Source organism: Cohnella herbarum (assembly GCF_012849095.1).
Taxonomy (GTDB): Bacteria; Bacillota; Bacilli; order Paenibacillales; family Paenibacillaceae; genus Cohnella; species Cohnella herbarum.
Genome location: NZ_CP051680.1, coordinates 2,825,902 through 3,056,587, shown reverse-complemented (window position 1 = coordinate 3,056,587; position 230,686 = coordinate 2,825,902). Strand labels below are relative to the sequence as shown.

Sequence of the window (230,686 nt, the reverse complement as noted above, 5' to 3'; positions counted from 1 at the left end):
GATCCCTGCAGCCGTGGTTGCGATACCGTCCTCCAGTGCCAACTCCCAGAGCTCTATCGCGCTTTCGCGATGGAGTATCGTGCGGTCGGTCGGGTCGATCCAGGGCAGACGTTTTTCATTCAGCACATCCCAGTCGGGAATACGGAGCGGAGGGGAGAAGGGGGCGAGTTGCCCGAAGACGAGTCGTCCTTTCCATCCGGTCGGATCGAAAAACAATTTCTGCGCTTGAATCATCTGAGCGACGGCTTGGTCGAGTTGATCGGCCGTAATCAGTTTCGAGACTATCGGGTAATGTATCGCCGAAATCCGAAGGAAATCGGAAGCGAACCCGCCGGGCAACCTTCCTTCCGTATCGATCTCGGGAGCGACCGGGGTTTTTCCGGTATGGAGATTTGCGCGTTGCATGAGGATAGCGGAATCCATAGCGGTCTCGAACCGTTGATGATGCCATTTCTTGAAACCGGAGCGGCTGAATACGAAAGGATGAAGGTGCCTATCGAGCACATGATGGAGCAGAAAACCTATCGTATAAGCGACTGCGGGGTCCGTTAACGGTCGGACTCTCGCTTCTTCGAATAAAGAGAGCAGGAAGGGGCCGCAATGCAGATTGTGCAGCAACGAGCCCAGCTTGTTTAGTGGCGTTGAGGCTTGCCATGGCAGATAATGATCGTAAAAGAGGAAATCGGGACCTTGGCAACCGAGCTGAAATGCCGTTCTCCATTTTTGATTTTCCATATATTGAACTGCATGAATAGCCCTTAAGACTTCTTTACCAAACTGAATATGGGCCCAGATATTCGGCATAGTTCCGCCTCCGTTGACAAAAATCAGTGTACTTGTACCTATGATTTCAGTATAATAGGATAAAATGGTTACGGCTAGCGGTTTCAATCCAAGTAGACAAGGGGCGTCGTTCAGGCATGAAGGCTGAGTACATCAACCCATTTTTGGAATCCGCGCGGATGGTTATCGAACAAATGGTTCAAATCCGTCCCAGTACCGGGCAATTATCGATCAGGGACATTAAATTCGCGGAAAATCATGTGTGGATTCAAATCGGATTAACGGGACATATGACCGGAGATATCGTGTTTGGACTGAGCGAGTCGGTTGCGTTACGGATCATTTCGGCGATGATGGGCGGGTATACGATTACCGAGATCGACGATATGGGCAAGAGCGCCATTTCCGAATTAGGCAATATGATCAGCGGAAACGCTAGCACGATGCTATACAATCAAGGCGTTCACGTTGACATCACTCCTCCTAAGATCATGGGAACTCACTTCGCTTCCGCTACGGGCGCAAGCCGAGCGTTAGCCGTTCCGCTCATTATGGATGGAATCGGAGAAATGGAAATCCAAGTGTTGATCGCGTAGTACGTAACATCCTTTTAAATGATATAATGTTGCGAGGTCGCCCCGTCAGGGGCTTTTTTATGAGGTCGAGGGTTTTTGATTTATCCCGTAACTCCCCATGCGACGAGATAACGGCTTTTTCTGCCGCTACCTCGTCGCATCTGTATCTTCAAGGCACAATAACGGCAGTTTTTTTGCCGCTATTACGGAAAGATTCGATGGGCTGTACTTAGTCGCAAAGCTCCACGGCAAATCCATTAGAGCAGAAAGAGAACCTTATAGCTGCCCAATTATCGGCTAACGATCCGGGAAGCGCACTGAGAGTGCCTTACAGCTGACGAAGGTTGGCTGACGATCCGGGAAGCGCACTGAGAGTACCTTACAGCTGCCGAAAGTTGGTTAACTATCTGGGAAGCGCACTGAGAGTACCTTACAGCTGCCGAAGGTTGGCTGACGATCCGGGAAGCGCACTGAGAGTACCTTACAGCTGCCGAAGGTTGGCTGACGATCTGGGAAGCGCACTGAGAGTACCTTACAGCTGCCGAAAGTTGGTTAACTATCTGGGAAGCGCACTGAGAGTACCTTACAGCTGCCGAAGGTTGGCTGACGATCCGAGAAGTGCACTGAGAGTACCTTACAGCTGCCGAAGGTTGGCTGACGACCTCGAAACAAACTGAGAGTACCTTACACCCTCCGAAGGTTGGCTAACGATTCATGGAGAATGTTACTTAGTGTGAGGCTGAATGACGACTACGGCGAAGTAGACTAAAAAAGTGCCTAGTAATACTCCCTAAAAGAAGTCGACCTAAGCAGTAATTGCGAGGCGGTACTAAACCGCGCGCAAGGCCGACTTTTGAGGAAATAGGTATGTGTGGCGGTACTAAACCGCACGCTGAGGCGACTCTTGAGGAATTAGGTGCGCGTGGGCGGTACAATAGGATAAAGCTTATTTCCTCCAAGGAGGGGTAATGATGAGAGTAAAGTTGCGAAATAAAGTCGTGCTCATTACCGGCGCTTCGAGCGGTATCGGGGCGTTGGTGGCGACCATGCTCGCCGAGAAAGGCGCAATTCCCGTGCTGACCGCGCGTTCCCGAGACAAGATGCTGCAATTAGCGGCTTCGATCTCCGGCGAACACGCGGTTTACGAGATGGATGTGACCTCCGAAGAGCAGGTTGGCAGCGTCGTTTCGCAAGTGGTTGACCGATACGGTAAAATAGATGTATTGCTGAATAATGCGGGATACGGGGAGTTCGTTTCGTTCGCGGATGCTTCTCTATCTCATTTTGAAGAAATGATGGACGTAAACTACATGGGGACGGTACGCTGCACCCATGCGGTTCTGCCTTACATGCTTCGGGAGGGACAAGGGCATATCGTTAACGTCGCTTCCATGGCGGGGAAGATGGCGACCGCAAAGTCGACCGGCTATTCCGCGACCAAACACGCCGTTCTCGGACTTACGAATGCGCTAAGGCAGGAATTGCGAGGCACGGGAGTTCAGGTTTCCGCGGTTAATCCGGGGCCGATAGACACCCCGTTCTTCGAACGTGCGGATCCGGAAGGAAATTACGTACGGAATATCGGTTGGTTCATGATGTCGCCCGACAAAGTCGCCAGAACGATTTTATCGGTTATCGAACGCAGGAAGCCGGAGGTAGATTTGCCTTGGACGGCATCGATAGGAGTAAAATTCATGCAAGTGTTTCCGCGGATCGGCGAAGCGCTGTTCGGCCGGTTTATGAATAAGAAGTAAAGAGGGGTTGAAACAATGGGTTTTATTGAATTGGGGTTAAACGAGACGCTTGCGGAGAAACTGGCCGCGGTCGGTATTTCGGAGCCTTCGGAAGTACAGAGCCAAGCGCTTCCCGAGCTGTTGAGCGGCAAGGACGGCGTATTGGTGTCGCCGACGGGAACGGGAAAGACATTGGCCTATTTGCTTCCGCTGTTGCAGAAGATCGACGGCTCGCGACGGGAGACGCAAGCGCTCGTGCTTGCTCCGACGCAAGAGCTCGCGATGCAAATTATGCGGGAGGCGGAGTTATACGGACAACCGCTCGGCATTAAAGCGACCGCGTTGATCGGAGGAGCTTCGATTGCTCGTCAGCTTGAACGGATGAAAGGCAAGCCTGCCCTCATCGTAGGCACTCCCGGACGCGTTCGCGAAGTGGCGAACACCCGCAAGCTGTCTCTGCATGCGGTGTCTTTCGTCGTCATAGACGAAACGGACCGGGTGTTCTCGCTGGGCGGCAAGAGCGACGTGGAGAACTTGATGCGTCAATGCTCCCGCGACCGGCAAACGGTATTCGTATCGGCGACCCGTTCGGAAGCGATGCGCGATGCGGAGCGGAAATGGCAGAAGGAACCGTGGGTATCCGACGTGACGGAAAAGGAAAACGAGAACGGTCTTTCGTCTACGTTAAAACATTGGTATTTCTTAAGCGACCGGCGCGAGAAGATAGACTTGATTCGCAAAATCGTGCGTCATATGAAACCATCCTCGGCGTTGTTGTTCGTTAACGATACGGAGAAAATCGGAGAACTGCTCGCGAAGCTGCGTTACGAAGGGGTTTCCGTCGATGCGCTTTACGGCGATACGCGCGGGCAAGAGCGCGGAGAAGTGATGCAACGGTTCCGGCAAGGGCGCACGAAGCTGCTGATCGCGACCGACGTTGCGGCCAGGGGGCTGGATCTTCCGGGGCTTCCGCTCGTTGTCCAGTTCGAGCCGGCGCTCGATGCGGACCACTACGTCCACCGTTCCGGAAGAACGGCCCGGATGGGACGCGACGGAACGTCGATTACGTTGATCTCGCATGAAGAGAGATTCATCATCGACAAGCTGGAGAAGCAATTAAAAATTAAAGTAGAACCGAAGATGTTGTACGAGGGACGGGTTGTTTCCTTAGAAGAGGGCATAGAGGGCAAGGGATCGTCTCCGGAACGGAAGCCGCACTCGGGCGGAGACGCGAAGCAAGACCGGCCGGTATGGAAGTCGAAGGCGGAATATTTGGCGACGCTTCAGGCTCAATCCGAGTCTAAGCCTCAGGCTGCGGATAACCGCAAGACCCAGCAGGACAGGAAGCCTCAAGCAACGGATAGCCGCAAGCCGCAACAGGATAGGAAGCCGAATATCGACAAGAAACCTGTGTCGGCCGGCAAACCGTCTTCGGTGGACAAGCCTTACGTCAAGGCAACGCGGGCGGAGAAGCCGGTCGCTTCTAAGAAAGACAAGGCGCCGACTCTGGGCGTGTCCACCTCGGCGACGGTCGCGAAACCGGCGGCGAAGACCCCGGTCAAACCCGTTAAGGCTAAAGCGGATCGCGAACGGGATAAGAAAAACAAAGGCGCGCCGAAGTGGCTCAAGGAAAAACGCGAGACGGCTTCGGGCGACAACGATAAATCGCAAAAATAACGTTCCTCTCTCCTAGAAATCCCCTAGACGCACGCTCCGTGCGATCAAGCGGGATTTCTTTTGTTTTTAACCAAAAGAGGATAAAAAGCCGCCGAATCTTGAAATCTTTAGGGAGCGGGATGTACTACAATGACAGTGTTGACTCTTCTAGCGAACCGCTAGCCATTCACAAATCAGATGAACCGGAGGCTTACCGTCATGATCGCGTTTCCTAAACTGCAGCCAAGCAAGTTGCTTGAACGTCTTGAGAGTCCGAAGGGACCTATCCGAATGGTGCTGGACACGGATACTTACAATGAAATCGATGACCAATTCGCGGTCGTCTATGCGATGAAGTCGCAGGCGAAGTTGAAGGTCGAGGCCTTCTACGCGGCTCCGTTTTATAACGAACGTTCCAGCGGTCCGAAGGACGGCATGGAGAAAAGTTATGAGGAGCTTAGGCGGATAGCGGGGCTAATGCCCGAGATGAAGGATATTCCGATCTTGCGCGGCTCCGAAGCTTACCTGTCCGATTTCATTCAACCGGTCGAGAGCGCGGCTGCCCGAGATCTGGTAGAGAGAGCGATGGCCAGCGGCGAGAACGACCCGTTATACGTCGTTTCGATCGGAGCGATTACGAACGTCGCATCCGCTTTGATGATGGAACCCCGGATCGTCGACAAGATCGTCATCGTCTGGCTCGGCGGGCATTCCTTGGAGTGGGACGATACGACCGAATTCAATCTGAAGCAAGATTATTTCGCCTCCAAGCTTGTGTTGGATTGCGGCGTTCCTCTCGTTCTCGTTCCTTGTATGGGCGTGACTTCCCACCTGGTGACGACTCTATCGGAGATGGAGGATTACGTGAAAGACAACGGGCCGATCGGCCGATACTTGTACGATACGTTCAAGGAATGCCATAACGATCACTTCGCTTACTCGCGCGTCATCTGGGATATTTCCACGATCGCTTTTCTCAACGACGATAGATGGACGCCAAGCTCGCTAGTGCACAGTCCGGTTCTGTCTACCGACTTCCGCTGGAGCAGGGATACGAGCCGCCATTGGATCCGTTACGTTAAGTATATTCATAGGGATAGCGTGTTCCGTGATTTGTTCTCTAAGTTAAAAGAAAGCGATCCCGAAAAATAGGGAATTACCGCAACCATTAACGAATAAAGTGATTCCGCTTGAACTGGCTAGGGGAAACCCCGGCTACTTTGCGGAACGTTTCGGAAAATTGGGAGCTATTCGAGAACCCGCAATCTTGGGCGATCGCGCTCATCGTCATCTCCGTAGCGAGAATGAGCTTTTTCGCATAGTCTACTCTTTTTCTAATGATGTAGTTCATGGGAGACTCGCCAAGCTTCGATTTAAATAGGTGCCGGAAATGATCGTAGCTATAACCCGAAAGCTTGGAGAGGGCAATCATATCGATTTCCTGATTAAAATGCTCCCGGATGAAATTCTCGATATATTCGAAAGAATCGGACGAGGAAGGGACGGAACGCATCCGCTCGAATTCGATTAGAAATTCGTTCATGAACAAGGTAAGTTTGAGTTCGGAATGAATGCGAGGGGTCGTCAATTCCTGCTTCATCTTCTTGACGATAGGAAGGAGAAGGCAGGAACGATCCATGAAGATGCCGTTTTCTAAGCGGAGGGTCATCTCTCGGCTTTCGTTAAGCGGAAAACCTACGCAAATGACTTCGGTAGCTTGATGACGAATTTCATTATGAACGCTGCGCGGCCGAATGATGCTGAACGTATTTTCCGAATAGTTATGCATCGTTTGTCCGATCATCGTCGTTCCGGAGCCTTGGAGGTAGTAGACAAGCTCGAAGCATTCGTGATGATGAAAGTGTACTTCCGTGTCGGGCTTGTGGGAAAAGCCGAAAGAAAACGTTATGCGAGGAGTAAACATGACCGGCCTTCTCTCGGGTTGAAATAGCCAAAAACAATAAATCTATTTTATCAACCCAAGACAAAGTCTGTCAAAATAAACATTTCCCGATCGCCAAATTTAGATAGAAATGCAATAACACTCGCGAAGATTGCCGCGAGTGTTATTGCGCGTTAACGGTATGTTTTCTGAACAAGCCGATCCAAGCTTTTGAACTCGTATCCCCGTTGCCGCGCGCCGTCAATGATTCTGCCCAACGCCTCGGTATTGTCGCGCGAAACGGAATGAAGCAGGATTACCGCTCCAGGGTGAAGCTGACCCATGACGCTGTTGTACGCATGATTGGCCCCTTGCTGCAAGTTAACGTCCCAGTCTTTGTAGGCGACCGACCAGAAAACGCCGGTATAACCGAGATTGCTGCAGGCTTCAAGCATGCGACCGCTGAATACTCCCCGAGGAGGACGCATGAATCGCATTTCATGCTGCCCGGTAAGTTGCTCGACCTCGACCTGGACTTTGTCCATCTCGGTACGGATGCGATCCGTACCGACCTGGCTTAGATCGGGATGGCTCCAGGAATGGTTACCGATGATGTGGCCTTCCTTGGCCATCCTCTGCACTAACTCCGGCTGGTCCTTAACGAAGTGTCCCGTGACGAAGAAAGCCGCCGATACGTTTTTGTCCCGGAGAATGTCTAGAATGCGCGGCGTAAATCCGTTCTCGTAGCCGTTATCGAAGGTCAGATACAATTCTTTGTTCTGAGTATCGCCGAGAAAGATGGCTTGATGCTCTTTCAGAACGTTCATGAATCCCTCATCCGCGATGGAAGGAAGGGCTCCATCCCGGCTTTTCTTGAAGCCGAAGTGGTAAGGACCGTTAGCGTAAGCGGAAACCGTCCCGGATAGGGACAGAAAGATCGCTGCGCATATCGGTAAGACGATTTTCAAGATTTTTAATCTAGGCATCAATTTCGTTCACTCCACATGGCGATGTATGTTATACCTTGAAACAAAAAGAGATAAATTATGCATCATCGGGACGTTTTATGACAAATCGCCCGGAAATGGCCCGAATTTGGTTCTTTCGGCTTATTTTACCTCTAGGACCCTCCGATATTCGAACTCTCCCCCGAAAGGTATAGGCATACGGTATTTATCCGTGAATAGGTTACCTACAAAGGAGAGACTTTCTTATGAAACAAGCTCAACCGATCTTGAAGAAGACTGCCGCCGCTACGCTGGCGCTTACGATGCTAGTAGGAGGCGCGACGGGAGTGATGGCTTCCGCGAATTCGAAACACGGATCCAAGGATTGGAAAAACAGCTCTTGGGACGATAAGAAAGGCTGGAACGATAAGAAAAATCGGGACGACGACAGAGATGACGATAAAGACGATAAAAAGAACAACTCGAAACACGGGATCAACCTCGACTTCGGGGATTTGAATCAGAAGGAATGGAAATGGGCTTACGATCACATTATCCGGCTTGCGGCTCAAGGCGTGTTTAACGGATACGAGGATGGCAGCTTCAAACCTAAAAACAACATTACAAGAATAGAAGCGTTGGTTGCCGCCGTTCGCCTGCTCGGTCTGAAGGAAGAAGCCGAAAAGCCGGAGAACATGAACGCTACTCTTAATTTCAAGGATTTCGACCAATTAAAGAAAAAGTACGGCTGGGCGGTCGGTTACGTGACGGTAGCTCTCGAGAACGATTTGTTCTCCGAGAACGATACTACCATTCAAGCGGAGAAACCGGCTAATCGGCTCTGGGCTTCCGTTCTGCTCGTGAAGGCAATGAAGCTCGATGCCGAAGCGAAGAAGAAGATGGATGTGGTATTGCCGTTCAAGGATACTCGAGACATTCCCGCGGGTTCGGTGGGATACATCGCCGTCGCCTTGGAGAAAAACTTGATCACGGGTTACAGCGACAATACGTTCCAGCCTAACCGGCCCGTCACGCGCGCCGAACTTGCGGCTTTGCTGGATCGCGTCGATCAACAGCTTCCCAACGACCAAAGCGCTCAAGCGATTACCGGCACGATTCAAGCGATCGGCAACGGCAGCTTAACGGTGAAAAAACCGGATCAAACGACGGTTACGATTCCGGTAGACGCTAACGTGTTTATTTTCCGCAAAGACGTCAAAGCTCCATTGTCCGCGCTGCAAGTCGGCGACGAGGCGCTCGTGCGCACGTATCAAAACAAAGCGGTATTCATCGAAGTAACGAAGACGGCCGTTGCGAACGTCCAGTTGGTCGATACGGGGAAAGTCAGCTCGTTCACTTACGCGCAAGGAAAAATCGCGACGATTTCGCTGAGTAAAGAAGTGAACGGTACGTTGCAAATCATTAGTTACAATGTAGATGCCAATGTGACGATTACCGGAAATTCCGGCGTGCTTTCGCCTAATCTGAACGTACTCGTCAAAGGCACGAACAATGTCGTTCAAGCGATTGAAATCTTAGCCTAACTCGCATATGTATTTCGAATGAAGGAGAACCGCTTCCGGGCGGTTCTTTTTGCGTTTCCAAGGGAAAACATTAACGCGAATTGTCGGATTTGGCGGGCTGGAATCGATCCGCGATCCATAAGACAAGAACAATGGGCGCTAAAGTAATCAAATCTACTAGGATAAAGCCCCAAGTTTCTAAGGAAAACCGTCTGAACCGGTGGTAATCGGACAAATACATGGTCACTATGATTAGCCATGCGCCGGATAATAGATAAGCGATCGCGCCCGCTTTGACGTTCATATGAACACCTCTTTCGTAATAGCATTCCACGTTTGCTTCGCCGATTATGCAGGGCATTATTTCGCGATGGGGAGCGCATACTGAATGCATTGGAAAGGAAGGAACGATATGGAACGTCGGATTTCGATCAGCAATATTCAATTGATGGCTTTAATCGTTATTTCCTCGATAGGAACATCGAGTCTTTATGCCCCAGCGACTCTAGCTCGCTATGCGGATCGAAACGCTTGGTTTCTTGTTCTGGCCGGAGGAGCGGTCGGATTGTTGAATCTGTATGTCTTCTTATGGCTGAACCGGATGTACCCGGACAAAAGTTTGGTTAAGATTTGCATGCACGTGCTGGGTCCCGTGGTCGGAGGCGTTATTGCGCTGGGTTTCGTGTTTTTTTTCTTGGATGTAAGCTCTTGGGTACTAAGGGAGTTTACTCAATTTTTTATTATCGCCCTCAATCCCGTCATTCCTCAAAGCTGGTATTTGATCGCGGGAGTCATTATGTGCTTGTACGCGGTCTATCATGGACTGGAAGTATTCGCGCGCGTTACGGAGATCGTTTTCTTCGTCACGGTAGTCACTTTCCTGTTGATCTACTTGTTGTTGATTAACCAGTACCACGTCGAATATTTGTTTCCCGTATTGGAGGAGGGAATGTTTAAACCTCTCAGAGGATTAATGCTTTCCGCTTCGTGGTTCGGCGATTTCATGTGCGTTTCCATGGTTCTCCAGCACGTGCGCAAAACCGAAAGAACCAGCGCATACGCTGTCGGGGCAATCGGGATTACGACGATTCTCATGCTCATGTCCGTCCTATCTTGCACCATGCTGTTCGGAGCGCAAGCGACCGAATCGTTTACATATCCTACCGTGAGCCTGATTCAGAACATTAAGCTATTCCGAAATATTGAACGGTTTGACGCAGCGCTCGTGGCCGTATGGGTAATGAGCTCGTTCGTTAAAATAACCGTTTTTTTCTGGGCGGCCGTTCAAGGCCTCAAGGATGTATTGCGGATCCGTAAGCCTCGTTTGTTCCTCATTCCGCTGGCGTGCGGATTCGTTATCTGTTCGAAGTATAAAGTGTGGGGACTTATCGAACTAGCCGCCTTTTACGACAAACAGGCATGGTATTTCGTACTATTTCAACTGTTCGTTCCTAGCCTATTGCTTTTGATTGCACTTACGAGAAGAGACGGCCACAAGAGGCGGGTGAGCTCATGAACGGGAAACAAACGGCATTATCCGACGACGCGATGGAGAATAAGCGGTTGTTATTCCGACGGATGCATGGCACGGAAGATTTGGTCATGGCAGACTCCGCTAACGGCAGCGGGAAATCCTTGACGGTCTGTTATTTGGATGGATTAATCGACGCCCGGAGGCTTGAACAAACGCTGGTTATGTACTTGGAAAATAAGCAGCTGTTTCCGGCATTTCAATCGAATTCGAGAATACGCACGATCGAGGAAGTAGCCGATTGCCTAGCATCCGGGAAGACGGTTCTGCTGTTCACGGACCCTGCCTACGGCGTAGCGATCGATACGTTGGGCGTGCAGCTGCGCAGCGTTGACGAGCCTCCGAGCGAAGCAACCGTAAAGGGTGCGAGAAGCGGGTTTACCGAATCCTTAACGAACAATATCGCGCTCGTTCGTTATCATTTTCCTGCGGCTAGCCTCAAGGTCGAATATCGCAAAGTCGGTTATTTAAGCAAGATCGAGATTGCGGTACTCTCCATCGGAGGAATTACGAACGCCGAGATTCTCGGAGAAGTGCACCGCAGAATCGGAGAGATATCGGAGGACGCGATATTGGGAAGCAACGATATCGAAGAATGGATCACCGATAATCGGGGTACGATGTTTCCTCTTATCGAATCGACGGAACGGCCAGACCGGGTTGCCGGTGCGTTGCTGGACGGGAGGATTGCCGTTCTCGTCCAAGGAACCCCGTTCACGCTCTTGTTGCCGTTCGTATTCATGCAAGCTTTCCAAGTGAGCGAGGATTACTCGTGGAATTATTATATCGGATCCGCCATGCGCATCCTTCGGCTGCTCAGCGGTTTAATCGGGATGTTCCTGCCGGCCTTCTACGTGGCAACCGTTAACTTCCATCATGAATTGGTTCCGACGCCCTTGCTGCAAAGCATTGCGGCCTCTAGAGAGCCGGTTCCTTTCCCGGCGGTCGTTGAAAGCTCGGCCATGATGCTCGCCTTCGAGATCATGCGCGAAGCGGGCATTCGCATGCCGAAGCAAGTCGGACAAGCGGTCAGCATCGTGGGGGCGCTTATACTGGGGCAAGCGGCCGTGCAAGCGGGCATAGTATCGCCGATTATGGTCATCGTGGCGGCTTTGACGGGGATTTGCACTTTCACGTTGCCGCCGACCGTGATGAACTATGTGATTCGAATCCTCCAATTCGGGATGACGATACTGGCTTCCCTGCTAGGTTACGTTGGAATTACCGTCGGAATTATTATGCTGTTGACTTACTTGGCGTCGTTGCGTTCATTCGGGGTACCTTATCTTGGTCCTGTCGCCCCTTTCGATATGAGCGAAATGACGGACGTAATCGTCCGTCGTCCGAGCCCGAGCCGGAATAAAAGGCCTAGCCTATTCCGGGCGATGAATCCGAACCGAAATCGAGGCAAGGCAAGATGAAAGCTAGATTTGGGCTTGTTATATTGGCGGTCGGCATCTGTTTATCGAATTCGGGTTGCAAAGGCAGTATGGAACTGAACGAACTGCATATCGTTCATACCGTCGGTATCGATGTCGGTCAGAATAACGGGATTAAGATCACGGCGGAAATTGCCAAGCTGTCGACAAGCGGTCAACAACCTAAAGGTATGCAAGACAAAACCTTTTACCTATCGGGGGAAGGATCCAGCTTATTCGAAGCGGCCCGGCTCATGAGGACGAAGTCCGATCGGACGTTGCTCTGGGGGCATGCGACGGTTGTCGTGCTTAGCAAGGCGATAGCCGAACAAGGGATCGGCAAGCATATTATGGCGTTACGGAGATTGAGGCAGTTCCGCAACTCCACGTTGATCTACGTGACGGAAGGCAAAGCATCCGAAGTTCTAGAAGCGACCATGCCGAACGCGTCGATTACTTCGCAGGCGCTAAGGGGGCTGTCGGAGGGTGGGGAAAGTACGGCTCTGACCGAACAGGAGACTTTGATCGACGTCTACGAGGATTTGACCAATCAATATAGGGACGTTCATCTTCCCGCGGTTCAATTGATCGAAGACCCAAGCGGGAAAAAAAGATCGTTACTAAAAACGATAGGGCTATACGCTTTCGATAACGATCGGATTGCCGGGTATATGAAATTCAAGGAAACGAAAGGTTACTACCGGACGATGGGCAAGATGAGCGGTTCCGTCGAGACGATACCGTGCGGCCAAAATCAAACGATCACTTTCGAGAATACGGGCAACAAAAGCCGGGTGAAAACGGAAGTGGACGTAAACGGGAATCCGAAAGTGCGAATCGAAATCAACGCGGATTTGAATTTGGTTAGCATCCAGTGCGACGTAAAGGATGTGACGATATCAACAATCGCGCAGTGGGAGAACGAACTGAATAAGGCGATCTCGGATAACGTCGAGCAATTTATCGCTTTCTCGCAGAGAAATAATTCCGATCTGCTCGGCATTAAGGAAAGAATACATCGCAAATATCCGAAACGGTGGAGAAAGATGAAGGATTCTTGGGACGAGATTTACCCGACCGTCGGATTTAGCGTCGAGGTTCATTCCAGAATCGACCACTCCAACTTTATGTTGTAATCGCTTGTTTCCTCCCGACTTTGTGCACGATGTCCCAGCCCGGTATAATAGAGGGAAATGCCGGGGCGTTATGGAGGGGATTCAAAGTGGTTTCAGGGAAAGGTAGCAGTGTTGTGCCTGCACTTGCAATGAAGGAACTGACGGGCGGTTATAGTCAGCGAAGACCGGTGCTGCACGAAGTGTCGATTACCGTTAATCCAGGCGAAATGGTCGGGCTGATCGGATTGAACGGCGCGGGAAAAAGCACCGCGATTAAACATATTTTAGGATTGATGGTGCCGCAAAGCGGAGAGGTTCGCGTAGCGGGAGCGACGCTCGAGGAAAACCGCGACCTCTATCGCTCCTCGACGGCTTACGTGCCGGAACAGCCGTCTTTGTTTCCAAACTTGACGGTGAGAGAGCATCTCCAGTGGACGGCTATGGCCTACGACTTGGAGCAGACGGCGGCGACTTCGAGGATGGAGGAGCTGGCGAACACGTTCCGGATGACGGAAGCGTTTAACTCTTTGCCGGATACGTTATCCAAAGGCATGAAGCAAAAGGTTATGCTGATGAACGCGTTGTTGGTGAAGCCTCCGCTCCTCATTATTGACGAGCCCTTCCTCGGATTGGATCCGCTTGCGATACGAGGGCTTTTGGCTGCTCTCGACGATGTCCGGGCAGAGGGGAGCGCGATTTTATTGAGCTCTCATATCTTACCGGCGTTGGAACGGAAGGCGAATCGGCTTGTGGTGCTACACAGAGGGCGGATCATAGCGGAAGGTACGCCTCGGGAAGTGAAAGCGCAAGCGGGCTGTACCGATCCCGAATCGACGATGGACGACGCGTTCGAATTGTTGGTCCTGGCGGCGGAAGGTGGACATCCGCGTGCGTGAGAAGGGGCAAGAGGAGCAGCTCGGCTTTATGCGGTCTCTTCGTCGAAGTCGCGCGGCAGCCTTCCGTCAGGAGATCGTTCCGCATTTCCGTTACGTGTTCCAAAGCGGGTTCGGCTTATTCGTTTCGGCCATCTTTTTTACCGTATTGGTCTGGTACGTAGGCTTTATTAAAGCGGTTCCCGAAGGATGGCCGGTGGAGATCGTCGGTGTAGCATTAATTAGTCTCGGCGCGGTTAGAGCCCCGCTTCGAGCGTATTTCCGGCCGGCCGATTCCGTATTTCTGCTTCCAATGGAGAACCGGTTGCTAAGATTCTATATTCAACCGGCCTTGAGGAAAGCGATCGTCATGGCCGTTCTGCGCACGTTGGCGTTATTCTTATTATTCGCGCCGATTTATGTTCGGTCTCCCGACACCGCACATTTGGCGGATTCCCACCCTTTGTTCTTGTTGGGAGCTTTATTCGCTATCGTCGCCGGCTGCAACGTTTACGGAGGATGGAGAGAACGAAGACCGGCTGCCCGTTCTTGGCGGCTGGGTCTCAAACTCGTCAGATGGTTGCTTACCTTACTTATCGTCGCCAATTTATTGCTGAAACCGTTAACGATAGCGATTCCGTTAATGCTGCTATGCATGGCGATCGTCGCATTGTTATGGCGAATTCCCGCGCAACATGCCCTTCCTTGGGAGAAGCTTATCGACGAGGAGGCCGCGGTGCGCCGTCGCTGGATGGCGTTCCTTGGCTGGTTCGTGGACGTGCCTTCGGAAACGTCCAAGCCGGCCCGCCGGAGGTGGATCGCTTGGGCAGGGGAACTGTTGGCATGGCAGCGTCGCCGGGCGTGGCATTACTTGTATGCCAAAGCGTTCCTGCGCGGCGAGACGTTCGGAGCATTATGGCGGTGGGTTATCTTATCCGGTATCGTGCTGGTTGTTTCGGGAAACGCGGTAGCCGATGCAATCATTTACGCGGTTTCGTTCCTGATCGTCGGGTTGCAGTTGAGCGAACTGGGGAGGGTTAGGTTCGTCGAAACGGCCGCGACGGTTCCGCTCGAACCGGAAGGACGTTTAGTCGCTGCTTCTGCGATCGCCCGGGTTGCGGGTCTTGGAGCCGTATTGCTGCTTGGAGTAGTCGGCATCCTGACGGTCAAGTTAGGGGCCGCAGGCGAGAGGGCCGGTGTGGCTGGAGGAGAAGGGATGGAGGCGTTCCATCTGAATCTTTGGCTGCCGCTCATTGTCGCCGGACTGTTGTGGTGCGGTTGGTGGATTCCGAGAAAAATCGCGAAGCTCAAAGACGAGGACGATTTATAGGGGAGCGCGCCAAGGTTCGCCGACCAGCTTAAACAAATAAAGCACTGCCGTTGCGTTAATCGCGGCGCCGGAATACCGGCGAGCGAGTATACGCTGGCAGTGCTTTTTCTGCGAGAAGCTTGTATTACGCGTTGCCGGCTTTAACGTCCAGCACCGCTTTATAGATTCGATCGAATAAGTCTTCCAGATCGGGTTCTTCGATGCAAGAAAACGCGACGCGAAGATCGGACGATCCGAGCGCAATCGTTCCGACGCCGTATTCGTTCAGCAAACGTTGACGGACGGTTTCGGCGTCTACGGTGAGGTTAAGGCACATGAAGTAACCGGAGTTGAACGGATAATAAGTCCATACATCGCCGAATTTGCCGCTGTCGAGCAATTGCTTCACTTTGTTGGCGCGGCCTTTCATGATATTGAACTTTTCTTCCTTCTGCGCTTGGAATTTATCGGATTTCAGCGCGCGGAGGATGAAGGTTTGCGAAGGATGCGGTCCGCTCGAAATCGTCGCGCGGATAATTCCGATCGTTTTTTGCTCCAGCGCGGACAGGCTCGCTTCCGTAAGTCCGCTGAAGGTGATGAAACCGACGCGGAATCCCCATACGTACTCTTCTTTCGTCGCTCCGTCGACTTTAACGGCAAGCACTCGGTCGTGCAATCCGCTAAGTTGGCCGAACAACGACTCCTGCAGGGAGTCTTCGAAGAATAAACCGAAGTAGGCGTCGTCGGTGACGGCAACGACGTTGATGCCTGCTTCCGCGGCGTCGCGAATGGCGGCGACGATCTCGCGGCCTTCTTCGATTCCCGGCGTGTACCCCGTCGGATTAATCGGGAAGTTCAGCAGGACGATCGCTTTGCCGCGATCTTTCTGAGCGAGCAGCGCATCGCGAAGACCCGCGGAGTTAAAGCGGTTGTCCGCATTGTAGAGCGGATAGTTGACCATCTCGGCGCCGCGGCGAATGTTGAAGGTCAGCTCGTAGTTTTCCCAGTTTTTGTCCGGGACGATAACCGCGTCGCCAACGTCGGCGAACAGATCGGCCACGATGCTGAGGCCGTGCGTCAGGGCGTTCGTGACAACGGGCAGGCTAAGGCTTTTGCCGGCGACGGACGGGTTCTCGACGAGCATCTTGTCGCGCCATACCGTGCGAAGCTCCGGTTTACCCCCGGGAGGGGCATATTCGTAAATGTCCTTAGGCTCGTAAGCGGACAACGTTTCTTGAATGACATCCAAGTGCATAGGTTTGCCGTTCTCGGTTGCGATACCGATCGTGGCGTTATAAAGATTGGCTTTTTGCTTGGCTTCGGCGGATTGACTCAAGATGCCGAGCTTGGGCAAGTAGATCGCTTTGCCTAAGCCGGAGAGCATCTCGGCTACGTGCGGATGATCGCGGGTAAGCGTTTCGTTTAGCTGTTTCGCAAGGGGGTTCATAACTTCCATCCTTCCAATATTCATTAGGTGATATTATACACCATTGAAGGGGGAGCGTCATGGAAATCGACCGGATTCGTGGAAAAAAGACGCGAAATATTCTAGGATTCACCATACGGACACTTTAACGCGCTGTCGCGCATGCGCTTTATCGTGTCGGCATCTCCCGAAAGACCTCGCTGCTCCAGGCTTTGGGCCACCTGTTCCCTTCGTTGATTCGATAAGTTCTGCCCGAATTTGAACTTGCCGGTCATCTCATCCGGATCAAGACGCAGCACGGCCACTCCCCGCAAGGAGGCTGAATACCGTTGATCTTCCGCATCGATCGGGGCATGACCGCCCTCGGGCTGCATATTTTTCAATAGAGCGGCAAGTGCGGTTGCTTTCTCCGCGGAATCTTCGACTTGGGTAACCAAGCCTCGAATGCGGACGGAACGGAAGTACACGGTTGCCGGACAAGCCAGATAGGGATCCGAGAAGTAGGAAGGGATGAACGCATGCGCTTGATACACGACGAATTCCGCCCTCGGGTCGCGGTGCAACCCTTTCATTTTCTCCCCCTGCTTGCTTCCGTGAAAATAAATGACCCGATCCTTGAATACGTAATTGAGCGGAACCGCTTTGGGCCACCCGTCGGGTCCGTTGAACGTCAATACGCCGTCATTTCGTTCAGCTAGAAATTGATCGGTTAGCTCCGGCTCCGATACTTCGAATTCTTTTCTTCTCATCAAGTTTCGCCTCCGTGACGGGTTGGTTGAGGATTAGTTTAGATGGATTATTGACAAGAGAAAAGATCCAATTTACATTAAAAAGACTAGTCCATTTCAAAAGGGGTGGAACATCTGGGTACGCCTTTTGCCTATTCCGCGAAACTCGCCGAATGCGGAAGCAAACATCTAGCGTTATATTTGGCCATTCGCGAAGCGATTACCGAAGGCAAACTCGCCCCGGGAGAAAGGTTGCCTTCCACGCGCAAGCTAGCCGAGCTATATGAATTGTCCCGTGGCAGCGTCAGCTTGGCCTATGAGATGCTAACGGCGGAAAGCTTCGTTCAAGCTGGCGTCGGGCAAGGGACTTTCGTCTCGGGCTGGCTTCAAGACGATCTCGGCAACGCTGCGGATAAGGCCAGTAAGTCATCGGTCGAGCCTGATCTTACCCAGTGGGGACGACGCTTAATGGACAAGCAGTTGCCTCTCGCAGTGTCGAACGAGGAAGCCGAGCCGAACGGTCAAACTTCCCCGCCGGCGAGAAGCAGGCCATCCGAAGTCGCTCGGCCGTCGTCCCTGTCCTTCGTCCCCGAAGGCGTCGGGGCGGGATGGTTCCCTTGGATGGAATGGAAGGCCGAAGTTGCGTTGCAATGGAAGAAGTTCGGAACTTCCTGGAGGAATAGCGGTTATACGACGGAAGGCAGTCTCGAACTCCGTCAGGCAATTGCGGGACGGCTGAGGCGTGAGAGGGGAATCGCTTGCGACCCGGACGACGTGATCATCACCGCCGGATCGATGCAGGCCATCGCGCTGCTCACCCAATTATTGTTGGAGGAAGGAAAAACGGCCGTCCTGGAGAACCCGAGCTACACGGGGATTCTGAATGCGGTTGAAGCGACCGGCGCGAACGTGATTGCCGAACAAGTGGACGGGAACGGCATCGTTCCGCAAGACTGGGCTGCCCAACTGCTATTCGTCACTCCGACCCGACAATTTCCTACCGGTGCGGTATTGAGTTACGAACGGCGGAGAGCGTTGCTCGCCTGGGCTTCCAGAAGGAACGCGTGGATCGTCGAAGACGATTACGACAGCGATTTCCGCTGGGGAGGCCGTCCGATCGAACCGTTGAAATCGTTGGACAGGGAAGGTCGGGTCATCTACGTCGGAACGTTCTCCCGCTCGATGAGCGTCGGGGTCCGGATCGGCTACGCGGTCGTACCGAAGGAACTCGTCCAGCCGTTCATTGCGGCCAAGAAGCTGTACGATCCTTATCCGACGGGGATCGCCGAGCAGTTGGCCTTGGCTAAGTGGATGACGGAGGGCGGCTATGACCGGCATTTGCGCAGAATGCGCAGAATTTACGGCAAGCTCGAAAATCAGCTTAGGGTAGGCTTGGAAAGCCATCTGGAGGGCTTGTTCGAAGTGATTCCGTCCGACGCGGGATTACATGTGTACGCCAGATGGAAAAGATCCGCCGAAGGTTATGAACGGTTGGTTCGCGAATGCGCGGGGAGAGGCTTAACTTGGAGGGAAGGCTCCTTGTACGATATGCCGAATCGCGATTCATCGCAGCAACCTAACCCGTCGGCCCTCTTCGGATTCGCTCATATGGATGAAGAACAAATCGAACAAGGAATCAAGCTGATTCGACGCATAGCGCAAACATTAGGATTGATCGACTCCAACCGAGGGCAAGGGGGAACCGTTCATGCTTGAAGTATCACCTTCATCGTTCGTGCTGCTGTCTTCGTTCGCCAAAATTTCCTGCGAGCCGGGATGGAAATGGCAGAAACGCGAGAAACCGCTAGCTAATTTCGATATTTTCTACGTATGGAGCGGGGAAGGGGAGCTGTTCCTCAACGGCAAGCCGTATACGTTGGGCAAAGGCAGCTGTTTCCTTTTCCGTCCGGGAGACCATACGAGCGCGACCCATAATCCGCAGAAGCCGCTCGTGCTCACATACATTCACTTCGACGTATCGGAGCCGGTCAACGAGATTCCCGAGCCGTACCGTCAACTGGACGAAACTTTCGATTTCGAGCATATGCTGGCCAAATACGTTCGCTTGTTCCTCGTTCGTACATTCGCCGCAGAGATCGAAGCCCAACTGATTCTAAAGCAACTCATTATTCACTTGCTGCGACATGACCGAGAGGAGCCCGTCGAACGCAAAGCGAGCAACCAGTTGACCGAGAGCATTCGGGAAGTGGCGAACTACATCCAGCAGCATCCGGGCATCGTTCATCGCGTAGACGACCTAGGGAAACGGGCCGGATTGTCTTCCAGATATTTTTCGATCAAATTCAAGGAGCTTATCGGCATGTCCGTCCAGACGTACATGATCCGAACGAGAATCGAACGGGCGCAGCACTTGCTCATGCATGCGGGCATGAACGTTACGGAAGTCGCGGATGCGCTGGGTTACCGGGATATCTTTTTCTTCAGCAGGCAATTTAAGCAATATACGGGGAAAAGCCCTTCGGAAATTCGTTGACGGTCGATCAATCTTTGCCTTATATCAATGCAGGTGAGGGTTTACGAGTTCCCGAATCGTCGGTTCAAGCGCCCGAGCCATTCGAAGAAAGCCGAGATCGGTCGGATGCACGCCGTCGACGGTGCATTCGCTGAAGTCGTCCCCCAGCAATTCGGAGCCGTCATAGAAATGGATATTGGCGTCTCCATCCTGCTTTAACCGTTCGACGGTTTCCTTCTGTATTCGTTTAAGGTTCTCGTGCATGTTCAACATCCCTTCATCGAACCGTTCCTTCGCAAAGCGAATTTTGGAGATGACCAATAGGGGCACGGTAGGGTGGCGTTCTCGCAATATCCGAATAAAAACGGGCAAAGTCGACGCCATCTGTTCTACCGATGCAATGTTTGCTTCGTAGTCCAGGACGAACAAGGCCGGATCGGCGATTTCCGCGATCGTCCGAGCGAGCTCCGGTTCGCCTTTACCGTTGCCCGAGAAGCCGAGATTGACGAATTCGAGCGGAATGGAGCGGCTCAAGATTGCCGGATAAGCCATGCCTGGACGAGAGGCGCAACCTCCTTGCAGGATCGAAGTGCCATACAGAACGACAGGCTTGGCTCTGGCCAAAGAGGGTGCAGCGTCGAGCTCGGCGTCCGGGTCTATGCCGATCCATACTTCCTGGACGCCTTGATAGAGAGGGAAGTACAGCTTGACGTTGATCTCTCGTTTCATTTTCCAGTCATAGAATTGCGCTTCATATTCCTCTTTCGTGTGATCGAAGGCGGCTGTTCCCCAAAAATGCTCGCTGCCGGGAGCTCCCAAGTAGCAGTCGAAGCCGCACTGCCCGGTGGCGGGCATATGGTACATGTCTCCCGATCCCGTTAGCTTGACCTTAATCGAAAGTTTGGAAGAATTCGTGTGAAAGCGAATTTGGCCACCTGCAGTACAATTGGCCAGCATATGGACCGCCTCGGGCAGGTCGTCGGCCGGAGCAACGGGGAGGCGACGGTACTTGCCTTCCTTGGCGATCCAAGGGAAACCGTCGATTCGAAAGGGCGGTTCCAAAGGCGACAGCCACCTAAGCGACGTATCTTGGACATTCTCAACGGTCATATTCGAATCGAGATTACCGACATTGATCTTGTTTGTCTGCTCGGACATTCGATTTCATCCTCCGTAATGTGTATAGATTTATAGATTGACCCAGACCCAAAAGTAGTGGCGCAGGATAAACTCTCTGCGCCACTACTTTTTCTCGAATGTTCATATGATCTTTACGACAAGCGGGTTAAAGATCCAAGCTTCTCGCCCATGCGGACTTGGTCTCCGGTTTTGAGATTCGGGCGGGGCAGCAAGGTGCCGTCTTCCGTCAGGAGAACGATGGTGGAACCGAATTCGAAATAAGCGAGCTCGTCCCCGCGTCCAAGCGTTCGAGGCATAGGCTCGACGTACTTAATGCTGCTTACGTTCAATGCGCCGACCTTGACGACGGCGGTTTCGCCGACTTCGTTGCGAATATACGTGACTAATCTCTCGTTACGGGAGAGTACGCGCTTCATGGACGTCAGGCCGAATTCGTTTACGGGATATACGCGACCGGGAATATGTTCGGTTTCGACGATCTCGCCTTCGCAAGGCGAATGAATCCGATGATAGTCCGTCGGACTTAAATAGAGAACCCAGAAGTAACCGTTGCGGTACTGGGACAGTCTCGGAGAACCGTTCAGCAGTTCTTCGATCGTGTAATCTTGACCTTTAACCTGAAGCAGCATGCCGTTCTTAATGACGCCGCAGCCGGTTATTTTAGCATCGACGGGACTGACTAAAGCGCTTGCGGTTTGATCGATCGGGCGTTTGCCGGGTTTAAGCCTGCGAGTGAAGAATTCGTTCAGGGAACGGTATTCTCCCAACGCTTTCTCCGCCTCTTCTACCGGAATTTTGTACATCGCGGCAAAGCGGGAAATCCAACGGCGACTTAAAGAAGATTTAGCGAAACGTCCGGTTATTTGAGATACGAATTTGCGTGAGGACAGCTCCGTCATCATGCGCAGCAGCCAACGAGTCATGCGGCCGAGCACTCCTTTGTCATTAAAGTCATTCCCGTGAATTGTGACACATCGTTAGACAAAGTGCAATAGTCCTTCTCATATAGGATAGAAGCCGTGCCTAATCCGTTAGCATACGTATATGCTGTCACGACGAATAGAGATTTAGCCGGTAAGGAGACTACGACGATGCTAAGAGCGGCCTTCATTACTCCCGGAGCTTACCCGATCCCGTCCTCGATGGGAGGATCGGTCGAACGCGTGGTGGAGAAAGTAGTCCCCGGGCTTCTTCCGCATGTCCATGCCACGATCTACGGACGAATCGGCAAACGGCTTCCTTCCCGAGGCAACTTGAACGGCGTTACGGTCGAACGTTTTACCGGCGCGAATAAAGCCCTTTATTTCCAAAGCGTAAGAAAAAGGCTGACCCAATCCAAGCCGGACGTCATTCAGGTAGAGAATCGTCCGTTATGGGTCCCCCGATTGAAACAATCTTTTCCGCATAGTCGAATCTGGCTGAACTTACACTCCATTACCTTTATCAATGCTCCCTATCTGAGCAAGCAGCAAAGGAACAGATGCCTTCAAGCTGCGGATATCATTCAGGTGAACAGCGAATTTCTTCGAAATTATATTCAGAAGAAAGTGCCTCAGGCGGCCGGTAAAATCAAAGTGAACCATCTTGGCGTGGACACGGAGCGGTTTCCGGGAAGATCGACGGTCGAAGGCATGGGTATGCGGGAGCATTGGCGTGCTAAGCACGGTTGGGGCAACCGGCGGATCGTCGTGTACGTCGGGCGATTAGTGCCGCAAAAAGGCATACACCACCTGTTGAATACGTTGCCGATATTGATCGCGAACGCGCCGGACGTGCTGATCGTTATTGTAGGAAGCGCGCAATACGGCTCCCATAGGCAAACGGCTTATACGAGACGGCTGCACAAGCAAGCTTCCCGGTGGAAACATCACGTTCATTTTCAACCTTACGTCCCTCACCATGAGATTCCATATTGGTTCGTCATGGCGGATATCGCCGTCGTTCCGTCCGTCGGCCGCGAAGCGTTCGGATTGGTTAATTTGGAGGCGATGGCAGCCGAACTCCCCGTCGTCGCAACGAGAGCGGGAGGGATGAAGGAGGTCGTGGTCGACGGATCGACCGGGTTTCTCGTGCCATCCGAAGCGCCCGGCATCGTCGGAGAGCTTGCTTCCCGCATTAGCAACTTGCTCGTTAACGAAACGATGCGCAAGGAGATGGGGCGAAGGGGAAGAGAGAGGGTGCTGAACCATTTTACGTGGCGGCATACGGCGGAACGATGGCTCGGATTTCAGCGCAATTCCGATTAGGAGGATAGGGCGTTCAGGCTAAACCCCATATTTCTATCGTCGCTCTCGTTTCTCTCGAGGGCTTTTTTCGCTATGTAAACGGACAAGCAGACAACCATTCCCGGGAAGAGGACGATAGTCTGCCTTACGTGGAGGGCTGTTTAAAGTTTGAACAAAAGGGTTGCCTCTACGAGGAATGTCGCCGATCCCGTGACGTGCCCATGGGTGAATGCATATGATACTGAAGATTTCGATGATCAGGAAGGAGAGGCACATGAAAAAGAAACAGACGAGCAAGACATCCAAAACGCGGAAGCCGCTTTATTACGTCGATAATCCGAACAATCTCGAGCTGAAATGGCTGGATGACATACAAAAAACGCAAGCCAAGTCCATTTCCATCCACGGGTCGGCCGTAGCGACGCAGCAATCGGCAGAAAGCCAAACGCAAAGCAAGCCAACGCAGATCACGCAAGCGCAGAGCAAGCAAGCTCCAATAACCAAAACCGGATCGGACGGAGAGAAGCCCGAGCTAGAGGTGCTCTCGATGACTCCGGTAGCTTCGATGCCCGCGCTACCGCAGTATTCGGAGTTCGTCTCGACGGTGCAGGAAGCGGAAGAGATCGTGTCGATCGCAACGGCGCTGCCTCCGGCAATCGAGTTGCCTATGCCCGTCGAACTGCCGGATGTCGTTGCGGTTGTCGAATCGCTGCAAGCCGAAAGCATGCAATCGACGAATGATCTGGTCGCGATGTTGAACGAGGATCATAACGCGTATTCGATTGCGGAGATGAATGCGGCATCTCCGGACACGGTAACGTTGGAGGAAATCGTTGAGGAGCCTCCGACGCATAGGGAAGTACGCCACTCCAAGCTGGAGGAAAAACGGATCCCCTCGCGTCCGGCTCCGATCGTCTATACGGACGATATCGCGGACGAGGCGATCACGGGCGAGAAGTTGGCGCCTTTCGCCGTTAAAGGGATGCACTTGGCAGCCGATTCCGTAAGCACGGATTCAATGGCGGATTTCGCGGTGACTTCGATTAAATTAGCGGACGGATCCGTAACTTCATCGAAGATAGCGCCGGAATCCGTCGTTGGCGATCATCTCACCAAAAACTCTATATCCGGGCAGAAGATTCGGGATCGTTCGATTACCGGCGAGAAGCTGCGAGACGGGAGCGTCTCCTCGGAGAAGCTGGCGGATCGGACGATCAGTTCGGATAAAATCGCCGAGGGATCGATTCAGTCCAAGCATTTGAACTTATCGATCATTACATCGGAATTGCTGCAGGACCAGATTATTACGACGGAAAAGATTCGCAGCGGCGCGATTCGCAGCGAAAATTTAGCCAATGAAAGCATCGATACTTCGAAATTAGCCGACGGGTCCGTAACGACTTCGAAGCTGCGCGACGGTGCGATTTCGAAGGATAAAGTGGCACGGGGCGCAATTGATACCCAGCATCTCGCGGAAGGACTTGTTCTATCCGAACATGTCGCTCTCGGAGTGTTGCAGGGAAAGCATTTGGCTCCGCGCGCCGTGGCGGCGGAGCATCTCGCGGACGGAGCCGTCGGTACGCGCGAACTGTCCGATCGATCCGTATCGGCAAACAAGCTGATGCTCAGCGCGGTGCAATCCGAGCATCTTCAAGTCGGATCGGTAAAGAGCGAACATCTCGAAGACGAGGTCGTTAAGACAAGGCATCTGGCGGATGGGACGATCACGGCTTCCAAACTGGCGGAGCAGTCCGTTACTACGCTTAAGCTGGTCGATCATGCCATCACGTCGTCGAAAATCGCGGACCAAAGCATCGTTTCGCCGAAAATAGCCGACGAGGCCGTTCAAACCCGGAATATTGCCAGGGGGAGCATCGTTTCGGAGAAATTAGCGGAAGCCATCGTAGATTCGCGGCATTTGATGGATAAGTCCGTGGATAGCCGGCATATGGTCGATCATGCGATCGGACGGGAGCATCTGAAGGAAGGCTTGATCGGAGCCGCCCAATTAGCGAAAAATACGGTTCAATCGCAGCACCTCACGGAAGGAGCGATCGGTCAATTCCAACTGGCGGACGCGGCGGTTAATTCCGATAAGCTCGGCGAGCAATCCGTGGGAAGCCAACATGTTTCGTCTGCCGCAATCAAGACGGAGCATCTTGCGAAAGAGAGCGTGACGTCGGATCAGGTCGCTGCCGGAGCGATTAAAGCGCATCATTTCGGAACGGAATCGGTGACGGGCGGGGCGCTGGCTCTGGATTCCGTAGATAACAAACATATCAAGCAAGGCGCCGTAGGAGCCGCTCATCTCGCGAACGGATCCGTCGGCACGGGAGCGTTGCAGATCGAATCGATAACCGAAAAAAATATCGCTCCCGGTGCCGTTGGAGAAAGGCAACTCGGAATACGCGCGGTTTTCTCGCACCATCTGACCGATCATTTAATTACTTCCTTGAAGTTATCCCCCGAGTGCGTGTCTACGGATAAATTAGCGGATATGGCCGTGACGACGGCCAAGATCGCGGACGATAGCATCACGTCCGATAAGCTGTCCGACAATACGGTCTACGAGAAGGCATTGCAGGACGGTGCCGTATCCGGTAGAACATTGGCCGAAGGATCGGTAGCCTCCAAACATTTGAAACCGAAGGTCGTCAAGCAATTACATCTTAGCGAAGGCGCCGTGGATTCGTCGATCTTGGCAGCCGGCTCGGTTACGGCGGAGAAGCTCGCGGACGGATCGGTGAAGGCGCAGCAATTAGCCTCCCGTACCGTGGAAAGCAGACATTTGGTCGAGCAATCCGTATTAGGCATACACATAACCGAGAAAAGCATCCGCGAGTTGCATCTGAACGACGGTATTATCGACGCAAGCAAGCTCGCATCCCGAAGCGTCGATAGCAGCAAGCTCCAACCGGGGGCCGTGAGGGAGTTCCACATTGGGGAGCATGCGATTTCTTCCAGTCATCTTCAGGCCGGATTAATCGATGCGGTCCATTTGCAGAAAGGCGCCGTCGGCGCCGCGCACCTCGCCAAAGGAAGCGTCCAGGAAGCCTCCATCGCGGAACGTTCGATTACGACGGATAAATTAGCCGAGGAGAGCATCACCTCGAAGAAATTAGCCGCGAATAGCGTAGGTATCGATCATATACAGGCGGAAAGCATCAACGGCAAACATCTGATGTCGGAAGCCGTTCACGGTTATCACCTGCGCAAAGGCACGGTGTCGGTTTCCCATCTTGCTCCCGATTTGCTCGATTTAGCCAAGAACGGGGAACGCCGCATCGATTCCGAGAGACTAGAACCTAATGCGGTAAGCGCCGTTCATCTTAAAGACAAGACGATTACGGAGGATAAGCTCGCCGACGGATTGATCACGAAAGCCAAGCTTGCCGAAGAAAGCGTCACGATGGATAAGCTCGCGGACGATAGCGTGTCGTCGGAGAAGATCGTTGCAAAATCCGTAACGACGGAGAAGATTCAAGATCGGTCGGTTACGACGGAGAAATTGGCTTCCGGCAGCGTCAGAACGCAGCAATTGGCGGCGGGCGCGGTCGTCGCGGATATCCTTGGAGACGGAAGCGTAACGACGGAGAAGCTGTTGGATCGCTCCGTTACGATGGAGAAGCTGGCTTCCGGCAGCGTCGGAACGCAACAGATGGCCGTCAACTCGGTAAACGCGGACATTCTTGGAGACGGAAGCGTCACGACGGACAAATTGCTGAATCGCGTGGTAACGACGGATAAGCTTGCGGACGGAAGCGTAGGAACGGAGAAATTAGCTCCCGGTTCGGTCGAGGCCGACATTCTCGCGGATGGCAGCGTGTCGACGGTTAAACTGATGGACTCTGCCGTTACGACCGACAAGCTTGCGTTCGATAGCGTAGGAACGGAACAATTGGCGATCGGCTCGGTTAGAGCCAGTATTCTGGCAGACGGCAGCGTAGTGACGGCTAAGCTTCTCGATGGCGCCGTAACCGCCGATAAGCTTGCGGAAGGCAGCGTCGGAACGAGCCAATTGGCGGAAGCTTCGGTCGTTGCGAGCATTCTTGCGAACGGGAGCGTCACGACGGAGAAATTGCAGGATGGGGCGATTACACAGGATAAGCTCGCGGATGGAAGCATAACCGCCGACAAACTGCAAAATCGAACGATTACGGCTGAAAAGCTTGCGGACGGCAGCATAGGAACGGAGAAATTGGCGGAAGGTTCCGTCGGTGAGGTTAGCCTTGCGGACGAAAGCGTATCGACCGTTAAATTAATGGACGGTTCGGTTACGAGCATGAAGCTTGCTGCAGGTCAAGTTGGAACGATTCACTTGGCGGACGGTTCGGTAATCTCGCGAATAATGGCCGACGACAGCGTTACGACGGCTAAGCTGACAGACGGCGCGGTAACGATCGAGAAACTCGCCGCGGGTAGCGTCGGAACCGATCAAATGCAAGTCGGATCGGTAAGCTCGGTTATTATTGCCGACTTGAGCATTACTAGCGAGAAGCTGCTTGATGGCGCAATTACGCCGGAGAAGCTGGCGGACGGCAGCGTCGGAACGAGGCAACTGGCCGTTGGCTCGGTGTTATCGGATATCTTAGCCGATAACAGCGTAACCGGGGATAAACTCGCAAACGGATCGGTGACAACCGAAAAGATTGCGTACAGCAGCGTTGGGTATAATCAATTGGCTTTAGGCTCGGTAAACGAGGATATTCTCGCGAACGAGAGCGTTACGGACGCGAAGCTGACGAACGGAGCCGTGACGACCGAGAAATTGGCCATCGGCAGCGTTGGAGCGGATCAGCTTGCCGATGGCGCGGTTACCGCGGACAAATTCTCCGATGGAAGCGTAACGTCCGAGAAGCTTGCGGATGGCGCGGTAACTCCCGAGAAGCTGATGAACCGAAGCGTGGGAACGAACCAATTGGCGGTTGGCGCGGTTCATGCGGACATCTTGGCCGATGCAAGCGTCACGACGGATAAACTCATCGACGGGGTAGTCACCGCCGATAAACTTGCGGGCGACAGCGTGGGAACGAGTCAATTGGTTGACCATTCCGTAACCGCCAATAAATTGGCGGATGACAGCGTGACGTCCGTTAAGCTGAAAGACGGTTCCGTAACGGCGAATAAGCTAGCGATTAAGAGCGTCGGAACGAGTCAACTCGCAACCGGAGCGATCCAATCGGAAATATTAGCGGACGGAAGCGTAACATCGGATAAGTTGGCAGACGGTTCCGTAACAGCGGAGAAGCTTGTTCTCGGCAGCGTGGGAACGAGTCAACTGGCGTTTGGCGCGGTTCAAACGGATATTTTGGCCGATGGAAGCATCACGACCGAGAAGCTGCTTGACGGCACGATTACGCCGGAGAAGCTTGTTGCCGGGAGCATCGGTACGGGTCTATTAGCCGAAGGTTCGGTCACGGAGGATATTCTTGCTCCCGCCAGCGTGTCGGGTTCCAAGCTGGCCGAAGGTTCGGTCAGCTCAAGGAAGCTCGCAAACCGAGGCGTAGGCACGGAGCAACTAGCGGATAAATCCGTGACGGAAGAGAAGCTTGCGGACGACAGCGTCACGACTTCTAAATTGATAGACGGCGTCATTACGACGGATAAGCTTGCGGGTGACAGCGTCGGAACGAGCCAATTAACGAACAGTTCGGTGACGTCGGATAAATTGGCCGACGGGTCCGTAACAACGGACAAATTGCTCGACGGCTCCGTAACGACGGAGAAGCTGGCATACGGAAGCGTAGGAACGAGTCAACTGGCCGTTGGAGCGGTTAGCGCGGACATTCTGGCCGATGGAAGCGTCTCGGACGCCAAGCTGTCCAACGGGTCGATCACAACCGAGAAACTGGCGGATGCTAGCGTCGGATCCGATCAATTGATCGATGATTCGGTGACGACGACCAAGCTTGCCAAAGGGGCAGTTACGCTAGAGAACCTGTCGCCGGCGCTATTCCAATTCATGACTTACGTCGGAAACCAAGTTACCGAGGACCGGTTAGCGGAGGGGGCGGTTAGCTCCGAGAAGCTAGCCATCGGTGCGGTAGGAACCGACCAATTGGCCGACGGTTCGATCTCTAGCGCGAAATTGAGCGACGGAAGCATTGGAACCAACCAATTAGCGGCCGGTTCGGTTAACGCCGAGAAAATAGCGGTGAGAAGCGTCAGTTCCTCCCATATCATTCCGCGTTCGATACTCGGTTACCATCTCGGGGAACAGACGATAACTTCCAGCCACTTTAAACCTCAAGTCGTAACGGAAGCGCAGCTCGCGGACGGTAGCGTGACCAGTTTGAAGCTGTCATCGGAAGTCAGGGAACTGCTCGATCAACTGCAACAAGCGCAATCGGCCGCTGCGGATCCGGTAGAGATCGTTAGGGAGCTAGTGTCTGGCAGCGTCACGAGCGAATATATCGCCGATGGCAGCGTAAGCGGAGCTAAGCTTGAAGCGGGAAGCATAACGAGCGAGCATCTGGCTGATGGAAGCGTCAGTGGAGCGAAGCTCGAGGCTGGCAGCGTAACGAGCGAACATCTGGCTGATGGGAGCGTAGGTGGAGCGAAGCTCGAGGCTGGCAGCGTAACGAGCGAGCATCTGGCTGATGGGAGCGTCGGTGGAGCGAAGCTCTTGGCTGGTAGCGTAACGAGCGAGCATCTGGCTGATGGGAGCGTCGGTGGAGCGAAGCTTGGGGTTGGCAGCGTAACGAGCGAGCATCTGGCTGATGGGAGCGTAGGTGGAGCGAAGCTCGAGGCTGGTAGCGTAACGAGCGAGCATCTGGCTGATGGGAGCGTCGGTGGAGCGAAGCTTGAGGCTGGCAGCGTAACGAGCGAGCATCTGGCTGATGGGAGCGTCGGTGGAGCTAAGCTCGAGGTTGGCAGCGTAACGAGCGAGCATCTGGCTGATGGGAGCGTCGGTGGAGCGAAGCTCGAGGCTGGCAGCGTAACGAGCGAGCATCTGGCTGATGGGAGCGTCGGTGGAGCTAAGCTTGGGGTTGGCAGCGTAACGAGCGAGCATCTGGCTGATGGGAGCGTCGGTGGAGCTAAGCTCGGGGTTGGCAGCGTAACGAGCGAGCATCTGGCTGATGGGAGCGTAGGTGGAGCGAAGCTCGAGGCTGGCAGCGTAACGAGCGAACATCTGGCTGATGGGAGCGTAGGTGGAGCTAAGCTTGAGGCTGGCAGCGTAACGAGCGAACATCTGGCTGATGGGAGCGTAGGTGGAGCGAAGCTCTTGGCTGGCAGCGTAACGAGCGAACATCTGGCTGATGGGAGCGTAGGTGGAGCGCAGCTTGGGGTTGGCAGCGTAACGAGCGAACATCTGGCTGATGGGAGCGTAGGTGGAGCGCAGCTTGGGGTTGGCAGCGTAACGAGCGAGCATCTGGCTGATGGGAGCGTCGGTGGAGCGCAGCTCGAGGCTGGCAGCGTAACGAGCGAACATCTGGCTGATGGAAGCGTCGGTGGAGCGCAGCTTGAGGCTGGCAGCGTAACGAGCGAGCATCTGGCTGATGGGAGCGTAAGTGGAGCGAAGCTTGAGGCTGGCAGCGTAACGAGCGAGCATCTAGCTCAGGGTAGCGTTGGAGAAGCTCAGCTCCAGTTCGGCTCCATTACGGGAGACCACCTGGCGGTAGCAAGCGTTGGCGGGTCGCATATTTGGTTAGGGAGCATCTTCGGGGATCATCTGGCGGATGGCAGTATTTCCGGAGCGAAGCTTATTCCGGGTAGCGTAACGAGCGATCATCTGGCGGACGGCAGCATTGCAGGCGCTAAGCTTGGGGCGGGCAGCGTAACAAGCGAGCAGTTGGCGGATGGGAGCGTAGGCGGAGCAAAGCTTGAAGCAAGCAGCGTAACGAGCGAACATCTAGCTGACGGAAGCCTAACAGGTGCGAAGCTTGAAGCCGGCAGCATAACGAGCGATCAGTTGGCGGACGGGAGCGTTAGCGGATCTAAGCTTGAATTAGGCAGCATCTCCGGCGAGCATGTGGTTGAAGGTAGTCTTTCCGGCGAACATCTGGCAGATGGCAGTATTGGCGGAACGAAACTCGGGTCAGGCATCGTAACGGGCGAACATCTGGCAGATGGAAGCATCAACGGAGCGAAGCTTGAAGCAGGCAGCTTACAAGGAGAGCATCTCGCCAACGGAAGCATAGGAAGCTCGAAGTTGGAACTTGGCTGCATCGCAAGCGAGCACATGGCAGATGGCAGCGTCACCGGATCCAAGCTTGAATTAGGCAGCGTCTCCGGCGAGCATGTGGTTAAAGGTAGTCTTACCGGCGAACATCTGGCAGATGGCAGTATTGGCGGAACGAAACTCGGGTCAGGCATCGTAACGGGCGAACATCTGGCAGATGGTAGCATCAACGGAGCGAAGCTTGAAGCAGGCAGCTTAAACGGAAATCATATTGCCGACGGAAGCATAGGAAGCTCGAAGTTGGAACTTGGCTGCATCGCAAGCGAGCACATGGCAGATGGCGGCGTCACTGGATCCAAGCTTGAACTCGGCAGTATCACCGGCGAGCATCTGGCGGACTGGAGCGTCTCCGGAGAAAAGCTTGATTACGGAAGCATTACCGGCGAGCATCTTGCGGACGGCAGTATTACTAGCAGCAAGCTTGAGTTCGGCAGCGTCAAAACCGAGCATCTGGCAGACAATAGCGTTAACGGATCTAAGCTAGAATTAGGCAGCATTACCGGCAATCACCTTGAGGATGGCAGCATAGGCGGAGCGAAGCTTGAAGCAGGCAGCATTAGAGGCGCTCAACTGGCAGACGATAGCGTAGACAGTTCGAAGCTGGCCCTGTACAGCGTTACGAATGAGCACCTGGTGGATGGAAGCGTAAGCGAGGAGAAGCTCAGCTTCCAGCCCGTGACGGCCCAACTGCCAGGCGTGAGCTTGCTATTCGGTAACCAGCAGTATGCTTTCCAGGGAGGAATGGAATCGATGCGGTTGGTCGTTCCATTTGCGGTTCCATTCGCGAATAACGCTTATACGATGGTTGCGATGTCGGATCATCCGTCTTGCAGTTGCATACTTGGAGCCAAACGTCCGAACGAGGTTGAACTTATCGTATTTCGTACCCGGTTGGGACCCGAGCCCAAAGGGTTTATTCAATGGATCGCTTTAGGCAGTAAAGCTTAAGTCTAGCAATAAGCATACTCGGAGCGGTGCCGCAAGACGGGCACCGCTTTTTGACGATTGGAAGCACTGTACATATGCCGTTGCGCATGGACACGTCACACATACAATGTCATGTATACCGTTGCCCGAGCCTGAGGGGGTGAATGGATTGGCGAACAAGATCGGGAAGAAGGGTTCCCGTGCTCCTAAAATTCGAAATGCGAGAAACGTGCGCAAACGACCTGTAAGAGGGGGAAGGAAAACCTTCGGCAAGGAAGTCGAAAATCCTCGTCCGCCCCTTGATCCGTGGTCCGCTCCTTACGTATCGGTCATCATTCCCGTTATGAATGAGCGTAAAACGCTTAGAAAAGTAATTCAAGAAGCTTTTCGCGTGCATCCCCATACGGAAGTTATCGTCGTCGTGAACGGGTCGACCGACGGATCGTTGGAGATTGCAAGGAGAAGCGGCGCCAAGGTGCTCGTCTATGATCGTCCGCTTGGCCATGACATAGGAAGATCGATCGGAGCTAGGGAAGCCATAGGCAACATTTTGCTGTTTATCGATGCCGATATGGTTATTCCCGCCGGTAAACTCAGGGCTTTCGTGGATGCGGTGGCGCAAGGCACCGACGTTGCTTTGAACGATTATTCCGGCCCGGTCAACAAGCCTGTCGTTCATGGCGTCGTTCTCGCCAAGCATGCACTGAATTCGTTGCTCGGGAGATCGGATCTTCAAGGCGCGTCGATGACGGCTATCCCGCACGCGATTAGCCGCAATGCGCTGTCCGTCATCGGAGCATCGTCGTTATCCGTACCGCCTCTGGCGCATACGGTGGCGATCCATGAAGGCTTGAAGGTCAAACGGATTATTCCCGTTAACGTCGGGATGCTGAATCCGATCCGGGCGAAACGAGAGCGCACGAATTCTTTGGAGCCGCTGATCGTTGGCGATCACCTGGAGGCGATCCAATGGTGGATAAGGAAATCGGATTCCAGGGGCGGATATGAAGATGGAGCCCGTCAAAGATGGATGGTGAGATAACGAGAATGAAAAGTCAACTCCGAAGGGGAAATCGTCCGCGCCGTTCCGCTAAATCCGTTAAGGCTCGTTCTCCCGTTCGAGTCGACCGAGTGAAGAGGAAAATGAAATCGAGGCAGAGGGTTCCCAATCGCAATGGGGCGCGAAGGACTCGCATTCGAGCTCAAGCCGGGCGTCCGATGGATCATTCAGCGGGCTTGAAGGACGGAATCGAATGGCGCGGAAGTTCGGCCGATGACAATCGTCCGGATTCGCTAAGAGAAATCATTCATAGGAAATGGAATCAGAGGTTCTTGGAAACGAATCGAGCTTCGAATACGGATTGGAAACTCGTGCAGGCCAGAGGAAAAAGTTATTCCGAAGGGTTCATGCAGGGTGCTGGAAGACATATAAATATTTCTCCGGTCCCTTTGCGCAATCACGCAGCCGCCGTAGTCTGTGCCGGAACGAATGAAGCCTCGTTGCAGGAAGTGCTGCTGCAATTGGCCGCGTTGCCGCTGCAAGAGGTCGTTATCGTTCTTGGCAAACCGTCCGAATGGTTGTTCGCGCTAGCGAGAAACGATCCGAAAACGGTAATCGCCTACCTGCCCGAGAAAGTCGAACCGGACATTGGACGGGCTCTGGGCGCCAAATTGACAGGAGCGGACATGATCCTGTTCGTTGACGGGGAGAAGACGGTTCCTGCTGATCAGTTGGCTCGATTTATATGGGAATGCGAGGGCAAATCCGATATTGCCCTTAACGACGTTTCCGGTCAGATGGGATTGTTCCATCAACGGGGAGAGATCGATCGGTTTCACGAGTTTCTGAATACGAGTTTGAACCGGGGAGATTTGAAGATCAATTCGTTGTCCAATCTCCCGTTCGCGGTTTCCCGGAATGCCTTCGATACTCTCGGGGCCGCGGCTTTCGCCATCCCCGTTAAGGCTCATGCTTTAGCCATTCTGAAAGGCTTGCGTATCGGGTTCGGAGGATCGGCGGGAGTCCGAAGATTTGCAAGAAACGAAGATACGGAGCAGAAGTGGAGAAAAGCGGCCGGAGATCATGCGGAGGCGTGGAGAGAAGCGATGAGCGCCAGGGGCAGTCGATTGCAATTCGCGGATACCCAACGGAACCGAAGCGTGTTAGGGGAGTGGGAGGGATGACCAGAGCTTCCATCATCATTCCGACGTACAATCGGCTCGATTTACTGCAAAGATGCATTTACTCCATCCGCCAGTATACGGAAATGCCTTATGAAATCATTGTCGTAGATAACGGTTCAACGGACGGAACGGCATCTTGGTGTATGCAACAGAATCTTGCGCTGCTTTCCTTGCCACGGAATGAAGGTTTCCCGATTGCTTGCAACAAAGGTTTGCGGCTCTCTTCCGGAGACACGCTTGTTCTGTTGAACAACGATACGGTTGTTACGAAAAATTGGCTAAGCAACATGTCTGCGGCGCTTCTTAGTTCTTCCGAAGTCGGCATTGTCGGGCCTGTGACGAATTACGCTAGCGGATCGCAGCAAGTACAATACCCTTTCGAGGATCTAGCGGAATTTCAAAGAATCGCGGTAGAGGTTAACGTCTCGGATTATGCGAAATGGGTTAGGGTCGAAAGAATCGTTGGTTTTTGTTTTGTTTTTCGCCGCAGCCTGATGGAGAAGATCGGCCTCTTGGACGAACGGTTCTCGCCGGGACATTACGAAGACGACGATTTCTGTCTACGAACCCGGCTTCACGGATTCAGCCTTCTCGTCTGCCACGATGCCTTAATATTTCACGAGGGCAGCGCCAGCTTTAAGAATGAAGGCGAACTCAAGCAACAACAGCTTGTCGAGCGTAACTACCGGATGTTCATGGACAAATGGAATTTGGATCCGAGAGTATTCATCTGAGAAACATACTCCGCTCCTAACTACGAGGAGGAATTGCTTTGAAGGCTGTCATACTGGCGGGTGGAACGGGAACGCGTCTTAAACCGCTCACCTACTGGACGAACAAACACTTACTTCCCGTCGGATCGTATCCGATGATCTGTTACGGCATTACGAAATTACGCGACTCGGGAATTAGGGATATCGTTATCGTAACCAATCGGGCAGCTCTGGGTAGCTTTGCGGACGTACTCGGCAGCGGCAGGGATTGGGGAGTGTCCATAATCTATCGCGTGCAAGAGGAAGCCGGCGGCATCGCGCAGGCATTGGAACTCGCGAGGCCTCTGATTCTGCCGAAGGATAAATTCATCGTGTTGTTGGGGGATAATTTATTCGAGGAAAGCTTGAAACCTTATTGCGAGCAATACGAGAAGCAGACGAACGGCGCGATGGTTCTTCTGAAGAAAGTCGACGATCCTCGCCGTTACGGTGTTCCTAAGCTGGATGAGACGAGCGGCCGAATCGTTCTAATCGAAGAGAAGCCGGAGCTGCCTCAATCCGACTTTTGCGTGACGGGTCTTTATTTTTACGATTCCGAAGTATTCGATATGATCGACGGCGTTAAGCCTTCCCGCAGAGGGGAGCTCGAAATCACCGACGTGAACAACGCGTATGCCCAGAACGGCAAGCTTACGTATAAGGAACTTACGGGTTGGTGGACGGACGCCGGAACGTTCGAATCGCTAGAAGAGGCTGGAAGGAGATTAAAGGGGGCTATTACATGAGCATCACCGGCTTGCGTAAACCGGTCCATTCGGCCGTATCCCCCATTCCTTCTAAGTCGGTTAAGATGGCTTCAAAGCCCGAGAAAGGCGAACCTAGGTCAACTAAGGGGAAGGCAAAGCTAGCAAAATTTACCCCAAAGCTAGCAAAACTTGCTCCAAAGCTAGCGAAAAGCAAAAGAAATCGCGTCCGCAGGAGAGGAGGGACGAGGAAACGCCGATACGATCAGAGGCGAAAAACGACGACGATCCTGCCGTTGGAAGAGAAACAGGCAGAGAAACAGTTAGAGACGCCAATTGCCCGATTGAGCTATGACCAAGGTTATCAAGAAGGGTTAATCGCGGGTGGTGAGAGAATATTGGAGGAGCATCTCCCGTCCGATCTCATTATTCCCGATCTTACCGTTCGCGAGGCCGTCGCTGCCGGCGTTCAAGTATTAAAAAACCGAGGGATACCTCTTCTAGATAGCAATGCGGTTTACCGGGAGCTCGAAGAAGCATTGCGGGGGAAGAAGTCCTATGCTTTCATCAGACTGGGAGACGGCGAACTGCTTACTTTGGCGCAGGAAAAGGTGCTTTCTCTTGAAGAAATCAGCCGCGCAGGGTATTTCCTGCCCTATGCCGGCGTGAATATCCCGAATCTCGAGGCGCGAGACGAGCTGGCGACTTGCGTGAAGGTGGCATCATTGATCGGTGTCCCGATGTCGCGCGCGTCTTATTTTCAACCTCTTCTATTTGCGGTCCTTAGGGCGCATGGAATCGAGTACGAGAAGCTGCGGTATACCACATCGACAATGAACTACTTGCTGGAGGAGCAGGGGTTGCTGTTGAAATTGCTTAGAGGACGTAAAGTTCTCGTTATCGGCGATGTCGCCGCTCAGCTAAGCGAAGCTTTGATTATGCAAGGGGTTGAGGTGACGGGGGTCATTACTCCGGTTAACGGATATGCCGATTATCCTCGAGTCGTGGCTGAAGCCAATGCTTACGATTACGATATCGCGCTTGTAGCTGCCGGGATTGCGGCGATTCCGATCGCGGTTCATCTCGCCGGCGTCGGCGGGAAGGTGACCTTTGATTTCGGACACTTGGCGAATCGGATGGCCGGGTTGGCGCACCCCGAAAGAAATGAATCAACGCCATAGGAGGTGAAATGAAATGACTGCCGAGAGAACGAAAGCCGGTCGCATCAAGCATCCTAAGCCAAGTTCCGCTTCGGATGCCTCCAAGATCAAGCGCAAGAGTAGACGTAAAGGCTCGCGACCTAAAGGAGACGTGCGCTTAGCGAAGTTCCAAACAGGGTATGACGAAGGCTACCGGGAAGGCGTGCATTCCGGCATTCAAAGCTACCCGACGTTATTCGAAGGAACAAGCATCGTGATTCCGACGTTTAACCAGCTGAACATGTTGATGCAATGTATCGACAGCATTATGGAAAACACGGATTTGCCTTACGAAATCATCGTCGTGGACAATGCTTCATCGGATGGAACGGCTGCTTATCTCCAGGGACTTGGCGGGCAAGTTCGTTATCGCTTGCTGGATCAGAACAGAGGGTTTGCGGGCGCGATTAACTCCGGTATGATGATGGCCAAAGGAAGAACGATTCTGTTGCTGAACAATGACATTCTCGTTACGGACAATTGGTTGGATAATTTGCTGACTTGCTTGTTAAGCGATGAAAGCATCGGCATGGTAGGGCCCGTAACCAATTATATTAGCGGGGATCAGAAAATTAACGTTCCCTACGACGATATTGCGGATATGCCGAGGTTTGCGCGCGAAAATAACGTATCGGATCCTTCGCGTTGGTGCCAGATCGATCGACTGACAGGGTTTTGCTTATTGTTCCGCAGGGAGTTATTCGAAGGAATCGGTTATTTCGACGAAGGCTTCGAGATCGGGAACTTCGAGGATGACGATTATAACATCCGGGTGAGGCTGCTCGGCAAGAACCTTGTCATGGCTCAAGATACGTTCATCCATCATTTCGGCAGCGTCAGCATGAAGGCTCTGGGAGATCGGTTTCAAGAAGTGAACGACCGGAACCAGGTTTATTTTATGGACAAATGGCATAATCCTTACGAATGGATCGATCACGCTCGTCAACATGACGAGCTTAATCTGGGCTCATTAGAGCATGTGGCAAGCTTCTATCCGGAGCAGATCGTCGTAAAGGCGGTCGGAGCGAATTACTATTGGATCGAGCATGGCAAACGGAGGGTAGTCGAAGGGGAGATCTCGTTCCCCGTCGTACGAATCTCGCAGGTCGATCTTCGTCGTTGGCCGCTGGGAGAACCGATTTCCTCCGGCGAGGTGGAAAAGCGTTGGCGTAGTTCGGGCGATGCGACGGGAATGGAGACGGGAGTCGTTACTCTTCCGGACGAAAAGATCTTTCACCTGGAGAACGGAATAGCGCGGCGAGTGATCAGTAAAGCGGTCTTGCAGGCTTGGAACCTGCACCTTAAGCCTACGAAGACGATAACGCCGGAGATGTTGTCGGAGCGAGTACAAGGACTTCCGATTATTTCTCCGCCATTGCTTCGCCAAGTGCTGTAAAACGATGTTGCATGTCGAAGAACAACGGATAGATGAGCCTATTAGTGGTCCTTAGCCGGGATCGGTAGTAGGCTTTTTGTTAACCGTTCGTTTCCAAGAAGGTGCGGGCATCCGACAATGTGGGCGCTTGGTCCTGTGGCAAGCGCTGAATGGCGGCATATGCTGTAGGTGAATAGACGTTAGCGAGCAGCTACATGAATAGGGAATCGTTAAGGATAGGGGATGCGGCAGCATGCAGGAATTGTTGACGGAGATCGTCGTTCATTTGTCCAAATCACATCAGCAGATGGCCAGGATATTGGATGCGAAACGGCATGTGGCCGTGCGTATGGCGCATTTGGTTCAGGCGTTGCCGGATGAACATCCCCAGTTAAACGGCCTGGATGGACTTCTTGATAGTTCCTCAAACGTAACAAAAGGCGTTATCTCTTATTTGAACAGTCTGGCGGATTTGCAGGAAGCGGTCGCCGATAGCATGACGAACGTCGTGAAGGCGATGGGAGATTCCCCGGATGAAGAATAAAGGTTTGATCGGGAGAGGGGGGCAGGAGGGATGAGTCGGGAGGAAGCCTATCACCTTACGCTAGACGCCATTGCGAAAATGCAGTGGAACGTAGCGATGATCTTAGAGGCAAAAGCAGCCGAAGCGGAAAAGGTTCGAAATTGGTTATGTACCCACATCACGAACGATACGTACGAAGGCCATAGCGATCAATTGAGCACTTGTCTGCAAGTCAACGAGCAGAATCTCGAGATTATCGACGGACTTACCAAGCTGTGCAACGGTTTAAGCCGTAATATGAAAGTCATCATAAATCCGGACACCGATGATGGCGATAACATGGCTTCCATGTTCGGAGGTATGGATGGAGATCGGGACAAATGAACCCGCTGCAACGAGAATGGGAAATTAAGCTTCAGCTCATGGGAGCGATAACGAGAAGCCAAGCCGCCTTGGCTAAAATATTGGAAAGCGTAGGAGACGTTACCGGAGCCGCCGGCGTTTCTCCCGCGACTCTCCATGAGCATGTGCGCGTCTTGACCGGCATGCAGGGGGCTTTATTAAGAACGGTATCCGGAACGAGCTGGCGTCCGCCTGTCCGGGGGAGGCCGACATCACCTTGGCTAGCCGCTGGCATTAGACCAAGTAATCGAAATGCTGGAGGTGTCTCCGATTGAAGCGCAAAACGCGTTCCTCACGTTCCGTTAGAGGCGGAACCAAGAAATCCGTTGCCGGACGACGGGGCTCCAAGAAAACGGGAAAACTCAATCGTCGTGGTAAAATCCGAACAGGAAAAGGTAAACTGCGCTCGCGAAAAGCCTTGATGCGTCGAAGCAGAGGGAGAAGGCAGCAAATCGTAGGCGGCAGTTCCGCTTACAATGCCGGCTTTAATCAAGCGTACAACGACGGCTATAATGCAGGCTTTAGCAAAGGCTTCGAGGATGGGCATCAAATCGCTTATGAGCAACAGGTATAAGAGGAGTAAAGTATGGGATGCCACCGGGCGAGGAAAGGATGCCGGGTGGCTATTTATGTTTTTTTCGTAAGAATCCCTTAAACTCGCGGGATGCAGTTCTGCAGTAACCCCGAAGGAGGAGACGAAAAGCACGCTCAAAGTGATGTATTACGACAAGGATGGGTTTTATTATCAATACGGCATGTTATTTTCCTCGTTATATCCCAATATCGACGTTGAAGACAGTCGTTATTAAACGGCATCGGCAAAAAATCCGATAATGCGACAGAATAATAGTTGACTTAACAGAAATGTTGTTAATATAATAAATTAACTAAAAACAGGATATTCAGCGCGAGGAAGCACCACGCCAACTAGGGAGTATTTACCCTTGTTTGCTGGTGTTTTTTTTCGTAGTTCGACATTGGAAGGAGACGGATGATGAGTAAAACCTTGCTTATTCTGGCGATGCTTGTTTGCGGATCGTTGGCTGCCGGGCAAGCGGAGGCCGCGGATTCGAAAGATTTCAAAGACGTGAACGAAAGCCATTGGGCAAGCGGGTTAATCGGACAAGCCGTAAAGAAAGGTTATGTGAGCGGATACTCGGACGGGACTTTCGATTCCTCGAAAGCGGTAACGAGAGCCGAGTTTATCAAAATGGTCGTCGAAGCGCTCAAACTGCCGAATTCGCAAGGTGGATCTCCTTGGTATCAGGGGTACGTGGCGGCCGCGTTCGAGTTCGGATTGTTGGAGGAGACGGATTCTACCGATTACATAAAACCGATTAGAAGACTAGAGATCATTCGGATCATAGCTCGAACGTTGGCCGTTGAACAAGCATATGCGGCTTATTTCGACGCGTTTGCCGATTTGAATAAAGAAAATTTGCCCTTCTCGGATCATGCCCATTTCCAGAACAAAGATTTGCCATCTATCGCGCTGGCATATGGAACAGGGATAGTAGCTGGTTATCCGGATGGGACGATGGGCTTGAATAAGGCTTCATCCCGCGCGGAGACGGTGGTTATGTTGGAGGAGTGGCTTGCGGTCCGCGTCGTGGATCCGGTAAGCAAACCGCGGTTGCTTGAGCTAAACGATAGAGCCGAACGAAATGTAAGTATATCGATGCTAGACGGTCAGTAAACGACTTGAAACTCAAGGGAGAGATTCGTAATGAGAAACTTATCGCGCTTAAGTTCTATCCTTCTTATTGCCGTTTTGTTGGTTGTGCCTGTAGCAACGGTTGCCGCTAAAGAGAATACAAACGATATTCCGAAAGTCGGCGTGCAATCGATCGAAGTACTCGTCAACGCGCGCAAAGTTAATTTTCCCGATCAGAAACCGAAGCTGGAAAACAATCAAGTCCTTGTTCCATTAAGGTTTGTTTCGGACAAGCTTGGAGGGAGCCTTAAACTGAAGGGCAATGAAATCACGATCTTCAAAGGCGACCGCACTATCGTCCTCGTCATCGGCGAAAAAACAGCAACCGTGAACGGAGAGCCGGTCACTCTCGGACTTGCGGCGACGGCGGTTAATGGCCGTACTTACGTGCCTTTACGCTTTATATCCGAAGCGATGGGGGAGAAAGTCGAGTGGGATAAAGTGACGAAGTTCGTTTGGATCGGGAGCAAGGATATACCGGAGTTGAAGGATATTGTGGAGTTAACGGATATTAAACCTTATGTGAAGTATTTTGTGGGGAAAGAACATTTGATGGAGTCATGCTTTGAGGGTTGCAAAACTGCCACTAAGGTATATCTTGTGAGTGCTGATGATTTACCTTTTACCATCCGCGGAGAAGCTTATTATCGATTTGATCTAGCTTATCGTGAAAGTAAAGGCACTGTTTCAATTCGAGCGACTACGACGGATAAAGGTGTAATGGGAAGACCTCTCAGCTACTTAAATCCAGACTCAATTGCAATTTATAAAGCGGCCAGTTATTTCACTGAAGAAAATGTCGGTGATTTTAGATTCCATTATTATCGCGTTTCTACGCCTAATACTGAGTCGAAGAATTACAAGATTGAAAATGCAGATTATTTAGTTATTACAGCTGAATATCCGGGCTTAATTTTTGTTGAAAATCCTTTCAAATAGGAGAGTAGTTAGATGAAAAGAAGATTACTTGCCTATTCACTTATACTTTCCTTCATCTTTTCGATCCTTCCAGTTTATTCCGAAAAGCTTGATGCCGCTGTACTCGGGAGTAATGGATGGATTCAACCTACTGCAGATCCTGAAAACCCCAATTCGACTATGCGGTATGCGGTAGGATTCATGTACACTGAATTGTGGAGTAAGAACAATGGTTCTTGGGATACTTCAAAAGATCACTATTGGGGTCAACCGAACATGCCGATGGAACATGGTTACACATTTTCATTCCCAAACCGTAAGGTAAAAAGCATAAAAGTTCGTAAGTTTAATGGAAGTCTTGCAGACATTCGTTATTTTAATATATCACGCACGACGACTGAAGATTTTGATGCTTATAGCAGATATATAAGTTCAAACTCTAGCAATCCGGTTAAATCGAATGAATCCGGAGTGGGAACTGATACGATTCGCTTTCATGTGAATCTACGTGCTGATCTTGAGTCGCCTGAGGAGTACAATGTAATCGATCAAGATGCTAATCCTTACCCAGATGTTAAAGATCCTATGAAGGTTCTCCGAGTTTTCGTTCCGGTAGTGTTTGAAATCGAGCTTCAGGGTCAGCTAGAAGTTCATCATTACACGACAAGCGGCCAAAACATTGATTCGCAGTTTCCGGATCAATCTACGAACATGATCAGCGGTCAAACCTATTCAATCGTGCCAGCAACAAATCCAGCATACAGTTATGTCGGATATAAGAAGAGTACGGTAGGCGTACCGACTGGAGGGACCCGAATCGATGAGGTTCCGCCATCCTTTTTATATAACGGCACCTACGATACATATTATCTAAATCTATACTATCAACAGGATGGAGGGACAATTAACGTCAGGCACATGGTCAAGGCGGGACCGACCGGGACTTATACCCAGAAGGGAACCGAAACGATCACGGCAGATAAACTGCCGGCGACCCAAACCGTAAACCCAAAGTCGTCCTATGGGAAGGTTATTGGAGGTAATGTTAGTTACACCGGATTTTCTGATCAAGTGTTATCGGTTAAAGTTGCAACGGTGAATTTGTCGTCCTCTCAGAAGACGGGAAATGTTACTTTTTTCTATGAAAACAGTTTGAACATTACCGGAAATTTCGATATCCTTCCCTCGCAAAATATCAAATGGAGGGATAGCTTCACGCTGAAGCCGAAAGATTTTGTGATCCCTGCGACGTGTACGTATTTATACCATGAGTATTTAATTGAGAAGGATGGCTTCACCTGGACGAGCTCTAAAGTTAGAGGGCAGACGACCGACTCTCCATTCGCCTACTCCAACTATCCGAGCAATTTGGGCGTTGGAACGAATTTTATTTCAATTAAAGTTACCGCGGATTGCGCGAATTCAGGCTGGGTAAATATTAAGCCGCTTACTATCGAAAGTCCGGCAAGCAATCGTCCACCGGATTTTTCGGTCGGGTTTTTCCGGGAAAATAATCGGAGCGGGATTTTTCCGGATCAAGAGGTGGTCATCAATCAGCGCGTGAACGTACGGGTCATTCAAGACAATACGAAAAATCCGCCATTGCCTAACGATCCTGACGGCGACGCGATTACTTACACTTGGCTATTCGGCAATAGCTCTAGCGCTTGGGTGCGGAGTTTTCCGGACGAGTACGGGGCTTGGGAGCATGACGAAGGTCATTATAACCTTAAAGCGACGGAGCTAGGTTCTCACAGCGTTACGGTTATCGCCCGCGATACGTTCGGAGCGGAATCTAGACGGACGGCTTATATCAACGTCATCCCCGAAAATCCGATCGCGAAGATCGACGGGCCGACGAAGGTCAAAGAGAATCGGCCGCTTCCGCAGCCTTTTACGGGCGAACGGAGCTATAGTCCCATCGGAAGGGCGATCTCGCAATATCTATGGGACAATAAACGGGACGTCTACGCGACACCCGGTACGGAAACGATTAAGCTCGATGTCGTGGACAGCGCAGGATTAAAATCACTGTACCCCGCACAAGCGACGCTATTGGTTATCCCCGACGATCCGCCGATCGGAAAGCTGGATGTTCCACCGCTAGGGATTCGCGTGAATGACTATAACATTTTCAATAAATCGTATAGTCCCGACGGCGATAAAATCGTAAGCATTAGTTATCGATATAAGTATGATGCGAACAATGATGGGATATACGACGAGGCATGGACGACGTTAACGGGAGGCAACCTTACGAAGGTCATTTTACGCCCGGCAAAGGTAGGCAAATACCTGATCGATGCAAGGGTGTGCGAGGATTGGGGGAAATGCGCGTGGGTATCGGATACGCAGCCGGAAAGCACAAGGATTATCGATGCGGTTAATTTAGCGCCAAGCGTTTCGTTCCTCATTGAAGGAGAAAATGAAATCCCGAAACCGCCAACGGACGATTCGATCCCCGCCAGTGAAATTCTGAAATGGGACTTGTATGATGTGAACACGACATCGAAGACCACGAATAGTCCCTATAAGTGGTCCAAGGATGGAAAAACTCTACTTGCCGGGCTAGGAAAGGGCATGGAGAGGCAGTTCAGAACAATGGCATCGGTCGGGTTTGGCGGCGGGGGGTGGGACTCGCAAAGCGGATTCCCTTCGTTAACCGATAATGGATTCGGGCCGAATAATCTATCTCCGTATAAATCTATGGCTTGGAGAGATTCAAGTCGTTCGCAGCCGTTACTTGTCCCTACGAAATGGTCTGGCTATACAGCCGGGGATGATTATACGAACTTAAGTGTTGCGAGATTTTACAATAAAGTACGAACCAACAAGACTTATATGTATTTTGACCAAGGCGACACCCAAGGTGATAACATTTATATTTTTGCGCTAAACAAAAAGAAGATTCCCGCATATTCAACGGAATATAGGTTGACCTGCGGTGGATCGACCGACATGAGTTTGTGCAACGGGTATAACTGGGAACAAAATCTCGTGCATAAATGGAATGGCCCGAATCCATACGACTTTATTTTGAATTTATCCAATTCGACTGCCCCCAAATACAGTGTTCCGTATTATTCCGAAGACGATAAAAAAAATGCGAGTAATTGGTATTCGCAAGCCGATTCGGGTGATTTCTCAAAGGCTTCTTCAAGCGCACAGGTTCAATTGAAACCCCTGACATACGAAATTACGGGTAGCCGAATTTATGTTGTTTATCAGCGGATGATGTTTGCCGCTTACTATTATAGCGAGGGGAAAGGATCAAGCACCAGCTACTATCCCGGTTCGAAAAATTACTTGGATATTCATACGTTCGATGCGTACACCGGAGAATTTCTAGCCAGTTCGTACGATAAAGGCGAACGCGTAAAACTGGCGGGTGGCAGCGTCGTATCTTCGGTACACGGTGACAACTTGGTTCTCACCCCAAACTGGGGTAGTCATACGATCCAAGAATTTGATCGACAAGGGAAACTGGCGGTTCAAAAGGATCTTTCCCTACCTGCGACGCAAGATACATACGCTAGGAAGGGAAGAAACGGATTAGGCATTCCTTTTACCGAAGATCCAATGCTCTATACGTGTTCGTGGAGTGCAATGTCTAAGATGGACTGGAAAGACACGGACGGCAATCGATATCTGTATATGATTAACACTTGCTCAAGACCCGCCCAAAACGACACGATTAATCTCGATCCGGATTTTAATCCGGAATCGCCAGCCGGACTCTACCTAGTCCAAGTCAAACCGAATTATTCGATCGGCATTAAAGCTCGCATTAAAGGTACAACGTTAACCGAAACCAGACCGGGTCCGTATGATCTGAACTTGGAGACTATACCCGTATTAGCCATTAACCCGATTACCAAACAAGCGATCACAAGATCAACAAAACCAATATGGAACAGCATGTGGGGCAGCGATTATTTTAGCAACTTGGTCGATTTAACGACCGGAGCCGTAAGCGATTGGGGAATGGCACGTCCGTCTTCTTCCGTACAAAGAAACGGCGGAGGCTTTACGATTGGTCACAATGGAAGTTTCGGCTACGGATGGGCGACGAACACCATCGATAATGCTTTTGTTAAGCATGATAACTTCAGTTCTTTCGAGTATATGAAGAGAGCTTATCCGATGGTCGTCAGCGGAGAAACTACAAAATATATTCGGTTCGGTGAGTATGTTGGCGATGGCGTGTATTTGTCGATGTACGATACGGATTATTGGATGAACGCGCCGGGAGGCGGAGGGGGCGGACCATCTTCTTCAGCGCACATGTTTTTGGATGTGGGAACTCCGGTTAATGCCGAAGTGTACAAAGGATTCCAGCTCGGTCAATTCGTATCGCCGGACGCTTATGAGGATGCGGAGTATACGTTTACCGTAAATATGGATGCGCCGCAAGAGGATGCAACATTAGCCGGTCTATCGTTTCGCATGACGAATCCGAAATATCGCTACGCGGTTGAAATGGACGGTAGCAAAATCTTTCTATCCAAATATGTTAACGGCAATAGGACCGTACTAGACAGCAACGACTTCCCGTTCCAATCCCATACGGACTACGGCTTCAAGATCTTGACGCAAGGCGATGAGATCGCGGTGTTCATGGACGGCGTTCCGTATTTTGAAGTAACGGATGCGACTTACCAATCGGGCAAATTCGGACCTTTCTCGGACAAGTCCTATGTAAGCTTCTCGGGTATTAGCCAGAAGGATCTATCCAATCCGGATGTGGAATGGCTGTCCAGCTATGCGATCTGGGATGAAGGTTCCGCTACGGCGAATGTACGCTATAGCAATATCGTGTATACGGATCCCGAGAACGATCCCGCCGCGCAAAATAACCTATGGACGATCTCGCATACGCCGAAATTCCTAAACAACCAAGGCCTGTCAGCGTTACACGGGCAAACTTTAGCGAGCCCCGCGCTGATCTTCGATAAAGTCGGTAATTATCGGGTGACCTTAAAAGCGCAGGACGACCCGCACCCGAATTACTTATTCCCGGCAACGGAGTTCGGCAATTATCGCAAGTGGTCGAACGAATTCTGGCAAATCATCACCGTTCATCGTCGCCCGGTATCCCAATTCACGGTTTCGGTCCATCCGGTTAATAAATCGGTCGTGTGGAGCGACGAAAGCTACGACCCGGATCGATGGCTTAGCGCGACGAAATACAGCACCGAAGCGACGGGAATCGACTACAGAGCGACGCGCGGCGTTCTCGAATGGAGACACTACTATGTTACGCCGAACGGAACGATGGTGAATCAAAAGCTCGTCACGCCTCAGGAAGTCGGGGAGTATCGCGTAGGGATGCAGGTGAAAGACGAGTATAGCGCATGGAGCTACTGGACGGAACAAACGATCGAGATCGATACGCCGGTCGTTCCGGACGATCCTCCGATCGCCGGCTTCACCATAACGCCGGGATCAAGTTACATGAATTTACCGTTCTCCGTTACTTCCACGGCTCACGATAAGGAGGATGGTCCAGCAGCGAATCTGAAGCACGCGTATTATGTACGCAACGTAACGGAAAACAGTCTGGAGACGATTCGCTCAACCGACCGCGGGACATGGACGACTAGCTTCTCTTCGCTCGGCGTTATCGAGGTCAGGCAAGTCGTTACGGATTCCAAAGGCCAGTCCGCGCAGATTACGCAACGAATATCGATTATCAACAGAGGACCGATCGCCGATTTCGATTGGTTGCCGAAACCGGTGTTTGAAGGAGATAACGTAAACATCGCAAATCGTTCGACGGACCCGGACGGCGATCCGTTAAGCTACTTATGGACAATAGTCGCACCGGATGCCGAAAGGAAAACGGGATCGACCAAAGATACGAATATCGTAGGCGGAGAGACGATAAATCGGGCGGGAGTTTATTTGGTTACATTGCTGGTTACGGATATTCATGGAGCAACGGATAGCGTAACCAAGCCGATTCCGATCGGAGAACTCACGATCTCCGGTAAAGTCAGTCATACGCCGGAATGGGAAGCGAACCGATGGAACTGGAATACCAAGTATCCTGGCAAATATCGCGGAGAGGACGTATTCTGGGCGGGAGAGGCTTTCGTGCTTGAAGCCATCGTAACGGATACGGGGGCTTCAGGAACGCGGGCGATCGCCGTAAAAGCGGCTGCCACGGCCGAACTGAAAAAAAGCTTAAAGCCCGCTTCTCCGATCTCTACATTATGGAATGAAATTTTGCGCGAGCGAGATACCGTTCTGATTTTCGAAGAGCTTCCGAACGGGCCTTACGAATTCGAATTTACGGTGAACTACAGTAACGGCGTGATGAAATCGACGGTCGTCCCGATCGAAATACGTAATCGGGTGGATGAGTACGTTCAGGTTCATCGCGTTCAATAAACGCATATTGGATTGGTCAAGCGCCCGTTCTCCCGCATTGTCGAGAGAACGGGCGCTTTTTGCCCGCCTAAATTCGTCCCTTGGACGGGTAAGTATCCAAGTCCAACCCTGCGCTAACGCATATATTGATTGCGGGTGATGAGGATGCGGAGCCATTCGATTGTGAAAAACAGGGAACGAGGCCGCAATGACGGCTTTCGGAGCGGTTGGTTGGAAGGTTGGAGATTAGGAGCCAGCAAAGGGATCGACGAAGGGATCCAGCAGGTCGTTCATACGCCAAGCAAAGCGCGTATTCTCTATGTCCCGCAAGGCTTCGAAGCGATTGATCAAGGCGTGATCGCCGCATTGCAAGCCGAGGTAGCCGAAGTCCGCATCGCGTCGGCCGCGGAGATGCGGCTGCAAGCGGCGCAATATCGGCCGGATGCCGTACTCGTAATGAATGGATTGCATGTGTTCCCTCCCGATCATCTGGAGCAGATCGATGCAATTCGAGGCTTGGGAATTCCGACGGTGATCTGGTTTGTCGACGACCCTTACGTAACCGACAATACGATGACGATCGCCCCGCGCTACGAATATGTTTTTACCCATGAAAAATCATGCATCAGATTGTACCAATCTCTGGGTTGTTCGAAGGTTTATCATTTGCCGCTCGCGGCTCATTTCGATCTATTCAAACCTATGGCGGTTCCCCAGCAATATCGAACGGATATTTGTTTCATCGGAATCGCGTTCTGGAACCGGGTGGAGCTATTCGATCAGATCGCTCCTTATTTGCAAGACAAGAGGGTACTTATCGGAGGCAAGTTGTGGGATAGGATGGAGCAGTATCCGATTTTATCGAAGTTCGTTCACGATGGGTGGATCGAGGTTCCGGAAACCGCTAAGTATTACAACGGAGCCAAAATCGTCATTAATCTTCATCGTACGACCGAAGCGGGCAAAGATAATCTGAACGGAATCAATTGGCCGGCGGAATCGATTAACCCTAGAACGTTCGAAATGGCGGCATGCGGAACGTTGCAATTGACGGATATGCGGAGCGAGCTTCCCGAGCATTTCGCGATCGGATCGGAAATCGCCGTCTTCGATAATGCTCAGCATCTGATTCAACAGATGGACTTCTATTTAAAGAACGAGGAGGAACGTCTTCGCGTCGCCATGAGAGGCTATCGGCGGACGAAGCGGGATCATACGTTTAACGAGCGGATTCGGAGGATGCTGAACGTAATCGGACTTCAATCCTAATGCATTACGGCAAGAATCAGCGCGGGAGGGATGAAGGTTGAGTAAAACGAAAAGACGTTTGACCGAAAGCAAAGTAGACCCGGAGTATCGTAAAGGTCGCTCAGCCGGGTATTCTCTGGGATGGACGGACGGACATTGGTTCGGCCGTTGCGAAGCCGTTGCTCGTAAGGCTTCTCCCGTACCCGTCAAAAGGCCGATCCATGTTCTCTACGTGACATCGGGCAAAGGTTACCCTTATACCCCGTTAGATAACGGAATCGTCGAAACGCTTAAGCTGATCGCGCAGCAGGTAACCTTGGTCGTTCCGGATGACGACATCGTATCTGTCGCGGCTGCTGTTAGACCGGATATGATGCTTGCTTTGGACGGCATGCATCTCTCGCACGAGAAGGTTCAAGCGATTAACGCGCTGGGAATCCGAACGGCGATATGGTTTACGGACGATCCGTATTACACGGACATAACCGCAGGCATTGCCGTTCACTATCAACACGTCTTTACGTTGGAACGCAATTGTCTCCCCTACTACGCGAATTCCGGTTGCGCCCGCGTCTCCTACTTGCCGCTTGGCGTATTTCCGGGTTCTTACCGGCCGCGCAATACGCCGCACTCCATGCGCGGAGAGATCAGCTTCATAGGCACCGCCTATTGGAATCGGGTGGAGCTATTTAATCGAGCTATCCCCTTGCTGGCTCATAGGCGCTTGCGGATTTCCGGAATGTGGTGGGATCGACTCGCCGAATACGAGCGTTGGAAAGGGTTAATCGACTTAGACAAGTGGATGGAGCCGGATGAAACCTCGGAGAAATACAACGCGAACCGAATCGTCATCAATTCCCATCGGGCTCATGACGACGAAACTTTTAATCAGAACAGCGCCCGGATTACCGCCGTCTCTCCGAACCCGCGAACATTCGAGATTTCGGCTTCCGGAACGTTGCAATTAACCGATTGGCGCGAAGATATCGCCCAATTCTATGTTCCCGGAGTTGAAATCGTGACTTACGACTCCCCGGAGGACATGGCAGCCAAAGTCGATTACTACTTGGAGCATGAGGAAGAAAGGCAAGAAATCGCGTTAAGAGGCCTCTATCGGACATTGCGGGACCACACGTATGTTTCCCGACTAAATCAGCTCATGGATTTGACAATGAATGGTTAATAGCCGCTCCGTGAAAGTCGGCAGTTCCATACATTGTACAACTCGGCAAAAGGAGGTGACGAACATACCGATGAGCAGATATGGGTATGCGGCGGCATGAACGGGGCGAAACCGAAACTCCTACTATTTTCCCACATATGCAGTCCGGTGTTCGTCACAGGAGCGGAAAAACTGTTATTCCTATTCACTCGGGAGATGGTCCGACGGTTTGAATGCGTAATGGTCGTTCCCCAACAGGGGGCGATCGCCGAGAAAGTCAGAGCGCTTGGAGTAAGAACGATCGTACTGGATATTCCGCTATGTATTTCCATTTACACGGCCGCCCCGACGATCTTAGAGGAATTAGAAGCGATGAAGAGACATTCGTCATGGGGACGGATACATGCATTGCTAGCCGAAGAACGGCCCGATTACGTGTTAGTGAACACAAGCGTTCATCCTTTACCCGCGTTAGCGGCGAAATCGATGGGCATTCCGACGATCTGGGCGATGATGGAGACGATTATGGATAGGCCCGGTCGCAACGTCTCCGTCCCTCTCATAGCCGCGAATAGCGACATGGTCGTCGGAATTTCCCATTCGACGCTTCAACCTATCCAGAAACTTGCTCCGACCGCGCAAACGTTCATGTTGCCGCCGTATTTGGTCCGCGATGAGCTGCTTCCGAATAGCTGGGCATATCACCGCCTTCGGTTACGGCAACAGTACGGCTGGGGCGAGTATCACCGCGTTGCGGGTTATCTGGCTGCGACGATCTATACGAGCAAAGGCTTGGAGCAGTTCGTGAATGCGATGCTGCCGATTGCGTTCAGCGATGTCAGAGCACGTTTTCTTATCATCGGAAACTCGGCCGACGATACGTATTACCGCAATTGCCAGAAGATTGCGCAGCAATCCGGTTACGGGGACAGATTCCTCTTCTTGCCCTTCGCGGAACAGATCCAACATGCTTTTCCGGTTATGGACGTGTTGGTTGTCCCTAGTCTCGTAGCGGAAGGTTTCGGCATGACGGCGCTGGAGGGACTTATGTTCGGCAAGGGCGTCGTTGCCTTCGCGTCGGGAGGCCTTTCGGAAATCTTGACCGCGACGGGCAATGAGGAGTTTCTGGTCAACACGGGCGACGTTAACGGGATAACCGAACGAGTGAATATGTTGCTCAGCAACGAAGGATTGTTGAAGGCCGTCGGAGATCGGAACACGCAGTCGTCCCAGCAGGTGTTCGGCGTAGAAGCTTTCCGTTCCCGACTGGATGCATTAATCGAGCAATTGCCTCATTCGCCCGGATATCAACGAAGCTCCTTATGGCGAGGGAGCGCGCCAACCGTTTATTTAGTCGAACACGGCACGAAACGCCCGTTTGCCTCGGAAAGTGCCTTTCTGCACAGAGGTTATCGATTCGAAGAGGTAACGGAAGTTCCCGACCACGATTTGAACGTGTTGCCTTCGGGACACCCGATCAAGGATGCGGTGCAGCAAAATTCCGTTCGAGCCGGAAGGAAGAAAAGGAGTCATTCGAGATCTCGGACGAAACGAGGATCGAGGAAGCGTCGCACGCGTCCGGTACGAGGGAGAAAAGCGGGCAAAAAAGCACATCGCAGAAGAAGGTGAATTCATGCGCGTCGTTACGATATTGGGAACCCGGCCGGAGATTATTCGCCTAAGTTTAATTATCGGCAAGCTTGATCGCTTAGCAGACCGGCATGTACTCGTTCACACGGGCCAGAATTTCTCCCCTAGCTTAAGCGCGGTCTTCTTCGAGCAGCTTGGATTGCGCGCGCCCGATCTGTTGCTGGATGACCGCAAAGAGACGATCGGCGGACAGCTCTCCGTCATGTTCGCTTCCGTGGAACGCTTGTTGCTGAAGGAGCAGCCGGACAAAGTTCTTGTTCTAGGCGATACGAACAGCGCCCTGTGCGCCATGGTCGCGGAAAGGATGGGAATTCCGGTCGTTCATATGGAAGCTGGCAATCGGTGCTTCGACTTGAGAGTGCCGGAGGAGAAGAACAGGCGGATCATCGATTCGGTCTCGACTTATAATCTCCCCTACACCGAGAATAGCAAGAACAACCTATTGCGCGAAGGATTTCCCGTTCAAAGGATATTCAAGTCCGGCAATCCGATCTACGAGGTGCTAAGGCACTATGAGAAACAAGTTGATCATAGCAACGTGCTTGAACGCCTTGGCGTGACATCCGGCCAATATTTGCTGGCGACCATTCACCGCGCGGAGAACGTCGATGATCCGGGGACGCTCAGTGATATCATGGAAGGCTTAAGCCAAACAGCCGAGGAGCACCGGCTGCCGCTCGTTTGCAGCTTGCATCCGCGAACGAAATCGAGACTAACGGAAGAAAACAGAGCGTCTATTCATCCGTTAGTCACGTTTCATGAGCCTTTCTCCTTCTTCGATTTCGTTCGGTTGGAGAAGCATGCCCGCCTTGCCTTAACGGATAGCGGCACCGTTCAGGAGGAGTGCTGCATCTTCGGAGTGCCGACGGTAACGATCCGGCGGACGACGGAGAGGCCGGAAACGGTGGATTGCGGAAGTAACGTCGTAGCGGGACTCCGTCCCGAGGACATTAAGAACGCGGTTAGAATCATGATGTCTTTAAACGATGCTTGGGAATGCCCGGAAGGATATCTGGTGGATAACGTATCCGATAAAGTGGCTAAATTTGTGCTTGGAGGGAAAAGGGATGTTTAAAGATCGGCGTATCCTGGTCACCGGAGGGACCGGTTCATGGGGCTATGAATTGATAAAACAGCTGTTGCCGTTCGGTCCTGCCGAAGTGATCGTGTACTCCCGGAACGAGTCTAGCCAGGTAGCGATGAACCGCGCGTTCGAAGACCCGCGGCTTAGCTTCTGCATCGGCGATGTCCGGGATCGGGAGGCGCTGTCCAAAGCATGCAAAGACGTGGATATCCTCTTCCATCTGGCGGCGCTTAAACATGTTCCGGTGTGCGAGGATCAGCCCTACGAAGCTTTGAAAACGAATGTAATCGGCACGCAGAACGTCATCGAAGCGGCCATTGAGAATAAAGTAAAGCACGTAATTAATATTTCGACCGATAAAGCGGCTAACCCGTCGAACTTCTATGGGATGACCAAGGCGATAGGAGAAAAATTAATCGTCTACGCCAACCTTCTGCGAAGCGACACGAAATTTGTTTGCGTACGCGGCGGTAACGTGCTTGGAACGAACGGCAGCGTCGTGCATCTATTCATGAACCAGATTAAGCATAAGAATCAAATCAGCTTAACGGATCGCGGAATGACTCGGTTTTTCATGACGCTGGAGGAAGCCATTCGACTTCTGTTCAAAGCGACGGCGCAGAGCATCGGCGGAGAAATCTTCGTCATGACGATGCCTACTTGCCGGATCATCGATCTGGCCGATGTATTGATGGACGCGATGGGGAAACGAGTAGACATGGTAGAGACAGGCATTAGACCCGGAGAGAAAATCCACGAGATTCTGCTAACCGAATATGAAAGCTTGAATACGATCGTCTATGACGATCAATATCTCGTTATTCTTCCTACGGTGGACATTCCGGGCTTGCGGAATCATTATGGCTCTTATATTCCCGTGGATTTCGAAAGTTTCTCCTCTAGTCAATCGCTTATGAATAAAGACGAGATTCGAGAAATGCTTGAACGCGGAGGGTTTCTTCAATGAAAATCGCCCTGCTTGGCGGCAATGGAATGGCCGGTCATCTATTGGCGACATATTTGAAGCGAAGCACGGATTACGACATCATCGTTACGGTAAGGCCGCATTCTGGTTCGAACCGAACTTCGGAGGCGCTTCGCGGCCTTCAAGTTCGGGAGCTGGATGTTCGTTCTCTCGAGGAAGTGAGGCGATTCATCGAACATTCGGCTCCCGACCTCATTATCAATGCGGTCGGCATATTGAACCATCAAGCGGAGGATTTTCCTCAGGACGCTTATAAGGTGAACGGTCTGCTTCCGCATTGGCTTCGCTATTGGGGAGAACAGATTGGCGCAAGGCTCGTTCATATCAGCTCCGATTGCGTGTTCTCCGGTTCAAGGGGGCAGTACCGCGAAAGTGACGCTCCGGACGGAACATCGGTTTATGCTCGGTCCAAGGCGCTAGGCGAATTTCGCGACTCCAAACACGTGACGATTCGCACTTCCATCATCGGCCCCGATCATAAGCCTGAAGGAATCGGATTGATGAAGTGGTTTCTTGCTCAGCAAGGGGAAGTGAGCGGGTATCGAAAGGTGTTGTGGAACGGAGTCACGACTCTCGAGCTTGCAAAAGCGACCAAATGGTTGATCGATCACCCGGAAACGGGAGGGTTAGTCCATCTGACCGCCGCAGAAACGGTATCCAAGCACGATCTGCTGCTGTTGATGCAGGAAACCTTCGACAAGAGAAACGTCTCCATTGTGCCTACCGATGAACCGATCATCGATCGAACGCTCATCGCGACTAGGGAGGACTTCGGCTACAAGGCACCCAAATATGCGGAAATGCTGGTTGAGCTTCAGCAGTGGATGGCTGAACCATGACTGCCCGCACCATACTTATCACGGGAGCAGGAGGTTTTACGGGAAGGCACGCTTGCCGTCAGTTCATGAACGCCGGATGGAACGTGATAGGTATCGTTTCTCCGCGTTCTCCGGCAGGAGACGGCATCGAGGCGTCGCATGTGGAAAAATGCGACCTTACCGACGGGGCTGCCGTCATGAGATTGCTAAAGCGAATGGAGCCGACCGCGGTGCTGCATGCGGCCGGGAGAAATGCGGTGGATTACTCATGGAAAGATCCAACCTCGACGATTGCGGTCAACTTCATGTCCACTGTCTACATTTTGGAAGCCGTTCGAGCCATGGGGCCGTGTAAAGTGCTTATTATCGGTTCCATGCTCCGTTCGGAACAAGAGGGAATCTCTGTTCCCGCCCATCCCTATGGCTTCAGCAAAACATTGCAAGCTGAGGTCGCAAAGGCATGGCATCATCTGTACGGATTACCTGTTATGGTCGCAGAGCCCTCGAATTTAATCGGTCCCGGCGGCAGCGCGGGATTATGCGGCAAGATCGCAAGGTGGACGATCGCCGCGGAAGAGGCGGGAGGACAATTGCCGCCATTCCAGCTCTCCTCCTTGCACGAAGCGAGGGATTTCTTGGACGTAAGGGACGCCGTCTCCGCGTATGAGATCGTCTTGGAGGATGGGGTTCCCGGAAGTAATTATGCTTTGGAATCGGGTGCTTTCCGCACGTTAGGGGAAGTACGGCAAACCTTCGACGAGGCATCGAGCATCGTGCTCCCGTGGGTGATCGGCAACGACTCTTCAAGAGCGTCCCCGGCGGCAAGGGATACCTCGTACATTCGCGAACTTGGTTGGAAGCCGGTCTATTCGTTCCGGCAATCGATTCGCGATGCATTAGAGGACGAGCGCAAACGCAGACAGCGGGAAAGGGGAGGATCGCCATCCGATCGTATGGCGTAAAACAGCAGCCGACCGTGACCGTTGTCGTACCCTTCTATAACGATCCTTATCTTCCTGTGGCGTTGGAGAGCGCGCTAGCGCAAACCTACGAACCTCTGGAAATCATTGTGGTGAATGACGGATCTATGCGCGAAACGAACCTCCTGGAGCGTTATGAGGGACGAATTCGCGTTCTCAACAAGATTAACGGGGGTACGGCCAGCGCTTTGAACGCGGGTTTCCGCAGCGCTAAAGGACAATACGTAGCCTGGTTAAGCTCGGACGACCGCTTCCTGCCCGACAAAATCGAACGGCAGGTTCGATATATGACGGAGAGCGGACACTCGATTAGCCATACGGCCTTCTGGCAAATGAACGGAGACGGCGAGACCGATCGTCAACCGGTCGTCCTTCACGACGATTCCATGGTTCATTTTTACCGGTCGATGCTCGAAAGCAATACGGTGAACGGGTGTACGGTTATGATGAATAAAGCTTTGTTTACCCGCATGGGCGGATTCAGCGAGCAACTGAAGTATACCCACGATTACGAGTTATGGCTAAGAACGATCGTTGCGGGTTATCCGATCGGATATTTGAATATCCCGTTAACGGAGTACCGGATTCATTCCGGAATGGGCTCCTTGATGTATCGAGAATCGGTTCTACAGGAAGTGGAAGACTTACAGAAAATGTACATCCCTCGGCTTCGGAACCTGATAACCGCTTTGCAAGGGGGATCTCATTAACAATAAGACCGTCGGGGAAAATCCCCGACGGTCTTATTGTTAATGGATAGGGAATCCGATGGGAACGCGGTTGAAGAGCTCTACCGGAATAATGACGGCTCTGTCCATGCTCCAACCGAACCTGCCGAGCGTTTGCTCCCAGACGATCGGGCGCAATCGCTGGCCTTCGCCGTAGTAAAGACCTCCGTTAGGGCCGCGGTAGAGCAAATAATCGTACAGCTCGTATTCTTCCCATGCGTTGCCCTGCATCGGCCATCCCTCCGGTAAGCTCCAGATTTGCTCGAAGCTGACGGGAATGGCTTCGTCCAATCTCAATCCGAGCTGAGAGAGTACCGAATCGTTGCGGATGGGATAACGGATGCCATTGCCGACGTTATGCAATCCGCCGCCGGGATCTCTGGCTAGGAATACGTCGGGATAACCGTGCGGGAAATTCATCGCGTCAAGGGGCTGACCGGAAGGCAAACCTTGAAGGAAGGAGTTTCCGCAGCGAGCGATTCTGTCGTAACTAAGCTTCAATCGGAGGAAGGTATCGTAAGAATTTACCGGCCGTTTGAGCCCGCGTTCCATCCGGAAGACGCAACCGTCGTCCGCAAGAGCGTACCAACCGCTTGGCAAATCCGGGCTTAACGGCGGATGATGGGGGTGAGGACTGGCGTACCGATCGGGCAAGAAGGCGGGGTCATGCCGTAAGATGAGCCGCTCCGGGTTAAATCCCCATTTTCGAATAAATAACCGTCTGTTCACGGCGGCCACCCCATACATATCGATGGCGTTAGAGTCGAAGCTGCGGTTTCCTTCGTGATAAACGAACGCGTCCCCCGCCAGACGAAGGAACAATCCCGCCTTCAGAACGCGATAGCCGAGATCGATATCTTCGTAGCCTCCGATCCCGAAGGCTTCATCGAATCCCCCGAGCGCGAGCCAGGTGCTTCGCCGTAATAACATGCAGAAGCCGCTTAACGCGGCTAGATCTTGCCAGAGCGCCGGGTTATGGCGGTTAAACTGTTGGGCGAACAGATGATATTGTCCTTCGTTGCTTACGTCCGCTGGGATCTTCTGCAGGGGGAGCACGAAATTAGATTTCGGTCCGACGATGCCGATCCGTTCGCTGGAATGCAAGCATTGCAGCATGACGGACAGCCAGCGATGAGATACGATCGTATCGTTGTTGAGCAGCAAGATATGATCGCCGTTCGCGATCGCGGCTGCCTGATTGCAGGCCGGAGCAAACCCGACGTTAACGGGGTTGGCAATCAATCGGATATCGGATTGTTGGGCGAGCCAAGCCACGGTTCCGTCCGTCGAACCGTTATCGACGAAGATGAGTTCGTAAGGGCTATCCGTAAAGGTCCGGATGCTATGAAGGCAACGTAGCGTCTGGTCCATATTGTTCAACGTTAGGACGATGATGCTCGTCAACATGGTTTCGCGCCTACAGCCTCTAGCATATCGGAGAAGTTTATTGCGTATTTTTCCATCGAAAAATCACTCCGCACATGTTTTTTTCCCCTTAACACAAGGGATTTCCTCAGAGATTTATCGGTCATCAAACGCACGATCCGATCGGTTGCCCCATCGATATCCCCATGTGAGTAATAGAGCCCCGTAACCTCTTCGATGATCGCGGAACGAACGCCATCGGAATTCGAAGTGACGACGGGACAGCCGCTGCTTAGAGCTTCCAATGCGACGTATGGCGCGCCTTCCGCTTTGGATGTCATGCACAATACACCTCCGGATGACGCGATAAGCCGGAAATATAAGGGGATCTCTGCGCTTATGATATTGTGATAGTGATCGAGATAAGGCGTTAGCCCTAGCTGATTCATCCGGAGCAGCAATCGTTCGTTTTCCCCAGGTTCCGCTAGCGCGGGGTCGCTAAACATCCATAACCGAACATACGGTATCCGCTTGATGACCTCGGCTCCGATGAGGAGGAAATCGCTCCAGTTTTTATTGTCTTCCAACCTGCCGATCCAGACGAGAGGCGGATACGGGAGAGGCGGCGGGAGAGGGAGGTCGAAGCTGTCCGGATCGAAAGGATTGGCAAACGAGAACTTCGGTTTAAGAGGATAAATCTCTTGGAGCAAAGCACCGATATGAGGCGTGGACGGGTATAAGAACGCATTCGCATAGGGGCTAAGGTACGGTTGGGCTTCGGTCAGATTTTGCCTGGCGTTATCCGGAGTGCCGAAGCCTTGAATTTCGAAAATAATCGGCTTGTCGAAGCCAAGCTGACGAAGCAGCAGCACTTGCAGGAAGAACGAGGTGACGACGATGCAATCGAAAGAATAATGCTTCAGAATATGCTGAATCTCCGGCGGTTCCGAAGCGTAGAAAACCGGGATCTCGGGAGAGTAGCCGGTGGATCCGCTTCCTTCCCGGAAGTAAAGGAAATGGCATTGGATCCCTACGGGAAGCAAAGCCCTGTACCGCAATCGATTCAAGGTATCGACGCCGCCGCTTGGCAGAATGAACATGAACAGAACTTTCTTCATCCTACTTCCCTCCCTCATCGACGATCGGATGTTTACAATACCCGTAACAGAGCATGCATTTGGGGGGCGTACTGATCCCTCACCTGGTTGAATTCTTGATCTACGAGAGCCTTCTTCCGAACCGTGCCCATACTTTCGTGCCAACGATAGAGCGTCAATACTTCATTGATGAAGTAAAAATCAATTCGGGCAAGATGAACTCTAAGCCAATATTCGTAATCCTGCGTACAAGCGAGTGCTTCGTTGAAATATCCGATGCGGCTTGCCAGCGAACGATGCATCATAACCGTCGATCCATTGATCGGGCAGAAGGTGAACAACGCTTCTATTAATTTACGAAGACTAGGAAATTTAACGGCGAGCGCGCTCATCGTGATCTCGTTATTCTCGTTAATGAGATGGAAATCGGTGCAACTGATAGGAGCTTGGTGCTGTTCCATGAAAGCGACTTGTCGCGCGATTTTGTGAGGGTACATCAAGTCGTCGGAACTAAGCCATGCGATGTATTTACCGCTCGCGCAGCGTAGGCCGAAGTTCAGCGCGCTACCCGTCCCTCCGTTGGCTTTGCCGAAATAGTGAATACGGGAGCGGAACGGATCGAGTTTATTCTGGTGTATGGTGGATCCATCGTCGACGACGAGAACTTCGATATTGGGATAAGTTTGATTTAATACGCTTGCTACCGCTTGGTCGACGAAGGGACAATTGTAGAAAGGGATAATGACGCTGACGAGCGGAAACTCCTGATCGTTTGCCATAGCTACCTCCATATCTGAATCGCATCATAATATGTACCAGTTTATGTGGACAGGGCGGTTGCCGTCACGACGGTTGAACCTGTCTGAATTGCCTATTTTCCACCTTTGTCCAAGCATGGATCCTTAATCGGAATAAATTGTAGTAAACCGGAAATGGCAAAGGAATGAAAACCAATGCGTGTCATCGTGACTGGAGGAGCAGGATTTATCGGCAGTCGTCTCGTCCATGCGCTCGTTGGAGAAGGCCATGAAACGATAGCGATCGACAATTTGAGCATGGGAGATGCGGGGCGGCTGCCAGCTGGCGTTAAGCTGTATAAGCTTCAAGTCGAGGCTCCCGAAACGACGGAATGGATCTCGCGGCTTAGACCGGGAGCCGTCTTCCATTTGGCGGCCCAAGTCGGGATGGGCAGTTCGCTGCAAGCTCCATCCGAAGACGGACTCAGCAACGTAATCGGCACTTTGCGCGTTCTGGAAGGCTGTCGGCAGGCGGGAAGCAAGCTTGTATTCTCTTCTACGTCAGGCGTATACGGCGAAAGTAAAGGTAAACGCTTGCTGAAGGAAACGAGTCCGAAGCTCCCCTTTGCGCCGTATGGACTGTCCAAGTGGACGGCCGAGGAATACATTCGCAAGAGCGGCGATTGGTGGGGAGGGTCCTACACGATTCTTAGATACGCGAACGTGTATGGTCCGGGTCAAACGGCAAGAGGCGAAGGCGGTGTCGTCGCTTGTTTCATGGCGCGGATAAGGGATGGACTTCCGCTAGTTATACATGGGGACGGCGAGCAGAGTAGGGATTTCGTGCACGTAGACGATATCGTCAAAGCCAACTTGGCGGCTTTGGAGCGAGGGGATGGCGAAGTATGCAATATCGGGACCGGGGTGGCAACCTCCGTAAACCGTTTGGCCGATTGCTGCGAGCGCTTATCGGGGAGCGGCAGTCTGGGCAGAATCTACGAACCGTCCAGAAACGGCGACGTTCGGTGCAGCAGACTATCGTCGGCGCGCGCGGAGTCGATATTGGGGTGGAAACCATCGATTCCTTTGGAGTTAGGGCTTAGCCGCTTGCTGGGCGGAATGAATTTGTAGGAAAAAAGATAGCGTCACTCGATTAGCGAAGGATGTATGCTCCATCGCAATCGGGTGACGCTATTGCTACGTTTTTGTACATGATAGATGGCCGAATTCGACGATTGGTACGCCTATTGGTACGCCTAAATCGTCCAACGAAGCAACAATCCGGATTGGGTAAGCCCCGACCCGAAGCCGTATAGTGCCAATAATTGGCCGGATTGCAGCTTGCCTTGCCTATATGCCGCATCCAAAGCCAGGGGAATCGAAGCGGCGGACGTATTGCCATTGCTGACGACGCTCTGCAATATTTTCTCCGCAGGCATATCTAATCGCTCGCAGATGGCTTCGATCATGCGAAGATTGGCGCTGTGCGGGATGAACCAATCCAGGCTTTCAAGCGTCGATCCGGCTTTCTGCAAGAGATCCCGGACACCGCCCGGTACGGTGGATAACGCCCACTTGTATACTTCCCTGCCGTTCTGAACAATCTTATTATCGGCACTGCAATAGACTTGCATGCCTCCGGAACCGTCCGTATTCGCGTTGGAGGAGAGGAAAGCGCCTTGATCCGCGGCCTCTACAAGAACGGCCCCGGCACCGTCTCCGAATAGGATACACGTTGAACGATCCGTATAATCGGTTATTTTCGTTAACGTCTCTGCGCCGATAACGAGTACCTTGCGAAAGCTTCGCGATAGGATCAATCCATTCGCCAGCTGAAGGGCCGTAACGAACCCGGCGCAAGCCGCGCTCACGTCTACGGCGAGGCTACCCGATGCAGCGCCAATGGCTTGCTGAACCTGAGAAGCGACCGACGGGAAGGGCATATCCGGCGTCGTCGTGGCAACGAGGATCGCATCGATGTCCGAAGCGGATACGGCCGGAAATTTATACAATAAATCGTGAACCGCGGCGATGGCCAGATGGCTGGTCGATTGATCGTCGGCCGCTTTGTGGCGTTGCTCGATACCTGTACGCCTTACGATCCACTCGTGATCGGTGTCCACCAATGTTTCCAAATCCGCGTTCGTAATCACTTGTTCGGGTACATAACTACCGATAGCGGAAATTCGCGCTTCGGATAGAAAAGCCGGTTTTCCGATTTCTTTAGCCATATTCCATCCCTCCTCCGACTTTTGAATCGATTTTAGCATTAGGTATTAGTACCAGGTGTTAGTATCTTTATGTTAAATCGAATAAGCAGTCCTGTCAAGTGAGCGGTGTCAGTGAGCGGTGTCAGAATTGGTGAGAATGTGTGCATATAAAGTGATTGTAAACTGAACAAGCTTTAGGATATGGATATCAGTTTGACCGTGCTGACCCGTCGTTGTAAGAGAACTTCATATATGTCAACCGCTTGACCTAAAAAGGCGTTAAACTTATACTTGGGCTATGATATGTTTGAGTTGGATCAAGTATGGAGGATAATTTAATGGCTACGATAAAGGACATTGCAGATAAAGTCGGTGTGACCGTCACTTCCGTATCGAGGGTTTTGAACAACAGAGGGTATATCAGCGAGACGCTTAAGAAGAGAGTACAAGAAGCGATGGAAGAGTTAAATTATCAACCCAATGAGGTTGCCCGCTCCTTAATTCGGAAAAAATCAAATATCATTGGTCTAATCATACCGGACGTTTCCCACCCGTTCTTCGGCGAAGTTACAAAATATATTGAATATTATGCGGACAAGAACGGATATAAATTGTTGCTTTGTAATTCGAAATTAAACAAACTTAAAGAAAAAGAATACATCAATATGCTAAAGGGAAGCCAGGTAGATGGCATTATTATGGGTAGCCATACGATGGACACCAAAGATTATACTTCGATTAAGTTGCCGATGGTGACCCTTGATCGCCAGATAACAGATACGATTCCGTATATTTCATCGGACAATTATAAAGGGGGAGAGCTGGCTACTAACTTACTAATAAAAAAGGGTTGTAAGAAAATTGCGCATATAAGCGGTAATCTCCATCTCAATCTATTGGCAAAATTAAGGCACGATGCTTTTAAGAATGTAATAACGAACAAAGGAATAGAGCATATCGTATTGCAGACAGAATTAAACGGATTCAATTATGATGAATATGAACAACTCGTCTCCTCAATGTTTCAGGAGCATCCGGATATTGATGGAGTATTCGCTAGCAGCGACATCATCGCGGCTCAGGTCCTTAAAGAATGTTACCGAATCGGAAAGTCAGTTCCGCAAGATATGAAGATCGTTGGGTATGACGGGATACAGTTAGGACAACTCATCACGCCGGGCATTACTACAATTAAGCAACCAACCAAGGAAATCGGTAAAATGGCTGTAAGGCTCATTATTGAGCAGATAGAAGGACAAGATGTATTGAAAGAAAATATTTTGCCAGTTAAATTGATAGAGAGGCAATCGACTTAATTGAATTTGTCCGTTACCAGAGACTCGCGCAAAGCGGTTGCCTATGCTGCCGCTTATTTTTTGTATGAACATGGAAGGAGAAATGTACTACATAAACTTTTTGTTCCTGTTATAATTTAACATGCGTTGATCCTACGCTTAAGAACTTAAATAATGGTGCCGTTTTCATTTTTATACAGTAATTAAATACAACGAAGGAGGAACTCTGATGCCATCAATCGAAGACGTGGCTAAGAAAGCGGGAGTATCAGTCACGACAGTGTCCCGCGTCCTTAATAATCGGGGATACATAAGCAGCGCTACAAGAGAAAAAGTATATCAGGTTATGAAAGAGATAAATTATCAGCCCAATGAGCTAGCTCGATCTTTGTTTAGGAAAAAGTCGAATTTGATCGGCCTCATTATTCCCGAGATTGCACATCCGTTTTTTAGTGAATTAACGCAGTATATAGAATATTATGCTTTCAAAAATGGCTACAAGCTTCTTTTGTGTAATTCAGAACATAATCGGGAAAAAGAAAAAGAATACATAGATATGCTGAAAAAGAATCAAGTGGATGGAATAATAATGGGAAGTATGTTGCAGGAAACCGCTGATTATCTGGAACTAAACTTACCGTTGGTTTCCTTTGATAGAAGTATTGCTGATCACATTCCATTAGTATCCTCCGATAATAAAAATGGCGGTGCACTTGCAGCCCAAATATTGATAGGCAAGGGCAGCCGAAAACTTGCGTTTATTTATGGGGGAATAAAGGGTTACTCAGGAGATTTATTGAAAAATAAAAGTTTATTGGCGGGACTTAGGTATGATGGATTTACTTTGGAATGCAAAAGAAACAATATTCCCTATTTGAATTATTACGTGGAAATCGATAATTATTCGAATCTAGAGAGCACGGTTGACCAAATCATTGGTTTTTTTAATGAAAATCAAAATGTGGATGGAATATTCGCAACAAGTGACGTCATTGCTGCCTGTGCAATTAAAGCTCTCTCGAAAATGAAAATAAAAATTCCTGAGTCCGTAAAGATTGTTGGGTATGACGACATTATTTTGGCTTCTCTAATTGCGCCAGCCGGACTTACTAGTATTAAGCAACCGATCGAGGAAATGGCCAAACAATCGGTCGAATTAATAATTAAACAGATCAATGGAGAACATATAGAAAGGAAGTACATTTTAGAAGTCGCATTAATGGAAAGAGGGACTACTTAGAAAAGTACGAACAGATGGCAAATATTCATCGACCTCGACACCTAATATTGTCGCTCGGCACTTCGTCCGGTTTCCGGTCGAATAGCCAGAGCGATTTTGTTTTAATGAAGAAAAGTATGTCAACCGCTTGACACACTGTATGTCAAGCGGTTAATATATATTTGAAAGTGAGTTGATTACGCTTTCAATACAATCATGGGGGAGTAAATATGAAAAGATCCAAGGTTCTAATATTAGGGGTATGTATGGCATTAGTTCTTTCGTTGTTAGCGGCTTGCTCTAAAGACAATACAAAAAACAATGCTTCCGGATCTTCAAGTGAACCTAGCGAATCACAACAAGCTACCGGTTCTGCATCCCAGTCCAGCAAGGAAGTAAAGATTACATTTTTCAATACGTCGGCAGAAATAAACACGGTATTCGAGAACCTATTCAAAGTGTATAAGCAAGAACATCCGAACGTCACAGTGGAACTGATTCCGACTCCGATCGGAGGGGCGCAGATTGAGAAATTCCAATCGCTTATCGCCTCTGGAAATCCGGCCACGGTCGCCAATCTAGATGCGGGAACGATTTTCCAATATAAAGACAAGTTCCTCGATCTGGAATCCGATAAAGCCAAATACGAAGAACTCGCATTACCCGGCGCGATAGATGGCGCATTGCTTGACGGCAAGTTTATCGGCGTACCTTATTCTGCACAAGGATACGGACTGTTATATAACAAACGCGTAGTGGAGGAAGTAATCGGAGGGGCATTCGATCCATCCACAATCCAAACACGCAGTGATTTAGAGACCTTATTTAAGAAAATCGAAGCTACCGATAAGGCTCCGGTCATTATTCACGGTGCGGATTGGTCCTTGGGCGCCCACTATCTAGGCTTGGCATACTCTTTGCAAACAAATGATATAGAGAAAAATCGTCAATTCGTAGAAGACGTGAAAAACGGAACTGTAGATTTGTCTACGAACGAAGCTTTCAATGGCTTGATGGATACGTTCGATATGCTGAAAAAATATAATGCACGTAAAAGCGATCCGCTAGTTGCTGATTATAATAAAGATAGCGCAGATTTTGCAAAAGGCGAAGCTGCTTTCTATTTCATGGGAGATTGGTCATGGGCAGTTATTGGAACGCTTGAAGGTCGCGATAAAGACTTCGGGATCCTCCCCGTTCCGATCAGCGATAATGCTACAGATTTTGGGAATTCACAAGTTGCCTATACGGAGCCGAAATTGTTTGCAATTGACAATTCGGGATCGACACCTGAGCAGCAGGAAGCAGCTAAAGCGTTGATTGAATGGATGATTACAAGCGAAGCCAGTCAAAAAGCGATTATTGGTGAAAGCGGACTAGCAATGCCTTATAAAAATTTGAAGGTAGAAAGCACGAATCCAATGTCTAGTGCCATTTCCAAATACGTAGCTGACGGTAAAACAATTAATATCGGGGTCATCAACTACTTACCTTCGGATTACTGGGCAAAGACCGGTGCTTCGATGCAGAAGTATTTGGTAAGCAAACTCGATCGTGCCGGATTTACGAAAGAAGTTCAAGATTATTGGAAATCAACTGCCGGAAAATAAAAGTCAACTAGTATGTTAATAAAAGAAGGGTATTCGGTAATTGCCGATACCCTTCGATTATTTACTAAATATTGACAAGAGGATGTAATGGCCATGACAAACAAGAAATTTTTACAGAATACGGGGACTTTTTTGCTCTTCGGCGGACCCTCCATATTTGCTTTTTTTGCGGTGGTGTTGATTCCATTCCTATTTGGACTTTACTTGACGCTTACGAATTGGGACGTAAGAATAGGGGATCATACGTTTCTAGGGTTTGCCAATTATGCGGAAGTATTCCGCGACAAGGTTTTTTTAACCCAGTTATGGTTCACTTTGAAGTATGTCTTTTTTACGGTTGTGCTTGCTAATGTCGCAGCATTCTTTCTTGCGTTTGCGTTAACAAGCGGGTTTAAGGGTCAGCAATTTCTCCGGACGGGCTTCTTCACGCCCAACCTCATCGGCGGACTTGTGCTAGGGTATCTTTGGCAACTCCTGTTTTCTCAAGTCCTGCCTTATCTGGGTAAAGAATATGGCTGGACCCTATTTGAAACTTCTTGGTTGACAGATACGGACAAAGGATTTTGGGCATTGGTTATCGTGTCGGCTTGGCAATTTATCGGATACCTGATGATTATTTACATTGCCGGATTCATGAGCGTTCGCGTTGACGTATTAGAGGCGGCCAGCATTGACGGAGCCAATGGACTCACCAAGATTCTAAAAATCATCCTTCCGCTGTCCGCGCCAGCGATTGTGATTTGTATTTTCATTTCGATTTCACGTTCCTTTTTGACTTACGATCTGAATTTGGCATTGACCAAAGGAGGACCATTCAATTCTACCGAGTTGTCTTCCTATCATGTTGTTCAAAAAGCTTTTCTTTCAAATGAATATGGAGTAGGGCAGTCTGAAGCTGTTGTATTATTTGCGGTTGTTGCCATTATCGCATTGACTCAAGCCTACTTTTTGAAAAAATTGGAGGTCGAGGAGTAATGCGCGGTTTTAAAACTTCGATATTTTTGAAAACAATATCCCTTTATATATTATTACTGGCTTTTTTATTTCCTTTCTTAGTGGTTATACTCAATACGTTTAAGTCAACCCAACAATTCGTAGAAAATCCGCTTTCCTGGCCAACTCGATTTAATTTCAGCAATTACGCGAAAGCGTTTAAGGATATGGATTTTATTACGGGGTTTTTGAACTCCAGTATGATTACGGTTATAAGCGTAATTATTATCGTTTTTTTCTCCTCAATGACGGGTTATTTGTTTGTTCGTTTCAAGTGGAAAGCGAACAGCATTTTATTCTTTTCTATGTTGGCGTCCATGACGCTACCGTTTCAGGCGCTGATGATTCCTTTAGTTGTCATATATGGCAATCTTGGACTTCTAAATTCGATAGCAACGTTGCTTTTTATGTATTTGGGATTCGGTATTCCTTTTGCCGTATTTACTTTCCATGGATTTATTAAAGGGGTGCCGCTTGAGCTAGAAGAGTCTGCATCTATAGACGGAAGCTCAAGAGCTCGAACTTTCTTTCAAATCGTTGTGCCCTTGTTGAAACCGGTAATGGTAACTCTCATCGTTTTGGATACGCTTTGGATCTGGAACGACTATCTCTTGCCTAGTTTGCTGTTACAATCTCCTTCCATGAGGACGTTACCGCTTTCTAACTATGGATTTTTCTCGACCTATTCCGTTGACTATTCCCCTTTGATGGCTGGGTTAATCATGACGATTATTCCGGTACTCATCCTTTACCTATTCCTTCAAAAACATATTATCAAGGGCATTACTGAGGGAGCTTTAAAGTAGGGATCCGGTTTGTCATATTGCCTGCCAATGAACGGGATGCGCTGTTTGCGCATCCCGTCCCCATTTGGAAACGATATCGGGAAATTTCATTTTCCCTATCATGATTTTTGCTAACGAGGAGGACATGACGTGTTTGGGTTCGACGATAAAATAATGTTTCAAAATAAAAACAATGATATCTTGACCGTAGGAGAAATTCTTATAGACATGATATCTACGGAATATGGCGACAATTTCGAATCTAGTAATTATTCTAAGTTTTTCGGGGGATCACCTTCCAATATCGCAATGAACGTAAAGAAACTAGGTATTCGCTCCCATGTAGCTTCAGCAGTGGGAGATGATGGTTTAGGATCGTTTTTGATCGATCAATTAAGAAATGCGGATATCGATACGAAGGGTATTCAGCATACTGAATACTCTACGAGCATGGTCGTTATTACAAAGAGTAAATCATCGCCCGTTCCTATATTTTATAGAGGGGCGGACTATCATTTAGCTTTTACTCCGGTCCTTGAAGAATACTTGATAAATTCAAAGATAATACATTTTTCTTGTTGGCCTTTATCGATGGTGCCAGTGCGCCATACGTTGGAAAAAGTGATTGAAAAGGCAAAGGAGAACCATATTCTGATAGGTTTTGATCCCAATTATCATCCGATGATATGGCAAAAAGGCGAAGATGGTATCGAATATGTTAAATCCATCATAGGCAAGGTCGATATCATTAAGCCTTCCGAGGATGATGCAGAAAGGTTGTTTGGCAAAGATACGCATGAAAATCAGATAAAGAAATTTTTGAGATTGGGTGCCAAACTTGTAATCATGACCCTGGGTAAGGAAGGAGCAATGGTTTCTAATGGGGTAGAGACGGTTAAATATAGCACCTTAGCCACAGATGTCGTAGATACGACAGGAGCAGGAGATGCATTTTGGTCGGGATTTTATACGGCAGCGATTAAAGGATACAGCATAAGAGAAGCGCTGGCGTTAGGCTTTGCTGTCAGTGCCTATCAACTGAAATATACCGGTGCAATCGTAGATTTGCCTAAGCTTGAAGTCATAAAAGAACGATATGGATTATAGGAGGCTCCCATATGACCGTTAAAAATCAGGTTCAGCTGATCACTTATCCCGATTCTCTGGGAGGAAATTTGAAGGCTCTTAACCAAGTCCTTATGGAGCATTTTTTAGATGTATTTAAGGGCGGGGTTCATATTTTACCTCCTTTTCCATCTTCCGGAGACAGAGGGTTTGCCCCCTTGACTTACCTGGAAATCGAACCGAGTTTCGGTACTTGGGAGGATATAAGAGCAATTGGAGAAAATTTCGATGTGTTGGTCGATTTAATGGTTAACCACATTTCAAGGCAATCCCCATATTTTCAGGACTTCCTTAAAAGAGGACGAACGTCCGAATTTGCCGATTTGTTCTTGACTTTGGACAAGCTATGGGACGATGGCGAACCCATTCAAGAAGATATTGAAAAAATGTTTCTGCGTAGACCATCTCCTTATTCTGCTTTTACTATTGAGGAAACAAGCGAGGAAGAAAAGGTATGGACGACGTTCGGTAAGACGGAGCCTTCCGAACAAATTGATTTGGATATAAGATCACCGAAGTTCAAACAACTGATTATTGAATTCTTCATGAACTTTAAGAAGCAAAACGTAAAGATCGTAAGATTAGATGCGGTCGGATATGTGATTAAGAAGCTTGGGACGAGCTGTTTTTTCGTTGAACCGGAAATATATGATTTCCTTGATTGGATCATGGACCTTGCAGATTCATTAGAGATTGATTTGCTTCCCGAAGTTCACGCTCACTACACCATCCAGTATAAGCTGGCGGAACATGGCTGCTGGATATACGACTTCATACTTCCATATAGAATACTTGATTCCTTGATCAATAAGTCTAGTGAGGATCTCTGTCAGTATCTCAGAACGCGTCCTGAAAAGCAGTTTACTATGCTGGACTGTCATGATGGCATTCCTGTTAAACCGGATCTGGATGATCTGGTTGAAACGATAGAAGCTAGAAAGTTAGTCGATATTTGCTTAGAAAGAGGCTCGAACCTTAGTCTCATTTTATCCGATAAGCATAAGTCTGATGATGGATTCGATGTTCATCAAATCAGATGCTCGTATTACTCCGTTCTGAATTGCGATGACGACGCATACTTAGCGGCCAGAGCCATTCAATTTTTCGTACCAGGAATACCCCAGGTATATTACGTTGGACTGCTCGCAGGAGAAAATGATCTTGAAGGCGTTAAGGAGAGTGGAGAAGGTCGTGAAATCAATCGCCACAACTTTAGCATAGAGGAAATTAACCAAGCTCTCGATAAAGAAGTAGTTCAGAGACTTTTAAAGCTGATAAGGTTTAGAAATGAGTATGGTGCTTTTAATGGGAAGTTTACCGTTCATTCTTCTCTAAAGCATGAAGTTCGTCTTTCATGGGAAAAAGATGATCAGTCCTGCAACCTGTTTATTAACCTTCAAACCAACAAGTCCGTCATCGAGTACAGGAATGAAGTTGGAAATATAGTCCAATATTTTATTTAGCTATTATTTCAATCGCTTTCAAGATGATCGAATAGTAACAATATATTACACCCGCGTAATCTAGCGGGTTATTTTTTTTCTATAGACGCAATTCGAGTTAGCCGAGAGATCTTCAAAAATGACAACGCTTTCTTAAGAATATTGGCTTTCGACTGCTATATCCCGCAAGTTACACTTAAAGCGAAGGAGGAGCAGATATGGAGTTGAATACACGGGTGACTGGTATTACAGGAAAGAACGTACAACAAGCGCAGTTTTGGAAGCGGTTAAAAAAACAAAAAACGCTGCACCTGTTTGTAGGGCTCGGCATGATTTTCTTGTTGATCTTCGCTTATACGCCGATGTTCGGTATTATTATGGCTTTCAAAAATTATTCCATTTCCACGGGGATCAAAGGGATTTTTACGAGTGAGTGGGTCGGATTAAAGCATTTCGACGAGTTTGTGAACGACTACCAGTTTGGAACGATCGTTCGCAACACTTTAGCACTGAGCTTTCTTAAAGTCATTTTTGCTTTTCCGGCCCCGATCCTGCTGGCGATTTTATTGAACGAAGTCAAAAATATGCGATTCAAGCGTTTCGTCCAGACGATCAGCTATTTACCGCACTTCATCTCGTGGGTCGTCGTCGTCGGTATCGCCTTCACCTTCCTGTCGGCCGATATCGGGATGGTCAACAAAGCGCTTCTCGGGCTCGGCATGATCGATAAGCCGTTGGATATCCTGACCAATCCCCAATATTTTTGGGGACTCGCGGTCGGAAGTGCCGTATGGAAGGAGATGGGTTGGTGGACGATCATCTTCTTGGCCGCGATTGCGGGGATCAACCCGGCGCTGTACGAAGCCGCGCAGATCGACGGGGCAGGACGTCTGGCACGCATTCGTCATATCACGTTTCCCGGTATGAAAGGAACTATCGTCGTGGTTCTTATTCTTACGATCGGTAGCATTCTCGGTGGAGGACTGGTCGGCTCGAACTTCGAACAGGCTTTCTTGTTCGGAAACAGCATCAACAATCCGACCTCGGAGATCGTGCAAACCTACGCGTTCAAGGTCGGATTGAGGGACGGAAGGTTTTCCTACGCAGCGGCGATCGATCTGGTCCAGTCCGTCATTTCCGTCATCCTGATTTTCTCCAGCAACTACATCGCCAAGCGAACGTCGGGATCAAGTCTATTCTAGGAGGGGGGCGAGGATGTTGCTCAGCCAAAATCAAAAAGACCGAATGATGAACGCCTGGATCTACGCGCTTCTTTTCATCATGATGCTTTCGATGCTTTACCCGTTCTATTACGTTCTGATTCTTTCCTTCAACAAAGGAACCGATTCGCTTCTCGGAGGCGTCTATTTTTGGCCAAGAACCTTTACTTTTGAAAATTACGCGCAATTTCTTGATGATCCGCACTGGTACCGGGCTTTTCTGGTGACGATCGTGAGAACGCTCGCGGGGGCCGCCTTGGGAGTCCTGTTCACCTGCCTTGTGGCGTACGGACTGTCGCATCGCGATCTGATGTTTCGAAGAAGCTACTTTACTATCATTATTTTTGCGATGTACTTTTCCGGCGGTCTTATTCCGTATTACGTGGTGCTGCGTTCGGTCGGGCTGTTGAACACGTTTGGCGTCTATGTGATTCCTTCCATGCTGAGCACGTTCTTTCTGCTGATCGCCATCTCGTTCTTCCGGGAAATTCCGGGCGAGTTGAAAGAATCGGCGCATATGGACGGGGCTAGCGAGCTGGTTATTTTCTATCGGATCATCCTTCCCGTCTCGATGCCTCTGATTGCAACCATGTCGTTGTTCATGGGGGTCGGTCAATGGAATTCCTGGTTGGATTCCGCTTACTTCGTGCAATCCGAGGGATTGCGAACGCTTGCTTTCCGGATGATGGAGGTCATCAACAAGAGCAATGCGCCGATGGATGCCATCGCCGTAGCGAACAGCGCATCCGCGGGCGTTACCAGCTATTCGCTCCAAGTTGCAGCTATGGTTGTGTCCATCGCGCCCATTGTATGCGTCTATCCGTTCCTTCAAAGATTTTTTATTCAAGGAATCATGCTGGGCTCCGTAAAGGGGTGATCGATTCTTACGGTATTAAAGCGCTTGCTTTAATATAAAAATCACAAGTTGGAGGGGTTATATTGAACAGAAACAAAAGGAAAAAGACTCTGCTCCTGTCGCTAATCGTTATTCTGACGGTGGCGCTTCTGTCCGCCTGCGGCAAAAACGATAACGACGGTCAACAGGAAAGCGCAGGAACGGCAACCCAGACCGGTACGGACACCGAGACGCCGTCGAAAAGTGGAAAAATCAAGGAGCTTTCCTTATTCATTGATGCGTCCTGGTACCCAGTGAAGGAATGGAAGGGATCGGTTGCGGAGAAAATTACGGAAAAAACGGGTATCAAGCTGAACGTGACGGTCGCGACGGACGACAAGCAGCTTCCGCTGATGATCGCCTCCGGAGACCTCCCCGATCTTGTCTTTACCTACGCCAACATCGACCGGATGTCTGATTCGAAGCTGTCTTATCCGTGGAACGAGCTGATCGAGCAGTACGCGCCGGACTTTAAAATCGACAAGACGAGAATCGCGATTCACACAATGGATGACGGTAATTTCTACACCGTGCGAAATGCCTTCGCGACTCAGGAGGAAATGGCACAGAACAAATACTCGGTCGGAGGAGACGGCAATCCCGGCATTGCGGTGCGAGAGGATATTCTGAAGGAGCTTGGAAATCCGCCGATCGATTCCGTGGACAATTTCGTGAAGGTTCTGGGCATGGTCAAGGAGAAGTATCCGGACATGATCCCGCTGATTATGGACAAGGACTGGATCGAGCAATACTTCCTGCAGCAATTCGGCGTCGACGGTCTTCTGGATGGCTGGTACGAGCGGGACGGAAAGGTGGACTATGCGATCAGACAGCCGGAAATGCTGGAATTCTTCAAATTTATGAATCGTCTCTATCGCGACGGATATATTCTAGCGGAAAACTTCGCTTACACTAACGATCAGATCGACGATCAGTATGCCACAAGCGGGAAAGCTTTCGCTCATAGCCATACGGTCAGCATAGCGGACACTGACAATATCAAAGTGAAAAACGCTGGCGGTTCGTTCACTTTCAATATGTTGCCCAGCGCCTTATCGAAGAACACGAAGGCTGTCAGCTCGGGCCTGGGCTTTGCCGGTACCTTCATCACCAAGAATAATAAGTATCCTGAAGCGTCGATCGAATTCATTCAATTTCTGGCGAGCGACGAAGGGAAGAAATTGACGATGTTCGGCGTCGAAGGCGAGCATTGGACATGGAACGAGGAAGGTTATCCGAATTTGAAATACGATCCGTCCGACGCCGATTTCGTCAATAGTAACGGCATCAAATGGTGGTACCTGTACAACGACGGCGTCATGGAAGGGATGCTGGGGTATGTGCCGGGGGCGCAGAAGACGCAGGCCTTGATGGAGAGAAAAGCGTTTACGATCTATAAGCCCGAGCTTGGCCTGATTCAATTGCAGCCGGATTCCGACGAGAAGACCGTCAAGACCAAGATCGACGAAATGATCAAAAACGAGAAGGTCAAAATCTACTTGGCGAAGTCGGAAGCTGAAGCTGTGGCAAGCTACGAAAGCATGGTGAAGAACGCCGAGAAGATCGGTCTGGATCGGCTGGTAGATTGGGCCAATCAGACGTATCAGAAGAAGAAGGATCTGTTCAAGGAATAAATTTAAGTCCGGCAGACGCGTTGCGCGTCCTTGCCGGACTTTGCACGCTAAGCCGCGCGGTCGGTAGCCGCCTGGAACAGAAATCTGCTTCGGAAAGGAAGGTGCATGTCATGTTTACCTCATTCCGCCTTGACGAAGTCAGGCTGACCGACAGCTCCTTTGCCTCCCGTAGGGAGCTGGTTAAAGAGTATATTCGCGATTTTGACCTTCAACGTCTCATGTATACGTTTAAGATCAACGCGGGAATTCCTTCCGACGCAGAGCCTCTGGGAGGCTGGGAGGCACCCGATTGCGGCCTGAGAGGGCATTTCGTAGGGCATTTCTTATCCGCGTGCTCCAAATTCGCCTTTGGCGATCGCGACGAAATCTTGAAGTCCAAGGCTGACGGGATCGTCGACGTCATGGATAGATGCGCGCAGCCAAACGGTTATTTGAGCGCTTTCGAAGAGGAGAAGCTCGATGTTCTGGAGTTCGAGGAAAACCGGAACGTGTGGGCACCGTACTATACCCTTCACAAAATCATGCAAGGCTTGATCGATTGCCATATGTACTTGGGGAATGCTAAAGCGCTAACCCTTGCCGTCAACCTGGCTGATTATATTTTGGGAAGGTTCGAGAAGCTTTCCTACTGGAAAATCGACGGGATTCTCCGCTGCACGAAGGTTAATCCCGTTAACGAGTTTGGCGGTCTGGGGGATGCCTTGTATAACTTATACGACCTGACCGGCGAATCTAAAATGCTCGAGTTGGCCCGTATTTTCGACAGGGACTACTGGATCCTCCCGCTTGCGGCCGGCCGGGACTTGCTTGAAGATCTGCACGCCAACGCTCATCTTCCTATGATTCTAGCCGCTATGCATCGCTACAGGATTAGTGGAGAAAGCAACTACAAGAGGGCGGCTCTCCATTTCTACGACTTCATGAAGGGGAGAACCTTTGCCAACGGAAACAACAGCTCCAAGGCCACGACCTGCATTCGTGGCGGGGTATCGGAGAAAGCGGAGCACTGGGGCGTATACGGCAGGCTGGCGGATGCGCTGACCGGGGGAGAAAGCGAAAGCTGCTGCGCGCACAATACGGAAAGGATCTTGGAGCGTTTGTTGGAGTGGTCGGCCGAGGTCGGGTATCTCGAGCATCTGGAATGCCTCAAGTATAACGCCGTCCTGAACAGCGCAAGCGCCAAGACGGGACTTTCCCAGTACCACCAGCCAATGGGGAGACATGCGATCAAGAAATTCAGCGAACCGTACGATTCGTTCTGGTGTTGTACCGCGTCGGGGATCGAGGCCATGAGCGAACTACAAAAAAACATCTGGTTCAGGAATGGGGATACCGTACTACTCAACGCTTTTATTTCCTCAACGGCCGTATGGACGGATAGGGGGATACGCATCGTTCAGCAGACGGATTTTCCGGAGAGTCTTACATCCACGCTGCTGATCGATACCGACGAGCCGGCGGAGTTCCAGATTCTGTTCCGGGAAAGTGGCGTCAAGGCGGTTAAAGTCAATTTCGAACGAATCGAACTCCGGAGAGAAAACGGGTTCGTCGCTGTCGAACGCGTTTTCCGCAGCGGGGATCGGATCGATATTGAAATCGGGGCGTCCTTGCGGCGGGTTCCGCTTCCGGGCTCAAATGACGCATTGGCGGCTCTCATGTACGGTAACCTGCTGCTCGCTAAGATCGGGGACGATAAGCCTTTAAAAGGAATAACGGACCGGAATGTTCAGGAGAAATTCGTAAGGAGGATTCAAGACGGACGACTGGAATTCGTCGCAGAGGATGGAGAGGGCCAGGCACGATTCATTCCGCTCTTTAGAGTAGAGGAGGAGTCCTATTCCGTGTATACGGATTGGTCCGGCCATGCGACGCCTTATCGCCCTTTTTCCTTCGCCGCGGACGGCAGCACGGCTTATGAGGAGGACAAACGGTAATTCGCGAATCAATCGCTCCGGCAGCTAAACTCCTCTATCTGAATTCTTATATACGTGGTACGTTAACGATATGCGGATATCGCGCCGGAGGGGATGTGCTGCCATGAGCATCATGCGTAAAATCGTACTTGGTTACGTTATTCTGATATTTATCCCCGTTCTCGCTTTCGGATACCAATATTACACGCAAATCTACGGCAACCTGACCCGTCAATTCGTGGAAAGCAGGCAGAAGATCCTGGAGCAGGCATACGCCAACATGAAAACGGATTTTGCCCGAATCCAGTCGGTTCATCGGGTACTACAGTATAATCCTTACCTGACCGATTATCTGGACGGCGTCTATCAGTCCGACGCGGACAGCGTCTATGCGCTGATTCGATATATTTTGCCATTGTACACGCAATCTCAGTTTGCCAACCCGGAGATCGAATCCCTCGTCATTTATAAGATGAAGGACCGTGTTTTACCCATTACGAATCAGTTCCGCGACCGCTCCATGTTGGATCCGCGAATCGAGAAAACCGTCTCGTCCCTGAAGGCCGGACAAGGGATGTGGCTGCGCGCCGACCCGGAAGTGTCGGACCCGGATCTGATTTATTACCAGTATATTTATAATACGCAAATTACGGAGCGGATCGGTCTGCTTGAAATTCGGGTTCGCAACGGGTTGATTCGAAATTTTTATGAAGCCGCGGGCGTGGAAGCGAACTGGAGAGCTTTTCTGTTGTCCGGGGAAGGCAAGCTGCTAACGAAAGAATCGACGGGACTGGACGACAAGACGTTAGGTCTTCTACAAGCCGAAGAGCGAGCCTTTTTTATCAATCGAAGAACGATCGTCAATCAGCTGAAGCTCGAGCCGTTAGGCGTACGGGTAATCGTGACCGGACAGGTGGGTGACGTATTCCGTACCGTCAAGCAGAAGGAAGTTGTTCTGGTCACCATGATCGTGCTGCTGTTGCTTGCGTTATCCGTCGCCTATTATGTGCTGGCTTCCACGATTACGAAGAGAATCCTCAGACTGGCCCGGCACATGCGCACGCTGAACGACGATAACCTGAGACAGCACAGTATCAAGCACGGCAGATTCGAAAAGGATGAAATCGGATTCCTGACCGTTACCTACAATTCCATGGTCCGACGGATGGACGAACTGATCAATAATGTCCATCGAGCCGAGCTGCGTAACAAGGAAGCGGCCTACCAGGTGCTGCAGGCGCAGATCAAGCCACATTTTCTCTACAATACGCTCGAAACGATCCGGATGGTCGCCGAAGCCAACAACGATAAGGAAGTCGCCGATATTTCTTTTTGGTTCGGGAAGCTGATGCGCTATAGCTTGTCTTCCGAGCGGGAGGAGACTGTACTTGCGAAGGAAATCGATATGGTTTCCTTTTATATGAAAATTCATAAGATGCGGCTGCAAAGCAGATTGACCTACGAGATTAACGTTGATCTCGATGCCGAGCGTTTGACCTGCCCGCGGTTTCTCCTGCAACCTCTTCTGGAGAACGGAATCGTGCATGGCGCTTCCGCCGTCCTGCGCCCCGTTCATATTCGGCTTAAGGCCACTGAATCGGAAAGGGAGGTTTTGATCGACATATCCGACAACGGTAACGGAATTCCGACGGATAAGCTTATCGAACTGCGCGAACGACTGTCTAAGCAAGATGAGGACAAGAAATCTGAAAAGCCGGTAGGCGTAGGGTTGAGAAACGTCAACGAAAGAGTCAAAGCTTTCTTCGGGGGAGAATCTCGACTGGAGGTCTTCAGCGAGCTGGGCAAGGGAACCTGCTTGCGGATCATCATCACGAAAAGGACGGTGGCGGACGTTGAAGATATTGATCGTGGACGACGAACCTTTGATTCTGAACGGATTGGTTAAAGTCGTCGAAGAAGTTTCTCCCGACGGTACGGACATACGAGCAGCCTTTAATGCCCCCGAGGCTTTGGTGGCGATGAAGCGCTTTATGCCCGATATAACGATAACGGATATTAATATGCCGGAGAAGAACGGATTTGAATTAATTGAAGAGGCTAGAGTGGAGAATTTATGCGAGCGCTTCATCATCCTTACCGGTTACGACGAGTTCGAATATGTGCGACGAGCGCTCCGAACGGGTGTAGTGGATTATTTGCTGAAGCCTTTGGATAAAAAGGAAATCGCGGCCTTGCTAGCTCGTGTCCAGGAGGAGCTGCCGGCTGTATCGGATTCTGAATATAGCCAGCACGCCGAACGGATTCTGGCGTACCTCCAGAAGAATTACATGAACGATCTGTCCCTTGATCATCTTGCGAACCGAATGAATCTCCATCCGAATTATATCAGCAGCTTGTTCAAGAAGGAGACAGGAGACAACTTCGTCAATTACTTGAACTCGTTTCGGATACGGGAGGCGCAAAAGCTGCTGATAACGCAGTCTCATCTAACCGTATGCGCGATAAGCCGGCAGGTCGGTTTTGACACCAAGCACTATTTTGCAAAGGTGTTCAAAAAATTCGCGGGGACTACTCCGGGCGCATACAGGGAAAGCGGGGCAGAAGGAGCCAATAAGACGGATGAACGGTACGATCGTTTACATGGAAAGGATTGAAAAATGATGCAGGAGCAAACCCCCGAATACGAAGACAGCCTGATTTACCGCTCTCCCGCCCGTCAATGGGAAGAAGCGTTGCCGATCGGCAACGGACGACTGGGTGCGATGATATTCGGCGATCCTTGCGCGGAACGCATGCAATTGAACGAGGATTCCTTATGGCACGGGGGCCCTAGGGATCGGCATAACCCGGACGCCCTGTCGAATTTGCCGGAAATTCGCAGGCTTATTTTCGAAGGGAAGCTGCAGGAAGCCGAGCGTCTTACTTCGTTAGCCCTAACTGCCATTCCCGAAACCCAGCGTCATTATGTTCCGCTGTGTGACCTGCTGTTAAACTTCGATCACGTGACGGAGATTACGGATTATGAGCGGCGGCTCGACTTGTCGGAGGCCGTCGTTCGTATTTCGTACACGGCGGGAGAAGTAAAGTTTAGCCGTGAAATCTTCGCAAGTTATCCGGACAAGGCGATAGTGATCAGGCTGATGGCGGATGTCCCTGGCCAAATTTCGTTTACCGCCAGAATGGGACGTGGGGGATACCGCTACGTTGACCATATTCAAACGGAAGATGGAAACTCGATCGTGATGAGTGGCGATAGCGGCGGGGGTGTTCGGTATTGCGGAGTTCTCGCGTGCAAGCCGGAGGGGGGGCTCATGCGCACGATCGGGGAACACCTCGTCGTCTCGAATGCCAACAACGTTATGTTAGTCGTTTCCGCGGCGACGGATTTTCGCGAACCGGATCCCAATGCGGAGGCTCTCGGTAACGCCAAGCGCGTCGCCGACGCGTCCTTCCCGGAATTGCTGGCTTCACATACGGAGGATTATCGTAGCCTGTTCGATCGAACGAGGCTACGAATCGGCGCGGAGTCAAGCCTAAGGAACGAGGAGACCTCGAAACGACTCGATAACGTGAAAGCAGGGCGCGAAGATCCCGGACTTGCGGCGTTGTATTTTCATTACGGTCGGTATTTGCTGATTGCCTCAAGCCGGCCCGGATCTCTGCCCGCGAATTTACAAGGCATATGGAACAAGGATATGCTTCCGGCTTGGGACAGCAAATTCACCATCAATATCAATACTCAAATGAATTACTGGCCGGCAGAGAGCTGCCACTTGTCCGAATGCCACTTTCCTCTCTTCGAGCTAGTCAAGCGCATGATCCCGAACGGACGCCGAACTGCACTTGCGATGTACGGATGCCGGGGGAGCGCCGCACACCACAATACGGATATTTGGGCGGACACCGCGCCGCAGGATCTTTGGTTGTCGTCGACCTATTGGCCGCTCGGTCTCGCTTGGCTGTCCCTTCACCTATGGGAGCACTATCGATTCGGAGAGGACAGGGTTTTCCTACAGCACGCTTACCCGATGATGAAGGAAGCAGCCGTCTTTCTGCTGGATTATCTAGTGGAGCTTCCAGGAGGAGAATTAGTCACTTGCCCTTCCGTATCGCCCGAAAATACATACCGGCTTCCGAACGGAGAATCGGGCGTGCTGTGCTACGGGCCGTCCATGGACAGTCAGATCGCACGCGAGCTGTTTCAGGCTTGTCTTGCCGCGGGAGAAAAGCTGCAAACCGAAGATGATTTTTTTCTGGACGAGCTGCGGCAAGCGATCGACAAGCTTCCGCGTCCCCGTATCGGACGTTATGGCCAACTGCAGGAGTGGTTCGAGGATTATGAGGAGATCGAGTTGGGGCATCGCCATATCTCGCATTTGTTCGCCTTGCATCCGGGAACCCAGATTACCCCAGACAGGACGCCGGAGTTGAGCGCTGCCGCACGTCGAACTCTAGAGCGCCGCCTCGAGCACGGGGGAGGCTATACCGGCTGGAGCCGGGCATGGATCATCAATTTCTGGGCTAGATTGCAAGACGCGGAAGAAGCCCATGCCAACGTGATGGCGCTCTTGGCCCACTCTACGTTGTCGAACCTGCTAGATAACCATCCGCCGTTTCAAATTGACGGCAATTTCGGCGGTACGGCCGGGATAGCCGAAATGCTTCTTCAGAGTCATCAAGAGACAATTCATTTGCTGCCCGCCCTTCCGAAAGCTTGGCCGAGTGGCGAAGTCCGAGGACTTCGGGCGCGCGGCGGTGTCACGGTAGATATCGCATGGGAGAATGGGCGAATCCGACAGGCCATACTGAGGCCGGATCGCAAGGGGACTTACCATATTCGTTGTGACCATTCTGTTCGTTGGGTTATAGAAGGCATCATTGGCGAGCCAAGAATGAAGGCAAGTAACCTGCTATCGATTGACGGGGAGGCAGGAATAGACTTGGTAATCCGGGCGATAGACTACCGGAAGTGAGCTCCGGCAAGCAGGCCGGGGCTTGAAGCTTCGCATTGAAGTCCATATGTTTTCGGGCTGCAAAATAGTCACTATTTACAAAAGTAGAATGACCCTCACAAAACGCACTAATCAAAGTGCATTTGTAAGGGTCATAGGAGGACATGACAGGCTACTGGATTGATCTATGGTCAGTCGAATACGTTTTGCTTATGCCCGGATTGAACGGTATAGAACTGATCGGCGCCATTAAGAGTCGTTGGCCTAGGACGGTTTGCATGATGCTTACCGGACATGCCGAGTTCGAATACGCCCAAAGGCCTTTTCTTCCTCTGGAGAAAAGGCCTTAACTAGTATTTGCAGAGTCAGATCCCTGAAGCGTAATAAGCCTTATATTCAGATGGTGTCATATTCATATAGATTTTAAACCATTTGGAAAAATAGCTTACATGCTGATAACCCGTTTCAAATGCTGCATCGATAACGCTGTAGTTTCCCGTTCTAAGCAAAGTGGCGGCTTTGTTTACCCGGATGTAGTTCAAATATTCCATTGGCCGCATTCCGGTCTGATCTTTAAAAAATCTGCAAAAATGCGAATTGCTTAGGTCTATAGCAGACGCAAGTTGGTTTAATTCCAATTTATTATTCAGATTACTATCCATAAACGACAGCAAGCTTTTCATTTTTTGATGTAGCTCCCGACCCTGTCTTCCCTTTGTTTCGATTCTAGACTCCATCAAATCGTGCTGATACATATGGGCAATCAACCTTAGCAAAGCGGCCTTCAAATTCATTTCGTATGCGTGCGCTTTTCGTTCGTTCTCCATAAGAAGAATTCTTATATACTCCAGGGGTTTATCGTGCTCCTGTTTGTCAGCGGACAAATAGGCGGGAAGTCTGCTCGTTCCGTCCAGGATCGGAATAATAAACCGTTCTTGGATACGATCCTTATGGAAGGACGATAGCCAAGAAAATTTAAACACGATGGAATGGTAAGCGACTTCTCCATACGCGGTACGAATTCCGGAATGTAGCTCGCCCGGATGAACGATTACGGCTTCGCCCGTTCGTAAAGAATATTCCCGATCCTCGATTTTGAAGATTGCTGAACCTTTGGCAAGATATATCATTTCCATTTCATTATGCCAATGAATGGGTAGGATTGCATGATTGTTTTCATGATGTTCGTTCGTATACACATGAAAAGGAAAGTCAGGAAAGCCATGTGCCGAAATCTCCCGATAACGGTGTTCGTACATGAATATACCACCTATCAATGATAATATTGTGCTTGAATTACGCAATTTTTTGTTAGAATTGTCATCATCATAATAATATGATTATATCATGATCGTACTCAAGAAGAGTTTTATACGGATGAATTTAAGAAAAGGGGCACTTATGAATAAAACGACCGTGCAATTACACGTTTCTCTCCATGGAGATGATTCTGCGACAGGATCCAAGCAGAAACCGTTCGCAACCTTGCAGCGGGCGCAGACAGAGGCCAGAAAAGCGGCGAAGTTAGGATTCCCGGTTCAAGTATGGGTACATGAGGGCACTTATTATCTTTCTGAGACGTTGCGTTTTTCGCCGGAGGATTCAGGAAGAGCGGATGCTTTAGTGATTTATGAGGCGGCACCTGGGGAGAAAGTCATCATCAGCGGGGCTAAGAAACTTGATCTTCAATGGAGCGTTCATAAAGGAGAAATTCAGCAATTCAAGTCGATTCCTCCCGGCTTGAAATTGGATCAATTATTCGTCAATGGCCGGCAGATGCACATGGCCCGATATCCGAATTTTAATGAGCACACGAGGATTATGAACGGATATGCAAAGGATTGTATCGATCCGGAACGCGTCGCCAATTGGAAAAACCCGCGCGGCGGATATGTACACGCCATGCATAAGCATTTGTGGGGGGACTACCGTTATCGCATAACGGGCAAGGACAATAATAATGTCCTTGCATTAGAGGGAGGTTGGCAAAACAATCGGCTAATGGGTATGCACGACGAATATCGCTACGTCGAAAATATCTTCGAAGAGTTGGACGCGCCGGGAGAGTGGTTTTACGACGAAGTTAACGAGAAGCTTTATGTTTATCCGTACCCGGATATGAAGTTGGAAGATGCGGATATCGAAGGCGTACGTTTAACGCACCTCTTCGAATTTTCCGGAAGCGAAGATTTACCCGTCCGCCATATTCGGATCAAAGGCTTTACTTTTAGACATTCGGCAAGAACGTTTATGGATAATCGGGAACCCCTCTTGCGAAGCGATTGGACGACTTATCGAGGAGGTGCGGTCGTATTTAAAGGGACGGAGAATTGCTCGACTCACGATTGCACTTTCGAGCAATTGGGCGGGAACGCGATATTCGTAGACTGCTATAACCGAAATGTGGAGATCAAAGGCTGTCATATCGTGGATGTCGGCGCAAACGGCATTGCCTTTGTAGGCGATCCAGGGTCGGTCCGGAGTCCTTTATTCGAATATAATGAACGCCAAAAGCTGCAAGACATGGATCAAACTCGCGGACCCAAGACGAATGATTACCCCGCTCAGTGTCTGGTAGAGGACTGCCTGATCTCCAGAGTCGGTCGAGTTGAGAAACAATCGGCTCCCGTTCAAATATCCATGTCGCTGGATATTACCATTCGACATTGTAGCATCTATGAGGTGCCGAGAGCCGGAATCAATATATCCGAAGGAACATTCGGCGGACATGTGATCGAGCACTGCGATGTATTCGATACCGTGCTTGAAACCGGAGACCATGGTTCGTTTAACTCCTGGGGGAGAGATCGGTACTGGTTGCTTGAAGACGTCGAAATGGATCGTATTAATTCGAATCAAGATGAGGAAGACAGCCTATTGCCGATTTTGGATATGGTCAGACCGGTAACCCTCCGAAATAACAGATGGCGTTGCGATTACGGGTGGGATATCGACTTGGACGACGGTTCTACCTGGTACCATATTTACAATAATTTGTGTCTCGGCGGAGGAATCAAGCTGAGGGAAGGCTTCTACCGGGTTTGCGATAACAATGTCATCGTAAACAACTCGTTTCATCCGCATGTCTGGTTTGAAGGAAGCAGGGATCGTTTTCAACATAATATCGTATTCGGCGAATATGAACCGATTCGCGTCCCCAAGCCATGGGGAAAGGCGTGCGACCGGAACCTGCTTCATCAAGCCGGCTTATTGGAGCCCCGTCCTGCTGTGCGGCTTCAAGAACTCAGCGGCGCGGATACGAATTCGGTGATGGCGGATGCTCTTTTCGTGGATACGGCTAATGGTAATTATCAAGTTCGCGATGATTCTCCCGCTATCGGTTTGGGATTCCGAAATTTCTCGATGGACCGGTTCGGCGTACGAAAGCCGGAGCTTAAGATGATCGCGAGGACGCCTAAACTCCCCACACTTGGCGATATACTGAGCAAGTCGGGACGTCTGCCCCAGCAAACCTCGTGGGATCGATGCAAAATAAAGAACATCGTCGGAATGGGAGAGGTGTCCGCGGCAGGGTTGCCGGGAGAAACGGGAGTTATCATCGAATCTATCCCTTGGGGTAGCTGGCAGATGGAGAAGGGGATTCAAGTTGCGGACGTAGTCTTGAAAATCAATGGACATAAAGTGGATACGGTAGACGATCTATTACGAATTTGCCAATCCGTTCCCCAAGGCACGAGGTATAGCGTAGTCCTATTCAGAGGCCAGAGAGAAGTAGAGTTGACGCTGTAACAATCGTTTCAATGGAACGTTAATTTATGGGAGGTTTCGTCATGCAAGAACTGCGTATCGGTACAATGGTGTGGGGAGAGGAAGCGTTAAACGTCATTCCTCAAATTTTGCCTCACGGTTTTGAATGCTTTGAAATCGCCTTTTGGCTGAGTACCGGAAATACCGATCTAGTCGAAACGGCAAAGGGGTTGAAAGAGCAATTATCGGAGAAGGATGCATCGATCTCATGCCTCTCGATATTCGGTAACGCGCTTACGGGCGAAGGAAGCAGCGAGGACACGCTGGCCAGTTGGGAACGTCTGATCGATAATGCCCATCATTTCGGCGTCGATCTCATTACCGGCTTTACCGGACGTCTGGCGGATCGGCCGATCGAGGAATCCATTCCCCGCTTTAAGCAAGTATTCGGGGAGCTATCGAAGAGGGCGATGGACAAGGGCATTCGCCTCGCCTTCGAAAATTGCGCGATGGACGGAGATTGGAATCGCGGGGAATGGAATATCGCGCATAATCCTGCCGCCTGGGAATTGATGTTTAACGCCGTCCCGATGGATAATATCGGATTGGAATGGGAGCCTGCCCATCAACTGGTCAGTCTGATCGATCCGATTCCTCAGTTGCGCAAATGGGTCGGTAAAGTATTTCACGTGCATGGAAAAGATGCGACTCTTGCCTGGGATATCGTGAAAGAACATGGCATTCACGGACCGAAAACGTTTGCATGGCATCGTACCCCGGTTTCGGGGATAGCAATTGGACGGATATTATTACGATTTTAAGGCAGGCCGGCTATAAGGGCACGATTGATATTGAAGGCTGGCACGATCCCGTGTACCGGGGAGAGTTGGAAATGACAGGTCAAGTTCATGCGCTGAATTATTTGAAGCAATGCCGAGGTGGTTCCGTAATCTCCAATCCTACAAAATAAAGTCGAGGGGTTATATCAAATGGAAAAATTCAAAGTGGTAGCAGTCGGTTGCGGGCATATTGCAAATGAATGGATGAAAATGGCTCTTCCGCGGACGGACATGGAAATCGTTGCGCTGGTAGACATTCGGAAAGAATCCGCGAATGCAATGGCTGAGCGATATGCCTTGACATGCCCGACCTTCACTGACGTTGCTGAGGCAATTGAGCAAACGAATGCGAACGTCTTGTTCGACTTGACGATTCCGGCAAGCCATTTCGGCGTGTGCACGACTGCTTTGCAGCTTGGGTGCAACGTCTTTAGTGAGAAACCGATGGCCGCAACGATGGAAGAAGCCCGTGAAATGATAAGACAAATGGAACAAAGCGGGAGATTTTATTCGGTCATGCAAAATCGTAGATACGATCCCAACATCCGCGCATTTCGCAACCTTGTGCAATCGGGAACGATAGGCGCTCCGGGATATATCGGTGCGGAATTTTTTATCGGCGCGCATTTCGACGGTTTCCGCGCAGTGATGGACAGTCCCTTGGTGCTGGATATGGCGATCCATACGTTTGACCAAGCGCGCTTCATTTCCGGAGCGGATCCCGTTTCCGTTTATTGCCATGAATTCAATCCTCCGGGATCGTGGTACAAAGGCAACGCATCCGCTGTATGCATTTTTGAGATGTCGGATGGTTCCGTTTTCTGTTACCAGGGTTCATGGTGCGCGGAAGGCGCTCCTACATCTTGGGAAGCTTCTTGGAGAGTTACCGGCGAACAAGGGACGGCAATATGGGATGGTCATAAATCGCCTTATGCGGAGATTGTTTCACCCGGGGAACAAGAGGATAAGTTTATCCGTGATTATACACGCGTGGAAAGCGATTATATATGGGAAGGAAACCTGGGTCACGCCGGCTGTCTCGATGAGATGTTCGCAGCGCTTAAGGAAGGTAGGCCCGCCGAAACGGATTGCCGCGATAATATCAAAAGCATCGCGATGGTCCTTGGCGCCGTCGAGAGTTCTAGAACGGGTTTAAAGATCGACTTGAAGAATTATACGAATTAAGGTCTTTATTCTAATCGGTTTCTATAATCGGTTGGCGTCATGCGTGTATGCTGCTTAAAGATTCGGCTGAAGTAAAAAGGATCGGGATAACCGACGGCTTCTCCGACTTCTTTGACGGAAAGCTCCTTTTTCAATGAGAGCAATTGTTTCGCTTCGTTCATTCTGAGCGACATAATATATTTTGATGGCGATTCGCCGGCATATTTCAAGAAGATTTTGCTTAAATGGGGAGCGTTCACGTTGAATTGCTTAGCCATTTCTTCAAGGCTTAATTCCTTAGAATAGTTGGTTTTAATAAACTGCGCGACTGTTTTTACGATTTCTTCCGAACTGTATTGTCGATTTTTCAAGAGCATGGGGGATTTTAAGTCCGTTCTTTCGCTTTCGATCAGGATCTGTATTTTCGAGAGCAAATCCTCCAAGTCTTGTTTTTTGACAGGTTTAAGCAGAAAGTCCAGTACGTTATTCTTTAAAGCTTGTCGAGCATATTCAAACTCGCTATAGCCGCTAATAACAACCTTTTTGACGGAGGGATAGTATTTCTCAATAATGCCGATTAAATGGATTCCGTCCATGACCGGCATATGGATATCGGTTATAAGGACGTCCGGTACTTGCGAGTTCTCAATGAATCGAAGCACGCTTTCCCCATCGGGAGCAGCGTGGACGATATGAAATAAGGGGTCTACCCTTTGTATTTGATTTACTAGCGTTCTTAGAAGGAGCGGCTCATCTTCCGCTACGATGAAATGAATAGGATTCATGGGTTCACACCCTTTGTTTTATAGTTTTATAGGACCGCCGATCGTCACTTTGGCGCCAAGGTCAGGAATATTCCGAATGTCGAAATACATGAGGTTGCCGTAATGCAATTTCAGTCGAGTGTAAATATTGAGCAGTCCCATCCCATGAAGTTTCAGCGCGGGAAGTACATTAAGCTGTTCCATCTCGTTAACCTTCTCATAGAAACGCGACAATTCATGGTCGTCAAAGCCAGGCCCGTTATCCATAACCTCGATTATCCAACGATTTTGGTCAGTTGAACCCCGAATCGTAATGTTCCAAGGAGGGCTTATTTTCGTACTGTATTTAATGGCGTTTTCGACGAGAGGCTGAATCATGAGTTTAGGAATTTTATAATTTCGTATCGATGCATCCACATCAATCGTGCTAGATATCATCGTTCCATAACGGAGCTTCATGCACGTTAAGTACATTTCGGTATAATCGATCTCCGTTTGGATTTCCACCATCGAAGATTCGTCCGCGGCGATATATCTCATCATATCGGACAAGTTTTCGCACATGACAATGATTTCTTCATAAGTCCGCTCATAGGCCATAGCGCTTATCGTCGCTAACGAATTATACAGGAAATGCGGATTCATTTGGGATTGAAGAGCCGTCATTTTGGATTGAAGCTCTTGAGTGCGGGAAAGCAGCAATTGATCGAATGACTCCTTCAACCTGGCATTCATTTTCAAGAACGAAAAGTTGAGTTTGTCCCATTCGTTCATGCCGCTATTCAGTTCGACGGCGTTACCGGAAATGAGCGTTTCCAAACTGATGGATTTTATCGTTTTGTTCAGCTTGTTTAGGGGATGCGTGATTTTCTTAGATGCCAAGAAAGAAAGCATTATTAGAAAAGCTAAAATAATAAGCGTCGCCGCGATGGCCAATCTTGTAAATTTGTTCAAAGGGGAAAGCAGGGTTTTATTGGAAATCATTACAGCTATGTTCCAGTTAGTGAAATCGGAATGTTTAATCGTGAGCAGAACTTTGTCTTTCTTAGCTGAATCGGCAATATAAGTCCGATGATCAGCCGAAAAATGGTTGCTCGGGTTTTTTAAAATGTCATCTACGAATTGTCGATCTTCTTCCGCGGATTCTAGCGGAAATATGATTTCGCCTTCTTGAGAATAGATAATGATTTTCTCGAGAGAAGGATTATTTTTGGCTTGCTGAATCACTCCGCTGAACACTTTGTTAAAGTTCTGTTTCACTTCGACAATGCCTTTGGGCGCGTTATATTTATCGGAAAAAAAGCGGAACAAAGAGACGGAGACGCCTGGATTCAAAGAGCGATCTTTGGTGAGGATAAGGGAAAAAGGTTTTGATTTTTTATTGTTGTTCACCGTTTCGAACCAAGGTTCTTTCGCGATTTCGATTTTTTTCTGGCTGTTATCGAAACCGACCCCGATCGATGCGCCGGAGTTTAGATGAAGATACACTTGTTGGACCGGATAAGATGGGCCGACAAGCGCGACAAGGATGTCATATAAATCGGTATTCGGTTTACTGATGCGATCGGAAGAAGCGGGGGAAGACGGGTCTACATTCGGTTCATCATATACTGAAATGCGGTCCGTGATTAGATTGGAATAAAGGATGCTGACGGATACGGAGTCTAATTTTTGTATCTCGGAGTCCATTTGCTTCTGAAGGGTTCCCGATAATTCGGAAATGGAACTAAGCGCTTTGGTTCGTAATAAGTTATATGCCCATGAATAAAACAGGACAAACAGAATTGCGATTCCGATAATGATAATTGCCGAGTAGGTCAAAAATAATATCGAGCGGATGGAACGCGGTTTCCTTAGTATATACATATGTCTCCCGTTCCTATCGTCTTATAGTTGCTTTTCATTTTGCATGGTTCTCGAATCAATTGTCAACCCTCGGAAAAAAAGTACAAAAAATCACACAAACATCTGCATGGAGCGATTGAGAGCGCTTTACTATAATGAAACAGTATCATTTGAATGCGTTTACAAAATGAAAAGAGGGATAAAGAGCATGAAGAAACTGTTGAGTATCTTGTTAGGTTTGGTTCTTGTAGGCACAATGCTATCCGCCTGCGGCAATTCCGGCAATAATAATTCCCCGCAAGCTTCCGAGGGCACTGCTCCAAGTCAGGAGAGCGCTCAGGCAAGCGAAACGGAAAGTGCAACTCCGGAAAAGAAAGATGTAACTTTATCTTATTTAGCAAGCCAGGACTGGATTAAAGATCCGGAAATGAAGCTGGCCGAGAAATTCGAAGAGCAAACTGGCATTCACATCGACTACCAAATCGTACCGGCCGATCAATATCTTAACGTACTAAAAGCTAAGATGGCCGCAGGCGAAGCGCCCGACATTTTCGGCGGACAAAGCGGTAAGTTCGACTTAGGCCCACTTTACGACGTGGAGAATAACGCGGCCGATTTGACCAACGAGGAATGGGTGAAACGGGAAGATCCCCTTTTCGTGGAACAATCGACTTGGAAATCCAAAGTCTACGGCCTTACGATATGGGATCCGAGCTCAAGTTGGGTCATTGTCTATAACAAGAAAATCTTCGAGCAACTTGGATTAAGCGTTCCTACATCCTATGAAGAATTCTTGAAGGTTTCCGAAGCGATTAAAGCTTCCGGAGTAACGCCGATTTACGAACCGGTTTCAGACGGTTGGCATCATGTGCTCTGGTTTCCTGAATTAGGGGTAAGGTACGAAGAATTAGCCCCAGGACTTGCCGACAAACTAAATAACAATCAAGAAACTTTCGCCAACGCTTCCGTTTTGGAGCAATCTCTTACTCAATTTAATGAACTGGCGCAAAAAGGATATTTCGGCGAAAATGCCTTTTCCAATACGTACGCCGATACGGAAAAGAATATGGCTAGCGGCAAATACGCTATGACGGTTTACGGTATTGGTCTGCCTGCGCAAATCGAAAATGCAGTACCGGGTAGCAGCGCTTCCGATTATGGTTTCTTTCCAATCCCTTTGCTTGACAACCAGGGCCTTAATATAAGCCCTGGCGCACCTAGTAAATTTATTTCGAGCAACTCTAAACATATGGATGAAGCAAAACAATATTTCGATTTTCTCACGCAACCTGATAACCTTCAATACTTGCTTGATAACGAGGCCAAATTCACGACGCTTAATTTTCCAGGCGTTAAGGCAAAATTTACGGCTGAACAAAACGCGTTCTTTGAAACCTATGGAAAAAAATCAGGAACGGTCTATCAGACGGCCGTCAATTATCTAAATCCGCAGTGGATGGATATCGGCAAGGATATGGCTGCCATGATGAGCAAGCAGATATCTCCGAAAGATATCTTGAAGAACATCGACAAAAGACGGGGGCAGCAAGCGAAAACCGCCAAAGATCCAAACTGGAAATAAGGCATAACGAAATGAAACGGGGCTCGATAAGAGTTTGATTATTATCGAGCCTCCGTTTTACTAAGTGCCGGAAGAAATCGGGGAATGAACAATGACTAGGAAAATTTATCCGTTTTATTTTATCGCTATTGCTTTAGGTATATATATTATTTTTACTGTCGTGCCCAGTTTGATGGGAATTTACTTGTCTTTTACGGATTGGAACAGTTATTCAAGAGAAGTTCATTTTATCGGACTCGACAACTTTAAAACGATTTTTTCTTCCAATGAAAATTACATGCACGGCATTAATAATACGGTAATCTTCACGATATCCACGATTGTTTTAAAAACCATGATCGGACTGTTGCTTGCGATTCTAGTAAACAAAGGAATCAGGCTTAAAAATTTTCATCGCGTTATTCTATTTTTGCCTGCCATCATCCCGATGCTTGTCGTCGGCATTATTTTTAAGTCCATTTTCAATCCGGAATACGGCTTGATTAACGAAGTATTAAGGGCATTAGGCTTGAACCAATGGACTCAGCATTGGCTAACCGACGTGAATTGGGCATTCAAATCGATTATCGCGGTCGATGTCTGGAAAGGCGCAGGGTATATTATGGTTATTTTATTGGCTGGTATTCAAGCAATCTCCCATAGTTATTACGAAGCTGCGGATATCGATGGAGCAGGCGCGTGGAAGAAGTTCAGGTTCATTACCGTTCCGCTACTTATGCCGGCTCTTATGGTGACTACTGTATTAAACCTTCTGTATGGACTCAAAATATTCGATACCGTATATGTCCTTACCAACGGGGGACCCGGATACGCGACGGATGTTGTATATACGCAGGTGTTCAGTCAGTTTACGCTCGGGAGCTATGGCGTAGGAACAGCTTTAATTACCGTGTTGTTCCTCATTATGACGATTTTAGGCTACTTCGCCATCAAGCTGATGTCAAGAGAGGAACAAAACGGATGAATAGAAACAAAGCGACGAAAAGACTAGTTCAGAATATAGCGATATGGATCATTAGTTTAATGGCCATTACCCCGATTTTGCTTATCGTCATTAATGCGTTTAAAACGGCTCCCGAAGCGAGTTCGATGAACTTTTCGCTGCCTCAAATGTTTCAATTCGAGAACTTTGTTACCGTAATCGAAAAAGGAAAGCTAGTTCGCTCTTTCGTGAATAGCGTTTCTTATTCCGGGATATCGTCAATGCTCTGCATTCTTGTTTCTGCAACGGCGGCCTTTGCGCTAGCACGAAACAAGATGAAATTTAACCGCTTCCTCTACTTTTTTATAATCATGGGCATCGCCTTGCCGCTTAACTATTTTACTTTAATCGATGTGATGAAGTGGACGCATTTGATGAATACGAAAGCCGGAATCATCGTGTTATATTCAGTCACGCAAATTCCATTTAGCATTTTTATATTGTACGGATTTATCGGCGGCGTTCCTCGAGAACTCGATGAGGCTGGCATTATCGATGGATGCGGACCTAAGCGACTGTTCTTTTCGGTTATTTTCCCTGTGCTTCGACCTGCGGCGGTAACCGTGTTCATTCTATCCTTTTTAAATACTTGGAACGAGTTTCTACTGCCGCTCTATTATTTGAACAGTGCGGATAAGTGGCCGATGACATTGGCCGTTTATAATTTCTTCGGGCAGTTTCAGCAATCTTGGAATTTGGTTAGCGCGGATATCATTCTCACGATATTGCCTGTCATTATCGTTTACTTGCTCGGCCAACGTTTCATCATTAGCGGTATGACGAGCGGGTCGGTAAAAGGTTAAAATTCGTTTTTAATCGACATTATTTCTTAAGGAGAGGGGGTGGTTTTCCCGAAAGTCTTCGGTTTGAGAAGCAATTCAATCTATTTTGAGGAGACTAATGAAGCAGATGAAAACGAAAAGATGGCAAGTTGCGATGACGGCGGTTCTAATTCTCGCAATATTGCAAGCGCTTACAATTTTTCCGGCAAAAACGCATGCGGAAATCACGCCTGCATTAGCTCCTGTTTTACCGGAGTTCAGCAACCCGGTAAACCCCGTTTTTAATCCGAATTATAGCGAGCTGATTGGACGGTCCGATCTGAATTACACTGGAATGATTACAAGCGGCACCCAGGGAATGCCCGTGGCGAACGGCAGGTTCGGCGGGCCCATTTGGCAGAGTAACAGCAATACGCTTGTCATGCAATTGAATCATACGGATTCCTTCATGTTCAACGATGCCTCTTCCGTTTCCAAAGATCATACCAATTCGGGTGGCGGCGCCTTGGGACGTATTCATGTCGGTTTAGGGGCGGATACGGTTTTTAATAGTGCAACGACACAACGTTTGTCCTTGTATGACGGCAAATTGAGCATTAACGGTGCCGGAGTTGCTATCAATGTAATCGCGAATATGAATTCGGATGCCATCGCGATCCAAATAACGGATAATCGCGCTACGCCTAAAGCGATCACCGTCGATCTCGCCATGCTGCGCAATGCGAACCAAGTATGGGGGCCACATTCCGCGGTTTCCACGCTCACCACGCATTCAGATAATAAGACGGTCGTACTGGAACAATTAATTCAGGAACCAAGCAGTACAGGCATAGCGGTTAATAATCATTACAATCGCACGGCCGTTGCGGCAACCGTGCAAGGCAGAAATGCTTCATCGGTTACCAATAGCACGGTTGGCTCCCGTCAAGCCCTTCGGCTGAATTTGCCCGCGCAAAGCGGCACATTCACCGTCATCATCGGGGGAGACTCCACCATGAGTCAATCGGTGAACGTGAAAGCCAACGCGATCGCGAACGCCGTGAATTCCCCGACCTATAGCAGCATCTATGCCTCAGGTCAGGGGTGGTGGAGCGACTTCTGGGATAAATCATACATCTATTTGCCTTCGAAGAAGGATTTTGAACAACGACGCAACTATTACATGTACTTGGCTGCCATTTCTAACAGAGGAAACTTTCCTTCCAAATATAACGGAGGGATCTGGATCGGCGAGGAGGATCGTCGGGATTGGGGCAGCTTTTATTGGAACTGGAATCAGGATTCCTTGTATCAGCCTTTGATTGCAGCCAACCACATGGAATTGATGGATCCGATGTTTAAAATGCGGGAGAGAAGTTACCAGCAATATGTTACCGCCGCGGATCAAATGTGGGGCAGCGAGGGAATCTTTATCGGGGAGACAGCCGGCGTCCTTGGCTGGGAAACGCTGCCGAGTAATATTGCCGCTTCCGTACAGCAGTATTACAATTTTAATACCAGCACTCGTTCACAAGACTTCACTAATATGACGATGGAGAGAAATAGATTTCTCCCGGTATGGAATTGGAACATATTCGGCGCTAATAATCAAGCGAGTTATGTATCGCATACCATGATGGCTACGCAGGAAACCGCGGAGTATTACTGGCAAATCTATCATTACACTAAAGATCTTGACTGGTTGCGGGATAAAGCCTATCCCTTTATCAAAGGCGCGGCGGAGCTTTACCGCACTTATGAAGGCTTAAGGAAAGAGGTCGACGGAAAATATCATTTCTACAATACAAACCTTCACGAGCATATTTGGGCCGGTAAAGACGTCATCGATGATTTGGCCATGGCTAGGGGCGTCTTTGCGGCTGTAATCGAGGCTTCAACCCTGCTCGGAGTCGACGCCAATTTGCGCCCGCAATGGGTGGATCGCCGCGATAATCTCGCGAGATATCCGTTGCGCACGGACGCAGGCGCCCTGTGGGCGGGGAGTACGAATTCGTCGCTTGCTTCTCAACTCGCGACTACTCAGCCCGCCTGGGCACAGGGGCTGCAGCCTTCATACTTTATTAGGGATCTGCACGGAACGGAAAGTCCGATCTTTAAGATGCTTGAAAAGTATGACGTGCTGAATTTGGAAACGAGGGATCAGGGCCTGGATAACGGGGATTGGGCAATCGCGCTGAATACTTATCTCCATTCTCCGGGATACTTCAATCAAGTTCAAAATCAATTCATCGATAGGAACGGATCTAGCCGCTTTCACGTGGACGCCGCTAAACTTGGGCGGGCGCAAGATATGGATAAGATTTTAAATACGCAGTTTGGTGTGTTCAGTACTAATGGCGTTTACCCGAACCTGCTTTTTGACCAAGGAGATTATTACTCCGCGGAAGGCTACGGAACGTTTGCCGCCGCGCTTCAGGAAGCACTTAGTCAAAGCCTTAGCCCAACGCCTGTAGGAGATCCGGTGATTCGCGTTTTCCCTGCTTGGCCGACGGCGTGGGACGCCAAATACAAGTTGCTTGCCAAAGACGGGTTCGAGGTTTCCTCCTCCATGAAATCTGGGGATATCCAGTATGTCGAAATCGAATCGAAGCTTGGAAATACAGCCCGCGTCAGAAACCCATGGTCAACGAATGTCGTGCTGTATCGAAATGGCGTGCAGAGCCAGACGCTTTCCGGTTCCTTGCTTAGCTTTAACACCACGGCAGGGGAAACTATCGTGCTGGTGAGACCGGGAACGACTCCGGATCAGTATCGTAGTTCCACCTTGGATGGTTCGGGCACAGGAACAGGCACGTATGAAGCGGAAAGCGCTCAATTGTCGGGCGGCGCGAAAGTCAACAATGATCATCCGGGATATACGGGATCGGGATTCGTCGACGGTTACTGGCTATCCGGAGCGACCACAACTTTCAGCGTGAACGTCGCGACCGCGGGCAGTTATCGAGTGACCGCTCGATATGCGAACGCGCAGAACAATCCGTCGACCGCAAGCCTTTACGTGAACGGAACGAAAATCAAACAATCAAGCTTCCCAAGACTCGCGAACTGGGATACGTGGGGCACTCAATGGGAAGTGTTGACGCTCAATGCCGGGACGAATACGATTGCCTACAAATACGATTCCGGTGATACGGGTTGGGTTAATCTCGACAATATTTCTCTGGACCCCGTTAAGTTTGAAGCGGAATCGGCGCAGCTTTCGGGCGGCGCCAAAATCAATACGGATCACCCGGGATATACCGGAAGCGGATTCGTGGACGGATACGTGACCTTGGGCGCCACCACGACATTCAGCGTAACCAATGCAACCGCAGGGAATTATAACGTAACGGCTCGTTATGCAAACGCCCAGAACAATCCATCCACTGTGAGCGTTTACGTGAACGGAACAAAAATCAAGCAATCTAGCTTCCCAAGGCTAACGAACTGGGATACGTGGGGCAATCAGACCGAAGTGTTGGCTTTGAACGCAGGAGTCAATACCATTACTTACAAATATGAAACAGGCGATACAGGTTGGATTAACCTCGATTACATTCAAGTTCAGTAATATGTGTTAAGATTGGAAGCGTTTTTTTATAGAAAATAATGTATGATACAAGGATGTCCCCTGTGAGCCTGCTCAGGCAGATTCACATGGTAGGGGACATCCTTTTGACATATCGAAATAGGGCAGAAAGGAAATGAATGAGAGTGATTTCAAGATATTTAAACGGAATTTCCATCAAAAACAAAATATTTATATCCAATATCTTAATTATCGTTATTTCTATTTCTATTCTGGCTATCTTCTCCAATATAGTCTCGCAAAAAGCAATTATCGAGAAAGCGGTTAACAATTCATCGCGGGAGCTCGTTCTCATCAACAACAATCTTCAAACCTTGCTATTTACCGTCGAGGATTATTCGAAAATATTGGCTAGCGAATTCAGATTGCAGAGCGTGCTATACAACGACTTTTTATCGAAAAGAGACGTTGATTATAAGCCGGTCGAAGGATTAAATAATCTTTCGATGAACAAAACGCTGTCTGAGACGATTAGCAATATCGTTGAACCGAACACGAAAATCAAAGCCGCAAGCATTCTCACCGCCAACGATCAATGGGTAGACGTGGGCTTTGCCGATAATAAGTTTGCGGCACGCGTATTCGGCTCCTTTAACGAAACCGTAGAGCGCACCTATTTACCGGTCTGGACAGGGTTAATTAAATTCAAATTCCGGTACGAAGGGGAAGACAACGTGTTTGCGGTATCTAAGACGGTCATACACAAGGATACAGGAAAAACGATCGGAAGAGTGTTCCTATACATTAAAGAAACGGTTATCGCATCGATTTATGAAAGCGAAATCAATTACAAAGGAGGAGACTTTTACATTATCGACCGCGCTGGGAAAATCATTTCTTCCCTGAATAAATCCAATTTGTATCAGGACTTTAATGAAACAACATCTATTTCGGTTCCCAATTCTATTCAAAAGAATAACAGTTTTATACAGGAGATTGGAGCACGGAAGGTGCTTGTATCCTCCCACCTTTTCGAACCGATGCAGTGGTCGATTGTAAGCGTTGTCCCTATTGATGAAATAACGGTCGAACGTAAAGAAATTAACCAACTAATCATTCGTATCGGCATTGTATGCCTGCTAATCGCGTTGGTCGTTTCTTTTCAATTGTCCCGTTCTATTACAAGGCCTATATTCCAACTTTCCAAGACGATTAGAAAAATCCGGACGGGGGAGCTCAATGTCAGAAGCTCTTATCAATCACCGGATGAAATCGGATATTTAAGCGAAGGCTTCAATAATTTAATGGACCGAATAGAAGTTCTTATGGCGGAGAATGTTGAGAAACAGAAGACGAAAGCCGAAATCGAGTTTAAACTATTGCAATCCCAAGTGAAACCTCATTTTTTATATAATACGGTTGAAACGATCATATCGCTTATTAAGCTAAATATGAGAACGGAAGCTATTTCCGCGGCGAAATATATGGCCAATTTCTATAAGATCTCGCTAAGTAAAGGACACGACATGATTTCGATTAGGGAAGAGATGCTGTTAACGGAAAGTTATTTGGAAATCCAGCAATTACGGTACGTGGAGTATATGCAATTTACGATGGATATCGATGAGGAAATAATGACGTACTCCATCCCGAAGCTAACGTTGCAGCCAATCGTTGAAAATGCTATCTATCATGGTCTGAAGATGAATAAGGAAAAAGGTTTATTGCGGATTACCGGGAAGCGTTGCGGCGAGGACGTGCAAATCGAAATTTATGATAATGGCGTGGGAATGGACGAGGTTCAAACAAAGGCTATTTTAACGGAGGTCGCCGGAGTCAAAGCCGGCAACGGATTTGGGGCAAGAAGCGTTCATAATCGCATCGTAATGCTGTACGGATACAGATATGGCTTAGAAATAGAAAGCGTATTAGGCTCTTATACTAAGGTTATCATTCGTCTGCCAATGCTATTTCCACAGGAGGTTTGACATGTTCAAGGTGTTGATTGTCGATGACGAATATTATTTTCGGCAAGCATTAAAAGTTTCATTGCCTTGGGAGGAGTCCGGCTTTCAAATCGCAGGAGAAGCCAAAAATGGAGAAGAAGCGTTGGCGATATTGTCCGAAATAGAACCGGATGTCGTTCTGGTCGATATAAATATGCCCATAATGGATGGAATAGAGTTCATTCAGAACGCCAAACGGCGGGAGAAGGAAACGAAATTCATCATATTGACCGGTCATAGCGAATTCGTGTATGCCAAACAAGCCATGCAACTAGGCGTAAATAATTATGTGCTCAAGCCGATTAACGAGGAGGATCTTCAAAGCGCCTTACAGGACATCAAAAAGTTGATCCAGAAGGAGCAGTCCGAAAGACTGCAATTGGAAAGTTTGAAAAACCAGGTCAAAGAAAATATACCTGTATTAAAGGATCGACTGTTAAACGGATGGCTTCAGGGCAACGGAACCATAGGAGCGACATCCGTCAAAGAGCGATTGGAGTATTTGGGCATAGACTTGAATTCTCCGTACTTTGCGGTAGTCGTTATCGACATTGATTCGATCGAAAGCGTTGGTTCGGGAGAGAGCAAGCAAATCCTAGCTCTTTCCGTACAAGATATCGCTCAAGAGTATATTCAAAATGCTTATCCGTATGCCTATTATTATGATCACAACGATAGGTTTGTCTTGATTGTTGGCTCTCCTAACGGTTCGTTCGACGATATAGAGGCCCTTTGCGAAGAGATTCGCAAATCGGTCCAACAAAAATTGGCGTTTACGGTGACGGTGGGAGTTGGTAACGGTTACCCGGGCATCGAGTCGATATCGGTTTCTCATAAAGAAGCTTTATTCGCCTTGAAACACCGATTCGTTATGGGAGGCAATCAGGTCATCGTTCATTCGACGATTGCCGAATCGAGAATGAACGTTAGCTTGTTCTCCGTAGAGAAGAGAAGCAGCCTGCTGATGTGCATGCGTATTGGGAACCTTTCCGAAACGGAGGGGTGGCTAACCTCTTTCTTTCAAGATGTTCGCACCAAAAACGCATCCATGGAGATGCTGCTCGTAGCCGGAATTGAAATCCTATCGACTTGCATTGAGTTTTTAGCCGAGGCGTCGCTAAGCCTTGAAGATGTTTTTCAGAATGCAAACCAGCCGGATATGCTGCTGTACATACAACAAATGAACACGCTGAGCCAACTGGAGAGCGGGGTAAGCAACTTGATTCTCAAAGTAATGGCTCATACGCATGGTAGGAAACAGAATAGAGCGGTGAAAGTCATAGACGAGGTTAAGTCGTATATTCGAAGCCATTACAGCAATGAAGAGTTGGGGATTGATGATATCGCCAAGAGCGTGCACATGAACTACAACCATCTATGCTTTGTGTTCAAGAAGGAAACCTCTCTTACAATCAATGACTATCTGACTGAATTTCGAATCGCTAAGGCGAAGGAGCTATTCGATCAAGGAGAGAAGATCATCCAGGTCGTGGCCATTCAAGTGGGGTACGCGGATGCTAATTATTTCAGTAAATGCTTTAAAAAGTACATGGGAATCACCCCTAGCAAGTACGTGGACAATACCCGATAAGCGATCGTAACTATCAGAGGGTAGGATACAAAACAAAATGAGCCGCTATATTTTTGTTGCGTAATCCCCGTTAATTTTCCTTCTAGTCCGAGAATAGTCTCTGTACTAAAATAGTGGGAATTCGTACAATTTACCTAGGTTGATACCGCTTTCAAATTAATCGTGTCAACCGGATACTACTTAAATATTAGGGGGTAAAAGAATGGCAAAGGCGTCAAAGGTAACGGGCATGGTTCTCTTGGCGGGGGTTCTCCTAGTTGCAGCGGCATGCGGCAACGGGAATGAATCAGCGTCGAAACAACCGTCCGAAACAACAACACCTGCCGCGAGCTTGGAGAGCTCGGCAGGGAACACGGAAAGCGTTTCGAACGAAAAGAAAATCAAAATGAGAGTCATTACGATCACGACGGACGAGAATCGCAATAACATTATGGAGAAGTTCATTAAACCGAACATCGCCAGCGCGTTTCCTAACCTTGAAGTCGAATTCGAACCGGGCGGCGGCGGCGAAGATATGGCGAACAAATTGAAAACATTAAACTCTTCGGGCGATATGCCTGACGTATTCTGGAACGACGCTGGCTACTTTACGCCATTGAAAAGCACAGGCAGCATATTGGATTTAACTTCGCACATCACGACAGACGGTTTCTTGGGCAAATATTCGGTGCCTGACGCATTAAAGCATGTTGATGGGAAGATTTACAGTTTATCATCCGGAGCGGACACGTATTTCACGCCGGTCATTTTCTATCACAAAGACATGTTCGAGCAAGCAGGCGTGCAAGTGCCGACAACGTTCGACGAACTAATTCAAATATCGAAAACGCTTAAAAGCAAAGATATGGTCCCTGCAGTTACTCCCGGTAAAGACGGTTGGGGACCGAAGCTCTATATGCTGCAGCAAATGATCCAAATCGGAGACCCGCAAGCGATGTCCGACCTCGTGAGCAACAAGACCGATTTCAACAATCCATCGGTCAAAGCAGGGGTTGCGCGTATCGAGCAACTAGCCAAGGAAGGCGTATTCCCCGATGGAATTGCCAATCTGGACTATGGTCCGGCCATGGAGATGTTTACTTCGAAAAGGGCGGCCATGCTCTGGATGTTCACATGGGAGCTGCCGAATTTGGCGAAAGACGATTCGGTTGATTTCTTCCCGTTCCCGAGCGCGAGCGATAAATACGACCCTACCAAAAACGTACAGTTCTGGGGTTCTCCGTTGAACGGATATGCGGTTAGCGCAAAAACCAAGTATCCCGAAGAAGCGGTCAAGTTGGCCGAGTACCTGGCCATGGCGGATGCGCTGTATTTCGAATCTACCGGAGCGCCGATTTCTTTGAACACGGGTAACCCGGCAATGGATAGAAGTCCTCTTATGCAGAAGTTTGTCGACTGGTATAATCCTATCCCTAACAAGATTGCTTCGTTGGCCCTTAACTCATTAGACGCGCGGACATCGGCAGAGCTGTCGAGCCAAGGAGCTAATTTGTTGACGGGCGAATACGCAACCGATGATTTCATCGCGGCCATGGGCAAGATCTGGAGCGAGAATACGTGGTTCGATAATTAGGCATCCGATTAAACGACAATCCGTATCCCCTCGGAAACTAAACCTGAGGGGACACGAATAAAAACAGACGGTGGAGAGCGCCATGAACAAGTATTTCAGCACAAAGACATCCATATTTGTGTTTGCTTCGCCTGCGTTACTATTGTTTACCGTGTTTTGCGTTTACCCGCTATTGCCGGAAATTTGGATGAGTTTGCAGAAGCATGACGGTTTTAGGAGTATGGGTTTTGTCGGTTTGGAAAATTACAAAGATGTAATCGCTTCTCCCTCTTTCTGGAAGGCTCATAAGAATACTTATCTGATCGTAGGCATTTCATTGTTGCTAGGGATACCCCTTTCCATGATGCTCGCGCTTTTTATGGAAGTTCAAACGCCGAAGCTTCGTCGTTTTTTTAAATCGGCAGCTATGTTTCCCGCTATATTGTCGGTTACGGTCGTATCGCAAATATGGCTGGCGTTCTACGAGCCGAATTGGGGTTTATTTAACTCGATATTGAAATCAATCGGTTTGGAGTCCTGGACCCACTCTTGGTTAACGGAGAAGAAAACCGTGATGCCCAGCATTGGGCTCGTTTTTTTGTGGCAGTATATCGGACTAAACGCCATGTTATTTTATACGGGAATTAAAACGATCCCTAAAAGTTACTATGAAGCAGCTCTGATCGACGGTGCCAATTTTGTTCAGGTCTGCCTAAGAATCACGATACCCTTGCTTCAAAACGTAATCAAATACGTATTAATATTGTCTACCTTGGGCTCCATGGCATTCTATTCGCACGTACGCGTCATGACGGCGGGCGGACCCGGCGATACGTCTAGGACGGTCGTATATCAGATGTACTATACAGCATTCGATACATCCGAATTCGGTAAAGGAACGGCCATTGCTGTTTTCTTTATTGTGGAATGTCTCGTCATCTCCTTTCTCATTCAACGATTCATTGCTAGGGAAAAACTGGAATTCTAAGCGAGGAACTAATCATGAAATATATGAGCCGCATATTTTGGGTAGCTGTGGGTTGCACATTCCTTTTCCCCCTCTACTGGATGATCACGATGTCGCTAAAGTCAAAAAGCGAAGCTTACAGTAATCCATTCGGCATCCCGCAATCCTGGAGATGGGGTAGCTTTGGAGAAGCATTATCCAAGTATAATTATTTTACCTATTTAGAGAATAGCTTGATTTATACATTAGGCACGATCGTTATTACGTTGACGACGGGCAGCATGCTTGCTTATTGCTTAAGCCGAATGCAATGGAAATTTAATACGTCGGTGTTGTTCTATGTATCTATGGGATTAATCGTTCCTATCGAAGTTGTTGTCATTCCTTTATTTCAGTTAATAAAACTATTGCACCTGAAAAATAGTTATTTAGGTCTCATATTGCCGTACTCCGGGTTCGCAATTGCTTCCTGCGTGCTCATGTTATACGCATTCCTTCGTTCTCTGCCCAAGGAATTGGAAGAAGCGGCGTGTATAGACGGAACGAACGTCTATCAGGCATTCTTTAAAATCATATTTCCGATAATCATGCCTGCGCTCGTGACGCAATGCGTTCTCATATTCATTCGCATTTGGAACGAATTTCCGCTTGCCTTCATCGTTGCTTCCAGAGACCAATTCAGGCCGCTGACCGTCGGATTGCTTAGTTTTTTCGTAAACGTCGGCGTTTCCGATTGGGGTCTGATCGGGGCGACAATGTTTCTATCGAGTTTACCGATGATCATCGTATACATGGTCGGCAACGAGAAGATTGAGAACGCGTTAACGGCAGGCGCAATTTTAAAATAATGATCAGAGCATGCTTTGAAAGAGACGCCGCTTGGGCGTCTTTTTTCGTTTTAGAATCGTGATTTCTCTTGCAACGCCAATTTGTAATCTTCCTATAAAATTCCTTCCGACCAGAGAATAATCTCTGTATTAAATTTGAGGAAAATCCTACAATGGCTATGTTACCGCTTACATTGTTAAAAACAACTAGATGGCGGCGCTGAGAAGTTAGGGCGAGAGAATTAAGAACGCTTAACGGGGAAGTGAGCATGAATGGACGGCCCGGACGAAAGGGTCCGTTGATGCAAAGCTACGGAGGGGGGATTAGAGCAAGCTTAATAGGTTTGTATATGCGGTCTGTTTCGAATTTCAATATCCAAGGAGGTAATAATATGTTGTCAAGTATTTGGCGCGAAAGATGGCTGACCTTTGCGGTGGGATTATTAATCACGACATTATTGTTAGCAAGCGTAGCGTTACCTGCTCCGGCATCGGCCGCGACTCAAGCCGAGTATTATGTTTCGCCCGACGGCAATGATGCGAATCCGGGCACGATTGGAGCGCCGTTCAAAACCGTGCAGCGCGCGAGGGACATTGTACGAACGATCAACGGCAGCATGACGGGCGATATCATTGTGTACCTTCGCGGAGGTAACTATCCGGTGACGGGTTCAATCGACTTCGCGCCTAACGACTCCGGTACGAATGGGTATCGCATCCTCTATCAAGCGTATCCGAACGAGACTCCGATCTTGAACGGAGGTGTCCAAGTTACCGGCTGGACTTTGCACGGCGGAAACATCTGGAAAGCGCCGCTAACACGCGGCAACAAGCTGCGCGCGTTGTACGTGAATGACAAAAGGGCGGTGATGGCCGCCAAATCCGTCAGCTCCGCGGGATGTTACGGGACTTACAACGTGACGGCCGGGCAAGCCTCTTGGGCTTGGGAATCGGGTTCCCAGTGCGACGGAGCCAAATACAGTCTGAGCGATTTCCCGGCGATCGCCGCCAATCAAAGCGATATCGAGATCGAAACGCGTACGACTTGGACTACATCCATCGTCGGCGTTCGTCAAGTGACGGTTAACGGATCCAATCGAGTGGCCCTGTTCCAGCAGCCGGGAGCGGCTATAGCCCAGGGAGCATTCAACGGCAACTTCCAAATCAACGGAAGCCACAAGCTTATGAACGCCTACGAATTCCTGGACGCGCCGGGAGAGTTTTTTTTCGATCGTGCCAATCAAACGGTGTATTACTATAAAAGCTCTTCCGAGAACTTGACGACGGCCACGGTGTTCGCGCCAAACAACGTTGAAACGATCCTAAACATTAAGGGCATTTCCACGAGCAACCGCGTTCGTAATCTGACGTTCACGGGCATCACGCTGCTGCATTCCGATTGGAACCTGACCAATGTCGACGGCTCCGCGTACAAGCAGGCTCAACAAGGAAATCTTACGAACAGCGCTTATGCCAAACAAAATTTCCATGTTTATCAATATCGGAATTTGGATGTCATGCCCGGCATTGTCCAAATCTCGAATGCGGACGGCATTCAAATGGAGAGAAATACGGCAAAGCATACCGGCGCCGACGGTATCTCTCTAATCAACGATGTCAAAAACTCTCGGTTGGTCGGCAATTCGATAAGCGATATCGGCGGATCCGCCGTCAATGTGGGTCATCCACAGCACGTCTATATCGGGGATTACACCTCTTCGAACCGTGAGAAATATTCGGCTGGAGAAGAAGGCGTTAGCCAAAATATCGATATCAAAAACAACTATATTTACGACTCCGCGGTATTGTTCAACGGCAGCGCGGCGGTCTCGGGCTATTTTGTGAATATGTTGAATTTCCAGCGAAACGTCATCGAGAAAGCGCCTTGGGCAGGCATTTCCCTCGGCTGGGGCTGGTGGAATTTCAACGGCGCATCCGGTTCGGTGAGCCCGGGCAACCCGACGATGACCGCTCAGAACAACAATATCAGCTACAACCAATTTATCGACACGGTGCAAATCTTGGACGATACCGCCCCGATCTACACGCTCGGCAGCCAGCCGAACACCGTCATTTCCAATAACTATATTCGGGGCGTGCCGGCTGGGCACAAATACGGGATGCATCCGGACGAGGGCTCCGCGTATATCGCCATACAGAATAACGTCTTGAATATTAATTCGGGCGTTACCTGGACGCTGAATTCCGACGATTGGGGCAGCAAGCACGATTTGAACTTCACGCAAAATTACGCGACGGTCAACAAGATTTCCAATTTCAATCTTCCGAACAGCATCATTAACGCCGTCGGCGCTTATTCCGATAACGTATGGCCTATCCAAGCCTATAACATCGCGCTTAACGCCGGCGTGGAAGACGCTTACCGGGATGTTGCGACGGAGTCACGCATGGCCTTGCAGGATTTCGTTCTTCCCGCCAGCGTGTTCGTCGGAGCTTCGGCTACGATCGGCATCCGATCCGCGGGAGACGCGGGCAAATCCGTCTGGCTTGCGCCTTCGGGAATGACGAGCTTCGCGGAGGGCGCCTCCATGACAAGAGCGAACGGGAACGCAACCTCGATCGCCGCTCCTCAGACGGCGGGCAATTACAAATTATACATCGTGGACGCACAGGGGAACCGTTCTTCAGAATCCGCTTCGCTTGTAAGGGTGAGCGGCGGCGGGTCTTCCGCTTACGTCAAGCTTCGCAACGTAGCTACCGGTCTTTATATCGACGGTGCGGGATCCACCAATAATGGCGCCGATACGACCCAATGGGGCTCCAGCAGTTCCAATAATCAACAATGGACGATCGAAACGGCGGGTAGCTACGTGCTGATCAAAAACCGGCAAACCGGTTTGTATCTAGACGGCATGGCGCGAACCGGCAACGGAGACAATTGCGGGCAATGGGCCTACAGCGGCAGCAACAACCAGCAGTGGACCATGGAAACCAGCGGAAGCAACGTTCGGTTCAAAAACCGGCAAACCGGCTTATACTTGGACGGCATTGGCCGTACCGGCAACAACTCGATATTGGGACAGTGGACGGACAGCAACAGCAGCAACCAACAGTGGCAGATTCAGTAATACGGTATTAAAGTCAAGCCAGTGCAGATGTGAAACCTCATCTGCACTGGCTTTTTCATTTGATAGAATGCTCAATTACCGAGAAGCGGAACGTGTCGCTCGATCTCTTGAAATTACCCTATGAGGTGGAAGGTAAAGACCGGGTAACGAAATCAAGATATGCTTCTTGATCTTGCCATATAGACTCGTGCATCATGGGAAAAGACGTACGAAAATACGAAAACCAGGGAGTGAGAGCGGTGAGCGCAATAACGATCATGAACCCCATCCTGTGGGCAGATGTGCCTGACCCCAGCGTTATCCGGACGGGCGAAGTTTTCTACATGGTGAGTACGAGCATGCATTCGATGCCGGGGTGCCCCATTATGAAATCGGTGAATCTGGTCGACTGGGAAGTCGTCCGTTACGTCTTCGATACGATTGAAGATAACGATTCGCACAACTTAATTGACGGGAGAGGTATCTACGGCCAAGGCTCATGGGCGACAAGCTTGCGCTACCATGAGGGACTTTTCTATGTTTGTTTTTCTTGTAACGACACGAAACGATTTTACGTGTATCGAACGACGGATATCGAGAAAGGCCCTTGGGAACGGTCCGTCATCGAAGGTCTCTATCATGATCCGAGCCTGCTATTCGACGATGGCCGAGTCTATGTATTTTACGGTAACGGTGAGATTCGCGTTCGGGAGCTAACTTCGGACGTGATTACATTCAAGGATGGCGGCATAGATCGGCTCCTGTTGGAGACGGCGAAAGACGGGATCGGTTTGAGATGCGAAGGCTGCCATGCCTACAAACGAAACGGGTACTACTATTTGTTCTTCATCGAGTGGCCGAAGACGGGCAATGGACGTCGCAGGCAACTTGTCTACCGTTCGCGGGAGCTTCTGGGACCGTATGAGCATAAAGTCGTTCTCGATGACGATATGGGTTTCGGCAACAATGGAGTCGCGCAAGGAGGTATCATCGAGACACCCTTCGGCGAGTGGTTTGCTGTACTGTTTCAAGATCACGGAGCGGTCGGCCGAATTCCGATCGTCGTGCCCGTCTACTGGGATAACGATTGGCCGGTTTTCGGAATCGGGGGGAGCGTACCGCAGTCGTTCGAGGCTAAGCTACCCGCCTCGCCGGCGCGATCGCTAGTCGCCTGCGATGAGTTCGATTATGCCCAGAATAAGCTGATCTTGAACTGGCAGTGGAATCATAATCCGGACAACCGGCTGTGGTCGGCGACGGCCAGGCCGGGTTGGCTGAGGCTTCACACGGGACGTCTAGCCGAAAGTGTCCTGCAGGCCCGCAACACGCTGACGCAGCGAACGGAAGGACCGGCTTGCGAGGGAACGACATTGCTCGATTCTTCCGGCATGCGTCCCGGAGACCGGGCAGGATTAGTCGCCTTGCAGAACGGCTTCGGCTCCGTGGGTATCCGCGTCGACAAGCGCGGGCAGCGAAGTGTATGCATGTGCGTCAATAACGGAGATGACGGCGAGGAGGTTCTTGAAAGCATCGCGTTCGACAATCGTACGATCTTCCTGAAGATCGTATTCGACTTCGAGCAAGGAGATATCGCCCGATTTTATTATTCGAACGACGGCGTGCAATGGACGGAGATCGGCCAGCCTCTGCATATGAAGTACACGCTTGACCATTTCATGGGCTATCGCATCGGCTTGTACCATTACGCGACTCGGAACGAGGGCGGATTCACGGACTTTGATTTTTTTCGTTACCGGAGAAACGCCGACCTTCATGCGGGGGAGACATCGGTTAAATGGGAAGTCGTCAACGATAGGTAACGATGTAAAAAGATGCACATTGTTGGGAGAAAGTCATTTTTCCTATAATGAAAGCGTAACCAATCGGACGTTCTTCGTCCGAAACGACTTGAAGGGGGAATAGGGTTGAATAACAAGAACGGCAGTAAACGCTCCGCCAAAAGGCTGGCGGTACTGGTCGGAGTGGCATTGGCCGTTACGGCATGCAGCAGCGGCAATAATGAGGAGAGCAAGGGGAGCGAGACGCCAAAATCTAGCGTTGTGAGCTCGTCGCCGGCAGCCCAACCTGCCGCGGCCGATTCTTTCGGCAAGTACGATCCACCGATCGAATTGACGACCGTTCGTAATTTAAACGACGTCGTCGAGAACAACGTACTGTCGGTTCTGAAAGGCGAGACGTTCGAGGACAACCGCTGGACCCGCGTCTACGAGGAACTATTGGGCATCAAGCTGAAATACGACTGGGTCATCAAGGGCGGAGACACCTCGGATCAGTATGTGCAGAAGCTAAACGTCACGCTTGCTTCCGGGGAACTGCCGGACTTCATTACCGTCAATGCGGTACAGCTTAAGCAACTGGCCGAGTCGGACCAACTCGAGGATATGACCGCGTTGTACGAGCAGTATGCTTCGCCGTTTATGAAAGAGGTATTCACTCAAGAAGGTTCGGGTCCGCTCGATGCCGCTACGTTCGACGGCAAGCTAATGGCGATTCCTCAGGTTGAGGCGTCCATCGAGCGATCAATGTACATTTGGATCCGCTCGGATTGGTTGAGCAAGCTGGGCCTTCAGCCTCCGAAGACGATGGCGGATGTCAGGGCGATTTCGAAAGCGTTTGCCGAGAATGATCCGGACGGCAATGGGCAGAAGGATACGTATGGCTTGGGTCTGACCAAAGATGTTTTCGGAGGGGCGATGGGACTGGAAGGCTTTATGGCCGGTTTTAATGCTTATCCGAACATTTGGCTCGAAGATGAGACCGGCAAGCTCGTGTTCGGAAGCATCCAGCCAGAGACGCGCAAAGCGCTGCAGGCGCTTCAGGAAATGCAAAAGAACGGCGAGATAGACAAGGAATTCGGCATCAAGGACGGAGGCAAGGTGTCGGAGCAGATCGCCGCAGGCAAGATCGGCATGGAGTACGGCGAGCAATGGAACTCGATCTGGCCGTTGCAACTCAACAAGAATAACGAAAAGGACGCGCAATGGCAAGCGTTCCCGATCGTATCGGAATCTGGCGAAACACCTAAAGTTCCATTGAAATTCAGCACTACGAAATTTGTTGCCGTGAAGAAGGGAATCCAGCATCCCGAGGCCATTATTAAGCTATTCAACATGCATCTGGAGAAAAATTGGGGGGAAACGGGCGAATTCGACAAGTATTACGCGCCGCCGAACGCAGAGAGCGTATGGCAGCTGTCGCCGGTGACGCCATATCCGCTGAAGAAAAACCTCGACGCATTTCGCGATATCGACGCCGCTCGGAAGGCCGGCGATATGTCGTCATTGAAGGGGGAGGCTAAGACGATTCAGGAGAAGCTGGAGATGTTCTCCTCAGGCTCGGCGGAAGGTTTCGCGCTCTGGGGCTGGGAGCGTATCTACGGTCCGGAGGGCTCCATGGGAATCGCTAACCAGTACGATCAGAACAACCAGTTCCTGATGGACAAGTTCGTGGGCACTCCGACGCCGACGATGGTAGAGCGCAAGACGACGCTGGAGAAAATGCAGAACGAGACGTTCATTAAGATCATTTTAGGTCAACCGATCGAGGAGTTTGACAAGTTCGTTGCGGATTGGAAGAAGCTGGGCGGCGACAAGATCGCTCAGGAAGTCAATGATTGGTATGAATCATTGAAATAAGGGATGGCAGGGGAGCGACCGCCTTCAGGCGTTCGCCCCTGCTTGTTCTAGCTCCAGCGAGAGGAGAGACTAGATGAGAAAACGACGGATGTGGAGGGAACTGCCCCTTCATTTGATGATTTTGCCGGGAATGTTATTTGTTTTGACCTTTTCGTACATCCCGATGGCGGGAATCACGATTGCCTTTCAGAAATTTATTCCGGCCAAGGGGCTATTCGGAGATCAGAAATGGATCGGACTGGACAACTTCAGGTACGTGCTTGATCTACCGAACTTTATCCAGGTGATGTGGAATACGCTTTATATTTCCAGCTTCAAGCTTGTGCTGGGGCTGGCCGTACCGATTATATTCGCAATTTTGCTTAATGAGTTAAAGAATGAGGCAATTAAGCGAAGCGTGCAGACGAGCATTTATTTGCCCTATTTTTTGTCCTGGGTCGTGCTCGGAGGCATCTTGATCGACTTGCTATCCCCCTCGGGAGGACTTGTCAATTCGATAATCAAATCCTTCGGATTGGATCCAATCTTTTTCCTGGGAGACAATAAATGGTTTCCGACAACGCTGATCGCATCGGATATTTGGAAGAACTTCGGCTACGGAACCATTGTCTATATGGCTGCTATCACCGGCATCGACCCCGGTTTGTATGAAGCGGCGACGATCGACGGAGCGAACCGCTGGCGAAAGGCTTGGCATATTACACTGCCGGGAATGAGAATGGTTATTGTGCTGTTGGCGGTGCTCAGTCTGGGACAATTGCTCAACGCCGGCTTCGATCAAGTATTCAATCTGTACAGCCCGCAGGTTTATCAGAGCGGAGACATTCTCGACACGTTCGTATACCGAATCGGCTTGCTGGAAGCTCAGTACGGTGTGGCCACGGCGGTAGGCTTCTTTAAATCTATTGTTTCTCTTGTTTTGATTTCGAGCGCATATTACATTGCTTACCGTGTTGCCAAATACAGAATTTTCTAGGAGGGTTCCCGATGACGGGACGTTCTCTGCAATCGGCGGATCATGCTCCGCCTTCATTCCGACGTACCGGCAAGCGGTTCGATTGGTTTGCGGTTGCCAATTCGGCTTTCTTGCTCGCGGTAGCCTTGATCTGCTTGCTGCCGCTCATTCATATTATCGCCCTGTCGTTTAGTTCAAGCTCGGCCGCATCGGCTGGATATGTCAAGTTCTGGCCGGTCGATTTCACGCTGGCCTCCTATGAATTCACCGCTTCGCGAAGTGCATTCTGGGTGTCCATGCTGACTTCGATCGAAAGAATTGCCATCGGCACTCCGCTTAATCTGCTGCTGACGATTCTCGTCGCTTACCCCTTATCTAAGACAACGGAGCAATTCCGATTTCGACTGGTATATGCTTGGGTGTTTTTCTTGACAATGCTGTTTAACGGCGGTTTGATTCCGTGGTATATTACCATTAAGCAGCTTGGTCTGCTGGACTCGATCTGGGCCTTGGTGCTGCCCGGCGCCGTTCCTGCATTCAGCATCGTGCTGCTTCTCAACTTTTTCCGGGCCGTGCCCAAGGAACTGGAGGAGTCGGCCGTTATCGACGGCGCCGGATCATGGACAACGCTGTGGCGCATCTATGTGCCAATCTCCAAACCCGCCATTGCCACGCTTGCCCTGTTTTCCATGGTTGATCACTGGAACAGTTGGTTTGACGGCCTAATTCTGATGGGAGATCCGTCCCACTATCCGCTGCAAAGCTACATTCAGACAATTGTAGTGCAAATGAATCTTGGATCGATGTCGATGGAGGAATTAAAAAATCTGGCGCGTATTTCCGACAGGACGCTCAAGGCTTCCCAAATCTTCCTTGGCTCTCTGCCGATCATCGCCGTTTATCCATTTCTCCAAAGATTTTTTGTTAAGGGCATTGTGCTTGGAAGCGTAAAAGGCTAAAACGCGGATCGCGCGGAGAGGGAAGACGCGTGGCATCGGCCATGCGTCAATGGAGCGGGGGAGAATGCTATGCGTCGCGAATTTTCCGTTCGCCATACGATCTTTATGCGCCTTGTCGTAACCTTCATGTTGATCATGATTCCTGTCTTTCTGCTTGGAATCTATATATACCAATGGGCGATTCGAACGACGAGCGAAGATATTTCCCGAACGGCCGAGTCGCAAATTGCATTTTATCTTAACGATCTCGAGAACGAAATCGAACGTATGAAGCTGCTGCAGTACGGTCTGCTGGAGGATGGCGATCTGAACAAGCTTGCTATCACGTGGGAGACGATGGGGACCATAGACCGAATGGATAAAATCAATTCGGTCATCAACCGGATCATCGCGATTCAGAACAGCAGTCGCTATATTCGGGATGTCAACGTCCATATCCGTCCGATCGGCAAGACGCTCTCCGCGCTGCTAGGCCCAAGCGAGATCGATGAGGACAAATTCGGGATTTTCGGTTCGGAAGCGATTCGGCAGGGAGCGGGAACACGTCTGATCGACTGGAACGGAGAGCTCTATCTAAGCGCGGCGAGTTCCAGATGGAGCAAGGGAAAACCGCCGCTTTTTATAGTGGAGATCGAGCTGGATCGGCAGCGGTTGAATGAAGCTCTGGAGCAGTTCAACACCTACCCGGATAACGGTTCCCTGTTGGTCTTCGGACAGGGCGGCTACGGGATTAGCAGTGGCGCGAAGGCGATTCAGGACGGCGCTAAGGAAATTATCCGTCAACTGGAACATTTTGCGGAAAGCGGCCCGGATACGTTCTCGCTGAGCGGGCAGAGATACTTCGTCTCTCGAGCCCACTCGGAGCGTCTGGATATGTCTATCTATCGATTAATTAACGATCGGATCGTACGGAAGCCGCTGGAAAGATTCTATCTATTGGCCTGGTTGATTGCCATTGGAGCGTTCGGCATCATTCTCATTTACGCAGTCTCCACCTACAAGTTTATTCATAAGCCGCTTCTTAAGCTGGTCAGAGGATTTCGCCGACTGGAAAACGGCGATCTGGAGCTGACTATCGCGCATCGGACCAACGATGAATTTCAATATATATATACCCGCTTTAATCAGATGGTCGTGAATCTGCGAATGCTGATCGACCAAGCGTACAAGCAAAAAATTCTCACCCAGCGGGCCGAACTGAAGCAGCTGCAATCGCAGATTAATCCGCATTTTTTGTACAATAGCTTCTTTATTTTGAATACGATGGCGAAGACAGGAGATACCGAAAGAATCGAACAGTTCACAACCCAGTTGGGAGAATATTTCCGCTTTGTCACCCGGAACGCATCGGACGAGATCCGGCTCAAGCAGGAAATCCGTCATGCCCGCATGTATACCGAAATTCAGGATATGCGTTTCTACAAGCGCATTCATTCCAGCTTCGATGAATTGCCATCGGAATTCGAAGAGATTCGGGTACCGCGTCTTATCGTCCAGCCCATTATCGAGAACGCTTTCGAACACAGCCTCGAGAAGAAAGCCCGAAACGGCCGAATAGATGTACGCTTTGAACGAGTAGATCGATGGGTTTGCATTATTATCGAAGATAACGGCGAAGGCTTAAGCGACGAGGAAATCTACCGGATTTCCCACAGGCTAGGACACGAGGATTCGGAGACGGAAACGACCGGCATCGTTAACGTCCATCGGCGCATTGTGTTCACCTGCGGAGAGGGCAGCGGGCTGGAAATATCCCGGAGCGGTCTAGGAGGACTTAGGGTAACGATCCGCATTCCGCTGGAGGAGGAGAAATTCAATGTACAGGCTGCTAGCGGTTGACGACGAGGCCATTATCACGGACGGAGTGACCGAGATCATCGGAGGACTGAATATCCCGGGTTTGGACATCTGCAAGGCATACTCGGGTATGGAAGCGCTTGAATGGCTGGACAGCACTCGCGTCGACATCGTGTTGTCGGACATTCGCATGCCGGAGCTGGACGGACTGGAACTGATGGATATTATTCGCGGGAAGTGGCCGCGTTGCCGAATTATATTCCTGACCGGCTATGACGATTTCGAATCCGTCTATAAGGCGATCCAGATTCAAGGGGTGCGGTTCCTGCTTAAGACCGAAGGATACGCCAAGGTGATTGCCGAAGTTCGAGATTCCATTCGCGAATTGGAGGAGGAACTGCGAACCGATCATCTGCTGCGCCAGGCGACGGAACAGCGAAGTACTCTGGAAACGATGGCCCAGGGCGATTATTTCCGCCAATTGCTGATTGGAACGGAGTTCATCGAAGCGGAAGAAAGGGCTGCGGATTTTCGGAATTTATCGATCTGTTTGGATTCCTTCTTGCCCGTTCTTCCCGTTCTGGGCAGCTTTCTGAAGACATCTCCCGGTACCGGTTATACGGTGCGGCAGGAGATGGCGCTTGCCGCCAAATTTCTGGTCGGCCGCTATTTGCAGGATCGAACCAGATGCGTGGGAATCGTTGACAGATACGGAGATCTGCTATGGCTCATCCAACCGCAGAACTCCGACGCGGAACGAATGGAGTCGTACGCAGACGTTGTCCGGTTTCTTGAAGGTACGCTGGAGCTGGCTCAAGAGGCCTGCTCGGAAGCGTTGGGAACGGAGATGGCTTTCACCCTGTCCGGTCATGCTTGCGAATGGAACTTGCTGCCATCGGCATACGATCGCATCAGGCAACTTCAGCATGTCCGCATAGGCGACGGCACGAGCATGGTAATGACCGCCGCCGTAGCGATTCCCCAAGATCCGGCAATGCCCGGCCAACCCAGGGGGACGATTCGCAGCGAGAGGTTCGAGCTGCTCGCCGGGCATCTGGAGAGCGGCCGCAGCGAGGCCTTCCAAGCGCTGATGAAGGAAGTATTCCAGCCTCTCCATCCTAATCACGGAACGGATAAGATCCAGGCTATGGAGCTGTACTATTCGGCGGCGCTCGTCCTGCTCTCCTATATCAATCGGAGGCAATTGGAGGATCTTGTTCCTATCTCAGGACTGATGCAATTCGATGCGCATCCGTCATGGGAGGAAGGGGTCGCGTACTTGGAACGTACGGTAGAGACCTTGTTCGCCCATCGGCGCTGCGGGGAAGGAAGCCGGGCGGCGGGGGCCGTCCAAGAGATCGGCGCATATATCGAGAAGCATCTTGACGAGGATCTTTCGCTCGTTCGCTTATCGAAGCGCTTTCACTTTAATCCGTCCTACCTCTCTCGCGTTTTCAAACAGGAAAGCGGCATGAATCTGTCCGATTTTATCGAAAGAGCCAGATTGAGAAGAGCTAAGGAACTGCTGGGCCGGGAAGGCTTGAGAATCAATGAGATCGGCGCGAAAGTCGGATATGAATCGCCGCACTCCTTTTCGCGCTTTTTTAAGAAGTCGACGGGCACGACCCCTCAGGAATACCGGGACGCGGCAAGGGGACTGGCTTGAATTCGGATGAATCCAGCCCCCTCACACATGCGAATTCGTCGGATCTCGATGAAGTGGGAGACAACAATCGACGATAACAATATGGTATACCCGGAAAATGTTCCAACAAGTCTTAGGAGGGATATTGAACGATGGTGAACGAGAATAAGACGGAAGTTCCGGCTTCGTACATGAAGGCGGCTGCGAGTGGCAAGCAAGGCACAGTCAAGGAAGTTGCTTATCCGGTAAATAACTATATTAACTCGTCGCGCCAGTTCGTGACGGATCGCCGTATCGATCCCGAGGAAGCGGGAAGAGCCATAGTTAGCGGAGAAGCGATTATGAAATCTTGCAGCGTCTATCTCCCAGCGGGTTACGACGAATTCGATCCAAATCTCCGTTACAATGTGTTGTATTTGCTTCACGGTGTAGGCGGAGACCATTATGAGTGGTTATGTGGCAAAGGGATTGAGGGCGGGAATTATATCTTATGCAATATGTTGGACAATCTTATCGCGAGCGGCGATATCGATCCGGTCATCGTTGTTATGCCGAATGGAAGAAGCTCGCATGATTGGACGGATTGTTCGTTTAATTCCGAAGGGACCAACATGCTCGGATTCTACTATTTCGATTATGAGCTGCGGTACGATCTGATCCCGTTCATTGAATCTACATTCAAGACGTATGCGAATATACGAGAGACGTCTCCGGAAGCAGTCGAATACAACCGAATGCATCGGGCAATTGCGGGTCTGTCCATGGGCGGCATGCAGGCATTAAATCTGATCCTTGGCGGTTATCGGTGCGATTCCGCATCTATAACCGGAATGAGGAGTGGCTGGAGCAACGGGCTTGTCGCGACTGTTCCCGCGCGGGGGATGACCGATCTGTTCGCTTACGTAGGTGCCTTCTCTAACGCGCCTACTTCGAGCAGCGGCAAGGTTCTGGGATCGAGCATCGCATTGAGAGGTTACATACTTAAATTGTTATATATGACATGCGGAGATGCCGACGGCATATCGATCGATTGCTATGCGCAATCAATCGACGGACTCGAGGAGGTTGCTGGGGATTACCTCGATGAGTATTACCAAGTCCCGATCAAGGACGGTGTTCATGACTTCAACGTGTGGAACAGCGGAATGTATCATTTTACCCGTCTGTCATTCGGGAACGAGGGAGCGCGCTGTCACGGGTAAAGAACGCTGTTCCCTATAACGATGAGAGATAAAAAAGGAGATTTGTGATGAATACAACGATTACCGTAAATACCGATCAGACTTTCGGTACGATCAGTCGGCACATATACGGGCATTTCGCCGAGCATCTCGGACGCTGCATTTACGAAGGTATCTGGGTCGGAGAGGATTCGCCGATTCCGAATACTCGGGGGATCCGAAACGACGTGCTGAAAGCGCTGCGCTACCTCTCCATTCCGGTGCTCCGGTGGCCGGGCGGTTGTTTCGCCGACGAATATCATTGGAAGGACGGTATCGGTCCGAGGGATCAGCGCAAGCACATGGTCAACACGAATTGGGGTGGCGTCGTGGAGAACAACCACTTCGGCACGCATGAGTTCTTCGACCTGTGCGAGCTACTCGGCACTGAGCCATACATCTGCGGCAACGTTGGCAGCGGCTCGGTCCAGGAAATGCAGGAGTGGGTCGAATATATGACGTTCGACGGTGAGTCGCCGATGGCGAATTGGCGCAAGGCGAATGGCCGCGAGAAACCGTGGAAATTGAAATATTTCGGAGTTGGCAATGAGAACTGGGGCTGCGGCGGCAACATGCGTCCGGAATATTACGCTGACGAGTATCGCAGGTACCAGACCTACGTGCGGAATTATGGCGATAACCGGATCTATAAAATCGCAGGCGGCGCGAATACCGACGATTACAGCTGGACGGAAACGCTGATGCGGGAAGCGGGCCAACACATGGACGGTCTCAGCTTGCACTATTATACTGTTCCCGGGGGCTTTGAGCTGAAACGTCCGGCAATCGGCTTCGACGAAGCGGAGTGGTTCGAGACGATGCAGCAGGCGCTTCGCATGGACGAGCTGATAACGCGCCACTCCTCGATCATGGACCAGTACGACCCGAAGAAGCGGGTCGGCCTGATCGTGGACGAGTGGGGGAACTGGTTCCAGGTGGAACCGGGCACGAACCCTGGTTTCCTATACCAGCAAAACTCGTTGCGGGATGCACTGGTGACGGGGCTGCATTTTCACGTGTTCCACCGGAACTGCGAACGCGTTCACATGGCAAACATTGCTCAGACGGTCAACGTACTGCAGGCGATGATCCTGACCGAAGGAGCGAAGATGCTGCTTACGCCGACGTACCATGTTTTCGAAATGTTTAAGGTGCATCAGGACGCGGAGGCGCTCGCGCTTGTTCTCAATACCAGTGATTACGCCGTTGGCGGAGACTCGATCCCGCAAGTCAGCGCGTCGGCATCGAAACGGCAGGACGGCACGATCGACATTAGTTTATGCAACGTTGACCCGAATAGCGAGGCGCCGGTCATGTTGCGGCTTCGCGGCTTGATGGGCATGCCCAAAGTAAGCGGTCGACTACTGACTCATGCGGACATGAACGCGCACAATACGTTCGAGCAGCCGGAGACGGTGGCACCGCAGCCGTTCGATGGCGTTACGGACATCACCGAGGAAGGTCTGTCAGCGAAGTTGCCGCCGATGTCCGTCGCGGTAGTCACGCTGCGTTTCTAGCCATGCCCGCGATCAACGGTTGCAAGGGATGCAAGGCGGACGTTCGGGTGACACGCGGTCAGATCAACCGGCTGCTGTCCGCGATGGAGGGCAAAGGTTTCGTCTTCGTCGGCGACGATACGTACGGCGCCCGGCTTGAGACTTGCAGGGCATGCCCGTCGCTGGAGTACGGGACGACGTGCATGCATTGCGGTTGCTTGGTCGATGTGCGCGGAAAGCTCGCCGAGAAGGATTGCCCGCATCCCGAAGGTTCAAAATGGAGCGTGCCGAACGGTTATTGAATCAGGCCGCAAAAGGTTGTCGGTTGTCAAGAACTTGTACTTGTTCCAGCCCGCGTAAATCGCGGGTTTTTCGTTTTATCGGTATATATTTCTTGTCAAACATCATTGTAAAGAATATATGCCGATTGCCGATTAAGGCCAAGATTATGTACCGATGCGCGAGATAAGTATTCCTGGACTATTCGGAAGCCTTTAAGTAATTGAAATTATCGTTTCCTTTATACGGAAATTAATGATTGTCTAACGCGAATTATGGATAAGCTACTGACGTTATTATCAACGGAAGAGGTGGTACTATGAAAGCTTTAACCTATCAAGGGATGAAAAAAGTAAAGGTTAAGGAAGTGGAGGATGCCAAACTCAGCAAAGCAGACGATGTTCTCGTGCGCATAACGACGACAACCATCTGCGGATCGGATCTGCATCTTTATAACGGAGAAATTCCCAATCTCCCGGAAAACTTCATCATCGGTCACGAGCCTATGGGTATAGTGGAGGAGGTAGGGAAAGAGGTAACCCGCGTCAAGAAAGGCGACCGTGTAATCATCCCATTCAATGTCGCCTGCGGCCAATGCTGGTATTGCAACCATCAACTCGAAAGCCAATGCGATAATTCAAACGAGTTCCTTCATGGCGACACGGGGGGTTATTTCGGATATTCCGATACGTTCGGCGGATACGCAGGAGGACAAGCAGAACTCTTACGGGTGCCATATGGTAACTTCGTGCCGTTCAAGGTTCCCGAAGATGCGGAGATGGAAGACGAGAAGATCCTTTTTCTATCCGATATTATTCCGACCGCATACTGGAGCGTTGACAATGCCGGAGTAAAACAGGGCGACACGGTTATTATTCTCGGTTGCGGGCCAGTCGGTCTGCTAGCCCAGAAATTCGCATGGCTCAAGGGCGCAAAAAGGGTAATCGCTGTCGATCATGTCGATTATCGTTTAGAGCATGCTCGGAAGACTAATAACGTTGAAGCGTTCGACTTCAAGGCGACGGATGACCTTCTCGGCCATTTGCAAGAACTAACGGGAGGCGGAGCGGACGTCGTGATCGACGCAGTTGGTCTGGATTCCGAAAAGACGCTGCTGGAAAAGGTGGAAACGCTGCTCAAGCTTCAGGGAGGCGGGCTCGGCGCGTTTCGGATGGCGGCTAAGCTAGTCCGCAAGGGCGGCACAATCCAAGTGACCGGAGTTTATGGAACGAACTACAATGCCTTTCCGTTCGGCGATTTGTTCGCACGCAACATTACCGTGAAAATGGGACAAGCGCCGGTTATCCATTACATGCCGGAACTGTATCGCCAAGTAAAAGAGGAAGTGTTCGATCCTACCGATATTATAAGCCACCGGATCGGCTTGGACGAGGCGGAGCACGGATATAAGATATTCAACAATAAAGAGGACAACGCGATGAAGATTATTTTGAAACCGTAAGGTTAATTCGCGATGGGGTAAGGGCCGTTCTAAGGACACGGTTCACCAGCTGATGCATTCGCAGGATGGACAAGAAGCAAGGATTATCGGAAGGCAAGAAAAGGGCTCGGACCCGTTCCGTTGGAAAAACCGACCTCCACCCCTTAGTTGGATTTGACGAAGGAATGAACCGGGAATCGGTACACATTCTTGACATCCGACAGGGGTGCGGGGCTTCTTTGCGATTCGGTAGAATGTTGTGCAGATACTAATAGGATGAGGGAGTTGACCTAATACATCTAAATTTTGAAATATTATGAAAACGCATTCATTACCATGGTATAATTAGGATTATTTTTCTGAGGGGAGGGGATCTCGATCTTCACTGTTCTGCTTGTCGACGACGAACCGCTCGTCTTAGAAGGTTTGTCATTCATGATCGATTGGGAAACTCACGGTTTCCGCGTCTGCGGCGAAGCGTGCGATGGGGAAGAAGCGCTGGAGCGGATCAAGGAGCTAAGCCCCGATCTAGTCGTAACGGACATAAGCATGCCGGTCTTGGACGGACTGCAACTGATCGAGCACTGCACCAAAGAGTTGAACGCGCCATGCCGTTTCGTCGTTCTTAGCGGACATGACGATTTCGCCTTTGCCCAGAAGGCGTTAACGTGCGGAGTGCTCGATTACTGGTTGAAGCCGATCGACGTCGAGGAAATCCACGCTGTACTCGGAAAACTTCGCAGTCAATGGTTGAATCCGGACGGATACGATACCGCGAGTTCGCCGCATGCGACCTCGTCGTTAGAAGCGAGTTGGTCGATCCCGGATGCCGATGATCCGTTGATTGATGCGGAGGATCGTCTATTGCTCGCAATCCAAGCGATCGACGGGACGGCGATTGACGAAGCGGCTGAACGGCTGTGCCGGCAACTGGAACTATCGTTCGAAGGGGATGGGAAAACGGGTAAGGCTTTCTTGTCGAACGTGTTAATGGAATTGATATGGAAAGTGATGGAGGGAGAAATGAAAAACTCGTCTCCGGAAGGCGAACATGACCTCTCGCTTCCGATCTTGCCGAACGGGACAGACCGTTGGCCCGGCATCTTAGCGTCATTCGCACGAAATTCAGCGGAGCAGTTGGCACGGCAACGATCCGTAACCGGTCCAGTAGGGGAGACTGCCAGATTCATCCGGGAGCGGTATCGCGAGCCGCTTCAGTTGCGGACCATCGCTAGAAGGCTCCATTTCCAACCAGCTTATCTTGGTCAGTTGTTTAAGAAGCAGATGGGTCTATCTTTCCTCGACTACGTTCACCGCACGCGGGTCGAGGCAGGCCGCAAGCTTCTGCGGCGTACGGATATGAAGATAGCCGACGTAGCCCGGACGGTCGGTTACGCGGATCCCGAGCAATTCGCCGCGAAATTCAAGCAATGGATGGACATGACCCCATCTCAATATAAGAACGGCTGATTCGAAGGAGGCAACCGCATGCGTAAGCCGATCGGCTGGCTCAGCTTCGTCAACAACATTCCTCTCAAATGGAAGTTCACGCTTATCTACCTTCTTTGCGTTCTATTGCCGATCCTGACGATCAACATTCTCTTTTTCCGACAAACGTCGAAGGACATTCAATCCCGGGAGCAGAACAACCTTCAGCTAACGATCGAGCGGGCGGCCAAGAAGGCGATGGACATGATCGAGGGCGGCGTCACGCTTAGCCATTCCGTCGCGACGGACCGTACCTTATATGAGATGCTGGACAAGGAATATGTCGACATTGTCGATTTCTATGAAAGCTTCAATGAGGTGCTGACCGGTAAGATGAGGCCGTTCATGTCCGCCTATACGTACGTTGAGAATATCTCGGTATTCACGGAAAATCCGACGGTCGTGACCGGAAGCAATTTCTTCATCTTGGACGAAGCTGAGAAGCGCAGCCCATGGTATGAGGCGGCTTCCGCGTCCCAATCGGCCGTCCAGGTCCTCATGTATACAGATGTCGACCCTATGAACGCGAAAGCCAGTAAAGAATATTTCAGTATCGTGCGCAAGCTGAACGAATACCCGTTGTATGGGCGCTATGCCAAATATTTGCGAATCGATCTTAAGCTCAGCAGCTTCGACGAGATTCTAGGAGAGGAGAAACCTTATATGACGCTCAGCATGCTGGATTCGCAAAATCAAGTGCTTTTCCCCTCCTCCCAGTTTATGAATCCAAGCGCTTCGAAGGACAGCGGCGAGGACGACATACTGACGTTCCGAAGCCCGCTAGGCAATCCTTCGTATATTCGCGGATGGACGCTCGTCGGTCTTGCGGAAACGGACCGATTTCAGACGGCCGTCCAGAGCTCGAACCATTTCATCTGGATGCTGGCCGCTATTAGCACTTTGCTTCCGACTTCGCTCATTTTCATTATGTTGCGTTCGTACAATTATCGGATTCGTCGACTGTCTCGGCATATGGAGAAAGCGAAAGACGAGAAGTTCGACTTGATCGTGCTGCGGGAAGGCAAAGACGAGATCGGCGGGCTGATTCGCAGCTACAATCGGATGGTGGCTCAGATCGAGTCTCTCGTTAACGATGTCTACAAGCTCGAAATCCAACAGAAGGACATGGAGCTGGAGCGGATCCGTGCCGAAATGAAGCTGCTACAAAGCCAGGTAAATCCGCATTTCCTGTTCAATACGTTAAACGCCCTGCTCGTCGTCAGCGCTAAGAACGGCTATGCGGAAGTGACTGACATTATCCGCAACTTGTCCCAATTGCTTCGTCGGATGATCAGTTGGTCCGACGACGTCGTCACGCTGCAGGATGAGCTTCATTTTACGGAAATGTACTTGAAAATCGAAAAGTTCCGTTTTGCGGATAGGTTTGACTACCTCTTCCATATCGAAGATGAAGCCGCGAGTTGCCTAGTGCCGAAAATGTGCATCCAACCGCTTGTCGAGAATGCGTGCAAGCACGGGCTGCAGGCGGTCAAAGGGCAGCGAATGATTCGTATTGAAGCCCGGCGAACGGACACTTATTTGCACGTGCAGGTCGAAGATAACGGCAAAGGCATGGACGAGGATAGGTTGAACGAAATCCGAAGCATGATGAACGGCAGTCTCGATTCGGACGAGAACGTGGGCATGCGAAACGTTTATAAGCGGCTAAGGCTCCATTATGGGGAGCGCGTCGATTTTTACATCGACAGCCGTGCGGGCGAGGGCACTCGAGTCAGCTTTCGGATTCCTGCCTTGTCCTCGGATGAAGGGGGGAGATGAAATGTACTCGGTGCTGTTGGTGGATGATGAACCGTATGCGATCGAAGGTTTGCAAATGTTTGTTGATTGGGAACATCTTGGATTCCGCGTCTGCGGCGTGTGTGAGAACGGCGTCGAGGCTCTGTCTGCGGCGCGGGAGTTGAAGCCGGATGTTATCGTGACGGATATTCGGATGCCGGAGATGGACGGCTTGGAATTGATCGGGCAATTGCGCGGCGAGCGGGGAATCTCTATCGAATTCGTCGTGCTTAGCGCTTACGGTGAATTTGCGTTCGCCAAACGCGCCATGCAACTCGGCGTCCATCAATACTTGTTAAAGCCGGTCATCGGAGAAGAGGCGGCGGAGGTGCTGAATCAGATTCGAATGCGGCTGGATGTCCGCCGTAAGTTCCGACAGAAGGCGAGTGAGGGCGGTGAAGGGAAGTCGCTGCCAGCTCTGGCCGCGTATCGGATGAAGGACGTGCTGGAAGCGATCGAAGATGCGGATCGGGTTCGGGCGGCGGACGTGATCGATAGCTTGTTCCGGGAAATGGAAGGCCGTTCGTTAGAATGGGCCGAGCTGTTCGCGGATTCATTGATCGTTCAATGCGGCAAGTTGATTCGTGAAACCGGCGGCGATTTGGCTTTGTTGCTGCATTCCAGTCAAGATCCGGCTACATACGGGGCGGATGATGGGCCGACGTCCTCGCGGATGCGCATACTTTCTTTTGCGAAGCAGGTGATCGACTCCGTGCAATTGATTCGAGAGCGCAAGCCCGGCAGCATCATGACCGAGGTCGATCGGTACGTCCGCGAGAATTATCGCAATCCGCTATCAATCCGGGGCATGGCGGCTCGGTTTTATTTGAACCCGGTTTATCTAGGAAAGGCTTATCAAGATAAGTTCGGCTGCGGATTGCTCGATCGGATGCATGATTTGCGTATCGCCGAGGCTTGCGAAAAGCTTCGAAGCACAACCGAGACGACAAGCGCTGTCGCAGAGCAGGTCGGATACGCGCACTACCGCTATTTTCTGCAACATTTCGAACGACGGACGGGCAGGAAGCCAGCGGAATACCGGGATTTGAAAGGGTAAAGCAGCAAGAACGCAAACGGCGGGTGAAGCCGATTTTTAAGGGGGATATTCATTTAATCTGTGAATTGTAACCGCATCCAAGGAAGCGCTACCATGTAAACAGTAAGACGAATGCGCGCCGTCTTGCGTCACATCCGCTAAGGAGGATTTAACATGGGGGTTCGCACTAGAAAAGCAGCTTTAGGGTTGCTCATGCTGATTCTGACTTTCAGTATCTTCGCGTCAGCTTGCTCCAAGAACGGTAACAATGAAGGCAGCTCTTCTTCATCGGCATCGCCGAGAGCGAGCGGTTCCTCGCCCGAAGCCAGCGCGTCCGAATCCGACTCGCCCGAAGCGACTGTGGAGCCATTCACCATCTCCTTGTTTACGGCTGCTACGGGACCGATCCCGACGGACGACAACAAAATCTACAAGGAAATCAAAGAGCAGCTCGGCGTGACGCTGAAGGAAGAATATCTGGTCGGCGATATCGAGCAGAAGCTCGGCGTTATGATCGCCGGCGGCGATTACCCGGACATGATTACGGCGAATACGAAGCTGACGGCGGCCAAAGCGGTCATCCCGTTGGAAGACCTGATCGAGCAGAACGCACCGAACTTGAAGAAGATATTCGGAAAAGTGTGGGAACAATTGAAAGACCCGGCGGACGGTCACATTTACTGGCTGCCGAACTACGGGGTCTATCAAGGCGAATTCAAGCCGACGGATTACATGGGACCGGCATTCTATATCCAGAAGGCGATTCTCAAAGAATACGGTTTTCCGAAGATCAAAACGCTGGACGAATACTTCAAGCTGATTGAAGATTATGCGGCCAAGTACCCTGAGATTGACGGTCAACCGACGATCGGCTTCTCGTCGCTCGCTTTCGACTGGCGCGATTGGGGTCTGCGCAACGCGCCGCAGCATTTGGCCGGCCATCCGAACGACGGCGGCGTACTCGTCGATCCGAATACGAACGTTGCAACGCTATTCGCTGCTACGGATACCGCGAAGCCCTACTATAATAAGCTGAACGAAATCAATGCCAAAGGCTTGATGGACAAAGAAGCGTTCGCGCAAAACTATGACCAGTATCTGGCGAAGGTATCCAGCGGACGCGTGCTCGGTATGTTCGATCAACGTTGGAACTTCGGGCAAGCCCATGATTCACTCATCTCTCAAGGCAAGTTCGATCGCACTTACGTCGGCTTCCCGCTCGTATATGACGTAAACACGAAGGATTACTATCTTGATCGTCCGCCGATCAACTTGGGCAACGGGTTCGGCATCACGGTCAACGCCGAGGATCCGGTAAAAGTCATCAAGTTCATCGACACGATGGTCTCGGAGAAGTGGCAGAAGCGTCTCAGTTGGGGCGAAGAAGGCGTCGACTATCTCGTCGGCGACAACGGACTCTACTACCGGACGCCGGAAATGCGCAAACAACAAGAAGACGTCACTTGGAAGCAGCAGTACAAAGCGGAATCGCTCTGGGGGTATCTCCCTAAATTGGAAGGAAACTATCCAGATGGTAATGCGGACGGCCCGGGCAACCAACCGGACGAATTTTTCGCAAACTTGAAGGACATCGATAAAGAGCTGTTGACCGCATACGGCTTCAAAACGTGGACCGACTTCTTCTCGTCTCCGCCGGAGAACCGCGTGTCGTACCCGGCATGGAACATCGACCTCATCGAAGGTTCCCCGGCGAAAGTCGCCAACCAGAAGATGAAGGATTTGGACTTCAAGTACTTGCCGAAGGCGATCTTGAGTAAACCGGATAAATTCGAAGAAGTATGGTCCGATTATGTCGGACAAATGGGCAAAGTGGATACTCAAGCTTATCTGGATCGAGTAAACGAACAACTCAAATGGCGCACGGACACTTGGACGAGTAAATAAGAAGAAGGATGGCGGAAGGTTGGAGCGATTGTTCCGGCCTTCCGCTCGTTCGAGACAGGAGGCGGAACCGATGTCGCAGCATACGGTCCAAAAGGTTGAAATCGCACCTCAGTCCGCTCCGCGGACCGAAACGTTCTGGAGGAAGATGGTCCGCCAGCGACAGTTGATCATCATGTCTTTCCCAATGGTGTTATACGTCCTACTCTTTGCCTATGGTCCCCTCTGGGGCTGGCTGATGGCGTTCCAGGACTTTAAGCCGATGGCGGGATCCTCGATCTTCGAGCAGACCTGGGTCGGACTGGATCAATTCAAGTTTCTGTTTATGGATGAAGGCTTTACCCGCGTTCTTCGCAATACGATCGCGATGAGCTTCATCTCGCTCATCCTTGGGTTTGGTACGGCGATCGGCTTGGCACTACTGTTGAATGAAATCAAGAAAACAGGCTTCAAACGGTTAATCCAGACCATCTCGTATCTTCCGCACTTTCTTTCTTGGGTTATTGTGACCGGTCTCGTCTCGATGTCGTTGTCCACTGAAGGCGGCATCGTAAACATCGTACTGATGAAGCTCCATATCATCAATGAACCTATTCTGTGGCTAGGCGAAGGCAAGTACTTCTGGGGAATCGTTGGGATGACCAACGTCTGGAAGGAGGTCGGCTGGAATACGATCATCTACTTGGCGGCCATTGCATCCGTCGATCCGTCCTTGTACGAAGCTGCCGAGGTAGACGGCGCGGGGCGCTACCGCAAAATATGGAACATCACGCTGCCCGGCATCAGGCCGATTATTGTCATCCTGATGATCATGAACGTCGGCTGGATTCTAAACGGCGGCGGTTTCGATATTCAATATTTCCTCGGAAATGGACAAGTGCTCGACTGGTCGGAGACGATCGACATATTTGTACTGAAGTACGGTCTCAAACTCGGGAACTACTCGCTCGGCGTCGCAGCCGGCATATTCAAAACTATCGTGAGCATCATACTACTCTACTGCGCGAATTTAATCGCCAAGCGTCTCGGCGAAGAGCGACTTATATAAGGAGGGCTCCGCATGCAAACAGCCATCAGAAAATACAAGACGGAGCCGTTTCTGTTTCATACGTTTAACACTTTATTCATGCTGTTCGTTGCGGTTGTCACATTGTATCCGTTCCTCAACACGTTGGCGGTCTCGTTCAACGCGGGCCTCGATACGACGCGCGGCGGCATCTACGTATGGCCGCGGGAATGGACGTTCAAGAACTATGAAGCAGTGTTCGCGACCGGCAAAGTGTACCACGCTTTCTGGGTGTCCGTCGCCCGGACCGTGATCGGTACGGTGGTCAGCGTCTTCCTGACCACTATGCTGGCGTATACGATTAGCCGTAAAGAATATATGTTCCGTAAACCCGTCACGCTAATTTTTATACTTACGATGTATTTCAGTGCCGGTCTCATTCCTTCCTATTTTTTGATCAAGGATCTGAATTTGCTGAATACGTTTCTTGTTTATATTCTGTTCCCGGGAGCAGGGGCGGGGCTGATCAGCGCGTTTAACATGCTCGTCGTCCGTACCTACATTCACACGCTGCCGGAAAGCTTGATCGAATCGTCTAAGATAGACGGCGCAAGCGATTTCCGGGTATTCTTTAGCATCATTTTGCCGCTTTGTACGCCGGTGCTCGCGACGATCGCGCTGTTCACGGCCGTCGGCCAATGGAACACGTGGTTCGACACGTTTATCTTCGCCTCGTCGAAGCAGAACCTGAGTACGCTTCAATACGAACTGATGAGGCTGATGTCTTCAACAGTAAATTCCAATGCCAATCCGAGCTTGTCGTCTACAGCTGCCAGGGATACCGCAACGATGATTACGCCGCTGTCGATCCGAGCCGCCATTACGATGGTTGCATCGGTGCCGATTCTGGTTGTATATCCGTTCCTGCAGCGGCATTTCGTCTCGGGATTGCAGTTAGGGAGCGTAAAAGAGTAAGGTTTACTGACTAGTCCAGGCTAGGGAGGGCGGCGTATCTCGGAATAACGCAAATAAAGCCAGAACTCCTTATCTGAGGATTCTGGCTTTTGCTATGAACGCCCAGCAGGGGCGTCATCTCTAGGGTGAAAGTCCCGAACGAGAGCTGGCGAACTGAGAATTACGGATGAATCCCGGATTGCACATGCCATTCATCCGAGTCAGCTACTTGGAGCAACAATATGTAACTAGCCATACCGATATATAAAATTAGTTTGTTGAATAGACAAACTAAGTTACAAGTGCTATCATCACACCATAATAACCAGAACTTATACTCGTACATTTTTAAGGAGGGGCAAAGCCATCATGAATCAAAATATTAAACAAGCGATAGTCAGAGGAGAAACCTCGCTTGGCATCGAATTTGGATCCACTCGAATCAAGGCTGTACTGATTGATTACAATTTTGAAACTATCGGTACCAGCAGCTATGAGTGGGAAAATCAATTGATCGACGGTTATTGGACCTACCCTCTCAATGAAATGATTAACGGATTACAAGAAACCTATCGCCAATTAAAGCAAGAGGTTGAAAATAATTATGGCGTAACGCTGCAAAAAATCGGTTCAATCGGATGTTCTGCCATGATGCAGGGCTATATTGTACTTGATCAAGCAGGGGAGCTATTGGTTCCGTTCCGTACATGGCGCAATGCCACAACGGGCACAGCTGCATCGGAGCTAACCGAGAAATTCCAGTTTAAAATTCCTCAACGCTGGAGCATTGCACATTTGTATCAAGCGATTTTAAACGATGAAGAGCATGTCACTAACATAGATTATTTTACAACTTTGTCGGGTTACATTCATTGGCTGTTGACCGGCAGCAAGGCTCTTGGTTTGGGGGATGCCTCCGGTATGTTCCCAATCGATGAATCTGAGCTGCAATATAATGAAGAGATGGTGAAGCAGTTTGCCGAATTAATTGCCGATAAAGGCTACCCGTGGAGTCTTGAAGATATTCTGCCTAAAGTATATCCTGCAGGTGAACATGCTGGCTATCTCAGTGAAGATGGTGCCCGGCTATTAGATCCCTCAGGCCGCCTGCAAGCGGGTATTCCGCTATGTCCTCCTGAAGGCGATGCCGGAACAGGCATGGTTGCTACGAATAGTGTCAACAAGCGTACTGGTAACATTTCCGTGGGTACGTCGATTTTTGCCATGATTGTACTGGAGAAAGATTTATCCGCGGTTTACCCTGAGATTGACATCGTGACTACGCCAGATGGCAGCCCTGTCGGCATGGTTCTTGCCAACAACTGCTCAAGCGATATTAATGCATGGCTCGGTTTATTCCGTGAATTTTATGAAGCCATGGGGCAGAAAACCGATATGAATCGGTTATTCAACGTCCTGTTCAACAAAGCGATGGAAGCAGACGCTGATGGCGGCGGCTTGCTGAGCTACGGCTACTATTCAGGCGAGAACATCACCGGGCTTGCAAAAGGTCGTCCGCTGTTCGTTCGTTCTCCAGAAAGCCGATTCAATCTCGCTAACTTTATGAGAGTACATTTGTTTACCGCATTTGCTGCACTAAGGCTTGGGATGGATATTTTGACACAGAAGGAGCAGGTGACGATTGACCGTATTTTGGCGCATGGCGGATTGTTCAAAACGCCGCTAGTCGGTCAAAAAATGTGTGCCGCTGCACTGAATGTTCCTGTTTCCGTCATGTCTACAGCTGGTGAGGGCGGTGCATGGGGAATGGCAATTTTGACATCCTATATGGTTAATAAGGAGCAGAATGAGAGCTTGGCTGATTACCTTACCACTAAAGTGTTTAATGATTCAGAAGGACAAGAGGTATATCCCGACAGCGCAGATGTGAATGGCTTTAACTTGTTTATGGAGCGTTACACGGAAGGGCTGGCAATTGAGCAGGCAGCGGTAGATTATTTTGTAGAAAATTGGAAGAAGCTTTAAGTTGTATTCGGTCGGGCCAGGACTGTGCACAATAGCAATCTATGAGAAACCGGTCATGCTCTTGGATGATATAATGTAGGTAGTCATAAAGGGAGTCATAAAGGGCTGAATATGGGACGTGTAATCCTGATAATGAATGTGCGAGAAAAACAGGGAGGAGAGTCAGTTGTATGGCAAAAATCATTTTCGCATTGAACCAGTCTTTGGACGGGTTCGTTGACCACGACCACCCGGCATTCCAGCCCGACCCCGTGCTATTCCGTCATTTCATCGACGACGTGCGCGGCCTGTCGGGCAGCCTGTACGGGCGCCGCATGTACGAGACCATGCGGTATTGGGACGGAGACCATTCTGAATGGGATACGCCGGAACGAGAATACGCAGCGGCGTGGCAAAGCAAACCGAAGTGGGTGGTGTCGAGGACGTTAAAGTCCGTCGGTCCGAACGCTTCTCTGATCGAGGGCGACCTCGCAGCGGCCATTCGTGGACTGAAGGCTCAGCATGAAGGGGAGATTGAAGTTGCGGGACCGGAGTTGGCGCACAGTCTAACGGAGCTCGGTCTCATTGATGAGTATCGACTCTATCTCCATCCAGTCGTGTTGGGTCATGGCAAGCCGTTCTTCGCCGGTCCGCGGCCGCCGCTGCGCCTCGTCGCAAGCGATCGAATTGGCGAGCAGGTGATCAGGTTGACCTACGTTCCAGCTTAGCTTTGCGCGGCCTAAAGAGCACGTTACTTTAATAGGGATTCTCCGGCTGCAGCGGCAGTCAGAGGATCCCTTATTTTTTTGAGATTTGTATTTATCTAACGGTATTATCAGAAATAATGACCAAGTCATGAAGTAAGTTATATTTTGATTTTAATCATTCTAAGTATTTGTGAAAGCGCCCCTAATAAACCAAAATTTTTTCGATTTGTTTTCTAAGGATTTATGACGTCACTCAGTCAAGCCTTCTTATCGGCTTTCTTAACACCCTCCACCGAATAAACGGAAGTCTATAAGCGCATCCTATGCATTGGCGGATAACGCCGATTATGCAGACGAAACGGGGGGTATTTTACACGTGCGTAAAGGAATCATAGTCGCAACCGTCTTGTTATCATCCTCAATTGCGTTAACGGGATGCATGGGAAAGACGGGAGATCTAGGGAATAAAAATATACGTCCGAACGCCGTAGGTCGTGGCCAAGAGATCGGCAACGGCATGAATTACAAAATGCGGTTCGCCAATGACCAGGATAATGAACAGAATCGCACGATACACGGGGAACGAAGAGAGAATAACAACGTCGTCGGCATGCATGGCAATTCCCGGATCGAGACAAGCGATAAGGTGGCCGATAAAATCGCAGCGATGCCGGGAATCAAATCCGCATATGTCATGATGACGGATCATAATGCCTATGTTGCCGTTAACGAGGATGAAAAAGCAAAAAACGACCATCATTCGCTGGCCGCAGCGGTTAAGGATAAGATTGCGGATCAAGTTCGGGTTTTGGCGCCATCGGTCGAGAATGTGTACGTATCCGCGAACCCGGACTTCGCCGGACGGATGGAAGGATATTCGAAAGACGTGAAAGCGGGACATCCGGTTCAAGGCTTTTTGGCCGAGTTTAACGCGTTAGTCGAACGGGTTTTCCCGGCACCGGCGGGCACGAGACATCGTTAGCATCGGCTTAACAAACTATTAGTTGGGGGCTATCCCAGAAGCCGTAAATACGGCCGAGGGATAGCCCTTTTTTGACGGTTGGGATAAAATCGTTGATTGTTGTGTCAAAAACTTCTATTAATATTCTTTGAGAGGAATGTTAATTAGAGTATATTCAAGGCAATGCCTTATTGGAATGATGAACTGTCCGATTTCCAAGGTGAATTACTTAACGCGAGCGACGCGCTTCTTCTGGGTCGAGTTACTTACGAAGGGATGGCTGCGGCATGGCCCAATATGCAGGAGGAGGGGGGCGGCCAGATGAATTCTATTCTCAAATATGTGCCTACAGCGGTCATATGAATCGTACATTGATGGCACACAACCTTATCGACGAGTATCACTTCATCGTCAATCCGGTTGTAGTGGGTAAAGAGAAGCCCCGAATGATTTTCCCGGGCTTCTCTTTTTTGTTTCGAGGAGAACAAGCAAAAACGATTTTCGCGCCCATTTTCCAACACCTCCGCACCACAAGAAAAACCCTTTCATATGATAAAGTTGACTGTATCCCTATACCTTGTAATCACACATTCCCGGGCAAGGAGGGGTGACAAACGTTGAAAGGCAGCGACCATAAAAGCAAATTCCTACTCACCAATCGGGAACGCGAAGTCTTTGAACTGTTAGTGCAGGATAAGACGACCCGCGACATTGCGCAGCAGTTGTTTATCAGCGAGAAAACGGTCCGCAACCACATCTCGAACGTGATGCAAAAGCTGAATGTCAAAGGTCGTTCGCAAGCGGTTGTCGAGCTTATTAAGCTCGGGGAGCTAAAGATCTAAAGCAGAAACATGGCAATTCTCTGTCGCCGAGCATCGGCGAAGCCTTCTTTTTCGTTCCTAAATCAGGTACGGGGGAGAAGGCTTTTTGATGTTTGGAAAGCTACTCTTTCCTTGTTGGAATGGCATGGACGGCGGATTCCAGTAACATTGACGGAGATATTCATTGCTGTTAGGTCTATTTTTAGCCATACAAAAATCCCCTCCAGTTCACTCGTTACTTAGAGTGTCTACTTAAGGGGATTATTTATTTTGTGGAGAAGAGGTCGCATCCTGATAAGGCGCAATCGTACTAGTTACTGCCGGCCATCGCTACTCCATTAAACACGGCAGCATATAGAAGAACTCCATCATTACCTACTTCTAAAGTGGAGTAGACGAACAGAGAATAGCGTATTTGTCCATTTGTAACGATTGCTGCGTTCGGAAAATCACTAGCCGTTATGGAAATCGTGAATGCCGTCCCTTGAACGGGGCCGGGTCGTACAGTCGATTCATAAATAGCTGTCCCTGAATTAATTGTTCCGTTGCCGTTTCGCTCGATAACAACCGTTATATCAGTATCGTCAGGAGTATCAAGGAATTTATAAACAGTTAACGATCCAGTAAGCGAAACGCGTACATCGTTTTCGTTTGGCGTACCGACGGCACCAAGGGTTTGAATGCCCAAATCGCCAATCAATTGCGGAACCACATTCAAAGGCTGGCTTACGTTACCAATCCCTGAATTATGCTCGGATAAACGCAAGTCCAAAAATTGAGTAGGCACACCCATACCTCCTTTTTATATGGATATGCTGGACAAGCGGAAAGAGTGAGCCTGTCTTATATTGGAGATTGGAGGGAGTTATGACATTCCGCATTTTACATGTACTCGGAAGCCACATTATTTTGGTTTCCTGTGAGCAGGAATAGGCGGAATAGGCGGAGATGTCGGCGGGATTGGCGGAATTGGAGGTATGGGCGGTATAAAAGGAGTCGGCGGAACCGTCCAAGGGGGGAACGGAGGGAAGAAAGCCATATTTTAGTCCCTCCTTCCTGAGGTATTTGAATCATATTATTCAAATCGAGGGTAAATGCGAAGGCTATTGATCGGTGTTTAAATCGAACAAACCAAGCTTCTGCTGCGAATGATAATGCGCACTCAGATCAGGTTTTGTTATAATGTGGATAAGCTGTATCCTAGAGGAGGGACTTTTATGCTATGGCCGGAGGTTAGAAGCTACTATCCTTTACAGTGGGTGCTTATTGAAGCGATTGAAGCGACCACGCAGGGTAACAAGCGAGTTGTCGATCAATTATCTGTCGTGAATTCGTTTGGTGTCGAAAGTAAGGAAGCACTCAAAACCTATATGAAGCTTCATCGAGAGAACAAGGCACGGGAGTTGTACGTCGTGCACACGTCCCGTGAAGAGTTGGACATCGAAGTGACTGTTTGGACCGGAATCCGGGCGATCCAATGAAGTTCGAATTAAAGCATGGTCTGCCGTTTGTGGAAATGCTTTTTACTCATCGTGGAATAAAGAGAATCGTTCCGAACATTCTTATCGATACAGGTTCTGCAACGACGCTACTATCCGCTGAAATTGCATTGGAAATAGGTCTCGAGCCCGAGCTCACGGATCTGATTCGAACGATGCGGGGAGTCGGTGGTGCGGAGTATGTTTACGAGAAGAAGATTGACAGGCTCAAGCTGGAGAACGTATCGATTCGGAATTATACAATACAGATTGGCGATATGGACTACGGTTTGGATATCAACGGCATCCTTGGAACTGACTTTTTGTTGGAGACTAGGGCAGTCCTTGATATGGTGAAAATGGAGTTAACGTTATCACCTAATTAAATTTAAGTCATTTATGAACAAAGCAAACCCCCAAATTAGTATTGGGGGTTTGCTTTGTTTCATTGAAATTTCTTTGCGACTTCAACAATTTTTTCTTTATGGTTAAGTAAATCCGATACCGAATTGATTTTTACTGATGTTGTGGATTCATCATTGAAGACAACCGACCAATTCGATGAATTCAAGTACAATCTACAAACCCACTTACGAATACTATTGTCGATAAGAATATTAAAATAGCTCAGATTGTCTCTATAATGAACCCTATCCGGTGCAATGGTTTCTTGTAAGAGTACTTTTACAGTTATGTAGCCCTCAATCTCTTCTTGAGTCGTAACAATTCCAGTCTCTTCGATCACTGGTTCGGAAGCGGTTGCCGCTACTTCACTTAAGGTAGTAGGTACTACGTTCGTCGTAGCAAGCGCTGACTGAATTTTCTCATTTAACAAGTCATTAATAAACTCATTCATGGATTTTTTAACAATTCCATTGAATTTTTCAATAACTTGTTTCGTTTTCTTTCCAGGATATACATCAGAGAGAATGAAAGAAATAAAATCGTCGGTTGGGACTTCCCATTGATTTTTAATAAAGCGCTTAATTTCATTTGTATATTTTAACTCTTCTGCGGTCGTATTTATATTTTCAATACTGAATTTGTCTTTTTGGAATTTATGAAGTTCAACAAGCTGATGGTCTTTGATTTCAAAAAGATTGAATTCGAAAAACGGTGAAGTATCCATTTTGTTTTGTTCTTCAAGATCGGTGTAAAAACGGTAAGTTATACCGTTCGTTAAAATTGCGAATTTTGCAGATGTTGTTCCAAAGTATCTAAATAACTGTGAATCATGTTTGGTGAGTATTTCTTGAATAGATTTTGCTTCAATTAAGATAACAGGCTTCCCATTCTGAAGAATAGCATAGTCTACTTTTTCTCCTTTCTTTATTCCTACATCGGCAACGAATTCAGGAAGGAATTCCTCTGGATTAAAGACATCATATCCAAGTGCTTGAAAGAAAGGCATTAATACGGACATTTTTGTTGCCTCTTCAGTTAATATACTATCCTTCATTTTTTGAACTCTTCTCGCTAACGATTTAATTTGATCGATAAAATTCTCCATGTCATTTCTCCTAATTTATCCCCATCGGATGGGGGAATGGCTCCTACTTGTTCATCATTATTCTACATCAATAGTCCTGATTTGGCGATATGTGGAAAATCCTGAAAGAAGACTGTTTAACGTACAAATTCACAATCTCGACTCGGAGTTGTGTTTAATTGGCATGTCATACGGAAGCCATTTAATAAGAAAGGGGGGATTTCCATGAGTAAATTGAACGCTAATCTCACTTATATTTATAAGCTTCGTTCGTCTCGCCTTCGCAAAGCCAAATGGCATCTCGACAATTACACGCTGAAGGAAGCGCGGAACAACGAGGAGCTTATCGCAATTGCGGACAGTCAAGCGCTAAGGTTTATTCGCGAAATCAGGGGAATTGATCAAGATGAGAATCGTAATGCGGTAACCCGAATCAGAACCGAGATTAGTACTCTGAAGAAGGAACGGAGGACGAGGGTTAGAGGAGCAACAATTTCAAAGCTGTACGATGATCTTTATTCCGCAGTATTCATGAAGGACTACATATCCGTGATCATGGACAGCATGGCGGACTTCGACCGGTTAAATGCGAGCAAGGGATTTTATATTAACGGGTTGAAATATAAGCGACTACTTGCCACACCGGGTGGGGTCAAGAAAAATACCGTTGTGTATGTGAGCGAGGAGGTATATTCCACTCTTGCGGATAAGATAGATAACGGTCGTAACAAAGATATCCAACTTGTCCCTGCCAAATTCGAAGCTTATAAAGCGTTGACATGCTCGGCTTCTAAACCTGTTCCAAGCCCTGCCGGAGTCCTAGTCGTTAAAGATTGCAAAGTACCTATCGTAGCCAATATCGTGCACATTACGGAGGATGGTCCTGAGCCTACAATAAGGGATATCAAGGATTATGAACTCCTCAACAACAATAGCGACGGATATGGATTGATTACTCCGGAATTAAGCCGAAGATGGGCAGAGTCGCTGGGCTTGGATTATATTCCAAGCGGGTTTTGCATTCGTAACGCGTTTACGAAAGGGATGCTGTTCACCTTCGATTATTATGCTTGGAGCAAAGAGATCGCGGAATCGGATGAAGTGTTGGATGTATGGGGGAAAAAGAGATCGGTGTCTGCAAGCGAGATCATACTCACGGAATCGATGTTAAAGCTGTGGAATTCCTACGATAGCATAGAGCATTATCTATCCTGTTGCGAGAACGGCGGGTATTCTTATAGCGTCACGAAAGCGACGCCCAAGAAGCTCGAGAACGAGAGAAACCTGAATTATCAATTCATACAATCTCTTCATCTATCCGATGAGGGCATAGATGAGTTAATTGAACCGACGGTATCGGAAATTAAAGAAGTATTAGGCGGAGACTATCGTAAAACATTGCTGTTTCTTAAAGGCATTCATATGAATGAAATGTCTTTCGAGAAGAGCGATTTCGATTTCGTCAAGGCGCTAATGATCGAGAAGGAAATGATCAACGATCCATTCGTACGTAAACATGTGCACAAAATGATCAGCAGAAGGATTCAAGAAGCTAAGATGGGGGAGCTCAGGATTAAGGGGAATTACTCGATCTTATCCGGAGATCCGTACAGCCTGTGTCAAAGCATGTTCGGCATGAAAATCACGGGGTTATTAAAAGCGGGAGAGTTCTATCATTCGTATTGGAGCGCTCGCGGAGTCGAGAAGGTAGCCGGGTTTCGAGCTCCAATGACATGCCACAATAATATTCGTATATTCTCGCTTGCGAATACTTCCGAAATGAACCATTGGTATCGCTATATGGATACGGTAACGATATTTAATTCCCACGATACCACGGCTCAGGCGCTTAACGGAGCGGACATGGATAGCGATACCGTGTTTACGACGAATAACCCGACGATTATGCAGAGCATTCGGGAACAGGATGCGATTATTTGCGCTCAGAAAACGGCATTAAAGAGAATCATTGTAGAGGAAGATTTGATTAGAGCCAATAAGATGAGCTTTGGAGATCAGATCGGAAGCATTACGAATCGCATTACCGCGATGTACGAAATATTGGCTAAATATCCCCCTGGTAGTAACGAGTATAAGACGATGGAATATCGCATTAAGTGCGGTCAGAATTACCAACAGAATGCTATAGATCAGGCGAAAGGGATCCAAAGCAATCCCATGCCCAAGTCATGGTATGACTATCATGCGAACGTCATAGAGGAATCGGATAGCGAAGAAGTCGCGGAATTGAAACGGTTTAATCAAAGCATCGTCGCGGAGAAAAAGCCTTATTTTATGATCTATCGATATCCCGAACTTAAGAAGAAGATTGACAGATTCATGAGCGCTACTGAGGTTAATTGCAGGAATAGATTCGGTTGCACCCTGGAGCAGTTGCTCGCCAAAGCGGATAAGACGGAAGAGCAGACGACTTTTCTTCGCTACTACTATATCAAAATGCCGGTGTCCCAAGAGAATTCAGTCATGAACAAGATTTGCCGGAAGGTTGAAGGTGCGTTGGCGGGCGTGAAAGAGTTGCCTATCAACGTTAAAGATTACGACTATTCAAGGCTGAAGTCAGATTCGGGTTACCCTCCGATTAAATATAAAGAGATCGCCGAGCTATACTGCGTTCACCGATCCGAAGTAAAAGATTACATGGCATTAAGAGCAGCCGGACTTGTTCTAAGCGATGAAGAAGTTCAAGTGATCGATGGCCGAACATTCGTGGAGGATGCCTACCGGATTTGCAACGATGCGGAACAATTGTGCAATATCGTAATCGATTTATGTTACAGAACGAACCAATCTAAGCAATTCGCATGGGATATCGCCGGAGAGACGATTATTTCCCATTTGCTCAAAGCAAACGAATATATGATTTCTTATCCAATAGCGGACCCCGAAGGGGACATTGAATTCAAAGGAGAGCGTTACGCCATGCTTACATCCCGATATGAAGGAGCGGATTAAGAATGAATATCGTGACCAATGAAAAGATGATTTTGGACAATGCTTTGGAGAAAAGAATTTTCGACAAGAAGCCTACGACGACGATCAGGGTTCTGATGAAGCATTACTTCTCGCTAGGAAAGAATAGAAAAGAAGTGGGAGAACTTCTAGAAAACCATATGAGGAATCTCGCCGGATATCATCCATCCAAGTGGGACAAGACGATAAATGCGATGATAAAGACAATTGCCGTGCAATGTCATGATCTGAATGATGTCGACCGGATAGAGGTTGTACAAGGCGAATTGGATAAAATCGTTTCTCTGAACGATATGAAGTTAGAGAGGCTTGCTTTCGTCATGTTGGTGTATGCCAAGGTGAAGAATCGGATCAATCCGAATAATAGAGGCTGGGTTAATCAAGGTTCCAAATTGCTTTTGCGAGAAGCGGGGGTTAGCAAGGCGAGGAATAAGGATCAACTGATATACGAGTTGGTACAGAGGGGATTTATAACGCCAACGCACGTCGTCGATCGGGAGGATATCCAAGTGAACTTCGTTATGAAGCTCGATGAACCCCGAATCGTGATTAGCGATTTTAGAGAAATCGTGAACTATTATTTGCAATGGAAAGCGGGAGGGACATCGTTCGTCCATTGCAGCGAATGTCGACTGTTGTTTCCCAAAAAATCGAATAACAGCAAATACTGCCCGACATGCAAACGATCACGGGAATTAGCTTGGAAACGAGAAAATATGAAACGGGTAAGATTATCGCGCGTGGAGTAGTCGGAAATGCCCAAACCCATCGTCCCTATTAGGCTGTCGGGTTTGCTGATCCATTCCTTAATATGAAACTGATATTCTCAAGAGCGATAGCGAGTGACTCCTTCTCGCTATCGCTCTCGGGAAGTTCGGAGATGTGAAGGAGGTGAATGGAATAGCCCAGTTAGGTGAGATTATCGATTACAAGAACAAGATAACCGAACTCATCCTGTCGGATGCCGACTTATGCAAGGCGCTCTATTATAGCGAAAACAACTTTCTGGATCAGCCTGAAATATCAGATTCAGCCTTACTGTTGTATAGCAAAGTATTTCCGTATCTATTCGTTCCCAAGGTGGAGACGGTTCCGAGTACGTTCTTAACCGTGTCCGCAGGGGGATACAGCAAAGTTCACGACGTCTATCATTCCGGGCTTATCATTATTCGTATTTTTACCCATAGAGATTTGCACCGCACTTCTTATGAGTATACGAGAACGGATTATGTGATGAGAAAGATGGACGGATTTCTGAGCAATGCTAAGGGGTTCGGAATCGGCAGGCTGCAATTTAACGAGATGAATCCATTGACGGTTAACGAAGATTATCAGGGGGTCTATCTACAGTATAAATGCGTAGATTTCAACTAATCGTATGAATGATGCCATTGAATTAAAATTACTAGCCAATCTACCGATTCCGATCGGGATGGAATTGTATTTCACCGCGCCAACCCTAAAGCAAATCATTAGCATGGGGGATCATCATTATGACAGGATTATTTCAACGCTGTTGATTAACAAAGACTCTTCCGAAGACATGTCCGCGAGCGGATTGTCCAGCTTTGAAATTTTCTACGTGAATTGTGACGCAAACCCGGAATATTGGGAGTTAGCCCGCTTGGGATTAAAAGCTCATCTTCAAATGGAACCTCGGTTAGGCGAAAGCCGCAACGAGGTTTTTATTTATTTCGACGATAATCCGGAGTTGAAGCTGAACAACCACAATTTCGAATATTTTCAAAGCTTGATTATTTACTCCCATCATGTGAGTTTCGACAAAGAAGAGTACAAGCCTGCCAATGACAAAGCCAAAGCGCTAATCGAGAAGCTTCAGGAAGGTAAAAATGAAATTCTCCGTAAGAAAGAGCAAATTTACAGCCTCGCTAGCAAAATATCGGGAATTGCGTGGAAATCGAATGCGGTGAATATATTCAACGTGTTCGATATGACGATATTTCAATTCCATGATGCCTTAAACAGGCTAGAGCAAGTAGACAATTACTTATTCACGATTCAAGGCATATACGCCGGGAACGTGGATAGCAAGAAAATTAACCTATCCCATCTGCATTGGAGCAGAAAACTTAAAGGAGATTGATCACATTATGGCAACACCTAACCGTTGGGCGATCCGCGACGCGGGCATCGCGACTTTCTACAGCTTATCTACCGGCAAGCCGGTTACAACACTAAGAACGTTGAAAACAAGCGGGCTCGAGACAACCGGCGAAACGGTCTATTCCCGCGGGGGCAGCGGCAACGCCAAGCTCGTTGGATTTTCCAGTAACCGCGAATCGAAGCTGACGCTTCAGGATGCGGTGTTCGATAACAAAGCGCTGGCGATGCTTACCGGCAATAATCTGGTGGAAGGTGCCACCGGCGTCGTGTTCATCGACACGTTGACCGTCGCGTCCAATGCGGCCGCTCTATCGAAAGCTCCGGTCGGAAATCTGGCCGGCGTATACGAGTTGAACGTCGATGGTACCTTGGGCGACGAGATTGCACTGGCGACGGGTACGGCAACTACCGGCCAGTATTCGATCTCTGGCAAGAACCTGACTTTCTTCAGCGGCGATTTCGCCGACGGCAAGAAACTGGCTGCTTACTACAGAGTGACGACGGATGCGTCCGCCAAAACGTTGAAGGTTACTTCCGATGCCTTCGGCAAAACGTTCAAAGTCGTGCTCGACTGTATCGTCCGCGACGAATTTACGAAAGAGGACTACGCGGCTCAGATTACCGTTCCGAATGCGAAGTTCGAGGATGCATTTAACGTAGCCATGGCCGCTACCGGCGATCCGGCCGTTCTCGACCTGAAGCTGGAAGTGTTGAAGGATCCGCTTAGCTCGGATATGTGGTCCCTTACGATCTACGACGAGAACGATATTATTTAACGGGAAATAAATAAGGGAGAAGGGAGCTACTTCCTTCTCCTTTATTATTTTCTGCAAGCTGACAAGCCTAGCGGTTTGTTCGTTTGCAGAAAATAAACAATAAAAAAGGAGTTGCTTGAGTTTGAATATGAGAAAAAATAATCTATCGTCCTTACAAATGACAAAGAAAGTAAATGACAAATACAAGCGAACGAAAAGAGTTCAATTCGCAAACGGAAGTACGCTTGATATTGACCTATTGTTTCGTCCGTCTAAGAGGGATGACTTGATCGCCGATTTATTGAATCTAGTCAAGTTTGCGTTCGAGAACAACAAGAAGTTTGATGCATCAATCGGAATTGCACTGTCTACAGCGCTTATTATTAAGTATTTTACCAGTTTGGAAACGGATGCTGAATCGTATGACGACATGCTTAATCTCATCGTTGCTTTAAAGGATGGCGAATATTTGCAGGACATCATTACGTCGTTCGTTCAGGATGAGTTGGAGAAAATCTTCGGGGATCTAAAGAGAGCTATTAATCTTGTTCATGAGGAAGTTACGAAATCCAACATTGCGACAGAAACAGGAGGGGCGGAAAAATGAGGATTAAGTATGGAGAAATTGCTTTCTATTCCAAGTGGTTGATGAATCATTTATCGTTAGCAGGCAAACAAAGCAGAATGAGAATGAAATTTATTGAATTGCTTGTCGTCAAGTCTGAAGAACTCGGGAAATATCATGTGCAGCTGCTGAAGGAACATTGCCATCTAGATGAAGAGGGCAATCCTCGCATCGTTGAAGTCGAAGGAGAACAGGCGAGATATGATGTCGTGGATTCTGTTGTATTCGAACGAGATTTTAAAGAGCTTCTAGAAGAGGAATTCCATATCGAAGAGAATGAGGAAAATTTAGAAATGTTGTTGTCCGTCCGACAATCCATTGAAAATTGTCCAACTGCCTGGTCTGGGGATCAGGCTTTGGAGTACGAGATGGTAGCGAAATTGTTTGACCAAATACGAAATTGAGGATAGGAGGGAGAATATGGCTAACGGTAACTTAGGAATTGATGTAGGAGGGAGTGCAGCTCAAGCTGGAGAAGCGGCAGCTGCGAATTCCGGGAGACTAAGAAGCGCTTTAACAGAGATTATGGATAATGCATCGTTTATATCGAATGTAGGTTCATTATTCGTTCCTATTATTGGTTTATTTGCTACGGGTGTTCATCATGCCAATCAATTGAACAAGGAACTTACCAGATTATCGATGATTTATAATAAGAGTCATCAAGAGATGGCTAAATATGGAGAAGAGTTTCGTGATCTCAGCATGGAACTCGGGATCGCCACGGATATTATCGCGCAAAATGCTATTCAACTTGCCGAGCTAGGTTTAAGCGAAAGCGAGATGATGATGAAGCTAAGTACGGCTACCCAATTCGCCAAAGTGGCTAATTTGGATTTCGCGTCTTCCGCAAATATTTTGATTTCTACTGTACAGTCACTAGGAGTTTCATCTGAACAGGCTTCTGATGTGTTCACGTATCTAGGAGATGCTACAGCGATTAGTGCGGCTGATATTGGTCAGTCTATGCAGCTTGTTACTGGAGCGACAAATGAGGCTGGTTTGCAATTTGAGAAAGTCGCAAGTTGGATTACGACAATATCATCAAGCACGAAAGGCTCCAGTGCCGAAGTCGGAGACTCTGTCAATTCGATGATCGAACGTTTCCAATCGTTGACGGAAACAGGATTCGACGAAAATCAAAGCACGAATCTAGTACAAGTTACGGATGCATTAAATAGAGCGAATATCGATCTGGTTGACACGGAAGGAAACTTTAAAAACTTCGGTAGTGTCATGGACGAGTTAGGTTCAAAGTGGGGAGATTTGAGCAATTCTACCCAACAATACATCAGTAAGCTACTTGCGGGCGAAAGTCAAAGCGGCTCGTTCTTGAGTTTGATGCAGGGTTATGGACAGTCCGTTAACCTGTATCAAGGATCTTTAAATGCAGCTGGAGTTAGTCAAGAGAAGTTTAATATTTACATGGAAAGCACTGAGGCGAAGCTCAGCCAATTAGGTACCGCTTGGTCGGGGATGTGGCAGTCAACGCTTGATTCCGCAACGATTAATGGGGTTATTGACGCATTCACTATGCTGATCAATGTATTGGGCAAAGTTGTGGAAACAGTTGGCGTGCTCCCGGTTGTCCTAGGGGCGGTTGGCTTCGCAGGCGCGGCATTAAGTAAAGGCTTTAGGACACTTGCACTTTCCGTGTTGTCGCTGGGAACTGGTTTTAGTACATTAGGCATTTCGGCTACAGCCGCTAAGGTAGCATTGCGGGGACTTGCTGCAGCATCGGTAGTTGGTTTAGTATTTGTCGCGATCGGTTTTGCTTTGGAAAAGCTGATCGGTTTATTCTTTAAGGCGAAAGATTCTCAATCCGAATATGTAGCCAATCTAAAGGAAACGATTAGCACCTCCCAAGATAACATTGCCAAAATAACCGAGCTTAATGAACAGCTTAAAGCACAAGTCGGAACGCAAGAAGAATTAAATGGCCTGAGATCTGAAATGGCGGGTTTAATGCCGCAAATTATCGATCATTATGATGCCGAAGGTAAAGCCGTGTATAAAACGGCGCAAGAAATCGATGCGTTGATTGAGAAAGAGAAAGAGTTAAATCTATACAGGCGAAGGACTGTTTACGAGGAAAATTCAAAAAAATTGGTAGATTCGGCAAAAGTAATTGTATCTAACCGAGATAAAATCGGTGCAAAGAATGAGGATTTTGAAGTAGCTTCAGTTAAATATGAAGCACTAGCGTTTGCGGAAGGAGAACTAAGCAAGAGTGGTTTTAAGAAAAATTCGAAGGAATATTTAGAACTGCTTGATGATCTGCGGATTAAGGTCAAGAAGAAGTTCGACGATAAAGAATTATTTGCCTTTGATGACATTTTAGATTTCGAAATGCTAAATCATGGCGGTATTACTGGAGCAACTGCAAATGCTAAAAATGAATTAGATGCGATTGGAAATGATATTTTCAAGACGAATAGTAGTGTTGAAGCAGGAATGAAAGATTTTATTACTCTTTTTCAAGATTATAACGGGATTTTAGTTGAAGAAACGAATCAATCCGATCAAAACGTAAAATCCTTCTTAGATAACCTTGCATCTTCATTTATTGAGTCAGCCGAAATTAGCGGTAAAAACGTTGATGAAATTCAATATCAATATGAACAAATGGCTGGAAAATTCAATTCTCACATTCAAGCGAATGATATAGATCTTACAAAAATGATCAATGGTGGAGATAAAAACGGAATTATTAAAATATTTAAAGATATTGGCGAAGATTCGAAGGTAGCAGAAGGAGCAATTAATCGCTTTTCGAATTCGCTTTCTAACATTCCCAACTCACCAGCGAGTGCCTCTTTTACGACTTATCGTGCCGAACTAAGTGAGTTCGATAAGGGCACAAATAAATCTCTCTCTTCATTTAATAAGCTATCCTCTGCTTATCAAACGCTTCAAAGTGGGGAGAGCCTGTCCTTAGATACGACCTTAGCGTTAATTGATGAGTATCCCCAGTTCGCAAAACAGTTAAGTGATAGTAATGGTTTACTTGAAGGTAAGGGTACTTTGTTGGAGAAAATTGCGAACTTTGAGCGTAAAGAGAGATTAAATGAAACTGAGAGACTCCTTAAGAGCAATAAGGATTTATTTGATTCTCTTGAAGGTAAACGCTCAATGTATGAACAATTTTATACGGTAATGTCAGGAAGACTTCCACCGGAAATAATGAAAGAGATTGCAAGCAAAATTTATCCAGATGAAGAAAAAGAGCAATTGGAGTCCCTCGAATTAGAAAGATTGCGATTAGAAGCACAAAGGGATGCTTATAGTAAACCTATTAAATTTGTAGGACTACAATCAAACTCACCACCACCATCATCATCAGTTTACGAACCTAAATTGAATATTAGCAAAAGTCAGCTAGAAATCGATAAATATAATCGCGGTCTCGAAGAAAACAATAAAGCAATCGAGGAAGCAAAGGCGAAAGCGGAAGGTTACGAGAGTCTTCTTAAGGAAAGGTTAAAGCTTTATTCAAAGTTGATTGCCGCTACTGGAGAATTAAATAAGGAGCAGCAAAAAGAACATTCTGACTTACAATCTAAGCTGACAAAATCGGGCTTAGTGGATAATAGGGGAGAGGTCGTTGAAGATGTCAACAAACGTCTTGTGGCAATCTCTAAATCCAATAAATCAAAATTTGGGTACACAGCAGAACAACTCGAAGGCTTTGTTCAACGCTACTTGGAACTGACGAACGAGATCGACGCAGTCAATTCGCAATTAAAACAAGTCACTATGGATATCGCGGCTACTCTTCAATATGCACTTGATCAAATCAATGGTATAGCGGATCGGAATAAAACGCATTACAATAATGCAATCTCTTTACTTGGTGAGATCAATACGGAAGATGAAAAAAAATTGTTGGCTGGGTATTCCGAAGGGATTGTTCAAACCTTAGTTAAACAAAGACAAGATATACTGAAAGAAATTGCGGTGACTAGGAATAAAATCAGAAATAGCAAAAGTGAGCAGGAAAAAGATGCGTCTAATATTTATCTGAACAATCTACTTACTGGCCTATCCGCCACAAATGTTGAAATTGTTCAATCCTCGGAAGCCGAAGGAAAAGCCCGAGCCGAGGCTTTCATTGCCGGTTTCGACAAGAGTCTAGAAGAGCTAAAGTATTCTAAGTCCGTGCTGGGAGATATAGATACGGAAGAAGAAAAAAGGAAAGCAGCGGAAATAGATAGAGAGATTAACAATACATTAATCGGAGGAGTCGAAGCCTTAAATAAAGAGATTTTTGGGCTTGAACAGGAGCTTACTAAAAAATTAACAAATGAAGAAAAAATTAAAGCGCAGACGAGACTTGAAATTCTACAAACATATGCAAAACAGTATAATATCGAACAAATTGAAGCAACCGATAAGTGGGCATCTTCCGTAAAAGACACAACGAAGGATGCCATGAGCGCAATCGAAGAGTTTTATGAAAAACAAGGCAAGGCCGCACAAGATGCGCTAGATAAAGATTTGGATGATTATAGGGATTACATTGACGACCGGAGAAAGTTATTTAGCCGAGGAAATGAGACCGAGGATTTCAACTCGGAGAAAGATAAATTAGTAAGAGAACAATTGGATATTCAAGGTAAAATTGCTGAAATCTCGCTCGATTCTTCAATCGAAGGCCAATATAAACGAGAGCAGTTGGAGAAAGAGCTGGCCGACAAGGTTGAAGAAATTCAGAAACATGAATTGGATCGATCAAGAGATATAAGGGAACAAAACTTCGACGATCTGCTTAAAAACAAGGAAGATGAAATTAAAGCGGCCAAAGAAGCCGCGGATAGAAAGTGGCAAGATGATCTAGCGGCTGATCAGCAGTATTCGGCCTTAAAGCAAGCATTATTAGAAAATAATGCTGTGAAAATGCAAGAAGCTCTGCAGCTCTTTGCTAGCAATGTCCAGAGCTACATGGACTCTATTGGATCAAGTATCGATCGCAACCTGATTGAAAAGCTGCAAGATGCGCAACGCTTTAAGAACATTGCAAATGAAATTGGTGGAATTTATACCCCGACTCCACCGGGTCCAAGTGGTTCTAGTGCTAACAATGGTAACAGTGGAAACGGCTCGAATGACCCGTCTGGCAATCCAACCAAGTCTTACTATGTGCCTGTTAATCAGAAAGAAATAAATGCTATAACTAACATGAAGAGGCGTAGCCAAGAATGGAAGAATGCGGTAGATGCTGCGACTAAAGCGACTTTAGAGGAGCAAAATGCTGAATCTGGAAAAAGTATCGGGGCTACGCTAAATCGGTATACTGGCCAATGGATGAAAAACGGCATGCCGCTTTATCATGATGGTGGCGAGGCTGGTGTAAGTGGCACAAGCTCGGAGAAGTGGTGGCAAAAGCTTCTCAGTTCCAACGAGGTTCCTGCCATTCTTAAGAAGGGCGAAGTGGTGCTAGATCGACCATTTAACTTTATTAACGGTTTAACAAACAGAATGTTCGGGGGAATTTCAAGCGTATTGCCCAAAATAGGTTCTTCTCAAGCTACTTCTTCCTCTTTACACTTTGAAAAGATGATTCATATAGATAAAGTTGAAAACAAATCCGATGTAGACTACTTAATGACCCAGCTCGATCAGAAATTTAAGAGATACGGATTCAGTTTATAAAGTGCGGAGGGGAGAAATCCCCTCTATTTTTCGTGTGGAGAGGTGAAATAGAATTATGGCATTTATTTATAGGAACGAGTTTTTCATATGACGGCGTTCGATCGGTAGATATGGGTATCATGCTCATTAAAATGTCATCAGGGTTATTAGAATCTCCATTTTTTGGGGATAGACAGATTCATTCTGAAATGATTGCTGGACGTCACACGCCTTATTATTACGGAGAAACAATCGCTCCTTTTAGTACGAAGTTGCAGATCTGTCCAATTCATGGGGAATGGACTTCAGAATTACGCGATAATGTGACCCGATGGTTAAATAACGGGAAATTTAATGAGTTCTACTCGACTGACAATATAGACAAGCGATACTTCTTGACATACGAAGGTTCTCCAACATTGAATGTAACTGGGAATAATGAGGGCTACATTGAGATTGATTTTAGAAATGTTGATTGTTATGTAAGGTCGCCAGCATTCATTGAAGTGTTCGATTTGAGTACCAATGCAGATCGAGTGAATGTCGTACTGTCGAATTTGGGGAGTGCAGCTATTCAGCCTATTGTTCATATTCAGAAAATAGGGGCAGGAAACGTTGCGATAAAGAATTTATCCAATGGTGGTCAAATTACAGGATTGACTGGACTCTCGCATAATGAACAAGTGACTATCGATCCCCACTATAGAACAATTAATACGAGCGTTACCAATGCATTACGATATGACAACTTTTCTAAAACCTATCTTACTCTCCCTTATGGCAATAACCATTTAGAGGTTACAGGTGCATGTAAATTAAAATTTACTTATCGATACTTGTATTCCTCGGTATAGGAGCAATACTTATATGAACAATAAGTTCCAATTTGAGAATGGTATTATTAATGAGGTAAAGCTGTATCTATGCCGACCAAGCGATAGAGCGACTATTACCGAGCTTTATCATATTAAAGATAGAAATTTGACTATCAATTATGGTGGAGTAAACGAGCTGTCGTTTTCCGTACCCTATGCAATTCTTGACGAGAATAACGATACGGTTAGAAATCCGTTAGTTGATCAAATCTATGGTGATTTCATCGTAAGGTATGAATATAAGCAGCAACAAGAATACTATATCATTACAAATCCTGAGTATGTTATGGATAGCTCGGGCAACGAGCAGTTAAATATCCTTTGTTATCAGCAACATTATGAATGGAAAAATAAACTGGTAAGAGCTCTCAAGGGGACATATAAACTCTACGATCCAGCAGGAGCAAATGGAGTTCTCAATAAAACACTGCTGACGCAAACAGATTGGACCGTAGATTATATTGATAGCTCTCTACTTTCAAAGCATCGCACATTCGATACGAGCGAAACGAACTTGTTAGAGTTTATATTCTCGGCAATTGAAACCTATGGTTCTTACATTCCTTTTATTGATACTGTGAATAAGCGACTGTCCGTATATCTGGACGAGAATTACGGTCGAGATGAAGGACTGAGAATCGAATATGGCCATTATCTTAAATCGCTTAAAGAAACAGATAAATTTGATGAGGTCGTTACTAGACTATACATTTATGGCAATGATGAGCTTTCTATTTACGGGCTTAATCCAACAGGTACCAGTTATCTGGAAAACTATTCATTTTATATGTACGGCTACGCTGAAGACACCCAGGGGAATGTAATTGGACATTCCAAGTTTATGTCTGACTCTTTATGTAAAGCATTAAGATCGTACGAAAAGTTACTTCAGAGCAAGGCTGCCGTATTTTCAGGATATCTATCTACACTGTCAGGACATCAGTCAACACTGGCTGTAAAGAAAAATGAGTTGTATGGACTCCAAAATGAAAGGAGGACGCTTCTTGATCTGAAGGATGTCCTAATCGGTACCGGCGGCGATGTTACTTCAGTTAATGGGCAGATTGAATTCAAACAAACTCAGATTGATGATAAAACCACTGAGATTACAGACGTTAACCTTAGTATTACGGCTGTAAATAATCAAATTGCTACATTAAAATCACAATTATCAGAGTCGGCGAATTTTACTACTTCGCAAATAAAGGAAAAGCAGTTTTTCACTAAGGAGAAAACGTGGCAAGAGTCAAACATTACGAAAGCGGAAGATTTACTAGAGCAAGGTGGCAAAAATCTGCAACTCTGGAGTCAGCCTAATATTGCGTATGAGTGCGATATTATCGATATTATTGCTGCGCTTAATGTTCCATATGACAAGGAAAAATTGAAAATTGGAACAGTAATCACCATTTATTATCCAAGGTTTAATATTGATATCAAGGCAAAAGTAATAACGATCGATCACGATATAGATGGGAATGGTCTGAAAGTTACGATTGCCAATACGAAGGATATTAAATCTGGATTTTTGAAGATTAAAGACCTTTTGCAAAGAAGCAATACGACAAGTACAACTGTGGATATGAGCAAGCATAAGTGGGATCTCTCAACGGAAAATAATACGCAGATTAATGATATTTTAAACGAAGCATGGGATGCGAATAAGAGGGCGATTGAAGCTGGAGATAATCAAAACTATTCGTTGAATGAACGTGGGTTAACATTGAAATCTCCAACAGATCCATTTAACTATCTCAGGGGATTGCATAATATTATTGGGTTTACAAATGATGGGGGAAACACTTGGAAGAATGCGCTAACACCTAATGGACTCGTAGCAGAAGTAATTAAAGGGAAATTAGGTGCTTTCGCTACTATTGCTACCGATCAAATCCTAATTGGATCAACACTTATTGGTGATGGACTGATTAATTCCTCTGGAGCTTGGAATACTGCTGCAACCCAAGCAGGAAATAGTGTTCAGAAAAACACCTTTTACAATGGAGTTAAGATTGATTCGGCGAGTGGTCTTGTGATAACTCGTAGTGATAACAGATCACGTTCAGTCTTCAATGCAACAGATGGAATCAAAATTCAATCTTCTACTGATGGTGTAAATTGGGTAGACAGGCTGTCTGCAAACTCGACGGGGGATATTACCTTAACGGGTGCTTTAACCACAGGAACAGGCGCTAGTGCGGTTAGGGTCGATACGAACGGTCTATACATCGGAAGCAGCACATTTTCATCTGCTCCTGTTAGGATCACACCAGCAGGAGACGCGATTTTTGCAGGTACAATACAAGCCTCCAAAGTCAATCTCACTGGTGGAAAGATGAATATCAACAACACATTTATAGTTGATGAGCTTGGGAATGCCACAGTTTCCGGTAATGTGACAGCTAACGCAATCGCTGCGAATACATATATAAGTGCTCCGAACATTGTTGGTGGTACCATCAACATTGGAAATAGTAATTTTACTGTGGGCACGGATGGTACAGTAAACGCCAATAATGGGACGTTCAGAGGAAGCATTAATGCAACTTCAGGAACTTTCTCAGGGAATATATCATCTACAGCGACAATTTCTGGTGGAATACTTAAAGGCGCGACTATAGAAGGTGGTAATATAAGTGTTGCAACAGATGTTGAGATTGGTAACAACCTCTATATAGGGACAAAGGATAATGCTAGTGGTAAGAGAATTTGGTTTACTACGGGTTCAGGTAGCGCAGTTATTTCTTATGATCGAACCAATAATCAAATTAATCTCAGTGCGCAGAATGGAGTCAAGATTGATAGTGGTAATTTAATGATAAATGGTTATCGCGCAGTTACTACGTATGATTTAGATTCTCATGTTGCTAAATGGGGCTGACAAGATTACTTTTAACTTTTACAGTATAAGTCGGAAGTTCTTCAATATCTGATAATGAGAGAAATTGAAGAAAGTAATCCTTCGTATAATAACTCAAGCCTTTCTCTGAATCATAGAAGTAATCAGTATATCTTATTGCTATGTATTCTGAATCATTATAAGTTGTAGTAATTTGTCCATTTTTTATTGTACCCATCATAGTGGGCTTATTTTCACGACTTAACTTACTGTAAACTTGTTCCCAGTTGTACAAAACCTTACCCTCAATAGGATAAGTTTCAGTGCTCTCTATTGGTTTCTCAGAAGGTTGAGACCCCACTGTACCATCAGCACTCTTGCCGTCAGTAACAATGTTAATATTCGTCCCATCCAACTCTATCTTTCCTCCGACAGCATCAGCAGCCTTCCTTAAAGGGAGGTAAGTGGTGTTGTTGTAAGAGATAGCAGATGCATCTAGTTGCTTACCATTTACAGACACTTTGATATCAGGACGTAGTTTTGCTTGGATTGTTTTGATAGCATCAGCGGCATATGTAGAGCCAGCAGTAGCAGTAATGGCACCTGCGAGGAATACGGTTGTGTATTTGGAAAAGGATTTTATCTTCATATGTATCTCCCTTTTGTGACAGATTGTTGCATATGAATATTTTACCATTTAGGTAATTCGGATTTCAATCTCAGAAGTAGATATTATTTTCGAATTTTTTAGTCAACTCAAGTTGAGGTGGCTTTTTTGTTGTCTGAAAATCAACATGAACCTGCAATTTTATTTCACGCGAAGAGGTGAGGACAGTAGAATGGCACAATTAAATGTATCGCCACAAAGCTCAACAACGATTAAATGGTCAATTACAGGGTTGAGCGCGAACTGGAATACTACAAATTATCAAACAGCAATTCTTTCAACAGGCGCAAATGCTACTGGAACAATTATTCATACACAAACTCCTACAGTCTCAACAGGAGGAGATACATTTACACTTTCACCAGTAATTGGTGGTGGTTCGTTTTCCGCAGGGAATCGATACATACTCTACGGAACTATGAGAAATGCAAGTGGTAGTTTGTCAGGTGTAGGCTCTGTTGATTTTACAATGCCTCTACCACCAGTGCCTGACGCTCTTTCAAACCTAACTGTTTCAGCTTCAGGTTATTCACCAAGCACAACAGTAGATGCAACATGGAATTCATCAACTGGTGCAACCGGATACAGATGGGTAACTAATGCTTCAATAGACGACGGTATTACAAGTGGACAAGTAACAACTACAGAAAAATCAATAACAGTTACTTCACCAGTTGGTGGTTATCAATTTACAGTTACTCCTTATAACAGTTCGGGAGATGGTACAGGACTTACAAAATCATTTTCAGTAACTAATCCACCCTTACCAAATGCATTGACGGGTTTAGAGATATCCGTATCTGGAAACGCTCCTAGCGCTTCTGTAACTGCAACATGGAATTCATCATCTGGTGCAACACAGTATAATTGGTCTACCACTGCCACTACAATCGATGGAATAACGAATGGAGCTGTAACTAGTACAAGTAAGTCAATTACAGTTACCACTGCCGGAACTTTTAACATTACTGTATATCCAAACAATATAGCTGGTAATGGAACTCCTAGCTCTAAAGCGTTTGATGTTACTAGACCAAGACCACCAAGCTTTAAATGGACATATTCAGGATGCAGTTTAACGCCTCCTTTTGCACCGATACCGGTAAATCCTAATGATCCTACTAAAGATCATACTAAAGGTTTTTACGCATCAGCAAAAGAATGGAATGACCTAATCGCAAGGGTTTTAGAATTCTTAGATTACAAAGGCAAACCAAACTTCAATTACAATTCTGCGGTTTCTGGAGTTAGACCTTCAGCAACTCAATTTAATCAGGTCAGAGATGCTATTGCTACAATGAACAGCTCAGGTTTACCTAGTAGAAAAGATGCAGGAAATCCAATCACCTCTGCTGATTTCAATGCACTGAGATCTTGCCTAAACGCAATAAATTAATAAAGAGGAGGAACACAATGTCAGCATTTGATTATAATTTAAGCACAATAACGAAATATAGGGCAGGAACTATGGAAGATCCATTTGTTCCTATTAATGAATCTAAAAAAGTATTTAATCGTCAAATACTTCTAAGCGAGATTCCGGTAAGAGTCAATGGTGTTGTCATTTCAGGGTTAACAGAAGTTAAAAAAGTACCAGATAGTGGGCTAACAGTAAATCAGTTTGTTGTTGATTATAGTGAAGCAGTTGTTACATTTCATGAATCTAAGGAAGGTGTTACTTTATCACCTACTTATCTTGGACGTGGTAATCATTTTATTAGCAGCAGAAGAGTTTGGACAAAGCGTGAAGGTGATAATGTTCTTGAGACACTTGAAGATTTGTTAGAAAAAGGCGAAACGGCAATAGTTAATCTAGAAGCAATTGAAGAAGCTTTAGAAGGTGCCCAAGCAGCCCTAAATATCGCAAATCAAGCTGTTCAAATCGTAAATGAGACAAATACCACGATTCAGGCACAAGAGGATATTAGAGAGACGAATGAACAAGCGAGAGAAGAATTTAGGGACTCGTGGGCATTTTTACAAGACTATAACCCTGCAACAAATTATAAAACGAACAATCAAGTTTACTATAATGGCGTAACATTTATTGCTATCCAGAATTCATTAAATAAAACACCTGAAACTCAACCTTTGTATTGGCGTATTTTCACTCAAAGTGGAGCAAAAGGGGTTAAAGGAGATCAAGGTTTAACTGGAGCACAAGGGACTCAAGGAGTTCAAGGGGTCAGGGGTGATAAAGGAATAACATGGCGTGGTGTATACCAATCAGGCACATCTTATCAGGTTGACGATGCTGTTTATTATAATGGGAGTTCGTTCAGATGCATTCTTACATCTACAGGTAATAATCCTGCAAACGAAACGTATTGGTTCCTGATTGCACAAAAAGGGGAGGCTGGCGGTGGATCAGGTACAGTTACAAGTGTTTCTTCATCTAGTGCTGATCTAACCATCACAAATGCGAGTTCAACACCAGACATCTCTATTTCCCCTACTCTTAAATCGGAGTGGAGTGGGAAGCAGAATGCTTTAGGTTTTACTCCTGAAAATACAACTAAGAAAAATCAGCCTAACGGATATGCAGGACTAGGTAGTGATGGAAAGATACTTCCAACTCAGCTACCCGTTATCGAAGCAGTATCATGGGCGAATTTGCAGGGTAAGCCTGTTTCAACAGTCAGCGATATTGATGATGCGGTTGCAAATAAACACGCACATGCTAATAAATCAGTACTCGATGGGATTACATCTACTAAAGTAACTCAATGGGATGGAAAACAGAATGCACTAGGTTTTACTCCAGAAGATGTGACTAAGAAGAATCAGCCTAACGGATATGCAGGATTGGGGAGCAATGGAAAGATTCTACCTTCTCAATTTCCTGAAATAGATGAGGTATCATGGGCGAATTTGCAGGGTAAGCCTGTTTCAACAGTCAGCGATATTGATGATGCGGTTGCAAATAAACACGCACATGCTAATAAATCAGTACTCGATGGGATTACATCTACTAAAGTAACTCAATGGGATGGGAAACAGAATGCACTAGGTTTTACTCCAGAGAATGTTACTCAAAAAGGTACGGCGAATGGCTATGCAGGTTTAGATAGTGGTGCTAAGATTCCATCTAATCTTCTACCTGATTCGATTCTTGGACAGGTTAAATATCAAGGTACATGGAACGCATCAACGAATGTGCCAACACTTCCAACTGCTTCAACTGTCAAGGGTAACTACTATGTAGTTGACACAGCGGGTATATATTCAAGTATTGATTATAAAGTTGGGGATTGGATTATTAGCAACGGATCTGTTTGGCAAAAAGTTGACAATACAGATGCTGTTCCAACTGTGTTTGGACGAACGGGAAATGTTGTTGCTGCAATTGGTGATTATAGTGCAGATAAAATATCTCTCAGTAATGCCAATTTCTTTTCTACTAATGTGCATAGTGCTCTATCAGAACTTTATGCAGCTTTCAGTCCTATTTTAAGTCAATTTGATACCAGAACAACATCTGTTGATATTACAGTAGGAGTGGGAAAGCAATTCTCTACTATACAATCAGCCATAAACTCGTTAAAAAAAGTAAATTTGGGATATCGAAATATACTTATTGATCCGGGAACCTACAATGAAAATATAATAATTGATGGGTTCTCTGGACAGCCAATAAGACTCTACGCCCCTTTTAGTAGTTCGGCAACTATTCTGTTAAATGGTTATTTATCAATTAATAATTGTTCTAGTGAAATTGCAGTTAGTGGCATAAAGATAACAAATGCTTTAAGCAGCTTTGGTATCAGTAGATCACTCGAAGTAGTTATTTCGTATTGCGAAAAGACAGTTTCCGGTAACGAAGGGGTTGCGGTAGCTTCAAATGGTTATGCTTATATACATACTTGTATTTTCAGTAATCAAAGCGCGGCGGTAAACATTAACCAAGGAGGAAGAGCAATGGTAACTAGTTGCACTGGAACGGGAAATTACTATGGAGTATTTTCTAAAGCAGGGGGATTAGCTCATTCAGATCCTAATAACAATTTTGGAGCAACAGTTTCTAACCATGCGCTTAGGGGAGGATTAGTCCTTAGTTAAGTTATATCCAATTTGAGCATCTACAACGAAAGGAGAAATTAAATGAGTAATTCATTTGAATATGGCAGTCCAATTATATACGAACTACGAAGCGGTAATTCCTCAGATCCTTATAAACCATTTACGAATACTCCATACAAGGTTATTCAGAATTCAGTATTACTATCCGAGCTTCCAGTGAAATCTAACAAAGTTCAAGTTAGAGATGGTGCTTTGAATGTCCCTTATTATGAAGTGATAGACAAGGCTCCATTAGAGTTTGAATATGTAGTAGATTATGTCACCGGAATAGTGAAATTCAATCCAGCAGCGGAAGGTAGAACATTACACTTTTCAGGGTTTTCAAAAGGGAATGTCTATTTTCCTGCTGATAGAGTTTGGACTAAGCGAGATAATGGGAATGTAACAGAGACACTGAAAGAAGTCATAGCGGCCGGAGAAAGCACGATTGAAAATATAGAAATGTTATCTGAATCAATTACAGGTATAGCTAAAGTATTTATTACAGGAAACACCTATGGAATGTCAAAGGATGACAGCAAAGACTTAAATATTTCATATAGAAGCCATAAGCTAAACTTTGACGGTATTGTAAATATAAAATGGCAAGGATCGAGTTCTATCGGATACCCGAAGAAGAATTTTACTATTAAATTGTACACAGATCCCAATAAAAATAAAAAGTTGGAAAAGAGTTTTAAGGGATGGGGAAAACAAAGTAAATTCTGCTTAAAAGCTAACTATATTGATCACTCACATAGTAGGAACATTGTCTCTGCGAACCTATGGGGAGAGATTGCAAATTCTAGAGTAAGTATCCCGGAACCCATGAAGAGTGCTCCAAACTTAGGTGCAATAGATGGTTTCCCGATAAAACTCTACATCAATAACAAATATGAGGGTCTGTATACTTGGAATATACCTAAGGATGGATGGTTATTAGGCATGGAGTCTAATAATCTTCATCATGCTTTTGTGGCAGCAGAAACTCAGGATGGAGCTTGTGCATTTCGAGAAAATACACAGCTTAATGGTAGTGACTGGTCATTGGAATTCCCCGATGTTTTATCAGCCGAAATTTTACAGAGTCTTAATGCCGCTATAAACCATGTGAAAGACACTGACGATGTAACTTTCAAAGCGAACTTCACAAAACACTTTGATCTTGAATCAGCACTCGACTATTATATTTTTGCCTACTTTACATGCGGCATAGACACACTTGCGATGAATCATATTATGGTTACATATGACGGACAACGCTGGCATTCATCAATGTATGATCTGGATAGCACTTGGGGGCTATGGTGGGACGGTACTTCTTTTGTTTCACCGCTTCGAAAATGCCCTGAAGAATATCAGAGCTCGATATCTTTGTTGTGGGAGAGATTGGTTAAACATTTCTACATAGAACTTTACGAACGGTATTCTCATTTAAGGAAGAATGTATTGAGCGTGAGCAATATTATTAACAAATTTGAGATGTTTACTGATAAAATACCTGAATATTTACGAAAAGAAGATGTAACTATTTACAATGGTATACCTAGCGTTGATACAAACAACATTGCACAGATACGCAATTTTGTGAATGAAAGGTCCGCCTATGTAGATAGCAAGTTCAAATCTATGGTAAAGACAAAAACGTTTAATCACTCCTTTACAAATTTATTAAGCTCTGGTGAGCAATTTAACACTGAAGAAGTTTGGCTTAAATCTGATGTAAATGTAGAGACTAATGTAGATATTGGATTATTTGGAGAAAAGACTGCGGACAGACTTACTTCATCAGTAGCCTACCAGGCTATTTTCCAAAGGGCAGCGGTGAAACCAGACACTGATTATTGCTTCTCCTTTTACGTGAGAAATAATGGTACGGCAGAAGTAAAGTATAGCGTATATGACTTTACGAATGAAGGAAACATCGTTGATTCAACCTCATACAAAAGTTACATTAACGCAGAAAGTTATACGCGGATTATCGTTCCGTTTCACACTCCAGTTGGTTGTAATAAAGTTAATCTATACCCTTTACGCGATTTAGGAGTAATAGGTGCTGATATCTTTATCTGGGGAGCAATGCTGAATTATGGATTAGAACCATTAGAGTACGAACGCGGTTGATGGATACCACTTATCAATATTTTCCGGCAGAGAGCATCTAACAGGTGCTCTCTTTGTTCTACCCAAAATAAGAAAGCAGGTGCAATGAAGTGAGCGAAATTTCATTCAAATTACTAGCAAACAAGGATTGGTCATTTTTATACGCTCTGTCAGGTGTCGGAGGATCAATTACAACCTATGCTTTTGGTGGATGGAGTGGTGTATTGGAACTTCTATTTATTTTCTTCGCGATCGATTACATCACCGGATGTGCGGCAAGTCTTAAGGAGAAAAGAGGTTTACAGAGCATCGTCGGCTTCTGGGGATTACTTAAAAAAGGACTTGTTCTATTGATGGTGTTCCTGGGGCATCGAATTGACCTGGCGATGGGTACGAATTTTACGATGAGCGGAGTGATTTGGTTTTGGTTGGCTAATGAGCTGGTTTCCATCGTAGAGAATTATGGGAGGATCGGAATTCGCGTACCTCACGTACTGCGGAAAGTGATAACCACTTTGCAGGATGGAGAAGGTAGGAATGAGAAATAAGTTTCAAGATGAAATTCGGGATATAAGCTCGGCTAGCTACCTGTTCAACAAAGTGTACAAGGAACGAATTTATGCCACAGCCGGTAAGCTTGTTAGATGTGACGGAAACTACAAGATTCCGGCTTCTGACGTTCGGTTCATCAAGTTCCAAACCGGTAAAGTAACCTACCGGTTCATTTACGAGAAAGGCGCTAAAGTCTCGGAAATCGCCAAAAAGCATAAAGCGGATTTTGCCTTTAATGCGCCTTTTTTCTATAATCATCTTCCTCTTGGAAATGCCAAGGATCATGATAAAATCGTCAATTCAGCTTACGGAAAAACAACCAAATGGAATGAGTTCGCGGTAGTGAAAGGCAGACCGATGATCGGCAGGTTTAACATTGAAGATCGGCATGACCTGCTCGTCCAAGGAACCCCATTGCTTATCGAGAAAGGAAAGCCGGTTTTCGATAAATATAGAGTCATAGAAGAACTTAACGATGATATAGGGAAATCCAGATGTCAAAGAACATTTGTTGGTATAGATGCCAAAGGCGATTTATGGTTGTTCGTAGGCGACGGTAGGACGAGTTCGGATCGGGGCCTTTCGCTTGAAGAAATGGCTTTTTTTGCATTGGTTAAAGGCTGCGTAAGCGCGATAAATTTCGATGGGGGAGGCAGTACGATTCTTTGCGACAGAACCGGAGGGATCAATCAGAAACTCAACACGGGAGTCAACGAACGTATTGTCCATCATGCTTTATTAGTTTTCCTCGATAAATAACACTCGGGAGGCGTTGCGGTTGAAACCGTCCATTCATGATGTGATCATCGATCTTTTAATAAGCTATAGCACCAAAGAAAATGTCCCGTCCGTCTCGGAGATTTTGTCCGTAGAAAATGCGCTTCCTCTTGTCGAAGAACATCTGGAGCCGGGAACGTATCATTCCTATGTCGAATGGGTCGAACGAAACAAGGAACGTTATTTATGATGAATATACAGCTAGTCGAGTGCCCGTTTAATGAAGCTACCCACGTATACGTAATTACGGAGAGATTCAATCGTTTAACGCCTTCGCGACTCTATGAAATCAGAATGAAACCTCGAAGCTCCGATTGGCAAGGCTCAACTGATGTTTATAAACCTGTCGACGTTACATATCTCATCGATGACTACGGCAAAGAATTTGAAGGGTTTCTTACGATAAAAGGAGTTTATTTGAGAGTTTCGGTCCAATAGTAAAAAGTAATTAGAGCCCCCATCAACGCTTTTGTTGATGGGGGCTCAACATTTCCTAATATATTCTCTTTGATAGGTTATTTAGCCAAGAGCCCAGTGCCCGTGCCGGCGGCAGGGTCTTTCGGCTTGCGGTGGACGAAGCGATCTACGACTTTGTGCAAGAGAGGCAAGACATAACGGTCAAGTCCGAAGCGTCCTGCGTTCGTACCGGCGACGACGACCAGCAATCCGAGTAGCGTTAACCAAGGGTTAGTGCTTACCGTTCCTGCGAACATGAACATGAAGTTCATTAAGAGTCCGAAGAATGCGGCCGTGATGGTCAACGTACCGAGGATGAGACCGAGACCGACTAGGAACTCTCCCCAAGGAATCATGATATTGATAATCTTAACGTTCGGCAGTGCGAAGTGTTCAAGGAAGGCAAGGTAAGTCGGGTATACCGCCTCGCCGGTTGCCTTATCGATAACCGGATTGTTAATGGCCCCGTTCAGGAATCCTCCGGCATTAAAAGGAGTCGCTCCGGTGATTTTATGCCATCCTGCGGTGATCCAAGCATACCCGACGACAAAACGGATAATGGTGACCAGGATTGCGGCTACGCGATGTTCTCTCCAGAATTTCATCATGACACTCACTCCTAATTATGATTTAGTATAGGGCGTTGAATGTGTTAGCGACGAGTAGTCGTTATCGGTTTATCGTGCGTTTCGCCGATGGTTGAGATCGAAAGGGCTTCATCGGGCTCACCGTCCTCGTTTGTTTTTCTTGTATTTCATGTCTTAATCATAAATCTCATCTCCGAAATATAATGTGAATTATATCACAATGTTGAAAATAACTTTGAACGATGTTACCAACTAGGTATCGCTCATTTAGCTGACAGAGGAGCTTATGTCTATAACAATTCCCCTGTTTTGGAAGCTCGCATACACCAGAGTCGTCATTAATACGAAAAACATCAAATTACCCCATCCAATTGCGCCGGATGATGTGTCATACTTCGAAATAATACCGCGTGGCGGTACTATAGCGCCGGAGGGTGTGCCATTCTTCGAATTAATACCGTGTGGCGGCACTATAGCGCCTGAGGATGTGCCATTCTTCGAATTAGTACCGCGTGGCGGTACTAAGTGCTCGAATATCCGGTTTGCGGCAATTTTGTTACGGTGTGAAACATATCACAGTCGAAAAACTTTGCCAGTATTATGATGAGCTTGCTTAAAATGATACCGATGGAGGGAGCAAGTTAGATGAAAAAATGGACAATGTTAATTGGGGTGCTATTGGCTGTGACGTTGATCGCGTCCGGTTGCGGAGGCAAGAACAAAGAGGAAACGAGCCCATCTCCGGCGGCGGAAGCAGGAGCGGGAGGCGGAGCAAAGGCAATCACGATCGATGCGTCTAACTTCAAATTCGATCAGGATGAAATAAAGGTGAAGAAAGGCGAAGAAGTGAGCATTACGCTGAAGAACAGCCAAGGTAACCATGCGATCCACATCGACGGCTACGATAAAGAAGTGAAAGGCAACGCCACCGTTACTTTCGTAGCCGACAAAGCGGGCGAATTCACATTCATTTGCAGCGTTATGTGCGGTAAAGGCCATGACGACATGAAAGGCAAGCTGATTGTGGAGTAAGCCGCATAGCTAAAACGGTGTCCCGACCCCCATCGACTTTGATGGGGGTCTATTCATGAATCCGGACAACAAAATCGACTATTCAACACTAAGGTCCGTCCAAGGTTAAGGCATATCAACCTTGTCGACGGCCTTTTTTTCGCATTCGCAAGTAATAAATAAGGTTAAATTTAACAATTCGTCCACATCTGTCTGCCATCTCCCGTGATAATTGTCACTGTGAGGCGTATCGGATCTTTTTACAATGAAAACAACTTGAGAACGGGAGGAATCCGGAATGCACGAGGATCGAACGGCGGCGAAATCGCACGAAGCCGCAAACTCTGCTCCCAACCCTGCGGCAGAAGAGAAAGAGCAGTCGCTCAGAGGGACATTCGTATCTGTATTGCTGCTGGGGGCCTTTTTGGCGCTAGTATGGATTGGCATTTTCGTTTTATTCATCGCGCGAGATTAGAAGGGGGAAGCCACATTATGCACATGCACCGACTGGAGAAAATATGGCTCGGCATCGGGGTGTCCATGCTGGCCGTGTTCTTGCTCGTGCTTGGAATCATGACATTCGGGCAGGGCATCGCTCCTCCCAACGAACACGTTCATCATATCGACCCTACGAAAGTAAGCGAAACCGCACCGTTTGACAAACCGCAACTGACGAAGATCGGAGACAACGAATACGAAGCGGTAATGGTCGCGTACGCGTTCGGTTACGATCCCGCCGAACCGATGGAAGTGCCGGCCGGCGCCACCGTTCATTTCAAAGTAACGTCGTCGGACGTTGTCCACGGATTCGAGATTCCCGGAACGAACGTCAATATTATGGTGACGCCCGGCGAAATGAGCCAGATCACGCATACGTTCGATAAGCCCGGAGAGTATTTGATCCTTTGTAACGAGTATTGCGGGATCGCCCATGAAATGATGAAAACCACCCTCGTGGTGAAATAGGAGGCCGGATTCCATGTCTACGACTGAAACAAAGCCGTTCGACCGCCAAGACGGCCGACTCGTACTCGCTCACATCCTGTTCGCGTTCGGAGCGTTATTGATCGGCGCCATTGCGGGCCTGCTGCAAGGAATGGTGAAATCCGGGAGTATCACATTACCGGATAATATCGGATATTACGAGTTGCTTACCGCGCATGGCGTGTTAATGGCGCTCATCTTCACGACTTATTTTATTATCGGATTCCTTTACTCCGGTTTGTCCCACACGTTGGGCGGTAGCTTGCTTCCTTTAGCGAGAAAGCTAGGATGGATCGGATATGTTTTCATGTCCGTAGGAACGCTCATTGGCGTCGTTGTTATTCTGCTTGGTAAAGCGAGCGTACTGTATACGTTCTATGCGCCGATGAAGGCATCGCCTTACTTTTACATCGCGCTCGCTCTTGTCGTGATCGGAAGTTGGTTTGGCGGCTTCGGCATGTTCTATCAGTATCGTCAATGGAAGAAAAACAACAAAGGCAAGCTATCCCCTCTGTTCGCTTATATGACTATAATGACGATGATCTTGTGGCAGATTGCAACGATCGCGGTTGCGCTGGAGGTCGTCGTACAACTCATCCCTTGGTCGTTCGGCTGGGTGGAGACGATTAACGTGGTGCTGAGTCGGACGCTATTCTGGTTTTTCGGCCATCCGCTCGTCTATTTCTGGTTGCTTCCGGCTTATATTTGCTGGTATGTGATCATTCCGAAAATAATCGGAGGAAAAATATTCAGCGATGCATTGGCGCGCATGTCCTTCGCATTGTTCCTGCTATTCTCCATTCCGGTCGGTTTCCACCATCAGCTGATGGAGCCGGGAATCAGCCACTTCTGGAAATACCTGCAGGTCGTACTCACGTTCATGGTCGTTATACCGTCGCTGATGACCGCGTTCTCCATATTCGCGACCTTTGAGCTTAACGGCAGATCGAAGGGGACGAAAGGACTATTCGGTTGGTTGAAGGTTCTCCCTTGGAAAGACGTTCGATTCTTCGCGCCGTTCATGGGAATGCTCATCTTTATTCCTGCGGGCGCCGGCGGATTGGTGAACGCAAGTAACCAAATGAACGCCGTTGTCCACAATACGTTATGGGTCACCGGGCATTTTCATCTCACGGTGGGAACGAGCGTCGCGTTAACTTTTTTCGGTATCACCTATTGGTTGATTCCCGTAATTACTGGGCGTGTTCTCACTCCGAAAATGAATCGGCTGGGCATCGTTCAGACCTTAATCTGGTGTATCGGGATGTTCTTTATGTCCGGTTCGATGCATGGCGTAGGTTTGCTAGGATCTCCTAGACGTACGGCGTATAGTACTTACGATAACCATCCGGACGCCGTTCTTTGGATGCCTTACCATGTCGCGATGGCCATCGGAGGAGCGATCCTCTTCGTTGGAGTATTGCTGCTGATTTACAACGTGATTTCCTTGATTCGAGCACCGAAGGGGGAGACGGAGTATCCGATCGGTGAAGTGTCGGAAGCTTCGGAATCGACTCCGCGTTTTCTGGAAAATTGGAAATTGTGGATTACGATTACCGTTGTTCTGATCTTGCTCGCTTACTCAATACCGATCATCGAGCTCATAACCAACACGACGCCGGGTTCGCCGGGTTATGTGACCTGGTAAAAGCAATTCCATTAATCTCCAAGGCCCTTTCGTACAAGCACATCTTGTCCATCTCCATATATTGATGGAGGAAGGAGGTGCTTGACGATGGCAAATCGACTGAATGCAATGGTTACGTACCCAAGACTCACCGTATATTCGGAAGAAAATTTCTTGGGACGCAGCGCGATCTTCAGAGGTAATCTTGGCATACGCAACCTGGATACCCGACTCGGAGGGATCGAAAGCTTAAAGTTTTTTTCCACGAGCAGCAATGCGACGTTAGTGCTGTTCACGCGAACGAACTTCAGAGGAAACTTCAGGGTATTTCGCGGTAACACCAACATTCGGGATTTAGACGATATTATCGGCGGTAATGACGCTGAATCGCTCATTTCCACGAATGTCCGTCTCTCCCTAGAAGAAATTCGCGCGATCCGCGATAGCGGCAGTTTACCGTCCGGTTACCGCTTGCTCTAAAATTTATCTGTAAAATAAGTCTATCTTCGTTCGAGTTAACGGGCGATGGTAGGCTTATTTATTTGCTCTTACATACAAGCGAAACATAATGAACGTAAATGACGTCAAGAGAATAATTGGAAAAGAGAGGGGCTTGGTCGGATGTTTAAGAAGACGAGTTGCGTTATTTTGCTTTTGATTGTCATTTTCGTTAGCGCATGCGGATCGAGAACGAATGATCCGGGGGTACAACCTTCATCAATACCACCCGATATCGCTCACTTGGCCGAAGGAGTGCTCATCGCAGAGGCGAAAGAAGGCGATTTTATCCTTCAGATCGAGACGGAGAAGAGCGAATATACGGTCGATGAACCCGTTAAGGTCGTGGCTAGATTGAAATACGATGGCGAACTTCCGGAGATTACGATCGGTCATTCCATGTCGGCATTCTCTTTCCCGATTATCGAGACGACCCGGGATATCGAGATCGCTTATGTCATGCCGGAACCATTGATTCGAACCGTAATGAAAAAAGGCGAATGGCTCGAGGAAACGTATAAGAAGTCGGGCGGTTATGGGGAGAACGACCCGGATAAGGAGTTTTTGAAACGATTTTTGACCGGGGAGAACTTTCCAGATGGTCGTTATCTCCTTTCGGCGCAAGCGAATTTCATTCTCTACGACGGAAAACCGGATCAGCAAGAGACGAAGGAAACGGATTTCGGCTTCAATACGGAACGTATACAGATCGAAGTTAAATAAGGCGCGAAAAAGATGAAAATTCTATCCGTTGGAAATACTGCTAAATTAGAGGAATTTCGGACTTCTCGTCGAACAAGAGAATTTAGGTAAAATATCCCTAAGTTGTTCCGAGGAGGAAAATTCGACATGTCCGAACAGGATTCGAGCCAGCCGGAATTACGCAAAGCAGAAGATCGGGAGCCCGGCGAGCTGCAAACCGCCGCTTCCGCTACGGAAGGGGCTCAAGTAACGCCGGTCCAGGCTGCGCCGCCGTCTAGTTCTTCGCAGAACTCTCCGTTAGGCGGAGTGGATTTCCAGAAGCTGCTTGAGCTAGCGAAGAACCCTTCATCGTCGTTAAAGCTTCAGCCGCTAACGGAATGGATTTACGGCGCGATTGGCGCAGTTGTAGGCGTCTTGGGATTTTTCATCTGGATCTGGGCGATTCAAGAAGAAATTAAGAACGAATTGTTCGGAGGGTTAGGAAATCTCGTGTTTCTTAGCTTGCTCGGGTTCACGACGCCGGGCAAATATTTAGTGATCGGTATATTCTCGATTGCGTTGCTAGTCGGTTCGTTAACGTTGATCGGCAACTTGTTAGGGGCAAAGAAACGCAGTTGGATGGAAGCCGTAACGTATCAGGGAAGCACGCAATTGTTGTTCGGGGCGGGATTGATCGTCGCAGGTCTCGTCGCTTTCGTATCTTTGCAATTGTCCATGCTTCTTGGAGTGATCCTCTTGCTCATTAACTTACTGTTAGTCGTAACGCAGGCCGAAGATCTCCACGAAGTCGGCAGGGAACGGCGGTTTTTGTTCATCGTTTATTCCATTGCGGCTTACATGTTTCTATTATTTTTGGTCTATTCGGTCGTTGCTTAATTCACTACGCGATAAAGGCTGTATCGATCCCTAGAGATCGGATACAGTCTTTATCGCGTTCTAGCGGCAATTCTAGCGCTGCGGTAAAGCGACGATAATCGTAGTTCCGTTCTCCTCGGTAGATTCGATGTTAAGCAATCCTTTGTAAAATTGGATCCTTTCGTTCACGATGGCGAGGCCTAATCCGGAATGTCCGGCTCTCTTGGTCGTATAGCCGGGAAGCAGAATTAACTGCTTATCTTGCTCGGACAGTAGCCTTCCTTGGTTACGTACTTCGATCTCGAGCATACCGTCATTAACCCGGAGGGACAGATGAACGAGTCTTTGATCGGCCGGCAGAGTTTCGCTTTCATCGTAGGCATTATCGACGAGATTACCCATAATTTTAACCAAATCGATCGACTTGATGGACGAGCCGATGTCCAAGTTGTCCGGAATTTGATAGGTAAAGGCAATGTTCCGCGTAATCGCGATCTCGGTCTTAGCTTGAATAAAGGCAGCCACTGCGGGAGACGAGTGGGAGAATACAGCGCTGACGGAGTGGGCTTCCTTGGCGATCTCCTCCATGTAGCTCCTTAACTGCTCCAGTTTGTTCATCTTTAACATCGAAGACATAACCTGAACGTGGTTTAGGAAATCATGACGCTGCCCGCGAATCGTCGTGAACATCTTCCCGATTTCCTCGACATAGACGTCTTGGGTCTGACGAACGGCTTCCTCTCGTATGTTGAGCAATAACCGAATCGTGTAGAAGAAAGCCCCGAAAGTCAGAAGAACTAAAGCATATATGATCATATTAAACGTTGAATCCGCGTATCGCTGCTTATTTTCAAACCCGATAATAAACAATAAACCGAGCAGAAACACTTGGAAAAGCGCGAGAAGTAATATTTCTCTTGTCCGGGTTTGTTTGATATTCATTAAATATTGATATAATCGAAGGAAGAAGGAAATTTTTCTTTTCTCCAATAAGCGGAACAAGGAAATAAGAATTAGGCCTACTACCGCGTATCCGGACGCTCGCTGCAAGAGATAACCTTTCGATACGACATCCTGGGTCGTAAGACCGTATCCCCATTGCAATAGCGGCACGCACAACATCTCCACCAACAAAAGAAGCGCAAGATTGGTTAAGTACACGATCCATATTTTCCGCAAGCCGAAATTTCTAAAAACGAAATAAACGACGAAAAAGTTAATGCAGGTAGAATATAGGGCATGAAAGGCCACCGAGGCATGAAAAAGGTCCAAGTCGACGAGCAAGGAGTTCACGACGGCAAAAAGGACGAGCTTACGAACATGCAGCATCGGCTTTAATCCCCAAATCGTGAAAGTAAGCCAGATATGAATCAACGCCTGAGGTATGGATAGAAGAACGACGGACTTGAAGTAAATCAGCAAAAAGTCCATAGGATTCCTCCTCAGGATTGTCGAATAAAGTCGGAATGAGTGAGCGTCACGTCGATGATCTCTGAATCTACTTTATCGGTTTTTGGTAATCTACGGAATAGGTTCGGTTAGATTTTAGATAAAGATTATTTAAAGAACTTTTGAACTACCGCTTCAAATGAAGGTTCAAAAAGTCAGGTTTTCAGCACCGAGGCTGGTCGTTCGCCTGACGGCGAACTGCTCGCCCATGCGTCCGGGAAGGTTGGATGAAGCTAGGGAAAGAGGAGCGGAGCGTAGGAAAAACCTACGTGAGCACCTACAAGGTTTCCGGAGGAAACCTACTTCGGAAGCGTACGCTTTAGGCCCGGCTGAATTCAAGATTCGATGTCGAACCCGCTACTTGCTTCACTTCGTGATCAAAAGTTGACTTTTTGAACTACCGCTTCAAATGAACGTTCAAAAAGTCAGGTTTTCAGCACCGAGAAGGTTGGATGAAGCTAGGGAAAGAGGAGCGGAGCGTAGGAAAAACCTACGTGAGCACCGGAAGGCCCGGCTGAATTCAAGATTCGATGTCGAACCTGCTACTTGCTTCGCTTCGTGATCAAAAGTTGACTTTTTGAACTACCTTACATAGAGAGCAGGAATTGTGATGCCGGGGAACGATAACCATCCGAACGAATTAACGAAACACGAACAGCTCCTCCAATATATTCGCGAACTTCCGATTGGAACGAAAGTTCCCGTGCGTCAGATGGCCAAGGACCGGGGAGTTTCCGAAGGAACGGCATACCGGGCGTTGAAGGAAGCGGAGCAGCTCGGGCTGGTCAGTACGAAGGAGAGGATAGGGACCGTTAGGGTCGACAAGAAAAGACGAAGCCATCCGGAGCAATTGACTTTCGCGGAAGTGCTCGAGATCGTTCAAGGGAGCATGCTTGGCGGCGAAGAGGGCTTGGAGAAATCGCTTCACAAGTTCGTCATCGGCGCAATGGAGCTTGGAGAGATGATGGCTTATATCGATGCGGGCAGCTTACTGATCGTCGGTAACCGGGAGAATGCGCACAGAATCGCCTTGGAGCAAGGAGCGGGAGTGCTTGTTACCGGGGGATTCGGAACGAGCGAGGAAGTACGAACGCTGGCTAACGAAAGACGGCTGCCGATATTAACTTGCCGCCATGATACGTTTACAGTCGCTTCGATGATTAACAGGGCCATGTACGACCAACTGATTAAGCGGAAAATCATGATCATTGCCGACCTGCTCGAGCCGACTTCCCGTAATGGAGTCTTAAAACAATCGTCCGAGGTTGCCGATTTCCTGAAGTTAAGCGCGGAGACGGGGAGCAGCCGATTCCCGGTTACGGACGAGTGGAACCGCGTCGTCGGTATGATTACGTCCAAGGACGTGATCGGCTCGCCTCCCGGACAAGCGTTGGATAAGCTCATGACCCGGCGGCCGATGACCGTTACGCTGAATACCCCGGTTGCCTCGGCCGCCCATCGCATGGTATCCGAAGGCATCGAACTGTTGCCCGTCGTAGACCGGCAACGCAAGCTGGTCGGCACGATCAGCAGGGGAGAGGTTATTCGCGCGATGCAATTCGCCAACCGTCCGGCTCATTTGGGAGAGACCTTCGATGCGCTCATGTGGGGCGGGTTCACGGAGCAGCGCGATTCCGAGAGCCGGTTATATTTTACCGGATTGGCGACCCCGCAAATGTCGGGACCGTTAGGTACGATCTCGGAAGGCGTATTAACTTCGTTGATGCAGCAAGCGGCAAGCCGCGCGGTCGAAGATCTGCGGAAGCGGGAGCATGTGCTCGACAACATGACGACCTATTTCCTGCGCACGGTTCCGGTTGACGCGAGCATATCGATCGTTCCCCATATCATCGAGGCTAGCAGAAGATACGTGAAGGTAGAAGTCCAGGCCGTCCAGGACGGCGATGTCGTAGCCAAAGCGATGCTGACCGCGCAGACGATCGACCCGGCTTAAGATTGCTATCGACTCTCGGTAGCACCTTCTGGTGTTGGGTCGGGGAGTCGGATGGATTAACGCAACAATCGAGCGAAATGGGAATGGTTGCGAACGCCCGCGAACAAGTTGAATAAGCCTAATAGATAGAACAAAGCGCACACGACGATTTTAACCGATGATCCCGTGAAAATTATCAACAAGATCGAGGCGATGAGAATGAGCATCAACCCCATGCTGATATTCATGCGCGACGTATACAGTCCGCGCATCCGGCCGTCGCTTGTCCTGCGGGATCGGAAGCTATAAATGGCGGATAAGAAACAAGTAATGACAATGAGGGCGCCGAGCACCCATTCTAGCGCATCGATCATGTAAGTTAGCAACTCCTCTAGACTATCGTTAACGCCCATTATTGTACCACAAACGAAGAGGAACGCGCTCGTCTTGCGAGCTGCGTTCCTCTTCGTTTGCGGGACGTTGGAGAAGACGAGTGTGCTTCGGCGGAATAGCCCGGCTGAGTCGGGTTAAATTTGTAATGAGAACGTATGTTTGGTAAAATGGAAGACAGATCATAATTAAGTCATCGGTATCGCATACGGATTTGTTGCCGCACCCCCTCCATGACTTATTTCGGAAGGTGTTTTTTCGCTTCGACCCATACTTGCAGCACGCCGTCGACAACGAGCATCGTTCTTAAAGTAACCTTGTAGTCACTGCCTTCGATATGATCGTAGCTTTTCGTCTGCAGCAGCTGCCGTGCGAATATCGCGTCCGTATTAATCACGTATATGCTTCGGCCCAAGAAAATGCTCAAATCCTCTTTGAGCCTCTTCTTAAGCTCCTTTTGCGTAAGGATATCGATGTTATCGGCCTCATCCTGCTCGGTATAGAAGATCGTAACGATGCTGCGGATGACGTTCTCTTTGCGCACCTGCTGTGCGAGCTGCAAGTCTATTTTCATCGTTGCCAGTTGATCCTTAAGCTCATAATTGTCCAGAATGACCTCGTTCACTAAGTTTATTTTCAAAGCGTTATATACGGCGCTGCCGACGATCATTCCGCATACGAAGAAGGCCGTCACTTGCATGAACTTCCGAAATCGCTGGAAAGTAGGCACCCGCATGATGGTATCTCACCCCCCGTTGCTGCACATCCATTGGACGAGTTCAACGCCGAGATGAGCGCCGAGAAAAGCGAACAAAATATAACCGATTTGCTGCATCGCCGGGGAAAGATAGCCGACCAGCACGTGCGACTCGATGACCCGTATCGGATCGATCGTGCCGCCGACCGCCGCGACGAGCGCCCATATTTTCAAATTACTCGCGACTTGGAGCATCTTTACCTTGGGCGGAGTCATTAGAAACACCGAACCCATGCCCGCGAACAGCGCGCCGCCCAATACGACGCCGAACGCGATGAAGAAGCTGAAAGCCGCTTTCGTAATAAATTCGTCCATATCCATTCCCCCTTCGCGCGATCAAACGGGCAGCAAGCGGTCGTCCGCGGTTTGTCGCTACACTATCATATCTATGGGACTGGCATCCTCCCTTATGATACAATTCATATAAGAGATTTTTCGGAAAAGAGGGATACCCGTGTGCGATTTCGTTCATCTTCACGTTCATAGCGAATACAGCCTGCTTGACGGAGCGGCGCGAATCAAGGAGATGGCGGCCAAAGCGGCTGAACTCGGCATGACTTCCCTCGCCTTAACGGATCACGGCGTCATGTATGGCACCATTCCTTTCTATAAAGCATGCCTCGAACACGGCATTAAGCCGATTATCGGCATGGAAGCCTATATTACGGCAGGCTCCCGGCATGACAAGCAATCCCGCAAGGAACAGCCGACCTATCATTTAACGCTGTTAGCCAAGAACGAAATCGGTTACCGGAACTTGATGAAGCTGACTTCCATCGGGCATTTGGAAGGTTTCTACTATCGTCCCCGAATCGATTTCGAAGCGTTAACGGCTCATGCCGAAGGGCTTGTCTGCTTAAGCGGATGCATGAGCAGCGAGCTTTCCCGCCAGCTTATGGACGATCAGTACGACGCGGCGAGGGCGACGGCGATCCGTTACCGCGAAGTTTTCGGAGACGACTATTACTTGGAAATTCAGGATCATGGCATTCTCGAACAGAAGAAAATCACGGCTAACGTGATCAAGTTGTCCGAGGAGCTGGGAATTCCGTTAGCCGCGACTAACGATTCGCATTATATCGACGAAGACGATCATTCCTTGCAAGACGTGCTGATGTGCATCGGAACCGGCAAGACGATCGATGATCCCGACCGGTTTAAGATTTCTACGAATCAATTGTTTCTCAAGAGCGGGGAAGAGATGTCCGCCCTGTTCCGTCACGTCCCCGACGCGATTGCGAACACGGTGAAAATCGCGGATAGTTGCAAGTTAGAGCTAGAATTCGGACGGCACATTTTGCCGACATTCGATCCGTTGCCCGCAGGTAGCACGGCGGCGCAGTACTTAAAGGAACTTTGCGAGAAAGGCTTAAGCGAGCGATATGCGGCACTCAAGGACTGGGAAAACGGAGATTACCGCAAGGAAGCGGAGGAACGGCTTCGGTATGAACTGCGCGTGATCGGAGAGATGGGATTCGACGATTATTTCCTGATCGTATGGGATTTCATCCGGTATGCGCACGAGAACGGGATCGTCACGGGACCCGGACGCGGCTCTTCGGCGGGAAGCTTAGTCGCGTATGTATTGAAGATTACCGATGTAGACCCCCTCAAGTATAAGCTGCTCTTCGAAAGATTCCTGAATCCCGAACGGATAAGCATGCCCGATATCGATATCGATTTCAGCGACGAACGGCGCGACGAGGTCATTCGTTATGTCGTCGAGAAGTATGGATCGGAACACGTCGCGCAGATCATTACGTTCGGAACGCTGGCAGCCCGCGCGGCGGTTCGCGATGTAGGCAGAGTGCTTAATTTGCCCTATGGCGATGTGGACAAGACGGCTAAACTCATTCCGGGCATGCCGGGCATGTCGATCGAACGAGCGATGCGGGACAACTCGGAATTCAAAGCATTGGCGGAAGGAGGATCGAGCGTCGCGGAGCTGATCGCGATGGCAAGACGGGTCGAAGGCATGCCGCGGCATGCGTCTACCCATGCGGCGGGCGTCGTGATCTCGTCCGATCCGCTTACGGACTACGTCCCTCTTCAGGAAGGGACCGATGGCGTACCTTTGACGCAATATTCCATGGAAAATCTGGAAGCCGTCGGGCTGTTGAAAATGGATTTTCTCGGGCTGCGCACGTTGTCCATTATTGAACGGTCGCTCGTTTCCATTCGGGAGCAAACCGGCCTTGACCTCCGATGGGAGGAAGTTTCCTACGAGGATGAACCGACGTACGAACTGATGGGACGCGGAGAAACGACGGGAATTTTCCAATTAGAATCCTCCGGTATGCGCCGGGTGTTAAAAGAGATGAAGCCGTCCTCGTTCGAGGATATCGTCTCCGCGGTGGCGCTGTACCGTCCGGGACCAATGGAATTTATCCCGCAATTCATACGGGCGAAGCATGGCTTGGTCGAAGTGGAATATCCGCATCCCAAGCTTGAGCCGATCTTATCGGATACTTACGGAATCATCGTGTACCAAGAACAGATCATGCAGATCGCTTCCACGATGGCCGGGTTTACGTTAGGGCAATCGGACTTGTTGCGGCGCGCCGTCAGCAAGAAGAAACGGGAAGTGCTCGATGAACAGCGGCAGCATTTCGTGCGGGGAAGTTTGAAGCTCGGCTACTCGGAAGAAGAAGCCAATAGCGTGTACGATATGATCGTGCGTTTCGCCGATTATGGCTTCCCTCGGGCTCATGCCGCGGCATACGCTGTACTGGCGTTCCGAACCGCGTATCTCAAAGCGCATTACCCGGTTGCTTTCATGGCGTCGATGCTAGCTGCGGTCGTAGGCAATCAACGCAAAACGGCGGAATACGTGGACGAATGCCGCCGGATGGGAATCGCGGTTGCGAAGCCGGACGTCAACGAAAGCGGCGTGTTGTTCACGCCGGTCGCGGCTGCGGAAGAAGGGAGCCTCGGATCGATCCGATTTGGGTTAGCCGGCGTGAAGAACGTAGGTACTCAAGCGATCGAGAGCATCATGCGGGAGAGAAGCGGGAGTCCGTTCGAGAGTCTAAGCGACTTCTGCAGGCGCGTCGATCCGCGAGTATGCAACAAGCGGGTCATTGAATCGCTTGTCCAGGCGGGGGCGCTCGAATCGCTCCCGGGACACCGCTCTCAGCAGCTGGCGGCGCTCGAACCGACGCTTGCGGCCGCCGCGGTATGGCGCAAAGAACGAGAAGAGCTTCAGATCGAGCTGTTCGACTTCGCGGAGTCTCCGAACTGGAACGTGGATCTGCCAATCGTTCCGCCTTATTCGCAGACGCAAATGCTAGATCTCGAGCGCGAGCTGATGGGATTATACTTATCCGGTCATCCGCTCGACGCGTTCGATGGCTTAATGGATGAGTTACGGCTGGATCGTCTCGTGGACATCGCGGAATCAACGGACGGAGCGACTGTTTTTACGGCGGGAATGATCGTTTCCCTGAAACCGTTCGTTACCCGCAAAGGGCAAGCGATGGTATTCTTGGAAATCGAGGACCGGATCATGGGTACGGAGCTGGTCGCTTTCCCAACCGTCTGGGCGAAGGCCGCCGCCACTACGAAGAAAGGCTCGTTAGTGTTCGTCCGGGCGAAGGTGCAACAAGGGGACGAGGATTACAAGCTGTTGGCGGACGATATTTTACCTTTGGACGCTCCGGATTTGAAGTTGCAAGCGGACAGGCTTCGACGTATCGGGCAAGCTTCACGATCCGGGGGCAATTATGCCAATAGGACGGCGAATCAGTCGACTGGCGCGAAAGGAACTGCCGCATCTCCAGCTTCCTCTGGGGCAAAGTCGGCGAATGCTCCATCGGGCGGCGTATCGTCGTCGGTTGAAGGCAAGCCGCAAAGAGCCTATATCCGCATTGACGAGCCCCATGAGCAACCGGCTACGCTTATCCGTCTCAAATTGCTGCTTAAAGCCCATCCGGGGGAGCTTTCCACCGTGCTTATCTATCAGAGGGAACGGCGCCCCGTCGCGCTAAGCGACGAATACAAAGTTCATCCCACGCCGGAATTAATGGCGGAGATCGAGAAGCTGCTGGGCGAGGGAAGTTTCCGCGTGAAATGATGCAGGGCTCGCATGGCCAATATTAAGGTGACTTCTACGGAAGGCAGGATGCGTGATGAATAAGGGCGTTATTTTGCGAGAAACGACGGATGACGACCTGCAGATTTCTATGAACAGCAACTGGACGAGACCGCCAACTTCATGGCCGCGTTTACCGCTAAGGACTCCGCTGATCGGGATCTACGAGCGACCCCGGATACAGAGTCAAGCAACCACCGAAATAGTTACCTAATTTATGCTAATTCAATCTTTCCCGCCTGAAGCCAACCATTTTAGGATTCTCGTTACGCACAGATCTCCCTGACTCCCGGGGAGATTTTTTATTTTAAATGGACTATATAGACGGTGGGATATTCAGGAAAATAAATTAAACAACGCCAGCGGTAACACGTTTAGAATATAAGCTTGATTCCTTTCTAAACAATTCACAATAGAGCTCGCACTTTTACAACGAACTGAGAGTACCTTACACTTGCCGAAATTTGGCTAACGCACTGAGAGTACCTTAGACCTACCGAATTTTGGCTAACGCACCTCGAAGCGCACTGAGAGTACCTTACATCCGACGAAATTTCGATAACGCACCTCGAAACGCACTGAGAGAACCTTGACACCCGCTGAAATTTGGCTAACGCACCTCGAAGCGCACTGAGAGTACCTTACACCCGACGAAATTTCGATAAAGCACCTTGAAGCGCACTGAGAGTACCTTACATCCGACGAAATTTCGATAACGCACCTGGAAGCGCACTGAGAGTACCTTAGACCTACCGAATTTTGGCTAACCATTCGGGGAGCGCACTGAGAGTACCTTACACCCGACGAAATTTCAAAAACGCACCTGGAAACGCACTGAGAGTACCTTGTTGGACGGAAGGATGGCGAGTATAGCGAAAGTAGGCCAAAAATGTACCTAAAATTGCTCCCAAATAAGAGGACCTAAGCAAGCCATAACTGCTAAGCCGCTTTAAACCGAGGAGAGAGACAGCTCCCCAACCGTGGTATCCGCTAGAATTCGACATAAAATCCAACCGGTAGGCCCTGAGAATTAATTGTGAGCCAAGGATATGAAAAGACAATAAAAGCTATCAGAGTATCATATCCAACTTTCAAAAAGCGCTATACATTGAAGGTGTACTCCACTTAACCGAAGGAGGGATTTTAATGAGAAGGGCAGTCTCGGCACTCATGGTCGTATGCCTAAGTTTCGTTACCGGTTTCGGCATGCTGTTCCTGACGAACGAAGGCAGTGTCTACGCGGCGGAGACGAAAATCGTCCTGACTCCGTCGATGGTCACGAACGAATCGGGCCTAGGAGACGCTACGCTTCTGGTGGACGAGCAGGCGATCGCCGGCGATCCGGCGAACGGCAGCGGCGGAGCTCCGACGACGAACTGGCAAGCAGGCTGGAACGCATCTTTGTACCCGGCATACGCATATATCGATCTTGGACAAAGCTACAATCTGACGAGCCTTTACTTGCGGGACACGCACGACGCGGCCGCCATTACGCTTTACTCGGGCTCGCCCGGCAACTGGACGGCGCTGTTCACCGATCCGCTCTCCGGATGGATGACGTGGAACGCTCATCCGGTAAACGTGTTGACCCGGTACGTGCGGGTCGCACTGTCCGCGGCGAACGTAAACATGACGGAGCTCGTCCTGTACGGAACCCCGGTTGGCGGAGGCCAAGACGTAACCGCTCCTGCCGCAATTACGAATTTGGCGGCTACTTCGGCTACGTCGAATTCGGTGACTTTGACGTGGACGGCTCCGGGCGATGACGCCAATATAGGGACTTCGGCGTCCTACGATATTCGCTACAGCGCGAGCGGCATAACCGAAGCGAACTGGGCAAGCGCAATACCGATCAACGGCGAACCGACCCCTGCCATCGCTGGAACGAGCCAATCGATGACGGTACCCGGATTGTCGCCGAGCACGACGTATCATTTCGCGATGAAAACGTCCGACGAAGCATCGAACGTCTCGGCGATATCGAATTCGACAAGCCTAGCGACAACGGCTGCGCCCAGCAACGGGAAAATCGCTTTAACACCCGCGATGGTCGTTAACGAATCGGGCTTAGGAGACGCCACGCTGCTGGTGGACGAGCAGACGCTCGCCGGAGATCCTGCGAGCGGAACCGGCGGAGCCCCGACGACGAACTGGCAAGCGGGCTGGAATCAGGCGCTGTATCCCGCCTACGCCTATATCGACTTAGGACAAAATTACGATTTGTCCAACATCTATTTGCGAGATACCCATGGCATGGCGGACATCACGCTATACTCGGGCACACCCGGCAACTGGACGGCGCTGTTCACCGATCCGCTCTCCGGCTGGATGACGTGGAATTCTCATCCGGTTACCGTTACGACTCGGTATGTGAGAGTCGGCTTATCCGCGACGAACGTCAACATGACGGAGATCGTTCTCTACGGAACGGCTACAGGTTCCGGCGGCGGGGATACGATAGCGCCGTCGGCGATTACAAGCTTAGCGGCTCCGTCCTCGACGTCCAATTCGGTCACGCTGACGTGGAACGCACCCGGAGACGACGGCAACGTGGGAACCGCGGCTTCCTACGACATCCGCTATAGCATGAGCGTCATCTCGGAAACCAACTGGGCAAGCGCGACGCCGGTTAGCGGCGAACCGATTCCGACCGCCTCGGGAACGAGTCAAACGATGACGGTGCCCGGATTGTCGCCGAGCACGACGTATCATTTCGCGATGAAAGCGTCCGACGAAGCGTCGAATGTATCGCCGATTTCCAACGTCGTCAACAAAGCGACAACCACTCTCGCGGATACGGTCGCTCCGGCGATGGTCACGAACCTTGTTGCTTCGTCGCCTACGACTAACTCGGTGAACTTATCGTGGACCGCGCCCGGAGACGATGGCAACGCGGGAACCGCGACTTCTTACGACATCCGCTACAGCATGAGCGTCATCTCGGAAGGCAACTGGGCAAGCGCGACGCAAGTGAGCGGCGAACCGGTTCCGACCGCCGCGGGTACGAGCCAGTCGAAGACGATAACCGGTTTGTCATCGAACACGACGTATCACTTCGCGCTGAAGACTTCGGACGAAGCGTCGAACGTCTCCGTCCTGTCGAACGTGCCAAGCGCGACGACGCTCGCTTCGGGCGATACGGTTGCCCCCGCGGCCATCAAAACGTTGAAAATCGTCGCTTGGACGGGAACGACCGTCACGTTATCTTGGAAAGCGACCGGGGACGACGGGAACAACGGGCAAGCGACGAGTTACGAAGTTCGTTACGGAGACAAAACGATCGTGGACAGGACATACGCGGACGAATGGCACGATACGTGGAAAACATCGGCGATCTTCGGCCAATCGCTCGCGCCCCAACCGGCGGGAGGAACCGAGACGTTGACGGTGACCGGATTGAAACCAGGGAAGCTGTACGGCTTTAATGTGATCGCGAAGGACGAAGCCGGCAACGCGTCGTCTCTATCGACTTCGGTCGACGTGATGACGAATTGGGACGGCGGAGGATACCCGGCCGGCATGGTCGCTGAATTTTACAAGGATACGGGATTAAGCACTTTCAACGGTCGCGCGGTTTACGACAAATTCGAGATTCAAAGCTGGTTGCTGCCCACCGATTTTACTCAATTCGGCGCCCGGGTAACCGGCCAAATCAAGCCGTCCTATTCTCAAACCTATACGTTCTATACGAAAACGTCGGCCAACACCGGTATTCGATTGTGGGTAGGAGGGCAGCTTCTGATCGACAGGTGGAACAGTCCTACTTCGGCGGAACAGTCCGCGACGCTGGCGCTGACGGCCAACCAGCTCTACGAGATCCGTTCGGAGATCAAAGGTCCCGATAGGTCGGCGTTCGCGCAAGCTTATTGGTCCAGCTCCAGTCAGGCCAAAGATCTCATCAAGACGCCAAGGCTCGAAGTGTTGCCGGATCTGTCCGCGCCAAGCGCGATCACGAATCTGACGGCTTCGGCCATCGATTCCTCGACCGCTCAATTGATGTTCTCCGCTCCGGGAGACGACGACATCGTGATGCCGGGCGCTTCGGGAACGTGGGGGAAAGTTTCGACTTACGAGGTACGGTACAGTACCGCGCAGATCGATGCGAGTAATTGGAATCAGGCAACCCAAGCGGATATTTACGTTCTTCCGAAAAACGCGGGCTTATCCGAGACGATTACGGTAAAGGGCTTAAAAGCGGGGACGACGTATTATTTCGCGGCGAGAGGCAAGGACGAAGCGGGTAATCTCGCTCCGGTCTCCAATTCCTCGAGCGCGACAACTTCCGGTACCGCGGATACGACGGCGCCGGGAACGATATCCAATCTAACCGTCAACCCGGGAGCGATCACCGCGCTTCTGAATTGGACCGCGCCAGGAGACGATGGATCGGTCGGACAAGCGGCGAGGTACGAGATCCGTTTCGGAACCGCACCGATCGACGCTTCGAATTGGTCCGACGCGACGCTTGCCGCCGGTGCTCCCGCGCCTTCCGTCGCCGGAACGAGCCAGTCCATGACCGTCAAAGGCTTACGGCCGGGAAAAACGTACTTTTTCGCTATACGCTCAAGCGACGAGGCGAATAATCTCTCCGCGATATCCGCTCCCTTATCGGCGTCCACGACATCCGCTCCGGGAGGCTATATCGTAAGCGGAGCATCGACGATGGATTTAATCGTTACGCCGCAAGAGGCGGGCAACATTTACTACGTCGTCTACAATTCGTCGCAGGCTCAGCCGTCGGCTTCGGCGCTTAAAGCCGCGGCTCAGGGAGCTACCGGAGGCTCACTCCTTAAGAACGGCGTCATTCCGGCTAGCCAAGCAGGCTTCGAACTTACTCGAACGATAGGCAAGCTTTCCGAGAATGCGACTTATTACGCCTATTGGGTAGCGGAAGGACAAAGCTCCGGGCTCGGTACGGTATACGGTTCGGTCAATACGTTGCAGATCAGGCAAAAAGAAGTGCAGTTCACCTCTTCGCTTCCGGGCATCGGCGGCGTACATTACCTAGCTTACGTTCCGGAAGAAGTTTACCGCGATCCGAACGGTAAATATCCGCTGCTGTTGTTCCTGCATGGAGGAGGCGAAGGGGGAACGGATATCAACAACGTTACGACGCACGGTCCTCCGAAAATGATCAAAAACGGACAAGACCTGCCTTTTATCGTCGTATCGCCGCAATTGAAAGATAACCTGAACCCGCCGCCGAGATGGCATACGCCAGGCTACATCGACGATTTCGTGAAGGATGCCATGTCCAAGTACCCGATCGATCCGGACCGGATCTACGTGACGGGGCTTAGCAAGGGAGGAGGAGGAACCTACTACTACGCGATAGAGCATCCGGAGAAAGTCGCGGCTATATTGCCGGTCGCCGCCCAGATCCGCAATCCGGAAAACGGCAATCAAGTGTTTATAACGCCGGAGAACGCTTATCGGATGAACGGGATCCCCGCTTGGGCTTTCATGAATATCGTAGATCCCGTTAGCGAAAGAGGGCTGACGGAGCAAGTTTTCGATTTTCAGATCAATAGTCCCGTCCCGCCGTCTCCTTCTCCGTTATTGACGTTCTACCAATTGAACGGACATGGCGGCTGGGATGATACTTACGGCAATTCCGACGTTTATGCTTGGCTGCTGACTCATTCGAAATGATCTTTCATTCTATTCTTGAGGAGTGATTTACGATGAAAAGAGCAATATCGGCGTTCATGATCGTCTGTCTGAGTTTCATTGCCGTATTCGGCTCGATGTTCGTGACGAACGGCGGAACGGCTTACGCGGCGGAAACGAAGATCGCGCTGACCGCGTCGATGGTCGTGAACGAATCGGGGCTCGGCGACGCCACGTTATTGGTGGACGAGCAGACGCTCGCCGGGGATCCGGCGAACGGCAGCGGCGGCGCCCCGACGACGAACTGGCAAGCGGGCTGGAACGCGTCGTTATATCCGGCTTACGCTTACGTCGATCTCGGACAGAATTACAACCTCACGAGCATCTATTTGCGCGACACCCACGATATCGCGAATATTACGATTTCCGCGGGAAGTCCCGGCAACTGGACGGCGCTGTTCACCGACCCGCTCTCCGGGTGGATGACGTGGAACGCGCATCCGGTGAACGTGACCACGCGGTACGTACGGGTCGCCTTATCCGCGGCGAACACCAACATGACCGAGCTTGTCCTTTACGGTACTCCGGCGACCGGCGATGCGACCGCTCCGTCCGCGATATCCGACTTGGCGGCGACTTCGTCGACGTCTAACTCGGTCGCGCTGACGTGGACGGCTCCCGGCGATGACGGCAACGCGGGAACCGCGACTTCTTACGACGTTCGCTATAGCCCGAACACCATTACGTCCGCCAACTGGGCAAGCGCGACGCCGGTCGGCGGCGAGCCGGCGCCCGCCGTCGCGGGAACGAGCCAGTCGATGACCGTGACCGGATTGTCTTCGGGCACGACATATTACTTCGCGATGACGGCGTCCGATGAAGCATCGAACGTCTCCGCGCTCTCCAACGTCGCTAGCCGGGCAACCGCCGCGGCGCCGGCAAGCGGGAAGATCGTCTTGACTACGTCCATGGTCGTGAACGAGTCGGGACTTGGCGACGCGACGCTGCTCGTGGACGAGCAGGCGCTCGCCGGCGATCCTGCTGGCGGAACCGGCGGCGCGCCGACGACGAACTGGCAAGCCGGCTGGAACGAGTCGCTCTACCCGGCTTACGCGTACATCGACCTCGGACAAAATTACGAGTTGTCCGCCGTCTATTTGCGCGATACCCACGGCATTGCGAACATTACCGTTTCCTCCGGAAGTCCCGGCAGTTGGAACGCTTTGTTCACCGATCCGCTGACCGGCTGGATGACCTGGAACGCGCATCCGGTCAGCGTGACGACTCGTTACGTACGGGTGGCTCTAAGCGCTTCGAACGTTAATATGACCGAGATCGTTCTCTACGGAACGGCGACGGGGACCGGCGGAGGAGGGGACACGACGGCGCCTTCGGCCATCTCGAACCTCGCTGCCCCGAGCTCTTCGTCCAACTCGGTGACGTTGACGTGGACCTCGCCCGGGGATGACGGCAACGTCGGAACGGCGGCTTCCTACGATATTCGTTATAGCTTGAGCAACATCACGGCAGGGAACTGGGCAAGCGCAACGCAAGTAAGCGGCGAACCGGCCCCGGCCGCGTCGGGTACGAGTCAGACGATGACGGTGCCCGGATTGTCGCCGAGCACGACGTATTTCTTCGCGATCAAAGCTTCCGACGAAGCTTCGAACGTATCGGCGATTTCCAACGTTGTCAGCAAAGCGACAACGGCAGCCCCTTCGGGCACCAAGATCGCCCTGACGGCATCGATGATCCTCAACGAGTCGACTAGCGGGGACGCGACTCGCCTCGTCGACGAACAATCGTTGTCCGGCGATCCGAAAGCGGGCGCGGGAGGTTCCCCGGTGAACGGCTGGGATCCAGGCTCTAATTCGATCTATTTTCCGGCTAGCGCCGTAATCGACCTGGGGGCCGACTATAACTTGACGGATGTTTATCTTTACGACGGAGCGGGTGGAGGAGCTTTCTATGTCTCCGGAGGAACGCCGTTCAGTTGGACTCCTCTGTTTACCGATAACCTGTCGCAGCAGAACAAATGGAGCGGTCATTCGGTGAACATCACGACGCGGTACGTGCAGGTGACTTTCCCCGGCTGCTGCCGCCAGATGCACGAGATCGTGCTGTACGGCACGATTCAAGGGACTCCGGAAACTCCGCCGTCGCCGAATCCGCCGTCGCTGCCGACGATGGATCAATTGATCGGCATCAACGCCTTTATCGACGATCCGAAGGATAAGATGCTAGCGGCCGGATTCGTCCGGGAATACCACAACTGGTTCTGGGACGAAGGAGACGCGTGGGATTTCACGAACCATACGACCGTCTATCCGGGTTATCCGAACAATGCCAACAAATTCAACCCGAGTTATGCCGGAGGCGGAGGATGGAACTTCGACGCCTATTATCAAACGCTGAAAGCTGCCGGACAAACGGTATCTCCCGCCATCCAAGGAAGCGTCGACTGGCTGTCGAACGGCTTCGGCAACAAACCGATTTCAACCGGGGAAAGCGCGCTGGCGCCGTCCTCTTATGCCGAGCACGCCGACCATATGTTTCAATTCGCGGCGCGTTACGGCAGCACGGCCGTCGCGGACAACAAGCTTAAGCTGGCCGCTGGACAGCCTAGGAGCACCGGTCTCAATACGCTGAAATATTTCGAGAACTGGAACGAGCAGGATGCATGGTGGAGCGGCCGAGCTTCTTATTTCAACCCTTACGAATACGCCGCTATGGCAAGCGCGGATTATGACGGTCATCAGGGCGCGATGGGGAACACGTTCGGAGTGAAGAACGCGGATCCGAACGCCAAGCTCGTCATGGGCGGTCTAGCCAAACCCGATCTGGAATATATCCGCGCGCTCAAGTTCTGGGCGGATTGGAATCGCGGCGGCAGCGTGCCGTTCGACGTTATTAACGTTCACATCTACAGCAACGACAGCGTGAACGGGTCGGCGGAAACGGTCGGAATCAGTCCCGAAGCGAGCTCATTCAAGGAAAAGTTGCAGCAATTCGTAGATTACCGTAACCGGTATATGCCGGACAAAGAAATGTGGATTACGGAGTTCGGTTTCGATACGCATCCGGCTTCCGTGCAAAGGGCTCCCGCGATCGGCGCGACTTCGCAGTTCGAAGTACAGGCGCAATGGTTGGTTCGTTCCTACCTGGCCGCCGCGGCCGCAGGCGTCGATAAAGCGGCGATGTACATGCTGCGCGACGTCGATCCGAACAGTACGACGAAATACGATAACAGCGGCTTGATCAGCAGCCAGAATACCGGAGGCGTTCCGAAGATTTCGTGGTATTACGTCTATACGCTGAAAAACCGGTTGACGGGCATGAAGTATTCGGGCGAGCAAGCATCGGGCAATGCCAACGTCAAAATTTACAAGTTCAAGAGCGCGACCGGCGGAAACGGAGGATACGTCATATGGAGCCCGACGAGCAACAACACGACCGTTAACAACTATCAATTGTCCTTGGCGGGATCTCCGTCCTCGGCTACGTTGGTCACGATGGCTAACGGGGATACGGACGGCGTTCCGTCCGCATTGACTATCTCCGGAGGCAAGGTCACCGTTAACGTCAGCGAAAGACCGATTTTCGTCCTTGTCGATAACATCGAGTAACGTCCCGGTTTCACAATAAGCCGTTCCCTCCCATGGCAATCGTGGGAGAGAACGGCTTGTGCCGTGTCTATGCTCCTGTAATGAGCAAGAGCCCGACCCGGCAGATGCTATTGTTGTGAAAGCGCTTTTATTTTAAGATGAACATAGAATGCAAGGAAAGCGCAATAGGGGGACGAACGGATGAGCATACGCAGGCCGAGACAATGGAGATTGACGATATTTCCGAAGCTGATCATCGCTTTCTTATTGGTCATCGCGCCGATCTACGTGATCGGACTTCAGATGAACAGGTTAGGCGAGTCCAGCGTCCGCGAAGAGCTTTCCAAATCTCTCAAGTCCAAAGTCGACTTTTACTTGAATTCGTTGGAAGTCGAGAATGAACGAATGATGAGCCTGCTCCAACGATACGTCGTGGACAAGGATGTCCAGCACTTGGCGTTCATCAGCAATACGATGACGATCGGGGAGTGGTCGGAAGCGGTGTTGCGCATTCAAGACAAGCTCGAAGTCATCAAGGGCTCCAGTTTGTACGTCAAAAGCGCGAGCGCGCACATTCTGACGTTGAAGCGAACGCTGTCCACGGAGAAGTCGATCAGCGACACGTTGGACGAGGAATACGAAGCGGTCGCGTCCGTATACGAGCGCAAGGGTCCCGGTATTTTCTATTGGAAGGACCGGCTGTTTCTCGCCGTCGCGTATCCCGGTTCCGATCTCCCCGGAATGCAGGAGACGTTCGTGTTATCGATAGAGTTGAACTTGGAAACGCTCGAGCAATCGCTGCTGACTATTACCGACTACGATAATTCCGGAGCGATGCTGATCAATTCGGAACGGAATTGGTCGTTAAAAGGGAACGGAAACGCGGAAATGGTTACCGAGCTGGCACACTTTCTGGACGAACGAACCGAGTTGGAGACGCGGGAAGGCATCTCGCAGGTTTCCTTGGACGGCAGCTTGCACCTGGTAGCCTTTAAGCACTCCCCGACGTTCGGCTACGATCTCGTCGCGTACGTTCCTCCCGAGCAGATGCTCGGTTCGATAGAGAAATACCGCAACCTGCTATGGATGCTCTCCTTTATATCGTTGGCAATCGTCGTCGCCTACTCCTATTGGCTGTACAGATTGATCCGCAAGCCTCTATACAAGATGATCTCCGGATTCCGCAAGGTCGAGGCCGGTTTGATGGAGCCAATGGTTTTGCCGAAATCGAACGATGAATTCATGTACCTCTTCCAGAGATTCAATATGATGATGGACAAATTAAAAGTGCTTATTCACGAAGTCTACGAACAGAAAATCCGCGCCCAAAGCTCGGAGCTTAAGCAACTGCAATCGCAAATCAACCCTCATTTTCTGTATAACACTTACTTTATCCTTTATCGCTTAGCCAAGATGAACGACAACGATAGCGTCGTCCGGTTTAGCCAGCATCTGGGCGAATATTTTCAATATATAACCCGTAACGCATCCGATGACGTTCCCCTCGAAGCGGAGATCCGTCATTCGCGGACGTACGTGGAAATCCAAAATATCCGATTCGCCAAAAGCCGAATCGAAGTCGACTTCGGAGAGCTGCCGGAAGGCTGTAAGGATATGAAAGTGCCCAGACTGATCGTTCAACCGTTCATCGAGAACGCCTACCAATACGGTCTAGAGTCCCGGCGCAAAGACGGGCGGATCATCGTGGCGATGGTTCTTAGTAACGATAATCTGTTCATCTCCGTCGAAGACAACGGCGAGAAGCTCAAGGATGCCGACTTGCTGAAACTCGAAGGAGATCTCGCGGAGAAGGGCAAGGATATGGAATTCACCGGAGTGCTGAACGTGCATCGCAGACTGCAAATCCGGTTCGGAGCGGAGTACGGCGTAAGCGTCAAACGGGGAGAAATGGGCGGGATGAGAGTGACGCTGAAACTCCCCTTCGAATCGTCGGGAAAAGGAAACAACAACGAAATCTGATCAAGCCGAGGAGAGTGCAACTATGTACCGACTGCTTATTGTCGATGATGAACCGATCATAGTCGAAGGGTTAAGCGAGCTTTTTCAACAGACGGAATTGCCGCTTGAAGTGTATCAGGCATACGACGGCAAGGAAGCGCTGGCCATTGCTCGCAAGCTGAGAATGGACATCTTGCTTACGGATATCGAGATGCCGGAGATGAACGGGATAGAGCTGCAACGGGAGATCGCTAAGCTATGGACGAGATGCAAGACCGTATTCTTAACGGGGTATAACGAATTCGATTATATTCAATCGTCGATACGCGCAGGGGCAGTCGATTACGTGCTGAAAACCGAAGGGGACGATCCGATATTAGCGGCAGTCGTCAAGGCTATCCATTCGATTTCGGAACAAGTGACCTATGAGAAACTTATCACCAATGCGCGCATGCAATTGCGGTTGGCGATCCCGACGTTGCGCAAGGAATATTTGACCGGATTGTTGCAAGGGGAATCGTCGTCAAGCCGGAAGCGGGAAGCTCATTTCGCCGAGCTTGAAATTCCTCTCGATGCGAGCCGGCCGGTCGTCGTGGCCGTCGGAAGAATAGACAGATGGCGAGATGATTCCATCGATAACGATAAGCCTCTGTTCACCTATTCGATCAACAACATTTTCGAGGAGTTGTTCTCCCAGAGCTTCTCCCTCGTCCATCTCAACGTCGAGTTTAATCGGCTAGTTTGGCTCATGCAGCCTAAGGAAGGGATATTTTACAGCCCGCTTGGCGAGGTCGACGATGATGAAGCGGGCAATCTCCATGCTTACATTCTGGGAACGATCGAATCCGTTCAAACGGCCTGCGCCCAGTATCTGAAGCTGGCTTGTTCGTTCGTCGTCTCCGGCGAACCGTCCGAATGGGAGTTTCTTTCCGCGAAATACGACGGATTGATCCGATTGTTCGGACGCGGTCTCGGTCTCGGCAGCCAGATGTTGCTTTCCGATGAGCGCATGGCATCCGGCAGCTACGAGCAGTCGCGCGGCAATATGAAGCGGGTTCGCTTATTGGATCATTATTTGATGCACAAGGACAAAGAGAAATTTAATGGATTGTTCGACGAAATCATGGATGCGATCGGGGATCCGCCTTCCATTCAAGCCGGGTTGCCTCTTGAAATCTACTATGAATTGACCGCTATTTTCATCTCGCATATGAATCGGCTTGAAGCGTTCGCGACTTTGTCCGAATCGATCGATTGTTCTAAGTTATTCGCCATATACGAACATGCTTCTTGGCGCGAAGTCGCCGCTTATTTCCGTAGTTTGGCGGACCGATTGTTCTCGCTGATGGCGGAGGGGAACGAACAGGAAACGAGCGAAGTCGTCGATCTTATTCATCGGTACGTGGAAGCGAATCTGGAGGGAGACTTGTCGCTTAATCGCTTATCCGACCATGTTTATTTAACCCCCTTCTACCTCTCTCGTTTGTACAAACAGAAAACGGGACAAAGCATTAGCGATCATATTACGAGGATCAGGATCGAGAAGGCGAAGCAACTGTTAAGCGAAACTCCGCTTAAGATCCATGAAGTCGGCATGCGTATCGGATACGATTCGGCGTCCTATTTTACCCGATTTTTCAAGAAGGCGACAAGATTTACCCCGCAACAGTTTCGCGACTCGCTGAAGTAGATACGACAAGTAGATATGAAAGGATAAGGAAAGCTATATCTTTCTTATTTTCGGCTCAACCCGCGGCACGCATAATAAAAATTGTAACTCAAACAAAGCGAAGTTCAGGGGAGGCTAGTAGATGGCGGCAAAAAAGGTTAAGGTATGGGCGCTTGTCACTTTAATGCTCATCTTAGTTACCGTTACCGCATGCAGCAACAATAAGGGGAACGAAGGCTCGAAAGCTAGCGATTCTCCTAGCCCGAGCAAGAGCGCAAGCGCAAGTCCGGCGGAATCCGAGACGAAGGAAACCGTACCGGACGGTCCGACCGGTAAGTATGATCCTCCGATCGAAGTTTCAACCGTCCGCTCGATTAACGCGGGAGTCAAGTTCCAAGAGGGCGATTCCCTGGATTCGAATATTTGGACGAAAGATTTCGAGAGTACGCTAGGAATCAAAGTGATCAACAAATGGAAAGTCAGCGACCAGCAATATCAGAATAAAATGGCCGTTACGATGGCGTCGGGCGACCTGCCGGACTTCATGCTCGTAGACGCTCAGCAATTTCAAATTCTCGTTCAAGCGGACACGATCGCCGATCTGACCGATACGTATGCCAAGTATGCTTCCGACTTGACCAAGAAGAGCATTGAAGAAGGAGGCGGGCTCCGGTTAAAGGCTTCTACGGTCAACGGTAAAATAATGGGTATTCCGGCGGATGGCGGAGGACGCGACGACGCGCACAGTCTCTATATCCGTACCGATTGGTTGAAGAACGTAGGGTTGGAGCCTCCCAAAACGATGGACGACGTAATCAATATCGCCCTTGCGTTCACGAAGAACGATCCGGATAAGAACGGAAAGAACGATACGTACGGCTTAAGTTTAGATATGAACCTGTTTAACGGCTGGTCCGGTCTGGAAGGGTTCTTCAACGGTTACCACGCTTACCCTTTTAATCCGACTAAGGGGACCGCTACGAATTTGAATTTCGTGAAAGGTTCGGACGGCAAAGCCGCGTGGGCGGACGTTCAACCGGAAGTGAAAACGGCGCTCGGCAAGCTGCAGGAGTTGTTCAAAGCCGGAGCGATATATCCGGAATTCAGCGTCATCGACGGGGTCAAATCGGGCGAGCTCGTCACTTCCAATAAAGTAGGGATGGCGTATGGAGCTTTCTGGGTACCGACCTGGCCGATCAACAATATGAAAAAAGACGTGCCCGGATCCGATTGGGGAGTTTACCCGATCGTATCGGCGGACGATAAGCCGGCAATGGCGCAAAGTACGGGAGGGCTGCCTTCGAAATACTACGTGGTCAGCAAAAAAGCCAAAAATCCCGAAGCCGCCTTCATCCTGCTCAACCGCGTCATGGATAAGTTGTACGGAAATTTCGACATCAATTACCACACGGTCACCGCTGGCGACGTAAGTTACGGATTGCATATGTATCCGCCTATCGGCGGAGTATTCGCGGAGAAAAATCAAGAAGCCGCTTACGCGGTTCAAGAAGCGGTTAAGAATAACGATGCTTCCAAGCTAAACGAGGAACAGAAGCAGTATTACGATCAAGTGGTCAAGTACAAAGAGGGAGACTTAAGCATGTGGGCTTCCGATAAGCTATGGTCCACGGGCGGCGTTTTCGAAGTGCTCGGCCAATATAAGAAAAACAATCGGATCTTCCAATCCGTCTATACCGGCAATCCGACTCCGACGATGGTCGCGAAGGGACCATCCCTAAGGGATGAACAGGTTCGAACGTTCACGTCCATTATCATGGGCGGCCAATCGATCGATTATTTCGACGAATGGGTAACGAAATGGATGGATTCGGGCGGCAAAGATATTCTCGAAGAAGTGAACGCGAGCGGTCAGATTCAATAATCGGGAAGCAAAGGGGGACTGAGGGCAGCCTCAGTCCCTTTTAAGCTTAGCAGCAGGAGGGATAGGGAAGTGACGCGCAGAAACTGGAAAATCGAACTGCCGCTCCATTTAATGTTATTGCCGGGGCTTATCTTGGTTCTATTATTCTGTTACGGGCCGATGGCAGGCATCCTTATCGCGTTTCAAAATTACATCCCGGTTAAGGGGATAACGGGCTCGGAATGGGTCGGTTTGGAACATTTTCGGTACGTGTACAGCTTGCCCGAAACGATGACGGTGTTCCGCAATACGGTCGTTATCGCTTCGATGAAGATTGTCGGCGGACTGTTCGCTCCGCTGATCACCGCGCTATTGCTGAACGAAATCGGCAAACGATTGTTCAAACGTTCTGTGCAAACGATTATCTATATGCCGCACTTTTTATCCTGGGTTATTATGGCGGGCATTCTGCTCGACGTGCTGTCTCCTACGACGGGCATCGTCAACGCCTTTCTCGATTGGTTGGGCATAACGAAAGTGTTCTTTCTCGGCAATGCCGATTGGTTTCCGTACGTTCTCGTAGGCACGGATATTTTGAAAGAGTTCGGCTTCGGCACGATCGTCTATCTCGCTGCGATTACGGGCATTAACCCTGCGCTGTATGAAGCCGCTGTTCTGGACGGAGCCAACCGGTGGAAGCAGACGCTTCATATTACGATACCCGGAATCGTGCCGATCATCGTGCTGCTGTTAACGCTCGGACTCGGCAACGTGCTTAACGCGGGATTCGACCAAGTGTTTAACCTGTACAGCCCTTCAGTCTATTCGACGGGCGATATTCTCGACACTTACGTCTATCGCATCGGGCTTGGCAACGGCCAATACGGAGTAGCCACGGCGGTGGGCTTATTCAAATCGGTCATCTCTCTCGTCTTGATCTCGGTTTCCTATTTGCTCGCATACCGATTAGCCAATTATCGCATCTTTTGATAGGCAACTTAGGAAAGTTGTACAACCTCGAAGGGAGGGTGACGCTTTGGTACAGCATTATTCATGGAGCCGGAAAATGTTTGTCGTATTCAATTATTCTATTCTTGCGATTGTATCGCTGATTTGTATTTTACCGTTGGTTAACGTGCTTGCCATATCGTTTAGCTCCGCGGCGGCAATCGAGGGCGGAAGAGTATCGCTATGGCCTGTCGAATTCACGACGCGCGCCTATACTTTCGTCGCTTCCAAGAAAGAGTTTCTCACCTCGATGGGAATTTCCGTTCAAAGGGTATTGCTCGGCGTTATCGTGAATATGACGTTAACGATACTGACCGCATACCCGCTATCCAAAGAGGCGGCCCAGCTAAAGTTCCGTACGGGGTACGCTTGGGTATTCGTCTTTACGATGCTGTTTACGGGCGGGCTTATCCCGACATACATGGTCATAAGGGAACTGGGGATGATCGATTCGTTATGGTCGCTCGTGCTCCCTGGAGCCGTTCCGGTGTTTAACGTCATCCTCATGCTTAACTTCTTTCGCAATTTGCCCAAGGAGCTGTCGGAATCGGCCTTTATCGACGGTGCCGGCCATTGGAAAACCCTTTGGAAGATTATCGTTCCGTTATCGATGCCTTCCATAGCCACGGTTATGTTGTTTACGATCGTAGGCCATTGGAACGAATGGTTCAACGGGTTGATCTACATGAACGATCCGATTCATTATCCGCTGGCCAGTTATCTGCAGACGATCGTCGTTAAGATGGATATGACGCAGTTAAACGATCCGACCGCTTTGAAATTTTTGTCTGAACTGAACGATCGAGCGTTACGGGCCGCGCAAATTTTCCTTGGGATGCTTCCGGTCCTGTGCGTCTATCCGTTCCTGCAGCGTTACTTCATGAGCGGTATCGTGCTCGGAAGCGTCAAGGAGTAAACCGAAGATTCAAGCGAAGGAAGGCGAGACGATGCTTTACGAACGATACGGAATGCGCCTTAAACAATTGTTGCTCGCGCCGGATCTCTGGGTACCGATTCCGAGGTCTGCTGACCGCGAGAGGTGGGAGGGTATCGTTCCGGAGTCCCGGGAGATGTGGATTTCTCTAGCCGAACGATATACCGATTATGCGTGGCCCGCGATCAAGATGGAAGACTACATGGCCTATTGGAAGGTCGGGGAGATATCAAAGCTTAACCTAGCTTTATTCGAAAGACGAAGCGTGCTCGGAATTCTATCCATCGCGGAGGCGATCGAAGGAAAAGGAAGGTTTCTTGATCAAGTCGTAAACGGAATATTCGCCATCTGCGAAGAAACGACGTGGGTGACGCCCGGCCACAGAAATCATTGGGACGTCGATAAGGAAGAACGCCTGCCGAGCGCGACCGAGCACGGGGTAGAGCTGTTCACGGCGGAAACTTCCGCGTTGCTGGTCTGGATTCGTTACTTGCTTCAAGACCGGCTTGACGGAATCAGCAGACGGATCGGAGAACGGATCGTCGCGGAAGTTCGGAACAGGCTGCTGACGCCTTATCTGGAGCATGACGATTATTGGTGGATGGGCTACCGGGAAGGCGTGCGGGTCAACAATTGGAACCCGTGGTGCAATGGCGCGGTCTTGACCGGGTTTCTGCTGCTTGAGGATGATCCGGAAGTCAGGCGCATAGGAATTGCCAAAGCGATGAGCAGCTTGGATGCTTTTATCCGTACGTACCCGGCAGACGGCTGCTGCGACGAAGGACCGTCGTACTGGAGCCCTTCCGGGGGAGGGCTCTATGAATGCTTGGAGCTTTTACATCTGGCTTCGGAAGGGAGAATCGACATTTTCGACGAACGAATCGTTCGGGATATCGGAGCTTATTTGTACAAAGTTCACATTCATGGGCCTTATTTCGTCTCGTTCGCCGATTGCGACGCGAAGGCTAACCCGGGAGGCGACGTCGTCATCCGCTATGGTCGAAGCACGAATGACGAAGCAATGGAGAAGATGGGATTAAGTCTTCCCTCCGGCGGACAGCCCAGCACGACAATCTGGTTCGGCATTTACGGATATTTGCGGAATATATTTCAAGAGAAGAAAGGAACGGCAAACCGGAACGATGCGCCCTATGTTAGAGATGCCTGGTTCCCTCATACGCAAGTGATGACGGCAAGGGAACGCGATGGCAGCGAGGTCGGGCTGTACTTGGCGGTTAAGGGCGGCAACAACGAGGAATCCCACAATCACAATGACGTCGGGAGCTTCATCGCGTTCGCGGACGGTTATCCTCTGTTCGTCGATCTTGGTACGGAAGAATATAGCGCTAAGACGTTCGGCGAGCAACGATACGAGCTTTGGTATTTGCAGTCGCAATATCACAATTTGCCGACGGTAGGCGGAGTGCTGCAACGAAACGGCGGGGCCTATCGGGCGACGAACGTCATCTATGGCTTGACGGACGATATGGCCGAGCTCTCCATGGAAATCGCCGAAGCCTATCCTACGGAAGCCGGGATCGACAGTTGGCGGCGTACGGCGAGGCTAATCCGCGGCAACGATGCCGCGATCGAAGTCGTGGATGCGTTCGCGATGCGCGATAGTGCGGCCAACGCTGTTTTCCACAGTCTAGTGACCCCGTGCAGGCCGGAAATGATAGGGCCGGGAAGGATTCAATTCGAATACGCCGAGGGGCGCAAAGCGATTCTGATCTATGATGCCGAGCATCTGGAAGCGCGGAGCGAACCGATCGAACATATGGAAAGCCGGTTAAAAAGAAACTGGGGCGATCGGATGTACCGCATCGTTCTCGAGGAGAAAACAGAGGTTGCAAGGGGAGAAAGGAAGCTATCCATTCGGCTTGCGACGGATTAAATTAAATTTGCTTAAATTAAAATAAATTAGATTAGATTTGATCGCTATTAATGGAGGTACGGGAATGCGATACGGGAAGGGATCGGACGATTCGGGCATCTTGCTGGGGATGGAATATGAAGATTTCGTAGCATCGATAGATTGCGGACGAATAGGCTCGGTCGCGCCGGAAGTCTCGGTCGCTTATCCGCGAACGGGAATGGCTCGCGTCCGGCTGAGCTTTCGATTGGATTCGCCCGTCGCTCAAGCGGATTGGAGCGTAACGATTCGGCCGGCTTTCCAACCCGTCTTTCACTGGTCGCCGCATTTGACTCCGACGGATGAACATGTCGTCGACCAACATTCGTTTCGTTCGCCTGCTTTGATCGCTCATGACGGCCAGCGGATGATTACGATGATTCCCGATCTGGATGCCATGATGGCAATGCCTCTTAAGTCTGCATCCGGGGACGCGAAGGAGCCAAGGTGGTATATGGACCTTAATGCTCCGCGTAACGAATTGGTGCTTGGGTTATCCGCGACGGAAGTAAGGGAGCATGTGCTCTACGTTCGCAAACCGGGAACGGAGTTCCCTAGCGGAGCGCTGGAGTTCGGGTTTTATTTGGCGATAACCGCCGATCAGGAGCAAATCGCGAATCCTTGGCGCGGCGTACTCGATTTTCTATGGAACGGATGGGGCGGTAGGTTATATGCCGCGGGCCAGCCGTTGGCAGGATCGCTGGAGCCGTACGTGCAGCATGCCTATGAATGGGCGTTTCGACGGTGGGAACACGCCGTCTGGCAGCAGTTCGAGCTGGAAGGACGGGACGTCGGAGCTCCGGCGTTCATCGTTAACGTGCAACAAAGTCCTAACTACCCCGGCGTCGCAAGCGAGCGGGAATTTCGTTCGATATGGAACCAGGCTTGGTTCAGTTCCCTTCGTTCGGCTCAAGGGTTATATCGTTATGGCAAGCGGATCGGCAACGACGAATACGTCCGCCGCGCGATGCTTGCGAAGGAACTGGCTCTAGCCGCGCCTCAACGGGGAGGGTTATTCCCGAGCGTGATCGCGACCGAGATGGACGCATTCGAAGAGAACGGGACGCGGATCAATCGCTCCCGGGGCTGGGATACGAAATATTGGGGCAATTCGAACCGTAATCCTTTTACGCGGAGCGCCAAGGAGTCGCCATACCATATTCTCGATATGAGTTGGACGGCTTTGCTCATGTTGAGGTGGCATGACGAGTTGGAAACGGATGCGCGGTTAATCGATTACGCGGCGTCCTATGCGGAGGCTCTGCTTCCGTTGCAAGACGAACGCGGGTTTTTCCCTGGCTGGATCGATCCCGTAACCTTAAAGCCTTGCGGCATTCTGGACGATAGTCCGGAGACATCGATGTCCGTTACGTTCCTGCTTAAGTTATACGAATTAACGAAGAGGGAAACCTTCCTCGACTCGGCATTGCTGGCTATGAAGGCCGTAACCGAACGTATTGTGCCGGAGGGGCGCTGGGAAGATTTCGAAACGTACTATTCTTGCTCTTCGTACGGTCATGATCATCTGCTTGGACGCAAAGCAGAACGGAACAACATGTACAAGCAATGTAATTTCTCGATGTTCTGGACGGCGGAAGCGCTGTTGGAATGTTATTTGACGACTCGGGATTCTGCTTATCTTCAGCTCGGACGCCGTTGTTTGGACGAAATGCTGATGACGCAAGCCTCCTGGCAGCCTCCGTACATTTTCGTACCGGCGCTTGGCGGTTTCGGGGTGATGAACGTCGACGGGGAATGGAACGACTCTCGCCAGAGTCTGTTCGCCGAAATTATCCTTCGCTATGGAAAGGAACTTGGCGTGGAGGAATACGTTCAACGCGGCATAGCGGCTATGCGCGCTTCGTTCGTGTTGATGTATTGTCCGGAAAATCCCGAGGTCAAAGCCCGGTGGGAGCAGGCATGGCCTTTTTTCGGGGAACGGGATTACGGGTTTATGATGGAAAATTACGGGCACGGCGGAAGAACGCATGCCGAAGACGATTACATGGGAGATTTTACGATATTCGATTGGGGCAACGGAGCAGCGGCGGAAAGCTACATGAGACTGACGGATCATTATGGAGAATCTTTGCTCGATCAAGCGGATTCGGGGCAGGAGCTCGGCGGCGGCACAACCTTGCGGGGACACGAGAGAAAAACATAAGGGGAGATCGACATGCGGGAACCGTTGTACGCGATGCCGCGCGGAGTAGAAACGCGCTGGGCGTCGCCCGAGAATCGAACGGGAGGCAAAGGCATCGCGGCTATGGCGAAGGGAGGGAGGAAAGGCTCGCCTTGCCTTTCGATTAAGGCTAAGGAGGAGGTCGTTCTTGCGCGGGAGGATGGGGTAAGCGGGATGATTCGCCGAATCTGGGTGACGTTAAACGACCGCAGCCCGCGAATGCTGCGCTCGCTTCGCTTGGAATTCTATTGGGACGGGGCGGAGAAAGCGGCCGCTAGCGCTCCGCTCGGAGATTTTTTCGGAACGGGGCTCGGCAGGATGGCGGCATTCCAGTCGTCCCTCTTCAGCAGTCCGGAAGGTCGCAGCTTTAATTGTTTCGTTCCCATGCCCTTTCGTACCGGAATGAAGGTGACGTTGACCAACGAAGGCGATACGGATTTGGGAATGTTTTTCTACGACATCGATTATACGGTAGGGGATCGTCACGGCGAAGACGCGCTCTACTTCCACGCCCATTTCCGCCGGGAGCGTCCTACCGTATTGAGGGAAGATTACGAGATTGTTCCGCGATTGCACGGTAGAGGACGGTTTCTCGGGGCGAACATCGGCGTCAAGCCGGATGCCGTAACCTATGGACTCACTTGGTGGGGAGAAGGAGAATGCAAAATCTACTTGGACGGGGACGATTCTTATCCCACTTTGTGCAGTACCGGGACCGAGGATTATATCGGAACAGGCTGGGAGCAGGGGCGGTTCGGTCATCTATATCAGGGCTGTCATGTCGCGGATAAAGAGAGGCTGGAATTTTGTTTCTATCGCTACCATGTGCCGGATCCGGTTTATTTTCAAGAGGATATTCGCGTGACGATGCAGCAAATCGGCTATTGGGAACCAAGAACGATAGAGGTTATGCGCCAAGCGAACGCAACTGTTATGTTGGCGGGAGAAGGGCACAGGACGATCTCGTTTGGCAACGGCTCGGAGGTGCCGGATTATGGTAACTTCGAGAGGCGGGACGATTGGTCGAGCTGCGCTTATTTCTATCTGGATCGCCCGTATTCGGAATTGCCGGAGCTCGATCCGGTCGAGAAAAGAGTAGAAGCGATAGGGGAAGATACGGTATGACTTTGAGAGCTGAAAAGGAACGCGAGATTAAAGTCGGCGGAGTGGAGCGGCAACGCGATCGAGAATAACGGCTCGGATGCCGAAGGTTACGGAATTTACGCGGAAGGCTATTCCCTGGACAATCGGTTCGAGAACAACGTGATTCGGGACACCGGAAGCGGGCGCCAGCGGTTGCCAACGGGTGGCCGACCGGTTTGAAGATTCGGTTGAAAATTTTGTTTTTGTCGTTGACGGCGTGGAATCATCGGTCGTGTAGGGTTGGGAACACCTTAGCGGAACGCCGTTCCTCTATTTGGATTGATTCCCCCGTCTGTCTTTATGGTAAAGGAACTGCGTTCCTTTAAATCTTATTAACTAGAGTAAAAACAGGTTTTATTGCGCAAATAAAGGATCTGCATTCCGTTATGATGTACGAGTTTGGTAGCGATAAGTGCGATAGAGGAACTGAGTTCCGTTAACGTCTTATTCGCTTGAACGCAAGACCACTTTCGATAAGGCACGGGTTTGTTCACAAACTTCCAAAGTCGAAAACTCAGCCTGTGACCTGAAGTTCCAATTGGAACAAGCAGATTCACAGGCTGAGCGCGTTATCCTATCGGTTGCGGCCGCCGGGGGATGATATGGCGCTCTAGCGGCTGTGGCAGCCGTAAAAAAAGCTCGAATGAAGCTGCAGCAGTCCAAAATGAACGTAACGACGAGATATGCATGCTACATGCTCGTTTTCTGTTCCTCCCCATCGTGGATTCTGCTAAAATAAAACATACAAACGAAAGGGTGGATGAACAGTGGCGTTGCTACAATGCGAGTTTATTTCGGAATCGCTCGAGATTTCCGCTTCAATGAACGTAATCCTGCCTCAAGGAAAATTGGAAAGACCGTTTCAGACGCTGTACCTGCTGCACGGACTGTCCGACAACCATACGATCTGGTGCCGACGCACCTCCATAGAGCGTTATGCCGACCAACACGGCATCGCGGTCGTTATGCCTGCGGTCAATAGAAGTTTCTATGCCGATATGAGCCATGGCGCGAAGTATTGGACTTTCGTCAGCGAAGAGCTGCCAAAGATTGCTCGTTCGTTCTTTCCGTTATCTTCCGAGCGCGAGGACAATTTCGTGGCCGGGTTATCCATGGGCGGATACGGTGCTTTGAAGCTCGGTTTGTCATTTCCGGAACGGTATGCAGCTGCGGCCAGTTTGTCCGGAGCGGTGGACGTAAATCGACTTGCGACTGAAGGGTTCGGCGGTGACATCAGCAACGTATTCAGCGATCCTGCGGCCGTTAAGGGGTCGTCCGCGGACTTGTTCGCGCTTGCGGAACGCGCGGCGGACAGACAAGACATTCCGATGCTCTATCAGTACTGCGGCACCGAAGATTTCCTATATGATGACAACGTCAGATTCCGCGATCATCTCCGAAAGTTGCAAATAAACGCTACTCACGTAGAGGAGCCGGGTACGCACGAATGGGGATGTTGGGATCGTCAAATAGAGCGCGTTCTGCAATGGCTTCCGTTAAAGCGCGATTAGTCGCAATCGTTCGTTCTAATCCGTCGGCGCTAGGGAAACTGCCGTTGTTTGGTTGCTAGTGTTGCGGCATCTGTGCTATGATTTCTTTATTGCTTAAGAGGTTGTTCGAAAAGTCTTCGATCGTTAGCGACAGGTTTACCTGACTTTTTGAACTCGTAGTTTATCTTTTCATTCATTGAACGACTAAGAAATTGGGGGTACCGCTTCATGTGGACGGTCATCTACATCGCACCGACCGCTAAGATCGCCGAACGGATTCAGAAGCGTCTGACGGATGAAGGATTTCTCGTACAGGTACGCCCCATTAACCTTACCAAACCGCAGTACGAAATATTGGTCCCATCTGGAGAAGTGCGGGAAGTGCAAGAGGTATTAGGCAGCATTCTGCACCTGTAATTCAGTACGATACCCAAAGCTTGACGGTCCCCATATATCGCTTGTGAGGTGTCGATGTGTTCAAGGATTTATTTCAAAAGAAAAAATACGCCGTCGTTCCTTCGGAGCGTACGAAAAGGGATATTCCCGAAGGGCTAATGAATCGATGCCCGAAATGCGGTCAAATCCAGCTCAGCAAGGAACTGGAGAAAAATCTTAAGGTGTGTTCCGGTTGCGGACACCACTATCGATTGAACGCCTGGGAGCGCATCGCTATGACGCTCGATGAGGGGCGTCTTTTTGAGATTGACGAAAACCTGATCTCTGAAGATCCGTTGAACTTTCCCGGTTATGCGTCGAAGCTCGAGCAACAGAAAGCAAGCTCCGGTCTGAAGGATGCGGTCGTTACCGGCGAAGGCGAAATCGGAGGATTTCCGGTCGTCATCGGCGTTATGAGCTTCGATTTCTTCAGCGGCAGCATGGGTTCGGTCGTTGGGGAGAAGGTCACACGCGCAATCGAGAAGGCTACGGAGAAGAAACTTCCTCTCGTCTTTTTCTCGACTTCCGGCGGAGCCCGGATGCAAGAGAGTATTCTAAGTTTGATGCAAATGGCCAAAACTAGCGCTGCGCTTGCTAAGTTTCAAGAGCAAGGCGGGTTATTCATTTCCATATTCACGGATCCTACGCTTGGCGGCGTATCCGCGAGTTTTGCGAGCCTTGGCGACTTTAATTTGGCCGAGCCGGGCGCGATCGTCGGGTTTGCCGGACGGATCGTCATCGAACAGACGATTCGCCAGAAGCTGCCCGATAACTTCCAAACGGCCGAATTCAACCTGAAGCATGGCCAATTGGACAAAGTCGTGCACCGTAAGGAAATGAAAACGTTGCTGACCAAACTTCTAGATATGCATGCGGGGAAAGGAGAGCTGGCCGATGTCCAGTGAACTGCCCTTTGAGAGGCCGCTTGTCGAACTACGCAAAAAAATAGATGAACTCAAGCATTTCGGAGCCGAGAAGGAAATCGACTTCACGGATGAAATCGGACGGCTCGAAGAGCGGTACAAGCAGCTTGAAGATGAGATCTACACGAATATGAGCGCGGCTCAGATCATGCACATGGCTCGTCATCACCAGCGTCCGACGTCTCTTGATTACATAAATCTCGTTTTTACGGATTTTATCGAGCTGCACGGGGACCGGGTATTCGCCGACGATTTGGCTATCGTCGGAGGACTGGCTAAGCTTAACGGCATTCCGGTTACGATTGTCGGCCACCAACGAGGGAAAGATACTAAGGACAACATCCAGCGTTTCTTCGGCAGTCCCCATCCGGAGGGCTTCCGCAAAGCGCTGCGTTTCATGCAGCAGGCGAATAAATTCGGTCGTCCGATCATTACGTTCATCGACACGAAGGGCGCGTATCCCGGCAACACCGCCGAGGAACGCAATCAATCGGAAGCGATCGCCCGTAATTTGATCGAGATGGCGAAGTTCGGCGTGCCGATCATCTGCGTCGTCATCGGAGAAGGCGGAAGCGGCGGAGCATTGGCGCTTGGCGTCGGCAATCGGGTGCTCATGCTGGAGAACGCGATTTATTCGGCCATTTCGCCGAACGGAGCCGCGTCGATCCTGTGGAAAGATGCCTCCAAAGCGGATGAAGCAGCGGAAGCAATGAAAATAACCGCCAAACATTTGCTCGAGTTCGGCATCATCGAAGATATTATTCCGGAGCCGCAGGGCGGCGCTCATCGCGATAAAGAAATGCAGTCGGAAGCGATCAAAGACGCGTTATGGCGCCATTTGCAAGAACTATTGCAGATGACGCCGGATCAATTAAGGGAAGACCGGTACCAGAAGTTCCGTAAAGTCGGGCGTTTCGGTACCGCTGAGCTTGAATAGCTCATATAAATGCGAACATGGATAGATAAACGGAGGAAAAAGAAATCATGCGTAAAACGAAAATCGTCTGTACGATCGGGCCATCCAGCGAGTCGCTGGAAAATACGAAAAAATTAATTACCGCCGGCATGAACGTTGCCCGCTTGAACTTCTCGCACGGAGACTTCGAGGAGCACGGCAACCGGATGAAAGCGATTCGCCAAGCTTGCCAAGAATTGAACAAAACGGTAGCGATTCTACTCGATACCAAAGGACCGGAAATCCGTCTTGGCAAATTGAAAGAAGAGCCGATCGAGCTCGTTCAAGGGGAATACATTACCTTGACGACCGAAGAGATCTTGGGCGATATTAATCGCGTTCCGATTACTTACAAGGAATTGCCGGGTGACGTTCGCGTAGGTTCGACGATTCTGATCGACGACGGTTTGATCGGAATGACGGTCGTTGACATTCAAGGCACCGAAATCAAGTGCCAAATCGTCAACAGCGGCCAAATCAAAAGCAAAAAAGGCGTAAACGTACCGGGTGTAGCTATCTCGATGCCGGGTCTTACGGAAAAAGATATCGGCGATATCAAATTCGGAATCGAGATGGGCGTGGATTTCATCGCGGCATCGTTCGTGCGCCGCGCAAGCGACGTTCTGGAAATCCGCGAGCTTCTGGAGCGTCATGACGCTCGCCACATTCAAATCATTTCCAAGATCGAGAATCAACAAGGTGTAGACAACCTGGACGAAATTCTTGAAGTTTCGGATGGGCTTATGGTTGCTCGCGGAGATCTCGGCGTAGAAATCCCGGCCGAAGAAGTTCCTCTCGTTCAGAAGCTGATGATCGAGAAATGTAACCGCGCGGGTAAACCGGTAATTACCGCAACGCAAATGCTCGATTCCATGCAACGCAATCCTCGTCCGACGCGCGCCGAAGCTTCCGACGTGGCGAACGCTATCTTCGACGGCACGGACGCGATCATGTTATCCGGCGAGACGGCCGCGGGCAAATATCCAGTCGAATCTGTATTGACGATGTCCCGTATCGCCGAGCGCGCGGAATCGGCGTTGCATTACCGCGAAATTTTCATCAAACAAGCGAATGCCCAACAAACTTCCGTTACGGAAGCGATCAGCCAAGCCGTGGCGAACTCCGCTCTTGATCTCGAAGCGAAAGCGATCGTCACATCCACGGAGAGCGGCTACACGGCTCGCATGATTTCCAAATACAAACCGAAATCCCAGATCATTGCCGTAACTCCGGTCGAGCAAGTGCTTCGTCGCTTACAGCTCGTATGGGGCGTCATTCCGGTCAAAGGAGTGTCCGCGGCAACGACGGACGAAATGTTCGAAATCGCGGTTAAAGGAGCTATGGATACAGGGCTCGTTCAACTTGGCGATACGATCATTATTACGGCAGGCGTACCTGTCGGACGTTCCGGAACGACGAACCTGATCAAAATTCACAACGTCGGCGAACTGATCGCGCAAGGTCAAGGGATCGGATCGCAAAGCGCTACCGGCAAAATCGTGATCGCGAATACGCCTGAAGAGGCCATTCGTAAGATGACGAGGGGAGCGATCCTCGTTGCGCCTTCGACCGATAAAGAATACATGCCTGCTTTCGAGAAAGCAGCTGCAGTTATTACGGAATGCGGCGGCATTACTTGCCACGCGGCGGTAGTCGGCCTTAACCTGGGTATCCCGGTTATCGTTGGCGTCAACGATGCGATTAAGCTGCTTGCTGACGGCATGGAAGTTACCTTGTACGCGGAGCACGGCGTCATTTACTCCGGTCAAGCAAGAGTTATGTAATTTACCGAGAAATCGGTTTAATAGTTGTCGATTCCCCGCAGCGGAGCTGTGGGGAATCTTTATATCCGGATGTCGTATTAAACCTAGCTAAGGGGAGGTAATCGAATGGGAAGATGGTTTCTGCATCCGATGCGGGTACGGTACCAAGAAACCGATCAAATGGGGGTCGTATACCACGCGAACTATTTGAACTGGTTCGAGATCGGAAGAACCGAATGGGTCCGACAAGCGGGAATTACGTATAAAGAGATGGAGGCTAGAGGGCTGCTGTTACCGGTAACGGACGTCGAGGCTTCATTTAAGCAACCGGCTCTCTATGACGATTGGATCACGATAGCGACCCAGGTAGCCGAAATGACGAGCGTTCGGGTAAGATTCGAATCGCGGGTGTTAAGCGGCAATCTTGCCGAAAGCTTCGGAGACCTCTATGAAGGGGACGAGCCGCCGGGAGTTCTTCTGGTTCGGGGAGGTACGAAACACGTGTGGGTGAATAAGGAATGGAAGCCCGTCCGCTTCGCGCGGGAAGCCCCGGACTGGTATGATAGGATGGTACGGCTCGCGGCTCGCCGGGAATAATCGCTAACGAAAGTCAGAATTCGACACTTGATTCAGGATGGGGGATTGGATATGCAAAAGAAGTTGCTGCCCGTGCTCGTGATCGCAATGCTGATTGAATTCTGGGGCATTTATATGGTTGGGCAATGGATCGGGGGATTGGGAACTTTCGTTTTCCTGATCGCCGCAGCGTTCTTAGGCGTCTGGCTCATTAAGACGGAAGGACGGAGAGTGTGGCAGCAAGCCCAACAGCAGATGCAAGCGGGACAAGTTCCCGGCCACACGTTGCTGGAGGGACTTTGCGTATTGCTAGGGGGAATATTGCTTATCGTGCCGGGATTTATTACCGACATTATCGGGTTAACGTTGGTTCTTCCGTTCACCCGTCCCCTGTACAGATTAATGATGTATCGTTGGTTGGAGCGCAAAGTCCGCAGCGGCGATTTTACGTTATATCGGGGACCTAGGGGGTAACGGTTGGCGGTTTGACCTCTAATCATTCGATTTTTTTCGGCATTAGAAACCGTACTTCGGTTTCTTTTAACCTGACGATAACAAAACGTTAACGTCTAGTTTACAATCGACCAACATAATGAAAGAGACAAGTTAGGTCCATTGGCTCAAGTCGCTTGCAGGATGAACAGGGGGAAGCAATGTGTCTAGCGTCAAGAAGTATATTAACCGGGATTTAAGTTGGCTGGAGTTCAATAGGCGCGTGCTCGAGGAAGCCGAAGACCCGGGAACGCCGCTGCTGGAGCGCTTTCAATTTCTATCCATCGTACAAAGCAACCTGGATGAATTTATGAGCGTGAGGGTAGCGGGATTGCAAGCGCAAAGCAAAGCGGGTTATATGAAAACGGATTTTACGGGATATACGCCTCAAGGACTTATTAAAAGGCTTATGAAACGGACGACGCGGATGGTTCGCGAACAATACCGGACTTACCGGGACCTGTTGCGGTTATTGGCCAAAGAAGGCGTTGCCTTTACGACCTTCAAGGAATTAAACGAAGACCAGAAGACGGCGTTAACGACCTATTTTAAGCAGATTATTTACCCGGTACTTACTCCGATGGCCGTCGATCAAAGCCGTCCTTTTCCGTTATTGCATAGCAAGGAGCTCTACTTGGCCGTCGTACTTAAGCAAGAAGCTCAGGGTTCGCAAGAGGAAGAGGAGACGACGTTCTGCGCCCTTGTTCAAGTGCCTTCGATATTGGCGCGCACGGTGCTCGTTCCGGGTCGAAGGAATAGTAGAAAGCTGAGCTATTTATTGCTCGAAGATTTAATCAAGGAACATATAGGCCTACTGTTCAGCGGGTACAGGACGGAAGCCGTGCATGCTTTCAGGGTGACGCGCAACTCGGACTTGACGTTAAACGAGGAAGGCGCGGAAGACTTGTTGCAAGAGATCGAGAAGGAATTGCGTCGTCGTCGGCGAGGATTGCCCGTCAGGTTAGAGGTGGAAAAAGGACTTCACGAGGATGCAATGGAGCTGTTAAGGGACGAGCTCGAGCTGGAGGAGGACATGTTCGACGAGATCGAAGGCCCTCTCGATCTAGGCTTCTTGTCTAAATTCGTGGGGACGTTGCCGAATTACGACCATCTCCGATATCCGAAGCATGAGCCTGTATATCCGGAAGAGTTCGACGAATCGGAAGATATGTTATCCGTTCTTCGCGAGAAAGACGTGCTTGTGTATCATCCTTACGAATCGTTCGAAGTCGTTAACGATTTTATTTTGGAGGCTGCCGAAGACCCCGAAGTGCTCGCGATCAAGATGACGTTATACCGGGTAAGCGTGAACTCCATACTGATTCAGGCGTTGGCGAGAGCGGCGGAATCCGGGAAACAGGTAACCGTCGTCGTCGAGATTAAAGCGCGTTTCGATGAAGCCCGCAACATCGCATGGGCTCGTCAGCTCGAAAAGGCGGGTTGCCACGTCGTATACGGCTTGGTCGGGTTGAAGACGCATGCCAAGATTACGTTGGTAGTCCGCAGGGAAGCCGGAACTTTGCGCCGATACGTTCACGTAGGTACCGGAAATTATAACGAGAACACGGCTCGGCTCTATACCGATGCGGGTTTGTTTACGAGTCACCCGGATATCGGGGCGGATGCAACGGCGTTGTTCAACGAGATGACCGGGTATTCGACGCCTCATCTATGGTCTTCGTTTGCCGTAGCTCCGATCGGCTTGAAGCCGAAGCTGTTCGAATTGATCGATCGGGAGATCGGCCATGCCAACGCGGGGCGGCCGGCTCGTATCGTGGCGAAAATGAATTCCCTATCTAACCAGTCGATGATCGATAAGCTATACGAAGCCTCGCAGGCAGGCGTGAAAATCGAATTGATCGTCCGCGGCGTATGTTGTTTGCGTCCCGGAGTGATCGGGTTAAGCGAGAATATTCGGGTAATCAGCATCGTGGATCGTTATCTTGAGCACGCGAGAATTCTCGCGGTCGCGGGCGGCGGAGCGGAAGAGGTTTATATTTCCAGCGCGGATTGGATGACTCGCAATTTAAGCCGAAGAGTCGAACTCATGTGTCCCGTATACGATCCGGGGCTTCGCGACATGCTGATGAATGTGCTTCATATGAACTTGAAAGACAATGTCAAAGCAAGGGAGCTTCAATCCACTGGCACTTATGATCGGGTGCAAAGTCAGGAAGCGCCGCTGCGCAGTCAATTCGAAACGGCGAATATCCCGTTGTGGAAATCGATTGCGGCAGCGTACGAGTAAGCAAGCGGGGGAATTATCTTAGGCGAACGTTCAGTTCGGGGGTAATTCCCCAGTTTTTTTTGAATTCCTTGGCGATGTTATCTACTTCCATTCGCTCGACGGGGAGAGGATGGTCGGCATCCGCGAATAGGCGGAGCTTGTTGCCTTTAACGGATAATTCCAATGATTTAATCGCCTGCGACTCGCTCCGATCGAGTGCCGCTGCCAATTGCAGCAGGGAGCCTAGCTTGGCAATGATCTCGACGTCGCCTTCCGCGAGCATGGAGCGGTAAGGGGCAAGCTTGCGCCTAAGCGGATTAGATCCTCGGTACGACGCGATAGACCCGGTCAGTAGCATCTCTCTGTGGGATAAACCGTACCACTGCATATGCAGCAGCATGTAGAAAGTATGATCCGCGCTGTCGTTGTAATCGATGACCGTTCCGATCCGGAAAAGCCGTGCGGCGGTTTCCAACCAACGGCGGCATCCGAGCGGCATCGATTGTTTGGGGGACAACTGGTCGAATAGGGACAAAGCTAATTTATGCACCTGTTGGAGATGCACTTCGGGCACGACCGGATATAATGCGCTCAAATTGCGAATGCTTTCTTCCAAAACATAGTCCGCCGAGTCGGATCGGCGGCGATTATCGGGAAGGCAGGTTTCGTAAAACAACCCGTCGCGTAATCCGGTGCCGCATACGACTAACCGGGAGGTTGCCGTCCGCTGGAGTACCCCCAGCAGGATTGCCAGACCCGGAACGATGACGTCGCCGCGGTCCTTGGACAATCCCGGCAGCTTGCGTCGTTGATCCACATGGATTGCGGCAAGCCGATCAAGCGTCGAGCTAAGATCGGGAACGGTCAATTCATAACCGTGAAGATGAGGAAACGGATAATTCGATTCCCGCTGGCGAAGCTTGGCTAGAGCGCGGACGGTACCGCCCAGTCCGATGAGCGGAAGCCCGGGATGGCGCGAAATCCATTTCTCGATACCGAGCAGGCGATGGACTTCCGACTGAATAGCCGTGAGCGCGGATTGCGGGACGGCACCGTTTCCGAGCGAGTATTTCGCGGAAGTATTTACGCAACCGATTGGAAATGAAACGGCCGATACGACTTTCCGATTTTGGATCAACGTAATTTCGGTGCTTCCCCCGCCGATATCCACGACGAAGCAATCGGAGAGGCTAAGACTGTTCAGCATCGCTTGGCTTCCAATGCGGGCTTCGTCTTCTCCCGATAAAATTTCTATGGAGATTCCGGTTGCGGTGTACAGACGCCGCAGGATGTCGTCCCGATTCACGGCTTGCCTGATGGCTGCCGTCGCAACTGCGCGGATATGGTTCGCTCCGTGCTTCTGGCATATCCGCGAGAAGTGCCTGAGCACTTCCGCAAGCTCGTCGACGACGTCTTCGGGCAATCCTCCGTCTTTGTCCATCCGCTGGCTTAAACGGGCAGCCCAGCGCCCTTGGTCAACGACGCGGTAAGCCCCGTTGTCCGTCAGCTGATAAACGGAAAGACGAACGGTGTTCGAACCGATATCGATTATCCCGGTCATTTGATTCGTGTTTGCATTCATGTCGTCTTTGTCCTCCAACCGCAACGAAAGCCTATTCGTCCTTCGTTCATGAAACCCGATATTTGAATCCGAGCTTTAATTGTATCACAAATAACCGTTCGAATAATTAGAGGGTTTACGCAAATGATTAAGGTTACCGAGTATCTAGCGCTTCGTGATCAAAAGCTGACTTATTGAATTACCTCTCAAGAACGATTGCTTATGGTGCCGATAAAACAATTTGATGCCGCAATCGGTTCCATTCGCCTTTGAAATCGATTATCATTAAAAAAGGTCAAAAAATGTTAAGTTATTCGTGGTTTGCGTTCATTATTGAGTCGGGAGAGCTTCTTGCTCTCGCGCAGACGTATCTTGACGTCATTGTGCAGCTTGTTCAGACAAGCCGATTGATCTGAATTTTACGGATAAAGGAGAGAGAAAATATGACAGCAACAAAAGGTCTTGAAGGCATCGTCGCGGCGAAATCGACGATCAGCTCGATTATCGACGGCGTCCTGACATACCAAGGCATTAACATCGACGAATTGGCAGAGCATGCCACGTTCGAAGAAGTCGCGTACTTATTGTGGCATGGCAAGCTTCCAACTCAATCGGAGCTGGACGGGCTTATCTCAGAGATAGGCGAATACTCGGCTATTCCGGCCGAAGTGATCGCAGGCATAAGATTGTATCCGAACGGCAGCAACTCGATGGCCGCGTTACGTACCGCGATTTCCAGTCTAGCGTTGTACGACGCCTCGGCTAACGAAATGAGCAAAGAAGCCAACTATCGCAAAGCGGTTAAATTGCAAGCGCAATTGCCGACCGTAGTGGCTGCTTATGCTCGTATTCGCGAGGGCAAAGAACCGATCGCACCGAAAAAAGGCGTGGGAGTCGCTCACAACTTCCTGTATATGCTTACCGGAGAAGAACCGGCGCAAGTGGCTATCGAAGCAATGGACAAGGCTCTCGTGTTGCACGCGGACCATGAGTTGAACGCTTCTACTTTCGCGGCTCGCGTTACGGTTGCGACTCTGTCGGATATTTATTCCGGCGTAACGTCCGCTATCGGAGCTTTGAAAGGCCCGTTACACGGCGGCGCTAACGAAGCGGTAATGGTGATGTTGGATGAAATCGGCTCCCTTGGTAACGTTGAGCCTTATATCCAAGCAAAGCTCGATAACAAAGAAAAAGTGATGGGCTTCGGTCACCGCGTTTACAAAAACGGAGACCCTCGTGCTAAACACTTAATGCAAATGTCCCGTCAACTCGGCGAGTTGAAAGGCGATATGACGCTCTACGAAATGTCCATCAAGATTGATGATCTCGTGACCAGCCAGAAGGGCTTGAAGCCGAACGTAGATTTCTACTCCGCTTCTTGTTACACGATGCTGGGCATTCCTCGCGATCTGTTCACGCCGATCTTCGCCATCAGCAGGGTTTCCGGTTGGACGGCTCATATTTTGGAGCAATACGAAGACAATCGCTTGATCCGCCCTCGTGCCGAGTACGTAGGACCGGTAGATCAGCACTATGTGCCGATCTCTAAGCGTGGCTAATTTTAATGCGAATGCCGGCGGGGTGCCTCCTTGCCTAGTTGCGGAGGCATGCCGCCGATTCTTTGCGAAATAAAACCATTAATCAGGAGGAATTACAAAACATGAAACTCGAAAAATTCGCAGCGCCGACTTCCGGCGAGAAAATTACGGTACAAAACGGCGTTCTCAACGTTCCTAACAATCCGATTATCCCTTTCATCGAGGGCGACGGCACGGGCCGCGATATCTGGAAAGCTTCCAAGCGCGTTCTTGACGCAGCGGTCGAGAAAGCATACAAAGGCGAAAAACAAATCGCTTGGTACGAAGTGTTCGCCGGCGAGAAAGCTTTCAACGAATACGGCGAATGGTTGCCTGCCGATACGTTGACTGCAATCCGCGAGATGATCATCGCGATCAAAGGACCTTTGACTACGCCGATCGGCGGCGGTATCCGTTCCCTGAACGTTGCTCTTCGCCAAGAGCTGGATCTGTACGTGTGTTTGCGTCCGGTTCGTTACTTCGACGGAGTACCTTCTCCGGTTAAACGCCCCGAGCTTGTCGACATGGTTATTTTCCGCGAAAATACGGAGGACATCTATGCCGGTATCGAGTATCAATCCGGATCCGAGCAAGTGAAAAAAGTACTTGAATTCCTGCAAAAAGAAATGGGAGTTAACAAAATCCGTTTCCCGGAAACTTCCGGTATCGGTATCAAGCCGGTTTCCGAAGACGGCTCCAAGCGTCTTGTTCGCGCGGCTATCGAATACGCAATTAAGCACGGACGCAAATCCGTTACTCTTGTTCATAAAGGCAACATCATGAAATACACCGAAGGCGCGTTCAAAAACTGGGGTTACGAAGTGGCTGAACAAGAATTCGGAGATAAAGTATTCACATGGTCCGAATACGACATCATCAAAGCGGACAAAGGCGAAGAAGCGGCTAACGCGGCTCAGAAAGCGGCTCTTGATTCCGGCAAAATCCTGATCAAAGACGCTATCGCCGATATCGCTCTTCAACAAGTTCTGACTCGTCCGACCGACTTCGACGTTATCGCTACGTTGAACCTGAACGGCGACTACCTGTCCGATGCTTTGGCGGCACAAGTCGGCGGAATCGGTATCGCTCCGGGAGCTAACATCAACTACTTGACTGGACATGCCATTTTCGAAGCGACTCACGGTACTGCTCCTAAATACGCGGACAAAGACGTTGTAAACCCAGGTTCCGTTATCCTTTCCGGCGTTATGATGCTCGAGCACTTGGGCTGGTTGGAAGCTGCGGACCTCATCTACAAAGGCTTGGAAACTTCGATCAACAGCAAAGTCGTAACTTATGACTTCGCTCGTTTGATGGAAGGCGCTACTGAAGTTAAATGTTCGGCGTTTGCGGACGAAATAATTAAGAACTTCTAGAAATTCTTTTTCCCCTCGCCGGGGAGGCTATTAACCCCTGTGTCCCCGTCGCGGGGAGGGCTCGATCCCCCTAAGTCCCCCTTTCCAAGGGGGATTCCAAGGGCTTGCAGCCCTCTGGACACCCGCCTTCGCGGAGACAGTTACCGACGAGCGGTTGGGGGCGGGGCTAGCTTGTGGTGCAGGTGCGCGAGCGAGGAGAGTCGAACCAGCGCCTAATCGGGCGGTGGTTTTCCCGGCAGAAAGAGGAGGCGCGAGCTTGTTGCACGCTCGCGCCTTTTTCCGAGCTGGTATCGCGCTCGAGAGTGCTGTATGGGATACGCAACTCGTAAATAAATCAAACATTTGATGAATAGTTGCATTTTATGCAACTATTTTCCGTAAACTAGTGGAATTCGCAGAGGTAGTTGTATTAAGTGCAATTAGTTGTTCAGGTTACGTGCAATTACGCCGGGACTGGCTGAACTAAATGTACTTTTTGCAACTATTGCTAGTTAAGAAGGGTTTCAGGGTAAGATTAGGTGTACGATGTGCAACTAGCGTAAACTTAGGGTGAGTTTTCGGCTGATTTGGACGTGAGTCATGTAATAAGCTTTAAAGCGAATTTACTTTCCATGCATGCTCGGGCGCCGAGGCGTTCGGGTGTCTTCCAAGGAGGACCTTAAGATGGCAATCAAACGTGCGAAAATTACGGTCGTTGGCGCAGGATTCACGGGAGCGACTACGGCGCTTATGCTGGCTCAGAAGGAACTGGGGGATGTCGTTCTTCTCGATATCCCGCAACTGGAAAACCCAACGAAAGGCAAAGCGCTCGATATGATGGAATCGACTCCGGTTCAAGGAATCGACTCCAACATCGTGGGGACTTCCGACTATCAAGATTCCGCTAACTCCGACGTCGTCATCATTACGGCTGGAATTGCTCGTAAACCGGGCATGAGCCGCGACGATCTCGTTAACACGAACGCGGGAATCGTGAAATCCGTTTGCGAGAACATCAAAGCGACTAGCCCGAATTGTTACGTCATTATCCTGTCCAACCCGGTCGACGCGATGACTTACGTTGCGAACAAAGCGCTGGGTTTCCCGAAAAACCGCGTGATCGGGCAGTCCGGAGTACTGGATACGGCGCGTTACAACACTTTCCTGGCGCAAGCTTTGAACGTTTCCGTTGAAGATGTGCGCGGCGTCGTTCTCGGCGGCCACGGCGACGACATGGTTCCACTCGTGCGTTACACGACGATCGGGGGAATCCCGGTCGAAAAATTGCTGCCTAAAGAGCAAATTGACACGATCGTAGCCCGCACGCGAGTAGGTGGCGGCGAAATCGTTAATTTGCTTGGCAACGGCAGCGCGTACTACGCTCCGGCAGCATCGCTCGTGCAAATGACGGAAGCGATTCTGAAGGACAAGAAACGCATTCTGCCGATTATCGCTTTGTTGCAAGGCGAGTATGGCTACGACAACCTGTTCATGGGCGTATTGGCTGTTCTCGGTGGAGACGGCATCGAGAAAATTTTCGAAATCGATCTGTCCGACGAAGAGAAAGCGGCGCTCGAGAAATCGGCCGAATCCGTTCGTAACGTGATCAAGATCGTCGAGAATGCATAAGCCAAGCCTCTAATTCGAATTCGCGGGAGAGCCTTCGGGCTCTCTTTTTTTTGAAAAAGGCTCCCAATCTTGGTTGGAATTCATGAAGGATTCGTGTGGATTGCGGACTTTTGGTTTTGTTCGGTCGCCTTTTTGTGTATACTGAGGTTGTCTTAGTTAGTTTGTTAACTATTGGAGGGAACGGCAAATGTTAAATGTGATGTTGTTTTTGCACATCGTAGGTGCGGTCGGCATGGGAGTATATGCGATTATGCCTTTTGTGGTCGGTAAATTCAAGCAATTGTCGGGCACGGCTCAAGAAGGTTTGGCTACCGGACTCATCTCGGGCGGAAGAGTTGGACAATACGCTCTGGTCTTGCAATTGTTAACGGGAGGGTATTTGATATCCAACTCCGATGCAGGCGATTACACGGTGGCTTGGATGGTAGTCGTTATCGTCATCTTCGTGGCGCTCGGCGCACTATCCGGAATCGTTCAAGCACCGCTTAAGAGAATTGCCGCAGCTTCCGTGAACGGGGAGAACGCGAGCTCTTCGATCTCGAGAGTTCAGACGATCAGCGCGATTATTTTCATTCTTTTCTTAGTCATCATTTGGCTAATGCAAGTACCTTGGTATAAGTAATCGTTATGAATGGATAGCATTTCGATTTCGAAACCTCATTCCGTCATTCGACGGGTGAGGTTTTTTGCTTAATTTTGTGATCGTCGTCTATGATATAATGCTTAAATTATTATATCCTTACACATAGAGCGGTTGATGATTGAGATGAAAAATAACGTAATGGCAAGTTTACTAGGCAGATATGACAGCGGAATATGGATAAGAGTGCTCGGATCGGCGTTGACGACCATTACGGGGTTTATGATCCGCCCGTTTCTCGTGCTCTACCTTTACGATCAAATGGATGGCTCGGTCATTCTTCCGATGATTATCGTCGGACTGCAGCCGCTTTGCGGAATGTTCGTGAGTTGGTACGGAGGAGGATGGAGCGATCGTTACGGTCGTAAACCTATCATGTTAACGGCTTTATTCCTCCAGATGATATGTATGGTCGGTTACGTATTCGCGGAGGATGTGTGGCAATACGCGATGATTTCGATCGTGAACGGTATAGGGTTCGCTTTATATATGCCGGCTGCGAACGCGCAAATTACGGACATGGTATCGGAAGATAAACGGGCCGAGGTTTTCGCTTTGATGCATACGGCGTTTAACGTGGGAGCTGCGGTCGGACCGGTGTTAGGCTTGTTAATGTTCGATTGGAATCCTTCGGCCGTGTTTATATTGTCGGCGATTTCCTTTGTCATCTATGGATCGATCGTATGGCTGAAGCTGCCCGAGACCGCTCCGTTAACGAAAGGACATTCGGGATCGAACATCAAGCGAGCGCATGCGAAAACGAAATTTTCGTGGAAGTTGCACAAGCCGATTTTACTGATGACGGTGCTCAGTCTACCCGTCGGGCTGCTCTACGCGCAGGTGGAGTCGACCTTGCCGCTTCATCTGCAAACGAACTTCGATTCTTACCGCACGGTATTGGCGTCTCTGCTTACCTTTAACGGAATTATGGTCATTGCGTTGCAAATTTGGATCGCTAGGCGAACGGAAGCCGTAAGCTCGCACCTGATCATCGCTGTCTCTTATGCATTATTCGCCATCGTTTCCATCGGTTACGGTTATTCGAATACCATCTTGTGGTTATTTGCCGCGGAGTTTATTTTTACGATCGGCGAGATGATTTTCGGTCCTCATATGCAGAAAAGCGTATCGATTATGGCGCCGGAGGAGCAGAGAGGGTTCTACTTTTCCGTGTATGGCTCAAGCCAACTGTTATCCCGCGGGCTGGGTCCGATTTTAGGCGGATTAATGCTAAGTTGGAGTAACGGCGAGACGTTATTCGTTGCTTTGGCCGTACTTATTGGAATCGCCGGTTTCTTGCAAGTGAAGGTGATTCGGAAGTACGCGTAACGGATTTAGGCAGGTACCGAGAAAGTTGAAACCGACTTTGTTTAAGAGAAATGAAACCATTTTTGCCATATTTACGTCTTAAAGCTGAGGTGATCGTCTTTGTTAAAACGAATGTTTATGTTATTCCTCTGCGGCGTATTTATGTTAGGGGTATGGAGCGCGGTTAAACCGAAGTCCGCTTATGCCTGCTCATGCGCCGCGCCTCCTGCAGTAAGCGAGGAGTTAGCACGGAAAACGGCTATTTTCTCCGGAAAAGTCGTTGCCGTTAAACCGCCCGAGCAGAAAGAAATCATGTCTACCGCCGATCCGATCAAAGTGACGTTCGCCGTCGATCAAGTGTGGAAAGGGGAGGTAGGGGAGAAAACGGTCGTAGGCACCGCCTCCAGCTCGGCAAGCTGCGGAATCGAGAGCTTCGCTATGGACGCCGAATACATCGTGTACGCCTATGGAGAGCCCGACCAATTAGAAACCGGAATATGCGAAAGAACGAAGCTTCTGTCGAACGCGAACGAAGACCTAACGGCTCTGGGAATCGGTAAAAAGCCATCGAAGCTGTCCAATGTAGCCGAAGGCGCGAAACCAATCGACCAGGTAGAAGGCTCCGATCAGCCGCCGAAAGAGAAGCCGAACGGTTATTTTTTGATCCCTATCGGGGGGTTGGCCGTTATTCTTGTTTTCGTTGTCATGCTCCTTAAGTTCAGAAGGAAAACCTAAACAGGCCGTGAACTGAACGCGAACACAATAATAAGGGCTAGGACATCAGATTATCGTCTGATCTCCTAGCCCTTGTCTTTGTGAGAAGATCAAGCCAACCAGCCGTCCCACTGACTTTCGAGATGGTTTTTCATCCATAAGCACACTTCCCACAGGTCGGAAACCGGCTCTTGGGAGAACGGAGCCGTCTGGAGGTAGCCTGGAGGGCCGAACTCCGGAACGAGGATTAGGTACTCGGCTCCTTGGTCACGGCGATTACGCGCTATGTCTCGCCACCAAGCTGTATGAGCCGCTAATGCCGCGGCATGCTCGGGAGCGGCGGGGTGATTAACTTGCGGACCTTCTTGATGCCCGACTCGCGCATGGACGAAACGAGCTCGCTCCGTCGCTATTTTCATCCGGGAAACTTGGTCCTCCAGAAGCGATTCGCATACGCAGCACCAATGGCTGAAATCGGCGCAAATGTTAAGATCGGGCAAGTCCTTCAGCAGTCGTTCGGCCGACCATGGGGTGAACATCGCCCTTCCCCGATGAGTTTCATGAACGATGGGGATACCGGCGGATTTTTCGATGTCCAATGCGTATCGATAAAACTCGAGCTGCTGCTCGTAGGGCATATCGTCTTTGGCGCTATGCGCGTTAATGAGCATCGGAGAGAAGGTAAGCGCCCTATCGACCTGTTGTTTGAAAGAATCTTTGTGGTCGCCGCTCGTATATACGGTAAAGCAATATTCCAGACCGTATCGTTGTACCAGTTCGCGGAATAACGGCTCATCTGCCTGAGAGGGAACCGGCGACTCGAATCCGGCGTAACCTGCTTCGGAAACGAGTTTGAATTGTTGTTCGAGAGGTAAATGGTCCATTCCCCATAAGGATTTGTAAACTTTCAGTTTCATGTTAATTATCCCCTTCCTCGATTTCGGCGAGTTCGTCTATCGTTCTTTCAAAACCTGGCGCAAGATGGGTCAGAAACCATTCGACTTCGGGCATGTCCAGCTTCCTCAGCTTCTCCTCGCTTTGGCGCCGCGCGGTTGCGAATTCGCGATTCCCAGCGGACATCTCGCTAATGCATTTCAAGTAGGCATCGAGCAGGTCGGCAGCCTTCAAGAGCTTATCCAGCTCCGGGTTAACGGGTTTACGGTACAGCAAAGGACGATAGGTTTCTTGCAACTCCGAAGGTACCGTCGCTAGCAGTCTTTCGGCGGCCAGAGCCTCGATTTCGCGGAAATTCGATAAAATTCCGGGATTATGATGTTTGACGGGAGTCGGAATATCTCCAGTAAACACTTCTGTGGCATCATGGAATAGAGCATAGGTGACAGCCTCGTCGGGATTAATGTCTCGATGGAATATTTCCCGCGCAATACTTCCCAGAGCGTGGGCGATCAACGCGACGTGGTACGAGTGTTCCGCTACGTTCTCGGGGGTCGTGCTTCGCATGAGACTCCAGCGTTCGATATACTGCAATCGGTATAAATACGCCAAAAAATGATTTGCCATGAACTTGACTCCTTTTCTACCACCGCTTCTCTATATGATATTATATAATCAATAAGTAACGACGAACAGAGAGGGGATTTTGCACTCATTATGTCATCATCATTCGAACAAAGCATGTACAAACTTATCGTAGAAACTTCAACCAATCTTCCGGCGGACGTACGTCGCGCGATTACCGCAGCACGGGAAGCCGAAGATCGCGCGACGCGCGCCGGACTATCCTTGTCGACGATTGCCCAAAATATCGAAATGGCGGAATGTAACGTTTCTCCTATTTGCCAAGATACCGGTATGCCGACTTTCGTCGTGCACACCCCTGTCGGAGCCAACCAAATCATCATGAAACAAGGAATAAGAAACGCGATCGCCAGAGCGACGAAGGACGGTAAACTTCGCACGAATTCCGTTGATTCATTAACCGGATCGAACACGGGCGACAATCTGGGACCCGGCACGCCGGTCATCCATTTCGAGCAATGGGAGCGCGACGATGTAGACGTTCGTCTAATTCTTAAGGGCGGCGGATGCGAAAATAAAAACATTCAATACAGCCTACCCGCGGAAATCGAAGGTTTAGGCAAAGCCGGGCGCGATCTCGACGGTATCCGTAAATGCGTTCTTCACGCGGTATATCAAGCTCAAGGACAAGGCTGCAGCGCCGGATTTATCGGCGTAGGCATCGGCGGCGACCGAACGACGGGTTACGAGCTGGCTAAGCAGCAGCTGTTTAGGAAGATCGAGGACGTTAATCCGATTCCGGAGCTTCAACAGCTTGAAGAATACATTATGGATAAAGCGAATCAACTGGGTATCGGAACGATGGGCTTCGGAGGTAACGTAACTCTGTTAGGTTGCAAAGTCGGCGTGAATAACCGTCTGCCAGCGAGCTTCTTCGTCTCGGTCGCTTATAACTGCTGGGCATACCGCCGTCAAGGCGTCGTACTTGACGGAACGACGCACGAGATTAAAGAGTGGGTGTACGAGGGCGGCACCGGCGTGTCGATGACGGAGGAGGCAGGAGAGGCGTCCGGCGAGTCGGCCGAGGTCGCGGCCAAGCCGAAAGAAATCGTCCTTCAGATGCCTTTGACGGAGGAAGACGTTCGCTCGTTGAAGGTAGGAGACGTCGTTATTCTGAACGGCGAAATGCATACGGGCCGCGATGCTTTGCACAAGCATTTAATGGACCACGATGCTCCGATCGATCTGAACGGCGGAGTGATCTACCACTGCGGTCCGGTTATGTTAAAGGATGACGCAGGCTGGCACGTGAAAGCGGCAGGCCCTACGACAAGTATTCGGGAAGAACCGTACCAAGGCGATATTATGAAAAAGTTCGGTTTGCGCGCGGTAATCGGCAAAGGCGGCATGGGGCCGAAAACTTTGGCCGCGTTACAGGAACACGGCGGAGTTTATTTGAATGCCGTTGGCGGGGCAGCCCAATACTATGCGGAGTGCATCAAGAACGTTAACGGAGTCGACTTCTCGGAGTTCGGTATTCCGGAAGCGATGTGGCATCTGCAAGTAGAAGGCTTCGCAGCCATTGTGACGATGGATTCGCACGGCAATAGTCTGCATGCCGAAGTAGATAAGGATTCCAAAGCAAAGCTTGCCCAGTTTAAGGATCCGGTATTTGTATAAATAAAGTCGTGAAGTCGAATCCGTACGTGATTCAGAATTACAAGGTTCACGCCATGCAATTCTGAATCGCCTCCGACATAAACGGTTCTTCGCCATCCAAGGAAGGCGATAGCCGTTTATGCTTGCTTGCGTTGATCCGCGATCCGGTGAAGATGGATTGAACAGCTTTTATAAGGAGTCGTAGTCCTTTCATGTCAAAATTCCGTTTGAAATTGACCGCTCTGTTCGTCATTATGATCGGGGTTTCCGTACTGGCGGCCGGATTGTTGATGGGGAACTCTTATCAGAAAAACCATCAGGCGGCGCTGCGGGATCATATGATCCGCGAACTGCATGTATTAAACGCCGCGGCGCCTTGGCCCGAGCAGGGGAATGAAGCCGAACAAAGCTCTTATTTACAGCGGCAGGCACAGCGGTTTAAGGAAATCGCCGGAATGCGCGTGACCTATATCCGCACCGACGGAAAGGTTATGGGGGACTCGGATCATGAACCGGGAACGATGGATAACCATCTGACTCGCGAAGAGGTCCAGCAAGCTTTGAGCGACGGTACGGGAAGCAGCGTTCGCCGCAGCGCGACTTTGAAGCAGAATATGATCTATGTGGCGTTAAAGGTCAATTTGGATAAAGGCGATACCAATCAGGGCATCATTCGTCTAGCCATGAGTCTCGGCGACGTAGAGAACAGTCTCAACAACATGTGGTTGGCCTTGGTCTTCGGGCTGTTCCTCTTATTCGCCGTCGCGGCCGTCGTTAGTTATCGCGTCGCGCTTAGCGTTACCCGACCGCTAGAGCGGATGACTTCGGCCGCCAAGAGAATGGCGAATATGGATTACGCGATCCGCGTACCCGAGGGCGGAAGCGACGAGGTGGGCGAGCTAGCTCGTGCATTAAACGCGATGGCCGGCAGCTTGCAAGAGCAGCTCGACGAAATCCGTCAGAACGGAACTCGACTGCAAAGCGTATTGGACAATATGACGAGCGGCGTCGTTATGATCGCTCACGATGGACGAATCACTTTGTATAATCGCGAAGCGGAGTTATTGCTCGGCAGCTCGGTACGGGAGCGCGTCGGACGCAGTTACGCGGAAATCCGCCAGCACTTCGAGCTGGTAGGGCTCATTCGGGAGCTTCTCGAAAACCCGGTGTCCGTCCACGAAGAATTGACGGTGTATTATCCCGAGGAGAGATTGCTTGAAATCCATATCGTTCCGATGACGATGAGCATAGACGAAGAACCCGGATTGCTCATCGTCTTACAAGACGTCTCGGCGATTCGCAGGCTGGAACGGATGCGCAGCGAATTCGTCGCCAACGTCTCCCATGAGTTGAAAACGCCGGTAGCGGCGGTCAAAGGCTTCGCGGAGACACTGTTGTCCGGAGCGATGAACGACCCGGAAACGGCGAAGTCGTTCCTTACGATCATTCAAGACGAGAGCGATCGGCTTAATCGTCTCATCGGCGACATCCTGGAGCTGTCCAAGATCGAATCCCGTCGATCTCCTTTGCAATTCTCGCCCATCGATTTGCCGATGTTCCTTGGAAGGATGTCGGAGTTGTTAGCCGCCGAGGCCGCCAAGAAGGACATCGTTCTAGACGTGCAGACGGAAGAAGGCTTGTTCCTAGAAGCGGATGAGGATCGCTTGGGGCAAATCGTCATGAACCTGATGCAGAACGGCATCAACTACACGCCCGAAGGCGGTAAAGTCAAGGTGCGAGCGGAAATCATCCCGGCTTTGGAAGACGGAGAAGAGGAGATGGTCCGGATAACCGTATCGGATACCGGTATCGGCATTCCGAAGAAAGATATTCCGCGAATCTTCGAACGGTTCTATAGGGTGGATAAAGCTCGCTCTCGCAGTTCCGGGGGAACGGGATTGGGCTTATCCATCGTAAAACATTTAACCGAACTGCATCATGGGACGATAAGAGTGGAAAGCACGGTCGGAGTAGGTTCGCAGTTTATTTTAGAGCTACCGTTGCTGCAACCTTAAGCGTTAAATGTCTATTTTACGCTGCGTTAACATTTGGATGATGTTACGTTTACAGTGGTATGATAAAACTAACATGAAGAGCCAAATAGGCAGGAGTAGCTGCTGGACCGGAGGAACGCATGTCGGACAAAGTACTGATTATCGAAGATGAACCGACACTTGCACGTTTAGTGACATATAATCTCTCGCAAGAGGGATATGAGACAGAAGTCGTCGGGAACGGTGCGGAAGGACTTCATAAGGCGATCCATGACCAATATGCCATTATTTTTCTAGATTTGATGCTTCCGGGCATGAATGGATTCGAAGTGCTCCAGAAGCTGCGTCAGAACGGAGTTAAAACGCCGGTGATCATTCTTACCGCTAGGAACGCCGAAGAGGAAGTAGTGCAAGGTCTTAAACTCGGCGCGGATGATTATATTACGAAGCCGTTCGGGGTCGCCGAACTGTTGGCGCGAACATCCGCCGTCTTAAGGCGTTCGCGCAACGAAGAGAGCAAACCTTCGAAAGCTTCGAGCGGGGATAAAGTGATCGCCATCGGCGATTTGCAGATTTTCCCCGATAAATACGAAGTATTCTCCAACGGACAATGGATTACATTACGTCCGAAGGAGTTCGAGGTTTTGCTGTACTTGGCGGAGAGACCGGGTATCGTCATTACCCGCGACGATCTCATGAACGTCGTATGGGGCTTCGACTACATCGGCGGCCAACGCACGGTCGACGTTCACGTGAGCTCGCTTCGCAAGAAACTCGAGCTTAACCAACAAACCGTACAAATCGACTCCATCCGTGGCGTCGGCTACAAACTATTCATCAACCGCAAAACAACCTCGATTAGCCGTTAAGAGAGGGTTGTAACTCGTCCGGTATTTTCTGGACGAGTTATTTTGTTTGATGGGAGGCATAGCCCCGCGGATCCCAGCCCATTGTCGCAAAATGCGACAATGAGAAGGCTCAGCCCCGCGGATTCCCGCCTATTGTCGCAAAACACGACAATGGGGAGGCATAGACCAACGAATCCCCGCCCATTGTCGCAAAGCGCGACAATGGGCGGAGCGGCTAAGAAATTATTTTAGTGAGTAATGCTTTATTAAGTCTGTAACTGCACACCCGTTTAACGTCTGTCCTCGAAGGAATCAAGATTTCTCTTTGAACTAAAGTTTTGATATGTCTGCTTATGGTGGTACGATGCAAGTTTAGTTGTTTGGTGATGTATTTCGGTGTAATTGGGGTAGACAGGGAGGTAGCCATTCTAACGATGGCTAGTTCAACAGGAGACAATTTCAGTTCATTAGGAGAGATTGAAGCCCCCAGCTTCCCAAGCATCTGCTGTATGATTTGTTGGCAAATGCGAGGTCGTTCGATGAGATCGTCATAAGAAAACCTGAGGACATACCAACCGTCAATGATGAGGTGGTTTTGGCGCATGAGATGGTCCGCGAACTGGGATCTGCTGATATCTCTCCAATGAGTACCGAATCCATCGATTTCAATGCAAATTCTAAACCCCTCAGTAATATAAGCGAAATCGAGATAGCGTTTGCCATCCTTGAAATCTTTTACTTCGAACTCGGCTTCCAAGTGCGTAAAGTGTCCGAATGCTGGCCACCAAACTTGTTTTATGAATGTTCGCTCCGCATGGTTCGAAGTGCTTGACAATTTTCTTTTGCGTTCCCCGGTGCTGCTCGAACGTAGCTTGTTCATCCACGTCTCATAAACTTTCGCTAATTCCTCCGGCATCAAGACTTCATTGGCCACAACCATCGTCTCATCTCACCTTTTAATTGGAATAAAAAACAAAAACCGCCCAACCCGGAGAAGTTCCAGGAATGAGCGGCGTGTGCTTCACGACCGTGGGGATATGGATTAATGATTTAATAATCCTAAAATATAACAAAAATTGTAATTGTGCAAGAGAAAAATGAAAGGTAACGAAAAGTTAGTTGAAAGCGTGCGGTTAAAGGAAAAATCTTCCAAGGCATAAGGTGTGACTGTTGGAGGCCCTATCGAAGGCAATTAGCACCAAGCAATCGCCAAAAATGTTGGTTACTCATATGCCCGCCCACGCCACCAGTCCGTGCGCCTCAGCCCGTCTACCCCCGCCCCCAAGCCAGCATCTTGCGCTGGAACTCTTTCGGGGAGCAGCCGTTGAAGCGCTTGAACATTTTGTAGAAGTGGGCCATGTTGGCCATGCCGATCTGATCGCCGACTTCGCCTACGCTCAGGTCTCGGGTTAAGAGGAGCTGCTCGGCTCGTTTGATTTTGCGGAAATTGACATATTCGGTGAAGGAGAAGCCCATGATTTTCTTAAAAAACTTCACGAAATAGTAGTAGCTCATATTAGCAAGACGGCATGCGTCTTCGACGGAAATCCGTTCTTCTAGTCGGGATTCGACGAAGTCCAACACAGGCTTCAAGCGAATGCGTTCCACTCGGTCCTGATCGGCGAGCAACCCTCGGCTGTCATTGCGGATAAGGATCAGAAGCAGCTTTTTAATCAACATGTTGACCGCAAGCTCGTAACCGCTTTCCTTAAATAAAGCCTCCTGGTGAATTTGACGGATGCATTCGGCGGCGGCAACGCGCGCTTCGGGATTCTCCCGGAATATATAATTCATGGCGCTGAGAGGTACCTTGGTTTCGTTAAAATATTGCAAATAGGGAATCGTGCTTTGGTCGAAATAATTGCTAAGGTCGAATTGAAGCACGATGTAGTCGAGCCTTCCGCCGGGATTACGATCTCGATGGAGCTCAGAATTCCCAAGGATGACAACATCCCCTTGTTGTAAAGCATAGGTCTCGTCGCTGAGATCGACGTTAAGGCATCCGGCTTGCACGAGCATCAGCTCGCATTCGGGGTGATAGTGCCAAGCTATGGTTCCGACATCATTCCGCGTCGTTTGCCATATTTTCAAGGAAAGCAGCGGATTCTCGTATTCGATCTTTTCTCTGACGGCTTGCACGGGATCATCCCCTCGAACTTGTCGAATTTCAATCGATTATATGACAAAATCACATAATATGACCGCACCTGAGCGGATGGGATTTCTACTCGTTTGTGTTACACTAATTGTAGAATGAATACTGCAAACTAGCAAGGAGGACAAGCATTTTGACAAAAGTTAACGTAGGGATGATCGGATGCGGCGGGATTGCCATGGGGAAACATTTACCATCGCTTGCCAAAATCCCGGAAGCGCAAGTGGTAGCCTTCTTTGACGTGGCACTGGACAGAGCGCATGATGCGAAAAATAAATTCGGTACCCATGATGCCAGAGTGTATCATGACGTGTATGAATTGCTTCGCGATCATGATGTACATGTCGTTCACGTGTGCACGCCTAACGATACGCATGCCGAGATTTCGATCGCGGCGCTTGAAGCCGGCAAACACGTATTATGCGAGAAGCCGATGGCGAAGACGGCACACGATGCCCGGCGCATGTTGGAAACTTCCGAGAGAACGGGCAAGAAGTTGAGCATCGCTTATCAGAACCGTTTTCGCGCGGACAGCCGTTGGCTGTATCAAGCTTGTCGGGCAGGCGACCTTGGCGAGATCTACGTTGCCAAGGCTCATGCGGTTCGCCGCCGGGCGGTTCCGACGTGGGGAGTATTCTTGGATTTAGAGAAACAAGGCGGAGGTCCGCTGATCGATATCGGAACGCACGCGCTGGATCTCGCACTGTGGATGATGGACAACTATGAACCGAGAACTGTGTTAGGATCATCGTATCGCAAGCTTGCCGAGCAAGGAAGCCAAGCGAATTTATGGGGGAACTGGGATCCGTCCAAGTTCACGGTTGAGGATTCCGCCTTCGCGATGATCACGATGAAAAGCGGAGCAACGGTGTGGCTGGAGTCCAGTTGGGCGTTGAACACGCTCGACGTGGATGAAGCCAAAGTAACGTTGAGCGGCACGAAAGCGGGTGCCGATATGAGGAAGGGCTTGCGCGTCAACGGCGAAGAGCATGGCCGACTGTACACGCAAGAAATCCAGATGTCCGGAGACTTCGGTGGAAATCCTCTGCCGGACGATGCCGCCGAACAGGAAGCGCGCGCATGGATCGATGCGATCCTGCACGATCGCGAGCCTGTCGTTACGGCCAAGCAAGCGTTAGTCGTACAAGAAATTCTAGAAGCCGTGTACGAATCGGCGAATAAAGGGCAAGCGATCAGCTTCGTCTAACCGCTTGGCCCATAATCGCAAGAAAACAGTGCCTAGAAGCGGCTCAAAGCCTGCTTCTTAGGCACTGTTTGCGTTATGTACGGTAACGGCTCGCTTCCTCGTGCAGGTCACGCGCAAGCTCCGTCAGATGAGCCGCAGAATGCGCAACCTGCGCGACGCTTGCCTGTTGGGTCAATGTGTTCGCGCTTAACGCCCGCGAGTGCGAATTCGCCGAGTTCGCCAGATGATTGATCTCGTGCACCGTAGCGGTTAGTTGCTCGTTGCCCGCGGATAACTGCTCCGCAGAGGCCGATTTCAGTTGCGTTTGCGATACTTGCCCGGCGAATTGCCCGTCATCTTGCTGAACAATAAGTTAAAGTAGTTGGCGTTCGGATATCCGACTTGAAGGGCGATGTCGCGTACCGATTGATCCGTGTCGACAAGAAGTCGTTTGGCTTCATCGATCCGGCATTTGATTAGATATTGAATCGGAGACATTCCGACATCATCCTTGAAGACGTGGGCTAGGTGATAAGGGCTTACGTAAACAAGCTGGGCAAGATCGCTTAAGCTCAGCTCCAAATGATAGTTTCGTTCAATGTAAACCCTTACATTTTGAGAAAGACTACCGGAGTTATCGGAATTCGAAGCGCGAATCGGCTCCGGCTCTTGCTGCTGCTTGGAGAGTGGCGGGATCGGATCGTGATCTTCGATAGACTCCATCTCTCTGAGAAAATGAATCAACAGCGTTTGGAGCAAGGAAGAAATCACTTCGTCGCTTCCTAATTGAGGATTGCGCGCTTCATGAAGAATATCTTCCAGAATGCGATTGATCCGCACGTTATTCGGTTCGACCGGAACGACGAACGGAACTTCCCGAGGCGATAACAAGCCTTGGGATAGTCCTTGAACTTGAAGCCCGGTCACGTAATAAACAACGGCTCGTATAGGATATCCGGCAGGAGGCCGGAGCGTCACCTCGTTGTTCGGGGGGACGAACAGGCACGCGCCTTCCGCAATCGGTATCCGGCAATGGATGGAACATGCGTCTCCGGTTCCGGACCGAAGCCACAATATGCACGAACGGTCTCCCGCAATCAAGGGAAGCGGATCGATTCCAGTCCAGTCGCACCAGCTTGCCAATCGGGGTGTTTCCAGTAGTATCGAGGGCTTGTTCATCGCAAAAAACTGCTTCCCCCCTTTGAATCGAATTATGTATGATAAGGTAATAAAATACAATACGGATCACGAGACATCGCAAGAATGTGAATAAATCGAATCGAATATCGCAAGATCATTCATTTTCCCATCCTACCTCGATCTTCTAAACTAGGATACAGGGACTTCCCGAAGGAGTGTGACTCCGTGCTATTGCAAATGAAAGGAATATCGAAGTCGTTCTATGGAGTTCAGGTGCTGGATAATATCGATTTCGAGCTGCTTCCGGGGGAAGTACACGCATTAGTAGGAGAGAACGGCGCCGGTAAATCGACTTTAGCGAAGCTAATGTCCGGCGTGCACCGTCCGGATGACGGCTACATGATCGTTAACGGCAAACCGGTTCCGATATTCTCGACGATCGAGGCTCAACGAATGGGGATATCGATGATCTATCAGGAATCCTGTCTCGTACCGGAAATGAGTATCGCGGAGAACGTGTTCCTCGGTTCCGAACCGAGATGGCTCGGCCTGTTCTCGAACATGATCAAAATGAAGCGAGAAACGAAAAGCATCCTAAGATCGTTAGGCATGCCGCTGCATCCGAATACGAAGATCAAGAATCTCTCGATAAGCGAGCATCACGTCGTCGCCATCGCCAAAGCGTTATCGTTAAAGGCCAATATTTTCGTCATGGACGAACCAACGGCTTCCTTATCCGATTCCGAACGGATCAGGCTGTTCGATATGATTCGGCGGTTCAAGACGGAAGGCGTCGGGATCGTATACATCACCCACAGGCTGAACGAAATTTTCGAGATTTGCGACAGGGTGACGGTGCTGAGGGACGGCAAGAAAGTGTTAACCAGCGACGTGAGCGAGCTTTCCGAGAAAGATTTGGTCAAGACGATGGTTGGACGAGAGCTTGCGCAGATTTTCCCGCCTCTATCCAACCCAACGGGAAACGAATTGCTCCGGGTGGAAAATCTTACGCGCAAGCCATGGTTCGAGAAGATCGCTTTTAAGCTGGACGAGGGGGAGATTCTAGGAATTACCGGGCTAGTCGGCTCGGGGACGGAAGGGCTCGCCAAGACGATCTTCGGTGAAGTGAAGCCGGAAACGGGAAAGGTATTTTGGCATAAGCAACGGATTCAGTTGAAAACGCCTCAGCAAGCGATTAATTCGGGTTTCGGTTACGTGAATAGGGATCGGATCGAGTCGGGGTTGTTCATGGACATGAACGTTTTCCATAATCTCACGATCGCGAGTTTGAAAAAAATACATCGTTACCATCTCGTACAGAATCAGCATGAGCACGATAAGGCGTTGGATGCGATCATTCAACTGGATATCAAAACCCGCGATCCGGAGCAAGAAATTAAATTTCTGAGCGGCGGCAACCAACAGAAGGTCATGCTGGGAAAATGGTTGGTGGCGGAAAGCGACTTGTACATATTGGACGAGCCGACGAGGGGGATCGACGTCGCTTCGAAAAGCGAGCTATACGTACTGCTGCACGAGCTCGTTAGCGAAGGCAAAGGCATGATCGTCATTTCTTCCGACATGTCGGAGTTGATCGGGTTATGTAATCGAATATTGGTTATGCATGAAGGAAAACTCGTCGACGAAATGGCGAATGAGGATGCGACGCAGGAACGGATATTGCAATCGGCTTCCGGAATTAGAGGATAGTCGGTCGGGAGGAACCTATGCAGCCAACGCTGGTGACGACGGAAAGATTCCAAAGATGGATATCGCGCAATAAAATATTCATGACTCTCATCGCCCTTGTGTTCTTCGCAGCGCTGACCAGCGATTATTTCTGGACATGGAACAATATCATGAACGTTTTCCGTCAAGCTTCCGTCATCGGGATGATCGCGCTCGGGGTTCATTTCGTCGTCTTGATCGGGATGCTGGATTTATCGGTAGGTTCGATTCTTGTTTTCTCCGGGGCGATCATTCTTTGGGGTCAGAATTTGTTTAACTTCGATATTCCGGGTTCCTTCATGCTTGGCGCCGTATCGGGCTTGCTGTTAGGAGGCGTTAACGGCCTGATCGTCACTTACGGGAGAGTGCCCTCCTTTATTACGACTCTTGGAACGATGTTTATCTATCGTTACTTCATGATGTGGGTCGCGGATGCCGGAGCCGTATCCGGAAGCCGGGTTAGCCATACCTTTCTCGGTCATGGCTACTGGTTGGGCATTCCCGTCGTCGTCTTTCCGCTCCTCATTGCCGCGGTATCCGCGCATCTTCTAACCTCGCGTACTTTGTTCGGGCGCTACATATACGCGGTCGGCCAGAATCCCCGAGCCGCGTACAGCTCCGGAGCGAACATCCGCATGGTCACGATCGTGGCTTTCGCGCTGAGCGGCATGGCTGCCGGATTGGGCGCCGTGTTGGAAACGGCCAGGCTGAATTCGATTTCCACCGCGAATTCCGGCGTCTATTACGAGCTGGATGCGATAGCGGCGGTCGTGCTGGGAGGGGCATCGTTGCGAGGAGGGAAGGGCACGATTCTCGGAACCGTATCGGGCGTATTGATGTTCTCGATTCTCAACAACTATATGAACTTGCAGAACGTATCCACCTATTTGCAAGGCGTGCTCAAGGGCTTGTTGATCTTCATCGTGCTCTATCGCCAGAATCGACTTCGGGAAGAATGAGCCCGGAGTTTTTTTGTGCCGCCGTCCGAGGAGGCGAAGCCGGTTTACTTGTGCGCAATATACATGATTACTCGCTCTAGTAGCCGCAAGAATGTGTAGCTCAGAAGCGCAATTTAGTTAATTGTGGAAAAATCCTTTTTTTTCTAGGATGAGAGTAGTAAAGCCGAATGAAAGCAGGGTGCCGCAAATGATTCTGGAAATGAAGGGAATCTCCAAAACCTTTTACGGAGTGAAAGCGCTTCAGGATGTTTCCTTCGGGCTTCGTAAAGCTGAGGTTCACGCGTTAGTCGGAGAGAACGGGGCAGGGAAGTCTACGCTCATGAAAGTATTGGCAGGCATCCATATGCCCGATGAAGGAGAAATCGCGATTAAGGATAAACACGTCGAGATCGGTTCGCCGCAACAATCGCAGAAGCTGGGGATCGCGATTATCCATCAAGAGTTGAATTTAATTCCCGATATGTCGGTGGCCGAAAATATTTTCCTTGGTCGCGAGCAGAAAATGGCGGGAGTGTTCTCGAATTTCAAAGCGATGGCCGAGCAAACGAGGCGGTTGCTGGATCAGTTCGGGCTTCGTCTGAATCCTGGCGCGAAAATATCGAGCTTGAGCATCGGAGAAAGACAAATCGTCGAAATCGCGAAAGCGCTGTCCATGAACAGCGAAATCTTGATCATGGACGAACCGACGGCCGTGTTGGAAGAAAGGGAAGCCAATCAACTATTCGAACTGATCAGGCGATTTAAGGAACGGGGAGTTTCCATTATATATATCTCCCATAGGCTCCATGAGTTGAAAGGCTTTTGCGATCGAATTACCGTTCTGCGGGACGGCAAACATGTAACGACGCGTGAATTGGAAGGACTGTCGGAGCGTGAGATCGCCAATCTGATGGTCGGCCGCGAGCTGAAGGAAATGTATCCGGCGCGTCCCGAACGATTCGGGGAGGAGTTGCTTAAAGTCGAAGGGCTGACGTTAGCGCCATACTTCGAGGATATTCATTTTCGCGTGAGAAGCGGGGAGATCGTCGGCTTCGCCGGCTTGATCGGGGCAGGAAGAACGGAGCTCATGCGGACGTTGTTCGGAGATTGGAAAGCCCAGAGCGGAACCGTGATTTGGCGAGGCAAGCCGGTGCGGGTGCGTCATCCGCTCGATGCGGTCAAGCTGGGATTCGGGTTCGCCACGGAAGACCGCAAAGGTTCGGGGCTGTTGATGGAGATGAACGTTGCGCACAATATGACCTTGTCTAATCCGAACAAAGTCAGTCGCTGGAACCTGATCCGCAGGAAAAGCGAGTCGATAATCGTAAACGAGAAAATCCGCGAGCTGAACATAAAAGCGAAGTCCTTGAACGGTCCCATCAAGCATCTTAGCGGCGGCAACCAGCAGAAGGTCGTTATCGCGAAATGGCTCGTATCGGATACGGAGCTGTTCATTATGGACGAACCGACAAGGGGGATCGACGTCGGCGCGCGGAGCGAAATCTATAATCTGATCGTCCGATTCGCGGCCGAGGGCAAAGGAGTTATCGTCATCTCGTCGGAATTACCCGAATTGCTCGGCTTGTGCAACCGGATTTACGTGATGCACCACGGCAAGATTAGAGGCGAGATGAACGAGAACGAAGCGAACGAACAGAGCATTATGACTATGGCAACCGGCCTTTAATTCCAAAGGGGGAACTACCCGAATGTCCCAAACGGCAACGGATTTCGAAACGAAAAGCCCATCCGCGGGAGTGCGATGGGGAAAGTATTTGTGGGATCAATACAGCGTTATATTCGCGTTTCTCGTATTAGTCGCGTTAGCGGCTTTGCTTAACGAGCATTTCCTGGATATCGGCAATATTACGAACGTGCTTCGTCAAGTCTCCATCGTCGGCATCCTCTCTCTCGGCATGACCTTCGTTATCATCTTGGGAGGCATCGATTTGTCGGTCGGTTCCGTGCTCGCCTTCTCGGGTACCGTGATCATGGCCGCGCAAGTGACGTATGAGTTGCCGATCTGGATCTCTATTATATTAGGACTGATTGCCGGGGCTTTACTCGGAATCATTAACGGATTTGTCATCACCTACGGTAAAATAACCGCGTTTATCGCGACGCTGGCCATGATGACGATCGCTCGTTCTTTGGCGCTCTATTATGCGGATGCCGGAGCGATCTCGGGCTTCGATTCTACTTATAGCAAGATCGGTAACGAGTATCTCGCAGGCATTCCGATTCCCGTCATCCTTTTCGGCGTTATCTTTATCCTTAGCTACATCGTGCTTGAGAAAACGGTGTTCGGCCGTCATATTTACGCGGTTGGGGGCAATACCCAGGCAGCGAGACTTTCCGCCATTTCCGTATTTCGGGTGACTATTCTGTCTTACATTATTTGCGGGTTCACTGCCGCGATCGGCGCCGTCATCGAAACGTCGCGACTGAATTCCATCAGTACGTCCAGCTCCGGCCACATGTACGAGTTGGACGCGATCGCCGCTGTAATCATAGGTGGGACTAGCCTTTCCGGAGGGCGCGGTCGCATCGTAGGCACATTGTTCGGGGTATTAATCCTCGGCGTTCTCAGCAATATTATGAACCTTCTGAACATTTCACCTTACTTGCAGGGGGTGGTCAAAGGTTTAATCATTATCGCTGCGGTTCTATTGCAGAAACGTGATTAACCGTTCGTCGGATATGCTCGAGGCAGTTATTTCAAATCAATCATTTGGAGGGGTCATCCCGATATGAGAAGGAA

At 49.6% G+C, this 230,686-nt stretch carries 175 protein-coding genes (2 of these 175 running past the window's edge); 145 read left to right on the top strand and 30 right to left on the bottom strand.

Annotated features, from left to right (window positions below):
- A protein-coding gene (locus HH215_RS13490) for a zinc dependent phospholipase C family protein (RefSeq protein ID WP_169280387.1) crosses the window boundary here: on the bottom strand, positions 1-804 show its 5' portion. It extends 144 nt beyond the left edge of the window; the window shows 804 of its 948 coding nt (coding positions 1-804); the start codon lies at positions 802-804; the stop codon falls past the left edge of the window.
- Positions 805-920: 116 nt separating this feature from the next.
- On the opposite strand from HH215_RS13490, the gene HH215_RS13485 reads away from it, so the two are divergent.
- From HH215_RS13485 to HH215_RS13470, 4 genes are all read left to right on the top strand, one after another.
- Positions 921-1,379, top strand: a complete 459-nt coding sequence (locus HH215_RS13485; protein WP_169280386.1) for a chemotaxis protein CheX — start codon at positions 921-923, stop codon at positions 1,377-1,379.
- 950 nt (positions 1,380-2,329) lie between these two features.
- Positions 2,330-3,112, top strand: coding sequence for an SDR family NAD(P)-dependent oxidoreductase (locus HH215_RS13480; RefSeq protein WP_169284375.1), 783 nt, complete (start codon positions 2,330-2,332; stop codon positions 3,110-3,112).
- Between the two features lie 15 nt (positions 3,113-3,127).
- The gene (locus HH215_RS13475) at positions 3,128-4,768 is read left to right on the top strand and encodes a DEAD/DEAH box helicase (protein ID WP_169280385.1); all 1,641 of its coding nucleotides are present in this window, start codon (positions 3,128-3,130) and stop codon (positions 4,766-4,768) included.
- 198 nt (positions 4,769-4,966) lie between these two features.
- Complete coding sequence (locus tag HH215_RS13470) at positions 4,967-5,899, top strand: nucleoside hydrolase (RefSeq protein WP_169280384.1); 933 nt, start codon at positions 4,967-4,969, stop codon at positions 5,897-5,899.
- A 16-nt stretch (positions 5,900-5,915) separates the two neighbouring features.
- Here HH215_RS13470 and HH215_RS13465 read toward each other — a convergent pair whose 3' ends face one another.
- Together HH215_RS13465 and pdaA are read right to left on the bottom strand one after the other, a co-directional pair.
- Positions 5,916-6,671, bottom strand: a complete 756-nt coding sequence (locus tag HH215_RS13465) for a helix-turn-helix transcriptional regulator (RefSeq protein WP_169280383.1) — start codon at positions 6,669-6,671, stop codon at positions 5,916-5,918.
- 152 nt (positions 6,672-6,823) lie between these two features.
- Positions 6,824-7,615: a delta-lactam-biosynthetic de-N-acetylase gene (gene pdaA, locus HH215_RS13460; RefSeq protein WP_169280382.1), complete on the bottom strand. Its 792-nt coding sequence runs from the start codon at positions 7,613-7,615 to the stop codon at positions 6,824-6,826.
- Between the two features lie 227 nt (positions 7,616-7,842).
- Here pdaA and HH215_RS13455 point away from each other — a divergent pair, with 227 nt between their 5' ends.
- Positions 7,843-9,120, top strand: a complete 1,278-nt coding sequence (locus HH215_RS13455) for an S-layer homology domain-containing protein (protein ID WP_169280381.1) — start codon at positions 7,843-7,845, stop codon at positions 9,118-9,120.
- Positions 9,121-9,190: 70 nt separating this feature from the next.
- Here the strand turns inward: HH215_RS13455 and HH215_RS13450 are convergent, their stop codons facing one another.
- Positions 9,191-9,403, bottom strand: a complete 213-nt coding sequence (locus HH215_RS13450) for a hypothetical protein (RefSeq protein WP_169280380.1) — start codon at positions 9,401-9,403, stop codon at positions 9,191-9,193.
- A 108-nt stretch (positions 9,404-9,511) separates the two neighbouring features.
- Between HH215_RS13450 and HH215_RS13445 the strand changes: the two genes are divergently transcribed.
- From HH215_RS13445 to HH215_RS13425, 5 genes are all read left to right on the top strand, one after another.
- Positions 9,512-10,615, top strand: a complete 1,104-nt coding sequence (locus HH215_RS13445; protein WP_169280379.1) for a GerAB/ArcD/ProY family transporter — start codon at positions 9,512-9,514, stop codon at positions 10,613-10,615.
- On the top strand, positions 10,612-12,051 hold the full coding sequence (locus HH215_RS13440) for a spore germination protein (RefSeq protein WP_169280378.1): 1,440 nt from the start codon (positions 10,612-10,614) through the stop codon (positions 12,049-12,051). The genes HH215_RS13445 and HH215_RS13440 overlap by 4 nt, the downstream gene beginning before the upstream one ends.
- Positions 12,048-13,184: a Ger(x)C family spore germination protein gene (locus tag HH215_RS13435; protein ID WP_169280377.1), complete on the top strand. Its 1,137-nt coding sequence runs from the start codon at positions 12,048-12,050 to the stop codon at positions 13,182-13,184. The genes HH215_RS13440 and HH215_RS13435 overlap by 4 nt, the downstream gene beginning before the upstream one ends.
- 128 nt (positions 13,185-13,312) lie before the next feature.
- The gene (locus tag HH215_RS13430) at positions 13,313-14,059 is read left to right on the top strand and encodes an ABC transporter ATP-binding protein (RefSeq protein ID WP_169284374.1); all 747 of its coding nucleotides are present in this window, start codon (positions 13,313-13,315) and stop codon (positions 14,057-14,059) included.
- Positions 14,052-15,365 carry an ABC transporter permease gene (locus HH215_RS13425; protein WP_169280376.1) on the top strand — a complete coding sequence of 438 codons (1,314 nt, stop codon included), beginning with the start codon at positions 14,052-14,054 and terminating at the stop codon, positions 15,363-15,365. The genes HH215_RS13430 and HH215_RS13425 overlap by 8 nt, the downstream gene beginning before the upstream one ends.
- Before the next feature lie 124 nt (positions 15,366-15,489).
- Here HH215_RS13425 and HH215_RS13420 read toward each other — a convergent pair whose 3' ends face one another.
- Positions 15,490-16,791 (bottom strand): aminotransferase class I/II-fold pyridoxal phosphate-dependent enzyme, encoded by a 1,302-nt coding sequence (locus HH215_RS13420; protein WP_169280375.1) that lies wholly within the window; start codon positions 16,789-16,791, stop codon positions 15,490-15,492.
- A 101-nt stretch (positions 16,792-16,892) separates the two neighbouring features.
- Complete coding sequence (locus HH215_RS13415) at positions 16,893-17,519, bottom strand: pyridoxamine 5'-phosphate oxidase family protein (RefSeq protein WP_169280374.1); 627 nt, start codon at positions 17,517-17,519, stop codon at positions 16,893-16,895.
- 105 nt (positions 17,520-17,624) lie between these two features.
- Between HH215_RS13415 and pdxR the strand changes: the two genes are divergently transcribed.
- Together pdxR and HH215_RS13405 are read left to right on the top strand one after the other, a co-directional pair.
- Positions 17,625-19,214, top strand: coding sequence for a MocR-like pyridoxine biosynthesis transcription factor PdxR (gene pdxR, locus HH215_RS13410; protein WP_169280373.1), 1,590 nt, complete (start codon positions 17,625-17,627; stop codon positions 19,212-19,214).
- Positions 19,207-19,992: a helix-turn-helix domain-containing protein gene (locus HH215_RS13405; protein ID WP_169280372.1), complete on the top strand. Its 786-nt coding sequence runs from the start codon at positions 19,207-19,209 to the stop codon at positions 19,990-19,992. Before pdxR ends, HH215_RS13405 begins: the two co-directional genes overlap by 8 nt.
- A gap of 24 nt (positions 19,993-20,016) precedes the next feature.
- Here HH215_RS13405 and HH215_RS13400 read toward each other — a convergent pair whose 3' ends face one another.
- Together HH215_RS13400 and asd are read right to left on the bottom strand one after the other, a co-directional pair.
- Complete coding sequence (locus HH215_RS13400; RefSeq protein ID WP_169280371.1) at positions 20,017-21,129, bottom strand: SGNH/GDSL hydrolase family protein; 1,113 nt, start codon at positions 21,127-21,129, stop codon at positions 20,017-20,019.
- Positions 21,130-21,242: 113 nt separating this feature from the next.
- A complete protein-coding gene (asd, locus tag HH215_RS13395) occupies positions 21,243-22,034 on the bottom strand; it encodes an archaetidylserine decarboxylase (protein ID WP_169280370.1) in 792 nt (263 codons plus the stop codon).
- 168 nt (positions 22,035-22,202) lie between these two features.
- Here asd and HH215_RS13390 point away from each other — a divergent pair, with 168 nt between their 5' ends.
- From HH215_RS13390 to HH215_RS13280, 23 genes are all read left to right on the top strand, one after another.
- Positions 22,203-23,357: a glycosyltransferase family 4 protein gene (locus HH215_RS13390; RefSeq protein ID WP_169280369.1), complete on the top strand. Its 1,155-nt coding sequence runs from the start codon at positions 22,203-22,205 to the stop codon at positions 23,355-23,357.
- Positions 23,358-23,610: 253 nt separating this feature from the next.
- Positions 23,611-32,466, top strand: a complete 8,856-nt coding sequence (locus HH215_RS13385; RefSeq protein ID WP_169280368.1) for a WIAG-tail domain — start codon at positions 23,611-23,613, stop codon at positions 32,464-32,466.
- 148 nt (positions 32,467-32,614) lie between these two features.
- Positions 32,615-33,487 carry a glycosyltransferase family 2 protein gene (locus tag HH215_RS13380; RefSeq protein WP_254450471.1) on the top strand — a complete coding sequence of 291 codons (873 nt, stop codon included), beginning with the start codon at positions 32,615-32,617 and terminating at the stop codon, positions 33,485-33,487.
- Between the two features lie 176 nt (positions 33,488-33,663).
- The gene (locus HH215_RS13375) at positions 33,664-34,629 is read left to right on the top strand and encodes a family 2 glycosyl transferase (RefSeq protein WP_169280366.1); all 966 of its coding nucleotides are present in this window, start codon (positions 33,664-33,666) and stop codon (positions 34,627-34,629) included.
- On the top strand, positions 34,626-35,363 hold the full coding sequence (locus HH215_RS13370) for a glycosyltransferase family 2 protein (RefSeq protein WP_169280365.1): 738 nt from the start codon (positions 34,626-34,628) through the stop codon (positions 35,361-35,363). Before HH215_RS13375 ends, HH215_RS13370 begins: the two co-directional genes overlap by 4 nt.
- A 38-nt stretch (positions 35,364-35,401) precedes the next feature.
- Positions 35,402-36,127, top strand: coding sequence for a sugar phosphate nucleotidyltransferase (locus HH215_RS13365; RefSeq protein WP_169280364.1), 726 nt, complete (start codon positions 35,402-35,404; stop codon positions 36,125-36,127).
- The gene (locus tag HH215_RS13360) at positions 36,124-37,266 is read left to right on the top strand and encodes a GT-D fold domain-containing protein (RefSeq protein WP_169280363.1); all 1,143 of its coding nucleotides are present in this window, start codon (positions 36,124-36,126) and stop codon (positions 37,264-37,266) included. The genes HH215_RS13365 and HH215_RS13360 overlap by 4 nt, the downstream gene beginning before the upstream one ends.
- Positions 37,267-37,279: 13 nt before the next feature.
- The gene (locus tag HH215_RS13355) at positions 37,280-38,680 is read left to right on the top strand and encodes a glycosyltransferase family 2 protein (protein WP_169280362.1); all 1,401 of its coding nucleotides are present in this window, start codon (positions 37,280-37,282) and stop codon (positions 38,678-38,680) included.
- 232 nt (positions 38,681-38,912) lie between these two features.
- Complete coding sequence (locus tag HH215_RS13350; RefSeq protein ID WP_169280361.1) at positions 38,913-39,203, top strand: nucleoside-diphosphate sugar epimerase; 291 nt, start codon at positions 38,913-38,915, stop codon at positions 39,201-39,203.
- Between the two features lie 30 nt (positions 39,204-39,233).
- Positions 39,234-39,566, top strand: coding sequence for an alpha-helical endospore appendage domain-containing protein (locus HH215_RS13345; RefSeq protein ID WP_169280360.1), 333 nt, complete (start codon positions 39,234-39,236; stop codon positions 39,564-39,566).
- Positions 39,563-39,859: a hypothetical protein gene (locus HH215_RS13340; RefSeq protein WP_169280359.1), complete on the top strand. Its 297-nt coding sequence runs from the start codon at positions 39,563-39,565 to the stop codon at positions 39,857-39,859. Before HH215_RS13345 ends, HH215_RS13340 begins: the two co-directional genes overlap by 4 nt.
- Positions 39,856-40,158: a hypothetical protein gene (locus HH215_RS13335; protein WP_169280358.1), complete on the top strand. Its 303-nt coding sequence runs from the start codon at positions 39,856-39,858 to the stop codon at positions 40,156-40,158. Before HH215_RS13340 ends, HH215_RS13335 begins: the two co-directional genes overlap by 4 nt.
- Positions 40,159-40,575: 417 nt before the next feature.
- Positions 40,576-41,280 carry an S-layer homology domain-containing protein gene (locus HH215_RS13330; RefSeq protein ID WP_169280357.1) on the top strand — a complete coding sequence of 235 codons (705 nt, stop codon included), beginning with the start codon at positions 40,576-40,578 and terminating at the stop codon, positions 41,278-41,280.
- 30 nt (positions 41,281-41,310) lie between these two features.
- Positions 41,311-42,237, top strand: coding sequence for a stalk domain-containing protein (locus tag HH215_RS13325; RefSeq protein ID WP_169280356.1), 927 nt, complete (start codon positions 41,311-41,313; stop codon positions 42,235-42,237).
- A 564-nt stretch (positions 42,238-42,801) separates the two neighbouring features.
- On the top strand, positions 42,802-48,609 hold the full coding sequence (locus HH215_RS13320; RefSeq protein ID WP_169280355.1) for a PKD domain-containing protein: 5,808 nt from the start codon (positions 42,802-42,804) through the stop codon (positions 48,607-48,609).
- 162 nt (positions 48,610-48,771) lie between these two features.
- Positions 48,772-49,857, top strand: coding sequence for a CgeB family protein (locus HH215_RS13315; RefSeq protein ID WP_254450470.1), 1,086 nt, complete (start codon positions 48,772-48,774; stop codon positions 49,855-49,857).
- Between the two features lie 37 nt (positions 49,858-49,894).
- Positions 49,895-51,019: a CgeB family protein gene (locus HH215_RS13310; protein ID WP_169280353.1), complete on the top strand. Its 1,125-nt coding sequence runs from the start codon at positions 49,895-49,897 to the stop codon at positions 51,017-51,019.
- Positions 51,020-51,052: 33 nt separating this feature from the next.
- Entirely contained in the window at positions 51,053-52,627 is a 1,575-nt protein-coding gene (locus tag HH215_RS13305) for a glycosyltransferase family 4 protein (protein WP_169280352.1), read from the top strand.
- Between the two features lie 4 nt (positions 52,628-52,631).
- Entirely contained in the window at positions 52,632-53,723 is a 1,092-nt protein-coding gene (wecB, locus tag HH215_RS13300; RefSeq protein ID WP_169280351.1) for a non-hydrolyzing UDP-N-acetylglucosamine 2-epimerase, read from the top strand.
- Positions 53,716-54,699, top strand: a complete 984-nt coding sequence (locus HH215_RS13295) for a polysaccharide biosynthesis protein (RefSeq protein ID WP_169280350.1) — start codon at positions 53,716-53,718, stop codon at positions 54,697-54,699. Before wecB ends, HH215_RS13295 begins: the two co-directional genes overlap by 8 nt.
- Positions 54,696-55,556 carry a dTDP-4-dehydrorhamnose reductase family protein gene (locus tag HH215_RS13290; RefSeq protein ID WP_169280349.1) on the top strand — a complete coding sequence of 287 codons (861 nt, stop codon included), beginning with the start codon at positions 54,696-54,698 and terminating at the stop codon, positions 55,554-55,556. Before HH215_RS13295 ends, HH215_RS13290 begins: the two co-directional genes overlap by 4 nt.
- Positions 55,553-56,497, top strand: a complete 945-nt coding sequence (locus tag HH215_RS13285; RefSeq protein WP_169280348.1) for an NAD-dependent epimerase/dehydratase family protein — start codon at positions 55,553-55,555, stop codon at positions 56,495-56,497. The genes HH215_RS13290 and HH215_RS13285 overlap by 4 nt, the downstream gene beginning before the upstream one ends.
- A 14-nt stretch (positions 56,498-56,511) precedes the next feature.
- Positions 56,512-57,225, top strand: a complete 714-nt coding sequence (locus tag HH215_RS13280) for a glycosyltransferase family 2 protein (RefSeq protein WP_169280347.1) — start codon at positions 56,512-56,514, stop codon at positions 57,223-57,225.
- 39 nt (positions 57,226-57,264) lie between these two features.
- Here HH215_RS13280 and HH215_RS13275 read toward each other — a convergent pair whose 3' ends face one another.
- Genes HH215_RS13275 through HH215_RS13265 form a run of 3 tightly spaced genes read right to left on the bottom strand, consistent with a single transcriptional unit; the run spans position 57,265 to position 60,484 of the window.
- Positions 57,265-58,650, bottom strand: coding sequence for a glycosyltransferase family 2 protein (locus tag HH215_RS13275; protein ID WP_169280346.1), 1,386 nt, complete (start codon positions 58,648-58,650; stop codon positions 57,265-57,267).
- Complete coding sequence (locus HH215_RS13270) at positions 58,644-59,726, bottom strand: glycosyltransferase family 4 protein (protein WP_169280345.1); 1,083 nt, start codon at positions 59,724-59,726, stop codon at positions 58,644-58,646. Before HH215_RS13270 ends, HH215_RS13275 begins: the two co-directional genes overlap by 7 nt.
- Positions 59,727-59,758: 32 nt before the next feature.
- Positions 59,759-60,484: a glycosyltransferase family 2 protein gene (locus tag HH215_RS13265; RefSeq protein ID WP_169280344.1), complete on the bottom strand. Its 726-nt coding sequence runs from the start codon at positions 60,482-60,484 to the stop codon at positions 59,759-59,761.
- Between the two features lie 174 nt (positions 60,485-60,658).
- Between HH215_RS13265 and HH215_RS13260 the strand changes: the two genes are divergently transcribed.
- On the top strand, positions 60,659-61,573 hold the full coding sequence (locus tag HH215_RS13260) for an NAD-dependent epimerase/dehydratase family protein (protein WP_169280343.1): 915 nt from the start codon (positions 60,659-60,661) through the stop codon (positions 61,571-61,573).
- A 125-nt stretch (positions 61,574-61,698) separates the two neighbouring features.
- On the opposite strand, the gene HH215_RS13255 is transcribed toward HH215_RS13260, so the two are convergent.
- A complete protein-coding gene (locus tag HH215_RS13255) occupies positions 61,699-62,673 on the bottom strand; it encodes a ketoacyl-ACP synthase III (protein WP_169280342.1) in 975 nt (324 codons plus the stop codon).
- A 317-nt stretch (positions 62,674-62,990) separates the two neighbouring features.
- Between HH215_RS13255 and HH215_RS13250 the strand changes: the two genes are divergently transcribed.
- The 15 genes from HH215_RS13250 (at position 62,991) to HH215_RS13180 (ending at position 82,046) form a co-directional block, all read left to right on the top strand.
- Complete coding sequence (locus HH215_RS13250) at positions 62,991-63,968, top strand: LacI family DNA-binding transcriptional regulator (RefSeq protein ID WP_169280341.1); 978 nt, start codon at positions 62,991-62,993, stop codon at positions 63,966-63,968.
- Between the two features lie 208 nt (positions 63,969-64,176).
- Complete coding sequence (locus tag HH215_RS13245; RefSeq protein ID WP_169280340.1) at positions 64,177-65,187, top strand: LacI family DNA-binding transcriptional regulator; 1,011 nt, start codon at positions 64,177-64,179, stop codon at positions 65,185-65,187.
- Between the two features lie 209 nt (positions 65,188-65,396).
- Complete coding sequence (locus HH215_RS13240) at positions 65,397-66,776, top strand: ABC transporter substrate-binding protein (RefSeq protein ID WP_169280339.1); 1,380 nt, start codon at positions 65,397-65,399, stop codon at positions 66,774-66,776.
- Positions 66,777-66,869: 93 nt separating this feature from the next.
- Positions 66,870-67,751, top strand: a complete 882-nt coding sequence (locus HH215_RS13235) for a carbohydrate ABC transporter permease (RefSeq protein WP_169280338.1) — start codon at positions 66,870-66,872, stop codon at positions 67,749-67,751.
- Positions 67,751-68,575, top strand: coding sequence for a carbohydrate ABC transporter permease (locus tag HH215_RS13230; RefSeq protein ID WP_169280337.1), 825 nt, complete (start codon positions 67,751-67,753; stop codon positions 68,573-68,575). Before HH215_RS13235 ends, HH215_RS13230 begins: the two co-directional genes overlap by 1 nt.
- A gap of 129 nt (positions 68,576-68,704) precedes the next feature.
- A complete protein-coding gene (locus tag HH215_RS13225) occupies positions 68,705-69,661 on the top strand; it encodes a carbohydrate kinase family protein (RefSeq protein ID WP_169280336.1) in 957 nt (318 codons plus the stop codon).
- A gap of 11 nt (positions 69,662-69,672) precedes the next feature.
- Positions 69,673-71,142 carry a sucrose phosphorylase gene (gene gtfA / locus HH215_RS13220; protein ID WP_169280335.1) on the top strand — a complete coding sequence of 490 codons (1,470 nt, stop codon included), beginning with the start codon at positions 69,673-69,675 and terminating at the stop codon, positions 71,140-71,142.
- Between the two features lie 197 nt (positions 71,143-71,339).
- Positions 71,340-72,323 carry an ABC transporter permease gene (locus HH215_RS13215; protein ID WP_169280334.1) on the top strand — a complete coding sequence of 328 codons (984 nt, stop codon included), beginning with the start codon at positions 71,340-71,342 and terminating at the stop codon, positions 72,321-72,323.
- 13 nt (positions 72,324-72,336) lie between these two features.
- Complete coding sequence (locus HH215_RS13210) at positions 72,337-73,218, top strand: carbohydrate ABC transporter permease (RefSeq protein WP_169280333.1); 882 nt, start codon at positions 72,337-72,339, stop codon at positions 73,216-73,218.
- Positions 73,219-73,280: 62 nt separating this feature from the next.
- Complete coding sequence (locus HH215_RS13205) at positions 73,281-74,870, top strand: extracellular solute-binding protein (RefSeq protein WP_169280332.1); 1,590 nt, start codon at positions 73,281-73,283, stop codon at positions 74,868-74,870.
- Positions 74,871-74,980: 110 nt separating this feature from the next.
- Entirely contained in the window at positions 74,981-76,804 is a 1,824-nt protein-coding gene (locus HH215_RS13200; RefSeq protein WP_169280331.1) for a beta-L-arabinofuranosidase domain-containing protein, read from the top strand.
- Positions 76,805-76,907: 103 nt separating this feature from the next.
- Positions 76,908-78,689 carry a sensor histidine kinase gene (locus HH215_RS13195; protein WP_169280330.1) on the top strand — a complete coding sequence of 594 codons (1,782 nt, stop codon included), beginning with the start codon at positions 76,908-76,910 and terminating at the stop codon, positions 78,687-78,689.
- Positions 78,637-79,398 (top strand): response regulator transcription factor, encoded by a 762-nt coding sequence (locus HH215_RS13190; protein WP_169280329.1) that lies wholly within the window; start codon positions 78,637-78,639, stop codon positions 79,396-79,398. The genes HH215_RS13195 and HH215_RS13190 overlap by 53 nt, the downstream gene beginning before the upstream one ends.
- 6 nt (positions 79,399-79,404) lie before the next feature.
- Positions 79,405-81,717, top strand: a complete 2,313-nt coding sequence (locus tag HH215_RS13185; RefSeq protein ID WP_169284373.1) for a glycoside hydrolase family 95 protein — start codon at positions 79,405-79,407, stop codon at positions 81,715-81,717.
- A 143-nt stretch (positions 81,718-81,860) separates the two neighbouring features.
- Positions 81,861-82,046 carry a response regulator gene (locus tag HH215_RS13180; RefSeq protein WP_169280328.1) on the top strand — a complete coding sequence of 62 codons (186 nt, stop codon included), beginning with the start codon at positions 81,861-81,863 and terminating at the stop codon, positions 82,044-82,046.
- Between the two features lie 15 nt (positions 82,047-82,061).
- Here HH215_RS13180 and HH215_RS13175 read toward each other — a convergent pair whose 3' ends face one another.
- Positions 82,062-82,955 (bottom strand): helix-turn-helix transcriptional regulator, encoded by an 894-nt coding sequence (locus HH215_RS13175; protein ID WP_169280327.1) that lies wholly within the window; start codon positions 82,953-82,955, stop codon positions 82,062-82,064.
- Positions 82,956-83,073: 118 nt separating this feature from the next.
- On the opposite strand from HH215_RS13175, the gene HH215_RS13170 reads away from it, so the two are divergent.
- From HH215_RS13170 to HH215_RS13160, 3 genes are all read left to right on the top strand, one after another.
- Positions 83,074-85,446, top strand: a complete 2,373-nt coding sequence (locus tag HH215_RS13170) for a PDZ domain-containing protein (protein ID WP_169280326.1) — start codon at positions 83,074-83,076, stop codon at positions 85,444-85,446.
- A 41-nt stretch (positions 85,447-85,487) separates the two neighbouring features.
- On the top strand, positions 85,488-86,225 hold the full coding sequence (locus HH215_RS13165; RefSeq protein WP_254450468.1) for a sugar phosphate isomerase/epimerase family protein: 738 nt from the start codon (positions 85,488-85,490) through the stop codon (positions 86,223-86,225).
- A 168-nt stretch (positions 86,226-86,393) separates the two neighbouring features.
- Positions 86,394-87,428 carry a Gfo/Idh/MocA family protein gene (locus HH215_RS13160; RefSeq protein WP_169280325.1) on the top strand — a complete coding sequence of 345 codons (1,035 nt, stop codon included), beginning with the start codon at positions 86,394-86,396 and terminating at the stop codon, positions 87,426-87,428.
- Positions 87,429-87,433: 5 nt separating this feature from the next.
- On the opposite strand, the gene HH215_RS13155 is transcribed toward HH215_RS13160, so the two are convergent.
- A complete protein-coding gene (locus HH215_RS13155; protein ID WP_169280324.1) occupies positions 87,434-88,192 on the bottom strand; it encodes a response regulator transcription factor in 759 nt (252 codons plus the stop codon).
- A gap of 18 nt (positions 88,193-88,210) precedes the next feature.
- A complete protein-coding gene (locus tag HH215_RS13150; RefSeq protein ID WP_169280323.1) occupies positions 88,211-89,860 on the bottom strand; it encodes a sensor histidine kinase in 1,650 nt (549 codons plus the stop codon).
- 292 nt (positions 89,861-90,152) lie between these two features.
- On the opposite strand from HH215_RS13150, the gene HH215_RS13145 reads away from it, so the two are divergent.
- From HH215_RS13145 to HH215_RS12995, 31 genes are all read left to right on the top strand, one after another.
- Positions 90,153-91,598, top strand: a complete 1,446-nt coding sequence (locus HH215_RS13145; protein ID WP_169280322.1) for an ABC transporter substrate-binding protein — start codon at positions 90,153-90,155, stop codon at positions 91,596-91,598.
- Between the two features lie 91 nt (positions 91,599-91,689).
- On the top strand, positions 91,690-92,562 hold the full coding sequence (locus tag HH215_RS13140) for a carbohydrate ABC transporter permease (protein WP_169280321.1): 873 nt from the start codon (positions 91,690-91,692) through the stop codon (positions 92,560-92,562).
- Complete coding sequence (locus HH215_RS13135; RefSeq protein WP_169280320.1) at positions 92,559-93,383, top strand: carbohydrate ABC transporter permease; 825 nt, start codon at positions 92,559-92,561, stop codon at positions 93,381-93,383. Before HH215_RS13140 ends, HH215_RS13135 begins: the two co-directional genes overlap by 4 nt.
- Positions 93,384-93,489: 106 nt before the next feature.
- Positions 93,490-96,912, top strand: coding sequence for a CBM35 domain-containing protein (locus tag HH215_RS36370; RefSeq protein ID WP_169280319.1), 3,423 nt, complete (start codon positions 93,490-93,492; stop codon positions 96,910-96,912).
- Positions 96,913-97,049: 137 nt separating this feature from the next.
- Positions 97,050-98,858, top strand: a complete 1,809-nt coding sequence (locus HH215_RS13125) for a sensor histidine kinase (RefSeq protein WP_169280318.1) — start codon at positions 97,050-97,052, stop codon at positions 98,856-98,858.
- A 1-nt stretch (position 98,859) separates the two neighbouring features.
- Positions 98,860-100,467, top strand: coding sequence for a response regulator transcription factor (locus tag HH215_RS13120; protein ID WP_169280317.1), 1,608 nt, complete (start codon positions 98,860-98,862; stop codon positions 100,465-100,467).
- A 202-nt stretch (positions 100,468-100,669) separates the two neighbouring features.
- Positions 100,670-102,040: an ABC transporter substrate-binding protein gene (locus HH215_RS13115; RefSeq protein ID WP_254450467.1), complete on the top strand. Its 1,371-nt coding sequence runs from the start codon at positions 100,670-100,672 to the stop codon at positions 102,038-102,040.
- Between the two features lie 82 nt (positions 102,041-102,122).
- On the top strand, positions 102,123-103,007 hold the full coding sequence (locus tag HH215_RS13110; protein WP_169280316.1) for a carbohydrate ABC transporter permease: 885 nt from the start codon (positions 102,123-102,125) through the stop codon (positions 103,005-103,007).
- Positions 103,008-103,096: 89 nt separating this feature from the next.
- Positions 103,097-103,834 carry a carbohydrate ABC transporter permease gene (locus HH215_RS13105; RefSeq protein ID WP_254450466.1) on the top strand — a complete coding sequence of 246 codons (738 nt, stop codon included), beginning with the start codon at positions 103,097-103,099 and terminating at the stop codon, positions 103,832-103,834.
- A gap of 371 nt (positions 103,835-104,205) precedes the next feature.
- Positions 104,206-106,902: an RICIN domain-containing protein gene (locus HH215_RS13100; protein ID WP_169280314.1), complete on the top strand. Its 2,697-nt coding sequence runs from the start codon at positions 104,206-104,208 to the stop codon at positions 106,900-106,902.
- A 239-nt stretch (positions 106,903-107,141) separates the two neighbouring features.
- Positions 107,142-108,701 (top strand): glycoside hydrolase family 43 protein, encoded by a 1,560-nt coding sequence (locus HH215_RS13095; protein ID WP_169280313.1) that lies wholly within the window; start codon positions 107,142-107,144, stop codon positions 108,699-108,701.
- A 240-nt stretch (positions 108,702-108,941) separates the two neighbouring features.
- Positions 108,942-110,537, top strand: coding sequence for an extracellular solute-binding protein (locus HH215_RS13090; protein ID WP_254450572.1), 1,596 nt, complete (start codon positions 108,942-108,944; stop codon positions 110,535-110,537).
- Positions 110,538-110,610: 73 nt separating this feature from the next.
- Positions 110,611-111,513 carry an ABC transporter permease gene (locus HH215_RS13085; RefSeq protein ID WP_169280312.1) on the top strand — a complete coding sequence of 301 codons (903 nt, stop codon included), beginning with the start codon at positions 110,611-110,613 and terminating at the stop codon, positions 111,511-111,513.
- Positions 111,514-111,524: 11 nt separating this feature from the next.
- Positions 111,525-112,451: a carbohydrate ABC transporter permease gene (locus tag HH215_RS13080; RefSeq protein ID WP_169280311.1), complete on the top strand. Its 927-nt coding sequence runs from the start codon at positions 111,525-111,527 to the stop codon at positions 112,449-112,451.
- Positions 112,452-112,520: 69 nt separating this feature from the next.
- Positions 112,521-114,290, top strand: coding sequence for a sensor histidine kinase (locus tag HH215_RS13075; protein ID WP_169280310.1), 1,770 nt, complete (start codon positions 112,521-112,523; stop codon positions 114,288-114,290).
- Positions 114,268-115,914, top strand: coding sequence for a response regulator transcription factor (locus HH215_RS13070; protein ID WP_169280309.1), 1,647 nt, complete (start codon positions 114,268-114,270; stop codon positions 115,912-115,914). The genes HH215_RS13075 and HH215_RS13070 overlap by 23 nt, the downstream gene beginning before the upstream one ends.
- Before the next feature lie 131 nt (positions 115,915-116,045).
- Positions 116,046-117,095, top strand: coding sequence for an alpha/beta hydrolase (locus tag HH215_RS13065; protein ID WP_169280308.1), 1,050 nt, complete (start codon positions 116,046-116,048; stop codon positions 117,093-117,095).
- A 47-nt stretch (positions 117,096-117,142) separates the two neighbouring features.
- Positions 117,143-118,630 carry an alpha-N-arabinofuranosidase gene (locus HH215_RS13060; protein WP_169280307.1) on the top strand — a complete coding sequence of 496 codons (1,488 nt, stop codon included), beginning with the start codon at positions 117,143-117,145 and terminating at the stop codon, positions 118,628-118,630.
- A 47-nt stretch (positions 118,631-118,677) separates the two neighbouring features.
- Complete coding sequence (locus HH215_RS13055) at positions 118,678-118,911, top strand: hypothetical protein (protein ID WP_254450465.1); 234 nt, start codon at positions 118,678-118,680, stop codon at positions 118,909-118,911.
- 296 nt (positions 118,912-119,207) lie between these two features.
- Positions 119,208-120,350 carry a zinc-dependent alcohol dehydrogenase gene (locus HH215_RS13050; RefSeq protein WP_169280305.1) on the top strand — a complete coding sequence of 381 codons (1,143 nt, stop codon included), beginning with the start codon at positions 119,208-119,210 and terminating at the stop codon, positions 120,348-120,350.
- 351 nt (positions 120,351-120,701) lie between these two features.
- Positions 120,702-121,799 carry a response regulator transcription factor gene (locus HH215_RS13045; RefSeq protein WP_310735617.1) on the top strand — a complete coding sequence of 366 codons (1,098 nt, stop codon included), beginning with the start codon at positions 120,702-120,704 and terminating at the stop codon, positions 121,797-121,799.
- Positions 121,800-121,817: 18 nt separating this feature from the next.
- The gene (locus HH215_RS13040; RefSeq protein ID WP_169280303.1) at positions 121,818-123,596 is read left to right on the top strand and encodes a cache domain-containing sensor histidine kinase; all 1,779 of its coding nucleotides are present in this window, start codon (positions 121,818-121,820) and stop codon (positions 123,594-123,596) included.
- 1 nt (position 123,597) lies between these two features.
- Positions 123,598-124,671, top strand: coding sequence for a response regulator transcription factor (locus HH215_RS13035; RefSeq protein WP_169280302.1), 1,074 nt, complete (start codon positions 123,598-123,600; stop codon positions 124,669-124,671).
- A 153-nt stretch (positions 124,672-124,824) separates the two neighbouring features.
- Positions 124,825-126,555 carry an ABC transporter substrate-binding protein gene (locus tag HH215_RS13030; RefSeq protein ID WP_169280301.1) on the top strand — a complete coding sequence of 577 codons (1,731 nt, stop codon included), beginning with the start codon at positions 124,825-124,827 and terminating at the stop codon, positions 126,553-126,555.
- Positions 126,556-126,625: 70 nt separating this feature from the next.
- Complete coding sequence (locus HH215_RS13025) at positions 126,626-127,600, top strand: ABC transporter permease (protein WP_169280300.1); 975 nt, start codon at positions 126,626-126,628, stop codon at positions 127,598-127,600.
- A 12-nt stretch (positions 127,601-127,612) separates the two neighbouring features.
- A complete protein-coding gene (locus HH215_RS13020) occupies positions 127,613-128,533 on the top strand; it encodes a carbohydrate ABC transporter permease (protein WP_169280299.1) in 921 nt (306 codons plus the stop codon).
- A 348-nt stretch (positions 128,534-128,881) separates the two neighbouring features.
- The gene (locus HH215_RS13015) at positions 128,882-130,498 is read left to right on the top strand and encodes a xylulokinase (protein WP_169280298.1); all 1,617 of its coding nucleotides are present in this window, start codon (positions 128,882-128,884) and stop codon (positions 130,496-130,498) included.
- A gap of 170 nt (positions 130,499-130,668) precedes the next feature.
- Complete coding sequence (locus HH215_RS13010; RefSeq protein WP_169280297.1) at positions 130,669-131,205, top strand: dihydrofolate reductase family protein; 537 nt, start codon at positions 130,669-130,671, stop codon at positions 131,203-131,205.
- 355 nt (positions 131,206-131,560) lie between these two features.
- Complete coding sequence (locus tag HH215_RS13005) at positions 131,561-132,166, top strand: YhcN/YlaJ family sporulation lipoprotein (RefSeq protein WP_169280296.1); 606 nt, start codon at positions 131,561-131,563, stop codon at positions 132,164-132,166.
- A gap of 266 nt (positions 132,167-132,432) precedes the next feature.
- Positions 132,433-132,756 (top strand): dihydrofolate reductase family protein, encoded by a 324-nt coding sequence (locus HH215_RS37020; protein WP_254450463.1) that lies wholly within the window; start codon positions 132,433-132,435, stop codon positions 132,754-132,756.
- Positions 132,757-132,762: 6 nt separating this feature from the next.
- Entirely contained in the window at positions 132,763-132,987 is a 225-nt protein-coding gene (locus HH215_RS12995; RefSeq protein ID WP_019422432.1) for a helix-turn-helix domain-containing protein, read from the top strand.
- Between the two features lie 289 nt (positions 132,988-133,276).
- Here HH215_RS12995 and HH215_RS12990 read toward each other — a convergent pair whose 3' ends face one another.
- Positions 133,277-133,753, bottom strand: a complete 477-nt coding sequence (locus HH215_RS12990; RefSeq protein ID WP_169280295.1) for a hypothetical protein — start codon at positions 133,751-133,753, stop codon at positions 133,277-133,279.
- Positions 133,754-134,183: 430 nt separating this feature from the next.
- Here HH215_RS12990 and HH215_RS12985 point away from each other — a divergent pair, with 430 nt between their 5' ends.
- Both HH215_RS12985 and HH215_RS12980 read left to right on the top strand, forming a co-directional pair.
- The gene (locus tag HH215_RS12985) at positions 134,184-134,447 is read left to right on the top strand and encodes a hypothetical protein (protein WP_169280294.1); all 264 of its coding nucleotides are present in this window, start codon (positions 134,184-134,186) and stop codon (positions 134,445-134,447) included.
- Entirely contained in the window at positions 134,444-134,830 is a 387-nt protein-coding gene (locus HH215_RS12980) for a retropepsin-like aspartic protease (RefSeq protein ID WP_169280293.1), read from the top strand. Before HH215_RS12985 ends, HH215_RS12980 begins: the two co-directional genes overlap by 4 nt.
- A 59-nt stretch (positions 134,831-134,889) precedes the next feature.
- Here HH215_RS12980 and HH215_RS12975 read toward each other — a convergent pair whose 3' ends face one another.
- A complete protein-coding gene (locus HH215_RS12975) occupies positions 134,890-135,954 on the bottom strand; it encodes a type I restriction endonuclease (RefSeq protein WP_169280292.1) in 1,065 nt (354 codons plus the stop codon).
- A gap of 204 nt (positions 135,955-136,158) precedes the next feature.
- Between HH215_RS12975 and HH215_RS12970 the strand changes: the two genes are divergently transcribed.
- From HH215_RS12970 to HH215_RS12925, 10 genes are all read left to right on the top strand, one after another.
- Positions 136,159-138,906, top strand: a complete 2,748-nt coding sequence (locus HH215_RS12970) for an RNA dependent RNA polymerase (RefSeq protein WP_169280291.1) — start codon at positions 136,159-136,161, stop codon at positions 138,904-138,906.
- Positions 138,907-138,908: 2 nt separating this feature from the next.
- A complete protein-coding gene (locus HH215_RS12965) occupies positions 138,909-139,673 on the top strand; it encodes a hypothetical protein (RefSeq protein ID WP_169280290.1) in 765 nt (254 codons plus the stop codon).
- A gap of 133 nt (positions 139,674-139,806) precedes the next feature.
- Complete coding sequence (locus tag HH215_RS12960; RefSeq protein ID WP_169280289.1) at positions 139,807-140,298, top strand: YomW family phage-derived protein; 492 nt, start codon at positions 139,807-139,809, stop codon at positions 140,296-140,298.
- 4 nt (positions 140,299-140,302) lie between these two features.
- A complete protein-coding gene (locus HH215_RS12955; RefSeq protein ID WP_169280288.1) occupies positions 140,303-141,028 on the top strand; it encodes a hypothetical protein in 726 nt (241 codons plus the stop codon).
- 7 nt (positions 141,029-141,035) lie between these two features.
- Positions 141,036-141,824: a YomU family phage tail tube protein gene (locus HH215_RS12950; protein ID WP_169280287.1), complete on the top strand. Its 789-nt coding sequence runs from the start codon at positions 141,036-141,038 to the stop codon at positions 141,822-141,824.
- 127 nt (positions 141,825-141,951) lie between these two features.
- Positions 141,952-142,410, top strand: a complete 459-nt coding sequence (locus tag HH215_RS12945) for a YomO family phage-derived protein (protein WP_510549640.1) — start codon at positions 141,952-141,954, stop codon at positions 142,408-142,410.
- Positions 142,407-142,832, top strand: a complete 426-nt coding sequence (locus tag HH215_RS12940) for a hypothetical protein (RefSeq protein WP_169280285.1) — start codon at positions 142,407-142,409, stop codon at positions 142,830-142,832. Before HH215_RS12945 ends, HH215_RS12940 begins: the two co-directional genes overlap by 4 nt.
- A gap of 16 nt (positions 142,833-142,848) precedes the next feature.
- On the top strand, positions 142,849-148,080 hold the full coding sequence (locus HH215_RS12935; protein WP_169280284.1) for a phage tail tape measure protein: 5,232 nt from the start codon (positions 142,849-142,851) through the stop codon (positions 148,078-148,080).
- 32 nt (positions 148,081-148,112) lie between these two features.
- Entirely contained in the window at positions 148,113-148,913 is an 801-nt protein-coding gene (locus tag HH215_RS12930; protein ID WP_310735594.1) for a phage tail domain-containing protein, read from the top strand.
- Between the two features lie 13 nt (positions 148,914-148,926).
- Positions 148,927-151,815 carry a phage tail spike protein gene (locus HH215_RS12925; protein WP_169280282.1) on the top strand — a complete coding sequence of 963 codons (2,889 nt, stop codon included), beginning with the start codon at positions 148,927-148,929 and terminating at the stop codon, positions 151,813-151,815.
- Here the strand turns inward: HH215_RS12925 and HH215_RS12920 are convergent.
- A complete protein-coding gene (locus HH215_RS12920; RefSeq protein WP_169280281.1) occupies positions 151,802-152,422 on the bottom strand; it encodes a stalk domain-containing protein in 621 nt (206 codons plus the stop codon). The genes HH215_RS12925 and HH215_RS12920 overlap by 14 nt on opposite strands.
- A 190-nt stretch (positions 152,423-152,612) precedes the next feature.
- On the opposite strand from HH215_RS12920, the gene HH215_RS12915 reads away from it, so the two are divergent.
- The 6 genes from HH215_RS12915 (at position 152,613) to HH215_RS12890 (ending at position 160,121) form a co-directional block, all read left to right on the top strand.
- The gene (locus tag HH215_RS12915; RefSeq protein ID WP_169280280.1) at positions 152,613-153,836 is read left to right on the top strand and encodes a hypothetical protein; all 1,224 of its coding nucleotides are present in this window, start codon (positions 152,613-152,615) and stop codon (positions 153,834-153,836) included.
- A gap of 17 nt (positions 153,837-153,853) precedes the next feature.
- Positions 153,854-156,499 carry a hypothetical protein gene (locus HH215_RS12910; protein ID WP_169278023.1) on the top strand — a complete coding sequence of 882 codons (2,646 nt, stop codon included), beginning with the start codon at positions 153,854-153,856 and terminating at the stop codon, positions 156,497-156,499.
- Positions 156,500-156,541: 42 nt separating this feature from the next.
- Positions 156,542-158,623 (top strand): CotH kinase family protein, encoded by a 2,082-nt coding sequence (locus tag HH215_RS12905; RefSeq protein WP_169280279.1) that lies wholly within the window; start codon positions 156,542-156,544, stop codon positions 158,621-158,623.
- 89 nt (positions 158,624-158,712) lie between these two features.
- Positions 158,713-159,150 (top strand): phage holin family protein, encoded by a 438-nt coding sequence (locus HH215_RS12900; RefSeq protein ID WP_254450462.1) that lies wholly within the window; start codon positions 158,713-158,715, stop codon positions 159,148-159,150.
- Positions 159,140-159,913: a phosphodiester glycosidase family protein gene (locus HH215_RS12895; protein WP_169280278.1), complete on the top strand. Its 774-nt coding sequence runs from the start codon at positions 159,140-159,142 to the stop codon at positions 159,911-159,913. The genes HH215_RS12900 and HH215_RS12895 overlap by 11 nt, the downstream gene beginning before the upstream one ends.
- Positions 159,914-159,932: 19 nt before the next feature.
- Positions 159,933-160,121 carry a hypothetical protein gene (locus HH215_RS12890; RefSeq protein WP_169280277.1) on the top strand — a complete coding sequence of 63 codons (189 nt, stop codon included), beginning with the start codon at positions 159,933-159,935 and terminating at the stop codon, positions 160,119-160,121.
- Positions 160,122-160,446: 325 nt separating this feature from the next.
- Here HH215_RS12890 and HH215_RS12885 read toward each other — a convergent pair whose 3' ends face one another.
- Entirely contained in the window at positions 160,447-160,995 is a 549-nt protein-coding gene (locus HH215_RS12885; RefSeq protein WP_169280276.1) for a DoxX family membrane protein, read from the bottom strand.
- A 624-nt stretch (positions 160,996-161,619) separates the two neighbouring features.
- Here HH215_RS12885 and HH215_RS12880 point away from each other — a divergent pair.
- The 7 genes from HH215_RS12880 (at position 161,620) to HH215_RS12850 (ending at position 166,672) form a co-directional block, all read left to right on the top strand.
- Complete coding sequence (locus tag HH215_RS12880) at positions 161,620-162,006, top strand: cupredoxin domain-containing protein (protein ID WP_169280275.1); 387 nt, start codon at positions 161,620-161,622, stop codon at positions 162,004-162,006.
- 277 nt (positions 162,007-162,283) lie between these two features.
- Positions 162,284-162,460 carry a cytochrome c oxidase subunit 2A gene (locus tag HH215_RS12875; RefSeq protein WP_169280274.1) on the top strand — a complete coding sequence of 59 codons (177 nt, stop codon included), beginning with the start codon at positions 162,284-162,286 and terminating at the stop codon, positions 162,458-162,460.
- 17 nt (positions 162,461-162,477) lie between these two features.
- Positions 162,478-162,951, top strand: a complete 474-nt coding sequence (locus HH215_RS12870; RefSeq protein ID WP_169280273.1) for a cytochrome c oxidase subunit II — start codon at positions 162,478-162,480, stop codon at positions 162,949-162,951.
- Positions 162,952-162,964: 13 nt separating this feature from the next.
- Positions 162,965-164,617 carry a b(o/a)3-type cytochrome-c oxidase subunit 1 gene (locus HH215_RS12865; RefSeq protein WP_169280272.1) on the top strand — a complete coding sequence of 551 codons (1,653 nt, stop codon included), beginning with the start codon at positions 162,965-162,967 and terminating at the stop codon, positions 164,615-164,617.
- 87 nt (positions 164,618-164,704) lie between these two features.
- Positions 164,705-165,076, top strand: coding sequence for a hypothetical protein (locus HH215_RS12860; protein ID WP_169280271.1), 372 nt, complete (start codon positions 164,705-164,707; stop codon positions 165,074-165,076).
- A 141-nt stretch (positions 165,077-165,217) separates the two neighbouring features.
- The gene (locus HH215_RS12855) at positions 165,218-165,817 is read left to right on the top strand and encodes a hypothetical protein (RefSeq protein WP_169280270.1); all 600 of its coding nucleotides are present in this window, start codon (positions 165,218-165,220) and stop codon (positions 165,815-165,817) included.
- Positions 165,818-165,943: 126 nt separating this feature from the next.
- Positions 165,944-166,672 (top strand): hypothetical protein, encoded by a 729-nt coding sequence (locus HH215_RS12850; RefSeq protein ID WP_169280269.1) that lies wholly within the window; start codon positions 165,944-165,946, stop codon positions 166,670-166,672.
- Between the two features lie 72 nt (positions 166,673-166,744).
- Here the strand turns inward: HH215_RS12850 and HH215_RS12845 are convergent, their stop codons facing one another.
- Positions 166,745-168,082, bottom strand: coding sequence for a sensor histidine kinase (locus HH215_RS12845; RefSeq protein ID WP_169280268.1), 1,338 nt, complete (start codon positions 168,080-168,082; stop codon positions 166,745-166,747).
- A gap of 628 nt (positions 168,083-168,710) precedes the next feature.
- Between HH215_RS12845 and HH215_RS12840 the strand changes: the two genes are divergently transcribed.
- Complete coding sequence (locus tag HH215_RS12840; RefSeq protein WP_169280267.1) at positions 168,711-170,054, top strand: DRTGG domain-containing protein; 1,344 nt, start codon at positions 168,711-168,713, stop codon at positions 170,052-170,054.
- Between the two features lie 56 nt (positions 170,055-170,110).
- Here the strand turns inward: HH215_RS12840 and HH215_RS12835 are convergent, their stop codons facing one another.
- The 3 genes from HH215_RS12835 to HH215_RS12825 form a co-directional block, all read right to left on the bottom strand.
- On the bottom strand, positions 170,111-170,407 hold the full coding sequence (locus HH215_RS12835; RefSeq protein ID WP_169280266.1) for a YtpI family protein: 297 nt from the start codon (positions 170,405-170,407) through the stop codon (positions 170,111-170,113).
- Positions 170,408-170,661: 254 nt separating this feature from the next.
- A complete protein-coding gene (locus HH215_RS12830) occupies positions 170,662-171,159 on the bottom strand; it encodes a sporulation membrane protein YtrI (protein WP_169280265.1) in 498 nt (165 codons plus the stop codon).
- A 9-nt stretch (positions 171,160-171,168) separates the two neighbouring features.
- Positions 171,169-171,495, bottom strand: coding sequence for a YtrH family sporulation protein (locus tag HH215_RS12825; RefSeq protein WP_169280264.1), 327 nt, complete (start codon positions 171,493-171,495; stop codon positions 171,169-171,171).
- 139 nt (positions 171,496-171,634) lie between these two features.
- On the opposite strand from HH215_RS12825, the gene HH215_RS12820 reads away from it, so the two are divergent.
- The 19 genes from HH215_RS12820 to ppk1 all read left to right on the top strand — a co-directional run bounded on the left by HH215_RS12820 (position 171,635) and on the right by ppk1 (position 206,035).
- The gene (locus tag HH215_RS12820) at positions 171,635-175,252 is read left to right on the top strand and encodes a DNA polymerase III subunit alpha (RefSeq protein ID WP_169280263.1); all 3,618 of its coding nucleotides are present in this window, start codon (positions 171,635-171,637) and stop codon (positions 175,250-175,252) included.
- A gap of 1,164 nt (positions 175,253-176,416) precedes the next feature.
- Positions 176,417-180,922 (top strand): fibronectin type III domain-containing protein, encoded by a 4,506-nt coding sequence (locus HH215_RS12815; protein WP_169280262.1) that lies wholly within the window; start codon positions 176,417-176,419, stop codon positions 180,920-180,922.
- 32 nt (positions 180,923-180,954) lie between these two features.
- Complete coding sequence (locus HH215_RS12810) at positions 180,955-184,506, top strand: fibronectin type III domain-containing protein (RefSeq protein WP_169280261.1); 3,552 nt, start codon at positions 180,955-180,957, stop codon at positions 184,504-184,506.
- 180 nt (positions 184,507-184,686) lie between these two features.
- Positions 184,687-186,465, top strand: coding sequence for a sensor histidine kinase (locus HH215_RS12805; RefSeq protein ID WP_169280260.1), 1,779 nt, complete (start codon positions 184,687-184,689; stop codon positions 186,463-186,465).
- Positions 186,466-186,487: 22 nt separating this feature from the next.
- Positions 186,488-188,134 carry a response regulator gene (locus HH215_RS12800; protein WP_169280259.1) on the top strand — a complete coding sequence of 549 codons (1,647 nt, stop codon included), beginning with the start codon at positions 186,488-186,490 and terminating at the stop codon, positions 188,132-188,134.
- A 121-nt stretch (positions 188,135-188,255) separates the two neighbouring features.
- Positions 188,256-189,995, top strand: coding sequence for a type 2 periplasmic-binding domain-containing protein (locus HH215_RS12795; RefSeq protein ID WP_169280258.1), 1,740 nt, complete (start codon positions 188,256-188,258; stop codon positions 189,993-189,995).
- A 111-nt stretch (positions 189,996-190,106) separates the two neighbouring features.
- Positions 190,107-190,964 carry an ABC transporter permease gene (locus tag HH215_RS12790; RefSeq protein ID WP_169284369.1) on the top strand — a complete coding sequence of 286 codons (858 nt, stop codon included), beginning with the start codon at positions 190,107-190,109 and terminating at the stop codon, positions 190,962-190,964.
- Between the two features lie 46 nt (positions 190,965-191,010).
- A complete protein-coding gene (locus tag HH215_RS12785; protein WP_169280257.1) occupies positions 191,011-191,898 on the top strand; it encodes a carbohydrate ABC transporter permease in 888 nt (295 codons plus the stop codon).
- Positions 191,899-191,929: 31 nt separating this feature from the next.
- On the top strand, positions 191,930-193,810 hold the full coding sequence (locus HH215_RS12780) for a heparinase II/III domain-containing protein (protein WP_169280256.1): 1,881 nt from the start codon (positions 191,930-191,932) through the stop codon (positions 193,808-193,810).
- 64 nt (positions 193,811-193,874) lie between these two features.
- Positions 193,875-195,992 (top strand): hypothetical protein, encoded by a 2,118-nt coding sequence (locus tag HH215_RS12775; RefSeq protein ID WP_169280255.1) that lies wholly within the window; start codon positions 193,875-193,877, stop codon positions 195,990-195,992.
- Between the two features lie 12 nt (positions 195,993-196,004).
- Complete coding sequence (locus HH215_RS12770; protein WP_169280254.1) at positions 196,005-197,135, top strand: glycoside hydrolase family 172 protein; 1,131 nt, start codon at positions 196,005-196,007, stop codon at positions 197,133-197,135.
- A 785-nt stretch (positions 197,136-197,920) separates the two neighbouring features.
- Positions 197,921-198,664 (top strand): alpha/beta hydrolase, encoded by a 744-nt coding sequence (locus HH215_RS12765; protein WP_169280253.1) that lies wholly within the window; start codon positions 197,921-197,923, stop codon positions 198,662-198,664.
- Between the two features lie 207 nt (positions 198,665-198,871).
- Positions 198,872-199,060, top strand: a complete 189-nt coding sequence (locus tag HH215_RS12760) for a glutamate decarboxylase (protein ID WP_135151778.1) — start codon at positions 198,872-198,874, stop codon at positions 199,058-199,060.
- 56 nt (positions 199,061-199,116) lie between these two features.
- Positions 199,117-199,983 (top strand): acetyl-CoA carboxylase, carboxyltransferase subunit beta, encoded by an 867-nt coding sequence (accD, locus tag HH215_RS12755; protein WP_169280252.1) that lies wholly within the window; start codon positions 199,117-199,119, stop codon positions 199,981-199,983.
- Complete coding sequence (locus HH215_RS12750) at positions 199,973-200,938, top strand: acetyl-CoA carboxylase carboxyltransferase subunit alpha (RefSeq protein WP_169280251.1); 966 nt, start codon at positions 199,973-199,975, stop codon at positions 200,936-200,938. Before accD ends, HH215_RS12750 begins: the two co-directional genes overlap by 11 nt.
- A gap of 47 nt (positions 200,939-200,985) precedes the next feature.
- A complete protein-coding gene (gene pyk / locus HH215_RS12745) occupies positions 200,986-202,740 on the top strand; it encodes a pyruvate kinase (RefSeq protein ID WP_169280250.1) in 1,755 nt (584 codons plus the stop codon).
- Between the two features lie 105 nt (positions 202,741-202,845).
- A complete protein-coding gene (locus HH215_RS12740) occupies positions 202,846-203,316 on the top strand; it encodes an acyl-CoA thioesterase (protein ID WP_169280249.1) in 471 nt (156 codons plus the stop codon).
- A gap of 51 nt (positions 203,317-203,367) precedes the next feature.
- Positions 203,368-203,769 (top strand): FxsA family protein, encoded by a 402-nt coding sequence (locus tag HH215_RS12735; RefSeq protein WP_169280248.1) that lies wholly within the window; start codon positions 203,368-203,370, stop codon positions 203,767-203,769.
- Between the two features lie 181 nt (positions 203,770-203,950).
- On the top strand, positions 203,951-206,035 hold the full coding sequence (gene ppk1 / locus HH215_RS12730; protein ID WP_169280247.1) for a polyphosphate kinase 1: 2,085 nt from the start codon (positions 203,951-203,953) through the stop codon (positions 206,033-206,035).
- A gap of 13 nt (positions 206,036-206,048) precedes the next feature.
- Here the strand turns inward: ppk1 and HH215_RS12725 are convergent, their stop codons facing one another.
- Positions 206,049-207,596 carry a Ppx/GppA phosphatase family protein gene (locus tag HH215_RS12725; protein ID WP_169280246.1) on the bottom strand — a complete coding sequence of 516 codons (1,548 nt, stop codon included), beginning with the start codon at positions 207,594-207,596 and terminating at the stop codon, positions 206,049-206,051.
- A gap of 422 nt (positions 207,597-208,018) precedes the next feature.
- On the opposite strand from HH215_RS12725, the gene citZ reads away from it, so the two are divergent.
- The 6 genes from citZ (at position 208,019) to HH215_RS12695 (ending at position 214,819) form a co-directional block, all read left to right on the top strand.
- Positions 208,019-209,134, top strand: coding sequence for a citrate synthase (gene citZ / locus HH215_RS12720; protein WP_169280245.1), 1,116 nt, complete (start codon positions 208,019-208,021; stop codon positions 209,132-209,134).
- A 101-nt stretch (positions 209,135-209,235) separates the two neighbouring features.
- Complete coding sequence (gene icd, locus HH215_RS12715) at positions 209,236-210,528, top strand: NADP-dependent isocitrate dehydrogenase (protein ID WP_169280244.1); 1,293 nt, start codon at positions 209,236-209,238, stop codon at positions 210,526-210,528.
- Between the two features lie 663 nt (positions 210,529-211,191).
- Positions 211,192-212,136 (top strand): malate dehydrogenase, encoded by a 945-nt coding sequence (gene mdh, locus HH215_RS12710; protein WP_169280243.1) that lies wholly within the window; start codon positions 211,192-211,194, stop codon positions 212,134-212,136.
- A gap of 187 nt (positions 212,137-212,323) precedes the next feature.
- Positions 212,324-212,758, top strand: coding sequence for a DUF2269 family protein (locus HH215_RS12705; RefSeq protein WP_169280242.1), 435 nt, complete (start codon positions 212,324-212,326; stop codon positions 212,756-212,758).
- Between the two features lie 144 nt (positions 212,759-212,902).
- On the top strand, positions 212,903-214,105 hold the full coding sequence (locus tag HH215_RS12700) for an MDR family MFS transporter (protein WP_169280241.1): 1,203 nt from the start codon (positions 212,903-212,905) through the stop codon (positions 214,103-214,105).
- A 99-nt stretch (positions 214,106-214,204) separates the two neighbouring features.
- Complete coding sequence (locus HH215_RS12695) at positions 214,205-214,819, top strand: hypothetical protein (protein ID WP_169280240.1); 615 nt, start codon at positions 214,205-214,207, stop codon at positions 214,817-214,819.
- Between the two features lie 89 nt (positions 214,820-214,908).
- On the opposite strand, the gene HH215_RS12690 is transcribed toward HH215_RS12695, so the two are convergent.
- Both HH215_RS12690 and yfbR read right to left on the bottom strand, forming a co-directional pair.
- On the bottom strand, positions 214,909-215,715 hold the full coding sequence (locus tag HH215_RS12690) for a sugar phosphate isomerase/epimerase family protein (RefSeq protein WP_169280239.1): 807 nt from the start codon (positions 215,713-215,715) through the stop codon (positions 214,909-214,911).
- Between the two features lies 1 nt (position 215,716).
- A complete protein-coding gene (gene yfbR, locus HH215_RS12685; protein ID WP_169280238.1) occupies positions 215,717-216,319 on the bottom strand; it encodes a 5'-deoxynucleotidase in 603 nt (200 codons plus the stop codon).
- Between the two features lie 90 nt (positions 216,320-216,409).
- Here yfbR and HH215_RS12680 point away from each other — a divergent pair, with 90 nt between their 5' ends.
- The 3 genes from HH215_RS12680 to HH215_RS12670 all read left to right on the top strand — a co-directional run bounded on the left by HH215_RS12680 (position 216,410) and on the right by HH215_RS12670 (position 220,799).
- Entirely contained in the window at positions 216,410-217,957 is a 1,548-nt protein-coding gene (locus tag HH215_RS12680; RefSeq protein WP_169280237.1) for a fumarate hydratase, read from the top strand.
- Between the two features lie 191 nt (positions 217,958-218,148).
- Positions 218,149-219,951 (top strand): two-component system histidine kinase PnpS, encoded by a 1,803-nt coding sequence (gene pnpS, locus HH215_RS12675; protein ID WP_169280236.1) that lies wholly within the window; start codon positions 218,149-218,151, stop codon positions 219,949-219,951.
- Positions 219,952-220,070: 119 nt separating this feature from the next.
- Positions 220,071-220,799: a response regulator transcription factor gene (locus tag HH215_RS12670; RefSeq protein ID WP_169280235.1), complete on the top strand. Its 729-nt coding sequence runs from the start codon at positions 220,071-220,073 to the stop codon at positions 220,797-220,799.
- 214 nt (positions 220,800-221,013) lie between these two features.
- On the opposite strand, the gene HH215_RS12665 is transcribed toward HH215_RS12670, so the two are convergent.
- Both HH215_RS12665 and HH215_RS12660 read right to left on the bottom strand, forming a co-directional pair.
- Positions 221,014-221,718: a helix-turn-helix domain-containing protein gene (locus HH215_RS12665; protein WP_254450460.1), complete on the bottom strand. Its 705-nt coding sequence runs from the start codon at positions 221,716-221,718 to the stop codon at positions 221,014-221,016.
- A gap of 329 nt (positions 221,719-222,047) precedes the next feature.
- Positions 222,048-222,917, bottom strand: coding sequence for an AraC family transcriptional regulator (locus HH215_RS12660; protein ID WP_169280234.1), 870 nt, complete (start codon positions 222,915-222,917; stop codon positions 222,048-222,050).
- Positions 222,918-223,087: 170 nt separating this feature from the next.
- On the opposite strand from HH215_RS12660, the gene HH215_RS12655 reads away from it, so the two are divergent.
- Positions 223,088-224,140, top strand: a complete 1,053-nt coding sequence (locus tag HH215_RS12655) for a Gfo/Idh/MocA family protein (RefSeq protein WP_169284367.1) — start codon at positions 223,088-223,090, stop codon at positions 224,138-224,140.
- 73 nt (positions 224,141-224,213) lie between these two features.
- On the opposite strand, the gene HH215_RS12650 is transcribed toward HH215_RS12655, so the two are convergent.
- Together HH215_RS12650 and HH215_RS12645 are read right to left on the bottom strand one after the other, a co-directional pair.
- Positions 224,214-224,381: a hypothetical protein gene (locus HH215_RS12650; protein ID WP_169280233.1), complete on the bottom strand. Its 168-nt coding sequence runs from the start codon at positions 224,379-224,381 to the stop codon at positions 224,214-224,216.
- A 53-nt stretch (positions 224,382-224,434) separates the two neighbouring features.
- Complete coding sequence (locus HH215_RS12645) at positions 224,435-225,298, bottom strand: helix-turn-helix domain-containing protein (RefSeq protein ID WP_169280232.1); 864 nt, start codon at positions 225,296-225,298, stop codon at positions 224,435-224,437.
- A 186-nt stretch (positions 225,299-225,484) separates the two neighbouring features.
- On the opposite strand from HH215_RS12645, the gene HH215_RS12640 reads away from it, so the two are divergent.
- From HH215_RS12640 to HH215_RS12620, 5 genes are all read left to right on the top strand, one after another.
- Positions 225,485-226,969, top strand: coding sequence for a sugar ABC transporter ATP-binding protein (locus HH215_RS12640; RefSeq protein ID WP_169280231.1), 1,485 nt, complete (start codon positions 225,485-225,487; stop codon positions 226,967-226,969).
- A gap of 17 nt (positions 226,970-226,986) precedes the next feature.
- Complete coding sequence (locus HH215_RS12635) at positions 226,987-227,946, top strand: ABC transporter permease (RefSeq protein ID WP_169280230.1); 960 nt, start codon at positions 226,987-226,989, stop codon at positions 227,944-227,946.
- A 187-nt stretch (positions 227,947-228,133) separates the two neighbouring features.
- On the top strand, positions 228,134-229,612 hold the full coding sequence (locus HH215_RS12630; RefSeq protein WP_169280229.1) for a sugar ABC transporter ATP-binding protein: 1,479 nt from the start codon (positions 228,134-228,136) through the stop codon (positions 229,610-229,612).
- A gap of 22 nt (positions 229,613-229,634) precedes the next feature.
- Positions 229,635-230,612, top strand: coding sequence for an ABC transporter permease (locus HH215_RS12625; RefSeq protein WP_169280228.1), 978 nt, complete (start codon positions 229,635-229,637; stop codon positions 230,610-230,612).
- 63 nt (positions 230,613-230,675) lie between these two features.
- Positions 230,676-230,686, top strand: partial view of a substrate-binding domain-containing protein gene (locus HH215_RS12620; protein ID WP_169280227.1) — the 5' portion only. It continues 1,054 nt past the right edge of the window; 11 of the gene's 1,065 nt are visible here — the first part of the coding sequence; the start codon lies at positions 230,676-230,678; the stop codon falls past the right edge of the window.

Coding starts and splice junctions, on each gene's coding strand:
- wecB (WP_169280351.1), top strand. CDS start 52,632: ATGCGCGTCGTTACGATATTGGGAACCCGGCCGGAGATTATTCGCCTA.
- gtfA (WP_169280335.1), top strand. CDS start 69,673: ATGACCGTTAAAAATCAGGTTCAGCTGATCACTTATCCCGATTCTCTG.
- HH215_RS13350 (WP_169280361.1), top strand. CDS start 38,913: ATGCAGGAATTGTTGACGGAGATCGTCGTTCATTTGTCCAAATCACAT.
- HH215_RS12690 (WP_169280239.1), bottom strand. CDS start 215,715: ATGAAACTGAAAGTTTACAAATCCTTATGGGGAATGGACCATTTACCT.
- HH215_RS13290 (WP_169280349.1), top strand. CDS start 54,696: ATGAAAATCGCCCTGCTTGGCGGCAATGGAATGGCCGGTCATCTATTG.
- HH215_RS13075 (WP_169280310.1), top strand. CDS start 112,521: ATGCGTCGCGAATTTTCCGTTCGCCATACGATCTTTATGCGCCTTGTC.
- HH215_RS13345 (WP_169280360.1), top strand. CDS start 39,234: ATGAGTCGGGAGGAAGCCTATCACCTTACGCTAGACGCCATTGCGAAA.
- HH215_RS13285 (WP_169280348.1), top strand. CDS start 55,553: ATGACTGCCCGCACCATACTTATCACGGGAGCAGGAGGTTTTACGGGA.
- HH215_RS13465 (WP_169280383.1), bottom strand. CDS start 6,671: ATGTTTACTCCTCGCATAACGTTTTCTTTCGGCTTTTCCCACAAGCCC.
- HH215_RS13100 (WP_169280314.1), top strand. CDS start 104,206: ATGTTGTCAAGTATTTGGCGCGAAAGATGGCTGACCTTTGCGGTGGGA.
- HH215_RS13195 (WP_169280330.1), top strand. CDS start 76,908: ATGAGCATCATGCGTAAAATCGTACTTGGTTACGTTATTCTGATATTT.
- pdaA (WP_169280382.1), bottom strand. CDS start 7,615: ATGCCTAGATTAAAAATCTTGAAAATCGTCTTACCGATATGCGCAGCG.
- HH215_RS13200 (WP_169280331.1), top strand. CDS start 74,981: ATGTTTACCTCATTCCGCCTTGACGAAGTCAGGCTGACCGACAGCTCC.
- HH215_RS13275 (WP_169280346.1), bottom strand. CDS start 58,650: ATGTTGACGAGCATCATCGTCCTAACGTTGAACAATATGGACCAGACG.
- HH215_RS12880 (WP_169280275.1), top strand. CDS start 161,620: ATGAAAAAATGGACAATGTTAATTGGGGTGCTATTGGCTGTGACGTTG.
- HH215_RS13435 (WP_169280377.1), top strand. CDS start 12,048: ATGAAAGCTAGATTTGGGCTTGTTATATTGGCGGTCGGCATCTGTTTA.
- HH215_RS13015 (WP_169280298.1), top strand. CDS start 128,882: ATGAATCAAAATATTAAACAAGCGATAGTCAGAGGAGAAACCTCGCTT.
- HH215_RS13215 (WP_169280334.1), top strand. CDS start 71,340: ATGGAGTTGAATACACGGGTGACTGGTATTACAGGAAAGAACGTACAA.
- HH215_RS12815 (WP_169280262.1), top strand. CDS start 176,417: ATGAGAAGGGCAGTCTCGGCACTCATGGTCGTATGCCTAAGTTTCGTT.
- HH215_RS12950 (WP_169280287.1), top strand. CDS start 141,036: ATGGCAACACCTAACCGTTGGGCGATCCGCGACGCGGGCATCGCGACT.
- HH215_RS12955 (WP_169280288.1), top strand. CDS start 140,303: ATGAATGATGCCATTGAATTAAAATTACTAGCCAATCTACCGATTCCG.
- HH215_RS12860 (WP_169280271.1), top strand. CDS start 164,705: ATGGCAAATCGACTGAATGCAATGGTTACGTACCCAAGACTCACCGTA.
- HH215_RS13375 (WP_169280366.1), top strand. CDS start 33,664: ATGGATCATTCAGCGGGCTTGAAGGACGGAATCGAATGGCGCGGAAGT.
- HH215_RS12975 (WP_169280292.1), bottom strand. CDS start 135,954: ATGGAGAATTTTATCGATCAAATTAAATCGTTAGCGAGAAGAGTTCAA.
- HH215_RS13440 (WP_169280378.1), top strand. CDS start 10,612: ATGAACGGGAAACAAACGGCATTATCCGACGACGCGATGGAGAATAAG.
- HH215_RS12830 (WP_169280265.1), bottom strand. CDS start 171,159: ATGCGGGTGCCTACTTTCCAGCGATTTCGGAAGTTCATGCAAGTGACG.
- citZ (WP_169280245.1), top strand. CDS start 208,019: ATGACAGCAACAAAAGGTCTTGAAGGCATCGTCGCGGCGAAATCGACG.
- pyk (WP_169280250.1), top strand. CDS start 200,986: ATGCGTAAAACGAAAATCGTCTGTACGATCGGGCCATCCAGCGAGTCG.
- HH215_RS13155 (WP_169280324.1), bottom strand. CDS start 88,192: ATGAATCCTATTCATTTCATCGTAGCGGAAGATGAGCCGCTCCTTCTA.
- HH215_RS13240 (WP_169280339.1), top strand. CDS start 65,397: ATGAAAAGATCCAAGGTTCTAATATTAGGGGTATGTATGGCATTAGTT.
- HH215_RS13360 (WP_169280363.1), top strand. CDS start 36,124: ATGAGCATCACCGGCTTGCGTAAACCGGTCCATTCGGCCGTATCCCCC.
- HH215_RS13135 (WP_169280320.1), top strand. CDS start 92,559: ATGAATAGAAACAAAGCGACGAAAAGACTAGTTCAGAATATAGCGATA.
- HH215_RS12625 (WP_169280228.1), top strand. CDS start 229,635: ATGTCCCAAACGGCAACGGATTTCGAAACGAAAAGCCCATCCGCGGGA.
- HH215_RS12905 (WP_169280279.1), top strand. CDS start 156,542: ATGAGTAATTCATTTGAATATGGCAGTCCAATTATATACGAACTACGA.
- HH215_RS13475 (WP_169280385.1), top strand. CDS start 3,128: ATGGGTTTTATTGAATTGGGGTTAAACGAGACGCTTGCGGAGAAACTG.
- HH215_RS13040 (WP_169280303.1), top strand. CDS start 121,818: ATGCGTAAGCCGATCGGCTGGCTCAGCTTCGTCAACAACATTCCTCTC.
- HH215_RS12840 (WP_169280267.1), top strand. CDS start 168,711: ATGCCGGGGAACGATAACCATCCGAACGAATTAACGAAACACGAACAG.
- HH215_RS12750 (WP_169280251.1), top strand. CDS start 199,973: ATGTCCAGTGAACTGCCCTTTGAGAGGCCGCTTGTCGAACTACGCAAA.
- HH215_RS13085 (WP_169280312.1), top strand. CDS start 110,611: ATGAGAAAACGACGGATGTGGAGGGAACTGCCCCTTCATTTGATGATT.
- HH215_RS13050 (WP_169280305.1), top strand. CDS start 119,208: ATGAAAGCTTTAACCTATCAAGGGATGAAAAAAGTAAAGGTTAAGGAA.
- HH215_RS12825 (WP_169280264.1), bottom strand. CDS start 171,495: ATGGACGAATTTATTACGAAAGCGGCTTTCAGCTTCTTCATCGCGTTC.
- HH215_RS12945 (WP_510549640.1), top strand. CDS start 141,952: ATGAGAAAAAATAATCTATCGTCCTTACAAATGACAAAGAAAGTAAAT.
- HH215_RS13480 (WP_169284375.1), top strand. CDS start 2,330: ATGAGAGTAAAGTTGCGAAATAAAGTCGTGCTCATTACCGGCGCTTCG.
- asd (WP_169280370.1), bottom strand. CDS start 22,034: ATGACTCGTTGGCTGCTGCGCATGATGACGGAGCTGTCCTCACGCAAA.
- HH215_RS12980 (WP_169280293.1), top strand. CDS start 134,444: ATGAAGTTCGAATTAAAGCATGGTCTGCCGTTTGTGGAAATGCTTTTT.
- HH215_RS13020 (WP_169280299.1), top strand. CDS start 127,613: ATGCAAACAGCCATCAGAAAATACAAGACGGAGCCGTTTCTGTTTCAT.
- HH215_RS12800 (WP_169280259.1), top strand. CDS start 186,488: ATGTACCGACTGCTTATTGTCGATGATGAACCGATCATAGTCGAAGGG.
- HH215_RS13140 (WP_169280321.1), top strand. CDS start 91,690: ATGACTAGGAAAATTTATCCGTTTTATTTTATCGCTATTGCTTTAGGT.
- HH215_RS13170 (WP_169280326.1), top strand. CDS start 83,074: ATGAATTTAAGAAAAGGGGCACTTATGAATAAAACGACCGTGCAATTA.
- HH215_RS12850 (WP_169280269.1), top strand. CDS start 165,944: ATGTCCGAACAGGATTCGAGCCAGCCGGAATTACGCAAAGCAGAAGAT.
- HH215_RS13160 (WP_169280325.1), top strand. CDS start 86,394: ATGGAAAAATTCAAAGTGGTAGCAGTCGGTTGCGGGCATATTGCAAAT.
- HH215_RS13385 (WP_169280368.1), top strand. CDS start 23,611: ATGAAAAAGAAACAGACGAGCAAGACATCCAAAACGCGGAAGCCGCTT.
- HH215_RS13105 (WP_254450466.1), top strand. CDS start 103,097: ATGTCGCTAAAGTCAAAAAGCGAAGCTTACAGTAATCCATTCGGCATC.
- HH215_RS13295 (WP_169280350.1), top strand. CDS start 53,716: ATGTTTAAAGATCGGCGTATCCTGGTCACCGGAGGGACCGGTTCATGG.
- HH215_RS12870 (WP_169280273.1), top strand. CDS start 162,478: ATGCACATGCACCGACTGGAGAAAATATGGCTCGGCATCGGGGTGTCC.
- HH215_RS12770 (WP_169280254.1), top strand. CDS start 196,005: ATGCGGGAACCGTTGTACGCGATGCCGCGCGGAGTAGAAACGCGCTGG.
- HH215_RS12665 (WP_254450460.1), bottom strand. CDS start 221,718: ATGGTTGTGGCCAATGAAGTCTTGATGCCGGAGGAATTAGCGAAAGTT.
- HH215_RS13445 (WP_169280379.1), top strand. CDS start 9,512: ATGGAACGTCGGATTTCGATCAGCAATATTCAATTGATGGCTTTAATC.
- HH215_RS13420 (WP_169280375.1), bottom strand. CDS start 16,791: ATGAACCCCCTTGCGAAACAGCTAAACGAAACGCTTACCCGCGATCAT.
- HH215_RS13485 (WP_169280386.1), top strand. CDS start 921: ATGAAGGCTGAGTACATCAACCCATTTTTGGAATCCGCGCGGATGGTT.
- HH215_RS12985 (WP_169280294.1), top strand. CDS start 134,184: ATGCTATGGCCGGAGGTTAGAAGCTACTATCCTTTACAGTGGGTGCTT.
- HH215_RS12865 (WP_169280272.1), top strand. CDS start 162,965: ATGTCTACGACTGAAACAAAGCCGTTCGACCGCCAAGACGGCCGACTC.
- HH215_RS12855 (WP_169280270.1), top strand. CDS start 165,218: ATGTTTAAGAAGACGAGTTGCGTTATTTTGCTTTTGATTGTCATTTTC.
- HH215_RS13010 (WP_169280297.1), top strand. CDS start 130,669: ATGGCAAAAATCATTTTCGCATTGAACCAGTCTTTGGACGGGTTCGTT.
- HH215_RS13065 (WP_169280308.1), top strand. CDS start 116,046: ATGGTGAACGAGAATAAGACGGAAGTTCCGGCTTCGTACATGAAGGCG.
- HH215_RS12775 (WP_169280255.1), top strand. CDS start 193,875: ATGCGATACGGGAAGGGATCGGACGATTCGGGCATCTTGCTGGGGATG.
- HH215_RS12940 (WP_169280285.1), top strand. CDS start 142,407: ATGAGGATTAAGTATGGAGAAATTGCTTTCTATTCCAAGTGGTTGATG.
- HH215_RS12885 (WP_169280276.1), bottom strand. CDS start 160,995: ATGATGAAATTCTGGAGAGAACATCGCGTAGCCGCAATCCTGGTCACC.
- HH215_RS13260 (WP_169280343.1), top strand. CDS start 60,659: ATGCGTGTCATCGTGACTGGAGGAGCAGGATTTATCGGCAGTCGTCTC.
- HH215_RS13415 (WP_169280374.1), bottom strand. CDS start 17,519: ATGAGAAGAAAAGAATTCGAAGTATCGGAGCCGGAGCTAACCGATCAA.
- icd (WP_169280244.1), top strand. CDS start 209,236: ATGAAACTCGAAAAATTCGCAGCGCCGACTTCCGGCGAGAAAATTACG.
- mdh (WP_169280243.1), top strand. CDS start 211,192: ATGGCAATCAAACGTGCGAAAATTACGGTCGTTGGCGCAGGATTCACG.
- HH215_RS12735 (WP_169280248.1), top strand. CDS start 203,368: ATGCAAAAGAAGTTGCTGCCCGTGCTCGTGATCGCAATGCTGATTGAA.
- HH215_RS12790 (WP_169284369.1), top strand. CDS start 190,107: ATGTTATTGCCGGGGCTTATCTTGGTTCTATTATTCTGTTACGGGCCG.
- HH215_RS12895 (WP_169280278.1), top strand. CDS start 159,140: ATGAGAAATAAGTTTCAAGATGAAATTCGGGATATAAGCTCGGCTAGC.
- HH215_RS13150 (WP_169280323.1), bottom strand. CDS start 89,860: ATGGACTCCGAGATACAAAAATTAGACTCCGTATCCGTCAGCATCCTT.
- HH215_RS13450 (WP_169280380.1), bottom strand. CDS start 9,403: ATGAACGTCAAAGCGGGCGCGATCGCTTATCTATTATCCGGCGCATGG.
- HH215_RS13430 (WP_169284374.1), top strand. CDS start 13,313: ATGAAGGAACTGACGGGCGGTTATAGTCAGCGAAGACCGGTGCTGCAC.
- HH215_RS12970 (WP_169280291.1), top strand. CDS start 136,159: ATGAGTAAATTGAACGCTAATCTCACTTATATTTATAAGCTTCGTTCG.
- HH215_RS13110 (WP_169280316.1), top strand. CDS start 102,123: ATGAACAAGTATTTCAGCACAAAGACATCCATATTTGTGTTTGCTTCG.
- HH215_RS13060 (WP_169280307.1), top strand. CDS start 117,143: ATGAATACAACGATTACCGTAAATACCGATCAGACTTTCGGTACGATC.
- HH215_RS12655 (WP_169284367.1), top strand. CDS start 223,088: ATGATCGGATGCGGCGGGATTGCCATGGGGAAACATTTACCATCGCTT.
- HH215_RS13180 (WP_169280328.1), top strand. CDS start 81,861: ATGACAGGCTACTGGATTGATCTATGGTCAGTCGAATACGTTTTGCTT.
- HH215_RS13320 (WP_169280355.1), top strand. CDS start 42,802: ATGAAGGTTCTCCGAGTTTTCGTTCCGGTAGTGTTTGAAATCGAGCTT.
- HH215_RS12725 (WP_169280246.1), bottom strand. CDS start 207,596: ATGAATGCAAACACGAATCAAATGACCGGGATAATCGATATCGGTTCG.
- HH215_RS12935 (WP_169280284.1), top strand. CDS start 142,849: ATGGCTAACGGTAACTTAGGAATTGATGTAGGAGGGAGTGCAGCTCAA.
- HH215_RS12920 (WP_169280281.1), bottom strand. CDS start 152,422: ATGAAGATAAAATCCTTTTCCAAATACACAACCGTATTCCTCGCAGGT.
- HH215_RS13070 (WP_169280309.1), top strand. CDS start 114,268: ATGTACAGGCTGCTAGCGGTTGACGACGAGGCCATTATCACGGACGGA.
- HH215_RS13325 (WP_169280356.1), top strand. CDS start 41,311: ATGAGAAACTTATCGCGCTTAAGTTCTATCCTTCTTATTGCCGTTTTG.
- HH215_RS13405 (WP_169280372.1), top strand. CDS start 19,207: ATGCTTGAAGTATCACCTTCATCGTTCGTGCTGCTGTCTTCGTTCGCC.
- HH215_RS12780 (WP_169280256.1), top strand. CDS start 191,930: ATGCTTTACGAACGATACGGAATGCGCCTTAAACAATTGTTGCTCGCG.
- HH215_RS13270 (WP_169280345.1), bottom strand. CDS start 59,726: ATGAAGAAAGTTCTGTTCATGTTCATTCTGCCAAGCGGCGGCGTCGAT.
- HH215_RS12925 (WP_169280282.1), top strand. CDS start 148,927: ATGAACAATAAGTTCCAATTTGAGAATGGTATTATTAATGAGGTAAAG.
- HH215_RS13250 (WP_169280341.1), top strand. CDS start 62,991: ATGGCTACGATAAAGGACATTGCAGATAAAGTCGGTGTGACCGTCACT.
- HH215_RS12700 (WP_169280241.1), top strand. CDS start 212,903: ATGAAAAATAACGTAATGGCAAGTTTACTAGGCAGATATGACAGCGGA.
- HH215_RS12915 (WP_169280280.1), top strand. CDS start 152,613: ATGGCACAATTAAATGTATCGCCACAAAGCTCAACAACGATTAAATGG.
- HH215_RS37020 (WP_254450463.1), top strand. CDS start 132,433: ATGGCCCAATATGCAGGAGGAGGGGGGCGGCCAGATGAATTCTATTCT.
- HH215_RS13030 (WP_169280301.1), top strand. CDS start 124,825: ATGGGGGTTCGCACTAGAAAAGCAGCTTTAGGGTTGCTCATGCTGATT.
- HH215_RS12705 (WP_169280242.1), top strand. CDS start 212,324: ATGTTAAATGTGATGTTGTTTTTGCACATCGTAGGTGCGGTCGGCATG.
- HH215_RS13340 (WP_169280359.1), top strand. CDS start 39,563: ATGAACCCGCTGCAACGAGAATGGGAAATTAAGCTTCAGCTCATGGGA.
- HH215_RS13470 (WP_169280384.1), top strand. CDS start 4,967: ATGATCGCGTTTCCTAAACTGCAGCCAAGCAAGTTGCTTGAACGTCTT.
- pnpS (WP_169280236.1), top strand. CDS start 218,149: ATGTCAAAATTCCGTTTGAAATTGACCGCTCTGTTCGTCATTATGATC.
- HH215_RS13255 (WP_169280342.1), bottom strand. CDS start 62,673: ATGGCTAAAGAAATCGGAAAACCGGCTTTTCTATCCGAAGCGCGAATT.
- HH215_RS13245 (WP_169280340.1), top strand. CDS start 64,177: ATGCCATCAATCGAAGACGTGGCTAAGAAAGCGGGAGTATCAGTCACG.
- HH215_RS12630 (WP_169280229.1), top strand. CDS start 228,134: ATGATTCTGGAAATGAAGGGAATCTCCAAAACCTTTTACGGAGTGAAA.
- HH215_RS12835 (WP_169280266.1), bottom strand. CDS start 170,407: ATGATCGATGCGCTAGAATGGGTGCTCGGCGCCCTCATTGTCATTACT.
- HH215_RS13120 (WP_169280317.1), top strand. CDS start 98,860: ATGTTCAAGGTGTTGATTGTCGATGACGAATATTATTTTCGGCAAGCA.
- HH215_RS13390 (WP_169280369.1), top strand. CDS start 22,203: ATGCTAAGAGCGGCCTTCATTACTCCCGGAGCTTACCCGATCCCGTCC.
- HH215_RS12680 (WP_169280237.1), top strand. CDS start 216,410: ATGTCATCATCATTCGAACAAAGCATGTACAAACTTATCGTAGAAACT.
- HH215_RS12670 (WP_169280235.1), top strand. CDS start 220,071: ATGTCGGACAAAGTACTGATTATCGAAGATGAACCGACACTTGCACGT.
- HH215_RS13125 (WP_169280318.1), top strand. CDS start 97,050: ATGAGAGTGATTTCAAGATATTTAAACGGAATTTCCATCAAAAACAAA.
- HH215_RS12645 (WP_169280232.1), bottom strand. CDS start 225,298: ATGAACAAGCCCTCGATACTACTGGAAACACCCCGATTGGCAAGCTGG.
- HH215_RS13355 (WP_169280362.1), top strand. CDS start 37,280: ATGACTGCCGAGAGAACGAAAGCCGGTCGCATCAAGCATCCTAAGCCA.
- HH215_RS13115 (WP_254450467.1), top strand. CDS start 100,670: ATGGCAAAGGCGTCAAAGGTAACGGGCATGGTTCTCTTGGCGGGGGTT.
- HH215_RS12635 (WP_169280230.1), top strand. CDS start 226,987: ATGCAGCCAACGCTGGTGACGACGGAAAGATTCCAAAGATGGATATCG.
- HH215_RS13230 (WP_169280337.1), top strand. CDS start 67,751: ATGCGCGGTTTTAAAACTTCGATATTTTTGAAAACAATATCCCTTTAT.
- HH215_RS12805 (WP_169280260.1), top strand. CDS start 184,687: ATGAGCATACGCAGGCCGAGACAATGGAGATTGACGATATTTCCGAAG.
- HH215_RS13265 (WP_169280344.1), bottom strand. CDS start 60,484: ATGGCAAACGATCAGGAGTTTCCGCTCGTCAGCGTCATTATCCCTTTC.
- HH215_RS12910 (WP_169278023.1), top strand. CDS start 153,854: ATGTCAGCATTTGATTATAATTTAAGCACAATAACGAAATATAGGGCA.
- HH215_RS12760 (WP_135151778.1), top strand. CDS start 198,872: ATGTGGACGGTCATCTACATCGCACCGACCGCTAAGATCGCCGAACGG.
- HH215_RS13080 (WP_169280311.1), top strand. CDS start 111,525: ATGACGGGACGTTCTCTGCAATCGGCGGATCATGCTCCGCCTTCATTC.
- HH215_RS13455 (WP_169280381.1), top strand. CDS start 7,843: ATGAAACAAGCTCAACCGATCTTGAAGAAGACTGCCGCCGCTACGCTG.
- HH215_RS36370 (WP_169280319.1), top strand. CDS start 93,490: ATGAAAACGAAAAGATGGCAAGTTGCGATGACGGCGGTTCTAATTCTC.
- HH215_RS13330 (WP_169280357.1), top strand. CDS start 40,576: ATGATGAGTAAAACCTTGCTTATTCTGGCGATGCTTGTTTGCGGATCG.
- HH215_RS13165 (WP_254450468.1), top strand. CDS start 85,488: ATGCAAGAACTGCGTATCGGTACAATGGTGTGGGGAGAGGAAGCGTTA.
- HH215_RS12795 (WP_169280258.1), top strand. CDS start 188,256: ATGGCGGCAAAAAAGGTTAAGGTATGGGCGCTTGTCACTTTAATGCTC.
- yfbR (WP_169280238.1), bottom strand. CDS start 216,319: ATGGCAAATCATTTTTTGGCGTATTTATACCGATTGCAGTATATCGAA.
- HH215_RS13210 (WP_169280333.1), top strand. CDS start 72,337: ATGTTGCTCAGCCAAAATCAAAAAGACCGAATGATGAACGCCTGGATC.
- HH215_RS12875 (WP_169280274.1), top strand. CDS start 162,284: ATGCACGAGGATCGAACGGCGGCGAAATCGCACGAAGCCGCAAACTCT.
- HH215_RS13185 (WP_169284373.1), top strand. CDS start 79,405: ATGCAGGAGCAAACCCCCGAATACGAAGACAGCCTGATTTACCGCTCT.
- HH215_RS13035 (WP_169280302.1), top strand. CDS start 123,598: ATGTACTCGGTGCTGTTGGTGGATGATGAACCGTATGCGATCGAAGGT.
- HH215_RS12810 (WP_169280261.1), top strand. CDS start 180,955: ATGAAAAGAGCAATATCGGCGTTCATGATCGTCTGTCTGAGTTTCATT.
- HH215_RS13025 (WP_169280300.1), top strand. CDS start 126,626: ATGTCGCAGCATACGGTCCAAAAGGTTGAAATCGCACCTCAGTCCGCT.
- HH215_RS13400 (WP_169280371.1), bottom strand. CDS start 21,129: ATGTCCGAGCAGACAAACAAGATCAATGTCGGTAATCTCGATTCGAAT.
- HH215_RS13175 (WP_169280327.1), bottom strand. CDS start 82,955: ATGTACGAACACCGTTATCGGGAGATTTCGGCACATGGCTTTCCTGAC.
- HH215_RS13235 (WP_169280338.1), top strand. CDS start 66,870: ATGACAAACAAGAAATTTTTACAGAATACGGGGACTTTTTTGCTCTTC.
- HH215_RS13370 (WP_169280365.1), top strand. CDS start 34,626: ATGACCAGAGCTTCCATCATCATTCCGACGTACAATCGGCTCGATTTA.
- HH215_RS12965 (WP_169280290.1), top strand. CDS start 138,909: ATGAATATCGTGACCAATGAAAAGATGATTTTGGACAATGCTTTGGAG.
- HH215_RS12740 (WP_169280249.1), top strand. CDS start 202,846: ATGGGAAGATGGTTTCTGCATCCGATGCGGGTACGGTACCAAGAAACC.
- HH215_RS12845 (WP_169280268.1), bottom strand. CDS start 168,082: ATGGACTTTTTGCTGATTTACTTCAAGTCCGTCGTTCTTCTATCCATA.